This window comes from Ensifer sp. ENS10, from assembly GCF_014852025.1.
Taxonomy (GTDB): Bacteria; Pseudomonadota; Alphaproteobacteria; order Rhizobiales; family Rhizobiaceae; genus Ensifer.
Window position 1 is genome coordinate 1,010,762 of sequence record NZ_JACVAS010000002.1, and the last position, 226,552, is coordinate 1,237,313.

The following is a 226,552-nucleotide window of genomic DNA, read 5'->3' on the forward strand; positions in this document are numbered from 1 at the left end:
GCGCTGGATGACGACGGCGCGCTCATCGGCGATCGCCGTGCCGATGCCGTTGGTGCCCACATTCGCCTCGCTCCAGACCGTTCCCGACCAGAGCCCGACGCCGCGAAATTCAGCGTCGTCGCCGACCGCTCCGCGCCGCTCGAGCGCCACGCCGTCATTGTCGGTGAGGAGCAGGCAGCAGCCAGCCCTGCCGACGGTCGCAAACAACCGGTCGAGTTCGATGCCGGCCTCCGCCAGCAGCTCACCGGAGCGCTCGCGGACGGAGCGAAACTCGCTGTCCGACAGCCGAAGCGGCGTACGGGCTTCCTCCGGAGCAAGCTTATGCAGGGTCATGCAGCGCCGCCACGACGCGGCCACCGATGAGCTCGCCGCCGCCGAAGACTGGTGCGCGACCCGATAGACAAGTTCCGAATGATCCCTGACGGCAGGCATCGGCTTCCTCCCTGAAAGCGTCGACCGGCGGAAGGCGGATGCGACCGATCTCCCAAACGGCGCACCTGCTTGGGCGGCACTATAGCCAACGATCTCCGCAAAGGTCCAGCCAGACGAAGGTTCGAGGGTCAGCCCCCCTCAGCGAGTTTGATCGGTGCATCACGCGGCCGATATCGACAGCGCGCCCGAATGTGATACGCGAAAGGATCAGATCGCCGCGACTCACCCCCACAACAGCCGGTTGCCGCCATGTTTCGTGACTTCTCGCCCCAGAGCCTCTTCATGGGCCTGCTGATCGCCTTCGTCGGCTTCGCCAGTTCCTTCGCCGTCGTGTTGCACGGCCTGACCGGAGTCGGCGCCAGCGAAGCACAGGCTGCCTCCGGGCTGATGGCGTTGTCGATCTCCATGGGCGTCTGCGCGATTGTCATCAGCGCCATCACGCGGCTGCCGGTCAGCATCGCCTGGTCGACGCCGGGTGCCGCACTGCTCGCGAGCGCGGGCGTCGTCGAAGGCGGCTTCAACGCTGCCGTCGGCGCCTTCCTCGTCTGTGGGCTGCTCGTCGTCGTCGCCGGCCTCTGGAAACCGCTCGGCCGCCTGGTTTCGGGCATTCCTGCCCCGCTCGCCAATGCCATGCTCGCGGGGGTGTTGCTCAGCCTCTGCTTCGCGCCGGTCAAGGCGATCGCCTTCAATCCGCTTCTCGGCTTGCCGATCCTCATCGCCTGGGCGGTCGTCGGCAGCGTCAACAAGCTCTATGCGGTGCCGGCCGCGCTCGTCGCTTTCGTACTCGTCATCGCCTTCGGCGTCGAAGTCCCGGCGGGCGCCTTCTCTACCCTGTCCTCGGCGCTGGTGCCGACCGTCGAGTTCGTGACCCCACAGTTCAATGTCGCAGCCATGGTCAGCATTGCGCTGCCGCTCTTCATCGTCACCATGGCCTCGCAGAACATCCCCGGCATCGCGGTGTTGAAGGTCAACGACTATCACCCCGCCCCCGGGCCGCTGTTTGCGACCACCGGCCTCTTTTCCATGCTGAGCGCGCCGTTCGGCGGCCACGCGGTCAATCTGGCGGCGATCACCGCCGCCATGTGCGCCGGAAGCGATTCCCATCCCGATCGCAACCGACGCTACTGGTCGGCGATCAATGCCGGCGCCTTCTACATTCTCTTCGGGCTGCTTGCCGGCGCCGTCACCACCTTCGTCAGCCTTGCGCCTTCCATCCTGATCGAGGCGGTGGCCGGCCTCGCGCTCGTCGGCGCCTTCGCCAGTTCCGCCATGGCCGCCTTCACCGAGGCAAAGACACGCGAGGCGGCCGCCATCACCTTTCTGGTGACGGCATCGGGCGTCAGTTTCGCCGGTGTTTCCGGGGCCTTCTGGGGTCTGATTGCCGGTGGGCTGATGCTGGCGCTTGCGCGTCTTACCCAGAAAAAGGCCTGAACCCGCGGCAAAGCTTGCATTTCAAGCCGATCTCGTCTATGCACCGCCCCGTCCGCGTAGACACCCTTGGAGGCAACGCGGATGAAGCCCATGTGGCTTCGGTTCATCCGCCATGTCGGATGAGCTCTCCAGATTTAGACATAGAAAGGTCTACCCATGAGCCACGCAACTTACGAGCTCAAGGCCGAGACGCGCGAACGGGTTGGTAAGGGGTCCTCCCGTGAACTTCGTCGCAACGGTCTTATCCCGGCTGTCATCTACGGTGACAAGCAGGCCCCCCTTTCCATCGCACTCTCCACCAAGGAAGTGACGATGAAGATCCACGCCGGCGGTTTCATGACCACCGTCGCGGTCATCGACGTCAACGGCGAAAAGATCCGCGTCCTGCCGAAGGACTACCAGCTGGATCCGGTCCGTGACTTCACCATGCATGTCGACTTCCTGCGCGTCTCCAAGGACAGCCAGGTTACCGTTGAAGTTCCGGTTCACTTCGAAAACGAAGAGAAGTCCCCGGGCCTGAAGGCTGGCGGCGTTCTGAACATCGTTCGCCACGAAGTCGAACTCAACGTTTCGGCCAACGACATTCCGGAATTCCTCAGCGTCGATCTCTCCGGCCTCAAGGTCGGCGATGCCGTTCACATTTCCAACATCAAGCTGCCGAAGGGCGCGACCCCGGTTATCACCGACCGCGACTTCACCATTGCAACGATCGTTGCTCCGGCCGGTGGCGTGAAGGAAGAAGCCGAAGGCGAAGCAGAAGCCTGATTGGCTTTTGGGTGACTGGCGAAAAGCCAGTCCCGCTGCACTTCATCGAGAGCCCGTCCCATTCGTTTGGGGCGGGCTTTTTGCATTGGTCCACAGGCCTCTCGCCACACAGCGCCGGCATCGCGTCTCATCATTTATCACGAAGCGATTTCAGCAACATTTAAGGTTTTGATGATGTTCTTCTGTCGGGGAAACTGGGGCTCAGACTGAAGAGAATCCGAAATGAAATGCGTGGCAGCACCTTCCAAGGCGTGCATCCGATGATGCATTCCGTGGAGAACCGATTTATTGCGATTGTCTGTGGCGCAATGCTCGTTTTCATTGCCCCTCTGCTCGTTCTCTTCCTGAGTATATCCAGCGACCGCATCGCACGCGAGCGGATTCACAACATCGAACTGCTGATGGCCGCAAGCGCCGAGGCGCTGGGCAAACCCATCTGGGACTTCGACAGCGACGGCATAAAGCACATCGCCCGATCGCTGATAAACGGCACCGATATCCTCTCTGTCACCGTCCGCGACCAGACCGGCTCGATCCTCGCCCAGATGCCGCTCGGCGGCGCTGTGCCCGGCACCAAGGACCGGATCCTCAGCCTGCCCATTTCCTATCAGTCCATGGATGGGATGAAGGAGATCGGTCGCATCGAGGTGAGAGTGCCGACGCCCGGCCTTCTGTCGCAATTCAGCAAGGACGAGCTGGCGATCCTCGCCATCCTGCTCTTCGCCGTCGCAATCGTCTTCGCCGCAGCCCTCGTCGGCAATCGCTTCACGGTGATGCGCCCGCTGATGCGCCTGACAGCGGCGATCGAGGCGACGCGCCGGCTCGGCTCACGCCACCGGGTCGACTGGACCTCCGACGACGAAATGGGCGCGCTTGCCGCCAATTTCAACGAGATGCAGGACCGGCTCGAGCGCGAAGAGACCGAACTGAAGAATGCGCACGAACGCGTCACCGATATCTACAACCTGACGCCCGCGATGCTGTTCTCGCTCGACGTCGACGGACGCCTGCTCGCCGTCAGCGACTACTGGCTGCTGGCGACCGGTTACGATCGGGACGACGTCATCCGCCGCGACTTCGTCGATTTCATCGATCAGCACTGGCACGAAACCTATCGCAGCCATGCCAAAACGATCGCGGTCGGCGACCATGAGATCCGGGAGGTCACCGTTCCTTTCCGCAAGACGGATAGCCAGCTGATGACGGTGCTGATCCAGGAGACGAAGGCGACCGGTGAAGGCAGCCTGTCGCTCTCCGTCATGACCGATGTCACGGCGCTGAAGCAGGCGGAAAGCCGCAACCACACCCAGGCGATCACCGACCACCTCACCGGCCTGCTCAACCGCCAGGGGTTCGAAGCGGCACTCGACGACGCGATCCAGCAGGCCGACGAATGCGGCATGCAGCTTGGCTGCCTGTTCATCGATCTCGACCGCTTCAAATGGATCAACGACAATTTCGGCCATGCGGCCGGCGACGAAGTGTTGCGCCACACGGTCGAGCTCATCCGTGACGCGCTGAGCCCCGGCGACATCATGGCCCGCCTCGGCGGAGACGAATTCGCCATCCTGATTTCCGACCGGGACGCGGCTGCGCTCGCAAGCGAGATCGGCGAACGCATCGTTTCGGCACTGCGCGAGCCGATGCCGATTGCCGGCAACGAACTGCTCGTCAGCGCCAGCGTCGGCATCTCGGTCTACCCGGCCCATGCGGAAAACGCCTCCGACCTCCTGCTCAAGGCGGATATGGCCATGTATGCGCGCAAGCACGATGGCAAGAACGGCCTGCAGCTGTTTGACGCCAGCATGCTCGACGCTTCCCGCGAGCGCCATGAGATCGAACAGTGCATCGAGGCTGGGCTGAAGGACGACCACTTCGAGGCCTGGCTGCAGCCGATCGTCAGCCTTGCCGACGGACAGATCGCCGGCTTCGAGGCGCTGATGCGCCTCAACCACCCGGAAAAGGGCCTGATGCCGCCCGGCAAGATCATCGGCATTGCCGAGGAAACCGGCACGATCGCCCGCATAGGCGACCACATCCTCGAAAAGGCGATCCGCCATCTGGCTGCGATCTCCGAGCTGGACGGCACGCAGAACACCTACCTAGCCGTCAATTTCTCGCCGCTGCAATTCGAGCTGACGCTGCCGCACAAGCTCGCCGCACTGCTCCTGAAGCACCATATTTCGCCAAGCCGGATCGTCGTCGAGATCACCGAAGCCGTCCTCATGCTCGACAATCCGGAAGTGCACGCGGTGCTGAAGCAACTGAACGAATTCGGCTGCCGGATCGCGCTCGACGATTTCGGCACCGGCTATTCATCGCTGAGCTACCTCAACCGTTTCCCGGTCGATATCGTCAAGGTCGACCAGTCCTTCACCCGTTCGCTGAGTTCCGGCACCGCCGACATCCGCCGCAAGAGCCGCATGCTGATCAAGGGCATCCGCACGATCTCGCACCAGATGGGCTGCACCGTCGTTGCCGAAGGCATCGAGACGAAGGAGCAGTGGCAGCTGCTGCGCAAGCTGGGTGTCGATTGCGGCCAGGGCTATCTCTTCAGCCGGCCGATGCAGATCGACAGCATGCTGAAGATGCTGGAAAGCGACTCGGAGGCAAAGACGGCGGCGGTGGCAGACAGGCGGGCATGATGTTCGCTGCCAGCGGTCGCGCTCTCCCATGGAGGTTCGGGACGCGGCAGCACCGCACGGATACCGCAAGGCATGCAGCAAAAGGAGGAAAGCACGTGAAGGCGCTGGTCCCAATATTTTTCCTCGGTCTCTTCACGACCGCTGAGGCACAGACGATCAAGTTCGTCACCGAGGAGTACCCCCCTTACAATTTTTCGACCGAGAACGGTCCGAGCGGTGCTGCGGTAGACCAGGTCAAGCGGATCATGGAGCGGCTGAAACAGCCTTACACGATCGAGGTTCTGCCCTGGGCGCGGGCCTTCATGCTGGCCGAAACCGATCCTGCCTATTGCGTTTTCACCACCGGCCACGACGCCGAACGCGACAAGAAGTTTCTATGGGTCGAACCTCTGCTGGTCGATCATATGGTTATGGTTCGCCACGCCGGCTCAAACATAGCACCGGCTTCGCTGGAAGCAGCACGTCAGTACACCGTAGGCACCCAGCGCGAGGATTTTTCCGCAACCTATCTCAGGGACCACGACTTTCCGAAGATCGACTATGCCGCAAACCTCGATTCGAGCGTGAAGAAGCTGATCGCCGGACGCGTCGATCTGCTGATGACGTCAGAGAAAACCTTCCAGAGCATGCGGGCCGAGGGCAAACCGGTCGAGGCGGCGCTGGTGCTTGAAGGCAAGCTCTACGGCATCGCCTGCCACCGCGATGTATCGCGGGCAACCGTCGCCGCGATGCAGCGCGAACTGGACCGGTTGGTCGGCAACGGCACCCAGGACGAAATCTTCAAGCACTACGGCCTCACGCCAAATGCCAGCCTGCGCGCCGAGAAATAAGCGTTGACTTCCCCCGGGCACGATGATTTTGGATGGCCCCACCCCGAAATCATCGACGCGTGACGACATGCTGATCATCGTAGGGCTTGGCAATCCAGGTTCGAAATACGCCACCAACCGGCACAATATCGGCTTCATGGCGGTCGACGTCATTCACCGCCGGCACGGCTTTTCTTCCTGGTCGAAGAAATTCAAGGCCGAGATCGCCGAAGGCGAGATCGGCGGCGAACGCGTGCTCCTGATGAAGCCGCAGACCTTCATGAACCTCTCCGGCGAAGCGGTCGGTGAGGCCATGCGCTTCTACAAGCTGCAGCCAAAGGACATCACCGTCATCTATGACGAACTCGACCTGCCGGCCGCCAAGGCGCGGCTCAAGGTCGGCGGCGGCCATGGCGGCCACAACGGCATCAAGTCGATCGATGCCCATTGCGGCAAGGAGTATCGCCGCCTGCGCCTGGGCATCGGCCATCCCGGCGTCAAGGACCTCGTTCACGCCCACGTTCTCGGCGATTTCGCCAAGGCCGACCAAGCCTGGCTGATACCGCTGCTCGACGCCATCGCCGACAATGCCGACATGCTGGTGCGCGGCGAGGATTCCCAGCTTCTGAACAAGATCGCGCTCGCGACCGGCGGCAAGCCGGAAGCGGACAAGCCCGAAACCCCGAAGAAGCAGGGCGCGCAATCGCACATCCACCAGGCGCGCAATTCCGCCCAGCCAAAGAAGCTGCCGGCAACCGGCCCGATGGCCGACATGCTGAAGAAGATGTTCGGTTCGAAGGGCGACTAGCTTCCCGTTTCCGGAGCGAGCGCTAGTTTTCGCTCAGGTCGGCTTTGAAGACCGGCCTGGAGCACGCCCTATGAGCCACCCGGTGATTGACTGGCTTCTCGCTTCGGATCCTTCGATCCGCTGGCAAGTGATGCGTGACCTGCTGGATGCCCCGGAACCTGTGTGGAGGGCCGAGCGAGCCAAGGTGGAGACCGAAGGCTGGGGCGCCAGACTGCTTTCGCATCAGGACGACGACGGCCAATGGGCGGGCGGCGCCTTTATTCCGGCTGGTTTTGACGCGCGCGAGTGGTCCGAGCGCGGTCAGCCCTGGACGGCCACGTGCTTTTCGCTGTCGCAGCTCCGGGAATTCGGCCTCGACCCATCATCGGATCGGGCCAGGCAAACCGTTGAACTGATCGGCGCCAACGCCCGCTGGGACGAAGGCGGCCAGCCCTATTGGCAAGGCGAGGTCGAGGAGTGCATCAACGGGCGAACCGTGGCTGACGGCGCCTATTTCGGCGTCGACATCGCACCCATCGTCGAAAGGCTCGTTGGCGAACGGCAGCCCGATGGTGGCTGGAACTGCGAGCGGGCGAACGGTTCAGTTTGCTCTTCCTTTGCAAGCACCATCAATGTGCTCGAAGGATTGCTGGAGTTCGAAAGGGCGACCGGCGGCACACCGCAGTCCAAGGCGGCGCGGGAGGGTGGTGAGGACTATCTCCTCAAGCGCCACCTCTTCCGCCGCCTGAGCACCGGCGAACCGGCGAGCAATCGGTTTCTTTGCCTCTGCCACCCGAACCGCTGGCACTACGACATCCTGCGCGCACTCGACTATTTCCGGCAATCGGTGCTCCGGACCGCCGCCGCGCCCGACCCGCGCCTCGGCGAAGCGATCGATCACCTTTCTGCGCGACGCCTGGACAACGGCACCTGGCCGCTCGACTGGAGCCCCGCCGGACGGGTGTGGTTCGATGTCGACGACGGAGCCGACGTACCGTCGCGGTGGGTGACACTCAAGGCGATGCGCGTGCTCAAATGGTGGAATGCGTCCTCACCGGTGAGCAAGGCGCCCTGACGTCTTCCGCATCAAACGGATAGCCGCGAACCAGAAAGAGACCCGAACGCCTAGGCGGCCCTATGCGCTGCCAGAAAAATCCGCACCGCCTCGGCCGCATGGGCCTGCAGAACCTCCGGCGCCGGAATGGCGCCGTCGCCGAGCAGCATGGCATCATTTACCGGTCCACCCATGACGAGCCAGTTGAAGAAGCCGCCAGCGACCTGCACATCCCTCACCCGGATGTCGCCCTTCTCGCTATAGCGCTTGAAGGCGACGGCAAGCCGCCTGATCGAGCGCATCGGCCCGCGCTCGTGCAGGGCTTCGCCAAGCTGCGGAAAGCGCTCGACCTCGGCAATCACCAGGCGCCGCACCTGCATCAGCCGCGGCGTCATCACGATCGCCAGCAGCTGGGTGGCATAGTCGAGCAGAAATTCTTCGATCGGCTCATCGCCATCCGGGTCGGCGACCTGCTCCTGGAACTCATCGCCGGCGCCGCCCGTCATGCTGCGCACGACCTCCAGAAACAACGCCTCCTTGCTCTGGAAATGGGAATAGACGGTTTGCTTCGACACTTCCGCGGTCGCCGCGATCTCATCCATGTTCGTGCCGAGAAAGCCGTGTTTCAGGAAGAGATCGCTTGCCGCCGCCACGATCCCCTTGCGGGTACGCTCCATGCGCGTCTTTGCGCCGTTGCTCAATTCTGCCCCTCCGCCTTGCTGCACGTCACAAATCATCTGCCCCACACAATAGGCCAGTCGGATTGACAAATCAAACTGGACGGTACAGTCTAGTTAGTGAGACGATATCGGGAGAGGGCCATGGTGAAACCACAAGCAAGAATTCGGATTGCCGCCTGTCGCTGCGGTCAGGTTGCCTTTGAAGCCGTCGGCGAGCCGATTGTCGGCGCCGCCTGCTATTGCAGCAGCTGCCGCACCGCCGGCGAGCGCTTCGAGGCCCTGCCCGAAGCGTCGCCTGTGCTGGAAGCCGACGGTTCGACGCGCTTCGCGCTCTACCGGAAGGACAGGATCCGCTGCATCAGGGGCAGCGAGCTTTTGCGCGAGCATCGGTTGACACCCGAGGCGCCGACGCGAAGGGTGATCGCGAGTTGCTGCAACGCCGCCATGTTCCTCGAATTCAAAGACGGCCACTGGTTGAGCGTCTACAATCAGCGTTTCGCCCCGGACGAACAGCCGCCGCTCGAAATGCGGACCATGACGAAAGATCGCAAGGCAGGCGTCGAGTTCAACGACACACTGCCGAGTTACAAGACGCATTCGGGCCGCTTCATGTGGCGGCTTTTGACCGCCTGGGCGGCCATGGGATTCAAGGCGCCCAGGATCGACTATGTGAAAGGTGAGGCCAATGGCATCTCAGGCTGAGAAGATCGAGATCGAAAACATCGTCTCGCCCGGCCACAAATACCGTGTCGACCGGGTAAAGTACGAGGCAATGCGCGAAGCCCTGCTCGCGGTCCTGCCGGTCACACCGGGGCTGACCGTCGCGGAAGCGAAGGAGCGGCTATTGCCGTTGTTGCCGCAGGACCTTTTCCCCGAGGGTGCAAAGGCCGGCTGGTGGCTGAAGGCGGTTCAGCTCGATCTCGAAGCCAAGGGCACGATCAAGCGGGAAGCAAGCAAGCCGCTTCGTCTACATAAGAAAACATAAAGCGAACCGGCGACCCCCGCCATCCTTCGTGCCGACCGCTCGCTATTCCTCGGGTTCGGTGGTGAAGAGCAGCGGAAAACCCGCTTCCTTGGCAAGATCGGTCGCCGCCTTGGCCTTGGTTTCCGCAATGTCGCGCACACAGACGACGACCACCGAAGTGCCCATCTTGTGCGCCGTCATCATCACGCGGTAGCCGGCCTCCTCGCTCATATGGAACACGGCCTTGAGCACGCCGACGACGAACTCGCGCGGCGTATAATCGTCATTGAGCAACATAACCTTGTAAAGCTTCGGCCGTTCGAGCTTCGGCTTGACCTTCACTTTGACTTTTCTGGCAACCTCGTTGTCACTCATCGGAACCACCCCGTTGATGACAGAAAGAACGGAAATTCCTTAAACCAGAACCGATTTAGGGACAAAATCGTGAAGCAGATCTAAATGTTACAGCGACCTTAGTGCGTCTCAAGAGACGTGCGGCGCCGTATGCGCACGCACTATCCTACGGGCGGGCGCACCGATCAAGCAAAAGCAGGGGCGGCAGTCACGTCGGTCAGTTGGCCGGCCAGTGCCCGACGAACATCGACGCCGCCTCGTCATAGGAGCGGGCGTGCTCCAGTGCCGCCTCGGGCGTCTGCTTGCGTGCAAGAAGCGCATGATAGAAGCAATGCACGAAGAGCGGCGCATCGGCCCCTTCGGGCGAACCATCGGGGGCGACATAGAGGGCTGCGCCACCCGCCCCGACAAAGGCATCGCCGTACGCCGTGCCGCCGGTCTCGCAGCAGGTGCTGAGAACGATCTTGCCGCCGAGCCTGGCATGCTCGGCAACGACTGAAGGCGGCAGGCTACCGTCGACCAGCATCGATGTGTCGATGCCTTCGCAGTATTCTCCGAAGACGAAACCATTTTCGTCGCCGTGACCGCAGATGACCACATGCTGATGCACGAGTTCGCCGCCGGCGATCAAGGTCAGGAAGTCCGCGGGTGTCCCCGGCAGATGCAGCGTGACGACGGCGCCAAGGCTCTCCAGCATGGAACGGATCAGCAGGGCTTCAAGCGTGTCGCCGATATCGACGACCGCCACCGGCACGCGCGGGAACATGAATTTCTGATCGATCAATGTGGGCTCCTCAGATTTTTCGCCGCGACGGGCCGGCGGATTTCTGAGGGCATATGCGGGCCCAAATACCGCGCGTTCAACGGCGCAAGCCCCTTATTTACCGTGAACGGGGTGTCCACCCTTGACCAGGAAGCGCCCTTCCCGCATAGCCACGCCAACGGAATTTAAGGATACGGACGAGACCCCATGGGCTTCAAATGCGGTATTGTCGGGCTGCCGAACGTCGGCAAGTCCACGCTCTTCAACGCACTCACCAAGACGGCGGCCGCTCAGGCGGCCAACTATCCCTTCTGCACCATCGAGCCGAACACCGGCGAAGTGGCGGTGCCGGACCCGCGCATGCGCAAGCTTGCCGACATTGCCAAGTCGAAGGAAATCATCCCGACGCGCATCTCCTTCGTCGACATCGCCGGCCTCGTGCGTGGCGCGTCGAAGGGCGAAGGCCTCGGCAATCAGTTCCTCGCCAACATCCGCGAAGTGGATGCTGTCGTGCATGTGCTGCGCTGCTTCGAGGATGATGACATCACCCACGTCGAAGGCCGCATCCACCCGGTCGCAGATGCCGAGACGATCGAGACCGAGCTGATGCTCGCCGACCTCGACAGCCTTGAGCGCCGCACCGAGCAGACCCGCAAGCGCGCCGGCGGCAAGGACAAGGACTCCATGGCGCAGCTTCCGATCATGGAAGCCTCGCTGAAGCTGCTGCAGGACGGCAAGCCGGTACGCACGCTGCTTGCCAAGCTCGATGCCGAAGAACTGCGCATTCTGCAGAGCCTCAACCTCCTGACCGCCCATCCGGTGCTCTACGTCTGCAACGTCGCGGAAAGCGATGCGGTCGACGGCAACGAACACACCCGCGCGGTTGCCGAAATGGCAAAGGCGCAGGGGGCCGAAAGCGTCGTGATCTCGGCGGCGATCGAATCCGAAGTGGCACAGCTGCCGGAAGAAGAATCCAAGGAGTTCCTGAGCGCGCTCGGCCTAGAAGAAGCCGGTCTCGACCGTCTGATCCGCGCCGGCTACAAGCTGCTCGACCTCATCACCTACTTCACCGTCGGCCCCAAGGAAACCCGCGCCTGGACGATCCAGCGCGGCACCAAGGCACCGCAGGCGGCCGGCGTCATCCACACCGACTTCGAGCGCGGATTCATCCGTGCCAACACGATCGCCTACGAGGATTACATCACGCTCGGCGGCGAAGTGGGCGCCAAGGAAGCCGGCAAGGCGCGCGACGAAGGCAAGGAATACGTCGTCCAGGACGGCGACGTCATCCACTTCCGCTTCAACACGTAAGACTTGGCGCGGCGATCTTGCGTAGCAGGCGCAAGATCAAAGAGACAAGGTGCGCTGCAACGGTGCAGCGCACGCAGAGAACTCGGTATCACGGCGCGGCATGCAACCGCGCCGTTATCGTTTGCGGTAGCAGGTCCATGACCATGCGGCGCAACCGCTGCCAGAAGATGCCGATGAAGAGTACGGTCACGCCGACCACCGCGAAGGCGACGAAGACGTAGCTGTCGAGCGACGCGCCGGTCTGGCTCAGCATCGTCCACACCGCGCCCCCGAGCGACACCAGCCCCGACGTGACGAACGCACGCCGGTCGATGACCAGCCCGACCAGCATGAAGGCCGCAACGATCAGGATCGCGGCAACCGCTTGGCCGAAGCCGGCCTGACCGTCCCACCAGGTGCTGCCACCGTTCGACAGGAAAACCAGGCCCATCAGTGCGTAGAGCAATGCCGGTGCTGCGGCCAGGTGCAGCCAGAATGCCGTATCGGAGCGCGCGGTCTCACGCTGTGGATCGGAAACGTCGTAGCGCATGGCGGCCGCAAAAAGGCCCAAGGCTCCAACAAGAACGGTGAGCGCGAGAAGCATGAAATGGTCTTCGTTGGCAAGGTCGATCCCCAAGATCTTCTCGAGGGCAAGAAGGATCGCGACCACGCAGACGAGTGCGATCGATACCATCAATCCGGCCAGCGCCAGTGGCACACGATAGCGCCAGTAGAACAGGCCCAGCGGGATCGGGAACGCCGATAGGTAGGCGAGTGCAAAGATCAGCGGTTTCCAGGCATCCTCCTGCTCGCTCACGAACATCAGCGACGTCGTTCCGACCCAATGCACGAGCGCGACCGTCAGCGCCACCGACGGCAGTGCCAGCCGCTGGCGTCGCACCAGGATTTCGGCAAGAACGAGAATGACCGGCAGCGTTGCGAACGGACCACCCAGACCCCAAAGGCCGATCAGCACGACAATGACGCCGATGGTGATCAGGATATCGTGAAATCCCCGCACGAACCGCGGCTGCTCGCTGTCTTCGGCTGCACGCGCATCAAGCGCAGCGTCATGTCGCTCCGCGGCGGCATCCGGCGCCGTCGGCCCGAAGATCATGCCGCGGTCCGCAAGATAGGCTTCCAGATCTCTCACCTGGTTCGCTGAGATGATCCCTTTTTCGGCAGCGCCTGCGAGCGCTCTGTTCAGTTCGGTCACGAATGCTCCTCGATCAAGCGCCGGCGGATGCGGCAGCTAGACAGGTGGTTGCATGAACGTCCGGCATGCGCAACCTGGAAATTCAGCCCGCGCTGCCTCGCAACAGATCCGCTCAAATGGATTCCGCTTCGATAAATTATGCAGTAGGTAGACGGCAGCAAATCAGACGGGACAACTCAAGCATGCTGTATTTCGAGGATTTTTCCGAAGGGCGCCGTTTCGACTACACGCCGGTCGAGATGAAGCCGGCGGAGATGATCGCCTTCGCCAGTGAGTTCGACCAGCAGCCGATGCATCTCGATGAGGAAGCGGGAAAACGCAGCATTCTTGGCGGCCTTGCCGCGTCCGGCTGGCACACCAGCGCCGTCGGCATGCGCATGATGCTCGACGCCTTCATGGGCAATTCGACGTCTCAAGGGTCGCCCGGCATCGACTTCATGGACTGGAGGAAGCCGGTCATCGCCGGCGATATCCTCAATGGCTTCAGCCTCGTGCTCGAGGCGCGGCGGTCGAATTCGAAGCCCGATCTCGGCATCGTCAAATTCCGCAACGAAATCACCAACCAGGCGGGTGAGCCCGTGGCGGTCTCCGAATGCACCGTTCTCTTTCGCTGCCGCGAGAAGGGGCAAGCCTGATGATGACGATGGAAGAATTTTACGCCGCCAGGGCCAGGACCGCCATCGGCAGCCTGACCTTCACGGCCGAAGACATCATCCGCTTCGCCCGCGACTTCGACCCGCAGCCTTTTCATCTCGATGAGGAAGCGGCACGGCATTCGCTGTTCGGCGGGCTTTGCGCATCGGGCTGGCATACCAGCGCCGGATGGATGCAATGCTTCGTCCGCTTCTGGAGGAACGAGCAGCGCCGGCTCGCCGCCGAGGGTCTGCGTGCGCCGAACCTCGGCCCCTCGCCCGGTTTTCGCGATCTCAAATGGTTGAAGCCGGTCTATGCCGGCGACACGGTCACCTATTTCGTGACCTTCCTCGAAAGCCGCTCGCTCACCTCGAAACCCGGCTGGCGGATCAACACGATCCTGTGCGAAGGCGACAACCAGCACGGCGAGGCGGTGATCCGCTTTGAGAGCAAGGTAATCGAGTTCGTGTAGCAACGAGCGCCGCCTTCGGGCGACGCACCTCCAGAGACATCTTAATTCCAGCGCGGTTTGCGCGTAAAATCAGCACCAGACAAAGCGCGGTGCCGACTGTCACTTACCCCGTGCGGGATGCCCGCCTTGCATCAAGGAAACGGGAGTGTTGGCCATGGAAAAAACCCATGTCTGTGAACTGGCGGACGCCTATCTGCGTCTTGGCGGCCATCGCCGTGTCGTGATCGACGATAACGAGACATCCGTCAGAAGTTGGGAAGACGAGCCTCCGGAAGCCGAACAGTTTTGGCAAAAGGAAGTAGAGACACTGCCACCCGCCACACAGCGTGAAGTTCAGCTGATGTTGCGGACGATCAATCGCCTCTGAAGCGATCGAAAATGATCCGGTGCGGAACGCGCGGATTTCGATCCGCAATGCCGCTATCGCCCGTCAGGATCAGTGGCCTTCGAATTCGATCAGCGTGCGGACATTGACGCCGAGCGCTTCGAGCTTCTTGCGTCCACCGAGATCGGGGAGATCGATGACGAAGCAGGCGGCGACGATATCGGCGCCCATCTGCTTCAGAAGCTTGGTGGCCGCTTCCGCCGTCCCGCCGGTCGCAATCAGATCGTCGACGAGAATCACCTTCTCGCCCGGCTTGATGGCGTCCTTGTGCATCTCCATTTCGTCGACGCCGTATTCCAGGCTGTAGGCGATGCGCACGGTGTCGTGCGGCAGCTTGCCCTTCTTGCGGATCGGAACGAAGCCGGAAGAAAGCTGGTGTGCAATCGCGCCACCGAGGATGAAACCGCGCGCTTCGATGCCGGCGATCTTGTCGATCTTGGTACCGGCGTAGGGATGCACCAGCTCATCGATCGCACGGCGGAATGCGCGCGGATTGCCGAGCAGCGTGGTGATATCGCGAAACATCACGCCCGGCTTCGGATAATCAGGAATGTTCCGGATGGCGGAGATCAGTTCCGATTGAACGGTGGTCATGGGCAAAAGGGCCTTTGCGTCTCTTGTTACCGCAAACCCATAACACCATCGGCCTCTTTGTCTATAACGGTTTCTTCTCGCGTCGTCGGCGGGAACAATTGGCCGCCCTTGGGGGTTGATGCTACTCTAATCGTGCGGTCGCCCGACCGGCGCGCCGCGCTCTCGCATCAAACTTTAGACAGGGAAGGAAGCACCATGCGCCTGTTTGAATGCGGTTCCCTCGTCCCGGGTTGCGAATGGCACACGCGCGCCGACAACGATGCCGAAATCGTGCGCCGCGCCGTCGAGCACATGCGCGAAACGCACGGCGAGACGGTTATTCGCGAAAACATGATCGACAACATCAAGGCCCGGATCACCGACGAATCCAAGGCGGCGTAGCCGTCCGGCCAAGGCGGCGCTAGCCGTCCGATTAGTCCGGCTGCACCATGGCTTCGAGCCGGGCGATGAGGTTTGCCCGGTCGAGACTGAAGTTGCGCTCGATCCAGAGATTTTCGAGCTCCCCGAGGATTTCGCCCACGCGCGGGCCGGCCGCAACGCCGGCCTTCAGCACGTCGCCGCCATTCAGCGGGAAGCTCGGCCGCTTCCAGGCCTCGGCGCGTGCCAGCAGCCGGCGCAGTGACGCGGTCTCGGACAAAAGCGCCGGGTCGCCTTCCGACTTGCGCCGTGCCGTCGCCAGCGCCAGCCGCAGCCCTATGACAATCCCCTCCACGCCATGACGATAGAGCAACCGATCGAAGGCCGTATCGACGGTGGTCGCGGGGACCGCCGGCGCCTTGGCCCAGCGGTTGAAATAGGCAGCTTCCGCTTTCGACAGACGCAGACGCTCCGCCATTGCCTCCAGGCGCTCTTCGTCCGGCGGTACGATCGCGGCCAGGCGCAGAAGCGGATCCGGTGCCCAGCCAAAGGCGCGCTCGGCGGCAACGATATCCGGGATCGCGTCGATGCCCCATTTTTCCGTTTCCGGCAGAATTTCGGTGAGCACACCGGCTTGGCGCATCCACAGCAGCGCGCGGCCGGGATCGGCGGCGGAAAGCAACTTCTTTGTTTCGGCCCAGACCCGCTCGGCCGAAAGCGTTGCAAGCTTCGAGCGCGCCCTGGCACAGGCGCGCAGGCCCTCGGCATCCGGCCTGCCGCTGCCGTAGTGGGCGAAGAAGCGGAAGAAACGCAGAATGCGCAGATAGTCCTCGGCAACCCGCTCTGAAGCATCGCCGATGAAACGCAGCGTGCGCGTCTCGATGTCCGAGAGCCCGCCGACATCGTCGAACACGTCGCCGTGGTCGTTGGCGTAAAGTGCATTGATGGTGAAATCCCGCCGTTCGGCATCCGCCTTCCAGTCGCTGCCGAAAGCGACTTCCGCGCGGCGGCCATCGGTCGAAACGTCACGCCGGAGCGTCGTGACTTCATAGGGCGTTCCGTCGATGACGAGCGTAACGGTGCCATGATCGATGCCTGTCGGCACCACCTTGATGCCTGCCGCCTTCGCCCGCTCGAACACTTCGTCCGGCCGCCAGGTGGTCGCCATATCGATGTCGCCGGCCGGCAGCCCCATCAGGCTGTTGCGCACCGCGCCGCCGACGACCCGGACCTCGCCGCCCTCGACGTTCAGGACCTCGAAAACACGGCGGAGAGAGGGCGATGAAAACCAGCCTTCGCCGGCAACGGAAGTCATGCGTAAAGCCTTTCATAGAGCATGCGGAGAATGCCGGCGGTGATACCCCAGATGTTGCGATCACCATAGGGCATTCGATAGAAATGCCGCTCCTCGCCCTGCCAATGCCCGCGACCGCGGGCGTGATTGCTCGGGTTCATCAGGAAGGACAGCGGCACCTCGAAGACGCTTTCGACCTCGTCCGGATTGGCGATCAGTTCGAAGCCGGGCTTGACCACTGCCAGCACCGGAGTAATCCGGAAACCGGACATGGCCATGTAGTGCGGCAGCCGACCGATGGTTTCGACGAAGCGCGGATCGAGGCCGATCTCCTCCTGCGCTTCGCGCAGCGCCGCCACTTCGACGGAACGGTCCTCGGGGTCGACGGCCCCGCCGGGAAAGGCAACCTGGCCGGAATGCTTGCGCAGGCTCGCCGTGCGCTGGGTCAGGATGACGCTGGCATCGTCGCCATCGTCGACGACGGGCACGAGCACTGCGGCATCCTTCAGATGCAGCGTCTCCAGATAGGGCACGATGCCCGGATTGAGCAGGAAATCGCCATGGTCGCGCCAGGAGGTTTCCACCGGTCCGCCCATCTGGGTCAGCGCACGTCGACGGAATTCGTCAGCGGAGAAGAGATGCCGGTTCATCGCGACAGCGCTTCCAGCTCTGCCGCCGGCATGATCGGGAAGACGGCGCCGCCCGAGCGCACGCAGAACATCTCGGTGCCATCGACTTGCTGCGTCTCACCGAGTTCGACGATTTCGTACATGACGGGCCGGGAGACCAGCGCCTCCAGGCGCCCGCGCACATGCAGATATGGTTTCAGCTCCCGGTTCTCGCCGTGGATGACGAAGCGCAGCGGATGCTCCGGCCCGGCTTCGACCACATCGCCGACATTGGTGCGGAAGGTCAGGACCTGGCCCTGTTCTCCCTCGGTCATGCTCATTTCGACGGCCACGAACGGCGCATCGACGATGCGGATGCCGACCTTTTCCACAGGGGTCACGAGATAGGTGCGCCCATCCTCGTCCTTGCGCAAAACGGTGGAAAACAGCCTGACCAAGGGCTGCCGGCCGATCGGTGTGCCGAGATAGAACCAGGTGCCGTCGGCGCGGATCTCCATGTCGATGTCGCCGCAGAACGGCGGATTCCAGCGGTCCACCGGCGGCAGGCCGCGCGCCTTTTCGCCGGTCTGCCCCGCAGCACGCGCAATCAGTGCCGCCAGTCCGGCGGCATCGCCGGTTTGCTGAATTTCGGCTTCTGCCATTGTTCCGTCCCGTTTGACCACGATTTTCAGATCGAGACCTTTGATATGTCACGAGATAGTGCGTCGGCGCCGACTTGTCAGCCGTCCGGTAGGGTCTAAATTGGAATTTGGCAACTGAAATCCCGGTATAGGGCGATTCGGTTTAACAACGGGCGACCGGGGAGTACGACCATGACTGTCATGAAGGGCGCGGCCGACGCGATCGACGAGAAGACGATTGTCGCCGCGGCCGAAAGCGCACTCGGCGAAATCGCCCGGGTGCGTGCGGAAGTCGGCAAGGTTATTTTCGGCCAGGAAAGTGTTGTCGAGCAGACCCTGCTCGCCGTTCTCTCCGGCGGCCATGCCCTGCTCGTCGGCGTTCCCGGTCTTGCCAAGACGAAGCTCGTCGCCACGCTCGGCACGGTCCTCGGCCTTGATTCCAGCCGCGTGCAGTTCACGCCCGACCTGATGCCCTCCGACATCCTCGGCTCGGAAGTCATGGACCAGGATGCGGCCGGCCATCGCTCGTTCCGCTTCATTCCCGGCCCGATCTTCACGCAATTGCTGATGGCCGACGAAATCAACCGCGCCTCGCCGCGCACGCAATCGGCGCTGCTGCAGGCGATGCAGGAGTATCACATCACCGTGGCAGGCGCCCGCAAGGACCTGCCGGCGCCCTTCCACGTGCTTGCCACCCAGAACCCGCTGGAGCAGGAGGGCACCTATCCCCTGCCCGAGGCGCAGCTCGACCGCTTTCTGATGCAGGTCGATGTCGGCTATCCCGACCTTGCGGCCGAGCGGCAGATCCTGCTTGAGACCACAGGTGTCAGCGAAGCAACCGCTCACCCGGTCATCGATGCAGCGCGGCTGCAGCAGATCCAGGCCCTCATCCGACAGATGCCGATCGGGGAAAAGGTGGTCGACGCGATCCTGTCGCTCGTGCGCTCCGCCCGTCCGGGCAACGGCAATGCCGCGACCGACAAGAACGTTGCCTGGGGTCCCGGCCCACGCGCCGGCCAGGCGCTGATGCTCTGCGCCCGCGCCCGCGCGCTTTACGACGGGCGCCTGGCGCCGTCGATCGACGACATCCTGGCGCTTGCCGAGCCCGTGCTTCAGCACCGCATGGCGCTCACTTTCGCTGCCCGCGCCGAAGGCATGACCGTGCGCGACGTCATCGCCGATCTGGTGAAACAGGCCAGAGGCTGACGAATGGCCACCGTCGGGCACATAGTCTCGCGTACTCCTGCTGGTGAAGTACTTTCCCGCGCGCAACAGCGCGCCATGCTCGTTCCCGATTGCCTGGTCGAAGCACGGCGGATCGCCAATACCGTGATTTCCGGCTGGCATGGCCGGCGCAAGCGCGGCATTGGCGAGAATTTCTGGCAGTTCCGGCCCTACAGCGACGGCGAGAGCCTGTCGCGCATCGACTGGCGCCGCTCGGCGCGCGACGACCACACCTATGTCCGCGACCGCGAATGGGAGGCCGCGCACACCATCTGGCTGTGGGCGGATCTTTCCCCGTCGATGATGTACAAGTCGAGGATCGGCGCCGTCTCCAAGGAGAGCCGCGCGCTCGTGCTGATGCTGGCGCTCGCCGAGATCCTCGCGCGCTCTGGCGAACGCATCGGCTGCCCCGGCATCATGGAGCCGATCTCGGCCCGCAATGCCGCCGAACGGCTGGCGACCGCAATCATGCTGAGCCCGCTTGCGGAAGGCCTCCCCAATACCGGGATGATCCGCAGCGCCAGCGATCTCGTGCTGATCGGCGATTTTCTCGATCCGGCGGAAAAGATCATGGACCGCCTCGGCCCGCTGGCACGCCGGGGTTTGCGCGGCCATGTGGTCGAGATCGCCGACCCTGCGGAAGAGGTGTTTCCCTATAGCGGCCGCACCGAATTCACCGACCCGGAGACCGGCGAGAAGTTGACGGCCGGCCGCGCCGAAGTGCTGCGCGAGGACTATCAGCGCGCCTATGTCGGCCGCCGCGACAGCCTGGGCGTGACGCTCCGCCACCTCGGCTGGACCTTCACCCCGCACAGAACCGACCGGCCCGCCTCGGAGGCGCTCGTCGCCGTGCATACCTATCTCTCCGGCATGCCGGGACGCGCGACGCACGGGGGCCAGCTATGAGCAGCTTGCCCTTCCTGTTCACCAATCCCGCCATCCTCGCCGCCCTCGTTGCCCTGCCCGTCATCTGGTGGCTGCTGCGCATGACGCCGCCAAGGCCCGCGGCCGAAGTCTTCCCGCCGCTGCGCATCCTGGCGTCCGTGATGAAGCGCGAGGAAACCCCGGCGCAAAGCCCCTGGTGGCTGACGCTGCTGCGCATGCTGATGGCCGCGGCGGTGATCCTGGCGATCGCCGATCCGGTGTTCAACCCGCGGCAGAACACGCTTTCCTCCGCTGGCCCGCTGGCGCTCGTCATCGACAACAGCTGGGCGACGGTCTCCGATTGGGATCGGCGGGTCGAGGCCGCCAATGCGCTCATCGACGATGCGGAGGCGAAGGATCTGCCGGTTTCGATCGTCTTCACGACCGATCGACAGCACGATGCGACCCCGGCTTCCGCCACCACCGCGCGAGACCGGCTGGCCGCGGCGCAGCCGCAACCGCTGCCGGCCGCGCGCGATCGGGCGCTTGCCGCCATGAAAGCCGCCCTCGCGAACTCGCCGCCTGGCACGCTTGCGTTCCTCAGTGACGGGATCGAGGCTGGGGACGGTCAGACGATGCGCCAAGTCGCGGAGATCGGCGCGGCCAACGTCCGCCGGATCGAAGGCAATGCGGAAAGCGCCATCGCGCTGACATCCGCGACCAACGAAAACGAAGGCATGCGGGTCACGGCATCGCGGCTGCCGCTTGGCGAGCCACGCGCCTATTACGTCTTTGCCCGCGACGCGCGCGGCACCGCCATTGCCGAAGGCGAACTCCGCTTCGCCTCAGGCGCCACGGCAGCGAATGCCCTGTTGAGGGCCCCCTTCGAGCTGCGCAACGATTTCGCACGTCTGACGATCGAGGGCCAGGCGACAGCCGGCGGCATCCACCTGCTCGACGATGGCAATCGCCGTCGTCGCGTGGCGCTGCTGAGCGGCGAGGTTCACCAGTCGCAGCCGCTGCTTTCACCGCTCTATTACATCAAGCGGGCGCTCGAACCTCACGCCGACCTGATCGAGCCGCGAGAGGAAGCGATCGGCAAGGCGATTGCCGAACTTCTCGCTCAAAATCCGTCGATCCTGGTCATGGCCGACGTCGGCCGGTTGCCGGACGAAAGCTATCCGCTGGTGACGCGCTGGCTGGAGAATGGCGGCATGCTCGTTCGCTTTGCCGGCCCGAGGCTGGCCGGCGCGCCTGCCGACGACCCGCTCGTCCCCGTCATGCTCAGGCAGGGCGAACGGTCCCTCGACGGCGCGCTCTCCTGGTCAGAGCCGCAGCCGCTTGCCGACTACCCATCTTCCAGCCCCTTTGCCGGTCTCGAGCATCCGCGCGATGTCCTTGTCAAACGCCAGGTTCTGGCGCAGCCGACACCGGACCTTGCCGAACGGACCTGGGCCAACCTCGCCGATGGCACGCCGCTGGTCACGACAGCCGAACGCGGACGTGGACGCATCGTGCTCTTCCACGTGAGCGCCGACCCGGGCTGGTCGAACCTGCCGATTTCAGGCTCCTTCGTCGACATGCTGCGCCGGTCCATCCAGCTTTCACGTGCCGGCGGCATTGCCGGTGACCAGACAAGCAAGGCGCAGACCCTGCCGCCCTATCGCCTGGTAAACGCCCGGGGCGAACTGACCACCGAGACGGGCAGCGCCCGGCCGCTTGAGATCGCCCCCGGAGTTGCGCCGATTGTTTCCGCAGACACACCGCCCGGCCTCTACGGCTCTGAAGAGGGTTTCGTTGCCAACAATCTTCTCCCCGATGGCGGCAGCATCGCTCCGATCAGAGGCAGTCTCGTCAGCGAACGCGCGGAAGGGCTGGAAGGCGTGCGCCCGTTCTCGATCCGGCCCTATCTCTTCGGGCTCGCGCTGATGCTTTTCCTGATCGACACGTTGATCGTGCTTTCCATGGCGGGCGGCCTCACAGGATTGCGCCGCCGCGCTGCCGGCGGCGCCGCCACGGCAGCCGTGCTTGCAACCCTTGGCCTTGCCACCCTTGGCCTTGCTGCCCTGGCACCCACGATTGTTCACGCGCAGGATAGCCAGCCAAGCGACGCGCAGACACTGCAACGCCTCGACACGACCCACCTCGCCTATGTCATCACCGGCGAGGCCGAGGTCGATCGATTGTCGGAACAGGGCCTCCTGGGCCTCAGCAACTACCTGACCTATCGCACAGCCCTGGAACCGGGCGCCCCCGTTGGCGTCGATCTGGAACAGGACGAGCTGGCGTTCTACCCGATCATCTATTGGCCGGTATCCGCCACGGCGCCGATGCCGAGCAGCAGAGTGATGAGCCGGATCGACGCCTATATGCGCAATGGCGGGACCGTGCTCTTCGACACGCGCGACCAGTTCTCCTCGCTCACGCCTTCGGCGGCGGGCGACAGCCCCAATGTGCAGCGGCTGCAGGAGATGCTGAACGGCCTCGACATTCCGCCGCTGGAACCGGTGCCCTCCGACCACGTGCTGACAAAGGCCTTCTACCTACTTTCGAATTTTCCCGGGCGTTACACCGAGAGCCAGTTGTGGGTGGAAGCCGCCCCCCATGACGCCGAGGAGCAGAGCAACCGACCGGTGCGCGGCGGCGATGGCGTCACGCCGATCATGATCACCGGCAACGACTTTGCCGGCGCCTGGGCTGTCGACGCCAACGGCGCGCCGCTTCTGCCGACGGTACCGCCGGACGAAATGCAGCGCGAATACGCCTATCGGGCGGGCGTCAACATCATGATGTACATGCTGACCGGCAACTATAAGTCCGATCAGGTTCATGTGCCGGACCTCCTCCAGAGGCTTGGGCAGTGAGGGCTGATCGATGACTTATGGTTTTGCTCCGCTGCTTCCACTGATGTTCTTCGTGCCGCTTCTGGTCGTCGCGGCGCTGTTCATCGGCTACGGCCTATGGCGAAAGATACGCGGCGCCTGGCTGCGCGCCCTCGCCTTGGCCGCACTCGCCTTGGCGATCGCCAATCCTTCCATCTTCGTCGAACTGCGTGACCCGCTCTCGACGATCGTCGCGATCGTCGTTGACCGCAGCCAGAGCCAGCAGAATGGCGACCGCACCGAGCAGACCGATCGTGCGATCGAGGGCCTGAAGGCGCGACTGGCGGCGATACCGCTCATCGAGCCGCGCATCGTCGAGGCCAAGTCCGATCCGGCGAGCGTCTCGCCGGCGACCAACCTCTTCACCACACTCGCGACAGCGCTCTCCGATGTTCCGCCAGCGCGCATCGGCGGCGCCATCTTCGTGACCGATGGCCAGATCCACGACGTGCCCGACGTCAGCCGCAAACTGGGTTTCGACGCCCCGGTTCATGGCCTGATCACCGGCAAGCCTGATGAGTTCGACCGGCGCGTCGAGCTCATCAATCCCCCGCGCTTCGGCATCGTCGGCGAAGAGCAGAAGCTCTCGTTCCGGGTTGTCGACGACGGCGCCGCACCCGGCGGGACCGCGGAAGTCAGCATCCGCCTCAACGGCAACGAAATCGCCCGGGAACGGGCCGAGCCGGGCACCGACGTTCCCTTCAGCTTCAAGGTTACGCGCGGCGGCAACAACGTGCTCGAATTTGCGGTGGATGCGGTTCCGGGCGAAGTGACCACGACCAACAACCGTGCGGTCCACGTGCTCGACGGCATTCGCGAGAACCTGCGCGTGCTGCTTGTGTCCGGTGAACCCCACGCCGGTGAGCGTGCCTGGCGCAACCTTCTGAAATCCGACGCCGCGGTCGATCTCGTGCACTTCACCATTCTGCGTCCGCAGGAAAAGCAGGACGGTACGCCGATCAACGAACTGTCGCTGATCGCCTTCCCGACGCGTGAGCTGTTCGTCGACAAGATCAACGAGTTCGACCTGATCATCCTCGACCGCTACCAGCATCGCGGCCTGCTGCCGATCCTCTACTACGACAACATCGCGCAATATGTGGAGAACGGCGGCGCGCTTCTGATTGCCGCCGGGCCGGAACATGCCGGCGACGATTCGATCGCCGCAACGCCGCTCTCGGCCGTGCTTCCGGCCGCGCCCACGGGTGTGATGAACGAGAAGGCCTTCTTCCCCCGCCTGTCGGAGGAAGGGAAGAAACATCCGGTAACCCGCGGCCTCGAAGGCTCCGATAGCGAGCCGCCGCACTGGGGCCGCTGGTTCCGCACGGTCGATGTCGACAGGCCTGAGGGCAATACGGTGATGGAAGCAGCCGATGGCAAGCCGTTGCTCGTGCTCAACCGTGTGGGCAAGGGCCGCGTTGCCATGTTGCTCTCCGACCAGGGCTGGCTTTGGGCTCGCGGCTTCGAAGGCGGCGGTCCGCATGTCTCGCTCTATCGCCGCACCGCCCATTGGCTGATGCAGGAGCCCTCGCTCGAGGAAGAGGCGCTGACGGCACGCGCCCGGGGCCGCACGCTGGAAATCACCCGTCAGACGATCGACGGCGACCCGGGTCCCGTTTCGCTCGTCTCACCCTCGGGTCAAAAGCAGGACGTGAAGTTGACGGAGCGCCAGCCGGGTCTCTATTCGGCAGAACTCGCCACGACCGAGACCGGTCTGTTCGAGATGGCCAATGGTGAACTCACGGCCCTTGCCCATGTCGGCGATCCCAATGCGCCCGAGTTCAAGGCGGCGATCTCGACCGAGGACAAGTTGCGCCCGTGGGCGGAGAAGACCAAGGGACTGGTGCGGCGTCTCGCAAGCGCCGACGGGCCGCTCGATCTGCCCACGGTCCTGCCGGTCAGGGGCTCGATACGCTCGGCCGACGACCAGCGCCTCTCGATCCGCATGACCGACGAAACCGTGCTGAAGGGCATCAACTCGCTGCCGCTGTTTACCGGCCTCCTCGGGCTTGCGGCACTGCTCTTCCTGATCTCCGCCACCTGGTATCGCGAGGGACGATGACCGAACGGACCGTCGTCGTCAGCGACCTTCGCGACACACCACATTTCTTCGATGCCGTGGCCGACCGCATCTGGCGCGCCTGGTGGGAACCGCAGGGCTTTCCTCTGAGCCATATTACCTGCCTGCTGCAGGAGAGCCTCACCGAAGATGCAGAATCCCTTTGCCTGGTGGCGCACGCCGGAGATCGCTTCGTCGGCACCGCCTCGGTGATCGCCTCGGACCTCGAGGAGCGGCCGGATCTCACCCCTTGGGTGGCGGCCGTCTGGGTCGACCCGCCGTTCCGCGGCACCGGCATCGGCGGCGACATCGTGCTGAAGGCCGCCCGTGCGGCGCTCGATTCCGGCGCGGAGGCCGTGCATCTCTGCGCCCTTCCCGGCAAGCGCGCCTTCTACGAGCGCCTCGGCTGGCGGCTCGATGAAAAGGACGTGGGCGAGGATCGCCTCGACGTCTTCAGCATGCGCCGTGCGTGAAAGGTTTTCGATGTTCGAGGTAACGGACGCGCCTCCGGCCGAGGCGCTGGAAGCGATCGGCAATGGCCTCACGGCCTTCAATGCCGCCGATGTCGGCCCGTCGGAGCGGCGACCGCTCGCCATTCTCGTCGGCGGTCCCCAGGCGAAGGGGCAACGCGGTGGCTTGAACGGCTACACCGGCTGGGGCTGGCTCTTCGTGCAGTGGCTGTGGCTGCCGGAGGATCTTCGTGGCCAGGGCCTTGCCGGCAAGCTGCTTCAGGCGGCGGAAGACGAAGCTCGACGCCGCGGCTGCCACAGTGCCTGGATCGATACCTTCAACCCGCAGGCCCGGCGCGCCTACGAACGCCAGGGTTACCGGGCCTTCGGTGAACTGGCCGATTTCCCCATCGGCCGCACCCGGGTCTTCCTGAAGAAATCGCTCGCCGCCAGCTAGAACGCGGTGCGTTCAATTGAACGCACAAAGGACGCTCTAGCACTTTGGATCTAGAGCATCCTTCCACCTGAAAGCGGGATGCTCTGGTCTCAGACCGCGAGCTGCAGCTCGAGCGGCACGGCGGATGCCACCGCATCGTCCCGCCAGCCGATGGTGCCGGCAAGGCCAGCATGCACGCCCTCGGCCATCGGCACGACGAGCACGCGGGCGGGATCGACCGGTCCCGGAAATTCGAGCGCACCGTAGCGCACCTTCTCGAAACCGAGCGGCTGATAATAGGGCGGATCGCCAACGAGGATCACCGCCTCCGAACCCTGCCGCCGCGCCGCTTCGACGGCGATGCGCACGAGCTCCCGGCCGATACCCATGTTCTTGTGCGACGGCCGTACGGCCAGCGGCCCAAGCAGATGGCCCTTGATCGATCCTGCCATCACAGGCGTCATCCTGACCGAAGCGATGGTCTCGCCGTTGTCGGCACAGATGAAGGACAGCGACCGATCATGCGGCCCTTGCTCGCGGATGCGCGCGGCCGCCCGGGCAAACCGGCCGGGGCCGAAGGCTTCTTCATTGATGATTTCGATGGCTGCGTCATGGGACGCGTCTTCGGTCAGGTAGACGAGATCGTGCTTTTTCATGGGATCGAGAAACCAGGCATGCGAACAGACATAGGGATGGCTTCGCCCGAAGCGGGCGTTGGCAGCATCAGCGTCGTCGCAGGTTTCCCGAGAACATCATCAGTGCGGTTTCTTCCAACACGAAAAAAGTTGTGAGATCGCCGATATCAGAAAAATGCCCGCTGTCAAAGTCTAAAACGCACTGTTCGGATTTCGCCATCTATCGGACGCCGCTGGAAGCGCTATCTATGAGCGCAAGGATCACGAAGGAGATTTCAAGATGGGTAGATTAGTGGACGGCGTCTGGCAGGACGTCTGGTACGATACCGTCGCAACGAACGGCCATTTCAAGCGCAGCGCTTCGCAGTTTCGCAACTGGGTCACGGCAGACGGATCCGCGGGACCTAGCGGCGACGGCGGTTTCAAGGCGGAGGCCGGTCGCTATCATCTCTATGTTTCGCTCGCCTGCCCCTGGGCGCACCGCACGCTGATCTTCCGCAAGCTGAAGAAGCTGGAGGACCTCATTTCCGTTTCGGTCGTCGATCCGCTCATGCTCGCCCAGGGCTGGGAGTTCAAGGACGGCGGCATCGGCACTGGCGACCATCTCTTCGGATCGAAGGCGCTGTGGCAGATCTATACCCGCGCCGATGCCCACTATTCCGGCCGCGTGACCGTACCGATTCTCTGGGACAAGCAGCAAAACACCATCGTCTCGAACGAATCCTCCGAGATCATCCGCATGTTCAATTCCGCCTTCGACGGGCTGACCGGCTCGACGACCGACTTCTACCCGGAAGAACTGCGCGCCGAAATCGATGCGTTGAATGCCGACGTCTACAACGACGTCAACAACGGGGTTTACAAGGCGGGCTTTGCCACCACGCAGGCCGCCTACGAGGAGAGCGTCACCGCGCTCTTTTCCCGGCTCGACAAGCTGGAAGAACGCCTCGCGTCGCATCGCTATCTGACCGGCAGCCGCCTCACCGAGGCCGACTGGCGCCTGTTCACCACGCTGGTGCGTTTCGATCCGGTCTATGTCGGCCACTTCAAGTGCAACATCCGTCGGATCGCCGACTATCCGAACCTGCAAGGTTACCTCCGGGAGCTTTACCAGGTCCCGGGCGTGGCCGAGACCGTCGATATGCGCCACATCAAGGAGCACTACTACCGCAGCCACACGACCATCAACCCGACCGGCGTCGTGCCAGTGGGTCCGGTGCTCGACCTCACCTCCCCGCACGGACGCGAGAGGCTGTAGACCGATTGTTCGAGCGGCTGGACCGCCTCTACCAGTGAATGTCGAAGGCAGCGCTGCCGGCGAGTTCCGCAAGCCGGCGACGCGTCGCCGGCGTGGTATCCTCCGGCAGCGCATCGAGCGTGAAGAAGCCGCTCGCGGCGATCTCCAGATCCGGTGTCTTCGGCGTGGTCTGCCTGACGCCGTCGCAGCGGTAGAAGACGACATGGTCGCGGCGGCTCGTGCGCCTGTTGTAGTAGACCTGGATGAGCACCGGCGGCGCCGTTGCCTCCAGGTTTCCCTCTTCGCGCAGCTCCCGCAGCAGCCCGTTAATCGAGGCTTCGTCGCGATCGAGCCCCCCACCCGGCAGGTGCCAGCCCGGCAGATAGGAATGGCGCACGAGAAAAACCCGGCCCTCGTCATCGAAACAGGCAGCGCGAACGCCGATCGTCATGCCGCGCGCAAGGGCGTAATAGCCATGCGCGAGCCGCATCAGGAGCCGGAGATACCAGCGCCGCATCTCCGGTGGCCGTTCCTCGTTCAGTCGTCTCGTCCTTCCCATGTTTTCGGCCCGCACGCGATTCATCGGGCGACCTGATTCCCCTCGGCCGGAATATGCGCTAGACGGGGGCGATGTTCAAACTTGCCCATATCTCCGATGTCCATCTCGGGCCCCTGCCCGAATTGTCCTTAAGGGAGCTCGCGTCGAAGCGCATCACCGGTTTCGTCAACTGGCACCGCAACCGCAGCCGGCATCTCTTTACCGGCACGCTCGACACGCTGCTGGCGGATATCGAGAAGAAGGATCCTGACCATCTGGCGATGACAGGCGATCTCGTGAACCTCGCGTCTTCGCTTGAGATCAAGGCAGTGACCGAATGGCTGACGGATGCCGGCAAGCCGGAGAACATTTCCATCGTTCCGGGCAACCATGACGCCTATGTGCCGGGCGCCTACGAAAAGACCACCCGTGCCTGGTATCCCTACATGCGGGGCGACGATGCGCCGGCTCATTGGCACGACCGGCACCGTTGCTTTCCCTATATGCGGGTGCGCGGACCGGTCGCGCTGATCGGCTGCTCGACCGCTGTCGCAACGCCCCCCTTTGCCGCAAGCGGCTATTTCGGCCAGCGGCAGGCACGCGCGACCGTCAACATGCTGCGGGCCGCCGGCGAAGCGGGCCTCTTTCGCATCGTCATGATCCACCACCCGCCGATCCGCGGCGCGGCCTCGATGCACAAGCGCATGATCGGCATCCGCCGTTTCGCCGCGACGATTTCCTCGGGCGGTGCGGAGCTCGTGATCCATGGCCACACCCATCTCAACACCGTCTACTGGCTGAAGGGCCAGAATGCACCGGTCCCGGTCGTTGGCATCGCCTCGGCCTCGCAAGGCCCGGGCGGCCACAAGCCGCCAGCAGCCTATAACCTCTTCACCATCACCGGCGAGCCGGGCAATTGGCAGCTGACGCGCGAACGCTATGCGCTGAACGGCGATGCAACGACGGTGACACTCGCCGAAACGACGCGTTTCTGAAGCCGTCAGGCGGGCCACTTCGCAGAATATTCATCGCCCGGCGAATATTTTCCCGCATTCATGCGTCATACCCCAGTCGTGCGCCGCCCGCTGGTGGTGTGCATTGTCTTCTGGCATGCTTCGTGGCTGAAGCCGCCCGACGGCGGCTCACCTCCTTTCGGAGCGTCAAGGACACGCGATCATTTTGAAACGACGCGCGGGCTTTCAAGGGCATGCGCGAAGAACGGGAGATGGCATGATGTACCGAAAGGCCCTGCTTGGCGCCCTGATTGTGGCCGGCGCAACCAGCTTCATGGCGCAGGCCGTGATGGCAGCCGGCGAAGACACCAGCGAACCGCCCAAGAAGACCAAGACGACCAGCGAATGCACGGATGGCAAGGTGTGGGACGCAAAGAAGAATGCCTGCGTCAACGCCAAGAAAAGCGACCTCAGCGACGATATCCTGTTCCAGGCCGCCCGCGAGCTCGCCTATGCCGGCCAGTATGAAAATTCCATCAAGGTACTCGGCGCGGTCAAGGACCAGAAGAGCGCCCGCGTCCTCAACTATCTCGGCTATTCCAACCGCAAGGCCGGCCGCATGGAACTCGGCATGCAGTACTACAAGCGCGCGCTCCAGGCCGACGAGAACTACATTCTCGCGCGCTCCTACATGGGCCAGGCGCTGATCGAACAGGGACACGTCGAGGAAGCACGCGTACAGCTCGTCGAGATCCGCGATCGTGGCGGAGAGAACACCTGGGCCTACCGCGCGTTGCTGCAATCGCTTGGCGGCGTCCGCCAGTACTGACCCGACGGGAGCACGGGGCGGCGCCCGGCGCCGCCTCGATCGCAGCGCCAAACGACAGAGCGCCGAGCGCGCAAGAGACGCGCCGGCATTGGCTGTCTATCCCTTCTTTGCGCCCCCGCTGCTGCCGCTTGCAATGGGCGCGCTCTCGTTCTTCTTCTCCGACCATTCCGGCGGCAGACCGAGAGCACCACCGGCGATGCCGCCGAGACCGGATCCTTTCCCGAAAACAGCACAATCGGGATCTGAGGGCTTGCCGGTCACCGCATAGGCGACGCTGTTCTTGACGTTCTTCATCGAAGGCAGTTCGAAATCGGATTTCATCGGGTCACCCGATTTTTCCAGCAACGCACTGAAATCGCCCGAAAAATCTCCGGCAAGCTCAAAGGCGTCGGCTGCCGTCGATGCGCGGGAACCATTGGTGAGGATGTTGGCACCGCGCGCCCATGTCAGCCCGGCGATCTGCTTGCCCCGCGCGTCGAAAGCCTCCGCCTCGACTGCGAGACTTCCGAGACCGATCGGAATGCGCGGAACCGGAACGGGAGCGACCGCCGAGGTGACGGTCGACACGCCCGCAACAACGGCATTTGTCGATTTGACCTTGCTGATCACGGAGCGCACGGCCATATCCGCCGGCTTCGATATCGGCACGATATCGAACTGCGCACTCAGTGCTTCGCAGAGCGACCGGTCGATCGCCGTCGCCACCAGTTTCTTCTGCGGATCTCCAAGCTTGTCGAGATCGGCATTGGAAGCGAAGGTCGTCGGGATCACGTGCACCGTCTTCACGTTCTTGGTCGAGGCGGCATCCACCCGATACTTCGTCTTGGTCACCATCCCGTCGCTGGCGACGAAATCCTTGTAGGACGATAGCGATCCGGTTTCCATGACCTGAGCGCTCTGGCATGCGGCAAGCCCCGCAAGCAGCGGAACCACCGCACCAATGCGCATAGCCATGGCTCCTCGTCGAAGCTGGGCTCGGCCCCATCGGCCGCCCCCGATCCGGGCGGCATTCATTCTCTTGCTACGATGCTGTGCGTTCATTGGCGTGTCCCCGACATCGACTTGCAGTTGTGCGATGAGGTCCGGCCAGATTCGGGCCGAACTTTGACGCGATCTCGGGGCGCGGGTGCAGTTTACGGTAACGAAGCCCTTGGTTAACGGCGGCCGGCAAGCAAAAGCTTTTTGGGAAAAGACGCTATGAAGCAGCAGAATTTGCTTTCCGTTCCGGCACTTCCCTTGCAGACTAAGGGGCAAATGTTTCATATCATCCGGCTCGTGCCTCGCACCGCGAATAAATGCACGATCCGGCACGTTTCATTTGGAAGAGCAATGCGTCCAGCGGCAGAAACGAAGGACTTCAGACGCGACTTGGTCAGCCTCCTGCCCAAATTGCGTCGGTTCGCGATGACGCTGACGCGCAACGCCAATGATGCCGACGACCTCGTCCAGGAAGCCTGCGAGCGCGCGATCACGCGCAGCCACCTGTGGAACGGAGAGGGCCGGCTGGAAAGCTGGGTCTACGCGATGACGCGCAACCTCTGGGTCGACGAGATTCGCAAGCGCAAGGTCCGCGCCGGCAGCGGCACGGTCGATGCGCTCGGCCAGGACGAGCTCAGCATCGAGGCTTCGGCCGAAAAGGCCGTCTACGCCAACCAGTTGCAGAAGATGATCCTCTCGATGCCCGAGGGCCTGGCGAGCGTGTTCCTGCTGGTCAACGTCGAAGGCCATAGCTACCGCGAGACGGCCGACATCCTCGGCATTCCGATCGGCACTGTCATGAGCAGGCTGTCGACGGCGCGCCTCAGGCTTGCCGCCATGATCTCCGAGAATACCGAAAGGAGGGCCTGACCGTTGCAACAGACAAAGGGTCACGCACTCGAAGTTCGCCTATCCGCCTATATCGACGGTGAGATCGGCGAAGCGGAACGAAATGAACTCGACGCGCTTCTCGCCCGCGACGACGACGCCAAGGCTTTGTTCGAAAAGCTGAAAGCCGGCAGCAGCTTCGGCGATACGGCTTTTGAGGATTTTCTGCACGATCCCGTGCCGCTGGCCCTGGTGCGACAGATCAAGCAGGGTCCCGGTGTCAGCCCCAAAACCGAACGCGTGACGGCGACAGCCGCCAACGTCAGAAACGTGCGCATCTGGCCGCGCGTGCTTGCCGCATCGGTTGCACTGATGCTGCTCGGCGGTTCGGCCGGCTTCGTCATCGGCACGGCAAACAATGTGGGCGAACCGGCCGAAGTGGCAGCGGCGCGCGGTTGGCTGGACGATATCGCCGACTACCACCGCGTCTATTCGCGCCAGAAAGAGCATCTCGTCGAGGTTCCCGCCTCCGAGGCCCCCAAGATCGAGACCTGGCTTGCGTCCAGCGTCGGCGTTCCCTTCAAGATTCCGCAGCTTGGCGGCAAGGGCCTGACCTTCGAAGGCGCCCGTCTGCTGGTGGCGAACGGCAAACCCGTGGCACAGCTCGTTTACCGCAGCACTGAGGGCGAGATCTTCGCGATCTGCTTCCTCAAGAATACCACCGGCCCGCAGTCGAACGATTTTGACGAGAGCATCCGCGATGATCTCGGCATGGTCTCCTGGCAGAGAGGTGGCGCCTCCTTCGTGCTCGTCGGCCCTTCCGCCCATGTCGGGATGCAGGATATCGCCGAGGCCGCCGCCGCGACGATCTGAGTTCACGCCTTCAAAGCTTGGCTTTGCCGCAACCAACACGAAAATTCTGGAGCCGCCCCCTTGGCAACACCAGTTGCCAAGGCGGATTTCGCTGCCATGAAAAGCAGACATCGGCCGCGGCTCGGCAGAGAGCATAATTCCTGCGCCCATATTTGGATCAAGCAGAAATTTGTGTAGGCAACCAAACGGTTACACCTGCGCCCACGTCGCAAAATACACATATCGCCATGGTCAAATATTGAGTCCGAATTGGAGCGTCACAGCTCCCGCAAAATTGGCAAAAATCGGCAAGAAAAAACCAAAGGTTGACATTGCAATACTTTACCTCTATCTCTGACAAATCGATATTTGCTTGCTAAGCTTTGGTTACCGCGCATCTAGCAACTGCGCCCTGAACGAACCTTCCTTTCAAAAATCGCTATCACCATCCGCAGCGCTCCCGCGTCGCGGTCGTTCAATATGCTATGAGAGGGTTCTTCATGACCACCGGCACAGTTAAATGGTTTAATTCCACCAAGGGCTTCGGCTTCATTCAGCCTGACAACGGCGGCCCGGACGCCTTCGTCCACATCTCCGCCGTCGAACGCGCTGGCATGCGCGAAATCGTCGAAGGCCAGAAAGTCTCCTACGACATGGAGCGCGACAACAAGTCGGGCAAGATGTCGGCCTGCAACCTTCAGGCGGCCTGAATCGGTATCGGCTCTCCCTTGACCACGGATGTACTGGCACTGCCGAGAGCATGATACCCATCAAGGTCAGGCAATATGCCTGGCCTTTTTTATTTCCGCGCATCGAATGCACGTTCCCGCGACTGCGTTGCACATCGGGAATGACGTGACTGCCGTCGACGCGCCTGTAAGATCGGGATCCCCCATGACAGAGACCCACACCAAATCGCGCCAGCGGGCCGAGATTGCCTTTGCCAAGGAGCAATCGCAATTTTTTGCCCGAGGCAGCGCAGTCGAGGAACTCGACGCCATCGTGCAGGCACGCGAAGAGAAGACCTCGCGCCTGCGCGAAGCACGCCTGGCGAAGGAATTGCAAGATCGTCTGGCGGGTGCTGCCGCCCCCATTTCGAAACGCGTCAGAAAAACCTGACCTTCAGTCAGGGTGACACCTCAACTGGAAGAGAGACTTGAGAAACATCAGAAACAGTGAACTCACCGACCGTCGCAGCGCCGCTGCCGATGCGAAGAAAGCGCTTCTTGAAGCCTACCGCGCGGCAAAGGAAGCCGCAGAACCGACCCAGCTCGCCCGCCAGGCCGAGCGTCAGGCAGTCGCTGCGGCCCGCGAGGAACGGCGCGCTGGTCGCGAACGGGCGAAGGCCGAGGAGCGCGAGCGTTTGCAGGCCGAGGCGGCAGAGCGCGAGGCCGCCATCGCAGCCGCTGCTAGAGCCGAGACCGAGGCACGCGAGGCCGCTGACCGGAGCCGCATTTCGCGCGTGATCGAGGACGAGGCCGCTCGCAAGGCCGAACGCGACCGGCGCTACGCCAACCGCAAGGCGCGGCAGGCATAACAGGCGACCGGCGCGTCGGCATGACGCCGTCATGCCGAGCTGCGACTGCCCTGTCTCAACGATTGATCGAAAACGCCGCCCGTCCATTGAGGGCACGCGGCGTTTTTGTTGATCAGCCGCGCTTCATTTCCAGAACGCGGTTCGCCGCCGACACGATCGCTTCGAGCGAGGCGGCAACGATGTTGGTATTGATACCGGCACCGAACAGTTTTCCGCCCGGATGCTCCATCTCGACATAGGCGATGGCCGCCGCGTTGGAGCCGTGCTGCAGTGAGTGCTCGGAATAGTCAGCGACCGAAAGATCGATGCCGAGGTAGATCGACAGCGCGTTGATGAAGCCGTCGATCGGGCCGGTGCCCTTGCCTTCGATGCGCTTCACCTCGCCATTGTCGGTGATCTCGGCGGCCACCACGCGCACGCCCTTGTGCTCGCCGACCGGATAGGTGTGGTGATCGACGAACTTGATGCGCGCGCCCGGCTGCTCGACATAGCGCTCGATGAAGCGCTCGTGGATGCGCCTGGAGGGCACCTCCTTGCCTTCCTCGTCGGTAATGCGCTGGATGTCTTCGCGGAACTCGACCTGGAGGTTGCGCGGCAGGTTGATGCCGTAATCCTCCTGCAGGATGTAGGCGATGCCGCCCTTGCCCGACTGCGAGTTGATGCGGATGATCGCCTCGTAGGAACGGCCGACGTCGCGCGGATCAATTGGCAGATACGGCACTTCCCAGAGCGGCTTGTTGGCCGTCTTGATCGCCTTCATGCCTTTGTTGATCGCGTCCTGGTGCGAACCAGAGAAGGCCGTATAGACCAGCTCGCCGACGTATGGATGGCGCTCCGGAATGACCATCTGGTTGGAGTATTCGTAGACTTCCTTGATCCGCTCGATGTCCGAGCAGTCGAGCTGCGGGTCGACGCCTTGCGTGAACATGTTCAGCGCCAGGGTGACGACGTCGACGTTGCCGGTGCGCTCGCCATTGCCGAACAGCGTGCCTTCGACGCGGTCGGCGCCAGCCATCAGGCCGAGCTCGGTGGCGGCAATGCCGGTGCCGCGGTCGTTGTGCGGGTGCAGCGAGATGATCAGGTTTTCGCGGTTGTCGAGGTTGCGGCACATCCATTCGATCTGGTCGGCATAGATGTTCGGCGTCGCCATCTCGACGGTCGAGGGCAGGTTCAGGATCAGCTTGTTTTCGGGAGTCGGCTTGACGATTTCGGTGACCGCATTGCAGATCTCCAGCGCCACTTCGAGTTCGGTGCCGGTAAAGCTCTCGGGCGAATACTCGAAGCGGTAGCCGCCACCGGCCTTGGCTGCCATGTCGGTGATCATCTTGGCAGCGTCGGTGGCAATCTGCTTGATGCCGGCGACGTCCTTGGCGAAGACCACGCGGCGCTGCAATTCACTGGTGGAATTGTAGAAATGCACGATCGGCTGGTGGGCGCCCTCGAGCGCTTCGAAGGTGCGGGTGATCAACTCGGGCCGGCACTGCACCAGCACCTGCAGCGACACGTCCTTGGCGACGTTGCCCTCCTCGATGCACCAGCGGGCAAAGTCGAAGTCGGTCTGCGAGGCCGAGGGGAAGCCGATCTCGATTTCCTTGAAGCCCATGTCGAGCAGCAGCTGGAACATGCGGGCCTTGCGATCGTGACCCATCGGGTCGATCAGCGACTGGTTACCGTCGCGCAGGTCAACCGAGCACCAGATCGGCGCCTTGGTGATCGTCTTCGACGGCCAGGTGCGGTCGGTGAGTGCGATCTGCGGGTAAGGCTGATACTTCACCGACGCTTCCGGCATGCCGTTCTTGATGGAATGGGACTTCTGGATCATTGCAGCTTCTCTTCATCACTGAGCGCTCTGGCAGCATTGCCATAACCGATCGGGGACCGGATTGCGATGGCAAATGCCGCGGCGGGCGCGCCTTTGTCCTAAAACTCTATGGGGGTCGAGGAGCATCCGCCGGCGTGGCTTTTCGGCCGCCGGGCGCTCCTCAGCGAACCCGGCAACCGCGAGTAAGGCCGAGAAGAAGAAGCGATGCGAAGGCGCGCGACGGCGCACGATTGTCATCGTGTCCGGCGGGGATCGAGGCGATCCGATATGCGTCAGCCTTGGTCATGGTCAAAGCCTATACACGGCTTGCCGAACCGGAGCAAGCGGCACAATGCGCGCAGGTCGCTGCAAAAGAAAAGGGCACCGCCGCGATGCCGGTGCCCTTCATATCCGTTCGGCTGAAGCGAACTCAGATGTCCGCAGCCGAGGTGATGATGCGCGACACGAGACCATAGCTCTTGGCCTCTTCAGCCGACAGCCAGTAATCGCGCTCGGTGTCCTTGGCGATCTTTTCGACCGTCTGGCCGGTCGCTTCGGAGAAGATCTTGTTGAGGCGCTCGTTCATCTTGATGATTTCGCGTGCCTGGATCTCGATGTCCGAAGCCATGCCGCGGGTGCCGCCCGACGGTTGGTGAAGCAGGAAGCGGGTGTTCGGCAGGCAAAGGCGACGCTCCTTGGGAACGCCGACATAAATCAGCGCGCCGGCGGATGCGACCCAGCCGGTGCCGATCGTCCAGACCTTCGGCTTCACGAACTTGATCATGTCGTGAATGCTGTCGCCGGATTCAACGTGGCCGCCCGGCGAACTGACGAAGAGACGGATGTCCTCATCGCTGGCCGACGCAAGCGCCACGAGCTGCGAGCACACTTTCTGCGCCAGTTCCTGGGTGATCGTGCCGTAGATGAAAATCGAACGCGACTTGAAAAGGTTCGCCTCCGTTTCCTTGCCGAGCGGCAATTCGGTCTTCTTGTCGTCCTCGTCGTCGTTGTCGTACATCCGTGTTTCTCCGGCGTCTCATGAAGTCTTCAGTCAAAGTCAGATAATGCGACTCGACGCCGAAGACAATGCAACAAACCGAAGCGGCGACAAAGCGGCAAGGCGCACTTCGCTTATGGTAAAAACACCTACCGCCAAATGCCGTATAGACAGGTGGACAAAGGCCAATAAAATCAACCGCGCCAAACATTCAGAACGGGGCCATCCTCCCAGGCCTCGCCGATCCATGGGGACACGCATGAACAGACGCATCCTGATTGCTGCCGCGGCGCTGATCGCTTCCGCCGCTCCGGCCTTCGCCCACCTCAACCCGGAAGAAAACGGCTCGTTTGCGGCCGGCTTCTCGCATCCGCTCTTCGGCCTCGACCATATCCTCGTCATGGTCGCCGTCGGCCTCTGGGCCGCCCAGATTGGCGGCCGGGCACTGTGGATCGTGCCGACGGCCTTCGTCTCCATGATGGCGGCGGGCTTCGCGCTCGCCATGGCCGGCGTCGGACTGCCCTTCGTCGAGCCGGCGATCTTGGCCTCTGTGGTCGCACTCGGCCTGCTCGTCGCCATGGCGGTGCGCCTCGACACCGCTGCATCGGCGGCCATCGTCGGCGTCTTTGCCCTCTTCCACGGCCACGCCCATGGCGGTGAGCTTGGCAGCGCCGGGGCACTCGCCTTCTCGGTCGGCTTCATTGGCGCGACCGCAGCGCTTCATGTAGCCGGCATCGGTCTCGGCATCGCCCTTCAGCGCCTTTCCGGCGGCAACGTGCTGGCGCGCATCCTCGGCGGGCTGACTGCAGTTGCGGGTGCAGCCCTGATCTTCGGCTGAGATCAGGAAACGTGCAGCACGGACGCATTATCTTTCTGAACGGCACGTCCAGTTCCGGAAAATCCACGCTGGCAAAGGCGCTCCGGGAAATCCTCCCGGAGCCCTTCTGCTACTATGCGTCAGATCAGCTTGCCGACGCCGGCTTTCGGGTGCTCAAGCGTGGCATGCACCATGGGATGCGCGGCGAACGCAACAGGTTCTTCGACGGATTTCACCGCTCGATTGCGGCTTTCGCCGGGGCCGGCAACGATCTGATCGTCGAGCATATCGTCGAGGAGAAAAGCTGGTCCGACGAGATCAGAAAACTGACAGCACATCTGGACGTCTTCTGGATCGGCGTTCATGCGCCTATCGAAGACCTTGAGCGTCGCGAGCGCGGCGATCGCACGATCGGTGAAGCCCGGTTTCACCTTAAGACGCATGCCCACTGCAACTACGACCTCGAAGTGGATACGCACGAACCAACCGATCAGGTTGCCGCGCGCATCGCTGATGCCTGGCGCCAACGCCGGGCTTTCAAGCCGTAGCGGAGACCCCGCTTTTTCCCTTACCCGCGACCGCGATAGGTCGGCACGCCCTGATCGGGCAGCCACAGGCCCTCCGGCGGCTTGCCGGTCTGCCAGAAGACGTCGATCGGGATACCGCCACGCGGGTACCAATAGGCGCCGATGCGGAGCCAGCGTGGCGAAAGCAGCGAGACCAGCCGCTGGGCGATCTCGATGGTGCAGTCCTCGTGAAAGGCGCCGTGGTTGCGGAAGGAGTGCAGGAACAGTTTCAGCGACTTCGATTCCACCAGCCACTCATCCGGCACATAGTCGATGACGATATGGGCGAAATCCGGCTGCCCGGTCATCGGGCAGAGCGAGGTGAACTCCGGCGCGGTGAAGCGCACCAGATAGTCCTTGCCCTTGTTGCCGCTCGGCACCCGCTCCAGCACCGCCTCTTCCGGGCTTTGCGGCAGGTCGACCTTCGCGCCCAATTGCGAGAGGCCAGATACGTCAGTCTTGCTCATTTGCCTGTTGCTCCGTGAGAACATCCGCGCGTGGGTTCGGTCGATACCGGCTTGCGCCCTCGCCGACCCGCCCCGTTTGCGGCCCTTAAATCAGAACTGCCTTAAGAAGGAAATCTTCTCGCAGTTCAAGCGATATCGGCCGTTTGTGTTTTCAATGGCGCGCTGACGTCGTCTTGACGCGCACGCCGTGCGCCTTCTCGCCCTCCGGCTCCACATGGATCGCTATCCTGGCGCCCGGATGCACCACACGGATCGCATCCTCGATCCGGTCGCAGATATCGTGCGCCTCGCCGACCGGCATCGCTTCCGGCACGACCATGTGGAAGTCCACAAAGATGGCCGGACCGGCCTGACGGGTCTTGAGATCGTGCACGCCGAGCGACCCCGCGGCATTGGCGGCGATCGCCTGCTTGATCGCCTCTTCCTCTTCCACCGAAACCGCCCGGTCCATCAATCCATCGATCGAACGCGAGATCACCATCCAGCCCTGGAAGAGGATGTTGCAGGCGACGACGACGGCGAGCAGGGGGTCGAGGATCGCGTAGCCGGTCGCGATGGCAAGCACGAGGCCGACGAGAACGCCGATCGAGGTGACGACATCCGACAGGATATGGTGACCATCGGCACTCAGCGCCGGCGAGCGATGGTTGCGGCCGGCTGTGATCAGCACATAGGCCCAGATGGCGTTGACGACACCCGCGGCGAAGTTGATCGCCAGGCCCAGAGCCGGCGCTTCCATCACCACCGGCGCCATGATCGCCGGCACCGCTTCCCAGACGATCAAAAGAGCTGCAACGACGATCAGCACGCCTTCGATGACGGCTGAAAAATACTCCGCCTTATGGTGGCCAAAGGGATGGCCGGCATCCGCCGGCTTGGAAGCATAACCGATCATCAGATAGGCGATCACTGCAGCGATCACGTTGACCGTGGATTCGAGACCATCGGACAAAAGGGCCACCGAGCCGGTGAGCCACCAGGCAAGAAGCTTCAGCCCCAGCACGGCCAGAGACAGCGGAATGCCCCAAAAGGCAAGCCGCAGGACGGTTCTGTTGTCGGACGCAGACATTTTTATCATTCCCTATGCAGATGCAAACGAGTTGCAAACGCAAGCCCATTGAAACGCAAAACCGCCCGCGCGAATTTCGCGCAGGCGGTCTATCGCTAAGCATATGAGCGATTGGGCCCCTCTTGTCAAAGCTTGGTTCGGCTGGCTCCGGTTTCTCCGCAGGCAATGACCTCGAGGGCCAACAGCTTGGCTTCGATTTCGTCGCCGTCGGCAACCTTGCTACCCCGGCCAATGAAGAAGAACACGACGGCTGCGGTCGCAACCGTGATGCCAGTCAGCAGCCAAAGCAAGGCACTGAACGCATCGCCATAGGCGTGGAGGAGAACGACGTGCGATGTCTGCGGTGCAAGCAGCGCTGCGTCCGTAAGGTTGCCAGTCACGACGCGCTGGGCCATTGCAGCGGCATTCGCGCCGGCCTCCGGCCCCAGGTTCGAAGCGGTGAGCGCGGAGAGAACTGCGCTCACGATCGCGAGCGCAACCCCCTCGCCTGCGACACGCGTGGTGCTGAAGATCCCCGTCGCCATGCCCGCGCGCTCCTTCGGCACGACGCTGACGGCAAGCCCGTCCATCAGCCCCCAAGGCAGGCTGATGCCAAGTCCTATCAGCAGCAGAGGTGCGAGCAGCACGGTCGGCTCGGAACCCACCGGAAACCGGCTTAGCCAGAAGAGCCCTGCCGCCGAGAACAGCAAGCCCGCTCCACAGATCGCTGCCGGCGTGAACCAGCGCGTCAACAGGCCTGCGGCAATTGGCAGGATCAGAAGCGGCGCAGACATCGCGATCATCATCTGGCCACCTGAGACCGCGCTCATGCCCTCGATACCGATGAAACGCACGGGAAGCAGGATGAGTAGGACGACGAAGCCATAGGCGGGAGCTGCCGCAAGCAATTGCACGCCGACGAAGCGTGGATAGCGAAAAAGCGTCAGATCGAGCATGGGCCGCGCGACCGACCGCTCGATCCGCCAGAAGGCCAGAAAGAAAAGTACGGAGGCCGCGAACATGGCGACCACGAGCGGGTGGCTCCAGCCGCTTTCCGGTGCCTGCAAAATGCCGAAGGTGAGCGCAGTCAGCGCCGCGGTGAAACTCGCAGCTCCCTTCCAGTCGAGGCCGGTGGCATCCGGATCCCACGTCTCCCGCATGAAAACCGCTCCGAGTGCCAGCGCCAGGCCAGCAAGAGCAACGACGAGCAGGAAGATCGCGGGCCACCCGAAGGCCTCGACCATCAGGCCCGAGGCGATTGGCCCGAAGGCGAGGCCGACGCCGAAGCTGGCGCCAACGAGGCTGAAGGCTCTCAGCCGCTCGTTTCCTTCGAACTCCTGGGCGAGCGAGGCCATGCCGCCGGAGAAGGCGGCGGCTGCCCCTATCCCTTGAAGCGCTCGCAACACGTCGAACCAGACGATATTGCCGGCGAATGCCAGAGCAGCAGAGAACAGCAGGAACGCGGCAAGACCGCCGAGGAAGACGCGCTTGCGACCGAAACTGTCGGCAACTGCGCCTGCCGCCATCAGCGAACTGCCGAAGGTCAGCATGAAGGCATTGGTGACCCAATTGAGCGCGATCGGATCGGCGCCGAGGCTGCGGCTGATCGCCGGCAACGCCACGGCTGGTCCCGTGAAGGTGAGCGGCATCGCGGCCGCCGCGCAGCAAACCGCGAGCAGCACGAACCGGCGTCCGCGCCCGTCTTTGAACTTTTCTCTCATATCGTCCATCCGTTGGAGCAAAGGAGATACCCACACAGACTTCCTGGAAACCTGCAGCTGGACGTCCGCCGCTTGGGCATCGATTGACGAATGCAGGATAGTTTCGCCATAATCGGCTGAGAATTGTGCCAAGAGGACAGGCATACCGGAACAGAACGCTCGAATAGGAAGTCAGCAATGGATCGCCTGAGTGGATTGACCGCCTTCGTGCGCACCGCCGATCTCGGCAGCTTCGTCGCCGCTGGGCGCGTGCTCGGCCTGTCCGCCTCCGCGGTCGGCAAGGCAGTCACTGCTCTCGAAAAGCAGCTCGGCGTGCGCCTGCTGCAGCGCTCGACCCGTAGTATCCGGCTGACCGAGGAGGGACGCCTCTTTCACGAGCGCTGCCGCCGCATCCTCGACGACCTCGACGATGCCGAAGCCTCATTGGCCGAGGCCGTGGCCGTTCCACGCGGTCGGTTGCGCGTCAGCGTGCCGATCGTCAGCTACCATTTGCTGCTGCCGGTGCTGCCGGAGTTCGTGCGGCGCCACCCCGAAATCGAGCTCGACCTCGACTTCAACGATCGCATCGTCGATCTGATCGACGAGGAAGTCGGCGTCGCCGTCCGCAGCGGCGTGCTGCCGGATTCCCGGCTGATGACCCGGGCGCTGCGACCGTTCCAGCTTCTGCTCTGCGCCGCCCCCGCCTATCTCGATCGGCACGGCACACCCGAATGCCCGCGTGACCTCGACGGGCACCATGCGATCCGCTTCCGTTTTCCCAACAGCCGGAAGCTGCAGGAATGGCCGATCGCCATGCCCTCAGACGGACCCGGACCGCAGATCAAGACCGTGCTCACCAGCAACAACATGGAGGCGCTCAGCGGCGCCGTCCTCAGCGGTCTCGGCATCGGCTGCCTGCCGGATTTCCTCGCGCGCCAGCCACTCAGTGACGGCCGGCTCCGCACGGTGCTCGACGCCTATCTCGACGCTCCCGGACAGTTTCACCTCCTCTGGCTGTCAAACCGCCATCTATCGCCAAAGGTGCGCGTGTTCGTCGATTTCCTGGGCGAGCGGCTTTTTGCCGATCGCTGCGAGCGCGCGCCAGCCATTCAGGCGACACGGTAGGAACAAAAAGGGCCACCTCCATGACGGAAGCGGCCCCTTGGTTCTTCAATATCGTCAAGATCTTCCCAACGTCAGCATCGCCCGAATGCGGGAATGCTCAGGCGGCCTTGATCTTGGCGCGCTTGGCAAGATGCGCCACGACGTTCTCGATCATCCGCATGCCGGCGTCGCCGCCAAGCGTCATGATCGATTCCGGGTGAAACTGCACTGCAGCCACCGGTTCCTTGGTGTGCTCGATACCCATGATCGTGCCGTCTTCGCTTTCAGCTGTAATCATGAAGTCGTTAGGCAAGCTCGACGGATCGGCGAAGATCGAGTGGTAGCGCCCGACGGTCACTTCCTTGCCGAGACCGGAGAAGACGATGCCCGGTTCCAGCACGCGGATGCGCGACGGCTTGCCGTGCATCGGGATCGCGAGTTGGCGCAGGTCCCCGCCATAGGCTTCGGCAAGCGCCTGCAGACCGAGGCAGACGCCGAAAATCGGCAGTTCGCGGGCCCGCGCCTTCTTGATCGTTGCCCTGCAGTCGAAATCTTTCGGATTGCCGGGTCCTGGCGAAAGCACGACGAGATCCGGCTTGACGCGATCGAAGATCTCTTCCGCGACCGGCGTGCGTACCGTCGTGACGGTTGCCCCAGTCTGGCGGAAATAGTTCGCGAGCGTATGAACGAAGCTGTCTTCGTGGTCGACGAGCAGGATGTTGACGCCGGCGCCGACCGCCGCAACGTCGCGGCTTGCCTTGCCGGCGTTGGCGGATTTCGCATCGCGAATGGCAGCGATCATGGCGGAGGCCTTCAGTTCGGTTTCGGCTTCTTCTTCTTCCGGGTTTGAATCGTAGAGCAGCGTCGCCCCTGCCCTGACCTCGGCGATGCCGTCCTTGATGCGGATCGTGCGCAGCGTCAGGCCCGTGTTCATGTCGCCGTTGAAGCCGACCATGCCGATCGCGCCACCATACCATGCACGCGGGCTCTTCTCATGGCTTTCGATAAAGCGCATGGCCCAAAGCTTCGGCGCACCGGTGACCGTCACCGCCCAGGCGTGACTGAGGAAGCCGTCGAAGGCATCCATATCGTCGCGCAGCCGCCCTTCGATATGGTCGACCGTGTGGATCAGGCGCGAATACATCTCGATCTGGCGGCGGCCGATGACCTTGACCGAGCCGGGCACGCAGACGCGGCTCTTGTCGTTGCGGTCGACGTCCGAGCACATGGTGAGCTCGGATTCGTCCTTCTTGGAATTCAAGAGCTTCAGTATCTGCTCGCTGTCGGCGATCGGGTCGTCGCCGCGCTTGATCGTACCCGAGATCGGGCAGGTCTCGATGCGGCGGCCGGAAACGCGAACGAACATTTCCGGCGAAGCGCCGACCAGATATTCCTGGTTTCCGAGATTGATGAAGAAGGAATAGGGCGACGGATTGATCGCCTTCAGCCGATTGGAGATTTCCGAAGGCTTGCTCTCGCAGCGCTCGAAGAACTTCTGGCCGGGCACCACTTCGAACAGATCGCCACGGCGGAAGCTCTCCTTCGCCTTGACGACGAGCTCGGCGTATTCGCCGGGGCGATGGTCGCCATGCGGCGGGATGCTGTCGACTGTCTGGAATGGTTCGCTCGCGATCTCGTCCGCCTTGCCTTCGGTCGTCTTGCCATCCTTGGCGAAATCGTAGCGGTCGATCCAGGCCTTGGCGGCATAGTGGTCGACGACGAGGATCTCGTCCGGCAGGAACAGCACCATGTCGCGCTGGTCGTCGGGACGCTTGAGCTTCAGGTCGATCGCGTCGAACTGGAAGGCGAGATCGTAGCCGAAGGCGCCATAAAGGCCGAGGCTCGCGTCCTCGGCCGAATGGAAGAGATTGGTGACGGCGCGCAGCACGCTGAACACCGTCGGCATCTTCGAGCGCTCTTCCTCGGTGAAGACGCGGTCAGGCTGATTGATCGTCAGATCGAGGCGGCGGCTGGTCGAGGCGCCGAGGGTGATGTCCGCGACTGTCTTCAGGTGCTCGGCGATGATCGACAGCAGCACTTCGCCACGGTCGTTATAGGCTTCGATCCAGAGCGCGCGGCCGAACGAGGAAATGCCGAGCGGCGGATCGACGACGGCCGTGTCCCAACGGGTGTAGCGGCCGGGATATTCATAGTTGGAGGAAAACACCGCGCCGCGGCGTTCATCGAGCTTGTCCACATAGCTCGCGATCGCCTGCGTATAGGAGGCTTCGCGTCGCCTGCGCGTCACCACGATGCCGCCTTTGGCGGTGTAGCTCTCCGCTCCGCCCTCGAGAATTACCGTTGCCATTCGCCTCGCTCCGTAAAAGCCCGGTCCTTGAGCGGCCCAAACATGAAAAAAGCCGCCTCGAAATCTCCGGGCGGCTTCATCTCTCAATCACGCATGACTGGTCAAGGCCGCTTCAGCGAGCCCACCACCAGGTCGAAATGTTGCGTGCATTTTCCATGGGCGAAAGTGTTAGCGTGGGTTGATGCCTTGCGCAAGCGGGAAAGCCGCGCCGGATATCACGGATCGATCAAAAAAAGAGGCGGCTCTTGCGAGCCGCCCGACTGGAGTTGATCTGATCCTATCAGAACTTCGCCTTCGCCGTAACCAGGAAGGTGCGGCCGCGGCCCGTATCGATCGTGCTGCCTGCAATCGTGCTCGACGACGGCGTGTAGGTCTTGTCGAACAGGTTCGTCACCGTCGCCGTCACCTCGAAGCCGTTCTCGAACTTGTAGTTCGCGAAGAGGTCGACGAGGCCATAGCCCGGAACGTTCGGCGGCGTGCGGTTGATCTCGCCGACGAATGCGTTCGACACCGCATAGAGCCGCGTGCCGACCGTCAGGCGCTGGTCTTCGAGGAAGCGCGCACCGAGCGTTGCGCTGATGATGTTATCAGGCAGGTAGCTCTGGACACCGAACCCGTTCACCTGGGAAGGCAAATTGCTGTCGGTGTAGGTGTAGGCGAGATCACCGAAGACATAGCCGGCATCGTAGGCCGCCTGGAGTTCGAAGCCCTGCACCGTCGAGGTGCCGGGATTGTTGACGAAGAAGATCTGGCGACCACCACCCAGCAGCGCTGCGGTGATGTAGTTGTCGATGCGGTTGTGGAAGTAGTTCGCCTTCACACGCAGGCTGTCGCTGGGATCGAGCAGCCCGTCGAAGGTGAAGTTCGCGCCGATTTCCCAGCCCTTCGAGATTTCAGGCTCGAGGAACGGATTGGGGAAGAACGACTGGCCGGTCGTACCCGGGTGCGTGCCGCCGGCGAAGGTCTCGTTGACGGTCGGCGAACGCGAGGTCTCGGCGTAGGTCACGTAGGGCTGGAACCAGTCCGTCGGGTTGAGCGCGACCGTGACGCTCGGATTGAGACGGCCGTCGGACTTGTCGACCGTGTAGGGACCCGCCGGCAGGCCGATCGGGTTGCCTCGCACCACGGCGCCGGAACCATCGAGGCTGAAGTGATCCCACCGCAGGCCGGCCGTCAGATCGACGATACCATAGGTGAAGGTCGTGTTGCTGAAGACGCCGGTCGTGGCATTGGTGCCGCTGCCGTTGACGCCGCCAGACGGGCGCGCCGTGCTGTTGATGACGTCATAGTCGTCGCGGAAATATTCGACGCCGTAGTTCGCCCGGACGGCAACCTCACCGAGATCGAACAGCGAGGTGTTCGAGATATCGAAGCCCTTGCCCGTGTCGGTGATGCGGCGACCGGCCGCCGTGCCGCCACCGCGAACATCGGTGTCGTACTTCATCTTCAGCCGGTTCCAATAGGCATTGGCCCGGAAATCGATGAGTTCGTTGTCCGGCGTGTAGGAATAGCTGGCCGAAACGGTCTGGTTCTTCACGTTCTGGAAGTAGGAGTTCGCGAAGAAGTCGTTGTCATAGGTGATGCCGGTGAGCTTGAAGGTGTGGTCCTGATCCGGAGTCACCTCGAACTTCAACAGGCCGGAAAGCAGGTCTTCCTCGGTGTAAGGCACCGTTACGCCGTTGCCGTTGTCGTAGTTGCCGGGATCAGCCTTGCTGATGCCGCCGAGCACCGAGAAGACGTCGTTGAAACGATAGGCACCGATCAAAGATTCCGACCAGCCGGCCTCGTTGCTGCCGTAGGTGGCAGAAGCGATGCCGCCGTAGTTCTTGCCGTCCTGGATCAGGTCTTCGACGTCGTAGGTCTTGAAGTTGACCGAACCGGCCAAAGCACCGCCGCCGACACCGGTGACGGCACCGCGGGTGACGTCGATCTCGGAAAGGAATGCCGGATCGAAATAGGCAAGGCCCTGGGCTTCATGGCCGGTGAAGCGGAAGTTCTGGCGCACACCGTCGATCATCATGTTGACGCGGCCGGAACCCTCGAAGCCACGGATGTTGACGGCGACGCCCGGGTTCTGCGGGTTGTTGGCGGTTGACGTGCCGGGAACGCCGCGCAGCAGGTCGTCGGTCTCGAGACCGGATTGCAGGTCGATCTGGTCGGACGTGACGACACTGACCGGGCCGGCCTTCGCATAGGGGTCAGCGGTGCGTGAGCCCTTGGCAACGATCGGCGACAGGTAGGTTTCGCCCTTCTTGGTCTCCTCGGCCTTTTTCTCTTCCGGCTTTGCCTGGTTTGTCGAACTCTGGGCGAATGCGACGGTAGCGACTGAAATTGCAAGAGTTGTCGTGCAAGCCAACAGGGCCTGGCGACGATGCCGGGTGAGCATGGACCAATCCTTTGAGGTTCGAGGCCGGGCTTGCTGTTGAGCGGCAAACTCAAGGGGCTGGCTGGGCGCGTTCTGGGCGTTGCGACATGTCGTCGCCTCATTTATGCCGCATAAAAAACATGAGTATAATTGTCAACATACAAAGATACTCCCCACAATTTGTGGGGTCGTGCCAATTCGAGGCGTTGCCGAACTGCAACGCTTTTGCCGGAGAGTTGGAGCGGACGAGGAAAAGTGCATGCGGCCTTCCGCCCGCATCCCGCTCTAATTTATTGGAATCGGTCACGTTTATGATTTGGTCGATTCCAACCAAAACATCGCGATCTCATGAAACCAGATCCGGTTCTGCGCGTTCCCTCCGCTCAAAGCCCGCCGCGCGGGCAGTGAGAAAGGTACTGGATGCGTCGCTCTTTCCCCTTGATCCTGCTGTCACTCCTGATCCTGACGGGCGCCAGCCTGCCGAAACACGGCCCCATCCCGATAGAAAAGCCGCCGACGGATGCAGGAGCGGAAGAGGCTGTTCCCACACCCGACAAGAAGCCGGCGGCACCGGCGGACGACGGCAAGGGCGCGACGGAGAAAGGGCCGACGGCAGCCAACGGCGAACAGCCCGTTCCGCAGCCGAAGCAGGCGGATGGAGACGAGCAATCGACAAAGGACAAGAAGCTGCCGGCGGACGAAAAGGACCAGCGCGCCGACGAGAAGAAGGATGCCGAGCCCGCACCGGCGCCAATCGTCTATCCACCGGTCGAGACGGAGAATGCTGCCGAATATGCCAAGTGCCTCGCCGACCTGAAAGCGGTTGGCGCGACGTTTGTCGAAGCCAAGCGCATCGACGACGGCAAGGGCTGCGGCATCGACAAGCCACTGGAGGTCACCAGCATTCTGCCCGACGTTACGCTCGCGCCGAAGGGAGTGATGCGGTGCGAAACGGCGCTGGCGCTGGCACGCTGGACAAAGGAAGCGGCCCAGCCGGCTGCCGAGGTCGCCTTCGACAAGAACATCAAGATCAAGGCGCTGAACCAGGCGTCGACCTATATCTGCCGCCTGCGCAACAATGCAACGTCAGGCAAGATCTCCGAACATGCCCACGGCAACGCCGTCGACATCGCGTCCTTCCGCTTGAGCGACGGAACGACGATCGCCATCCAACCGCGCGACGAGGATGGCACGATGGACGGCGCCTTCCAGCGCGCGGTCACCGCCTCGGCCTGTCTGTATTTCAAGACTGTGCTCGATCCCGGCAGCGACGCCGCCCACGAAACCCACCTGCATCTCGACGTGATCGATCGGCGCAACGACTATCGCTATTGCCGCTAGGCGGGGATCACCTGGCCCGGTCGCCGCAACTCAGTCATTGCCATAGCCGAGGGCGACAAACTCGCCCTCGAAACGCCCGGCCACCTCTCCACCGTCAAGCAGGTCGGCAACGACCACGGCCCGCGCCCTGCCCCGCCGTTCGAGCAATCGCAGAAAGCTCGGCCATTGCCCGGCATTCGCTAGCGACGAGCGAGCCGAAAAGGCACCGGCCACCGGCTTTAGATAGTCCATGCGGTTGCTCTGGATCACCAGGCGCGCAGCCACGCCGCTTTTGCGCAACCGCACATGCAGGAGCGACCAAGCCGACAGGATCGATAGCGCCGAGGCGCTGCCGCCGAACACCGTCTCGCGGTGATTGATGTTGGGTGCCAGGGGCGCCGAGAGCAGGATATGGTCTTCCGCTACGTCCTCCACCTGAACCTGCATCGCCGCCGAAAGCGGGATATGGGCGTGAAGATAGGTCTGCAAATCCTGGGGCGTCATGGCGGTGTCCATTGTGTCTGCTACAGCGGCGTACGCCTTGCGTGTCGCGCAAAGGTCGCCTCCGATCAATGCACGAGACCCCATGTCCTGGCCAGAGCCGCAGGCCCAAGTTCAGTCGCCTCCCGCCAGCCTCGTAACCATAAAGATACCGGTCGGCGCGCCTTGCAGGACGGCACCCCGGCTCCCAAATACAGGCATGAGGAAAATCCACCCGTTTTGCGCCCAGTCTCAAGGAAATGTGTCATGGCATTGACGATCTACCAGCTCTCCATTCCCGCATTCATTCGCGGCCTTGGTGTGCTCACCAAACTGCTCGACAAGGCCGAGGCTTATGCGCGCGACAACGGCATCTCCCCCGATGATCTCGTCAATGCCCGGCTGGCGCCGGACATGCTGACGCTTGCCGGCCAGGTGCAGCGTGTGAGCGACACGAGCAAGGGTCTGGTCGGCCGCCTGACTTCGATCGAGGTTCCCCGTTTTCCGGACGAGGAAAAGACCCTGGACGAACTGCGTCAGCGCATCGCCAATACGGTTGCTTTTCTTGAAACTGTGCGCCCCGTCGACCTGGAAGATAGCGGCAGCCGTGAGGTCGTCCTCAACTTCCCGACCCTGAAAGTGACGCTCACGGGCGAAGAGTATCTGTTGAGATTCGTTCTGCCAAACTTCTATTTCCACCTGACGACGGCCTACGACATCCTGCGCCACAAGGGCGCCTCGATCGGCAAGGCCGACTTCCTCAGCCTCACTGCCTAACGTCCGTTCCGGAAGCCAAGACAAGGCAAATGCAAAACACGACAACGCCGCGCATCCCGCCGGATGCGCGGCGTTGTTTCGATCAGGCCGGTCGGTCGCTCTAGAACAGCCCCTCGATGTAACCCTGCTCGTTCAGGAAGATCTTCTCCGACGACGGCACTTTGGGAAGGCCGGGCATGGTCATGATCTCGCCGGTGATGACCACGATAAAACCGGCGCCGGCCGCAAGCCGCACCTCGCGGATCGGCACCGCATGGCCACTCGGCGCGCCGCGCAGGTTCGGGTCGGTCGAGAAGGAATATTGCGTCTTGGCCATGCAGATCGGCAGGTGGCCATAGCCCTGGTTCTCCCAGGTGTGCAGTTGATCGCGCACCGACTTGTCGGCGATCACTTCGCTCGCATGATAGATGTCCTTGGCGATAGTTTCGATCTTGTGGAAGAGCGGCATGTCATCCGGATAGAGCGGCGAGAACTGCGAATGGCCGCCCTCGGCCAGATCCGCCACCTTGCGCGCCAGTTCTTCGATTCCCGCCGACCCCTCGGCCCAATGCCGGCAGAGCACGGCGTCGGCACCGAGTGTCGTCACATAGTCCTTGATCGCCTGAATCTCGGCCTCGGTGTCGGAGGTGAAGTGGTTGATCGCGACGATCGCGGGAACGCCGAACTTCTTGACGTTCTGCACATGCCGGCCAAGGTTGGCGCAGCCCTTGCGCAGGGCCTCCAGGTTTTCCTTGCCGAGATCGTCCTTCTTGACGCCGCCATTCATCTTGATCGCCCTGACGGTGGCGACGATCACCGCGGCATCGGGCTTCAGCCCCGCCTTGCGGCACTTGATGTCGAAGAATTTTTCCGCACCGAGATCGGCGCCGAAGCCGGCTTCGGTGACCACATAGTCGGCGAGCTTCAGCGCCGTCGTCGTGGCGATCACCGAATTGCAGCCATGGGCGATGTTGGCGAAGGGACCACCATGCACGAAGGCCGGATTGTTTTCCAATGTCTGCACCAGGTTCGGCTGCATCGCGTCCTTGAGCAGCACCGCCATCGCGCCATCGGCCTTGATGTCACGCGCAAACACCGGGCTCTTGTCGCGTCGGTTGCCGACGATGATATTGCCGAGGCGCTTCTCGAGATCCTTCAGATCGGTTGCCAGGCAGAGGATGGCCATGACCTCGGATGCAACGGTGATGTCGAAACCGGTCTCGCGCGGATAACCATTCGCGACACCACCGAGCGGCCCGACAATGCTGCGCAGTGCCCGGTCGTTCATGTCCATAACGCGACGCCAGGCGATGCGGCGGATGTCGACATTCTGCTCGTTGCCCCAGTAGATGTGATTGTCGAGCAGCGCCGCGAGCAGATTGTGCGCTGAAGTAATGGCGTGGAAATCGCCGGTGAAATGGAGGTTCATGTCCTCCATGGGCACCACCTGTGCGTAACCGCCGCCGGCGGCTCCGCCCTTGATGCCAAAGCAGGGGCCGAGCGACGCCTCGCGGATGCAGACGATCGCCTTCTTGCCGATGCGGTTGAGCCCGTCGCCGAGGCCGACTGTCGTCGTCGTCTTGCCTTCGCCGGCCGGCGTCGGATTGATCGCCGTCACCAGGATCAGGTGGCCGTTCTTCTTTTCGCGCTGGCGGGCGATGAAATCGGCACCGATCTTCGCCTTGTCGTGGCCGTAGGGTAGCAGATCTTCCGCTGGGATGCCGAGTGCCGCCCCTATCTCCAGGATCGGCTTTTTCTTCGCCGCACGCGCAATCTCGATATCGGACTTAACCTCGGTCATGACATGTCCCCTCCCCAGGGTCGTTTTTCGTCCACGCCTTTCAAGGCGCAGTTCGCGATGCCGGAGCGGGATGAGGAAACGTGTCTGCGGTTTTCGGCCCGCATCCCGCTTTAACTCAAGTAAGGTTTGCGGCAGCGCCCGGAAGTTCAGGCGCCACCTTGCCGTTCCGCCCTATCGGGCGAGGATATCGCGCATTTCGACGATGTTCGAGCGTACCCTCAGCGTATAGAAGCCCATCGTCGCCAGATGCGTCGGCATGATCCAGCCGGCCTCCTCGCCGTTGGAGATGATCAGCGGCTGGATGCGCAATGCGGCGCGCAGTTGCTTGATCGTCTCCGTCCAGATCGGCGTCAGGCCGCGCTGGGCAACGACGTTGTCGAAGTCGGCGCCGGCGGCCGACAGAATGCCGTAATAACCGTAGAGCTGGCCATAGGCGAACCAGAAGCGGTCGTCGGCGCGCGTGTCGAACCAGCCGCCATTGTGGTTTTCCGACCGTTCGCGAATGATCGCCGAGGTGTTGCCGAGATCGTTGGCAACACGGTCGAGGAATTCGACGAGGTTGTCGGAGCGGCCGTCGAAGATCGCTTCGCATTTGCCGAGCGAGATGTTGAAGGCCCTGAGGTCCTTCATCGCCGCCCGGTAGAAGCTCGGCGTCGGCGTCTTCGGGCCAAAGGGGTTCAGGCCGAAATACCAGGTCTCCTCATCGAACTGGATATTGCCGCGCGCACTCTGCAGGTCGCTGTTGATGCCGGACGTGCCGCGCACGCGACCAAGCGAATCGACCAGCTCGACCGAGGTGCGGCGCACCGCCTGGTTGATGCCGCGCTGGAACGACGCCTTGTTGTCGAGCCAGGGCGTGTCGTCCCAGTCAAGCCCGAAGAAACCGAGCTTGTAGAGCAGCATCGACGATATCCACGCATTCTCGTTGACATTGTAATCGATAAGGTCGGCGGCGACATCGACGATTGCCGAGGTCTGGCACACGGTACCGGCAGGCAATTGCACCACCGCCAGCGCCTCCGGTGTCGATTCGGTCTGCGGTGCAGCCGCCGCCGCAAGGTTGGTTGCCGCCGCACCGGTCGTCGATTGGCCGGTCGTCGCGCCCGGGCCGCTCTTCGGCGAGCCCGCCGGCACCTTGTGCTCGGCCAGCTTGTAACGCTCGACATAGTCAGGATCGAAGTTCGTCCAGGCCTGCGTCTGCCAGATGAAATAGCCGTAGAGGAAGATGAGGCCGAGCAGAACGATGCCGATTGGTCCTTTGATGATCCAGCTCCGCTGCCGATACCAGTTACCGGCCGCGACGAACGGCCAGAGCAGCCAGGCAACGGCGAGACCTATGCCGCGGCCGATCGCGGTAAAGACCCGCTGGAAAAACGCAACGATCGGATCGAACATGTCCTATTCCTCTCTGAGGCCGTAAAGCTTGTGGCGGAAGGCCGCCTTGTCCTTGAGATATGAACCCGTCAGCGTCGCCACAACATAGGCCTTGAAGCTTTCGCCATAGCGCTCGTAGGCGTCGTAGAAACCCTGCTTGTCGAAGACGAAGCGCGAGACGAAATCGCGGGGCACGAGCTGGGAAATCAGTCGGTTGACCAGCCACTGGTCGGGATGGGTGGGTGCTGCGCGCACCAGCATGAAGCGGTTCGCCGGCGCCACGTCCTGCATCTTGATCGTGCCGGTCGCGGCAACCATGCGGATCATCTCCTGCAGGAACGGATAGGCCCCGTCCCTCGCGACGACAGCCGCATTGCGGTGCATCCAGGTCTGCAGCCAGATCCGGTCGGCATTGGCGAGATCGGCCGTCGGGTCAATTTCGTCGATCAGCCCGCGCACGATCATGTCGGCCCGGTGCTGATAGAGCCCCGACTCCTCCACCCAGGACGCCTGTGGCAATTGCAGCCGCTTGGTCGAGGCGAGGAAGTCGTAGATCCGGGCATGATCGTTGATGGCGATATAGCTGACCTGCCATGGCCGCGAGCGGCGGAAGCCGGGGACCGAGGGGTCGCAGATCACGGTCGTCGTCTTGTCGTCGAGAAAGACATAGACGCCCCCGAAATGATTGGCCCAGAAGGCTTCGTGGCGGAAGACGAGCTGGTCCGGCACCAGCGCATTCTGGCGGATATCGCCGGTGAGCTTGGCAAGCTCGACCATGCGGTTCAGCATCTCGTCGTCGGCCCAGGCCGTCGGCACTTTCTTCAGCCGGTCGACGAGGCCCCTGAGTTCGGCGGCCTTGCCGAGCATGTCCTCGGCCGACAGCACCCGGAAACGCACCTCGTTGATCGACAGCAGGTCGTCGATGTCGTCGACGACCGAAACCGAATCCTCGATCTCGCCGTAGAGCGCGTCCTTGATCGTGATCGCATTGATCGCGCGGCCGTTGGCGTTGAAGAATTCGTGCATCAGCGCCGCCGTATTGGAGAAGCTCGTATGCACGACCGGCAGCTCCGCCTGATCCGGTGTCATGATGATGAACCGGCGGTTGACCCGGTTCGGATCGAGATAATCACGGTCACCCAGTTCGTCAGCGATTTCGGGCGAAAACCCGGTCATGTCGATGCTGAACGCCGTCAACGCCGTCGGGCGCAGGCCGAAGCCTTCGAGTGCCTTGTTGTAACGCGCGATCAGGTGCGGCTCGGAGACATCGAGCAGCCGTCCATAGATGAGCTCGGCTTCGAGCAAGCGTTTCATCGGTCAGCTCTTCCCATCATAACCCCTGCCACCGGCCGTCGCGCTTCATCGCCTCGATCTCGTGGATCGCCTTTTCGCGCTGACGCTCGCGACGGATGATGTCGGTGACGGCAGCATCGTCGGATTTGTCGGTGTAGCGGAATTCGCTGTCGGCGTAGCGGTTGATCTCCTGCAGCACCATCTCGATGGTGATCGGGCCGCGTAGCGCCTCGATCATCGTTTTCTTCTCGTCATAGCCCTTGTGCATGAACGAGCCGGCATCCCTGAACCAGTCATCCGGCAGCTCGACGTCCATGGCGCGCAGCTTGATCGCATCGGTGATGTTCTTGATCGCGCGGCCGGTAAAACGCGGCTCGGCCTCCTTGATCATGTGCAGATAGGCGCCGACATCGGCGAGCGAGGCGAGCGTGCCGCGTTCCTTCTGGTAACGCTCCCAGACGGCGATGAGGCCATCCTCCTTCGGCCGCGCGTGCTCGGCATAGGATTGCGACACGGCCCGCTTGATCTCCTGCCCCTCGAACAATTGGTGTTCGCCGAGCGGGATCTTGTGGTTCTTGCCGACGAGCAGCGCGAAGATGTCGATATAATCGTCTTCCGTCTGCGGCCCGTCGACCAGCCAGCGGGCGCCGGCGCGCTGGCGCAGCGCATCGTCGACATTCTCAGGGTAGTTGGAGAACATGCCGAAGGTGCAATTGCCGCGCACCACCGTCGAAGCACCGGCGAAGCTCTCCATCAGCACCGCCGTCACCTCATGCTGGCCGGCGGAAGCGCGATCGTCGGAGCGCTTCGCCGCCACCTGGTCGACATCGTCGATCGTGCCGAAGCCGATCGCGCGCGGGTTGATGACGTTGTTGACGAACTCCTTGCAGTTCTGGCCCGATTTGCCCTGATAGGAGGAGATCTGGTCAACGCCGAAATTCTCGTAATGGAAGGCGTAGCCGGCAATCTCGCAATATTCGTTGAGCATGCCGGCGAGCATCTGGATCAGGATCGTCTTGCCGGTGCCCGGCATGCCGTCGCCGATGAAGGTGAAGAGGAAGCCGCCAAGCTCGACGAAGGGGTTCATCTGCCGGTCGAAGTCATAGGCCATCAGCATCTTGGCAAGCTTCAACGCCTGGTACTTGGCAATGTGGTTGCCGATGATCTCCTCGGGCTTCTTGAAGGTCATCACCAGCGGCTTGCGCTTCTGGCCCGGTGCGACATCGAAGCCGTTCAGCGTGAAATCGTCCTGGTCGAGCCGGATATGCACGGTCTCGAAGCTCTGCAGTCCAGTGAACCGCGCCTTGCGCGCGATCAACCCCTCGACTGCCACGCGCGAAAAGGCGCGCGCCCGGGCGGTCAGCGCCAGATCGTCAGGCGCCCCGGCAATGCCGTGGTCGAGCGCCGAGATGAGGCTCTTCAATGCGTCCTGCGGCGTGTCGAACAGAAAGTCGGGCTCGACCGCATCGTCCACCGGCTCGCCCTCACCTGAAAGCGTCGAGCCGAGATAGGCGGCAAGCGTAAACGCGGCGACATAGGCAGACGCCGAAAGCAGCGCCTTGAACTGGTTGGCCTCATCTCCTCCGAGCGGCGATGTGGCGTTTTTCGCCTGCAGTTGCTCGAGGTTTGTCTGCCGCGCAAAGACGTCGGCCACGGCGAGCGCCACCTGAATACCGCGGCGTGTGCGATAAAGCACGGCGTGCTGGGCCGGCGACAACATCGGATCGCCTTGGCGCACTGACTGAATGGTCTTGGTCAGCTCGACTTCGCGTGTGCGCCGCTGGCCACCGGTCGAAACCGTCGAGACGAAGCGGCGGCCGGTGCCGGCAAGCGTCGTCCCGGCGGATGCATCCTCGCGCTCCAGAATGATGAGCTTCGTCACCAGCCCCTGCGCCACCGCCTGATGCTTGGCGATGTCGTCCTCGTGCAGCGTCGTCAGCCCCGTATTGAGTGTCATCGTCAAACCTCGCTTACGACCTGGTTGCCGGAAATGACGTGGACCTTGTAGTCGCCGAACACCTGTTCGGCCTCGCCGGCGGCATAGAGCGCCTGATAGGCGTCGTGCGGCACCAGCGCGTGCTTCTCGTAGGAGGAGACACCCATGCGCGCCGCTTCCAGATTGGCGGTATCGATGTGGAACTCCTCCTGCGCCGGCGTCGATGACCAGAAGCCGCGTTTGGCGGGCCTTTCGGCCTTGGAGAAGACCTCCTGCACGGTCCAGGTCAGAAGCCAGGCATTCTCGGTCTTTCGCACCTTGGAGAGGATGTCGTTGATGCGCGCATTGTTCTCGGTGATCCCGGCAGAATAGAACGGGCCGAGCACGATGCGGCGCAGCTGCTTCGGATGGAGCTCGTCAAAATCCTTGTCGAGATTGGTCGCGATCGTCACCGGGGTCAGCGAATAGCTGCTGTTCTTGGAGGCGAAATCGTCGAAGCGGCTGGCGAGATCTGGATTGAGCAAACCACCAACCGGCAACGGGATCTCGACCTGCGGATTGAGCTTGCCGTCCTCGGTCACCAGCATCTCGACGATCTTCTCGGAGGAATCCTCGATCGTCGCCATGTAGACCATCGGCAGGGTATTGGCGCCGTCGAAGGCGCCCCAGCTCACGATGTAATAGGGACGCATCGTCTTGGAATTGACGGCGACGCGGATGGTCTCCGGCAAGATAAAGGGCGAGAAGATCTCACCCTTGCCGATCTGCTCCAGATAGAGCCGCTCGGCCATGCGCGTCTGCAACGCCTCGGGAAAGGCCTTCTGACGGAGGATGAAATCGACCATCTCGTCCCTCAGCGCATCGGCCGTGGGAATGTCGGCGAGGCGCTTTGCCGCCGTCTGGCGATCGTTCTCCAGTTCCAGCACGTTCTGGAACACCGGAAAACCGCTTTCGGCGCGCGAGATCCGGAACTGATCGACGAAGCCGATGCGGTTCTCCCAGCAGTCGATCGACGCCTTCAACCGGCCGAGATAGGGGACGATCACTTCGCCGACGACGGTGTTGCGATAGAGCGGCGAGTTGCGGTCGCCGAGAAAGAGCTCGAGCCCGGCGAGTGCGGCGTGGATCGACGCGAAATATTGTGCGACAGCGGATGAAGCCGCGACTTTCATGCAAATCCCCGTGGCGCGTGCCAGACGGCAAACTCGGTTCCGATCATTCGCCTGCCGATCACTGCTTCACGTAGTTGGCAGTGTTGTGCTTGTCCATGACAGCCTGGAAGCGACGGGCAAAGGCGTCGTCCGCCAGCTTCTTGCGGCGCTGGATATCCTGCGTCGAAAGCATGTTCTTTTCATGCATTTCGAGGAGATCGCCGATATGGCGCTGCGCAGCGGCACCGATGCCGGCCATCGTCTCTTCGGCGGCGGTGTCGACCTGGCTGCCGAGCGTGTTGATCTTGTGGGCGACATCCTGCTGGGCAGCCGTCTTCAAGGAGTCTTCCAGCGCCTTGTAGAGCACGATGCGCTGTTCGGTATCGATCGTCAGCTTGTTGATCAGCGTGTTCTGCGCGGCGATCTGGTTGTTGAGCGAATCGACGAAGGTCTGGAACATCGCGGTGTAGCGTTCGAGCGTCTGGCTCTCGGCGAGCAGCTCCTGTTCCTTGGCCTGCTTCTCGTTGTATTCGGTGGCAAGCGCCGAGCGTTCGCCTTCGAGCTCGGTGCGGACCTTCTGCTCCGTGGAGGCGGCAATGCGGTTTTCGATGTCGAGCAGCAGGGGGTTCAGTTCCTCGATGCGCTTCTGCACCTCTTCGAGGTTCGCCATCGTACCCTTGCGGCGCTCGATCACCTGGATCAAGCTCTGCTCCGAGGTCTTGTAGCGCTGGTCGAGGATCGACTTCTGCTCCTTGAGAATGCCGACGATCATGTCGGATTTCGACAGCAGCTCCTGCAGGTTGCCGGCAAGCGACATGTTACGCACGCGGTCGGTGCGCATGCGCTGCATCTTCTGCTTGGAGAAGATGCCGATGAACTTCTCATAGCCGGTATAGTTCTTCATGCTCTCGAATTCGGAGCCGAAGACATTGGTCGCATCTTCAAGGCCGATGATCAGGTCGGCAATGTTGGCTTCCATCACCTTCTGCTGGTTGATCACATCCTGGATGCGGGCGTTCTCGATGTCGAAGTTGACGTCGCCGAGCTTGGTCTCGGCCTTGGCGAATTGCTCCAGCACGACACCGGATTGCTCGAGCTTGCCGCGCATCTGTTCGACGACGCCTTTCGTCTTCTCGATCTCCGCGTCAAAATTCTGAAGAGTCGCCATGTCCTGCCCCTCGATCCATCGTGGCGCGATCCGCCAGCCCAGCCGAATTATTCAGCCTTCGATTGCAGTTATATAAAGGGTGTTTATGGAAAGAGAACAAGCCTTCCGCAGCGGCTTTTTTCGATCAAGCGTTGCAGCGAAGTGCTTGAGATATCGAAGGCATTGCCTATTTGGCGGCCGGCGGCGCCTTGAGATAGGCGATCACGTCGGCAATGTCCTGAGGTTTCTTGAGACCGGGAAAAGTCATCTTGGTGCCGCCGACCATCGCCTTGGGGCTCAAGAGATATTCGCTCAGCGTCGCCTCGTCCCAAACGTGCCCCTCGGCGCCGAAGGTCTTCATCGCCTCGGAATAGTTGTAGTCGGCAACCGACGCCACCGGCCGGCCGACCACGCCCATCAGGCTCGGGCCGACGCGATTGACCGGCTCGCTGGCGGTGTGACAGGCCGCGCACTTGCGGAACACCGCGGCACCCGCCGTCGCGTCGCCGCCGGCGTGGGCAGCCGGAGCTGCGACACCAAGACAGAGGAAAAGACTGGAAAGCAGGCGCCGCATCGAAAACCTCTTGCTGACAGGACCCGACGAGAATGGCAAGGCGGCCGCAAGCGGCCAGTCGGTCGCACTCACTCGCAACGCATCAGGTCGTCCCAATGGCGCCGGCAATAGGAGACGTATTTCTCGTTGCCGCCGACATCGACCTGGGCACCCTCGCGCACCACCTTGCCCGTACCATCGAGACGCACGACCATCGTCGCCTTGCGGCCGCAATGGCAGATGGTGCGCACCTCGCGCAACTCGTCGGCGAGCGCCAGCAGCGCCATCGAGCCCGGAAACAACTTGCCCTGAAAATCCGTACGTAGGCCATAGGCCATGACCGGAATGCCGATCCGGTCGGCGACGCGCGCGAGTTGCCAGACCTGCGCCTCGTTGAGGAACTGCGCCTCGTCGACGAAGACGCAGGCGATCTCGCCGGCACCATCGGAATGAAGCGTTTCGATCAGCGTATAGATGTCGTCATCGCCATGGAACGGAATGGCGTCGGAGGCAAGACCGATGCGCGAGGAGATGCGGCCTACCCCTGCCCGGTCGTCATGCGCAGCGATCAGCATCACCACACGCATGCCGCGCTCCTGGTAGTTGTAGGAGGCCTGCAACAGCATCGTGCTCTTGCCCGCGTTCATCGTCGCATAGCTGAAATAGAGTTTGGCCATCTTCACCGCGTCCGGTTTCCGTCTCCCGGGTAATGACGAGCCTTGTCCCGGAAGGCCAGAGCGTGTTTGCGGCACCCACAGTTTTTCGCCGGACTAGACCATTTCGTGGACAATGCGACATTCAGCGTCGCATCGTGCACCCCCTCAGCATATTGACGCAATACACTTCCTTCGACATCAAAGCGCTTGAATTCGCTATCCAATGGTGTTTGGCTAAAACAATAATAGAGGCAGGGGAACGACAACGATGAAAAAACGACTCTCTCTCAAACTGATGCTGGCGGGCGCCGTTTCGGTCGTCGCCCTCGCCGCTGGACAGGCTGCAGCTGCCGAGCCGGAAAGCTGTGGTACCGTCCGTTTCTCCGACGTCGGTTGGACGGACATCACTGCAACCACCGCGACCGTTTCCACCGTCCTCAAGGGCCTCGGCTACCAGACCGACATCAAGGTTCTCTCGGTTCCGGTCACCTACACCTCGCTCAAGAACAAGGACATCGACGTCTTCCTCGGCAACTGGATGCCGACCCAGGAAAACGACGTTCGCCCCTATCTCGACGACAAGTCGGTCGAATCCTTCGGGCCGAACCTGGTCGGCGCCAAGTACACGCTGGCGACCAACGCCAAGGGCGCTGAGCTCGGCATCAAGGATTTCAAGGATATCGCCACCAAGAAGGACGCGCTTGAAGGCAAGATCTACGGCATCGAGCCCGGCAATGACGGCAACCGCCTGATCATCGACATGGTCGACAAGGACACCTTCGGCCTCAAGGGCTTCGAGGTGGTCGAATCCTCCGAACAGGGCATGCTGGCGCAGGTGTCCCGCGCCGAAAAGGATGGCTCGCCGATCGTCTTCCTCGGATGGGAACCGCATCCGATGAACGCCAACTTCAAGCTGACCTATCTTTCGGGCGGCGACGACATCTTCGGCGCCAACTTTGGCGGCGCGGAAGTCTTCACCAACGTGCGCGCCGGCTACACCACCGAGTGCCCGAACGTCGGCAAGCTGCTCACCAACCTCAAGTTCTCGCTCCAGATGGAAAACGAGATCATGGGCAAGATCCTGAACGACGGGCAGGAGCCGGACAAGGCTGCCGAGGAATGGCTGAAGGCCAATCCGACGGTCGTCGATCCGTGGCTTGCCGGTGTGACCGCCAAGGACGGCGGCGATGGCCTGGCCGCGGTCAAGGCCGCTCTTGGCCTCTGATCGGCATCGAGGCGGGGAAAAACCCCGCCTTTTTTCACCGCGTCATGCGCTCCTTTTGACCTGACGAGACGGATTTACCTTCGTGGAATATCTGACCGATAACCGCATCCCCATTGGCGGCTGGGCCAAGGCATTCGTCGACTGGCTGACGACGAATTTCGAGCTGTTCTTCGACCAGCTCGCTCGCTTCCTCTCCGGCGTTGTCGCCGTGCTGCTCTGGATTCTCCAGACCCCGCACCCGCTGATCGTCGTTGCCGTAATCACGGCGGCTGCCTGGTGGTTCCGTCGCTCGATCGGCGTAACGCTGTTCACCGGCCTTGGCCTGCTGCTGATCATCAACCAGGGCTACTGGAAGGAAACGACGGAAACGTTGGCTCTGGTGCTCGCCGCCAGCTTCGTCAGCATGGCCGTCGGCGTTCCGCTCGGCATTGCCGCTGCCCGTCGCGCCTGGATCTATGCCATCATGCGGCCGATCCTCGACCTGATGCAGACGATCCCGACCTTCGTTTACCTGATCCCTGCGCTGATCCTCTTCGGTCTCGGCATGGTTCCCGGCCTTATCGCCACCGTGATCTTCGCGATCCCTGCGCCGATCCGCCTGACCCGCCTCGGCATCATCTCGACGCCGCCGTCGCTGGTCGAGGCCGCCCAGGCCTTCGGCGCAACGCCCGGCCAGGTGCTGCGCAAGGTGGAACTGCCCTTCGCCATGCCTCAGATCATGGCCGGCCTCACCCAGACGATCATGCTGTCGCTGTCGATGGTGGTTATCGCCGCCCTCGTCGGCGCCAACGGCCTTGGCGTTCCGGTCTTGCGAGCCCTGAACTCGGTGAATGTCGCCAAGGGCTTCGAAGCCGGCCTCTGCATCGTCATCCTGGCGATCATCCTCGACCGCCTTTTCCGCTCGTCCGACGAAGGAGAAGGCGCATGACCACCGCCGTCGTATTCAAGAACGTCGATATCATCTTCGGCAACAACCCGCAGATCGCGCTGCAGATGGTCGACCAGGGCAAGACCCGCGACGAGATCGGTGCCGAAACCGGCCTCGTGCTCGGCGTCGCAGGCGCCTCGCTCGAAATCACCGAGGGCGAGATCCTGGTGCTGATGGGGCTTTCGGGCTCCGGCAAGTCGACGCTGCTTCGCGCCGTCAACGGCCTTGCGCCGGTGGTGCGCGGCGACGTCGAGGTGAAGACCTCGAACGGGCCGCTCAATCCCTACCGGACCAATGCGAAATCGCTGCGCGACTTTCGCATGCACACGGTCTCGATGGTGTTCCAGCAGTTTGCTCTGCTACCCTGGCGCACAGTTGCCGACAATGTCGGCTTCGGCCTCGAGCTTGCCGGCATGCCGGACGCCGAGCGCAAGGCGCGTGTCGGCGAACAGCTCGACCTCGTCAACCTGACGAAATGGGCGGGGCGCAAGGTCAATGAGCTTTCGGGCGGCATGCAGCAGCGCGTCGGCCTCGCCCGCGCCTTTGCCACCGGCGCACCGATCCTGTTGATGGACGAGCCGTTCTCGGCCCTCGACCCGCTGATCCGCACCCGACTGCAGGACGAACTGCTCGAGTTCCAGCGGCGGCTGAAGAAGACCATCATCTTCGTCAGCCACGACCTCGACGAGGCGTTCCGCATCGGCAACCGCATCGCCATCATGGAAGGCGGACGCATCATCCAGTGCGGCACGCCGCAGGATATCGTCAAGAATCCGGCCAACCAGTATGTCGCGGATTTCGTTCAGCACATGAACCCGATCACCATGCTGATGGCGAAGGACGTGATGCAGACCGGCGTCCAGCGCGGCGCGACCGTTGCCGGCGTGACCGCCACCGCCAAGCCGACGACACCGCTCGTCGATATTCTCGACGCCATGTCCCGCCAGCCGGGCAGCATCGGGGTTGTCGACAACGGCTCCGTCGTGGGCACCATCGATGCCCAGGATATCGTTCAAGGATTGACGCGCCACCGCAACAAAAGTTGACGAAGCCGCTCAGCAAGCCAATAAAAGCCCGGAGCACCGCTCCGGGCTTTTTCGTCATTGCATGTTTCCTTAAATCCTAGCCGATTTCAGGATAAAAACATGCGGTCATTCAAAGTGCTACAGCGACCTTTGCGCGTCTGATAAGACGCGCGGCGCTGTAGGCGATGATAGCATGGCAGGAAAGGTTCAAAGACATGAGCGACAAGCCGAGCGTATTGCGCGACACCGATGACGAGGCCCGCACCCTCGCCCGCACGCTTCTGCGCGGCGCGCGCAGCGCTTCGCTCGCGGCGATCGAACCCGAGAGCGGCGGCTTTCCCTTCGTTAGCCGCGTTCTTGTCGGCATGGATGTCGACGGCGTACCCGTCATCCTGATCTCGAAGCTGTCCACCCACACCCAGGCGCTGCTCGCCGATATCAGGGCCTCGTTGCTGACCGGCGAGCCCGGCAAGGGCGATCCGCTCGCCCATCCCCGCCTCACGGTGCAATGCACGGCCGAACAGGTCGCTCGCGACAGTGAAACCCATGTGCGCATCCGCGAGCGATTCGTTCGCCGTCACCCCAAGTCGAAACTCTACGTCGATTTCCCCGATTTCGGCTTCTTCCGGCTGAAGCCCTTGCGCGCCAGCCTCAACGGCGGTTTCGGTCGCGCCTATGTGTTGACCGCGGAAGATCTGCTGATCGACACACCCGCCATCGCCTCGCTCGCCGCCAAGGAAGCGAGCGCAATCGAGCACATGAACACGGATCATTCGGACGCCGTGCAGCACTATGCGGTCAAGCTCTGCAATGCGCCGGAAGGCAATTGGAAGATCGTCGGGATCGACGCCGCCGGCCTCGATCTTGCAGATGGCGATCGGCTGAAACGCCTTGAATTCCCGGCACCTATCGAAGACAGTTCCAATTTACGGGCAATTTTGCGTGAACTTTACGGTTAATCGCGGGATAGCTACCCCCATTTCTTGCAGTGGGTGGTTGCCCTTTTATGCATCACGACTAATTATCATGCTTCGTCAACCATAATTACGCGTGATGTACTTTTCGCATGGAGCACGCAATGCAGCCACTTTCGCCTGAAAAACACGATGAAGCCGAGGTAGCAGCCGGTTTCCTCTCGGCCATGGCAAACCCTAAGCGCCTTCTCATCCTCGATTCCCTCGTCAAGGAAGAGATGGCAGTCGGCGCATTGGCCAACAAGGTTGGGCTGAGCCAGTCGGCTCTCTCCCAGCATCTTTCGAAGCTCCGTGCCCAGAATCTCGTCAGCACCCGCCGCGATGCGCAGACGATCTATTATTCGAGCTCATCCGACGCAGTGATGCGGATTCTAGGCACGCTCAACCAAATCTACGGCGACGAACCGATCGTCACCGCAGAAAAAACTCCGGTCCGCAAGTCGGCCTGATATTCGGTTCGCTCTGCGAACCCGTCGAACAGCCCCACACGAGAAATCGCGCGGGGCTTATTCTTTTCAGCAGGGCGCCACCACATCCGGCTTCTCCACGGACGTTTACCGAGCCTTGAGACTTCGGCGGCACCATGCGCCGCAGCAGGGTCGGCCGGAGCAACGGACACAAGGGAATGCGTGACAAGGTCCGTTGGGGTATTGCCGGAACCGGCACAATCGCAAACAGTTTTGCATCGGATTTCCGCTTCGCGGGTAACGCGACGCTTGTCGCGGTCTCATCCCGCAGCGCTTCGAACGCCGCGGCTTTCGCCACACGCTTCGGCGGAATCCGCAGCTCTCACGATATCGGCGCGCTCGCCGCCGCCCCCGACATCGACGCGGTCTACATCGCCTCGCCCAATGCGCTCCATCGCGACCATGCCGCCCTCTTCCTCGCGGCCGGCAAGGCGGTGCTGGTCGAGAAGCCGCTGACGACATCGGTCGCCGACGCGCGCGCCCTTGAAGACGCAGCCGCCATCAGCGGCACCTTCGCGATGGAAGCGCTGTGGACCTGCTTCCTGCCGGCAATCGCCGAGGTTCGCGCACGCCTGCGTGCAGAGAGGCTCGGAACCATCCGCCATGTCCGGGCGGAACTTGCCTATGAGAAACCGTTCGACGCGAACAGCCGCTTCTTCGATCCGGCCCTGGGCGGCGGTTCCCTGCTCGATCTCGGCATCTATCCGATCGCACTTTGCCTGAACCTCTTCGGCCAGCCGAAGTCCATTGGCGGCACTTGGAGAAGCGCGCCCACCGGCGTCGATGTCTCGGCAGACGCCAGGCTGGCCTATGACGGCTTCGATGCTGACCTGAGGTGCGGTTTCGATCGAAACGGCCACAATCGCTTCGTCATCGACGGCGATCGCGGTACGCTCGTCATCGACGCGCCGTTCCTGAAGGCAAGCCGCCTGTTCGTCGCCACCAGCGCCCCGGCACGCAACCTGCTGACATCGACGGGGGAAGCGTTTTTCAGGGCTGCGCGGCGGATCCCCCTGCCCGGTCTCAAACGCTTCGACCATGCGTTTCCCGGCAACGGCCTGCAATTCGAGATCGAGGCCGCCAGCGCGGCCATCCTGGACGGCCGGCGCGAGCATGCGCTGATGCCGCTTTCACGCAGTATCGAAGCTCTGGAAATTATCGAGACGATCCGCGCCAAGGCACCCGTGGCCTGAACGCCTACCCTTACGCGGGCAGCGCCTTCGGAAAACGCCTAGAGATCGAGCGGACGATAGTCCCGCGCGCCGCTGTTGAGCGCGAGCACGACCTCGGTCAGATGCCGCGCCGTCGCACCGGAGAAGAATGGCGTTTCGCCCTGCGCAATCGCATCCGCCTGGACTGCGATCCCCCGCACGAAATCGATCTGCGACGGAAAGGCCGGAAGCGCCGGCGCTGACGATGTCTTGGGGTAGCGCACCCTCATACCGGGGTAGAGCCGGATGGGCAGCTTGCGCCCCATCTTCCATTCCAGCCAGTCGAGACCGCGATGCATCAACGAGCGCTTGGCGCCGACCGCTTCGACATGAACGGGCGAGCGATTGTCCCAGAGATCCCGCACCACGATCGTGCCCTTGTCGCCGATAACAGTCAGCGACCGGTCGCGCGGTGCCGCCAGGCCGCAGGTGACGCGCGCCGTCACGCCCGAGCGGAACTTCAGGCAACCCACCGAGAAATCAGGGCCGAGCGTCAGCGTCTCGGTTCCCGGGCCTTTGTCCGGAAAGGTCAGGGCCGAAATGGCGCTGACCTCGGCGACCGGCCCGAAGAGCGAGACGAGCCAGCTTGCGGCGTAGCCCGCGTGCTCGAGCGTGCAGCCAACCTCGAACTCGTGCACGCCCGGCCAGCGGGCGCCCGAGCGGCTGCGCCAAGCGCGCCAGTTCGCCTTGAAGACCGGCCCATCCTCCATCTCGGCATAGACCAGACGTGGCGTGCCGATGGTCCCAGCCGCAAGCAGGCTCGCACAGAGCGCCTGCGCATCGCTAAGGCCATTGGCCGGCGCGCCGGCAAGCACCAGAGCACGCTCGCGGGCAAGCGCGACCAGTTCGCTCGCCTCCTCCACGGTCATCGCCAGCGGCTTCTCGCAATAGACGTGCTTGCCGGCGGTGAGAGCGGCGCGGTTGACCGCGTAATGGCTTTCCGGCGTCGTCAGATTGACGACGATCGAGACGGTAGGATCGGCGAGCACCGCATCCAGCGAGGCATAGGGCGAAACCTTCCAGTAGCGCGCAAAGGCGTCGAGACGCACCGCGTCGCGATCCCAGACGCCGACAAGCCGGAGCTGCGGATGATTGGCAAGCGTCGTCATGTAATAGTCGGCGACGAAGCCGGTTCCGACAAAGGCTATTCCGGTCACGCTTTCAGTCTCCTAGCGCAATTCCAGGAAAAGTGTGAAACGGTTTTCCGTCCGGAATTGCGTAATTTCAAACAGTTAGAGTATTTCACTGTTTCAATGAAATAGTGAAATACTCTAGCGCGCATCGGCAAGGAACGAGGCAACATAGGCGAGCGGCGCATTCCAGTTGATGGCGATTTCATTGGATCCATAGGCTTCGATGTCGTCGGCATAACACGTCTGCGGCGCACATCCCTTCAGGTGTTGCCGTGCGACGTCATCGACGAAGGTGGAATTCGGACCGCCGGCGAGAGAGCCAACCGGCGGGTTCGGCAGTTGCGGGTCCCGCTGGTGCGCATACCAGCGACTGTGCTGGTTCCTGGGCGCGCGGGTGCCATAGCCTGTGACGTAGGACAGTGCCATGGCATTGCGGCCGAGAATGTAATCCATGCCCTCGCGCGCACCATCGAGAAAGCTCTTCTCGCCGGAGAGATCGAAAGCGGCCGACAACACGATGATGTTCTGCAGCATCAGCTGGTTCGATCCCCAGTCGTAGCGTCTGCCCTCGGGTCGGTAGACGAGCCCGAAGGGCTCTGCTTGCTGCACCGACAGGAAATGCCGCGCTGCCGCAAGCACCGCGTTTCGGATCAGTTCACGCTCGTCGTCCGGCAAGCCCGTACCATAGAGGGCCAGTTGCAGTCGCGCGAAGCCTGCGACGTTGCGCCAATCGAAGGCGCCGGCGGGAGACAGCGTATCCGCCGCCCAAAGCGGCGACGCCCGCAGCACATCGAGATAGGGCTCGTCACCGGTCGTCAGATAGAGCTCGGTCGCCGCCCAGAAGAGCTCGTCCGAAATGCTGTCATCGTCGTAGTCGCCACCACCGGCAAGTCCGTCCGATTTTGGCGCAAGGAGTGCGGGATTGGCGTTGGCCGCCACCCACGCCTTGCGCGCAGCCGCGAGCAGCCGTGCCGAGAACGTCGGATTCTGATCGGCGAAAAGCCGGGCGCCCTGAGCCGCGACGGCTGCGACATCGAGCGTTGCGGCAGTCGACGGGCGGTAAAGCGCCCGCGGCTGCGGATCGTCGCTCGGCAGCATCGGCGGCGCGGTCCAGGTGGTGTCGTGGACCTTGTGGTGCACCATGCCGGCGAGCGGCTCGCCATCCGGAACCATCATGCGCAACAGGAACTCGAGCTCCCACCGCGCCTCGTCGAGAATGTCGGGCATGCCGTTGCCGTTTTCGGGAATGCGAGAGAGACCGTCGCGCGTCACCGGCGAAGCCGCGAAATAGACATGCCCGCGCTCGTAGGCGGCAAGCAGTTGCGCTGCGGACAGGGCGCCGGTCACCGCGTATTTGCCGTGGTCGCCTGCGTCGTACCAGCCGCCGGAAACGTCCAGCCGATAGGAACAGGACCAGCCGCCGTAAAGCACCTCGGCCTGCTTGCTGTCGAGGCATGAGACTGCCGTATCGCCCTGGTTCGGCGCCACGCCGACATGGCCCGCGGACCGGGCGTAGGCCTTGCCGGCAATCGCTGCCTTGATCTCGATGCCGCTACGCTGCGGATAGAACCAGGAAAGCGCATCGACGCGCAGACGGTTATAGAGATTGTCGCCGATCGAGAAGCGGTCACTCGCCCAATCGCCGGACACGAGACGATAGCCATCGCCAGCCGTTGCGAAGGATGAGAAATCCGCGACCTGCGTTTCGACGCCCGCCATCGGATCGAAACCGCTTGGTTGCGTCTTGCCCTTGCCGACGACCTTGTCCTTGGCGTCGAGCAGCTGGAAATCGATGGGGCGCTTCACATCGGCAATGAAGGTCGCGCGCTTCGGACCGCCGGTGAAGTAACCGAGCTGGTTGACGCGAATGGCAGGCCCCTCGGTCGCGCGCTTCGCCGCCTGTGACACGGCGCCGGTCGCGACCAGCGATACATCATCAAGACAGATGCGACCGGCCTCCGCACCCCCGAGCGGCAGCACCAGTTGCGCCTCATCCGGTTCGGTTGCCTCAAACTCCACGGAGAACGGACTGCCGCCCGGCGACCCCACCGTCGTAAACTCGGCAACGGCGGTCCAGGGATCTGCGGCCCGCTGCACCCTGACAGCGATCGCCCGCGCCGGCTTGGCGGCAATCCTCAGCGACAGGCGATAGATGCGCCCGGGCACCAGCGTCAATCCATTGACGCCGACGATCTGGCTCCAGACTTCTCCACCGCCCTGGACCTCCACGCAGAGCAGCCCACCCTCCCGCTGGAGGGTCAACCCGTCGCTCGCCCAGAACGTGTCCTGCCCCTTTTCAAAGCGACCGTCGGCGATCAGTCCGGCAGCGACTGCCGGAGCTGGCAGGAAGAGCGCCGCAATTGCCGCGTGTACTATCCCGAACCTCGACACGTCCCAGCTCCCGATTGGTCAGGCCGGGCCGCGGGGGGCGCATACCCATTCACGGGCGGCCATGGGCCCGGCAAGGCATGGCAACGCAGCGTTGCCGCAAACAAGTTAAGCTAGAGAAAATTTCCAGTCAGAAGACAAAAATTCGCCACCCCAAAGGCTCTCTGTGCGGGGCTTCCGAGGCTTGACGCGTCCCGGGGCGCTGATAGTTTGACCAAAGGGTAAAAAATTCAGGCGGCGGACGCCGCCTGACGAAGAACAGACCGAGGAGAACTGCAATGTCGAACCGTCTCAACACCCCGAACGATCTGCGCGCCTTCTGGATGCCGTTCACCGCGAACCGGCAGTTCAAGAAGGAACCGCGCCTGTTCGTCGGCGCCAAGGACATGCACTACACGACCCATGACGGTCGGACGGTTCTGGACGGAACGGCAGGTCTGTGGTGCGTCAACGCGGGCCATTGTCGCCCGAAGATCACCGAGGCGATCCGCGAGCAGGCGGGCGAGCTCGACTATGCGCCGGCCTTCCAGCTCGGCCACCCCAAGGCCTTCGAGCTCGCAAATCGCCTGGTGGATATCGCGCCCGAAGGCATGAACCATGTTCTCTATACCAACTCCGGTTCGGAATCGGTCGATACGGCGCTGAAGGTCGCGCTCGCCTACCACCGCGCCAAGGGCGACGGCTCGCGCTTCCGCCTGATCGGCCGCGAGCGCGGCTATCACGGCGTCAACTTCGGCGGCATCTCGGTCGGCGGCATCGTCTCCAACCGCAAGATGTTCGGCACGCTTCTGACCGGCGTCGACCACATGCCGCACACGCACCTGCCGGCGCAGAACGCCTTTACCCGCGGCGAACCGGAACATGGCGGCGATCTCGCGACCGAGCTCGAACGCATCGTCACGCTGCACGACGCCTCGACCATCGCCGCCGTCATCGTCGAACCGGTGGCCGGCTCCACCGGCGTGCTGATCCCGCCGAAGGGCTACCTGCAGAAACTCCGCGACATCTGCACCAAACACGGCATCCTGTTGATCTTCGATGAAGTCATCACCGGGTTCGGCCGCCTCGGCACGCCGTTTGCCGCGCAGTATTTCGACGTCAAGCCCGACATCATCACCACGGCCAAGGGCCTCACCAACGGCGTCATCCCGATGGGCGCCGTCTTCGTCACCTCCGAGATCCATGATGCCTTCATGAATGGCCCGGAGCACATGATCGAGTTCTTCCACGGCTACACCTATTCCGGCAACCCGATCGCCTGCGCCGCCGCGCTTGGCACGCTCGACACCTACAAGGAAGAAGGCCTGCTCACCCGCGCCGCCGAACTCGCCCCTTACTGGGAAGAGGGCCTGCACTCGCTGAAGGACTGCCCGAATGTCATCGACATCCGCAATCTCGGCCTGATCGGCGCGATCGAACTGCAGCCGATCGCCGGCGAACCAACCAAGCGCGCCTTCTCGGCTTTCCTCAAGGCCTATGAGAGCGGCCTCTTGATCCGCACCACCGGCGACATCATCGCCCTGTCGCCGCCGCTGATCATCACCAAGGCGCAGATCGACGAACTCTTCGGCAAGCTGCGCGCCGTTCTCAACAGCAACATCTGAGCAGGCTGACCGCCAACGATCTTGACCCTTTCCCCGGCGACGGGGGAAGGGTTACTCTTATCTGCCACATCGAACCTGGGCGCGATCACACCGATCGCACCGGGCGCCAAAGAAAACTGGAGTTGCCTCATGTCCGAAGCGCTGGAACGTTACATCGATCAGGGCGTCGGGCGCGAACCGGCAGACATCGTGTTGAAGGGTGGGCGCTTCTTCGACCTCGTGACCGGCGAACTCGTCGCCTCCGACATCGCGATATCAGGTGACCGCATCGTCGGCACCTTCGGCAACTACGACGGACGCGAGGAAATCGACATTTCCGGCCGCATCGTCGTGCCCGGCTTCATCGACACGCATTTGCACATCGAATCTTCGCTCGTGACACCGCATGAATTCGACCGCTGCGTCCTGCCGCTCGGCATCACGACCGTCGTCTGCGACCCGCACGAGATCGCAAACGTGCTCGGTACCGAAGGCATCCAGTTCTTCCTCGATTCGGCGCTCGAAACGATCATGGACATCCGCGTCCAGCTCTCGTCCTGCGTGCCGGCGACACATCTGGAGACGTCGGGCGCCGATCTGCCAATCGAAAGGCTTCTGCCTTTCCGCCACCATCCAAAAGTCATCGGCCTCGCCGAGTTCATGAATTTCCCCGGCGTCGTGCACAAGGACCCGGTCTGCCTCGCCAAGCTCGACGCCTTTCAGGGCGCGCATATCGACGGCCACGCGCCGCTGCTGTCCGGCAAGGACCTGAACGGCTACCTCGCCGCCGGCATCCGCACCGACCATGAATGCACCTCGGCTGAGGAGGCGATGGAGAAGATCCGCAAGGGCATGCACATCCTGGTACGCGAAGGCTCGGTCTCCAAGGATCTGCACGCGCTGATGCCCATCATCACCGAGCGCCTGTCGCCGCATCTGGCGCTCTGCACCGATGACCGCAATCCGCTCGACATTGCCGAACAGGGCCATCTCGACCACATGATCCGCACCGCGATCGCCGCCGGCGTCGAGCCATTGGCGATCTACCGCACCGCCTCGATCTCGGCCGCCCGTGCTTTTGGGCTGCGCGACCGCGGGCTCGTCGCGCCCGGCTGGCGCGCCGATCTCGTGGTGATCGACACATTGGAAAACTGCAAGGCCGAGACGGTGTTTTCCGGCGGCCGCCGCGTCACCGATGCGCTGTTTGCGACCCGAAACCCGGTTGAGCCCGTCGGCCTCGACAGCGTCAAAGCCGGCCATGTCCATGCCAGTGCCTTCGGCATCCCCGTCTCGGATGGCGATACGTCGGTCATCGGCGTGCTCCCCGGTAAGATCATCACCGAACACCGCCGCTACCGCCTGCCGGCCGTCGGCAACCAGACCGGCCTCGACCTCGGCCGCGATATCATCAAGGTCGCGGTGATCGAGCGCCACGGCGTCAACGGCAACCACGCCAACGGTTTCGTCCAGGGTTTTGGGCTGAAGAAGGGCGCGATCGCCTCGACCGTCGGTCATGACAGCCACAACATCTGCGTCGTCGGCGTCAATGACGAGGACATGGCGATCGCCGCCAACCGGCTCGGCGAGATCAAGGGCGGCTTCGTGGTGGTCGAGGACGGCAAGGTGACCGGAGAGATCGCGCTTCCGGTCGCGGGTCTGATGAGCCTCGAACCTTACGAGTCCGTCCGCGATACGCTGCATCACCTGCGCCACGCCGCTTTCGCCCTTGGCGCGACGCTGGAGGAACCCTTCCTGCAACTCGCCTTCCTGCCGCTGCCGGTCATCCCGCACCTGAAAATCTCCGACCGCGGACTGGTCGATGTCGACAAGTTCATGCTGATCGGGTGAGTTCCATCCCTGCCCGCGGGATCCTCAATTGTCTGCCACGGCCGGCGACAGTTCCTTGCGGAAATAGACGACCCGCTCCGTCTCCTCGAAGCCAAGCGCCATGTGCAGGCTCTGGCTCCTGAGATTGTCGGTCGCCGTGTCGGAAGCGAGTTCCTGGCATCCTTGCGATGTTGCCCAGCGTTCCACCGCCGTGATCAGCGCACGCGCGACGCCGCGACGACGATATCCGGGCAACACATAAATCCCTTCGAGAAAGGCCACGGGCGAGGTTTCGCAGCCGTTGACATAGTCCCGGCGGATCGACGCCTCGGCAAAACCGGCGGCAACACCAGCCTCGTCCTCGCAGAGGAACGACGCATAGCGATCGGTCTCGGCAAGAGAGGACTCGACTTCCGCGCGGTGCTCCGCTTCCGGCGTATCCGGCCAGAGCGCCAGACGCATCTCGACCCAGCGGCCGATGGTTTCGCCATCCATCAACAATACGCGCATCAGAGCTTCCCGCAGAAGGCCGATAATCCGTCAATCTGGATGCTACCCGCTCCGAGGCGCGCCGGATATCCGGGCAAATCCAGGGGCTCGACGACAGCGGGGACCAGAAACGCCTGCGGTTCGCGGGTGAGATTGAAGACGAAGAGCAAGCGCTCGCCATCTTTTTCGCGAACGAAGGCCAAGAGATCGCTGTTGCTATCGAGGAAATGCATCGCGCCATCGTGCAGAACCGGTCGCGATTTGCGGAAGGCGAGCGTCGCGCGGTAGTGGCCAAGCACCGTATCCGCGCCTTCGGCCATGGCATCCACGGCCAGGCGGCGGTGTTCAGCCGGAACCGGCAGCCAGGGCTTGCCGCCGGTAAAGCCGGCATTGGCCGCCGCCTCTTCCCAGACCATCGGCGTCCGGCAGCCATCGCGGCCCTTGTAGGAGGGCCAGAAGCGGATGCCATAGGGGTCGCGCAGGTCCTCGAAAGCGAGTTCCGCCTCCGGAAGTCCCAGCTCCTCGCCCTGATAGAGACAGATCGACCCGCGTAGGCTCGAAAGCAGCGTGATGGCGAGCCGCGCCACCCTCTCCCGCTCTGCTTCGTTCCGAGCGAAGCGGCTGACGTGGCGCGTCACGTCGTGGTTGGAGAAAGCCCAGCAGACCCAGCCGTCGGTGACGGCCTTCTGGAAATTCTCGACGCAGCGGCGGATATGGGCCGCGGTGAAGTCCGGACCGAGCAGGTCGAAGGTGTAGCACATGTTGAGCTTGTCGCCGCCGCCGGTATAGGCAGCCACGGTCTTCAACGAGCGGGCGCCGTCGCCCACCTCGCCGACCGTCATGCGGCCCTCGTAGCGGTCGAGCAGCGCCCGGAACCGCCTCAGGAAAGCGATGTTTTCCGGCTGGCTCTTGTCGTAGAGATGGTCCTGCATGCCATAGGGGTTGACGTCGGGAGCGTCGTTGCTGGTGGCGTCCGGATCGGGAACGAGCGGCGGGTTGTCGCGCAGATACCGGTCGTGAAAATAGAAGTTCACCGTGTCGAGGCGGAACCCGTCGACGCCGCGATCGAGCCAGAAGCGGGCGGCATCGAGCACCGCGTCCTGTACCGCCGGATTGTGGAAGTTGAGGTCCGGCTGCGAGCCGAGGAAATTGTGCATGTAGTACTGCTTGCGCACCCCGTCCCACTCCCAGGCGGGGCCGCCGAAGATCGACAGCCAGTTGTTGGGCGCAGTGCCATCCGGCTTCGGATCGGCCCAGACATACCAGTCGGCTTTCCCGTTCGTCCGGCTCGAGCGGCTCTCAGCGAACCAGGGGTGGCGATCGGAGGTGTGGGAAATCACCTGGTCGATGATCACCTTGAGGCCGAGACGGTGGGCCTCACCAAGCATCTCGTCGAAATCCGAGAGCGTGCCGAACATCGGATCAACGTCGCAGTAGTCCGATACGTCATAGCCCATGTCGGCCTGTGGCGAAGTGAAGAACGGCGACAGCCAGATCGCGTCGACGCCAAGCGAGGCGATATGCGGCAGCCGCCGGGTAACGCCCTTGAGATCACCGATGCCGTCGCCGTCGGTGTCCTGAAAGGAGCGCGGATAGACCTGGTAGATCACCGCGCCGCGCCACCAATCGTCATTCGATGCCTGCCGAGACGTCATGAAATGCCCCTTGAAGACCGATGCTCCACGCCAGAGCGGGATGATGAGGAACCAAGGTGTATCGCCGCCCGGCGCGGGAGTAAACGCCGTTCCTTCCTCTCGGTCCGCCGCGAGCCCTTCACCAGAAACAATCTCTTGCCGAGATCGGCTGAGCCCCTTATCCCGTCTCAGGCGAAATCTTGTGAGGAGGAAAGTCGTTGGCCGGGAAGATGCTTGCGATCGGGGAGTGCATGGTCGAGCTCATGCAGGCGGAAGGCGGGCTGCTGCGTAAAGGTTATGCCGGCGACACCTTCAACGCCGCCTATTATGCGCGGCTGTTCATGCCTGATGACTGGACCGTCGGCTATTGCTCCGCGGTCGGCACCGACACGGTTTCCGACGAGATGCTGGCCTTCATGGCGGAAAAGGCGATCGACACGTCAGCCGTGCGCCGGATCGAGAGCCGCTCGGCCGGGCTCTACATGATCCATCTGAAGGACGGCGAGCGCAGCTTCTCCTACTGGCGTTCGCACTCGGCAGCCAAGCTGCTCGCCGACGATGCCGATCATCTGAGAAGCGCGATCGAGGGCTCCGACCTGATCCTCTATTCCGGCATCACGCTGGCGATCCTTGCACCCGACGCGGTCGAAACGCTGCTGTCGGAACTGCGCCGTGCGAAAGCGGCCGGCAGCCAAGTGGTCTTCGACCCGAACATCCGCCCGCGCCTCTGGGACGACGCCGAGCGCATGCGCCGGACGCTGACCGATGGCGCCCGCGCCGCAACCCTCGTCATGCCGAGCTTCGACGACGAGGTCACGCATTTCGGCGACGCCTCCATCGAGGCGACGATCGCGCGTTACAGGGGCCTTGGCGCCACCAATGTCGTCGTCAAAGATGGCGAGAAGGGCGTGACGCTCGCCTTCGGCGATGCGCCGATTGAGCACGTACCGGCAACACCGGTCGAACGCGTCGTCGACACCACCAGCGCCGGCGACAGCTTCAATGGCGCCTTCGTCGCCCGCCTTGTTGCAGGCGACACGCCGGCTGAAGCCGCCGCCTTTGCGGCAAGCGTCGCCGCCGGCGTCATCGGTCATCATGGGGCACTCGTCGCCCGGGAGAAGCTGCCCGTGGCGTAGGTGGCAGAAGGAAGGGCCTAACGGCGCTTCTCAGGCTGCTGATTAAGATATTTCTGATTGTTGTAAGCTTGCCGGAAAAACCTTTGCGCCAGCCAAAATCTCCGTCATTCCTGTGCTTGTCACAGGTATCTAGCCGGCCCAAGTCCTTACGCTCAAGTCCTTGGGCTGAAGGGTCTCTGACCCGACGGACGTCGGGTCGCTGGATCCCCGCCACGGGGGCGAGGGGAGCTTGGGGTCGCGCTATCGCCAGAAAACCATCTTCAAGGTTTGTAGCAGTCTGGGAAGCGCCTATCGACGCTTCTTCGCCTTGGATTCGTAAGGGTTGTCGCCCGCGCGGAAATGCATGCGGATCGGCACGCCCGGCAGGTCGAAATCGTTGCGCAGGCCGTTGATCAGGTAGCGCACGTAGGATTCCGGCAGCGCGTCGGGACGCGTGCAGGAGATCATGAAGCCCGGCGGGCGGGCCTTCACCTGGGTCATGTATTTGAGCTTCAGGCGGCGACCGGACACGGCCGGTGGCGGATGCTGAACCGTCTGCGATTCCAGCCAGCGGTTGAGCCGCGCGGTGGAGATGCGGCGGTTCCAGGTCTTGTCCGTTTCGATGATGGCCTGCATCAGTCGGTCGAGACCGTAACCGGTGTGGCCGGAAATCGGCACGGCACGGATGCCGCGGGCCTGCGGCAGGAGCCGCTCGGTCTTTTCGCGGAGGTCGGCGAGCACCGCCTGCCAGTCCTCGACCAGATCCCACTTGTTGAAGGCGAGCACCGCCGCGCGGCCCTCACGCAAGACGAGATCGACGATCTGCAGATCCTGCTTCTCGAAGGGAATGGTCGCGTCGAAGACGATGACGACCGTTTCGGCAAAACGGATCGCGCGCAGCGCGTCGGCGACCGAGAGCTTCTCCAGCTTCTCCTGCACCTTCGCCTTGCGGCGCATGCCGGCGGTGTCGAACATCTTGATGGTACGGCCGCGCCAGTCCCATTCGACCGAGATGGAATCGCGGGTGATGCCGGCTTCCGGCCCGGTCAAAAGTCGGTCTTCGCCGAGGAAGCGGTTGATCAGCGTCGACTTGCCGGCGTTCGGACGACCGACGATCGCCACGCGCAATGGCTTGGTCTCGTCATAGGCTGTCTCCGCCTCTTCCTCTTCGCCCTCTTCGTCTTTGAACGTCGGGCGCAGATCGATATCGGTCTCGGCCACGTCGTCTTCCGGCGGATAGGCCCGCTCTTCGCCGATCGCAGCGACGATCGCGTCGCGCAGGTCCAGCATGCCCTGGCCGTGTTCGGCCGAGATCGGGCAAGGTTCGCCAAGGCCGAGCGTAAACGCATCGTAGAAGCCGCCATCGGAGCCGCGCGCCTCGGACTTATTGGCCACCAGCACCACCGGCTTGCCGCGCCGGCGCAGCATTTCGGCCAAGGTTTCGTCGGCCGGCGTCAGGCCGCCCTTGGCGTCGACCAGGAACAGCGAAAGATCCGCCTCGTCGATCGCGGCTTCCGTCTGCGCCCACATGCGACCCTGCAGCGTGTCGGGCCCCGATTGCTCGAGACCGGCCGTGTCGATGATGCGGAAGCGCAGGTCGATCAGCTTTGCCTCGCCCGGACGACGGTCGCGGGTGACGCCCGGCGTATCGTCGACGAGCGCCAGCTTCTTGCCGACCAGGCGATTGAACAAGGTGGACTTGCCGACATTGGGACGCCCGACGATGGCGACGGTGAAGCTCATGGATCTATCCGTTTCCGCTTGGAGCGCCGCAGCCGATGGGCGGGCCGCGCTCGTAATTTCGTTCTGTGCCGCATTCAGGCGGCTCGCGAGCGTTTCCGTAGAGGAACTGCCCCATCTGATTGTTTGCCTGCAATTCGCAACGCAAAACCGCTGCGCACTTTTGCTGGAACTGCTTGTCTGCCTTCCGCAGTTCCGGACGCAAAACCGCTACGCACTTTTGCTGGAACTGCTTTAAATGCTTTAGCGCACAACCCCAAGATCGAGATCGATTTTGGGATCATGCGCTGATTCGAAAGGGTCGTGCACCCTGTGCCCATCCACGTGGAATGGGCGGAAACCTTAGGCCTTGCCGCTGGCCGTGATCACGTCGAGCAGCATCTGGGCGCGACCGGTGATGTTGCGCGGGCTCTGCGTGTCGTCGACGATCTGCTGGAACCAGGTCTTCGCCTTGGCGTAGTCGCCGGCCTTGTAGGCCGAGAGACCAAGCGCTTCGCGCGCCGAGTGGCGCATATTGTTCTGCGGCGTCGCAAGCTGCTCGACTTCAGCCGAAACCTGATCGTAGCTGCCGGTATCGACGAGCAGATAGGCCGCACGCAGTCGCGCCGCTTCCTGAATGGCAGCCGGAACGCTGCCGTCCTTGCCGATGGCGGAGAATGCCTTCACCGCCGCATCGGTGTCGCCCTTCTGGGCCTGAAGCGTTGCAGCGCGCAGACGAGCCAGCACCGGATAGGCGCCGTAGCCGTCCTTCTCAAGCGCGTTCAAGGCAGCGAGCGCCTCGTCCGTCTTGTTTTCCTTCGCCAGATTGAGCGCCTGCAGGAAGGCGTCGCCCGACTTCGAGGAAGCTCCCTCCTGCCAGTACTCGAACCCGACCTTGCCGATAGTGCCGAGAACGATAAGCACGGCGATCGCCGCGATGAGACCGCCGAAACGAGCCCAGATGCTCTTCATCTGGTCGGAACGCAGTTCCTCATTGACCTCGCGGATAAAGCTGTCGTCTTGGTTCGCCATCTACTGCCCCGGCCTTGCCTGCCCACTGGTACGCCATTCCGACCGTCATCGACGGGAACAGCGCACAATCTCAAACTGTTCGAGCATGCACGACGCGTTCTAGCGCACGCATCACGCTCTCATGGATTTTGCGCCTTCTACCCGATTTTGCGGCGCTTGTAAGGGGGCCGACGTTATTTAGAGCGCCTACGGTCGACACGAGGTCACCTCCGTCGCTCTAAATTTTTTGTTACACGCAAGTCGGGACGCAAAACCGCTGCGCACTTTTGCTGGAATTGCCTTAGCCCATCACCACGGGGGCAACCCCGATCAACCACTCGTGAAGCTTCCAGACGAAGAGCCCGTAGGCGACGAGACCGATGACGATGGCCAGCACGTCGTTCGTCGATGACTTGAACACCGGCAGCACGCGCTCCCCTGCCCGCTCGCGACGCTTCAGCGAGATGCGCAGGATCACCGCCCAGGCGAGAAACGATCCGAAAAGCAGGACCGAGGACGTCTCACCATTCGCCAGCAGGTGCGCCAAAGCCCAGGTCTTGATCGACAGGATCTGCGGATGCTTGACCGCCACCGCAATGCGGCCCGCCGGCAGGAAGCCTGCAGCAAGGAAGACGAAGGCGAAGAGCATCAGGAGCAGCGCTATGTGGCGCAGGAACACCGGCGGATTGTAGAGCATGCCCGTTTCGCCGCGCGCCTGGCCGAAACCATAGATGATCAGACAGAGGCCGATGAGGCTGAGGATCGCATAGATCCCCATCCAGGTGCCCTTGCCGCGACTCTCGATGATGCCGGCGCGAAAGCCGGGCGCAACCACGCGGATGAGATGCACGCCGAGAAAGATGATGATGCCGAAAACGAGTATCGCCATGGGGCCACCGCTTTGTTCGAGATATATCGGAGATAGCGTCGCGTGCCGGATCTGGCGCGCTTGAGTCGCTGTAGCTCTTTGATTTTCTATGCCATTCGCCCTTGGACTGATTCCAGTCCAGGTTGCTATGGAGTAGCCTTGATGGCGTCTTTTTTCCAGCCCGATCAAAGGATTGCCGCAATTTCGAACCATCTGCGACAAAAATTCATCGCTGCAGTTGATCATGATCCGAACATTTCTCGCCTTTTCCCTTGTCCTGGTTCCGGCGCTTGCGCGGGCCGAACCGGCGACGCCGGCCACCGTCCCCGCCGCTGACCGGCAGCTGGTCATCGTCTCCTTCGACGGTGCCCATGACAACTCGCTTTGGGAAAAGAGCTTGGCGATGGCCAAGCGCACCGGCGCGCATTTCACCTATTTCCTGTCCTGCACCTTCCTGATGACCCGGGCCGACGGCAAGGAGATCTACAGGCCGCCGGGCCAGAAGCCCGGCCGCTCCAATGTCGGCTTCGCCCAGAGCCGCGAGGAGATTGCAGCACGTGCCGGCCATATCTGGCAGGCCCATCTTGATGGTCACGACATCGCCAGCCACGCCTGCGGTCATTTCGACGGCAAGGGCTGGAGCAAGGCCGACTGGCAGAGCGAATTCTCGACCTTCAATACCGCGCTCGCCGACGCCTGGAAGAAGGCGGGCAAGCCAGAAGCGGAGCCCCAGGGCTGGGCTGAGTTCGCCAAGACCGGCGTCAAAGGCTTCCGTGCCCCCTATCTATCGCTGAGCGACGGCCTGCTGCCGGCGCTGAAGGCGGACAACTTCACCTATGACGCAAGCCTGGTCACCAAAGGACCGGGCTGGCCGACGACGAAGGACGGTCTGCCGCGCTTCGGCTTGCCGTTGATCCCCGAGGGACCGTCGCAGCGCCCTGTCATCGGCATGGACTACAATCTCTTCGTCCGCCACTCGATGGGTGTCGAGAACAAGAAGGACAGCGCCCGCTTCGAGGAGCGCACCTACGAGGCCTACCGGAAAGCCTTCGACCGCGAATATGGCGGCGACCGCATTCCCCTGCAGCTCGGCTTCCACTTCGTCGAAATGAACGGCGGCGCCTACTGGCGCGCCCTTGATCGACTGCTCTCGGAAGTCTGCGGAAAACCCGACGTCGCCTGTGTCAGCTATGCCCAGGCCTTGCCTGTCATCGAGCAGGCAAAAAAGAAGGCGGGTCGCTCCGCCTTCTGAATTCAACCGTCCACAGCCCAGGACGGGTAGCGCATTCCTAGAAAAGCGTGAAACGGTCTTCCGTGCGGAATTGCGTCATTTCAGAGAGTTAGATCATTTCCTGGCGCGTCGCGCAGCAGATGTGCGCGACGCGTGGCAAGCTCTATCATAGCGCCAACTCTTCCCTTCCGCCCGCTTCGATGAACTGCTGATCGATGTTCGGCAATGGTTGCTCTTCGATTGCCGCTTCGAACGCACGCAGGCGCTTGTAGATGGAAATGAGCTCGATCACCGTCGGCCAGGAATTAACCAGATACTGGAACGAACTCGTCACCTGCGAGAACGCGCCCTGGATCTGCTGGAAGAGCCCGTAGGTGATCGTTGCCCCGACGATCGACGGAACCATCAGGAAAAGGGCGAAGATGTTATCCGTTTGCAGGTAAAAGTACCGGGCAACATTGAAATACATGTAGTGGAAGTACAGGCGGAAATAGTTCTTGCGCACATTGCTGAACAGCTCCGTAACGGTCGGGGGCAAAGCACGGTCGGCGTGGTCCTCGCCATAGACGAGTTCCTTGCGGTATGCCGCCTCGACGCGCTGGTTACGGAATTCGAGGCCCGGCAGCTTCACGCCGACGACAGCAAGTAGCACCGTACCGAAAAGCGACCAGAAAATCGCCGCCAGGACCAACGGATAGGGTATCGATCCGACGATCGGCAGTTCTTTCACGTTGGCTGAAAGTGCGTGCAACACCGGCAGGAAGGCGATCAGCGTCATCAGCGAATCGATTAGGCGGACCCCCAATCCTTCCACCGTCGTTGCAAACCGCATGGTGTCTTCCTGGATACGCTGGGAGGCACCCTCGATGTGACGGACCTTCGACCACTTCGCATAGTAGTAGTCGTTCATCGCGTTTCGCCAGCGGAACAGATAGTGGCTGGTGAAGAAGCTGATGAGAACGGCCGAAACGATGTAAACCGACGCCAGTTCGAAGAATATCAGGGCGTACCCGTATATTTCCGAGGCCTGGACGGTGTTCGGTGCCTTCAGCGCCTCAACGATCCTATCGAACGTAGGGCGGCGCCAATTGTTAAGCGCAACGCTGATGTCGACAGAAAAATAAACGGTGAATACGATGAACGCCGACCCCCAGACGGACCATTTCCGCCACGGGCAATCGACCGCGTAAAGCTGCCAGAACAGGCAGAACAGCACCATGCTGAGGATGAAATAGATGTAGAACCAGATCGACGCCGTCGTTGCAAAATGCCCGAGGCCGATGGGCGCTTCGCCCACGGGCGGCAGGCCGAGGGCCGCACCGAGCTGTTCGCCGGTAGCATACCAAAAGGCGACGACGACGAGCGACCAGAGAGCGACGGAAAGGAAAAACAGCTTCGGCTTGGGAAAGAACGATTCGAGCAAGGTGCGGCGCTTTCGTTTTATTGATCGTGACGTTTCTTGAAGACCGTCACGTTCGACTCTCTTTGGATGACGCGAGATACGCCCCCCGAAGCGCCGAAACTAGGGCAAAGCGCCGCTATCAACAATCGGGTAATGTAAACGTTACTGTTATTTCATCCGGGCGGAGGACGGCACCGAAGGAACCCGTCCGGTGCCTGTCACGCCCTCAACGCTGCCGAAATCCGCTTCAACTCGACGAGGATAACGCCGCCGCAGAGGAAGAGCACGGCTGCCGCAATCAAGGTTGGCGCGGAGAAGCTGCCGGTGCGGTCCGCCAGCCAACCGGCGACCAGAGGACCGATAATCTGACCGATGCCGAAGGCGGCGGTCATCAGCGCCAGCGCCTTGCGCGGACTGTCCGGCGCAAGTTGCCGGCCGATCTGCAGGCCGTAAGCCGTGATCATCATGAAGGTAGCCCCAAGCATCAGCCCGCCGGCAAGCGGCGCATAGGGCAAGGGCAGGCTGACCGTCAGAACCAGGCCGACCGCCTCGACCAGAAGGCCGATTGCGTAGACGCCGGCAAGGCCGAAGCGCGGCGCGGCAAAGCGCCAGAGATAGACGGACAGTGCGGCGGCAAGACCTGTCAGCAACCAGGCGAGAAACTCGATGCCGTGGCCGCCGGTCGGGTCACGCGCCATGGCGACGAGGAAGGTGGCCGTGATCACGTAACCGAAACCGAAGAGTGCGTAGGTGAACGTCACCACCGTCAGCGGTCGCGTCCAGCGAAGCGGCTTCTCGCGCACCGTGCCCGCACCGGTCGACGGAACGCCTGGCAGAAGTGCGGCGACGACAATGGTCCCGATCAATCCAACCAGAGCCCCGGTGAACCAGTCGCCCATGGAGGTCGTCAGGCCGGCATGGCCCGCAAGCGGGTTTGCCCAGACGCAGAGCGACGAAAATGCGATGCCGAGGCCGACGCCGCCGAAATGGACGGCCGGCACATGCTCCGATCGTGCAAGCAGGCCATGGCCAAGCACGATGCCGGAGATGAAGATCATCGCAAAGGCGCTGGCAAGGCCGGCCAGGAACCGGATGAGCGCCAGCGCGGCGACAGAGGACGAGAGCCCCATGGCCGCAAGCAGCACCGTCGTGGCGACGAGCGCCATAAGGCCGATACGCCGTTCATGTCCGTGCGCCCAGCCATAGGCTGCAAGGATCGCGCCTGCGAGATATCCGACGAAATTTGCCGAGGCGATGAGGCCGGCATCGCCGGGCGACAAGCCCAGATCGGCCATCATCGCCGGCAGGATCGGCGTGTACGAGAATCGGCCGAACCCCATGGCGACGGCCATGGCAATGGCGCCGGCGGTTGCCGTGGCGGAGATATTGGCCTGAAGCGGTCTGTCGAGCGTGGTCATGTCAGTTTATTGCACCGCAACACGACGCGCCACAAACGACAATAATTGAAGGACCTATTGAAGAAATCGAACGATCGCCGATTTCAATGGGTTAGAGGAGCGATGACGGCCGCGGCCCGCAATCGCATCCCTGATCTAGCCGGGCAGCGTCACGACCAACGGCCCGCCGCGCGTGACGACGACGGTGTGCTCGTATTGCACCGTTGGCGCCCTTGGATCGCTGTAGAGCGTCCAATCGTCGTTGCCGCCTTCGGCCCATTGCGCGCCCATCGACAGGAAGGGTTCGACGGTGAAGACCATGCCGTCCGTCATCCGGCGCCGTTCGCGTGGATCAGGCCAGGTGGCGATCTCGGTCGGCTCCTCGTGCAGCGAACGGCCGATGCCGTGGCTGGCGAGATTGGTGACGAGCGAATAGCGGTTCTTGCGGGCGAAGTCGCCGATCGCGTTGCCGATGGCCGCCAGTGGCTGGTCGGGACGCACCTGCTTGAGGCCCACCCACATCGCCCGCTTGCCGTCGCGGCAAAGCCGGTCGATCGCGGCCGTGACCGGCGGCACCGGGAAGGAGGCGCCGGTATCGGCGAAGATGCCGTCCTTCTCGGCCGAGACGTCGATGTTGACGAGGTCGCCCGCCTGGATCACCCGGCTGCCGGGAATGCCGTGGGCGATTTCCTCGTTGACGCTGATGCAGGTGGCGCCGGGAAACTTGTAGCAGAGCTCGGGCGCCGAGCGCGCGCCGGCCTCTTCCAGCACCTTGCGGCCGATCGCGTCCAGTTCCGCCGTGGTGATGCCGGGCTCCAGCGCCTCGCCCATCGCCTGCAAGGCATTGGCGCAGATGCGGCCGATTTCCTTCAGCCGCAGCAGATCTTCTTCGTTGTTGAGGGTCATCCGTGTCTCGCTTTCGCGCTCACATGTAGCGTGTCGCTATACGTTATGCCAGCGCCGAACGGGACGGTCGGCAATCGAACACTGAACCCGGCGTTTGAGGTCAGACGGCGGCCCGTGCCGCCGCCTTCTCTTCCGCCAGCGCCGTGCGCACCAGCGGCGCCACCCTGGTGCCGTAGAGCTCGATGCCGCGCATGATCTGGTCATGCGGCATCGGCCCGATCGCCATCTGCAGCAGGAAACGATCGTTGCGGAACAGCTTCCAGTTCTCGACGATCTTTTCCGCCACCGTCTCCGGGTCGCCAAGGAAGAGGTTCCCGTTCGGGCTGCGTGCCTGGTCGAAATGCGCCCGGTTCGTCGGCCCCCAGCCGCGCTCGCGGCCGATGCGGTTCATCACCTCTGCCTGCGGTCCGTAGAACTGGTCTGCGGCGAGGTCCGTCGTGTCGGCAATGAAGCCGTGCACGTTGATGCTGGTTTTCAGCTTGGTCGCATCCTGGCCGGCCCGGCGCGCGGCCTCGCGGTAGAGATCGAAGAGCGGCGCAAAACGGCGCGGCTCGCCGCCGATGATGGCGAGCGCCACCGGCAAGCCGAGTGCTCCTGCCCGCGCCACCGATTGCGGCGTGCCGCCAACGGCGATCCAGAGCGGCAGCACCTCCTGCAGCGGCCGCGGATAGACGCCGCGATCATGGATCGCCGGCCGCATCTCGCCCGACCAGGTGACCTTCTCGCTGTCGCGCAGCGCCATCAGCAGATCGAGCTTCTCGGCAAAGAGCTGGTCGTAATCGTCGAGAGACTGACCGAAGAGCGGGAAGGATTCGATGAAGGAGCCGCGACCGGCCATGATCTCGGCGCGGCCATTGGAGATCAGATCCAGCGTCGAAAACTGCTGGAAGACGCGCACCGGATCGTCCGAGCTCAGCACCGTCACGGCGCTGGTCAGCCGGATGTTTTTCGTCTTTGCGGCGGCAGCGGCCAGAATGACCGAGGGTACCGAGGCCGCATAGTCAGGGCGGTGATGCTCGCCAAGACCGAAAACGTCGAGGCCGACCTGATCGGCAAGCTCGATCTCTTCGAGAAGGTTCTTGAGGCGCCGCTGCCCCTCTTTGCCCTTGTCTGCCGCATTCGGATCGACATCCGCAAACGTATAAAGCCCGAGTTCCATGATGCCCGTCCTATTTCTGTTGTGACAACAGATAGTTGCCGCGCGCGTGGGCAGCAAATGCTCATCCGGGAAACGCTGTGTTTCCCGGATGAGCATGAATGGAGCCTGTGTCGGATGATTGGCAGGAACCGGATGATGCGGGCGAAAACCGCCCAGTCCTGGTTCTCAGCTCAGCGTGCGCTTGACGGCGTTGCGCCAGCCCCTGAGCTTGGCCTTTCGCGTCTTCTCGTCCATGGCCGGCTCGAAGCGATGGTCACGCGCCCAGGACTGGGCGAACGCCTCCTGCTTCGGCCAGACGCCAGCACGGCTGCCGGCAAGCCAGGCGACGCCGAGCGCGGTGGTCTCGAGAATGACGGGCCGGTCGACCGGCGCGTCGAGCAGATCGGACAGCCGCTGCATCGTCCAGTCGGAGGCGACCATGCCGCCATCGACGCGCAGCACCGTTTCCTTGCCGTTGTTGCGCCAGTCCTTGTGCATCGCCTCGAGCAGGTCGCGCGTCTGGTAGCAGACGGCTTCGAGCGCGGCGCGGGCAAACTCGGCGGGGCCGGTGTTGCGGGTCATGCCGAAGATCGCGCCGCGCGCATCCGGATCCCAGTGCGGCGCGCCAAGCCCTGTGAAGGCCGGCACCAGGTAGACTTCCTGCGTCGGATCGGCGCTCTCGGCGAGCGTCCCGGTATCGGGTGCCGCCTTGATCACCTTCAGGCCGTCGCGCAGCCATTGCACGGCAGCACCGGCAACGAAGATCGAACCTTCCAGCGCATAGGTCGTTTCGCCGTCGAGCCTATAGGCAATGGTGGTGAGCAGCCGGTTCTTCGACCGCACCATGTCCTTGCCGGTGTTGAGCAGCGCGAAGCAGCCGGTGCCATAGGTGGATTTCAGCATGCCCGGCTTGAAGCAGGCCTGGCCGATCGTCGCCGCCTGCTGGTCGCCGGCAACGCCAAGGATCGGGATGGCGGCGCCGAAGATTGCCGGGTCAGTGACGCCGAAATCGGCGGCGCAGTCCTTGACCTCCGGCAGCATGGCGCGCGGCACTTTCAGGATCTTCAGCAGTTCGTCGTCCCAGGCATTCTCCGAGATGTTGTAGAGGAGCGTGCGCGAGGCGTTGGTGGCATCGGTCACGAAGGACTTGCCGCCGGTCAGCCGCCAGATGAGAAAGGTGTCGATCGTGCCGAAGCAGAGCTCACCCTTGGAAGCGCGCGCCTGGGCCCTGTCGACGTTGGTGAGCAGCCAGTTGAGCTTGGTGCCGGAGAAATAGGGATCGAGCAGCAGGCCGGTCTTCCTGGTGAAGGTCTTTTCCAGCCCCTGCTTCTTCAGCCTGTCGCAATAGGACGCAGTGCGGCGGTCCTGCCAGACGATGGCATTGTGGATCGGATTGCCGGTTTCGCGATCCCATACGACGACCGTCTCGCGCTGATTGGTGATGCCGATGCCGTCAAGGTCGCCGGCGGTGATGCCCGCCTTGGCGATCGCTTCCTGGACCGTCGAAAGGACCGTCTGCCAGATTTCCTCGGGATCGTGCTCGACCCAGCCGGATTTGGGGAAGTGCTGCTTGAATTCCTTCTGGCTGGCGCCAGCGATCTGCTGCTGACCGTCGAAGACGATCGCCCGGCTTGAGGTCGTACCCTGATCGATCGCGAGAATATATCCGCCCATATGCCCCTCCCCGGCCACACGCATGTTTATTCACCCGTCCTCAAGGGCGGGATCTCATTTCGAAAACTTCAATACGATGGCAAAACGAATGTCAAACGAAAACAAAACGCAACCGATCGGCTTCGCTGGCCCCCGCGGCAACTCTGCGGCCCGGAGCTCAAAAACACAATTGTCAGTGCGCCCGTTTTACGCGTAGGCTGGCGCTGTTGCGCCGCAACAAAGCAGCCCGCAGCGCCACGAAGGGAGAGAGCAACAATGACGAAAACAGCGGTCATCACCGGTTCGACGAGCGGAATCGGGCTTGCGATCGCCAAGGCTTTCGCCAAGGGCGGCGCCAACATCGTGCTGAACGGCTTCGGCAGCCCGGATGAGATCAGACAAGCGACGGACGACGTCAGCGCGCTGACGAGCGGAACGGTGCTTTATCACGGCGCCGACATGACGAAACCCGCCGAGATCGCTGATCTGATCGCGACCGCAACCGAGCACTTCGGCAGCGTCGATATCCTCGTCAACAATGCCGGCATCCAATATGTCGAGAAGGTCGAGGATTTCCCGATCGAGCAATGGGATCGTATTATCGCGATCAACCTTTCCTCCTCCTTCCACACGATCCGCGCCGCCATTCCCGGCATGAAGGCGAAAGGCTGGGGCCGCATCATCAACATCGCTTCCGCCCATGGCCTCGTCGCTTCGCCATTCAAGGCGGCCTATGTCGCCGCCAAGCACGGCGTCCTCGGCCTGACCAAGACCGTCGCTCTCGAAGTCGCCGAAAACGGTATCACCGCAAATTCGATCTGCCCGGGCTACGTGCTGACGCCGCTCGTCGAAAAGCAGATCCCCGATCAGGCACGCACCCGCGGCATCACCGAACAGCAGGTCATCAACGACGTGATGCTGAAGGGCCAGCCGACCAAGAAGTTCATCACCGTCGAACAGGTGGCAGCGCTTGCCGTCTATCTCGCCGGCGACGATGCCGCCCAGATCACCGGCACGCATGTGTCGATGGACGGCGGCTGGACGGCACAGTAGCCACACGCACGGACACAGCCAAAAATTTCCACGGCCCTTTGCTTTTCTGCATAACCACCTAAGATCAAAGTGATTTCAGGCAATATGCAGCAGCAGGGAATGAGTGGCATGCCCCAGCCAAACGGAAGCATCAGCTTCATCCTCAACGATCGCGAGGTCGCGCTTTCCGACATCGCACCGGCCGCGACCCTGCTCGATTACCTGAGGTTGGAGCGTCGGTTGACCGGCACCAAGGAAGGTTGTGCGGAGGGCGACTGCGGCGCTTGCACCGTGCTCGTCGGAAGGCTTGCCGGCGACAGGCTCGTCTATGAAGCCGTCAACGCGTGCATCCGTTTCCTCGGCTCGCTGCAGGCAACCCATGTCGTCACCGTCGAGCATCTTGCCGGCCAGGACGGGACGCTGCATCCGGTGCAGCAGGCGATGGTCGATTTCCACGGATCGCAATGCGGCTTCTGCACGCCCGGCTTCGTCATGTCGCTCTATGGCCTGTGGCTCGCAAACGACGATCCCAGCCGCGCTGATATCGAAAAGGCGCTGCAGGGCAACCTCTGTCGTTGCACCGGCTATGAGCCGATCGTGCGCGCCGCGGAAGCGGCGGCAAAGGCGCGCCCCTCCGAAATCTTCGACCCGATCACGCGAGAACGCGAAACGATCACCGCCCGGCTGAAGGCACTGGCGCCGACCGAGACGATCACCATTCGCCAGGGCGACACCTGTCTGATCGTGCCTGCGGACGGCGACGGCCTGGCGACAGCGCTTGCCGACAATCCGGGGGCGACCGTGGTTGGCGGTTCCACCGATGTCGGCCTCTGGGTGACCAAGCAGATGCGGCCGATCAACCCGGCCATCTTCATCAACGGCATTGCCGAGTTGCAGCGCATCGAGGAGACGGAGCCGGGTCTGACGATCGGTGCCGGCGTTAGCTACACGATGGCCTATGCCGCGCTTGGCAAAGCCTTTCCCGGCCTCGGCCCGCTGATCGACCGGATCGGCGGCGAGCAGGTGCGCAACATGGGCACGATCGGCGGCAACATCGCCAACGGCTCGCCGATCGGCGACAGCCCGCCGCCCTTGATCGTGCTCGACGCCACCGTGACGCTGCGCTCGACGGAGGGTCGCCGGACGCTGCCGCTCGAAGAATTCTTCATCGCCTATGGCAAACAGGACCGTAAGCCGGGCGAATTCGTCGAAAGCATCTTCGTGCCAAGTCTTCCGGCCGGCGATCTCTTTGCCGCCTACAAGATCTCAAAACGCCGCGACGAGGACATTTCCGCCCTGCTCGGCGCCTTCCGCCTGTCGGTAGACGGCGGAGTGGTCCGCTCCGCCCGCATCGCCTTCGGCGGCATGGCCGGCACGCCGAAGCGCGCCACGAATGTGGAAACGGCGCTGATCGGCAAGCCCTGGACCGAGGAGACGGTTCGCGCAGCACAAGTCGCCTTCGAGACCGACTACCAGCCGCTCACCGACTGGCGGGCGACAAGCGACTACCGCATGCTGGCGGCGAAAAACCTCTTGATGCGTTTCTTCCTGGAAAGCGGTGGCGAGCCCGCGCAACTGGTGCGCTACGCCGCGGGAGACAGATGATCATGGACAAGTCCACCTTCGAGGAACGCAAGGCAATCCGGGGCGAGATGCACGCGGCGCAGCGCCACGACAGCGCCCACAAACATGTCGCCGGCACCGCCGACTATATCGACGACATGCCGGAACCCGTGGGCACGTTGCATGGCGCACTCGGCATGACCGACCGGGCGCATGCGGAGATCACCGCGATGGACCTCTCGGCCGTCGCCGCCGTACCCGGGGTCGTCTGTGTGCTCACCGCCAGGGACATGCCGCATTCCAACGACATCAGCCCGAGCCACCTGCATGACGAGCCAGTGCTTGCCGATGGTCTCGTGCAGTTTCATGGGCAACCCGCCTTTGCGGTGATCGCCGAGACCCGCGACATCGCCCGCCGGGCCGCACGGCTGGCGAATATCACCTATCGCGACCTGCCGCATTTCACCGACATTCTCGACTCGGTCGCCCATGGCGGCGAGCTGGTGACCCAGCCGCTGACCCTGCAGCGCGGCGACGCCGAGGCGGAGCTGGAAAAGGCCCCACGCCGGCTCAAAGGGCAAATGCGCATCGGCGGCCAGGAGCACTTCTACCTCGAAGGCCATATCGCGCTCGCCATACCCGGCGAGGACGACGAGGTCACCGTCTGGTCCTCGACCCAGCATCCGAGCGAGATCCAGCACATGGTCTCGCATGTGCTCGGCGTGCCCTCAAATGCGGTGACGGTGAACGTCCGCCGCATGGGCGGCGGCTTTGGCGGCAAGGAAACGCAGGGCAACCAGTTCGCCGCCCTTGCCGCGGTTGCGGCAAAGAAGCTCAATCGCGCCGTCAAGTTCCGCCCCGACCGGGACGAGGATATGACGGCAACCGGCAAGCGCCATGACTTCCTCGTCGACTACGACGTCGGCTACGACGACGACGGCCGCATCCATGCGGTTCATGCCAACTATGCGGCGCGCTGTGGCTTTTCGTCGGACCTCTCCGGCCCCGTCACCGACCGGGCACTCTTCCATGCCGACAGCTCCTATTTCTACCCGCATGTGAAGCTCACCTCGCAGCCGCTGAAGACCAACACGGTCTCCAACACCGCCTATCGCGGCTTCGGCGGGCCTCAAGGGATGGTCGGCGGCGAACGCATCATCGAGGAAATCGCCTACCAGCTCGGCAAGGATCCGCTGGAGATCCGCAAGCTGAACTTCTATGGCGAGAACGGCTCGGGCCGGGACCTCACGCCCTACCACCAGAGGGTCGAAGACAACATCATTGCCCGCATCGTCGCCGAGCTTGAGGAGAGCGCCGACTATCAGGCGCGTCGCCAGGCGATCCTCGACTTCAACAAGACGAGCCGCATCATCCGCAAGGGCATCGCGCTGACGCCGGTGAAATTCGGCATCTCCTTCACCATGACCGCCTTCAACCAGGCGGGTGCTCTGGTGCACATCTATCAGGACGGCTCGATCCACCTGAACCATGGCGGCACCGAGATGGGCCAGGGCCTCTATATCAAGGTTGCGCAGGTGATTGCCGACAGTTTCCAGGTCGACCTCGACCGGGTGCGCATCACCGCGACAACCACCGGCAAGGTGCCGAACACCTCTGCGACCGCCGCCTCCTCGGGCTCGGACTTGAACGGCATGGCGGCTCATGACGCCGCGCGCCAGATCAAGGAGCGGCTGGTCGCCTTCGCCTGCGAGCGCTGGCAGACGACGCCTGATCATGTCAGCTTCGTGCCCAACCATGTGAAGATCGGTGAAGAGCTGGTGCCTTTCCCCGAATTCATCAAGCAGGCCTATATGGGCCGCATCCAGCTGTCGGCGGCCGGCTATTACAAGACGCCGAAGATCCACTGGGACCGTGCCAGCGGCCGCGGCACACCCTTCTACTATTTCGCCTATGGCGCTTCGGTTTCGGAAATGTCTGTCGATACGCTGACCGGCGAATACATGGTCGACCGTGTCGACGTGCTGCACGATGTCGGCCGTTCGTTGAACCCGGCGATCGACATCGGCCAGATCGAGGGCGGCTTCGTGCAAGGGATGGGCTGGCTAACGACGGAGGAACTGTGGTGGGACGACAAGGGCCGGCTTCGCACCCACGCCCCCTCCACCTACAAGATCCCGCTCGCTTCCGACCGGCCGAAGATCTTCAATGTGAAGCTCGCCGAATGGTCGAGCAATACCGAGAAGACCATCGGCCGCTCCAAGGCGGTAGGAGAGCCGCCCTTCATGCTGCCGATCTCGGTTCTGGAGGCGCTTTCCATGGCAGTCGCCAGTGTCGCGGATTATCGCGAGTGCCCGCGGCTCGATGCCCCGGCAACACCGGAGCGTGTGCTGATGGCCGTCGAGCGTCTGCGAGATCGCTGACGGCCATCAAGATTTGCCTCAAATCCGCGGCAACTCATTGATGCTGAGCAGGCGACGGGCGTTGGCCATCGCCTCCTCGTCGTCGCTATGCGGGCTATGGACATCCATGAAACCCATATCTCTCTTCATGTGGTCGGAGAGAGCGTTGACATCCAGCATCGGCTTGGGGGCAACGAGGCCGCCGAACAGGGCAGCCGTGAGCCGTATGACCGGCTCGATTGAAAGAAATGGTTTTCTTTCAGTACGTTCGAATGTGTCGCAACTCATTTCAGCACCTGTTCGTCTTGGGAAGTTGACTTGGAGGATGCCGTGGAGGAGGATCGAAATCCAATCGAACATCCGTCTGCATGCATCAAGAGAACTTATCCATGAAGATGTCGAAGCAGTTTCCGCTGAATGCGCTGCGGGTCTTCGAAGCGGTCGCCAGGCTCGGCAGTTTCACCAAGGCCGGCGAAGAACTGGGCATGACCCAGACCGCCGTCAGCTACCAGATCAAGTTGATCGAGGAGAATGTCGGCGAACCGCTTTTCCTGCGGCGCCCGCGTCAGATCTCGCTGACCGACGTCGGCCAGCGGCTGGCACCGCGTGTGACCGAAGCCTTCGAGATGCTGCAGGAAGCCGTCTCCAATGCCCGCGGCGATATCGACAGCGCGCTCCTCATCAGTTCGACCCCGACCTTCGCCTCGCAATGGCTTGCCCGCAACATCGGCAGCTTCCAGCTTGCCCATCCCAACATCGCCGTGCGGCTGACGACGAGCGACTCGCTCACCGATTTTAGCCGCGAGCCCGCGGACCTCGCGATCCGCTCCGGCGGGGGCGTCTGGCCCGGCCTCGACACCCATCCGCTCATGCGCGTCGAGTTCAGCCCGATGCTGAGCCCGGCGCTCGCCGAGACCATCGGCGGCGTACACGAACCACGCGACCTCTTGAAGCTTCGCATCATCGATGCCGGCGATCCCTGGTGGCCGATGTGGTTCAAGGCCGCCGGGGTCGACGATCCCGATCTCGAGGGACGGCCGCACAGCCGGCTTGGCGCACAGACCTTCGAGGCACGCGCAGCCGTCGCCGGCCAGGGCGTCGCCATCCTGACGCCGGAATTCTATCCGGATGATGTCGCGCTCGGCCGGCTCTACCAGCCCTTTGATCTGCGCTGCAGCGACGGCTGCGACTACTGGCTTGCCTATCCGCACGCGCGCCGCAACACGCCCAAGATCCGGATTTTCCGCGACTGGATCCTCGGCGAGCTTTGTCCGCCGAGCTTCCTGCACGCAAATAGCGCTTGACGAGAGCCCTGCCCCCTTTTCCCCTCCGTCGTTTTTGCGCAAGGTGCAGCGATAGAGACAAAAGGGGATCTGAATGTACGAGTTCGCCATTGCCTGGGAATGGCTGGCCTTTGCCGTCCGCTGGCTGCACGTGATCACGGCCATCGCCTGGATCGGCTCATCCTTCTATTTCATCGCGCTCGACCTCGGCCTCACGAAGCGCGACCACCTGCCGGTCGGCGCCTATGGCGAGGAGTGGCAGGTGCATGGCGGCGGCTTCTACCACATCCAGAAATACCTGGTGGCGCCGGCCTCGATGCCTGAGCATCTCACCTGGTTCAAATGGGAATCCTACATGACGTGGCTCTCGGGCTTCGCCATGCTCTGTCTCGTCTATTACGGCGGCGCCGATCTTTTCCTGATCGACCGCCATGTGCTCGATATCTCCGCAACCACAGCGATCCTGATCTCGCTTGCCTCGCTCGGCATCGGCTGGATCTTCTACGATCTGCTCTGCAAGTCGCCGATCGGCGGCAACACCTGGGGGCTGATGGCGCTGCTCTATGTGGCGCTCGTCGTCATGGCCTGGGGCTACACGCAGGTCTTCACCGGCCGCGCCGCCTTCCTGCATCTTGGCGCGTTTACCGCGACGATCATGTCGGCCAACGTCTTCTTTATCATCATCCCCAACCAGAAGATCGTCGTCGCCGATCTCATCGCCGGGCGCACGCCGGATCCGAAGCTCGGCGCCCAGGCGAAACAGCGCTCGCTGCACAACAACTACCTGACGCTGCCGGTCATCTTCTTCATGCTGTCGAACCACTATCCGCTGGCCTTCGCGACGGCTTTCAACTGGATCATCGCCGCACTCGTCTTCCTGATGGGCGTCACCATCCGCCACTGGTTCAACACCACCCATGCCCGCAAGGGCAAGCCAACCTGGACCTGGCTCGTCACGGCGCTTCTCTTCATCCTGATCATGTGGCTTTCGACCGTGCCGAAGGTGCTGACCGGCGGCGAGAAGGCCGAGGTCGCACCGGTCTTTTCGCGCTTCGCCGCGAACGCGCACTTCCCCGCCGTCAAGGACACGGTCTCGACCCGTTGTTCCATGTGCCATGCGGCCGAGCCGGTTTATGAGGGCATCACCCAGGCGCCGAAGGGCGTTGTGCTGGAAAGCGACGCGGAGATTGCCGCACATGCCCGCGAAATCTATATCCAGGCCGGGCGCAGCCATGCGATGCCGCCCGGAAATGTAACGGACATGACGACGGACGAGCGCCAGCTGCTGACAGCCTGGTTCGAAAGTGCCGTCGAGGAAGGCAAGACACAATGACCACCACCCTCATCCGCGGCCGACTGCTGAGCTTCCACCGCGCGCCAACGTCGATCGACGACAGCGCCGCCTATGGCTATGAGAGCGACGGCGCACTTCTGGTCGAGGGTGGCCAGATCCTTGCGAGTGGCGCTTACGCCGTGGTGAAGACAAGCGCGCCTGAAGATGTCGCAGAAGTCGATCATCGCCCGCACCTGATCGTGCCCGGCTTCATCGACACGCACCTGCATTTCCCGCAGATGCAGGTGATGGCCTCCTATGCCGCCAACCTGCTCGAATGGCTGAACACCTACACCTTCCCGGAGGAGTGCCGTTTCGTCGAAACCGCCCATGCCGAGCGCATTGCGACGCTCTTCTTCGACGAGATGGTGCGCCATGGCACGACGACCGCGACGGCCTATTGCTCGGTGCACAAGGCGTCCGCCGACGCTTTCTTCGCCGAGGCGCTGCGCCGTGACATGCGCATGGTCGCCGGCAAGGTGATGATGGATCGCAACGCACCGCAAGGGCTGCTCGACACGCCGCAGGTGGGCTACAACGAAACTCGGGCGGTGATCCGCGACTGGCACGGCAAGGGCCGCAACCACGTGGCGATCACCCCGCGCTTCGCCATCACCTCGACGCCCGAGCAGATGGACGTCGCCAAATCGTTGGTGCACGAGTTCCCCGATCTGCACGTACAGACGCATCTTTCGGAAAACCGCGACGAGATCGCCTTCACCTGCGAGCTCTATCCGGAAGCCAAGGACTATACCGACGTCTACGCCCGCTACGGCCTGCTCGGGCCGAAAAGCCTGTTCGGCCACTGCATCCATCTTTCGGAGCGCGAGGCGGATGCGATGAGCGAGACCGGCTCCGTCGCCGTCTTCTGCCCGACCTCCAACCTCTTCCTCGGCTCCGGCCTCTTTCCGCTGCGGGCGCTTACCCGCAGGGACAAGCCGGTCCGCACGTCGGTCGCCTCCGACATCGGCGGCGGCACCAGCTATTCCATGCTGAAGACGCTCGACGAGGCCTACAAGATCCTGCAGTTGCAGGGCGAGCGGCTGAACCCCTTCGACAGCTTCTTCATGATGACGCGCGGCAATGCCGAGGCGCTCTCGCTCGTCGACAGGATCGGCACGCTCGAAGCCGGAACCGATGCCGACTTCATCGTGCTCGACATGGCGGCGACGCCGGCAATGGCGCTTCGGGCCGAAGTGGTCAATTCGCTCGCCGACGAACTCTTCCTGCTGCAGACCATGGGCGACGACCGCGCGATCGTCGAAACCTATGTCGCCGGCAAGCCGGCGAAATCGGCACTCGCCGCCGCGTGACCGCGCAAATCCAGAGAGGTCAAGAAAATTGACCTCTCTGCGTTCTGGCTATTAACAAGCCTCCGGCAAACATGGTAATGGCTCGTTCAATCTCCGTTGGACGAAGGCCGTTTTCATGACGCAAATCCTCGAAATTAGCGATCTCAAGGCGCTCGCCAAACGTCGCGTGCCGAAGCTCTTCTTCGACTACGCCGACAGCGGCGCCTGGACCGAAGGCACCTATCGCGCCAATGAGGAGGATTTCGCCAAGGTCAAGTTGCGCCAGCGGGTGCTGGTCGACATGACCGACCGGTCGCTCGAAACGACGATGATCGGTCAAAAGGTTTCGATGCCGGTGGCGCTTGCCCCAACCGGCCTCACCGGCATGCAACACGCCGATGGCGAGATGCTGGCGGCCCAGGCCGCCGAAGCCTTTGGTGTCCCCTTCACGCTCTCGACCATGAGCATCTGCTCGATCGAGGACGTCGCCTCGGTCACCACCAAGCCCTTCTGGTTCCAGCTTTACGTCATGCGCGAGCGCGAATTCGTGCTGAACCTTATCGACCGCGCCAAGGCGGCGAAGTGCTCGGCGCTGGTGCTGACGCTCGACCTGCAGATCCTCGGCCAGCGTCACAAGGACCTGCGCAACGGCCTCTCCGCGCCGCCGAAGATGACGCCGAAGCATCTCTGGCAGATGGCGACGCGCCCCGGCTGGTGCATGAAGATGCTCGGCACCAAGCGCCGCACCTTCCGCAACATCGTCGGCCACGCAAAGAGCGTTACCGATCTTTCTTCGCTCGGCGCCTGGACGGCGGAACAGTTCGACCCGCAGCTTTCGTGGAAGGACGTCGAGTGGATCAAGGAGCGTTGGGGCGGACCGCTGATCCTCAAGGGCATTCTCGATCCCGAAGACGCCAAGATGGCGGCGGCGACCGGTGCCGATGCGATTATCGTCTCCAACCATGGCGGCCGCCAGCTCGACGGCGCCCACTCCTCCATCAGCATGCTGCCGCGCATCGTCGATGCGGTTGGCCACCAGATCGAAGTGCATCTCGACGGCGGCATCCGCTCCGGCCAGGATGTGCTGAAGGCCGTCGCCATGGGCGCCAAGGGCACCTATATCGGCCGCCCCTTCCTCTATGGCCTCGGCGCCATGGGCAAGGACGGGGTGACCAAGGCGTTGGAAATCATCCGCAAGGAGATGGACATCACCATGGCGCTCTGCGGCAAACGCAACATCAACGACGTCGACCGCAGCATCCTGGCGGAATAGGCCACGGCATCAGCCACTCCCGCCCTCATTCCTGTGCTTGTCACAGGAATCTAGCCAGCCCAAGTCCTTGGGCTGAAAGGTCTTTTGACCCGACAGACTTCGGGTCGCTGGATCCCCGCCACAAGGGCGAGGATGAGGGAGCTTGGAGTGGCCCTTCCGGCAAAACGCGAAGCGAGCGCAAGACCCCTGCGCGCTCAGCTCCCCCGATAGGTCGAATACCCATAGGGCGAAAGCAGCAGCGGCACGTGATAGTGGCTCGCCGGATCGGCAATGCCGAAGCGCAAGGGGATTCGGTCGAGGAAGGCCGGTTCCGGCAGCGTCGTGCCTGACCGGCGCAGGTAGTCGCCGGCGTGGAAGACCAGCTCGTAATTGCCGGCCATGAAGCCGACGCCTTCGACCATCGGCCCGTCGACACGGCCGTCGCTGTTGGTGTGGACGGTGCGGATCAGCTGTCGCTCTTCGCCCTCCAGCCAGTAGAGATCGATGCGCAGGCCCTCGGCCGGCTTGCCGAGCGCGGTGTCGAGTACATGGGTCGTCAGGCGGCCGGTGCTGCTCATGGTATCCTCTTTTCTGCTACTGCATGTTTCCTTTAATCGTAGCCGATTAAAGGACAAAAACATGCAGTGAATCAAAGTGCTACAGCGACCTTTGCGCGTCTGATAAGACGCGCGGCGCTGTAGGGCGACATGCGCGCGGCGAACCGCACGCACTTCTCATCATCCCGCTAGACTGGGCTCGAAATGACGAAGGGCTCGTCGTAGAAATACTCTTCGAGGTTGTTGCCCGGCCCTTCCCGGTCGACGATCAAGAAATCGCTGACGGCGCCGATCGACATCAGCGGGTGATGCCAGACGTTGCGGCCGTAATTGACTCCTTGCTTGCCGCTCGCTTGGAATACCCGCGGCGTGCCCGGACGCCCGTCCTCGTCTTCGGCGACGACGACGACCCAGGGGCGATCGTCGAGCGGTGAAAAGCTCTGGCTGCCGAGCGGGTGGCGCTCCATCATCGTCACCGCATAGGGAAAAGCGCGCGGCTGACCGCGGAAGATATTGATGATGACATTGGCGCCGTCGCCGACCACATCGGCGCGCGCCAGCCCGTGGAAACGTTCCGTGTTGCCGCCGTTGATGTAGCGCATCGTCGCCGGATCGGCTTCGATGATGGTTCCGAAGGGTGCAAAGGCGTCGCGCGTCAGCGGTTCGATGGTAAGCAGGCGCGACATCAGGCGTGGACCTCGCAGGTTTCCACGGCATTCGACAATGTCAACTCCAGTTCGACGGTCCTCCGAAAGAGCGAGGACGCGTATCGAACGGTTTTGTCAGGCATTTTCGTCTCCAGGAAGCATCGACTGCAGCCGCAGGCGGGCGATTTTCTCCACCTGCGCGCAAGCGGTTTCAAATTCCTCTTCGGGCGAATTGTCAATGCGGCTTTCGAAGGAGGCGAGAATCTGGCCCTTGGTGAGCCCCTTCACGGCGATGATGAAGGGGAAGCCGAATTTCTTCGTGTAGGCATCGTTCAGCGCCGTGAAGCGCTGATGTTCCTCGGGCGTCAACCGATCGAGGCCAGCAGACGCCTGCTCGGCGGTCGAGTCTGCCGTAAGCTTGCCCGCGATCGCCAGCTTTCCGGCGAGATCCGGGTGGGCGCGCAGCACTTGCAGCTTTTCGCGCGGCAACGCCGCACGAAAAGCCTGGCAGAGCGCCGAATGCACGTTGCCCGCCATCAAACCCGCCGCCGCGGCGCGATCGTAAGCGCGTTCGGCCACCCAGGGCGAATGCTCGAACACGCCGCCGAAACGGGCGACGAAGGCGTCGCGGTCGGACATCAGAGCGTCCCTTCCGGCTTGTGGTGCTGGTACCAGTGGTTGGCGATGTCGATGCGCCTGGGCACCCAGACCTTATCGTGCGACATCACGTAATCGATGAACCGGGCAAGGGCTGCGGCGCGGCCAGGGCGGCCGACGAGCCGGCAGTGCAGGCCGATGTTCATCATCTTGGCATCGCCCTGACGGCCTTCCTCATAGAGCACGTCGAAGCTGTCCTTGAGATAGGTGAAGAACTGGTCGCCGGAGTTGAAGCCCTGGTTGGTGGCAAAACGCATGTCGTTGGCATCGAGCGTATAGGGGATGATCAGATGCGGCTTGTCGGCCGGCAGCCCCGGCACCCAATAGGGCAGTTCGTCGGCGTAGCTGTCGCAGGAATAGAGGAAGCCACCCTCCTCCAGCACCAGCTTCAGCGTATTGGCCGAAGGCTTGCCCTGGTAGATGCCGAGCGGGCGCTCGCCGGTCAGTTCCGTATGCAGACGGACGACTTCGCGGATATGCTCGCGCTCGACCTCCTCCGGAAAATCCTTGTATTCCAGCCAGCGCAGGCCGTGGCTGGCGATTTCCCAGCCGGCTTCCTTCATGGCCGCAACCGCTTCCGGATTGCGCGCCATGGCGAGCGTCACGCCGTAGACCGTCAGCGGAACGTTACGGCTCGTGAACATGCGCCACAGCCGCCAGAAACCGGAGCGTGCGCCATATTCGTAGATCGATTCCATGTTGAGATTACGCTGTCCCTGCCAGGGCTGCGCGCCGACGATCTCGGACAGCAGACATTCGGACGCCGCGTCGCCATCGAGAATGCAGCTCTCGCCGCCCTCCTCGTAGTTCAGCACGAACTGCACGGCAATGCGCGCATCGCCCGGCCAGTTTGCCTTCGGCGGATTGCGGCCGTAGCCAACGAGGTCGCGCGGATACTTAGTCTCAGACATCAAATCACCCTTCGATTTTTCCAGAACGGTATCACCGCCGACCGGATTGTCGATACCGAAATCTGCCCGCGAAGGGTCGCTGGGCGGCAAGCTCGGAATGAGACGAAGGCTGAATTCTGCGCTCTCGTTAGCGATGCGCCATCAATGCCGCGACGATGAGCGACAAGGGCCGGATCGATCCCGAACCAACAGAGGGATCGGCGGCAACGCGTTTGGCGCGTTCGGCGCGCGCATTCGTAGAGATCTTGCCGAGCGGGTGCTGCGAATGCACACGCAGGGGCGCGCCGGTCTCCTGCTCGACGAAGAGGGCAAGACTGGCGATGGCAAGCGGCGTCGCCAGGTACGGCTCGAACAGCTCGCGAAGCGGCGCCTCGACCTGGCGTATCGCGTCCGACGCGAGCGGGCCAGTCAACATCATGTGGAAGCGGTACTCGTCCATCACATGAGGATCGCCCCAGCGGTGCAAATTGGAAAACTGCGGTGCGGTCAGCCGATCCGGATCGGAGCGCTCGATCTCGTCTTCGCTGAGCGGCGCACGAAAAGCATCGAACTCCTGAACGATATTGGCTGCCAGCAGATGCATCGCGGTGCTCGGGACCTGCGGCATCAGACCGAAGCACCGGCCGATGCGGGCGACCTCCAGGCGATCGATTTCGAACGGTGTCTGCGCGCCGGCAAAATGCATGAGCGCCTTCAGGAGTTGTGATTCCGTCATATCCGGATGCAGACGAAACGGCGACATCATCACCGCATGGAAACCGAAGCGGCGCGGTACGGCCGTATGGTAGGCGATGTCGGCAGAGCTCAGGCCCGCAACCGAAGGCAGTTCCGTCGGTTCGCCGGAATAGACGTTGCGCCCAAGCCAGCTTGCGGCGACCGCGGAAAGCGGGTCGGCCATCGGCGGCGTAAAACAAATGGCGTAGCGCATGTCTGGCTCCGGTTATCCGTGTCGAGCGGGACGAGGAAAAGTGCCTGCGGTTTTCCGCCCCGCTCCAATGAGATCGATCACGCTTATGAGTATCGATCCGACCCGGGATCTTCGTGATCTATTGGCCGCGTCTTAGGTGATTTGCGTGACAGATTGACGAAGCGGATCGTGCAAAACCACGCGATCCCACCGGTTTGCGCACCAGATTTTCGGAACCATCCGGCCCAACGGCCGTTCACTCAAGGTAACAATCAAGGATGGAGAAGAAGCGTGAGCTATCACAACGCAAACCTGCAGGATGCCCGGATCAAGGAAACCCATGACCTGATCGCGAGCGACAAGGTTGAAGGCACGAAGGTCTATGGCTCCGACAACAAGCACATCGGCTCGATCGAGCGCGTGATCATCGAAAAACGCAGCGGTCGCGTTGCCTACGCCGTGCTCGGTTTCGGCGGCTTCCTCGGCCTCGGCGAAGACCACTATCCGCTGCCCTGGGCGAAGTTGACCTATGACGAAAACCTCGGCGGCTATCGCACCGACGTTACGCGCGATCAGGTCGAGCGCGCGCCGAAATATCGCGGCAACGAGGAATACGACTGGAACGAGGAAAACGGCCGTCGCGTCTACGACTACTACGGCGTGCCACCCTACTGGATGTAAGGTCGAACTTTCGAATGTCCGAATATGTGAGGCTCCGCCTGCGGCGGGGCCCTTCCCATGCCCAAGCCTAGAGATGCTTCTCGCGAAGCGCCGCGATTTGATTTCGGCACAGGAAGGATTCCGGCAGATCGAGCGTCGGGAGACCGGCGATCTCGTCGACAACGAAGCGCGCCAACCGATGCGCAATCCCGAAGCTCACCTTGAAGCCGCCGGTCAGCACGGAAATGTTCGAATGATCAGGGTGCCGCCCGACCATGGGTTCGCGCCCCGCCGACTTTGGCCTGAGCCCGGCCCAGCGCTCGACCACCTCCGCATCCGCCAGACACGGCGCCAGCAACGTGGCGCGTCGAAGGAGATCGTCGAGCTGTTCGTCCGTGGACAGTGGATCGGCAAAGCTGTTCTCGCTGGTGCTGCCGATCGCCACATGGCCATCGTCATGAGCGATGATGTAGACGCCATCGATGAAAATAACCGGCAGGCCTGGATCGACATCCGCCCTCAAGAGCGCGGCCTGGCCCTTGACCGCCGTGCCGCTCGTCGCTTTCAGCGGCCCCGACACAGCATCGATCAGCGGGAAACTGCCGATGCCGGCAGCGATGATGCAATGGTCGAAGCTGAGCCGGCTGCCATCGTCACGCTCGGCCCTGCCGTGCGCCGGAAGGATGGCGCGCACGCCCGAGCCTTCATCGATCTGAACATTCTGCAACTGCAACAGGGCGGCACGCAGGGCCGACAGCGTGCGGCGCGGCGACACCCGCGCGGCCAGCGTATCGAAAACGACGCCATGCGCCGTTGCCTCCGTGCCTGGCCAACCCTGCGGGCCTTCCTCCTGGACATGCCAGAAGAATTGCCGGTCGCCCGCGCGCCATTGCTGTCGTGCGTCCTGTTCATGCCGGAGCGCAATGTCGCGTAAGTGCGGCTTGGCGAGCGGCATCAGCCGCCCGGTGCGGCGATAGCCGGTCGACACCCCCGCCTCGGCTTCGAGCTGCGCGATCTCCTCTTCGAGGGACACCAGCGCTTCGAACTGGAATTGCTTCTTGGCATTCCAGCGGTCGGGCATATGCGGCATGAGCGCGCCCAGTAGGCCGCCGCTCGCGCCGGCACCGATGGCCTGTTGCTCGACGAGCCGCACCGTCATGCCCTTGCGCGCGGCGGAAAGGGCGGCCCACAGCCCCATGATACCGCCGCCGACGACCAAAAGCTCGCTCATCGATTGACCTTCTCCGGCCGGCGGATTATCGCCTTTGCCATGACAGGACCAGCAGACCCGATCGACCCGCCAGCGCACCAAAACCTTGATTGGCACGAGGGCGATATGCCCTATTCCCGGGAGTTTGGCGATCACTTTTATTGCCGCACCGATGGGCGGCTGGAATGCGGTCACGTCTTCCTTTCGGGCAACGGCCTGCCGGAGCGCTGGGTCGGTACGGGCACCTTCCGCATCGGCGAACTGGGCTTCGGCACCGGGCTCAATTTCTGCGAGACATGGCGCCAGTGGAAGGCAACCGCTGGAGCCGGCGACCGCCTGCATTTCGTCTCATTCGAGCGATTTCCCATGGCCGCCGACGAGATTTCCCGTGCGCTCAGCCACTGGCCGGAAATCGATGCGGAACGGCTGGCCCTGGTCTCCCGCTGGCCGGCAGACCCCGACGGTGACGTCCGCATCGACTTTGGCGACGGCGTCACCCTCACGGTCGTCTGCGGTCCGGCGCTCGAAGGTGTCGCCCGCACCGAACATCCGTTCGACGCCTGGTATCTCGACGGTTTCGCCCCCTCGCGCAATCCCGACATGTGGTCGGAAGAGCTGATGCGGCACGTCTTCGAAAAAACCGCGCCCAGCGGTAGCTTCGCGACCTATGCCGCCGCCGGTTTCGTCCGCCGCAATCTTCAGGCCGCCGGCTTCGTCGTCGAAAAACGCAAGGGTTTCGCCGGCAAGCGCGAGATGCTGCGGGGCGACCGCCCCTACTGCATGTCTCCCTAAATCGACCTCGATTTAAGGACAAAGACATGCAGAAAATCAAAGTGCTACAGCGGCCTTTGCGCGTCTGATAAGACGCGCGGCGCTGTAGGCGCTCCCCCCGATTTCAACGTGTCTTGAACGGTTGCGCCATCGCCCTGCGAAAATGCGTCAGCGGGAACGATTTACTCCACAAGAGAACTGAACTGTCGCAAATGGCGGGCCATCGCGCCTGCGGATCTGCGACACAACCCCATCGGCAACACGGTGGGTCCTTCATGAACGACGATCAGTTTCCCGATGCAGCAACCGGTGATGCGGCCTCGACCCCGCTGGAGCGGCGACGCAGGCCAGGCGGCCGCGGCGCCGAGCGGTCCCGCAAGTCCGCGGGCGGAAAATACCTCAATCTTGTCAATACGCTGGCGAAGTCCACGGTGCTTTCGGAAGATGCGCTCGAAGCGATCCATGACGCGTCGCTGACCATCCTCGAAGAGATCGGCATGGACATCATCCTGCCGGAAGCACGCGACCGGATGAAGGCCGCAGGCGCCGATGTGACGCCCGGCACCGACCGGGTGCGCTTCGACCGCGGGCTGATCATGGACATGATCGCCTCCGTGCCTCCGGCCTTCACGATGCACGCCCGCAACCCGGCGCGCAACGTCGCGATCGGCGGCAACAATCTCGTCTTCGCCCAGATCGCCAGCGCGCCCTTCGTCGCCGATCGTGATGGCGGCCGCCGCACCGGCAACCATGAAGACTTCCGCAAGCTGGTAAAGCTCGCCCAGTCCTACGACATCGTGCACACGACCGGCGGCTATCCGGTCGAGCCGGTCGATCTGCATGCCTCAGTCCGCCACCTCGACTGCCTCTCCGACATGGTGAAGCTTACCGACAAGGTCTTCCACGCCTATTCGCTTGGGAAGCAGCGCAACACCGACGGCATCGAGATCGCCCGCATCGGCCGCGGCATCTCCATGGAGCAGATGGAGCGCGAGCCTTCGCTGTTCACCATCATTAACACCTCCTCTCCGCTCCGCCTCGACGGACCGATGCTGCAGGGCATCATCGAGATGTCCTCGCGCAGTCAGGTGGTGGTGGTCACGCCCTTCACATTGGCCGGCGCGATGGCACCGGTGACGATCGCCGGCGCACTGGTTCAGCAGAACGCCGAGGCACTGTGCGGCATCGCCTTCACCCAGATGGTCAGGCGCGGCGCACCCGTCATGTATGGCGGTTTCACCTCGAACGTCGACATGAAGACCGGCGCACCCGCCTTCGGCACGCCGGAATACATGAAGGCGGTGGTCGCCGGCGGCCAGCTCGCCCGCCGCTACAACATCCCCTACCGCACCTCGAACACCAATGCCGCCAACACGCTCGACGCTCAAGCCGCCTACGAGTCCGCCATGTCGCTCTGGGCGCTGACCCAGGGCGGCGGCAACTTCGTCATGCATGCAGCCGGCTGGACCGAGGGCGGGCTCACGGCCTCCTTCGAGAAGTTCATTCTCGACGTCGACATGCTGCAGATGGTGGCGGAATATTTGACGCCGCTCGATGTCAGCGAGGATGCGCTAGGCCTCGACGCCGTGCGCGACGTCGGCCCCGGCGGCCATTACTTCGGCACGCTGCACACGCTGCAGCGCTACGAGACCGCCTTCTATTCGCCTATCCTGTCCGACTGGCGCAACTTCGAGACCTGGACAGAAGCCGGACGGCCGACCACCTACGATCATGCCAACCGGATCTTCAAGCAGAAGCTCAACGAATATGAGCGCCCGCCGCTCGATCCGGCGATCGAAGAGGAACTTGATGCCTTTGTCGCCAGACGTAAGGAAGAGGGCGGCGTCCCGACGGACTTCTGACGGAGCGCCGCGTTGGCTGATTGCACGAGCAGCCGCTAGTATGGAGGCGAGCCCTACAAGCCGGGCTCAGGGAAAGACGGCAGCCCGCGCCGTGGCGATCAATTGCTCCGTCGTTGCAGCGACACAATTGCGGTCAATCTCAGCGACCGTCCGCTCCCTCACATGCGCGGAGAGCTGTTTTCTGAAATCGCCGAGCGTCCTTGGGGCGGCGCAGATCACCAGGCTGTCGAAAGCGTGGTCGGCCGCGTAACTTTCCAGCCTTTCAGCAACGTCGGCGACGAAGCGCTGCTGCTCCTCGCGAACGGGATCGCTTTTGTATTCCATGGCGGAGCGGCCGTGCCCGTCGGACGAGTGCGCTCTGCCCGGCTTATCCGCCATGATGTCCTGAACGCGTTTCGGTTCGGTGTGAAAGGTTTCCTCGTCCGGCCGCTGGCGTTCCTCCTTCAACAGGTTCACGCCCTTGACGATGCGCGCGGTGTTGCCGTCCGCGACCAGTATCCATGTCCGGTTCTGCACGATTGTCTCCCAGTGAAAGGTGTTGATCGTGGCGGGCCGAAGAGGCCCTGGAAGAAAACGCGCGAGGCTCGGTTCGGTTCCATCAAAACGCCGCTCAGCAGCAATTGTTTCGGCCTGTAACGGCGGTCACATCCTCGCGACATAGGCCTCGAAGCTGCGCTCCGGTGTCACCTCGTAACGCTCGCGCTCGACGTGAACGGAGCTGATCCTGTCGACGCGAAAATCGCGGAAATCCGACCTCAGCTCGCACCAGCCCGTCAGCAGCCAGAAGTGGCCGAAGACGCTGAGACCGAGCGGCCAGATGATCCGCTCTGAGTGCTCGTTCTTGAGGCTGTCATAGCTGAGGCGAAGCTTGCGCCGCTCCGCGATCGCCTGGCGCAGATCGCCGAGCAGTGCCGGCGGTTCCGGCTGGAGCGCCGAGCGGAAGGCGCGAAGTGGTGCCGCCATCAGCCGCTGCCGGTGTTCGGGAGGCAAGCCGTGAGCGATCTTCTCCATCGCCTCGCGCGCCGATCGAGCAAGTCGCCCGTCGCCCAGCATCTGCACGGCTCGGGCTCCGAAGGCGAGCGCTTCGAGCTGCTCGAAGGTGAAGGCGAGCGGCGGCGCGTCGAAGGCCCCGCGCAACAGATAGCCGACGCCACGCTCGCCATCGATCGGCGCACCGGAAGCGATCAGATGCTCCATGTCGCGATAGATCGTCCGCTGCGCGACCTCCATCTTCTCGGCGATCTCCCGCGCCGTCATCGCCCGGCCGGTCGCGCGCAGGAGCTGGATAATGCGAAACAGCCGGTCGGCGGGTCTCATCCGTGGTCTCCCTTCGCCATGCTGCCCCACGTTTGAAAGGGCTATAGCGACCGTCCGGCACGCACAAGCATGTGACGGTCGACTATGGCCATAAGGCTGTCAGTTGCCCTATGCTAAATCAAGCTCCAACAGACATGGAGCATGAACATGACCAGCGACCACATCCTTGAGCTTGCCGTTTGCATCGTTCTCGACAAACCCGCGGCGACAGCCACGCGCCGCCGGGCGATGCAGGCCGTTTCCCGCTACCCCGGGTTCGTCTCCTGGCGCGCCGTCGATTCCTGCGAGACCTCGGGCATGTTTGCGGACCTGGTCGAATGGGAGACGCTGGAGGCCGCCCAATCGGCCGGTGAGCGCGTTCGGGTCGATCCGGAGTTTGCGCCTTACGCGGCGACGATCAGCGCGGTAATGCTGGTGCAGCATTTTACCGACGGCCAGAAGATCTGAGCGGCCAGAAAAACGAGCGAAGGACTGCCGAGCGATGGCCGAGCCACTGAAGAACCTGCTGCACCCCGGCGTCGTCACCGATATCGCCGACCGGATCGCCCGTGGCGCCAGCGTCTTCGATCGGGAGAAATTCCTGCGGCTCGCGGGCGATGGCCTCGAAACGCTGGAACTGATGCAGCGTTCGCTCAAGATCCGTGATGCGCTGGTCGAAACACTGCCGCAGCCGTTCGCCGAAGCGGCCGCCATTCTTGCGGCCTGCCTGCCCCGAGACGATGCGCCCGGTCTCAGCGGCTGGGCATTGCTCCCCCTCAGCCAGTACGTCGCCTTGCGCGGCCTTGGGGAGTTCGACCTGTCGCTGTCGCTGCTGCGTGCACTGACGCCGCATTTCACCGCCGAGTTCGGCATTCGCGTCTTCATCGACCGCGATCAGGACCGCGCTCTTGCCACGATCCACTCCTGGACCCAAGACACCAACCATCACGTCCGCCGGCTGGCGAGCGAAGGCACGCGCCCGCGCCTGCCCTGGGCAATGCGGCTGCCGAAACTCATCCGCGATCCGAAGCCAATCCTGCCGATCCTGACGGCCCTTCTCGACGACCCCGAGGACTATGTGCGCCGATCGGTCGCCAACAGCCTCAACGACATCGCCAAGGACCATCCGGATCTGGTGGTGGCTTTCGTCGCGGGGCATATCGTCGACGCATCACCGGAGCGCCGCCAGTTGCTGCGCCATGCCTCGCGCACGCTCCTGAAGCAGGGCCACCCGGACGCGCTTGGCAATTTCGGCTTCGCTCCCCCGGCCGGCATCAATGCCAGGTTCTCGCTCGACCGCTCCGAGATCGTGCTCGGCGAAAGCCTCGGCCTGCGCCTGGCCGTCAGTCATGACGCCGAGACGAGCCAGAAGGTGATGATCGATTACGCCGTGCATCACCGCAAGGCGAACGGCGCGTCATCGCCGAAAGTGTTCAAATGGACCTCGGCGACGCTTGCGCCCGGCCGCTCGATCGAGATCGAAAAACGCCATGCGATCCGACCGATCACCACCCGGCGTTACTATCCGGGCGCGCACCGCATCGTCATCCTCGTCAACGGCCAGGAAGCGGCTGAAGCCGGCTTTGATCTCGCGCTGGAGTAGATCTCATTTCGCACCTGCGAAAAGATGCACCTTGACTTTTTCGCCCAAAACGACGACATGGTGCCCAGCGTCACCTTCAGGCCGCCGCGTGAGCGCGCCCTCGGCAACACAGAAAGCCGTGAAGAAGGAAAAGCGCACCCATACGCCGTAAGCGGCGACAGCACAGGCGCTTGACGACTTTTTTCTTAACCCACAAGTTCCCAATTCACGCGGGGTTCTTGACGCCAAACGACACCGGAACAGCAAGGATGCGGTTCCGGCGAATGCGTTTGGCGCCCCCAAAAGGTATATGCATTTGTCCACCTTTAAAGATCTCGGCCTCTCCGAGCACATTCTGGAGACCCTGTCCGCCAACGGCTTCGAAAAACCGACGCCGATCCAGGCGCAGGCCATTCCTCAGGTGCTGAAGGGCAACGATCTCATCGGTCTCGCCCAGACCGGCACCGGCAAGACGGCCGCCTTCGGCCTGCCGATGATCGAAAAGCTCGTTGCCGAAGGCAAGCGCCCCGATCCGCGCAACATCCGCGCCCTCGTACTTGCCCCGACCCGCGAACTGGTCAACCAGATCGCTGCCAACCTCAAGCTCTTCGTCAAGAAGTCTCCGCTGAAAATCGGCGTTGTCGTCGGCGGTGTCTCGATCAACAAGCAGACCGAGCAGCTCGCCCGCGGCGTCGACATCCTGGTCGCAACACCGGGCCGCCTGCTCGATCTCGTCAACCGCAAGGCCGTGACGCTGACGCAAGGGCGCTACCTCGTCCTTGACGAAGCCGACCAGATGCTCGACCTCGGCTTCATCCACGACCTGCGCAAGATCTCCAAGCTCGTGCCGAAGAACCGCCAGACGCTGCTGTTCTCGGCCACCATGCCGAAGCAGATTGCCGAGCTTGCCGGCGAGTACCTGACCAACCCGATCAAGGTTGAAGTCACACCTCCGGGCAAGGCCGCCGACAAGGTCGAACAGTATGTTCACTTCGTTCCCGGCAAGGACCTGAAGACGACCATCCTCAAGAAGACGCTGACCGACAATCCGGACGGCCTGTCGCTGATCTTCAGCCGCACCAAGCATGGTGCCGAGAAGCTGATGAAGCACCTCGACCACGTGGGCTTCAAGGCCGCCTCGATCCACGGCAACAAGAGCCAGGGCCAGCGCGAGCGGGCACTGAAGGCCTTCCGTGATGGCGAGATCCGCGTGCTTGTCGCCACCGACGTCGCCGCCCGCGGCATCGACATCCCCGGCGTCACCCACGTCTACAACTATGACCTGCCGGAAGTGCCTGATGCCTATGTTCACCGCATCGGCCGCACCGCGCGCGCCGGCCGCGACGGCATCGCGATTGCCTTCTGCGCTCCGGACGAAATCCGCCTGCTGCGCGACATCGAGAAGCTGATGGGCATCAACATTGCTGTTGCCAGCGGCGAAGCGCCAGCCGACCAGGCCCGCCCCTCCAAGAGCCGCAGCGGCCGAGGCAATAACGGCGCCGGCCACCGCAAGGGCAATGGCGGCGGCCAGCACCAGAACGGCGGCCGTCCCGCGCGCCGCGAACGCCCCGCCGGCGAGCCGGTGGCAGCGACCAGCGGCTTTACCGGCGACGACCTGTTGCGCGACGATCGCCGCCCGCAGCGTCAGGAGCGCCGCGACCATGGCCATCCGCAAAACGACGGCCGTGGCGAAGGCAACCGCAATCACGAAGGCAAGAAGCACCACGGACGTCCCGGCCAGAAGCAGGGCGACCGTCGCGACCGCAACCATGGCGGCCGCAACGAAAACCGTGGTGGTGGCGAGCGTCGCGAAGGCGGCCAGGGCCAGCGTCGTGGCAACGGCGGCAACCGCGGCCACCAGGGCTGATTTCTAAAAATCGCTGAAATGAACGGCGGGCCTAAGCGACCCGCCGTTTTTTATGCCCGCTGCTTGCGGTTGGTAAGATAAACGCCCGCGACGGCGATCACCGTTCCGATGACCATCGGCAGCGTCAGCGCTTCGCCGAAGAAGAGCCACGCCTGCACTGCGGCAAGCGGCGGAACCAGATAGATCAGAGACGCCGCGCGGGACACCTGGCCGCGGCGGATGAGATAGAGCAGCAGCGCAATCGCCCCCATCGAAAGCCCTAGGACCGACCAGGCGAGTGCGAGCACGACCTGGAGGTTCCAGGTGACGTGCAGATCTTCCAGCAGCAGCGCCAGCGGGATCGTCACGATCAGCGCGCCGAGATATTGCAGTGCTGCGATGCTGCGGATGTCGCCGCTCTGGAGATGGCGCTTCTGATAGAGCGTGCCATAGGTGACGGCGGCCATGCCGAGCACGTTGACGATGACAGGCAGGAGGTGGATCGGCGTCGCGCCGGTATCTATCGCCAGCACCTTCGGCAGCACGGCTAGCGCAATGCCGAAGAAACCGAGCACCAGTCCGAGCTTCTGTTGGGTCGTCAGCTTTTCGTCGATCACGAAGGCCGCCGCGACGGCAGTCATCAACGGCTGCAGGCCGGCAATGATGCCGGAGATACCGGCGGGAACACCCTCACCGATCGCCCACCAGACGGCGCCGAGATAGAGCCCGTGCAAAAACATGCCTGACACCACGGCATGGCCGGCCACCGACCAGGACTTTGGCCACCGGGCGCCGGTGACGATGCAAAACAGGATGAAGAGCGCGATCGCCAGCGTGTAACGCAAAACCAGAAAGGTCAGCGGATCCGCGTAGGCAGCCGCATATTTCGCGACGACCCAGCCGGTCGACCAGAGCAGAACGAAGATGGCGGGAGCCAGGCGGGCGAGCATGATGGGCCTATCGGATAACGGCGGCAGAGCGGCGGCGTACAGCCCGCTCAACGGAAGGCGGCCTCAAGTCGCTGAATACTCTGATCTACCGGATGATTTCGAGCCTAATCATTGCGATTTAGGCATTGAGGCAAGTAGACGCGACCACACTGATGGTCAAAGCAATTTTTCTGATGGCAAGCATCAGCCAATCGGAACCATCAGCCGGAGCGAGGAAAGCGACAGCGAAACGAAGCCGGGCTCGTACTCCTCGCGATAGTGCAGCAAGGCGGTATCGGCCGCATGTCCTTCGGCCGCCATCCAATCGAACATTTTCTGGTAATGAGCAAAGGCGTCGCCGCTTTCCGGATGATGCAAGGCGGTGACGAAACGCATGGCCGGCAGGTCGACGTGTCCAGGGTGAACCGAGGTCTCGGCCTTGTCGGCGACATAACCGACAAGATAGCGGAAGCCGTCAGGGCGATCGTTCCAGGAAATACCGACGAGAGCTGCATGGTCCCCGGGATGAAGGTGTTGGTGGTGCCCCTGCATCTCGGCGATCAGTCGGCGCACGGCCCCTTCGGCCGCCTCGCCAAAGGTACCTTCCCAAAACGAGCCGGCTATGCGCTGGGCCGGTCTTTCAACGATTTCGAACGCCATGACCACCTCATCAAACGAAGGTCCTGCAATTTTTGGCCTGTCACACGAAGGCCAATCGCAGGAGTAGAACGGAATTTGCCTCAAAGCAGTTCCACGAAGGCGCGGGCCGCGTGGCTGAACTGCCTCTCGCGATGGGTCAAGAGTTCGAAATTGCGCTCCGCCAGTTCAAACGGCAACTCGACCAGCCGGCCGCTATCAACGAAGGGCTGGGCGGCAAGCCGGGAAACGGCCGTGACGAAGGGACCGCTTTCGACCGCCGTCAGCACCGCTTCGTTCGAGGGCAACTCGAGCTCGATCTTCAACCCGTCAAGCTCCGCTCCATGATCCCCCATCGATTGCAGGAACATTGCCCGCGTGCCGGAGCCCTCTTCACGCAGCACCCAGCGCGCTGCAAGCAGCATCTCCAGATTGACCGGGGCGCCAACAAGCGGATGCGCGGGCGAAGCATAGACCGCAATGCGATCGACCGCGACGCGGCGGTGGTCGAGCTTGGCACCATCGACCCGCCCTTCGACGAAGCCGAGCTGCACTGTCCCCTCCTCTACCGCCTCGGCAACGACGGCGGTGTTGCGCACGGTGAGTTTCACGTCGACCTGCGGATATTCGTGGGTGAAGCGCGCCAAACGCGCCGGCAGCCAGTAGCTCGCAACCGTCTGGCTGGCGGCGATCGACAGTTCGCCGCGGCGAAGCTGGGATAGATCGTTGAGGCAGGCGGTGGCCGCGGCCGCCCGGGCGAGAACCGCTTTTGCCTCCGGCAGGAAGACCTTGCCGGCATCGGTCAGCGTAAGACCGCGGCCGACACGATCGAACAACCGCACGTCGTGCTGGGTTTCAAGCGCGGCGATCGCGGCACTCGCGGCCGACTGGGTGACGTTCATCGCCTCGGCGGCTTTCGTCATGTGCAGCCGCTCGGCGACCGCGACGAAGATTCTAAGCTGATCGAGTGTCATGGCAAATCAATCGCAAAAATCGATCAGAATGACAAGAATAATCCGTTAGACTGATTCATGGATCGGCGTAGGTTGCCCGCCATGTCCAGATCGCATCCCACATTTCGCTCCGCATTTTGCTCCGCCTCCTCCCGCCTGACCTGCATTCTTCCGGGCCTTTTCCTCTGCTGCCTCGTCGCGCTCGCGGCCATCGGCCTTGAATTGATCGAGTGGCGCTGGACAGGTCGCGCATGGCTGGAGGCCCTCGTTCTTGCCATTCTGCTTGGCGCCACCGTCCGCACGATCTGGACGCCCAGCGCCCGCTTCCTCTCCGGCATCCATTTCTCCGCCAAGGTTCTACTGGAGACCGCAATCGTCCTGATCGGCGCCATGCTGAGCTTCGACGCGATCGCCGAAAGCGGGCCGACCCTGCTTGTCACCGTCGTCGCCATGGTTGTCATGTCGATCGCCACCGGTTACCTGATCGCCCGTCTACTCGGCCTGCCGAAGCGGCTCGCGACCTTGATCGCCTGCGGCAACGCCATCTGCGGCAATTCGGCGATTGCCGCCGTCGCTCCGGCAATCGGCGCCCGCGGCGAAGAGGTTGCCGCCGCCATCTCCTTTACCGCCATTCTCGGCATCGCCGTCGTCCTGTCTCTGCCCTTCGTCGGCGGCTGGCTCGGCATGACGCCACAGGGCTACGGTGTCTTTGCCGGCATGACCGTCTATGCCGTGCCGCAGGTTCTCGCCGCTGCCAGCCCTTTCAGTTCGCTCTCGGTTCAGGTCGGCACGCTCGTCAAGCTCGTGCGCGTGCTGATGCTCGGCCCCGTCGTCTTCTGTTTCTCGCTGATCGGCGGCCGCGATACTGAACCTGAAGCCGCGCCGGGCGAACGCCGCACAGTGGGATCGCGTCTCGCCACGGTCGCGCACTTCGTCCCCTGGTTCATCCTCGGTTTCCTGGTCGTCGCCATTGCCCGCAATAGCGGCGTAGTCCCCGACCCGGTCGCGACAGGCGCCGTGAAGGTCTCCACCTGGCTGACCGTCATCGCCATGGCCGCTCTCGGTCTCGAGGTCGACGTCCGCACGCTCGCCAATGCCGGCCCGCGCGCCAGTGCCGCTGCCCTGCTCTCGCTTCTCGTGCTCTGCATCCTGTCAGCGCTCGCGATCGCTTGCCTTGGCCTCGGCTAGCACCGAAAACCGGCGCCCAAATTTAGAGCATATGCATATTTTGCAGCCGCTCGGCCGCCACACCTTTCGGCGGCCGGATCCCGCTGCCGGGTTGTTGGGCAGTTTTCCCCGTGAATGGGCGAGAGGATCGATGCCAATTTTCTTTTCCGGCGACTGAGCACGCTTCTTGCATTGCAACCAGCGTTGTACTCAAATGGTCAAAAATAAGGGGACCACGCCTTTGGCATTTGACGAAATGATGAATGCGGACAGCAGTCCGCGCCAGCCATATTCGACCTATCATGAATGGTATGCCAGCCAGGACAAAAATCGGCTCATAGCCAAATCCAGGGAAGCCGAGAACATATTCCGGAAAACCGGCATCACCTTCGCGGTCTACGGACACGCAGACTCATCCGAAAAGCTCATCCCCTTCGACCTCATCCCCCGCATCATTTCCGGCCGCGAATGGCGCAAGCTCGCCCAAGGCATCGAACAGCGGGTCATCGCGCTCAACGCCTTTCTCGACGACATCTACCACAAGCAGGAAATCATCCGCGCCGGACGCGTGCCGCGAGAGCTGATCGAGAAGAACGTCGCCTTCCTGCCGCAGATGATCGGCTTCAGGCCGCCGGGCGGCGTCTACACCCATATCGTCGGCACCGACATCGTGAGAACAGGTGAAGATCAGTTCTACGTGCTCGAGGACAATGCGCGCACGCCATCCGGTGTCAGCTACATGCTGGAAAACCGGGAGACGATGATGCAGATGTTCCCCGAACTCTTCCATCAGAACCGCGTGCGCCCGGTGGAGAACTACCCGAATCTCTTGCGCCAGAGCCTGGCGTCGCTGGCACCCCCCGGCTGCAGCGGCAAGCCGCGCGTCGCCGTGCTCACGCCCGGTATCTACAACTCCGCCTACTATGAACATGCCTTCCTCGCCGACATGATGGGCGTCGAACTGGTCGAGGGTTCGGATCTGCGCGTCATCGACGGCAAGGTGAAGATGCGCACCACCCGCGGCTACGAGGCGATCGACGTGCTTTACCGCCGCGTCGACGACGACTTCCTCGATCCGCTCACCTTCCGTCCGGATTCGGCGCTTGGCATTCCCGGCATCATGGATGTCTACCGCGCCGGCAACATCACAATTGCCAATGCGCCCGGCACCGGGATTTCCGACGACAAGGCGATCTATTCCTATATGCCCGAGATCGTCGAGTTCTATACTGGCCGCAAGCCACTGCTTGAAAACGTGCCGACCTGGCGCTGTTCCGAGCCACAGAGCCTGAAATACGTGCTCGAACATCTGGAAGAGCTGGTGGTCAAGGAGGTGCACGGATCCGGCGGTTACGGCATGCTGGTCGGCCCGACCGCCAGCAAGAAGGAGCGCGCCTTCTTTGCCGAAAAGCTGAAGAGCCGCCCGACCAACTACATCGCCCAGCCGACGCTTTCGCTTTCCACCGTGCCGATCCTCGTCAACAAGGGTATCGCGCCCCGGCACGTCGACCTTCGCCCCTATGTCCTCGTCTCCGACAAGGTGCAGATCATTCCCGGCGGCCTGACGCGCGTGGCACTCAAGGCTGGTTCGCTCGTCGTGAACTCCAGCCAGGGTGGCGGGACCAAGGACACCTGGGTACTGGAGGACTGAGACCATGTTGGGAAGAACTGCAAACGGTCTCTACTGGATGTTCCGCTACATCGAACGCGCCGAAAACAGCGCCCGACTGATCGATGCCGGTCTGCGCATGGCGCTGACCCGCAGCGAAGCGACGGAGGGCGACTGGGACGGCGTGCTGCAAAGTGCGGGCGTGCGCGAACTCTACGACGAAGTGCACGAGACGCTGACGAGCATCGACGCGATCGATTTCCTTTTGCGCGACCGCGCCAATCCGTCGAGCGTGATGTCGTGCATCGAGGCGGGACGCCACAATGCGCGCATGGTCCGCACGGCGCTGACGCGCGAGACTTGGGAAGCGACGAACGAATGCTACCTCGAAATGAAGACGATCCTCTCCAGGAAGGCCCGTCCGACCGACATGCCCGAGATCATCGATACGATCAAGCGCCGCGCCGGCCTCATCCGTGGTGCCTTCCACGGCACGATGCTCCGGAACGAGATCTTCAACTTCTCGCGCATCGGCACTTTCATCGAGCGAGCCGACAACACCGCCCGCATCCTCGACGTGAAATACTACGTGCTCCTGCCGGCAGTCGCCGCCGTCGGCTCGTCGATGGACAATGTTCAGTGGGAATCGATCCTGCGCTCGGTCTCGGCCCACCGCGCCTATGGCTGGGTCTATGATGCCGAGCTCCGCCCCGCCAACATCGCCGACTTCCTGATTTCCAACGGCCGCATGCCGCGCTCACTTGCCTATTGCTACGAGAAGATCGCCAGTAATCTCGGTTACCTCGAACGAGAATATGGCGAGCGCCACGCCGCCCACGACACGGCCGACCGCACGCTCGCGTCGCTGCGCAGCCAGTCGATCAAGGACATCATGGATGTGGGCTTGCACGAATATCTCGAAGACTTCATCAGCCACAACAACCGTCTGGGACAGGAAATCTCCGACGGTTACCGGTTCAACTGAGTTCGGGAGGATGGCATGCACCTGAAGATCAGCCACACGACCGAATACCACTATGACGAACCCGTGCAATACGCGCTGCAGCGCCTGCGGTTGACGCCACTGACCCAGGCCGGCCAGACCGTTCTCGGCTGGGATACCCTTGTCGATGGCGCGGCAATCGAAGTGAGCTACGACGACCACTTCGGCAACCGGGTTCATCTCGTCAGCGTCGACGGCGACCGCGACGCGATCCGCATCACCGCCTCCGGCGAGGTCCATACGGAGGACCGCGCCGGCGTCTTCGGGCCGCACCAGTCCTACGTACCGCTCTGGCTCTATGCCCGCGAAACGCCTTTGACCAAGGCCGGCAAGCTGATCCGCGAACTCGCAAAATCCGCCGAAGGCGACACCGACCTTGCCCGCATGCATGCGCTGATGGAGACAATCTACAAGGCGGTGGAATACAAGCCCGGCGAGACCCACGCGGAGACGACGGCCGAGGATGCGCTCGAAAGCGGCAGCGGCGTCTGCCAGGACCACGCCCACATCCTGATCGCAGCGGCGCGCTCGCTCGACCTGCCGGCGCGCTACATCTCGGGCTATCTGATGATGGAAGGCCAGCCGGATCAGACGGCAAGCCACGCTTGGGCCGAAGTGCATCTGAACGGGCTCGGCTGGGTCGGCTTCGACGCCGCCAACAAGATCTGCCCCGACGATCGCTACGTTCGCATTGCTTCCGGCCTCTGCTACCGCGACGCCGCGCCGATCTCCGGCCTGATCCATGGGGAGGCCAAGGAGACGCTGAAAGTTTCGGTCACCGTCGAGCAAAAGCAGCAAAGCCAGAGTCAGAGCCAGTCACAAAGCCAGTAGCCTCTGCGCCAGTAACCTCTTCGATGGGGCGCCATCGACGCCCTATCGAAAGCTGGATCTCCCGGCATGAAAGCCGCAGACACCCGCCCGGTCGTTTGTATTTCTAGCGCGAGGCGCTCGCCTGCAGGATGCGGCAGAGCGAAACCAGTCCGCCGTCATAGCCGCCACTGACCACGTCGCGGCAACGCTTGATGAGCTTGACCCGTTCGGCGCTCGACAGCTTGTTGAACGCTGTGAGCGGGGCGCCTGGAGAAACTGCGCCACCGGAACCAACACCTGCACCGCCACCGCCGGTATTGACGTCGAGGCCGGCAGTCAGGCCACGTCGGCCACCAACACTGGCGTCAACGGAAGAGTTGAGCCCGTTGTCACCGCCGAGACCGATATCGGCATCCGCGTTGATGCCATTGCTGCCACCGACGCTCGCCTGCGCATCGGCGTTGACGCCGCGCGAACCGCCGACCGTGGCATTGGCGGCGGCGTTGACGCCGTTGGCACCGCCCAGCGACGCGTCGACGTCGGCATTCACGCCGTCCGATCCTCCGAGCCCCACACTGGTGTTCAGCCCGTTCGCTGCGCCGACGGACAGCCCGACACCGAGACCATCGCGCTCCGCGCTTTGGCCAAATGCCGGCGCGGATAACGCCACCGTCGCAAGAAGACCCAGCGACAACGCAAGCACATTCTTCCGCATGATCGTCCTCCTTCTCAAGCGTAGGGCCGGAATGACCCAGGCTAGAGGAGACGTCGGAAGATCAAGTCTGGTTGCGCTGACTCTACCGGAAGCCAAACGTTTCGGAGGTTGTAGATAATACAAACCGAAGACGTGCAAAGATTGCGCTTCTTTTTGAAACGACTGGCCGGAGCGCGAATGGAAATGCCGCACCGACGAGCGGTGCGGCATTGCACGCCAGCAAACAGAAAAGTCAGTGGCTGTCGCGGTTCATCGGGATTTCCGAGCCGCGCGGGCCGACGAGGAAGTCGAGATCCGCCCCCGTATCGGCCTGCATGACCGTCTTGACGTAGAGACCGCCATAGCCGCCGGCAAGCGGCTTGACCGGCGACACCCAGGCCGCACGACGACGGGCGAGTTCCTCGTCCGAAATGTCGAGGTGAATGGTGCGGGCCGGCACGTCGACGGCGATCATGTCGCCGTTCTCGACCAGCGCCAGCGGGCCACCATCGGCCGCTTCCGGTGCCGTGTGCAGGATGACCGTGCCATAGGCCGTGCCGGACATACGCGCGTCCGAAATGCGGATCATGTCGGTGATGCCCTTCTTCAGCACCTTCGGCGGCAGGCCCATATTGCCGACCTCGGCCATGCCCGGATAACCCTTCGGGCCACAATATTTCAGCACCATCACGCAGGTCTCGTCGATGTCGAGATCGTCGCGGTTGATGCGGGCGTGATAGTCCTCGATGCTCTCGAAGACGACCGCGCGGCCCTTGTGCTGCATCAGATGCGGCGAAGCGGCCGATGGCTTCAACACGCAGCCCTTCGGTGCCAGGTTGCCACGCAGAACAGCGATGCCGCCCGACTGCGTCAAGGCCTTTTCGCGCGGCACGATGACGTCGTCATTGTAGTTGGTGACGTCCTTGACGTCGTTCCAGATCGTGTCGCCGGTCACGGTCAAGGCATCCTTGTGCAGGAGACCCATTTCGCCGACCGCCTTGATCACGACCGGGAGACCGCCGGCGTAGTAGAACTCCTCCATCAGGTATTTGCCCGACGGCTGGAGGTTGACGATCGTCGGGACGTCGCGGCCGAGGCGATCCCAGTCGTCGAGGCTGAGATCGACGCCGATGCGGCCGGCAAGCGCCAGGAGGTGCAGCACGGCGTTGGTCGAGCCGCCGACGGCGCCGTTGACGCGGATGGCATTCTCAAAGGCTTCCTTCGTCAGAATGTCGGACGGCTTCAGGTCCTCCTTCACCATGTCGACGATGCGGCGGCCGGAGAGCTGGGAGATCACTCGACGGCGTGCGTCGACGGCAGGAATGGCCGCGTTGCCGGGCAGCGTCATGCCGAGCGCTTCGGCCATCGAGGCCATGGTGGAAGCCGTGCCCATGGTCATGCAGCTTCCGGCCGAACGGGCCATGCCCTGCTCGGCGTCCATGAATTCTGCCAGCGACATCTCGCCGGACTTCACCATCTCGGAGAACTGCCAGATCGCCGTACCGGAGCCGACATCCTTGCCGCGCCATTTGCCGTTCAGCATCGGGCCGCCGGAGACGAGAATAACCGGGATATCGACGCTGGCGGCACCCATCAGTAGGCTCGGCGTGGTCTTGTCGCAGCCGCCGAGCAGAACGACGCCATCGACCGGATTGCCGCGGATCGCCTCTTCGACGTCCATCGCAGCAAGGTTGCGGAACATCATCGCGGTCGGACGTAGCGTGCTCTCTCCGACGGAGAAGACCGGAAACTCCACCGGGAAACCGCCGGCCTCATAGACGCCGCGCTTCACCCGCTCAGCGAGGTCACGCAGATGCGCGTTGCACGGCGTCAGCTCCGACCAGGTGTTACAGATGCCGATGATCGGCCGTCCGTCGAAAGTATCGGCCGGCAGGCCCTGGTTCTTCATCCAGGAGCGATGCATGATGGCATTCTTGCCGGTGCCGCCGAACCAATCCTGCGAACGCAGCTTGCGCGGCCATTCAGCTTTCTTCTTCATCTTATCCTTCCTTAGGCGGCCCGCGCAGCCACGCGAGCCTGTGACGGCGCCCGTTAGGCGAGCGTGTATGCCGTCTTGACGGTTGTGTAGAATTCGGCGGCGTAGCGGCCCTGCTCGCGCGAACCGTGGGACGAGCCCTTGCGGCCGCCGAACGGCACGTGGAAATCGACGCCTGCCGTCGGCAGGTTGACCATGACCATGCCGGCCTCGGCATTGCGCTTGAAATGGGTCGCATGCTTGAGGCTGGTGGTGGCGATGCCCGATGACAGGCCGAAGGGGGTGTCGTTGGCCACAGTGAGCGCCTCGTCGTAATCGCGGACGCGGATGACGGACGCGACCGGCCCGAAGATTTCTTCCCGCGAAATCCGCATCTGGTTGGTCGCCTCGGTGAACAGCGCTGGCTGCAGGTAGAAGCCGGGCGTGTCGCGCTTCAGGAGCTCGCCGCCGAAGGCGAGCTTGGCGCCCTCCTGCTTGCCGATGGCGATGTAGTCGGTGTCCTGGTTGAGCTGGCTCTCATCGACCACCGGGCCGATATGGGTGCCGGCCTTGAGCGCATCATCGATCGTCAGCCCTTTGATCCGTTCGCCCATTGCGGCCACGAAGCGGTCGTGAATGCCCTCGGTGACGATGATGCGCGACGAGGCGGTGCAGCGCTGGCCGGTAGAGAAGAAGGCGGAATTGACCGCCGCTTCGACCGCAACGGACAGATCGGCATCATCAAGCACGACGAAGGGGTTCTTGCCGCCCATTTCCAGCTGGTACTTGCGATTGTGCTCGACCGAGGCCAGCGCGACGCGTTTTCCCGTGCCGGTCGAGCCGGTGAAGGTGATGGCGTGGATATCGGGGCTGTCGAGCATCGCCTGGCCGACGACCGAGCCCTTGCCCATGACGAGGTTCAACACACCTTTCGGCAGGCCGGCACGATGGAGGATGTCGACGATCGCCCAGGAACTGCCGGGCACCAGTTCGGCCGGCTTGAAGACGACGGTGTTGCCGTAACAAAGCGCCGGCGCGATCTTCCAGGCGGGAATGGCGATCGGGAAGTTCCAGGGCGTGATGATGCCGACGACGCCGACCGGCTCGCGGGTGATCTCGACGCCGATGTTGGGTCGCGCCGAGGGCAGTACTTCGCCCGCCAACCGCAGGCACTCGCCGGCGAAGAAGTCGAAGATCTGGCCGGCGCGCACCGTCTCGCCGATGCCTTCGACAAGCGTCTTGCCTTCCTCGCGCGACAACAGCCTTCCGAGCTCGTCCTTGCGGGCGAGGATCTCGTCGGCGGCCTTCCTCAGGATCGCGTGGCGCTCGAGGATGCCGGAACGCGACCAGGTCGGGAACGCAGCCTTGGCAGCGGCGATCGCGGCGCGGGCATCGTCGGCAGACGCACGGGCATATTCGCCCACAACGTCATTGGTGTCGGACGGGTTGATGTTGGCAACCCCGTCACCGCCGACCCACTCGCCGGCAATCAGGTTCTGGTGCATTGTCATAGGCTTCGAGCCTCCTTCATAAACGCGCATGACCGTCCCTCGCGAACGGTGCGCTTAGGAGATGTGTCAGAGCTGGCGAATGGCGACCTGTTCTTCCGCAGCGATCGCTAGCGTGTTGCGGAGCGGAAGGCCGAAACCATCAGCCTCGATCTCGAACACGTCGCCTTCCTCGGTGCGGATGCCGTCGCCGAAGGACAGCGTCGCCGTACCGAACATGTGAACATGAATATCGCCCGGCTGGCGGAACAGGCCGTACTTGAAATGATGGTGCTCAAGATTGGCGAAACTGTGCGACATGTTGGCCTCGCCCGACAGGAACGGTTTCTCCCACAGCACCTTGCCGCCGCGCAGGATGCGCGACATGCCGCGGATATCCTCAGGGGCAACACCGATACGGATTTCCGGACCGAAGCTCGCCTGGCGCAGCTTCGAGTGCGCCAGCCAGAGATAGTTGACCCGCTCGGTCTTGTGGTCGGAAAACTCGTTGGCGACGGCGAAACCAATACGGAACGGAACGCCCGTGTCGGAGATCACGTAGATGCCGGCCATTTCCGGCTCCTCGCCGCCATCCTCGGCAAAGGCGGGCGAAACGAGTGCCGCGCCCGGCGCCACGGCTGAGGTGCCGTTGCCCTTGTAGAACCACTCCGGCTGCACGCCGGTCTCGCCGGCTTTCGGCTTGCCGCCTTCGAGACCCATGCGGAACATCTTCATCGAGTCCGTCAGCGTTTCCTCGGCCGCCTCGCTCGTCTTCTTGTGCATGGCGTCACGGGTTGCGGCCGAACCAAGATGGGTGAGGCCCGTGCCGGTCAGGTGCAGGTGCGCCGGATCCGGATGGGTGATCGGCGGCAGGAAACGCCCCTCCGCATAGGCCCTGTCGAGGTCGACGGCGGCGCCAAGACCCTTGGTCTCGATCGTCTCCTTCAGGCTGCGCCCGGCATTGGCCGCCTCCATCGCCAGAGCGTAGACGCTTGCAGCACCATTGACCGCATGCGCGGTTTCACCGGGCAAACGCACCGCAACCGTTATCGATCCGTCTTCGTTCCTGATCTGCGAAATCAGCACGATCCTGTCCTTCCTGTCGTCGTTCGGGTCGCGGTCTTCGCCTTCTCAAGGCAAAAGCGTCCCCGTGGCTGGCTTTCGCCACCCAATTCCGGCGGGCCAATCCGCCGATCCTGGCAGCCGCGGCTGCCGGTGAATGTTACTGGTTCGCGTCGGGTCTTATGGCTTTCGGCTCAACCCTTGTTCTTGTTGTAGACATCGAAGAACACGGCTGCGAGGAGCACGAGGCCCTTGATCAGCTGCTGGTAATCGATGCCAATGCCCATGATCGACATGCCGTTGTTCATCACGCCCATGATGAAGGCGCCGATCACCGCGCCGATGATCTTGCCGACGCCGCCGGACGCCGAGGCGCCGCCGATGAAGCATGCCGCAATGACGTCGAGTTCGAAGCCTTGGCCGGCCTTCGGCGTAGCCGAGTTGAGGCGGGCGGTGATGATCATGCCGGCGAGTGCCGCAAGCACACCCATGTTGACGAAGGTGTAGAAGGTCAGCCGTTCGGTGTTGATGCCCGAGAGCTTGGTCGCCTTGACGTTGCCGCCCATGGCGTAGATGCGGCGGCCGATGGTCGAGCGCGTGGTGATGAAGGTGTAGAGCGCGATGAGAACGGCCATGGCGATCAGCACGTTCGGCAGGCCGCGATAGGTCGCGAGCTGGAAGCCGATGAACAACGCCACGACGGCAATAACCGCCATCTGGATCGCGAAGAAGATGAAGGGTTCGTTCTCGGTGCCGTGCTGCTCGTTGATCCGGCGGTCGCGAATGCCGGCATAGATGGCATAGGCGACGAGCGCCACGACAGCCACGAGCGCGACCAGGTTCTGAATCATTTCCGGCGCCGGATTGAGGAAATAGAGGAAGTCGGGGACGAAACCGGTCGACAGCAGCTGGAATTCCTTCGGGAACGGTCCGATCGGACGACCGCCAAGCACCACGTAGGTAAGCCCGCGGAAAACCAGCATGCCGGCAAGCGTGACGATGAACGACGGGATCTTTTGATAGGCGACCCAATAACCCTGCGCCGCACCCATGATGCCGCCGACGACGAGACAGGCGGGAATGACGACAAAGGCCGGCAGCCCCCACTTGACCAGCATGATCGCCGAGATCGCGCCGATGAAGGCGACGATCGAGCCGACCGATAGGTCGATATGGCCGGCGACGATGATCAGGAGCATGCCGAGCGCCATGATGACGATGAACGAGTTCTGCAGCACCAGGTTGGTGATGTTGACCGGCTTGAACAGCACGCCGTTGGTCACGAACTGGAAGAACAGCATGATCACCACGAGCGCGACGAGCAGGCCGTATTCGCGGATGTTGTTCTTGAGATAGTCCCCGATCGAGGGCTTGTTGTTTTGGGTGCTCGTATCGGCGACCATTAGTGTTTCTCCCCTGAACGCATGATGGCACGCATGATGGATTCCTGGCTCGCTTCCGCCTTCGAGAGCTCGGCGACGATGCGGCCCTCGTTCATGACGTAGATGCGATCGCAGGTTCCAAGCAGCTCCGGCATTTCCGATGAGATCATTAGGATGCCTTTACCCTCGGCGGCAAGCTGGTTGATGATGGTGTAGATCTCATACTTCGCGCCGATATCGATGCCGCGTGTCGGCTCGTCGAGAATGAGAACTTCCGGATTGGTGAACAGCCATTTGGACAGCACGACCTTCTGCTGGTTGCCGCCCGAGAGGTTGACCGTTTCCTGATAGATCGAGTGCGAACGGATGCGCAGCTTCGAGCGATAGTCGGAGGCGACCTTCGCTTCCTTGCGGTCGTCGATGACGCCGTTCGCGGCAACCGCCTTCAGGTTGGAGAGTGTCGTGTTCTCCTTGATGTTGTTGATCAGCACGAGGCCGAGCTGCTTGCGGTCTTCGGTGACGTAAGCGAGACCTGCATCGATCGCCCGCGGAATCGTGCTGACATCGACGGGCTTGCCGCGCATCGTCACGTCGCCGGTGATCTTGTGGCCCCAGGACTTGCCGAAGATGCTCATCGCCGTCTCGGTGCGCCCTGCCCCCATCAGCCCGGCAATGCCGACCACTTCGCCGGCGCGCACGGTGAAATTGACGTCGTGCAGGAACTGCCGGTCGCGATGGTGCTGGTGGAAGACATTCCAGTTCTTCACTTCCAGCAGCGTCTCGCCGATCTTGGGCTCGCGCGGCGGGTAGCGGTCTTCCATGGCGCGGCCGACCATGCCTTTGATAATCCGGTCCTCGCCGACATCTTCGGTCTGACAGTCGAGCGTTTCGACGGTTCCGCCATCGCGCAGGATGGTGATCTGGTCGGCGACTTTGCGGATCTCGTTCAGCTTGTGCGAGATGATGATCGAGGTCATGCCCTGCGTGCGAAACTCCATCAGGAGCTTCAAAAGCGCATCGGAATCGGTTTCGTTGAGCGAGGCGGTCGGCTCGTCGAGGATCAAGAGCCGCACCTTCTTCGAAAGCGCCTTGGCGATCTCGACCAGTTGCTGCTTGCCGACGCCGATGTCGGTGATGAGCGTTGCCGGGCTCTCGCTGAGGCCCACCTTCTTCAGGAGCTCCTGGGTGCGGGCAAAGGTCTGCGGCCAGTGGATCACGCCGTTGCTGGCGATCTCGTTGCCGAGGAAGATGTTCTCGGCGATCGACAGCAGCGGCACCAGCGCCAGTTCCTGGTGGATGATGATGATGCCAAGGTCTTCGCTGTCGGAGATCGTCGAGAAGCGACGCGCTTCGCCACCGTAGTGGATCTCGCCTTCATAGGTGCCGGCGGGATAGACGCCGCTCAACACCTTCATCAGCGTCGACTTGCCGGCGCCGTTTTCGCCGACGAGCGCGTGGATCTCGCCTTCGCGGACCTTGAAGCTGACATTGTCCAGCGCCTTGACGCCCGGGAACGTCTTGGTGATGCCCCGCATTTCAAGAATGATATTGTCCATGTTCAGTCATTCCAGCGGCAGTCTGCGAGAGAGTACCGGCTCCGTCTTCTGGATAAAAGGGCCCGCGCGCTTGCACGGGCCCTTCCCGTTGAAAAAGATCAGTTGTTGATCTGGTCTTCGGTGTAGTAGCCCGAGCTGACGAGCACGTCCTTGACGTTGGACTTGTCGACGGCAACCGGCTTCAGCAGGTAGGACGGAACGACCTTGACGCCATTTTCATAGGTCTTGGTGTCGTTCACCTCAGGCTCCTTGCCTTCCATGATCGCGTTGACCATGCCGACCGTTACCTTGGCGAGTTCGCGCGTGTCCTTGAAGATCGACGAATACTGTTCGCCGGCAAGGATCGACTTGACCGACGGCAGCTCGGCGTCCTGGCCGGTGACAACCGGCATCGGCATGTCGCCCGAGCCGTAGCCGACGCCCTTCAGCGCCGAGATGATACCGATCGAGAGGCCGTCATAGGGCGAAAGCACGCCATCGACCTTGGCGTCGGTGTAGTTCGACGACAGCAGGTTTTCCATGCGGGCCTGGGCGACAGCACCGTCCCAACGCAGCGTGCCGACCTGGTCCATGCCCTTCTGGCCGGACTTGACGACGATCTTGCCGCTGTCGATCAGCGGCTGCAGAACCGACATCGCGCCGTCGTAGAAGAAGAAGGCGTTGTTGTCGTCAGGCGAACCACCGAAGAGCTCGATGTTCTTGGGCTCGGTTGCGCCATCGAGCTTGAGGCCCTGCACCAGCGACGTCGCCTGCTGCACGCCAACCTGGAAGTTGTCGAAGGTGGCGTAGTAGTCGACATTGCCAGAGTCACGGATCAGACGGTCATAGGCGATAACCTTGACGCCGGCGTCATGGGCCTTCTGCAGGATGTCGGAGAGCGTCGTGCCGTCGATGGCGCCGATGACCAGAACCTTGGCACCCTTGGTCACCATGTTCTCGATCTGGGCGAGCTGGTTCGGGATGTCGTCGTCAGCGAACTGCAGGTCCGGGGTGTAGCCGGCTTCCTTGAACAGCTTCTCCATCGTCTCGCCGTCGGAAATCCAGCGGGTCGACGTCTTCGTCGGCATGGAAATGCCGACCGTGCCCTTGTCCTGCGCAAATACGGGCGCAGCGAAGGACGCGATCGAAATCGCAGCGGCTGCGAGAAGCGAAGTCATCAATTTCATCAGTTCTCTCCCAAAAAAGTTGAAGCCGGCAGGCAGAGCCTTTCCGTCTATGCGCAGCAATCCGCGGACCGGGATCTCGTCTCCGGCCGCGGATCAAGGTGAAGGAGAGGCCTCCCCGCCTCGCATGCTCCTACATGCGCTGGCACATGAGCAAAAACTGGAATCAAAACATATAACTGTCAAATACAATATTACTTTGAACGCATACCAAAATTGTTATAGCACGTGCGAACAGTGTGATTTTTGAAAATATTTGAAAACCAAAAAAACCACAGGGGTTGGAAATGCGTGACCAGAAGGCAAGCGCCACCGGGACGGCCGGCGAACTCTTCGATTCAGCACTCTTTCGCTCCGGCTTGAAGATCAGCCACCTCCGGCTGATTCTTGCAATTGACGACCACAGGCGCATCAGCGCCGCCGCGGAAGCTCTCGGGATTTCGCAGCCGGCAGCCTCGCGTATGCTGTCGGAAATCGAGACGATGCTGAAGGCGCCGGTCTGCGAACGCATTGCCCGTGGCGTCGAACTGACGCCTTACGGCGAAGCGCTGGCACGGCGGGCGCGCACGATCTTTCTGGAGCTTCGAGAAGCCTCGCGCGAGATCAACGAGCTCAAGACGGGCAGCGGCGGCTCGGTCTCTCTGGGTTCCGTCACCGGCCCGGCGCTCAATCTCGCCGTCCCCGCCATTCGCCAGGTGATCACCGCCTATCCCGGCATCGAGATCAACGTCCAGATCGAAAACAGCAACGTTCTGGCAAGGGAGTTGCTTGCCGCGCGCCACGATTTCATCATCGGGCGCATCCCCGACGACCAGCCGCCGCGGCTCTTCAACATGGTGGAGATCGGGTTTGAAGAAGTCTGCCTGATCGTGCGCGACGGCCATCCGCTGCTCGACAAACCTGTGGTCGGCGCCGAGGACCTGCCCTCCTACGACTGGGTGTTCCAGCCGCCGGGCACGCTGCTCAGGCGCGCCGTCGAGGATAGTTTCGTGGCGGCCGGCGTGAGATTGCCGGCGACCGTCATCAACACCTCTTCGATCATCCTGACGCTGTCGATCGTGCGCCACACCAATGCGATCGCGCCGGTGGCGCTCGACGTCGCCAACCTGATTGCCGGCAACGGCACACCGGCCGGCGAAATCCGCATCCTGAAGACCGAGATCCCGATCCGCATCAAGCCCTATGGCCTGATCACGGCCGAGGGACGCGCGCTGCCGCCGAGTGCCAAGCTGCTCTACGATCTCATCCTGAAGCAGGGCCGTGCGTGATCAGCCCGGCATGATCGAAACGTTCAGCCCGGCATGATCAAGTGATCAGCCCGGCATGATCATGTGATCAGCCCGGGATAACCTCCGCCTGTCATGGCTTCCTTCCAATTGGAGGCGTCATGTTCGGAATGTCGGTGTTTCAGTCGGTGCTCGAACGGCTGAAGACGGAAGAGGAATACGAGCCGGATCCGGCCGAAGCGTCCCGTGTCACGACGCCGTACGCGCCGGTGTTTGCCAGCGCTCTTTCGGCCGAAAGCGTCGGCGCGGCCTCCTTCGGCGCGGTCGAGCGCGCCTATCTCGATGCGGCTTTCGTCGAGCCGCCGCCTCCGCCGGTCATGCCTGACTATCTCAATCGCACTGGCCTTGCAGAGGTGGCCGAAGAACTGGCGCTTTCCGACGGCGAAACTCAAGTGACGCTCGCGGCAAAGCGGCGTGCCTTCGCCGCCCTGAACCATCCGGACCGCCTGCCGGCCGCCTTCCGCGCCAATGCGACCGTGCGTATGAAACTCGCCAACATGCTGATCGACGAAGCCTCGCAGCAGATACGCGCAATCAACCCGGCGGCGTGATCGTCAGCCCGCGGCGCCGTCCCCGTCGCTCTTGCCTTGCTCTTCGTCCGCGGCTTTATCCACGCTCTTCTCGCTCGGCTTATAGAAGACCAGCAGCGCTGCCGAGGCATAGGCCGTCATGGCCAGGAAGATCATGCCCCACATCGCCTGTTCGCCCAGGAACTCGACCACCGTCCAGACGGCGCAGAAGGCCACGATCAGCAGGCGGACCCATAGCGGGCGGTAAAAGGGGTGGTCCGGGTCGATGAACTTGAGCATTCTGTCCTCTGGTGGCCTTATCATGTGCGCCCCATTTACGGGATATTCATTGAAGACAGCAAGTCCAGCGGTCCTCACGCCCCTTGACGGACGCAACTAAAATGGAATAAAAATTCCGAAATGACCCGCGTCGGCTACTTCATTCCAAATGAATGGACGGGCCGACTGGGTGCGGAGGTACCAAGGGAGAGGCGCCGGCGCAGCGTTCCAACACGCGATTTTTCGTGGCAATTCTCCGATCGATTCGCGGAATCAGTGTTCCGCGGCGCCTTTGCGCGATGAGCGCCGATCATCACGCCCCTTCCCGGTCGCGAGCCGGAATTCGAGAGAAACTGAGATGACAGTCAGATTTGGTCTTCTGGGCGCCGGACGCATCGGCAAGGTTCACGCGAAAGCCGTCAGCGGCAATCCGGATGCCGTGCTCGTCGCCGTTGCCGACGCCTTCCCTGCCGCCGCCGAAACCATCGCCAAGCAATATGGCTGCGATGTGCGCACCATCGAGGCGATCGAAAAGGCTGACGACATCGACGCCGTCGTCATCTGCACCCCGACCGACACCCACGCCGACCTGATCGAGCGTTTCGCGCGCGCCGGCAAGGCGATCTTCTGCGAAAAGCCTGTCGATCTGGATGCCGAGCGCGTCAAGGCCTGCCTCAAGGTTGTCAACGAGACCAAGGCCAAGCTGATGGTCGGCTTCAACCGCCGCTTCGACCCGCATTTCATGGCCGTCAAAAAGGCGATCGACGCCGGCAAGATCGGCGACGTGGAAATGGTGACCATCACCTCGCGCGATCCGGGCGCCCCGCCGGTCGATTACATCAAGCGTTCGGGCGGTATCTTCCGCGACATGACGATCCATGACTTCGACATGGCCCGCTTCCTGCTCGGCGAGGAGCCGGTCTCCGTGACGGCAACCGCCGCCGTTCTCGTCGACAAGGCGATCGGCGAAGCCGGCGACTATGACAGCGTCTCGGTCATCCTGCAGACGGCTTCCGGCAAGCAGGCCATCATCTCCAACTCCCGCCGCGCCACCTATGGCTACGACCAGCGCATCGAGGTGCACGGCTCGAAGGGCGTCGTCTCGGCTGAAAACCAGCGTCCGGTCTCGATCGAGATCGCCAATGGCGAAGGCTACACCCGCCCGCCGCTGCACGACTTCTTCATGACGCGCTACACCGAAGCCTATGCCAACGAGATCGAGAGCTTCATCGCCGCGATCGAAAAGGGTGCGGAAATCACGCCGTCGGGCAAGGATGGTCTCGCCGCACTGGCCCTCGCCGACGCCGCCGTGAAGTCGGTTGTCGAGAAGCGTCAGATCAGCGTCGCCTGAGGCTACGGCCGGTAACACATCAAATGGAAAAGCCGGGCGCCACACGCCCGGCTTTTTTCATGTCACCACTCTGGCAAACCGGCATCCGCGCAGGTGCCTCAGCCCTCAGCGCATACCGGCATCTTCTCCCATCGCGGCGCTTCCCGGCCGGTGCTGGGCGCAGCGCCCGGTCGGCCGGAGAGATACCCTTGGATCTGCAGGCAGCCCTCCTCCACCAGGATCTGCCTCTGCCGTTCGGTTTCGACGCCTTCGGTCACGACCGCGAGCCTGAGGCTGTGGCCGAGCGCGATGATGGCGCGGACGATCGCCTGTGCGGAAGGGTCCTTTTCGAGGGCAGCGGTGAAGCTGCAATCAATCTTCAGCTTGTCGAAGGGGAAGGTCTGCAGGTTGCTCAGCGAAGAATGTCCGGTGCCGAAGTCGTCCATGACGATCCGGACGCCGAGGACGCGCAGGCGAACCAGCACCGCCAGCACATCCTCGCGATTGTGCATCAGCGCCGCCTCGGTGATTTCGAGCTCCAGCCGCCAGGGATCAAGGCCAGTCCGACGCAATATGCTCGCGACCTGATCGAAGAGATTGGGCAGAAGGAACTGGACCGGCGAGATATTGACGGAAATCGGCAGCGGCTCGTTCCATTTTGCCGCTTCCGTGCAGGCCTGTTCCAGCACCCACTCGCCGATCTGGATGATCGAGCCGCTTTCCTCCGCGATCGGGATGAACACGTCAGGGCCGATCAGCCCGCGCTGCGGATGGTTCCAGCGCAGCAATGCCTCGTAGCCGATGATCCTGTCGCTCTGGACTTCGACCAGCGGCTGGTATTCTAGAAAGAACTGGCGGCGAAGCACCGCATGGCGCAGGTCGTTCTCGATCTGCCGGCGGGTGCGAACCGCCTCATCCATTCCCCGGTCGAAGAAGCAGGCGATGCCCTTGCCGCTCTGCTTGGCGCGGTAGAGTGCCGTGTCGGCATTGTTGCGCAACTGATCTGCCGTCTGCCCGTCGACCGGATAGAGCGCAGCACCAATGCTGACGCCGACGGCGGTCGGATCGCGATTGGTATCCATTTCCGCGGCAAACAGCGCCAGGATGCGGCCCGTCAATTGGCGCGCCGCCGCCGGCCGCTTGCCGCCCACGTGGATGATTGCGAACTCGTCACCGCCGAGCCGGGCGACCGTGTCGTGCTCTCCGGCAGCCTGGCGCAGGATATCGGCAACCTTCTTCAGGATGCGGTCGCCTTCGCCGTGGCCGAAGATATCGTTGACTGCCTTGAAGCGGTCGAGGTCGAGGCAGAGGATTGCCAACTCTTCGCCCCGCGCAGAGGCCGCCGCCAGCGTCTGGGCCAGCCTGCGGTCGAAGAAGGCGCGGTTCGGCAAATCGGTGAGCGCATCATGATGGGCCAGATGCTCGATCGTGCGCTCGGCTTCCTTCCGTGCCCTCAAGTCGCGCACGAAGATCACTTCGCATTCGCGGCCACGATACTCGATCGTCCGGCACATGAATTCCACCGGAATGGTGCGCCCATCGGCGTTGAGAAGATCGATCTCGCCGGGACCATCCCCGCGCCTGTGTCCCTCGAGCCCTTCCTCGCCGAAGACGAAGATCTCCGACGGGCGGCGCCCGGACAGATCGGAAAACGTCCGACCGGTGAGGCCGGAGAAGCGCTCGTTGGCTTCGACGATGACGCCATCGAAAACGATCGCCATGCCTTCGAGCGAGGCGTTGGCGAGCCCTCTGAGATCGGTCAGCTGCCGATCGACGAAGAGGGCGCCGAAGGCGAGCACGATCAATGTCGTGGAGGCTGCGATGACCCCGCCGGCGAGCCAGGCGGGATGAATGGTGCCGGCGACAGCCACATTGGCCTCCGGCATGAGCGTCACGCCGCTCATCGACGTGAAGTGCATGGTGCAGATTGCCAGCACCAGCAGCAAGGAGGAGACGACCAGCCGCCGCATGCTGCGCAAGGCATGAAAAGCATGAAGCGCGGCACCCGCCAGCAGCGTTCCCACGACGAGCGCCGAAACAGTCGCTTGCGGATCGTAGCTTATGTGCCCGTGGATCTCGATCGCCTGCATGCCGGTGAAATGCATCGCCGCGACGCCGGCGCCAAGCACGAAGCCACCGCAGGACATCGAGAGACGTGAACCACCACCGAGGCCGATTGCAAAGGCGACCCACGACGCGGCTATGGCGACGACCACCGACAGAGCGGTGCCCCAGAGGCCGTAAGCAACCGGCACACCACCATCATAGGCCAGCATGGCGATGAAATGCGTCGACCAGACACCGACACCGCAGGCAAAACCGCTGGCCGCGATCCAGAGGCTGCGCTGGCTACCTTCGCTTCGCCGGGCGCGCAGCAGCAGCAACATCGTTGCGACACTGCCCGCCAGGCAGACGATCGCGGCGGCCACGATAAGGCGCCAGTCATGGTCATCACGTATGCATGCAATCACTGAAAACATGAGTGTCTCCCGCGTCACAGCCACATTGACAAGGAGTCGCTAAATAACTGTAAATTGCATTACTAGAGGTGCTCACCTTCGATACAACCCCAAAAAAAGGTTGCGTCAGGCGATGCACTTCAACCGTGCATCAGGAAACGCCGGTGGCGGTAATATCGGCGTCGATCGCGCCCAGCGCCCGCTCCAGATGTCCCTCGAAGACGAGGCGTTGCTCGTCGGGCGCGACCGATATTTCGGGAGCGCCCTGAAGGCGGACCTGCATGGACTGGGCAAGTCCTTCTTCGATCCCCGGCAGCATGAGATCGAAGTATCGGATGCCGGGCCCGGTGACGTGGACAGGCATGCGCTCGTAGAGGCTCAGCATGCGCGAGATGCCGTTGCCGAGCGCAATGCCCGCCTGGCGGAACGCGTAGCCGGCCATGCGATGTCCCTGCCGCGCGCTGGCCGCGATCTTGTCGAGCTCGGCGACGGGAACGAACTTGGCGGGGATGGTATCCGCCGGCACCTCGAAGGCGGCACGCAGAATCCCATAGAAACCGGCTGCCGCCTCGATGCAGCCATAGGCGCCGCAACGGCAGAGGCCCGCTGACGGCGCGTGCAGCATGTGGCCGAAATTCGGCGCGCTGACATCCATCTCGCCGCTCTGGCTCTTGCGGGCAACGCCAAGGCCGATGCTGTGGCCGAGAGAGATCGCCGCAAGCGCCCTGAACCCACCTTCCGGTTTGCGTTCGGCTTGTGCTGCAAGCGCCTGCGCGACCAGCAGAGTCTCATTGCTGAGCATGACTTTCGCGCGCCATTGCGGCGCAAGCAGTGCAGCGAAATCCAGCTCTTCCCGACCGAAGACCGGCGACCACAAAAGCCGCGCCGTGTCGCTGTCGACCAGCCCCTTGCTGCTGATCGAAACGGCGAGCACGCGATCCCGCTCCAGCCTTGAGCGCTGCAGCAGACGTTCGAGCGCGTCCACGAATGCGCGAGCGAAAGGGATCGTGCCGCGCTCGTCGTGGTTTCGCGATTCGTCGAAGCGGTCGAGAAGCGTGCCGCCGTAATCGATCAGCGAATATTGCACGATGTCGGAGGAGATCCTGACGACCACGAGATGGCCGTAGTCGCGCCGCGGCGTGAAGAGGACACGCGGCCGCCCTCGCCCACCCTGCACCTGGTGCTCGGCCTTGGCGAGCACCCCCGCCTTTTCCAACTCCGCCGTGATCGCGGAAACGGTCGCCGAGGCAAGCCCCGTATCAGCAGAAATTTCCGTATGGGAGAGATTGCCGGCGCGCCTGAGCGCCGCAAGGACCAGCGCGCTGTTTTGCTGACGCACGAGCTCAGTGCTGGACTTGGTCAGCATGAGACGTCCCTGTCAGTGGCGGATCCTTCGAACACATGCCCCTCCCAAAGCATCTGTTGAACGGCAAGACAAGGCGCCGGACGCCTTGTCGACAGCCTTGTGGCACGGATTTTGTCGGCGGCCGAGAAACAACGGACGCGACCGCTCGCTAAGCACCTTGTTGATGCCGCAACCACCGCATTCACGCCGTGTTGACAGCCTCAAAAATCCATGACATTCATTTTCTCGACTGTCGAGAAAATAATTCCGCACGGTGTAGCGGCACGATCTACGACAGCGTTCCAAGGCTGGCGGAGGATGTGCGGGAGGTTCGCACGCTCAGCCGGCCCTCACTCGGGAGGATGAAATGAAATCCGTTTTGAAGCTGATGGCAGGTGTTGCCGCCATCGTTTCCCTGCATTCCGTTGCCCAGGCAAAGGACCTGGTCGTCGGCGTGTCCTGGTCCAACTTCCAGGAAGAGCGTTGGAAAACCGACGAAGCCGCCATCAAGGCAGCACTCGAAGCATCCGGCGACAAGTACATCTCCGCTGACGCACAGTCGTCGGCCGCAAAGCAGCTGACCGACATCGAGTCGCTGATCGCCCAGGGCGCCAATGCACTGATCGTGCTTGCCCAGGACAGCGACGCCATCGGCCCGGCAATCGAAAAGGCCGCTGCCGAAGGCATCCCGGTCGTCGGCTACGACCGCCTGATCGAAAACCCGGCCGCCTTCTACATCACCTTCGACAACAAGGAAGTCGGCCGCATGCAGGCCCGCGAAGTGTTCAAGGTGAAGCCGGAAGGCAACTACGTCTTCATCAAGGGTTCTTCGGCTGACCCGAACGCCGACTTCCTCTTCTCCGGACAGATGGAAGTGCTGAAGGAAGCCGTCGATGCCGGCAAGATCAAGAATGTCGGCGAAGCCTACACGGATGGCTGGAAGCCTGAAAACGCCCAGAAGAACATGGAGCAGTTCCTGACCGCCAACGACAACAAGGTCGATGCGGTCGTCGCCTCCAACGACGGCACCGCCGGCGGCGCGATCGCAGCCCTCGATGCGCAAGGCCTCGCAGGCTCGGTCCCGGTCTCCGGCCAGGATGCAGACAAGGCGGCGCTGAACCGCGTTGCCTTGGGCACGCAGACCGTTTCGGTCTGGAAGGATAGCCGTGAACTCGGCAAGCGCGCCGCAGAAGTCGCCGTCGAACTTGCCGGCGGCAAGAAGATGGAAGAAGTCGCCGGCGTCACCACCTTCAACGGCGGACCGAAGGGCGTGGCCATGCAGTCGGTCTTCCTTGCACCGCTGCCGATCACCAAGGACAACCTGAACGTCGTGATCGACGCAGGCTGGATCTCCAAGGAAGAAGCCTGCCAGGGCGTCAAGGGCGACGTCGCGGCTTGCAAATAAACCGCATCAGCAGAACTGAGCGCTGACGTCAGACAAGCGCCGCAACGCAACCCGTTGCGGCGCTTGCGCAAGGTGCGTGCCGGGCGGACAATGCCAGACGCACAACCAGCGCAGCTCAACGAAAACGCTCGATCTCTGCCGTCGCACCGGACTTGTCGCGTCGATCCGGCTCTTGGTGCCACCTGACGCGACGACATCAACACAAAAAGTGGGGGAAGGCACGTCCATGGCCGACATCACACAAGGCAACACGCAGGGCGCACAAGCAAACCGCGCCCGCACAGCGGACGAAAACCCGGTGAAGCGCTTCTTCCGCGCCACCGAAATCGACACCCGGCTGCTCGGCATGGTCGGCGCGCTCGTCATCATCTGGATCGGCTTTCAGATCATGACCGGCGGCCTGTTCCTGACGCCGCGCAACCTGTGGAACCTGACAGTTCAGACGTCTTCCGTCGCCGTGATGGCGACCGGCATGGTGCTGATCATCGTCACCCGCAACATCGACCTTTCCGTCGGCTCCGTGCTGGGCTTCTGCGGCATGGTCATGGGCGTCATGCAGGTAAAATTCCTGCCGCAGTATCTCGGCCTGGAACATCCGGCCATCTGGATCATCACGCTGTTGAGCGGCATCGCCGTCGGTGCCGCTATCGGCGCGCTGCAGGGCTCGATCGTCGCCTTCCTCAACGTGCCCGCCTTCATCGTCACGCTCGGCGGCCTGCTCGTCTGGCGCGGCGCCACCTGGTTCGTGACCAGCGGCCAGACGGTCGCACCGATGAATACCACCTTCCGTCTGATGGGCGGCGGCACCGAAGGCTCGATCGGCGCGACGGCAAGCTGGATCGTCGGCATCCTCGCCTGCATTGCCATCGTCGCTGCCATCCTCAATTCGCGAAAGCAGCGCAAGCGCTTCCGCTTCCCGTTGCGCCCGGTCTGGGCGGAGTACTTCCTGGCGATCCTCGGCTGTATCCTGGTGCTGGGCGCAATCACCGTCGCCAATAGCTACTACTGGCCGACCAACATCGCCCGCAAATATGCCGACGCCAACGGCATCGCCTGGCCGGAAGGCGGACTGCAGATCTCGCACGGCATCGCCATTCCGGTTCTCGTCGCCATCGCCGTCGGCATCGTCATGACCTTCATCGCCACACGGCTGCGCTTCGGCCGCTACGTATTCGCGCTCGGCGGCAACCCGGAAGCAGCCGAACTTGCCGGCATCAAGACGCGCTGGGTCACCGTCAAGATCTTCACGCTGATGGGCATACTGTGCGCCATCGCCGCGGCAATCTCGACCGCCCGCCTCAATGCGGCGACCAATGCGCAGGGCGAGCTCGACGAGCTCTATACGATCGCCGCCGCGGTCATCGGCGGCACCTCGCTTGCCGGCGGCGTCGGCACGATTGCCGGCGCCATGATCGGCGCGCTCGTCATGCAATCACTACAGTCGGGCATGGTGCTCCTGGGGATCGACAGTCCGTTCCAGCGCATCGTCGTCGGCGTGGTTCTCGTCGTCGCCGTCTGGCTCGACACCATCTACCGCGCCCGCGCCAAGTAAGGAGTACGATCCATGAAAGACCAACGCACTCCGCTCGTGGAAATGAAGAACATTTCCATCTCCTTCGGCGGCATCCACGCGGTGGACAACGCCTCCGTCGATCTCTACCCCGGCGAAGTCGTGGCGCTGCTCGGCCACAACGGCGCCGGCAAGTCGACCCTGATCAAGATCCTCTCCGGCGCCTACAAGCGCGATGCCGGCGAGATCCTGATCAATGGCGAGGCTGCGGACATCAACAACCCGCGCGACGCCAAGAAATACGGTATCGAGACGATCTACCAGACGCTCGCCGTCGCCGACAATGTCGATGCCGCCGCCAATCTCTATCTCGGTCGCGAGCTCAGGACCCCCTGGGGCACGCTCGACGACGTGGCGATGGAGGCCAAGGCCCGCGAAGTCATGGGGCGCCTCAATCCCAACTTCCAGCGCTTCAAGGAACCGGTGAAGGCGCTTTCCGGCGGCCAGCGGCAATCGGTGGCGATCGCGCGCGCGATCCTCTTCGACGCCCGCATCCTGATCATGGACGAGCCGACGGCAGCGCTCGGGCCACAGGAAACCGCCCAGGTCGGTGACCTCATCAAGCAACTGAAGCGCGAAGGCATCGGCATCTTCCTGATCAGCCACGACATCCACGACGTCTTCGACCTCGCCGACCGTGTATCGGTGATGAAGAACGGCCAGGTCGTCGGCCAGGCCCGCACCGAGGACGTGACCAAGGACGAGGTGCTCGGCATGATCATCATGGGCAAGGTGCCGCCAAAGGCGATCCCCGGCCCCGGCGCCATGCAGGTGGCATGAACCAATACTCGGCGGCGCGCCTCACGCCCGCCGCCGAGCCCTTTTTGTCGACCGGCAGAAGCAGGGCAAGCAGTTGCATTTTCAGCAGCAACCACAAATTCCCCTGCGAACTCCGCCTTTTCACCATTGATGCGGCGCCAAAGCTAAGCTATGAACCGCTCACAGCCTGCTTCGGCGGCCCTGCCGCCAACGGATGCACCCGTAGCTCAGCTGGATAGAGTGTTGGATTCCGATTCCAAAGGTCACAGGTTCGAATCCTGTCGGGTGCGCCATTTTTGCCGAATTTACGACTTCTCGCGATCGGCTACGCGCAGGCCATCTGACAAAATTCGTTGTCGCATGAAAGGCGATGTTCGGCGGCGAAGGGCGTTACTCTGCTCTTCCTGAGCGCTTCGCGCCTGTTCTATTCAAGGGCCTACTGCATGTTTCCTTTAATCGTAGCCGATTGAAGGACAAAAACATGCAGCAATTCAAAGTGCTACAGCGACCTTTGCGCGTCAGTAAGACGCGTGGCGCTGTAGGGCCCGCCGCAGGCGAAAGACGCGCTTCGCCCGACATAGCAAGTTTGAAAAACACCGGCAGCGGCTTAAACTCGGCGACCGAGCTTCCAGCAGGAAGTTCGTCCGCCCTTTCCTGACCCGCCGGCCGAACATACGGATGTCGTTCGGGAAAGTTGCTTCCCCTGGAGGTGTGGCATGCCCAACAAACCCAGCATTGTCTTCGCACATGGCCTCTGGGCCGACGGATCCTGTTTCAGCAAGGTCATCGAACTGCTGGTTGCCGACGGCTACGAAGTGATCGCGACGCAAAACCACTTGAATACCGTCGCCGACGACGCCGCGGCAGTTCGCACGTCGCTGGGCCGTGTGCGCGGTCCGGTTGTTCTGGTCGGACATTCCTATGGAGGTACCGTCATCACCGCTTCGGGCACCGATGATCGCGTCAAGGCGCTCGTCTATATCTGCGCGCTGGCGCCGGAGAACGGTGAAACGACGGCGGCCGACCAGACAAAATTCCCCCAGGCCCCCGTCTTCCAGCATATCGAGGTGGCGGACGGCCGGCTGTTTCTTCGTCCTTCGGGGATCCCGGAATTCGCCGGCGATCTGCCTGAAGCAGAACAGAGGCTCGTCTGGGCCACGCAGATGGGGCCACTGGCAGACCTGTTCGATCAACCCGTTCCGGGTGCGGCGTGGAAAACAAAGCCGACATACTACATCGTCGGTACCGAAGACCGGACAGTTCAGCCCGACCTGCAACGCTTCCTCGCCAAGCGCATGAATGCAAAGGTGACGGAACTGGCCTCTAGCCACGTCCCGATGCTGTCTCAACCCCGCCGCGTCTACGAGGTGATCCGCGAGGCCGCCGACAGGGTGCAGCAATCGGCCGGATAATGTCTGCCTGCCGTTCCGTTCGATTGATACGCTCTGGACCAGTCAAGCGGGCGCCGTCGAATGACGGCGCTGTTGGCGACTGGATCGATGGTGAGGCTGGCGAGGTTAGTCTCGCGCACGCATCGGCAAGGCGACGTTCCCGCCGCGTGCGAATACTGGGACGCAACGGGTACGATCACCTACGGCGGACTTCGTTGAAGGGGTATCGCGACGCTGTGTCGATCGCAGTCGGACACATCAACTACCTGCATTGGGAGCCCGAAACGATCGCCGTGCGGGTGCACGGAGACTCGCCGTGATCCGCTATTGCGCGCAGCTTGAAGTGATCTTCGGCGGGCACAAAGTGCCGCTCAGTGCCTACTGGCACACGGACACGTATGAATGCAGAGACGGGCAATGGATGGTGGTCTGGTCGCAGGCAACTGCCGTTCAATAGCGAACGGCCCACCTGTTCCTCAAGCCTCTGCCATGAACGCGAAGGGTCCGATTTCGGCTGGCCAAGAGACGCCGAGGCGACGCGCGATCAAATCGCGTCGCGCTCCGTGCGCAGATTGGAGACGACGCGGCGGTTCTGTACCTTGCAGGAGCGCTCCGTGCAGTCGCGCACCTCGCGGTCGTTTCCATACCCCTTGGCCCACATGCGGTTTGGGTCCACGCCCTTCGAGGCGAGATAGGCCATCGCTGCATCGGCGCGCTGCTGCGACAACGTCGCCATCTTCGATGCGGAGCCGCTGTCGTCGGAAAAGCCCTGCAGCTTGACGAGCCAGCGCGGGTTGCTGTTGAGCCAGATGGCCTGCTTGTCCAAGGTTGCCTTGGCGACGGGATCGAGCGTGGCCGAGTCCTGGGTGAAATAGGTCCGGCGGCCGACATTGAGGATGAAATCCTCTTCGCTGCCGGCCGAGACAGTCTCGAAGCCGGGCGCCGGATCGTCGGTTTTTCCGGTCATCGGCACCACGGTCGGTTCTTCGACCGCGGCAATCTCGGTGGTGTTGCAGGCGGTCAGCGTCAGCAGAATGGCCGCAGCAGAAAGCAGCCTCGTATATCCGGGCGTAGCGGGCATCGGGGTGGTATTCCTCATTCGACCTGGGTTGCGACCGGGGTTGCTTGGCTGACCTCGGGGGCCTTGTCGGCAATGTGCGGCAGGACTTGCACGGCGGTGCCGATGGGGCACCGCTGATAAAGATCGATCGCGTCCTCGTTGAACATGCGGATGCAGCCGCTGGAAGCATCCTTGCCGATGCTGCCCGGCTCCAGCGTACCGTGGAAGCGATAGCCGGTATCGACGCCATCACGAAGCAGGTACATGGCGCGCGGGCCAAGCGGGTTCTTCGGCGAGCCTCCCTCGACGAACTCAGGCAGTTCGGGGTGACGCTCGCGCATTTCCGGCGGCGGCGTCCAGCGCGGCCAGAGCGATTTGCGGTCGATCGTAGCGCGGCCATACCATTTGAAGCCCTCGCGCCCGACGCCGACGCCATAGCGGATAGCTGTCTTGTTCTCCATGATCAGGTAGAGAAAATGGTGCCGGGTATCGACGACGACCGTGCCGATCGGCTCGGTGCTGAAATACTTGACGACCTGACGCTGCCATTTCCTGTCGATCTTGGCGAAATTCGTGCTTCGGTAGGTCACGCCATTATCGACTGCGGGGTCGGAAAAATAGGACGCCGCGGCAGCGAAGGCCGGTTTCTGGGCTGCGCCTGCGCTAAGCAGCGCCAAACCACCAAGCATAATATCCCTGCGGGTGCATTCCATCGGCAATATCCCCCGAAAAGCCAAGCAGCGAGCCGCAGTAAATCAGATTTTTCATTTGCCACAACGGAAAATTATCAGGCACCGATTCTTTCAATGACTGTTTTGCAAGAAGCGTTTCGCCGATAGTTGCAGACTATCACGCGATTTTGCCTGCTCTGCAGGTCTAGGGGATAGGGTCTATCGCCGGATCGATCGCCCCCGTGAGCAACACCGGCAAGTGACGCTTGCGAAGCGCCATAATCGATTGGCTCTTCTCAGTAGTCGCAACAATGGCACATTGGTTATTGTCGAATTTCACAACATTGGGTGACGACAATTGGGCGAACATACCCTCGCGGCATCTTGGGAACCAAGGCAGCGGTTGTCGATCATGTCACCTGCAACAGGCTCGTTGGCGAGCGCGGTCCTAAAGCCTGTCGCGCAAAAGTGCGCAGCGGTTTTGCGATAACGACACGCGAAATATCAAAAACTTAAAGCGCAAGGAGCGAATCTGAAAGATCGCGACGCGCTTTAGTTGGCCCTGATGTCCCGCGCCTGGCCCGATTCTCTCAGCTCTTCGACCGTCTTGCCGAGGCAGCTTCCGCCCTGTTCGGTGCCCACGGCCTTTGCCCCTCCGCCCAGGGTAATCGTCCCGGCGAAGTTGTCCGAGGCCAAGTAGGTCGCCGTGCCATCGGCCGTTACCTTCGACAGGTAAAAGGCATGCTGCGTGCCCTTGTATTCGCAGGCGACAGCGAACGGAAACTGATCGAACAGATTGCCCTCCGCGAGGGCAACGGATCCGAAAGCTGGAGCGCTGGCCGCAACCAGCAGCAGTGTCAGAGACTTGGACATATTCGTAGAGCGTATGCGCACCATCGATCCCCCCAACCCGGTATAGATAAGGTGTCCGTCGAAAAGGATGGTGACGCCAAGCCCCCGCTTTGACAAGCCCGACAGGCTGCATTCGAACTCGGCAATGTTCGACCGCAGGTGGGCTGTCATCTCCGACCCAAGAGAACGGCGCGCGAAGGCGGCCGCCGGCGAACCGCCGGCTTGGCATATTCTCTGAGCGGCCGTCAGGCCGGGTGGCTGAAGCGGGCGATCTGCGCACCCTTCATCAGGTTGCGGAAGTTCGATCCGCTCATGTGCACCAGCGTCCTGTGGTCGCCGCCCTCGAAGTAGACGTCGTTTACGTCGCCCAGACTTTCGTCGAGCAACACCGGCACGTCATAGGCCGAGCCGATCGGCGGCACCGCGCCGATATCGCAATCGGCGAAGAGGTTGCAGACTTCCTCTTCCGAAGCGAGACCGAGGCGCCGGTCCATCACGTCCTGCAAGGTGGAGAGCTCAACCCGGTGCGTGCTCGGCACAACGGCAAGCACGTACCCCATCTCGTGGTGAACGACCACGGACTTGGCAAGCCTGCTGCCGGGCACATGTGCCGCTCTCGCCGTCTGGCTGGTGGTGGCTGTGCGGTGATGGGCGACGGTGTCATAGGCGACACCCGCACCATCGATATAGTCTTGTAGTTTTCTGGCGATCGTCATCGTCGACACCCCTTCTTCCGTGGTGGCGCGGAAAGGTTATTGTCCTCCCATCCACCACGAAGTCAACGACGGACGGGACCGACGATCAGCGCTCGTCCTTCAGCATCGCGAAGGCCTGGTCACGCGCCGACATCTGGGCCACCGGCAACGGCCAGGCGATCGCGAGCCTCGGATCCAGGGCATTGAGCCCGCCCTCGGCATCGGGCGCATGGGGCTTGTCGTGCAAATAAATCAGCTCACAATCAGCGGAAAGCGTCTGGAACCCGTGCGCGAAACCGCCGGGGATCATCATCGACCGGCCGTTTTCAGCGCTCAGGACCTCGCCATGCCACTGAAGATAGGTCAGGGAGTCCGGCCGCATGTCGACGGCGACATCGAAGATTGTGCCCGCGAGACAGGAGACAAATTTCGTCTCGTCATGCGGCGCGCGCTGGAAATGCATGCCGCGAACCGTGCCTGCCACCCGCGTAAGCGTATGATTGATCTGGGCAATAGAGCCGCCGGCGCCAAAATCGGCGAGTTCCTCGCGGCAGAAGAAACGTGAAAAGAAGCCGCGATCGTCGCCAAAGCGCTGGCGTTCGACAACAACGAGACCCGACAGGGGTGTAGGAATACGGTCAAAACGCGACATTGAAACTTCCACGAGTGAGCGAGGCGCCCCCGCTTTCCCCCCTTAAGAAACCGGCCTTGACCGTATTTGCAATTGTCGACATGAAAGCGTTCACAGGAAAGCGTTACGAATCGACGAGGCTGCAAGATCGCGAATCGTGACCTGCGGCGTATCCGAATAAAGGGTAGCAGTTATGGCAGCAGCAGACGATCGTCTCGCATTCGAGGCTCACAAGAAGGAAATGTCGCTCGCGCTCGGCAAGGACGAGGACGCCTTTCGCCAGTCGCTCGAGACATTGGTGACGCTCGACAAATACGACTATGCCTATCTCTGGTCGTTCATGGGCGTGCCGATCATCCAGATGCCGGCCGATGTCATGGCAACCCAGGAAGTGATCTGGAACAGCAAGCCGGACGTCATCATCGAAACGGGCGTCGCCCGCGGCGGTTCGGTGATCTTCATGGCCGCGATGCTGCAACTGATCGGCAAGGGCAAGGTCATCGGCGTCGATATCGACATCCGTGCGCACAATCGGGATTCGATCGAAAAGCATCCGATGTCGTCGCGCATCACACTGATCGAAGGCCCCTCGACGGCGGCCGAGACGCTGGCGAAGGTGAAGGCGGAAATTCCTGAGGGCGCCTCGGTCATGGTCGTGCTCGACAGCGACCACAGCCGCGACCACGTGCTGGATGAACTGCGCACCTATGGCCCGCTGGTCACCGAAGGCCAGTACATGGTGGTGGCGGATACGGTCCTTGGATGGGCCGATTCATCGCAAACACCCACCAAACGCTCGAAAATCTGGCGCGCCGGCGACGAGCCCTATGCGGCGCTCAAGGCGTATATGGAAGAATCGACCCGCTTCGAGACCGATGAGGCCCTGAACGGCAAGCTTGTCCTTTCAAGTTCGCCGCGCGGCTATCTTCGCTGCATCGAAAAGTAGGGGCACGAAAAGAGCGGCTCGACCAGGCCTTCGTGCCGCTCGCCAACTCTCGATCGCGAAAACACGAACACTAGGCAAGTACCGGATGACTCGGAATATTGTCATCTCACAATCCATGTACTTTCCTTGGGTTGGGATGCTGGAGCAGATCAAACTGGCGGACGTGTTCGTCCACTACGACGATGTGCAGTTCTCGCGCGGCAGCTTCACAAACCGCGTACAGATCAAGACCCAGAACGGCGTCCGCTGGCTGACCGTGCCCTTGAAAGACCTTCGCATGGGGCAGCGGATCGATGAAGTGCTGATCGACAATCGAGACGACTGGCGGGCCCGCCACCGCGATATCCTCCGGCAGGCCTATATGAAGGCCCCCTTCGCCAAGGATATGCTGGAACTGGTCGACGATGTGTTCGCAAAGGACGCATCGACGATTGCGGATGTTGCACGCAATTCCATGCTCGCGCTTGCTGCCTACTTCAATCTGGACAGACCGAAGTTCGTCTCGTCGGACACGCTGACCATTGGCGGTGCGAGCAGCGAGAGAGTATACGACATCACTGCGCATCTCGAAGGGACGGTTTACATCACCGGCCACGGCGCACGGAACTATCTCGATCACGATCTCTTCAATCGCAACGGAATATCGGTTCAGTACATGAACTACGAACGTACACCCTACCCGCAGATGCACGGAGAGTTCACCCCTTATGTGACGGCATTGGACCTCGTCGCCAATTGCGGTACCAAGGGCGCAAGTGTCGTGCATTCCGGAACTGTCGATTGGAGGGAGTTTACCAAGTGAAATCCGAGAACCTGGATAACGTGGCGTCGGAATATCTTCCAAACGCAGTCACATCGATCGAGAACAATCTCATTCTCAACTGGTATCCGCAGCGCATGGTCGAACGCTTTGGCAAATGCCAATCGCTGCTCGATCTTGGAATTGGCCACGGCTACACCCCTCACCTTTTCAACAAGGTCTGCGACCGCCACGTAATCGTGGAAGGCTCGCAGTTCGTCATTGATCTTTTCAAGAAGAACAGCCCGGACTTTTCCGGCGAGATCGTCTTCTCCTATTTCGAAGACTTCGAAACGGAAGAGCGCTTCGACGTCATCATCATGGGTTTCGTTCTCGAGCATGTCGACGATCCGGGCCTCGTCCTCGACCGGTTCCGGCGCTTCCTGAAACCCAATGGCCGTCTGTTCGCCGCGGTGCCGAATGCCAAGTCGTTGAACAGACGACTGGGCGTGGAACTCGGCAAGATCGACGACATCTACAGCCTGAACGCCAACGATCTGGCGCTCGGCCACAAGCGCCAATATTGCCGGGACACTTTCCGCGCCGAACTCGAAAATCATGGCTTCCGCGTGGTGCACGAGGAAGGCATCTATCTGAAGCCTTTGCCATTGCCCGTGTTGCAGACGCTGCCCGATTTCGAGGCCAATCTGCATGCCATGCTCAAGGTCGGCATTGAGTTCCCCGATCTTTGCGTCGGCCTGTTGATGGAAGCAGAACTGGCATGAAGACCGCCGCCATCATCGGCACGCGCTCGATGTTGGGGGGCCAGCTTGTCGCGCGCCTGCGGAACATGGGCGTCGAGACCATCAGTGTCGGCCGGGCGAAGACAGATGACATCTTCTTCGACATCGAAGGCGGCTCGGCAAAGGCACCGGATGGCCTGACCGCGGACGTGCTGTTCCATTGTGCAGCGAGCTTCGCCGACGACGGTCCATCGGGGACACAGCAAAACTTTGCGGCAAATGCCGCAAGCGCGCTTCACGTCGCCGAGCTCGCCAAACGGCTGCAGACCAGGGCGGTCATATACGCCGGATCGCTTTCCTCGGACGCGACGCTGGATGCGGCACCCCTGACATCCTACGGACTCACCAAGCAACTGGCAGAGCAAATGCTGGAATGGAGCTCGCAGAAACTGGGCTTTCGCTTCTGCAGCCTTCGCTTCTCGCAGCTTTATGACGTGGAGGGCCGCTGCTGCGCCCACCAGCCGTGGATGGGGCGTATCATCGCCTACGCGTCCCGTGGGCTCGACCTTCGCATGCCTGCTTCCCATGGTGTGCGCAACTTCCTGCACGTGCAGGACGCGGCAGATATGATGATCCGCGCGGCCGAAACGGGCATATCCGGTGTTTGCAATGCGGTTCACACGGAGGCGATGACCTGCGACAGGATCGCTGAAATCGCCTATGAAACCTTTGGGCTCGGGGGCAATGTCGTGATCGCGGCGGAGAAGGCTCCCTTTCGGAAGGTGAATTTTCCTGATGGTGCGGAAACACTGGCCGAGTTGGGCATGCCGCCTCTGATCACGATGCGAGACGGGATTGCCATGATCAAATCAGCCGGAACCGCCGAAGCATTCGGCCCGATGGACGTCAAGTAATGCACGACGACACAAAGCAATCGAAACAGCCGATTACGGTCGTGGTGACTGCGGTAGGCGCAATCATCGGCCAGGGTATCGTCGCGTCGCTCCGCCGATTGGAAGCACCGATCCGTATCATCGGCATCGATCGTGATGCCAATGGCATCGGTCGACACTTCTGCGACGACTTCGTCGCCAAGCCATCATGCGATGAGACCTCTCCCGTATATCTGGAGTTCTGGCTGGAACTGCTTCGGCGAGAAAACGTCGCACTGGTGCTACCCGGCCTGGAACTCGATGTCCTGTTCTTCAATGACAACCGTGCATGCTTCGAGGCGACCGAGACGCGCGTCGTCTTGAACAGCTCGCCGCTGATCGCGCTGGCGCAGGACAAATGGGACATGGGCGAGGCACTGCTGCAAGCGGACCTTCCGGCCATTCCGAGCACGCTTAGCCGCAGCCTGGAAGCTTGCACCCGCGAGCTCGGCCCCTTGCCGCTGCTGCTGAAGCCCCGTCGCGGCAACGGCTCCCGGGGAATAGCACTCCTGCGGGACGCGGCCGATTTCGATTATTGGACCCTGAAGAGCGCGGACGATTTCCTCATCCAGAAATTTGTGGGCAGCAACGACCAGGAATACACGGTCGGCGCGTTCGGATTTGGTGATGGCACGACGCTGCCGCCGATCGTCTTCAAGCGCAAGCTGTCCGTCGCCGGCAACACCCAATATGCCGAAGTCGTCGACGAGCCGCTCCTGACCGAGGCCGTGCGCAGGCTATCGCAACACTTCAAGCCGCTCGGACCGACGAACTATCAGTTCCGGCTGGAAGGCACGATCCCCTACCTGCTCGAAATCAATCCTCGCTTCTCGAGCAGTACCTCACTGCGTGCCGCCTTCGGCTACAACGAGGCGGCGATGGCGCTCGACTACTACGTTTACGGGAGAAAACCCGAAGCACCGGAGATCAAGACGGGCCGGGCCTGGCGCTACTCCGAGGACCTGGTGGTTCTATGATCGCCATCATTTCCGATATTCATGGCAACCTTCCCGCACTCGAGGCGGTGCTCGCACGCATCGACGAACTCGGCTGCAGCTCGATCCTGTCGCTGGGTGACGTCGTCGGATACTACGCTCAGCCGGGCGAGTGCGTAGACGTGCTGAAAGCACGCGGCATCGCAAACATCCTGGGCAATCACGATTATTACATCGTCAGCGGAGAAGGCTGCCCGCGATCGAAGATAGTCAATGACATCATCGAGTACCAGAGAGGCATCATTTCGGCCGATCAACGCGCCTGGCTCGCCGGATCGCAAACCTACGTCGTCGATGGATCGACCTATTTCGTTCACGGCAGCTGGCAGGATCCGATCGACGAATATCTCTACAAGGTTTCGGAGGCGCAGTTTCCCGACGGCTGCGAACGGCTTTTTGCCGGACACACCCATGTGCAGGTGCGCCTGGAGATCGGCGGCAAGGTCTTCTGCAATCCCGGCTCGGTCGGGCAACCGCGCGACGGCGACCCGCGCGCCGCCTTTGCGACGCTCTCGCCGGCAGGCATCGAACTCCACCGTGTCGCCTACGACATCGACAGGACGGCCCACCACATGCGGCAGGCGGGCTTCCCGGAGCGCTTTTACGAAAACCTCTATCTCGGCGCGCAGATCGGCGGCCGGATTGACAAGATCGTTGCCGCAGACGCAACCAACGACCGATCGGCTTGAGCACAGGCGACCCACATGACGAAACCTCGCATTCTCTACACCAAGCCCTCAATCACCGAACGCGAAGTCGCCTATGCCACCGATGCAGCGGCGAACGGCTGGGGCGAGCGCTGCTACGATTACATCAATCGCTTCGAGTCTGCCTTTGCCGCACATCTCGATGTCACCCATGCGATTTCGACATCGAGCTGCACCGGCGCGCTGCACATGGGCCTTGCCGCTCTCGGCGTCGGGCCGGGTGATGAAGTCATCCTGGCTGACACGAACTGGACCGCATCCGCCGCCCCGATCGTCCACCTCGGAGCAAAACCGGTCTTCGTCGATGTGCTCGCCGACAGCTGGTGCATCGACCCTGACAAGGCCGAAGCGGCCATCACGCCGAAGACCAAGGCGATCATGGCCGTGCATATCTACGGCAATCTCTGCGACATGGACCGCCTGCTCGAAATCGGTACGCGGCACAACATCCCCGTTGTCGAAGACGCAGCCGAAGCACTCGGATCGGAATGGCGCGGACGCAAGGCCGGTTCGCTCGGCGCCTTCGGCGCATTTTCCTTCCACGGCACCAAGACCATGACGACGGGCGAAGGCGGCATGTTCGTCACCAGCGACAGCAAGCTCTATGAAAAGGTGCTGACCCTTTCCAATCACGGCCGGGCACGCGGACAAAAGAAACAGTTCTGGCCGGACGAAGTCGGGTTCAAGTACAAGATGTCGAACCTTCAGGCGGCCGTCGGCCTGGCGCAGATCGAACGCGTCAACGAACTGGTCGAGCGCAAGCGCGAGATCTTCTACGCCTACAGGGAACAGCTCGCGGGCGTGAACTCCATCTCCATGAATCCGGAACCGGAAGACACGAAGAACGGCTTCTGGATGCCGACGGTCGTCTTCGCGCCGGAAACCGACGTCACGCGCGAGAAGCTTCAGGGTGCTTTCGCCGCCGAAAACATCGACGCCCGCGTCTTCTTCTGGCCGCTGAGCTCGCTGCCGCCCTTCGAAGGTGTGTCGGCAAACACCGTTGCCTATGACCTTCCCGGCCGGGCGATCAATTTGCCGAGCTATCACGACATGACGTCTGACGAGATCGGCCGGGTCGTGCAGGTCCTGCGCGACTGCGCAGCACATTGATGGCCGAACTCAGCGAAGCGATAAGGCAGACCGGAATTTCTGCCTGAGCGCCCGTTTGTGCGTCTTGAACCAGGGGGCGACCCGGAGGTCCATGTGCAGCTCAAGCGCGCGCTTCATCGCCTTCAGCTCGGCGGCCGACCATTGTCGTTCTGCAATCATCTCAAGTGCAATTCGTTTGTAGCGCCTGCGCGCTTCCAGCAGGTCTAGCGGCGGCAGGTGGTAGTCGGCCTGGCGCTTGATGCGCTGAATGAAACGCCCTTCCTGTGACAGGGCGACCGCATTGTCGAAAATCGCAGGCAGCAGCGCGAGATGGTCCGCAGCCCACGCGAACCCGTAGTCGGGAAGACGCCGCAGGGCCACGCCTGTGGCCTCTCGGCGCCATAGGCCGTAGAACCAGCTCGGGTGGCAGCCGAGAAGGATGTCGCGAATGCGCAGCGCTCGCTCCCCCGATAGCTGAGACGGCAGGCCGTAAAGTCGCTCGATCCGCTCCGGCAGCTCTACTATCCTCAACACCGGCGAAACGGCAAGCGAGGCATGCGGCTCCCTGTCCAACGCCGCGACGAGACCGGCAATGTGGATCGGATCGGCAAGGTCATCGTCGGCACGCCAGCAGAAATAAGGAGCGCTGCTCATAGCGTGCGCTCTGTGGAAGTTCTCAGTTGCCGAAACCGTCTCACGGTAGAATACATGCCGAAACCGCGTGTCGGTCTTCACGAAATCCGCGCAGATGTCGGAGGTGCCGTCGGTCGATCCGTTGTCCGAGATGAAGACCTCAAAATCCTCGAACGTTTGGTCCCGAAGGCAGGCGAGGCACTCAGCGATGAAATCCGCGCCGTTATACGTTGGCAGCCCGATACCCACCCGCGCCATTTCCGTATCCTTCCCGGCAATTGATTGAGCCGGCAAATCGTGCAATGAACCGTGCGCGTCCGCCCCGAAAGTCGCGTTTCCGGCTGTGATAATTCGATCGCCTGGATTGTCAACATCGCACGAGCGATCCACGCGCAAGGTAGCATGGGTTATCTCAACGGGAGGAATGCGTCGCGCGCTGTACGCGCGTCACTGTGAGGTAGCTGCATGAAAGTCGTCATACTCGCCGGTGGTTACGGCACGCGCATCTCGGAAGAGAGCCATCTGAGACCCAAGCCGATGATCGAAATCGGCGGGCGGCCGATCCTCTGGCACATCATGAAGATCTATAGCCACTACGGCTTTTCGGATTTCGTGATCTGCCTCGGCTACCGCGGCTACATGATCAAGGAATACTTCTCCAACTACATCCTGCACTCTTCCGACGTCACCTATGACATGGCGACCGGCGAGACACTCTTCCATTCCAACAAGGCCGAGCCGTGGCGCGTGACGCTCGTCGACACCGGCACGGACTCAATGACCGGCGGGCGCCTGAAGCGCGTCGCCGATCACCTGGGCGATACCTTCTGCCTCACTTACGGCGATGGCGTTGCCGACGTGAACATCAAGGCGCTTACCGATTTCCATCGCAGCCACGGCCGCGAAGCGACCGTGACCAGCGTCGTTCCGCCGGGGCGTTACGGCGCGCTTGCCGTCAGCGACGGGCGGGTTCAGAGCTTCATCGAGAAGCCCGCCGGCGACAACAACCGCATCAATGGCGGCTTCTTCGTCCTCAACCGGTCCGTGCTCGATCGCATCGAGGGCGACCACACCTCGTTCGAAACCACGCCGCTCGAAGGCCTGGCCAGTGACGGCCAGTTGATGGCCTTCCCGCATGACGGTTTCTGGCGACCGATGGACACGCTGCGCGACAAGAACCAGCTCGAAGAACTCTGGCAACACGGTTCGGCGCCCTGGAAAGTCTGGTCATGAGCCGGCTTGCCAACCCCGCCTTCTGGGCCGGCAAACGCGTGCTTCTGACGGGCCACACCGGCTTCAAGGGAAGCTGGGCGCGGCTCTGGCTGGCGCAGATGGGCGCCCGCGTTGCCGGCTATGCCTTGCCGCCTGCCGCTGAGCCGTCTCTGCACGCCCTGCTCGGGCCAAGCGAAACCGCAGGCGAACATCTGAGCGATATCCGCGACGGCGATACGCTTGCGACGGCCATCCGCCAGTTCGACCCGGAAATCATCCTGCATATGGCGGCCCAGCCGCTGGTGCGCGAAAGCTACCGGACACCGGCCGAGACCTTCGATGTCAACGTCATGGGCACGGTGCGCCTGCTGGAGGCGGCCCGCACGGCGCCCGCGCTCAGAACGATCGTCGTCGTGACCACCGACAAGGTCTACCGCAACGACGAAAGCGGCCGGCATTTTCCGGAAGAGGCCGCACTCGGCGGCCATGACCCCTACTCCGGCTCGAAGGCTGCCTGCGAACTGGTCGTTTCGACCTGGCGGGATTCGTTCCTGCGCGAGCGCGGCATCCGGGTCGCGACCGCCCGCGGCGGCAATGTGCTGGGCGGTGGCGACTTCTCCGTCGACCGATTGGTCCCCGATATCGTCCGAGCTGCACTATCGGGCGAGATGCTCGATATCCGCAGCCCCATGGCGACCCGGCCCTGGCAGCACGTGCTCGATTGCCTCAACGGTTACTTCGTCTATGCCGAAGCGCTGCACGAGGGCCAAACCGATGTTGCAGCACTGAATTTCGGCCCCTCCCCCGCAGAACGGCAGATCCCCGTGCGCGATGTCGCCGGCGCAATCCAGATCGCCATGGGTCTGCAGACAGGATGGCGCGACAGTTCGTCTGAGGATCGGCCCCGCGAAATGCAGACGCTCGGCCTCGATCCGGCCCTTGCGCTGAAGGCCTTGTCCTGGACCGCGCGGCTCTCGCAGGATCAGGCGATCGCCTGGACCGCGCACTGGTATGACGGCTGGCGTCGCGGCGGCTCCGCCCGCGACCTGACGCTCGGCCAAATCGACGCTTTCATGAGAGGCTAACGACTTCGATGCCCCACAACTGCCGTTTCTGTTCGACGCCGCTCACGACCGTCGTCGCCGACCTGGGATCGACGCCCTGGTCGAATTCGTTCCTGGAGCCGACAGAGGAAGCAATCGCGCGCGAACGCTCGTTTCCTCTGAAGGCCATGGTCTGCTCCGAATGCCTGCTGGTGCAGACAACGGAGACCGTGCCGGCCGACGAGATCTTCACCGACGGTTACGCCTATCTCTCGTCGTTCTCGACCAGTTGGCTGGAGCACGCCCGCCGTTACGCCGAGACCATGACCGAGCGCTTCGGACTCGGCAACGCGTCACAGGTGGTTGAGATCGCCTCGAATGACGGCTACCTGCTGCAATATTTCGTCGCCAAGGGCGTGCCCGTGCTCGGCGTCGAGCCCGCCGCCAATGCGGCACGGATCGCCGAAGACCGCAACGTTCCGACCGAGGTGGCCTTCTTCGGCCGCGAAACCGCGACGGCGCTCGTCAATCGCGGCATCCGCGCCGACCTGACCGCCGCCAACAACGTGCTGGCCCATGTGCCCGATATCGCGGATTTCGTCGGCGGCTTCGCCATCCTGCTGAAACCCGATGGCGTGGCGACGTTCGAGTTTCCGCATCTGTTGCGTCTCATGGAAGGCGTGCAGTTCGACACGATCTACCACGAACACTATTCCTACCTGTCGCTGGCCGCCGTCGAACGGATCTTCGCAAACGCCGGCCTGAAGGTCTTCGACGTCGAGGAACTCGCGACCCACGGCGGTTCGCTGCGGGTCTTTGCTCAACTGGCCTCCGGTGCGCGCGAAGCGACCGAAAGGCTAGCAGCTGTCCGCGAGAAGGAAGCCGCAGCCGGCCTGATGCGGATGGAAACCTACGCTGCCTTCGACGACCGGATCGCCGCCGTCTGCAAAGGATTTCAAGAGTTCCTGGCGCGTGCCAAGGCCGAAGGCAAGACGGTGGCCGCCTATGGCGCCGCCGCCAAGGGAAACACTTTCCTCAATGTCTGCGGCGTAAAGCCGGGCGACATTGCCTTCGCGGTCGACCGCAACGATCTGAAGCAGGGCAAGCTGTTGCCGGGCACCCATATCCCGGTGCACGCACCGGCCCACCTGCAGGTTGCGAAGCCCGATTATCTCGTCATCCTGCCGTGGAACCTGACCACGGAAATCGTTGCGGACAATGCCGCAATCCGCGACTGGGACGGACAGTTCGTCGTTGCAATTCCGGAGCTGAAAATCTTCTGATTCCCGGCGCCGGGCGGAGAAAATGTGGACATGCTTCCGCCCGGACCCCACACCAAGCAGCGAAAATCCATAATGTATATCGCCTGGGGTTGGTCTGCCCCAAATTTGACGTGTTCAGATTGAAATTCGGCGATGGCGTGGGTTCCAACAGTTGCAAATTAGCACCCTAAGGAGGTGCAATGTCCACTATTGACCTATGCCTTGTCGCCACCCGGCGACCGGACCTGCTTGCCCAGACGTTGGCCAGCTTCCGGGACAGGATCTTTCTCAGGCTCGAGCTGCGCGGCGCCTATCTCAACCTTGATCCGATCTTCGGATCGCCCGAGGATCACAGCACTTGCGTGGAGATCTTCCGCAGCCACTTCCCCGACGGCATCGTCTTCCAACCGGAGAACCCCGGCTTCTGCGCGGCTGTCGCGAGACTCTGGTCGTCGACCAGCGCCGACTGGGTCTTCCATCTGGAAGACGACTGGATTGCCCTGAGGGACATGGGAGAGGAATTGCTGGCACCCTTTGCCGATCCGGCGATCACCCAGGTGTCATTCCATACGGCGGACCAGAACTGGGATATCCGCCGCAAGGGTCACTTCCACCGGCGAAACGAGTATGCGCGTTTCCTCGGGATCAAGATCCCGCTGTTTCGCACCTTCCCGAAATTCACAACGTCTCCCTCCATCCTTCGCGGCGGCTTTGCGCGCCATTGCGCCGGGCTGATGGATTTTTCTCGTGACCCCGAGAAGCAGTTCTATTCCGGCGTAAATCCGGCAATGGAAACCTACGTCGCCCGGTGCCGGAACTACATCTTCTCGCCTGAGGCCCGCCCGGTCATCAAGGACATCGGACGGGAATGGCGCGAACAGCGCCGCATCCGGAAGGTGATCACCGACTCGGCCTCGATCTGGCGGCAAAGCGCGTAAACGTGCCGGCTCTACTGCATGTTTCCTTCAATCGTACCCGATTAAAGGACAAAAACATGCAGCACTTCAAAGTGCTACAGCGACCTTTGCGCGTCTGATAAGACGCGCGGCGCTGTAGGGCGCGGTTCCCCCCAACAAGGGTTACGCAAGCGGGATGCTCGTCCCGCTTGCGCTGGTACCGTCACGCGGTCGCGGCAGCGTCCTTGCGCTGGAACCCCTTGCTCGCCACCATCAGGCTGCGCGTATAGTCCTCGCCGATCCGCCCGGCGACGAGATCGCCGGAAGACAGGTACTCGACGACGCGCCCGCCCTGCATGACCGCCAGCCGGTCGCACATATGGGTGACGACGCCGAGGTCATGGCTGACCATGATGAAGGTGAGCTTGCGGTCGCGCCTGACCTGCTCCAGTAGGTTCAGGACCTCTGCCTGCACCGAAGCGTCGAGCGCCGACGTCGGTTCGTCGAGAAGCAGGGTCGAGGGCTCGAGGATCAGCGCCCGGGCAATGGCGATACGCTGGCGCTGCCCACCAGAAAGCTGATGCGGATAGCGGAAGCGGAACCCCGACCCGAGACCGACTTCGTCGAGCGCCTTGAGGATGCGGCGTTCGCCGTCCGCCACGCCGTGGATAGCCAAAGGCTCAAGCAGTTGCCGGTCGATCGTCTGGCGCGGGTGCAGCGAGCCGTAGGGATCCTGGAACACCATCTGCACGGCGCGATAGAAGGCCTTGTCGCGCTTGGCACCCTTGAGCACCCGATCATGGACGCGGATGGTACCGCCCGTAACAGGCGCAAGACCGGCGATTGCCCGGAGCAAGGTCGACTTGCCCGATCCGGACTCGCCGACGAGACCAAAGGACTCGCCCGGCGCAATCTCGACGCTAACGTCGTTCAGCGCCTTGAATTCGTCATAGGTGACGGAGAGATTCGAAACGGAAACGGCTGATGTCATTGAGCCCACTCCGGCTTGCGGTCGAGAACCGGCAGGGGATGGCGATCGGATCCGATCGCCGGCATGCAGTTCAGCAAACCTTGCGTATAGGGATGCTTGGCGTTGGCGAGTTCGGACGCAGCCAGTTCCTCCACGATCCTGCCGGCATACATGACAATCACCCGGTCGCAGAAGGACGAGACGAGCCTGAGATCGTGCGAGACGAAAATCAGGCCCATGCCGCGCTCGGCAACCAGCTTGTCGAGGATACCAAGCACTTCGAGCTGCACGGTGACGTCAAGCGCCGAGGTCGGTTCGTCGGCGATCAGCAGTTCCGGTCCGGCAACCAGCATCATCGCGATCATCGCGCGCTGGCCCATACCGCCCGAAACCTCGTGCGGGTAGAGATCGTAGACACGCTTCGGATCGCGGATCTGCACGGCCGCGAGCATGTCGAGCGCCCGCTCCCGGGCTTCGCCGCGGCTGACACTCTCATGCTGCCTGAGCGTCTCGACGATCTGCCGGCCGATGCTCATGACCGGGTTCAGCGAATATTTCGGGTCCTGCAGGATCATCGCGATGCGCTTGCCCCGGAGGTCCCGACGGACCTTTGGCGATGCCGAGAGCAAATCGATACCGTCGAAGGACAGTTGCTTGGCCGTCACCTGCGCATGGCCCGGCGTCAACCCCATGATCGCCCGGCCCGTCTGCGACTTGCCGGAGCCGCTTTCGCCGACGATGCCGAGGCGTTCGCGGCCGAGCGTGAAGGAGACGCCACGTACCGCCTCGATGAGGCCGGTACGGGTCGGGAACGAGACCTTGAGGTCTTCTACCGTCAGCAGCGTACTCATTGGCCGCTCTCCCGGGGATCGAGCGCGTCGCGCAGGCCGTCGCCGAGCAGATTGAAGCCGAGGCTGACGATCAGGATCGCAATGCCGGGCATCGTTGCAACCCACCACTGATCAAGGATGAAGCGGCGGCCCGAGGCGATCATCGCACCCCATTCCGGCAAGGGCGGCTGGGCGCCGAGGCCGAGGAAGCCGAGGCCAGCGGCCGTCAGAATGATGCCGGCCATGTCGAGCGTGACGCGCACGATCAGCGACGACATGCACATCGGCATCACGTGCCGGAAGACGATGCGGATCGGCGACGCGCCCATGAGCTGCACCGCCGAGATATAGTCCGAGTTGCGAACCGTCAGCGTCTCGGCGCGGGCAATGCGTGCATAGGGCGGCCAGGAGGTGATCGCGATCGCGATGACAGCGTTTTCGATCCCCGGTCCGAGCGCCGCGACGAAGGCGAGCGCCAGCACCAGCTTCGGGAAGGCAAGGAAGATATCGGTGATGCGCATCAGCACCGCATCGACCCAGCCACCGGCATAGCCGGCGACCGCGCCGACGATCAGGCCGATCGGCGCTGCGATAACAGCGACCAGCAGCACGACGGCAAGCGTCAGCCGCGAACCATGGATCAGCCGCGAAAGGATGTCGCGACCGAGATCGTCGGTGCCGAGCAGGTAGCCGGGGCTTCCTGGTGGCTGCAGCCGGGCGTTGGCAAGATCGCCGATATAGGGCGAGTGCGGCGCCAGGACATCGGCGAAGGCCGCAACGAAGACCAGCGCCAGCAGGATGATGAGGCCTAGAACGGCAAGCCTGTTGGCGGCAAAGCGCTGCCAGGTCATGTAGGCGCGGCCGAGACGGGCCTGGGTGCGCGACTGCGGGCGATCGGACAGCAGCCATTCGCGCCGCGTCATCGGGCGTGTCGGGGGACGTGTTTCGGTAACGGTGCTCATCGCTGGCGCGTCCTCGGGTCGAGCGTCCGGTAGAGAAGATCGGACAGGAGATTGATGCCGATGAAGACCGAACCGATGACGATGGTGCCACCAAGCACGGCGTTCATGTCGGCATTCTGCAGCGAGTTGGTGATGTACAGGCCAAGGCCCGGCCAGGCGAACACGGTTTCTGTCAGCACCGAGCCTTCGAGCAGGCCGGCATAGGAAAGCGCAATCACGGTCACGAGCGGCACCGCCGCGTTTCTGAGCGCATGACCCCAGATGATACGGGTCTCGGAAAGGCCCTTGGCGCGCGCGGCGACGATATATTCCTGCTGCAGCTCATTGAGCATGAAGCTGCGCGTCATGCGGCTGATATAGGCGAGCGAGAAGTAACCGAGCAGCGACGCCGGCAGGATGATGTGGCGGAAAACGTCCCACAGCACGTCCCACTGCCGCTGCCAGAGCGCGTCGAACAGGTAGAAGCCGGTGATCGGCGTGAACGTATATTCGAAGACGATGTCGATGCGGCCGGGATAGGCGACCCATTTCAGCCGCGCGTAAAAGACGAGCAGCGACAGGAGCGCCAGCCAGAAGATCGGCACCGAGTAGCCGACGAGGCCGATGACGCGGACGATCTGGTCGGCGATGCTGCCGCGCTTGACGGCGGCGAGAACGCCGAGCGGCACGCCGAAGATGGCGCCGATGAGGGTGCCGAGCGTCGCAAGCTCCATGGTCGCCGGGAAGACGCGGCGGATGTCGGTCATGACGGGGTTCGTGGTCAGCACCGAAACGCCGAAATCGCCGGTCAGCGCCTGGCGGACATAGATGAAGAATTGTTGGTAGAGGGGCAGGTTCAGCCCCATCGCCTCGCGCGTCCTTTCGACGACGTGCGTCGGCGCCCGGTCGCCGAGAACGGCCAGAACCGGGTCGATCGGGATCACCCGGCCGATGAAGAAGGTGACGGCCAGAAGGCCGAGATAGGTGGTGACGACAACGACAAGAAAGCGCAGCACGGCTGACACGATCTTGCCGGGACGGGCGCGTTTGCGCCCGTCCACTGTCCCTGTTGCGCTCATGCTCAAGGGAACGATCCTTTCGGTTTATTCCTTCGAGACGGCTTATTCTTTCGAAATTCCGGCGACGAAGTTGGTGTCGAAGCTCGGACCAAGCTTCAGGCCCTTGACGTTGCCGCGGTAGCCGGCGACTTCGGTCTGCTGGAAGATGATGACGAACGGGCTTTCGCCCAGAACGGTCTTCTGCAGTTCCTTGTAGGTCTCGGCACGCTTGGCGCTGTCGCGCTCGAGCAGAGCGTCCTTGGTCTTCTTCGTCAGCTCCGGAACGTCCCAGGCATTGCGCCAGGCAAGCGTCTTGTTCTTGCCTTCGTCGGAATTGTCAGGGTTGCTGGTGAAGGTTTCAGCGTTGGAGTTCGGATCGAAATAGTCCATGCCCCACTGGCCGATATACATGTCGTGGTTACGAGCACGATACTTCGTCAGCGTCTGCTTCCCGTCGCCCGGGATGATTTCGAGCTTCACCCCGGCCTGGCCTAGCGTCTGCTGGAAGGATTCGGCAATACCGGTGACCGGCTGGCCGTTGCGAACGTCCATGGTGACGGTGAAGCCGTCGGCAAGGCCGGCCTTCGTTAGCAGTTCCTTCGCCTTGGCGACGTCGAGCTTGTAGGGGTTCTCGTCGAGGGCACCCAGAACGCCCTTCGGCAGGAAGCTCTGGTGGATCTCGCCGATGCCCTTGATGAGCGTCGAGCCGATCGCATCATAGTCGACCAGATACTTGAAGGCTTCACGCACTTCAGGCTTGGCGAGGTTGGCGTTCTTCTGGTTGAGGCTGATGTAGTAGACCGTGCCCTTCGGCGCATTCGTCGTGGCGAGGTCGGCGTTCTTCGAAACGGCGTCGTAATCGCCCGGCTCGAGGTTGCGTGCGACGTCGATATCGCCCGCTTCGAGCGCCAGGCGCTGGCCCGAGCTTTCCTTCATGTGGCGATAGATGACGCGGGCGAGCTTGGCCTGTTCGCCATAGTAGTTGTCGTTGCGCTCGAGCACGATAACCTCGTTGGCGCGCCACTCGCGCAGCTTGAACGGACCGGAGCCGGCGTAGCCGGTCTTCAGCCATTCGTTGCCGAAGTCGTTGTCGTACTTGAAGTCGTCGCTCGGCGTGACCACTTTGACGTGTTCGAGAACGAGTTTCTTGTCGAGGACTGCGCCCACGGTCGCCGTCAGGCAATTCAGAACAAAGCTCGGAGCATAGGGCTGGTCGACGGTAAAGACGAAGGTCGTCTCGTCGGTAGCCTTGGCCTTTTCCGTCACGTTGTCGCCGTTGAGGCCAAACTGGGTGAGGATAAAGGCGGGGCTCTTGTCGAGCTTGACGGCGCGCTCGAACGACCAGGCGACGTCCTCGGCGGTTACCGGGTTGCCGGAGGCGAACTTAAGGCCGGACTTCAGCTTGAACGTATAGGTCAGGCCGTCATCGGACACGGTCCAGCTGTCGGCGAGGTCGCCGACGACCTTGGTTGTGTCGTTGATGTCGAGGCGCACCAGCATGCTGTAGGTGTTGCCGGTGATTTCGGCCGCGGTCAGCTCGAAGGCTTCGCCCGGATCCATGGAGATGACGTCGTCGATCGCAAAGGCTTCGACCAGCGTGTCCTTCGGCGTTTCGGCAAAGGCCGGTGCGGTCGCGGCCATCACCATGGCAAGCGCCGCAGAAGCGGTCAGAAGACGAAGACGTCCATTGAGCTTGTGCATCATTTTTTGCAGTTCCCTCGTTTGCGCCCTTTTGGGCCCTTCTTCATGGGTTCAGGCGGCCTCGTGCCAAGCCTGCCCCAGAACTCTCCACCAGTTCTCCCGGCATATCTTTGCCAGTTCGGCGTCACCATATCCGGCGCCTCTCAACGCAGTAACGAGCGCATGGTTACCGGCTGCGTCAGCGATCCCCACGGGGATCGTTGCGCCATCGAAATCCGATCCGAGCGCCACGCATTCGATGCCCATGCGCTCGACCATGTAGTCGACATGGCGAACCATGTCGGAAAGCGGCGTCGCGGCATTTTCCTGGCCGTCGGCGCGCAGCATCGTTGTCGCATAGTTGAGCCCGACGAGCCCCTTGCTTTCGCGGATGGCGTCCAGCTGCTTGTCCGTCAGGTTGCGCGCAACCGGCGTCAGCGCATGCGCGTTCGAATGGCTGGCAACCAGCGGCTGGTCCGTGGTTTTCGCGACGTCCCAGAAGCCCTGCTCTGTGATGTGGGCGAGGTCGATCAGGATGCCCAGCCGGTTGCAGGCACGCACGAGTTCGAAACCCGCATCCGTCAGCCCCGGCGCTGTGTCCGGCGACTTCGGATAGGAGAACGGCACGCCATGGCCGAAGACGTTGTGGCGGCTCCAGACCGGCCCAAGCGAGCGCAGGCCGGCGGCATAGAAGGTTTCGAGCGCCGACAGATCCGCACCAATCGCCTCGCAGCCTTCCATGTGGAGCACCGAGGCGAAGACACCTTTCTCGACCGCTCCGCGGATTTCGGCGGTCGAGCGGCAAAGCTTCCAGGCCCCTGCCCGGTCGAGGCGAACGGCGATGTCGGCGAGCTCGATGGCGATCGCCAGCGACGGCAAGTGTTCGAGGGGCGCGGAGAGCGGCGTTTCGTAATGGCCGTTTTCATCCGGCGGCTGCAGGACCAGATCGCCCGAGGGCACGTAGATCGCCGAAATGCCGCCGATGAGGCCGCCCGCTTTGGCGCGCGGCGCGTCGATGTGGCCCTCGCCGATACCGTCGACGAATTCGCGGACCGGGTCAGCCCCCTTTCGGGCGTTCTGCCACAGGCGCAGAAGCACGTCGTTATGGCCATCGAAAACCGCCTGCATTCCTGAATTCCTTCATCATTTCAGGGAGATCGAACGGAGCACCTACGGCCGCGTCCGGGGAAAGGTTGTGGCGATGCTAGTGAAAGGCCAAAGCCTTTTCAATGAATATCAGGGGGTTTTACCCAGGGCTGCCTGTAGCGAAATGTTGCATGATTGTCGCAATCTCGCCGTCAAACACAGCGGCGACAGGTGTGCAATGCCGATCAAGGGATGAAAATCTGGCGTTTCTAATGCAAGGAATTGGCTCGGTCCCGCTCGCAGGGATGTCGCACCGCATGATGCGGTACTGGGGGTTTGGTTGCTGCGTCCGTTTTCACTCGCAGGTTCGCAAGGGCATTGGAGCCGCATCGCCGCCACGCTCCTCCTCGCCGTAACCCTTGCGGCCTGTGCCGGCCGGCCGGTCGGCGTGCTCGTTCCTTCGGGCACGACGGGTGGCGCCTCCCAGGTCGACCTGATGGTCGCGACAACGCGCGCGCCCACGGCGGAACCGGGCGTGCTTTTCAGCGGCGAACGGTCGGACCAGCTTTCCCTGACGGAAATCGTCGTTTCAATTCCGCCGGAGAAAAACCGGCAAGTCGGCCAGGTGCAATGGCCGAAGAAGCTTCCGGCCAATCCGGAGCGCGACTTCTCCACGGTCAGCGTCACGCCATTGCGTGAGGGCAACGACGTCCAAAGCTGGCTGAAGGGTAACCTGCCGAAGAGCCGGCGCGTGCTGATCTTCGTTCACGGTTTCAACAACCGCTACGAGGACGCGGTCTACCGCTTTGCCCAGATCGTCCACGATAGCGGCACGGACGTCGCCCCCGTCATCTTCACCTGGCCCTCGCGGGCCAGCATCTTCGACTACAATTACGACAAGGAAAGCACCAACTATTCGCGTGACGCGCTGGAGGAACTGCTTCGGCGTGCGTCGAGCAATCCTCAGGTCGGCGAAATCACCGTCATGGCCCATTCGATGGGCTCATGGGTGACGGTCGAAGCTCTGCGCCAGATGGCGATCCGCGACGGACGCATCGCGCCCAAGATCACCGACGTCATCCTAGCCTCGCCCGATCTCGACGTCGACGTCTTCGGCCAGCAGATCCGCGCCATGGGCGACAAGCGCCCGAAATTCACGCTGTTCGTGTCGCGCGACGACCGGGCGCTGACGCTCTCCAGGCGCATTTCCGGCAATGTCGACCGTCTTGGCCAGATCGATCCGACCGCCGAGCCCTATCGCACACAACTCGAACAGGCAGGTATCAGCGTCATCGATCTGACGGCGCTGAAGGGCGGCGACAAGCTGAACCATGGCAAGTTCGCCGAAAGCCCGGAAGTCGTGCGCCTGCTTGGCAACCGGCTGATCGCCGGCCAGACCGTGACCGATTCCGATGTCGGGCTCGGCGAACGTCTGGGCGCCGTCACGCTCGGCGCAACGCAGACCGTCGGCAGTGCCGCAAGTCTCGCGGTCTCGACGCCGATCATGATCTTCGATCCCAACACCCGCAAGAACTACGACGCGCAGCTGCGCCGTCTGGGTCAATCGATGGAAAACACCGTCGGCTCGGCAGTGACCCCTTGGGTACCGCCGGAGGGCGGTGAAGCTGCCAAAAGCAGCTCCCCCGACCGTCACTCACGTTAGACGGGCAGCTCGCGCCGCTCGGCTTCCGTCACCATCGCGAGGTCGAGCACCTTCTGCAGGTTCGCCGCGTGACGAAACCCGGGCTCTTCGGTCTTGCCCTCGCGGACTGCCGCAACGAAGCGCTCATAGTTGGTCAGAACCGTACCCGCGTCGACATCGCGCCAAGTCGCGGTTTCAACGTCAGTGCCGAGGCAGGCCCGGAGCGTCGAGCCATCGGGCGTGTGCACCACTTCGAGCGCACCCTTGTCGCCGTGCAGCCTGAGCCTGAGCTCGTTCAAGTGCCCGGTCGCCCATCGGCTGGCATGGACGACGCCCATGGCGCCGTTGCCGAACTCCGCCGTCATGACGAAGCTGTCATTGGCATCGAGATCATACTCGCCGATGCGGTTATCAGGTGCCTTGTCGAAGGTCTTCAGACGGGCGAAAACCCGCGACGCGTCGGTGCCGGCGCCGTAGCCGGCGAAGTCGAGAATGTGGATGCCGACATCGCCGAGCACGCCGTTCGAGCCGTGCTTGGTCGAAAGTCGCCACAGCCATTGCGATTCCGTTGCCCAGTCGCCCCAGGCCTTGGAGACGAGCCAGCTCTGCAGATAGGACGCCTCCAGATGCCGCAACTGGCCGACATCACCTGCGAGCACCATCGCCCGTGCCTTCTGCAGCGGCGCGACATTGCGATAGGTGAGGTTCACCATCGTCACCAGGCCGGAACGCTCGGCCGCGTCCGCCATCTCCGCCGCCTTGGCGTAGTTTTCCGCAAGCGGCTTTTCGCAAAGCACGTGCTTGCCGGCGGCAAGCAATGCTAGCGTCGTCGGGTGGTGCGCCTTGTCGGGCGTCACGTTCGTCGCCGCATCGAACTTGCCCCAAGCGATCGCCTCGTCGAGCGAGGTGAAGGTCTCGGCAATGCCGTGCTTGTCGGCAAAGGCACGCGCACGCTTGGGGTCGACATCGACCGCGCCGACCATCTCGACGCCTTCGATTTTGGCAAAGGCCTGGGCATGGCTGTTCGCCATGCCGCCGGTTCCAACTACAAGAAGACGCATGATGCTCACCTGTATCCTGCTTCGCCGGCCTGGTGCAGCCGGGGGCCACGCTCGACGATCGGCTCCAGCGCCTTTTCGACCGGCACGTTCGGCGCATCGTGGATCGCCGTGTAGCGGTTATCGGCGTTGTAGGCCCACTTCACCGAATTGCGCAGCACCTTCTGGACATTGGCGTCGTGATAGGTCGGGTAGGTCTCATGACCGGGGCGGAAATAGAAGATGTTGCCGGCGCCACGGCGCCAGGTGAGCCCCGAACGGAACACTTCGCCGCCGGCAAACCAGGAGATGAACACGGTTTCGAGCGGCTCGGGCACCGAGAACTGCTCGCCATACATCTCCTCGTTCTCAAGTACGAAGTTCTCGTCAAGCCCCTCGGCGATCGGATGGCGCGGGTTGATCGCCCAGACGCGCTCGCGTTCGCCTGCCTCGCGCCACTTCAGTGCGCAGGGCGTTCCCATCAGGCGCTTGAAGATCTTGGAGAAGTGGCCGGAATGCAGCACGATCAGACCCATGCCTTCCCAGACGCGCTTGGCGACCCGCTCGACGATTTCGTCGCTGACGGCGCCGTGGTCCTTGTGACCCCACCACAGAAGCACATCGGTATTGGCAAGGCGCTCGACACTCAAACCATGCTCCGGCTCCTGCAGCGTCGCCGTCGTCGCCTCGATCGCGCTTTCCGTGTTCAGCGCCGCCGCGATCGTGTTGTGCATCCCGTTCGGATAGATGCTGCGGACCACCTCGTTGGTCTGCTCGTGGATATTCTCGCCCCAAACAACTGTTCTGATAGGCACGTTCATTCTCCTTAGCGTTTGCCCTCACGGGCATGTCGTCCTGCGATTGATGGGGTCGCCAGGAATTGGCGACCCCGAAGCTCCAGGTTCGCCTGAGCTTTCAGGCAGCCCCTCTCATGGGCGCACGACCCAAAGCCAGCCCCGCCGCATCGAAGCGGTGAATGTTGTCGCCGACCGGCGAGATCTGCACTGTGTCTCCCGGCTGGTGGTGCGAGGTGCCGCCTTCCCGGACGATGACCGGTTCCGCGGCACCGATGTCGAGATAGATATAACTGTCGGATCCCAGCATCTCGGAGTGCACCACCGTCCCTGACCACCTGCCGTCGCCCGACCTGATCTCCAGATGCTCGGCCCTGATGCCGATCGTGTGGGCGTCATAGGGAGCAGCAAGAGCACCAGAGAGAAAGTTCATCTTCGGCGAACCGATGAAGCCGGCGACGAAGACCGAGTTCGGGCTCTCGTAGAGTTCGAGCGGCGTGCCAATCTGTTCGACCCGGCCATCTCGTAGCACGCAAATGCGATCAGCCAGTGTCATCGCCTCGACCTGGTCGTGGGTGACATAGATCATCGTCGTGTTGTGCATGCTGCGATGCAGTTTCGCGATCTCGATCCGGGTCGCAACCCTAAGCGCTGCATCGAGATTGGAGAGCGGCTCGTCGAAGAGAAAGACCTTGGGATCGCGTACGATCGCACGACCGATGGCGACGCGCTGGCGCTGGCCACCCGAGAGCTGCCGCGGCAGCCGCTGGAGATAGGGGGTCAGTTGCAGCATCTCCGCTGCCGCCTCGACGCGTTTCCTGCACTGCTCCTTATCCTTGCCGGCGAGTTGCATGCCGAAGGACATGTTCTCGAAGACGGTCATATGCGGGTAAAGCGCATAGGACTGAAACACCATCGCGATGCCGCGCTTGGACGGCGTCAACTGATTGACCACCTGTCCGTCGAAGGAAAGCGTGCCCGAAGAGATGTCTTCAAGCCCGGCGATCAGGCGCAGCAGCGTGGACTTGCCGCAGCCGGAAGGTCCGACGAAGACCATGAACTCGCCGGCCCGGATATCCATGCTGACGCCCTTGATCACCTCGAAGGCACCGAAGGACTTGCGGATGTTGCGCAATTGAAGCTCTGCCATGTTTTTTCCCTTTATCCTTTGACGCCGCCGGCCGTGAGCCCGGATATGATCCGCCGCTGAAAGATCAGCACGAGGATAACCAGTGGCACGGTGACGATGATCGATGCGGCCATGATGTTGCCCCAAGGGACTTCGTACTCACTGCTGCCGGACAACAGCGCGATCGCGACCGGCACGGTGCGCTGGCTGTCTGATGACGTGAAGGTCAGCGCGAACAGGAACTCGTTCCAAGCGGCGATGAAGGCGAGCAGCCCCGTCGTCACCAGTGCCGGCCACATCAGCGGCATGAACACGCGCGTGATGATCACCCAGGGCGTCGCACCATCGACGATCGCCGCCTCCTCGATCTCGACCGGCAGATCGCGCATGAAGGTGGTCAGCACCCAGACGGTGAAGGGCAGCGTGAAGATCATGTAGGAAAAGATCAGCGCCAGGGGGGTGTTGAAGATGCCGACGGCGCGGATCAACTCGAACAGGCCGGCAAGCACCGCAATCTGCGGAAACATCGACACCGACAGGATCGTCAGGAGCAGAAGTCCGCGCCCGCGAAACCGCACCCGCGCCAGCGCATAGGCGGCGGTAACCGCAAGCAGCAGCGACACGCAGACTACGATGGTCGCGACCATCAGCGAGTTGGCGAGGTTGCGCAGGAAGCCGCTGCTCGTGACGATGCCGGCGTAGTTGTCGAAGGAGATCTCGGTCGGCCAGTAGTCGACCCGGAACAGCGCCGTTCCGGATTTGAAGCTCGTCAGCACCGCGTAGTAGAACGGGAAGACGGCCATGATGATGATGGCGGCGACGAGAGCGTAGAACGCCGTGCGCTTGGCAAAGGTGGCAACCATCAGCGCTCTCCCCCTTCGAGGTTGACGCGGCCGAACCACATGTAGGCGACGGTGATCGCCGCAATGATCAGGAACAGCATCGTCGAGGCAGTGGCGCCATAGGCGAACTTGTCGAAGTCGAACAGGTTCTCGCGCGCCAGCACCGACATCGTCTTGGTCTGTGCGTTGTTGGGCGTCAGCACGTAAATGAGATCGAAGATGCGCAGCGCATCAAGCATGCGGAAGATCACGGCGACCATCAGCGCTGGCCGGATCAACGGCAGCGTCAGCCGCCAGAAGACCTTCAGCGGATGCACGCCGTCGATCTTGGCCGCCTCGTAAATATCCGTTGGCACCATCTGCAGGCCGGCAAGGATGAGCAGCGCCATGAACGGCGTCGTCTTCCAGACGTCGACGATCAGCACCGCGACCATCGCGGTCTCCGGATTGGCCGTCCAGGCGATCTTCTGGCTGATCAGGCCAAGGCCGAGCAAAAGGTCGTTGAGAATGCCGAACTGGTCGTTGAGCATCCAGGCCCACATCTTGGCGGAAACGATGGTCGGGATCGCCCAGGGGATGAGGATCGCCGCCCGCACCAGCCCGCGCCCCGGGAAATTAGCGTTCAGCACCAGGGCGACGATCAGCCCCAGCACCGTCTCAATGGTGACGGACATCGCCGAGAACTTCAGCGTGTTCCAGACGGCATTCCACCAGGCCGGATCGGCAAGCAGGCCATTATAGACCGTGCGCCCGCTCTTCAGCGTGATCCAGCTCAGATAATTCTTGAAGCCGACGAACTCGGCACCTTCAAGATTGGTCAGCGACGCATTGGTGAAACTGAAATAGACGGTGCGTATGAGCGGCCAGCCGGCGACGAGCGCGAGCACCAGCAAGGTCGGCGCGAGAAAGATCCAGGCGGAGCGAATGCGGCTGGCGTTGAGGTCGGAACGGATCCCTGCCTGTTGTCCGAGGACGGAAGGGGGATCTGCGAGTGAAAGATCGGTCATTGTCTTGGCTCACTCTTGCCATTCGGCGCGCGGCCGAGCGGTTGGCCCGAGAGGAACGACGCCACCAGGCAATTCCAGGAAAGTGTGAAGCGTTTTCCCATCCAGAATTGCTTGCTTTCAAAGCACTTGTTCAGAGCGCTGGGCGTCGTCGGCGATTGCTCGGTGGAGCGAGGGAAGGCCCGGAGGCGCTCCCCTCGCCCCCGGGAGGATTACCAGCTATCGCCCTTCATCTCGGTGAGCTCGACTTCGAGCAGTTCCAGGTTTTCCGCAGCCGTGCCGTTGCCGGAGAGCGAGTTATGGACCGCATTCCAGAACTTGGCCGAAACCTCGTTGTACTTGACCTTGGTGACCGCCGACGGGCGCGGCACGGCGCTCTCGAAGATCGGCTTCCAGGCCGGCATGAACGGCTGGGCCTTGGCGACCTCCGCGTCGTCGTAGAGTGCGGCAATCGTCGGCAGATTGGAGAGCTCGATCGCCCTGCGCTTCTGCACCTCTGCCGAGGAGAGGAATTTGGCAAGCGCGATCGCTGCTTCCTGGTCGTCGGAATATTTGGAGACGGCGACGTTCCAGCCGCCGAGCGTCGAGGACGGCTGATCGCCATCGGTCGCCGTCGGCAGCGGCGTCACGGCAAACTTGCCTTTCACCGCGCTGTCGTCACCATTGCCGAGCGCATAGGCATAGGGCCAATTGCGCATGAAGACGGCATTGCCCGTCTGCCAGACGCCGCGTGATTCCTCTTCCTGATAGGCGAGCACGCCCTGCGGCGAAATCGTGCCGACCCACCCCTTGATGCGGTCGATCGCTGCGGCCGCCTTCTCGTTGTTGATCGAGATCGTGCCATCAGGCTCGACGATCTGGCCGCCGCCGGACGATTTGATCCATTCGAGCGCATTGCAGGTCAGCCCTTCATAGGCGTTGCCCTGGAAGACGTAGCCCCAGAGGTCGGCCTGGCCGCCGGCGCGTTCCTTCTCCTGGATTTCCTTGGCGGTCGTCGCCAGTTCATCCCAGGTCTTCGGCGGCGCCTTGCCGTACTTTTCCAAGAGGTCTTTGCGATAGAAGAGCGCCGGCGCATCGGTGAAAGCAGGCAGGGCCACGAGACGGCCGTTGACCGTCTGCGAGGCGATGATCGACGGGAAGTGCTGTCCGGCGACATCCTTCGCCGCCTCCGTCAAGTCGACGAACTGGTCGGCAAGCTGCGGCGCCCAGACGACGTCGGTCTGGTAGACGTCCACATCCTTGTTTCCGGCGGCGAGCCATAGACGGTACTGGCTGAACTGCTCGCTGCTCGACGGCGGCATGGTGACCAGGCTCACCTTGTGCCCCGTCTGCTTCTCGAAGATGGCGAGCTGCTCGCGGATGAAATTGACGTTCTTGCCGGTCGTGTTGGCGGCGAGCGAGAGCTCGGCGGCGCTGGCCGTTCCGGCTGCAACGATTGCGGCACAAAAACTCAGGGCATTGAGCATGGTTGTCATTGGGTCGACTCCTCCTGTTCCCCCTCCACCGCACGAAAGCTCCTCAGCAAATTCGAAAGCGGTTTGGATTGAAAAAAGTTGGCAGAAGACGGAAAAACTGTCAATCCATACATCAGAAAAAGTCGTTCGGCCGTAAATCATTTAAAATAATTATTTAATTTCAATATTATAACGGATGAGGAGAAATTTCACCCGCACCTAACAACAACCCATAAAATCAAAGGGGAACTGCATTAATTTAAAACGGTTTGGTAAAATTCCATCGCGGTTCGAGGCGCTGCATGCACGCGACAAACCGATTGTTACCGGCAACGAAGGTGTATACTTCTGGGACCGGGCTAGGCTGAGGAAACGCATACCGAATGAAACTGAGGGAGTTCGCACAACAACTGGGCCTTTCGCCGACCACCGTCAGCCGAGCGCTGAGCGGCTATCCCGAGGTCAGCGAAAAGACTCGCAAGCGCGTGGCCGAAGAGGCAACTCGCCTTGGCTATCGTCCGAACATCAATGCCGTGAGGCTCGCTACCGGTCGCGCCGGTGCGATCGGCGTCGTCATGGGGCGCTCCGGCGAATTCCATTTCTCCGAATTCATGGGCGGCCTGGCCGAGCGGCTCGGCACCGAGGACATCGACATCCTCGTCAGCCCGATGGATGACAAGAACCCTACGGGCGAAATCCAGCTTTACAGCCGGCTCGCCGTCAGCGGCCGCGTCGACGCCGTGATCGTGCATTCTCCCGAGCCGAACGACGAGCGCATCGCCCTCCTGCATAAGCTCGGCATGCCCTTTCTCGTGCACGGCCGATCCGATATCGACGTGCCGCATGCCTGGCTCGATATCGACAATGAAGGCGCCATCCGCCGCGCGACCTCGCACCTCATCGATCTCGGCCATCGCCGCATCGCCATGATCAACGGCAGGCAAGGACGCACCTTCTCGCTTCACCGCGACAAGGGCTACCGCGACGCGCTCCAGGCGCGCGGGCTCCCGTTCGATCCGCGCCTCGTTGCCCACGGCAACTTCACCGACGAACTCGGCTTCCGCTTCGCACGCTCCTTCCTGGAACAAACGCCGCGGCCGACGGCCTTCGTCGCAGGCTCGATGATGACGGCCCTCGGCATCTATCGGGCGGCGCGGTCCATAGGCCTGGAAATCGGTCGCGAAGTCTCGGTCATCGCCCATGACGACGTGTTCCCCTACCTCACCGCGGAGAACATGGTGCCGTCACTCTCGGCGACCCGGTCTTCGATGCGCGCCGCCGGCGCACGCTCGGCCGATCTCGTGCTGCAGCTTCTCTCGGGCCGGCCGACCGAGGAGGTTCACGAACTCTGGCCAGTGGAACTGATCTTGCGGGAATCGACCGCACCCCCGCCAGAGAGCGCCTGAGGACAGGCTGCTGACCGCCTCAGTGGAAGGTGGATTTGGAGAACAGGTTGAGCACAACCACGCCGGATATGATCAGGCCCAGTCCCAGGATCGCCGCCAGGTCGAGTTTCTGCCCAAAGGCGAAGTAACCGACGAGCGAAATCAAGACGATCCCGAGCCCGCTCCAGACCGCATAGGCGATACCGACGGGGATGAAGCGCAGCGTATAGGACAGGAAGAAGAAGGCGATCGCGTAGCAGACCACCATCAGGACCGTCGGCCCCAGGCGGGTGAAATGCTGCGCTGCCTGCATCGCCGAGGTGCCGAGCACTTCGAAGACGATCGCCGCAACCAGGACGGTATAGAGCATGGCGGGGTTCATCGGGGACTCCATCCGGGTTACTGCGCCGAAAGCGCCTTGAGATTTTCAGCCAGACCGGCCCGCGCCTCGGCATCGAGATCGTGGCTCTGCATCAGATCCGCCAGCCAGACGCCGTCGCAGGCAAAGCGGGCAAGCACGCAGCCGGTCGAGGCGTCCGTTTCTGCGAACTCCGCCGAACGCCGGCTGACCCAGTCGCGCCAGCGGCTCTTCAGATGCGGCTCGGCAATGAGCGCGATTGTCAGCATGCGCCAGCCCGGCACGTCGGTCGTCGGATCAAGCGCGAAGCAGACGTCGATATAGGCACGGGTAAACCGCCCCTTCGCCACCGGATCGTGCGCCATCGCCGCCTCGATCTCACGATCGAACCGCGTCACCAGGTCGTCGAACAGCCCATCGAGCAGAGCGAGCTTGTTCGGGAAGTGGTGCAGCAGCCCACCCTTGCTGACGCCCGCCGCCTGCGACACGGCATCGAGGGTGATGCCTGCCACCCCCTGCTCATGCGAAAGGCGTGCAGCAACCTCCAGCAATTGCTGGCGCACCTGTTCCGGTTGTTTCTTGCGGCGATGAGCTTCGGTCATGCCTCATAAAGATACCGTCTGGACGGTTTGTCAAGAGGGACCTTGATCGACCGCGATGAAACGCCGCAAACCGGTACTCTGAAAATCGTTGTCCGCCCCGTCGCCGCACGCTAGGACCGCAGGGAATGAAGGACGCGAGCATGGCGGAAACGGAAACCACGACCCTCTACGAAGCGATCGGCGGCGACCCGACGGTTCGCGCGCTGACCCGCCGCTTCTACGAGCTGATGGACACGCTGCCGGAAGCGGCACGATGCCGCGCCGTGCATCCGCCCGACCTTTCGGGCAGTGAAGAGAAATTCTACGAGTACCTGACCGGCTGGCTTGGTGGACCGCCTATTTATGTCGAGAAGCGCGGCCATCCGATGCTGCGCCGCCGCCATTTCGTCGCCGAGATCGGCCCCGAGGAGCGTGACGAATGGCTGCTCTGCTTTACCCGAGCGCTTGAAGAAGCGATCGCCCATCCGAAGCTGAGGCAGATCATTCTCGACCCGATCACCCGCCTCGCCCTTCATATGCAGAACAAGGAATAGCCGTGATGTCGCACAGCGGATTTCGCGCAACGACGCTTTTTGTTGCCGGTTTGATGGGCCTGACCGGCGTTGTCAGCGCGGCCGCCGCTTCGCACGGCGACGATCCAAGATTGCTCGCCGGCATTTCCGCGATGTGCCTGGCGCATGCCCCGGCCTTGATCGCGCTCTACGCAGCCTGGCCGAGCTTTCGCACGGCGGCCGCTGCGGCCTTGCTGATTGCAGTTGGAACGGCGCTGTTCTCGGCGGATCTCGCCATGCGCCACATCTCGGGTCACGGCCTGTTCCCGATGTCCGCTCCGCTCGGCGGCACGACGATTATGGCGGGCTGGCTTGCCGTTTCCCTCGGCGCCTTCCTGCCGCAAAAGTCAGCCTGAGAAAAAATTCACCTCCCGAATGGACCCATTTGGGAGGTAAATGGCATGTAAAATCAAAACATTACGCGGCAGATCGCGCGCGAGGCCGCCTGATCAGGCGCCTTCGACTGCCGAAAAACCTTCGAACTTCGGCGGACCGAGATACATCGCCTTGTTCTCGCCGGCATTCCTGTGCGCCGCGCGAAAATTCTCCGACTTCGTCCAGGCTGAAAACGAATCCCTGTCCTTCCAGACCGAATTCGAAACGAAGAGTGTGTAGCCCTCCTCCGGCACGCTGTCGCCGCGCAGCAGGTGGAAGGAAACGAAACCGGGCATCTCAGACAGGCTGGAATCGCGCCCTTTCCACACGGCCTCGAAGGCCTCTTCATGGCCGATGGCGATACGGAAACGATTCATGGCTACGAACATCATGCTCTCCTACAGCGACCTTTGAACTACTGCATAATTCCGGACGGAAAACCGCTTCGCACTTTTCCTGGAGCTGCTCTTAGGCGCTTTCCCTCTTGCGGGCGGCATCGTTTGCAGCCCGCGGAAAGGCGAGAATAGTTCCTTCCTTCGGCTCTGCAAGACCGAGAGGGTCGCGAACCGGCGGGCGCGTCTGCCAGGTTGGAAACTCGGCGACGTTGGCGTCGTCCAGCATGCGCGCGCGGCGCGTCAGGATCTCGTAGAGTTCAGGCACCAGGCCATCGCCATGCTGCGCCGCCAGCTTGTGCAGACCGATCATCATGCACAGGTCAGGACGTTCTTCGTTCATTGTGCAAACTCTCGTCTTGTCTTGGGAGGGTTACCGCTCGTCGCGGCTGGCGGTGAGGTCCTGAAGTGCCCGCTCCAGGCTCGATTTCGAGCCGTTGCGCAGCGGCACGAAGGCCTTGCCCCACTTCTTGCAGCCGGTCTTCACGCGAAGACATGCGTCATGGCTGATGCAGTCGATCGGGCAGAAGACGCAGTCGACCGATGGCAGCACCCGGTCGATCCGCGAGACGGCTTCGCGCAGACCGCCATCATGGTGAAGCAGCTCGGCGCCAAAGGAACTGGCGATTTCGCGCAGATGCGCCACCTGACAATCGCGGCCGCCGACATAGAGAAAACTGCGCCCTTCGAGCGTTGCCTTGCCGGCCTCCTGGCGGGCTTCGGTCGGTTCTGAACCCGAACGACCCTTGCCATTTTTCGCCGCATTCTGGTGACGCTTGCCGCGCATGCAATCCTCTCCGCGTGATCGTGCGACAAGGGCCTTCACAGGCAGCCGGTCGCATCGGGACATCATCTCGACACACGCCCTTCGGCTGCGTGACGAGGGCAACCTATTAAACTTGATAATCCGAGTAAAGTATAAACATGAGTTTTTTCATCATATTTCTTTCGCCAAATCCCGGCCCGCACGACAAGGCGTACGGAACGGCGCCCGCCTCAGCGGACGCTGGCAACCATCGGAACGATGAAGGATTTGGAGCTCGGCCCCCCGGCAGGAAAGGCCGGGAACGGCGCCGCATTGCGCACGGCATCGACGGCTGCGTCGTCGATGGCGGGAGAACCTGAGCTGCCGGCGACGTTTACCCGCGTCAATTCACCGTTGGCGGTCAATGTGAAGCGGACGGTCGCCGTGCCGGAAACGCCTTCGCGCCTTGCCGAAGACGGCACCTTGAATCTCCGCATGATCTTCCTGCGGACCTTGCCGTCATAATTTTCCATATTGGCATTGCCGACCTCCGATGCGCGGCTATTGCCGGTCGCGGCTGCGGCACTGCCGCTTTCCTGGCCGTCCTGCTTGCCCTTGACCTGGTTCTGCGCCTGCTCGCCCTTGTCACCCGTCTTCTTGCGGGTCACTTTCTTCTTCTTGACCGGCTCCTTCTTCGGTTCCGGCTTTTCAACCTTCTCCTTCTTGGGCTCTTCGATCTCGGGCTTTTCTTCAGGCACCACGGTTTCGACCGGCGCAACACTCGCCGTCACGACGGCCTCGGCGACCTGAAGGGTCGGCATCTCTTCAGCCGGCAAAATCACGTCAGCCTCGGTCGCGGTCAGATCATGCGGCTGTTCGGCAACGATTTCCTGAGTTGTCGACGTGAGATCTTCGAGGGGCGATATCTCCTCCGGCTTGACCTCATCCGGAACGTCCTCGGTCGGCTCGACGATCTCCGCGGGATCGCCGGATTGTAGTGTCTCTTCAAAGGCATCGCCAAGGATCGCGACCTCGGTCGCCTCTCCGCCGAGCATGAGGGCATGCTCTTTTTCCGGCGGCCTTGGGCCAAACAAGGTAGCAAGCACGACGCCATGCGTTGCAAGCGAGATGATGGCGGCCCCAGCCCAGATGACGATACGCTTCATTACAGCCTTACCTTCGCCGCACCGGGCGGCGCAAACTTCACGCTCCGAAGGAGCGGCTTAGCCCTTGAGTTCCACCGCCGATTTCGAGCCGGTCTTGATCCCGCTCATGCAGGCGCCCGGCTGCACGCCGTTGCCGACGCAGGCCGGCGCATCATTGATCAGCAGGCTCTTCACCGCATCGCAGTTGGTGCCGGGGAGATCAAACTGGCGAACCTTGGTCTTGCCGGCAGGCAGATCGCGGAAGTCAAGCACGGCCACGCGCTCGACGAGGCCCTTCTGATCGAAGATCACGAACTCGAAGGAAACCTTGCTCAGCGACAGCGCAAGCGCGTTGCCGGCGACAAAGGTGAGCTTGCAACCCTTCTGCGACGGCGCGACGTCGTTCAACTCGATCGTCAGCCCGGCGGCGGGCACAGCCTCCTGGGCGTTGACACTGCCCGCAGCGATAAGGGCCGCAAGAGCAGCGGAAACAACTGGAAGGCTGGAAAACTTCATATCGACATCACCCCAAAGGTTGCAGCGAACCACCGAACGAGGTCCGCACGCCCTTGTCCACAAGCCGGCAATAACTAACTTGAGTGCATAAGTCCGGTATTGCGTCCATAAATAAATATGAGTAATGAAGTCAAGATAGTAAACGAATTGCATGGCAGGAAATGCTGGAAAAACAGCGCGGCCTGCCCTCTCGAAACGGCCAAACGCAGTGACCAACGACAGTGACCTTGCACGCCCATCCGAGCCGCCGATCCTGGCCGGGCGCACGCAGCGGATTATCGAAAGTCGCGAACTTTTCGGCAGCGAAAACGAGATCCTCATTTCCCACGACGGCGCGATCTACCGCATGAAGATCACCCGCCAAGGCAAACTGATCCTGAACAAATAGGCAGATGAAAATGACCGAGAGCCTCCGCCCCACTGCTTCCGAAATCCGCGCCTACCGCGCCGAGAACCCGAAGATGCGCGAGCGTGATATCGCAGCCCAGCTCGGTGTTTCCGAAGCCGCTCTCGTTGCTGCCGAATGTGGGCTGACCGCCGTGCGCATCGATGCCGATGCCAACCGCTTCCTCTCTCGCGTCGAGGAACTCGGCGAAGTCATGGCGCTGACCCGCAACGAAAGCGCGGTCCACGAGAAGATCGGCGTTTACGAGAAGATCACCACGGGCGAGATGGCGAGCATCGTGCTCGGCGAGCAGATCGACCTCCGGGTCTTCCCGAGCGCCTGGGCACACGCTTTCGCCGTGACGAAGACAGACGACCAGGGTGAAGCCCGCAAGAGCCTGCAGTTCTTCGACAAGTGGGGCAATGCCGTGCACAAGGTGCATCTGCGCCCGGAATCGGATGTTGCGGCCTATGACAAGATCGTCTCGGACTTCCGCCTTGCCGACCAGACGCAGGACTTCAGCGCCGACGTGAGCGTGCCGGCAGCCGACGACAAGCCGGAAACCGTGGTCGATGTCGTCGAACTGCGCGACCGCTGGACGAAGATGACGGACACGCACCAGTTCCACGGCATGCTGCGCAAGCTGAAGATCGGCCGTCGCCAGGCGCTCAGCAACATCGGCGAGGATTTCGCCTGGCAGCTCGACCCCTCCAGCATCGAAGCGATGATGCGCGCGAGCGCCGAAATCGAACTGCCGATCATGTGCTTTGTCGGCAACCGCGGCATGATCCAGATCCATTCCGGTCCGATTGCCAAGATCGCGCCGATGGGCCCGTGGCTGAACGTCATGGACCCGACTTTCCATCTGCATCTGCGCACCGATCACATCGCCGAACTCTGGGCCGTACGCAAGCCGACGGCCGACGGCCATGTCACTTCGATCGAGGCGCTCGACGCCAAGGGCGAGATGATCATCCAGTTCTTCGGCAAGCGGAAAGAGGGTCTCGCGGAACGGCCGGAATGGCGCTCCATCGCCGAAGGCCTGCCGCGTCTCGACACGACTGTCGCCGCCTGAGGACAGGATAGGACACTCAGATGATCAAGGGTCTCGACTTCCGTCGCCTTCGCCGCTGGGAACTGGCGCTCGCCGCCTTCGCGCTTTCGGCTCCCTTCCTGTTGCCAGCGGTGGCACCCGGTGCCCCCTCCTTCATCCGGCCGGCGATGGCCGAGGACATGCAGAAGGCCGACGTCTCGCGCGTCGTATCGGTCGGCGGAGCGATAACCGAGATCATCTATGCGCTCGGCGAGGAAGGTCGCCTCGTCGGTCGCGATTCCACCAGCACCTATCCGGAAGCGGCAAAGGCGCTGCCGGATGTCGGCTACATGCGCCAGCTCGCACCGGAAGGCATCATCGCTGCCAACCCGAGCGCAATCATCGCCGTCGAAGGCAGCGGTCCGCCGGAGGCGTTGGCGGTGCTAAAGGAAGCGAACATCGCCTTTACCAGCGTGCCCGAGGCCTTTGACAAGGCCGGCATCCCCGCCAAGATCCGTGCGGTCGGCACCTTCCTCGGTGTCGAGGAAAAGGCCGAAACCCTGGCAAAGAGCGTCGAAGCCGATCTCGATGCGGCAGTCTCCGAGAATGCCGCCCGTCCGGAAGCCGAACGCAAGCGTGTGCTCTTCATCCTGAGCACGCAGGGCGGCAAGGTCATGGCATCGGGACAGGGAACCGCGGCCAACGGCATCATCGAGCTCTCGGGCGCCATCAACGCGGTCGGCACCTTCCCCGGCTACAAGGCCCTGACCGACGAGGCGATAATCGAGGCCAAGCCAGATGTCGTCCTGATGATGGACCGCGGCGGCGAACATTCCGCCGAGGCGGACGAACTCTTCGCCCTGCCGGCGCTCAGCCTTACCCCTGCCGCCAAGAACAAGGCGCTGATCCGCATGGACGGCCTGCACCTGCTCGGCTTCGGCCCGCGCACCGCAAGCGCCGTCCGCGAACTGAATGCCGCAATCTACGGGAAGAAGGCCAATGCCTCGCAGTGAGGCATTGGCCCGCGGCATGCGCCTGACCGCTTTTGCCGCCGATATCCGCAACGAGTGGCGCTCGGGCAACCGGTCCCGGCTGGCACGTCTCGTCATCGTCGCCCTCATCGCGCTTGCGGTCGCGACCTTCGTCGGCTCGATCATGACCGGTGCCGCCGATGCATCGCTCGCCAACGTCTGGCGCTGGCTGATGGGTGAGGCCGATCAGGCCCTGAGCATCCGCGACCGCATCATCATTCTCGATATCCGCCTGCCGCGCGCCGTGCTCGGCATGCTCGTCGGCGCTTCGCTCGCGGTTTCCGGCGTCGTCATGCAGGGCCTTTTCCGCAATCCGCTGGCCGATCCCGGCCTCGTCGGCGTGTCCTCAGGCGCGAGCCTCGGCGCCGTGCTGCTGATTGTGCTCGGAACCGCCGCCTTCGGGCCGCTCTTCGCGCTGTTCGGCTTCTATGCGTTGCCGGTAGCAGCCTTCGTCGGCGGCCTCGTCACGACGCTGCTGCTCTACCGTATCGCCACCCGCGGCGGCCAGACGTCGATTGCCACGCTGCTGCTCGCCGGCATTGCGCTCGGCGCGCTGACCGGTGCGGTCACCGGCGTTCTCGTCTTCAGAGCCGACGACAAGCAATTGCGCGACCTGACCTTCTGGGGGCTCGGCTCGCTGGCGGGGGCCAACTGGACGAAGATCCTGGCTGCAGCGCCGATCATCCTCGCTTCGCTCGCGGTTACCCCTTTCCTGGCGCGCGGGCTGAATGCCATCACGCTCGGCGAAGCGGCCGCCTTCCATATGGGCATTCCTGTCCAGCGGCTGAAGAACATTGCGATCGTCAGTGTCGCCGCGGCGACCGGCGCATCCGTTGCGGTCAGCGGCGGCATCGGCTTCGTCGGCATCGTGGTTCCGCACCTGCTGCGGCTCGTCATCGGTCCCGATCATCGCTACCTGCTGCCCACCTCGGCGCTGCTCGGCGGCACGCTGTTGATCCTCGCCGACATGATCGCCCGCACCATCGTCTCTCCGGCGGAACTGCCGATCGGCATCGTTACCGCCTTTATCGGCGCGCCGTTCTTCCTCTGGATCCTGCTGCGCGGCCGTTCGAACATGGGACTCTGAGCGAAACCATGATCAACGTTTCCAATCTCTCCGTTCGCCTTGGCGGGCGACCCGTCATCCACGGCGTGTCGCTCGAGGCGCTGCCCGGCGCACTGACCGCCATCGTCGGCCCGAACGGCTCCGGCAAGACCACGACGCTGAAGGCGATCTCCGGGGAGCTTTCGCCGTCGAGCGGAACGATCCGCATCAATGGCCGCGACCTGCGGGGGCTGAAGCCATGGGAGCTCGCGCTGATGCGCGGCGTGCTGCCCCAGTCTACGGTCATCTCCTTCCCCTTCACCGTGCGCGAGGTCGTGAGATTGGGTCTTGCCGCCGGTGCCAATGTGGATCCCGCCGTGCACGACCGGGTCACGGCCGAGGCGTTGGAAGCGGTGGACCTGGCCGGCTTTGCCGGACGCTTCTACCAGGAACTGTCGGGCGGCGAGCAGCAGCGCGTGCAGCTTGCCCGCGTCCTCTGCCAGATCACCGATCCGGTCATCGACGGCGAGCCGCGCTACCTGCTGCTCGACGAACCGGTGTCGAGCCTCGATATCCGCCACCAGCTCGGGATCATGCAGCTCGCCCGCAAGTTCTGCGAACGCGGCGGCGGGGTCGTCGCAGTGATGCACGACCTCAACCTGACGGCCATGTTCGCCGACCGAATGGTGATGATGAAAGCCGGCAAGGTCCGCGCCTGCGGCACGCCGCGCGAGGTTCTGACCGACGAGACGATGGAAGCCGTCTTCGGCTGCCGCATGCAGGTGGGTGTCGCACCGGCGCCGCACGTGCCGTTCGTCCTGCCGCAGACAGCATCGCTCTGACGCCACGCCCGAGGACCCGGTAGATGCCTGTTGGGGCTTCCGGATTTCTCAAGCCTCAACACCAAGATTTATCGAAACAATTTCCGCACTTGTGCGTTGTTCTCCCGAAGCGCCGGCAAGGGCCTCTAGTTGTGCTCGCCGGTACCGTCAGACTGCGCCGACCGTTCGCGGCCGGCGCATGCGTGAAAGGGAGTATCCATCATGGCGCCTAGCCTCTTCTCCGGCTCGAGCTCGCGATCGACAAAAAGCAACGGCAAGCTCGCCGATATCTCCATCGAAGAACAACTGGGCGAGTTGCGCAGTGATGTGGCAACGCTCGTCGCATTGCTGGCCGATCGTGGAGCGGCCGCCTCAAAGCAGGCACGTGGCAAGGCACAGGACGCCCGTGAACAGGCCGAAGCCGGCATCAGCGAATTGCTGGCAAGCGGCGAAGACCTGCTGGCCGAACTTCGCGACCGTTATGCCGGCACAGAAAAACAGGTCCGCCACGCCGTTCGCGAGCATCCCATCGCCACGCTCGGCGCCGCCGCCCTGATTGGGCTCGCGGTGGCGGCGCTGCTTCGGCGCTGATTTGCAGTCGGTCGAACCGGACCCGCGGGCAACGGCTCGCGGTTTCGAACGAGATGAGGAAAAACAGATAGGTTTTCCGCCCGTATCCCGACCTAGCCTAAGAGGCCCTATCACGACGGGGAGTAACGCATGGGACCATTGACGGCCGCCCTGGCCAGCCTCTTGGCCGCCGATATCAGCGCCGCCGCCTCTCGTGTGAAGCGCAACGCAGCCCTATGGAGCGTCATAGGGCTGTTGCTCGTCACCGCCTATGTCTTCGCGCTAGCCGCCGCCTTCCTTTATCTCAGCGCGCGCTATTCCCCGGTCGCGGCCGCGGCTGCAATCGCCGGGGCGCTTGTCGCCACCGCGCTGGTGCTGGTTGGCATCCTCATGTCTCTGCAGAACCGTGACCGGCGGCGCCAGGAAGAACGCCGCCGTCGCACGCAAATGCAGACCAATCTGACCCTGCTCGCGGCCGCCGGCATCCTGCGCAAACAGCCGCTTCTCGCCGTCGCGACGGCTGTTGCGATCGGCGCGCTTCTCGGCACCGGCAAGCGACGCGGACGCAAACACGACGACTGATGCACGCAGCAAGTCAGTCGTCTCAATGGCGGGTGCGATCCCGTTAGAGCGGCAACCGGATCAGCGCTGTGACCCCGGCGGGGAGATACTCCACCTTCACCGAACTACCCAGCACCTTGTCGAGGCTGCGCTCGATGAGGATGGAGCCGAAGCCGCGCCGCTTTGGCTCGCGCACCGGCGGCCCACCAACCTCGGTCCAGGTGAGATGAAGAACGGTGTCGCCGTCTTCGACGACGTTTCGCGCCGTCAATACCACCTTGCCTTTCGGCACCGACAGCGATCCGTATTTCACGGCGTTGGTTGCAAGCTCGTGCAGGACCAGCCCGAGGCCGACGGCCTGGTCGGGACCAAGCGACACTTCGTCCTTGTGCAGTTCGATCTGGTCCGCATAGGCGCTCACATGCGGCAGCAGTTGCTTGGCGATCAGGTCGGCAAGCCGGATGGTGCCCCACTCGTGATCAGAGAGCAGACCATGCGCCTCGGAGATCGCCTGCAAGCGGCCGGCAAACGCGGTCATGAATTCGGCCGGGTCGCTCGTCTGGCGAAGCGTCTGGCGCGCAAGCGATTGCAGCATGGCCAGTGTGTTCTTGACCCGATGATTGAGCTCCTTGAGCAGGAGCCGAGTGCGCTGCGCCGAAGCCTGCTGGTCGGTGACATCGATCGTCACGCCGATGAACGTAAGCGGATTGCCCTTGCCGTCACGGTCGTGCACGCGGCCGCGGCCAAGCAGCCAGCGACCGGTATCGCCAATGCGGAACATGCCGTCATATTCATCGTCAGCCTTCATCGCCTGGCGAAGCTTGGCGAAAGTCGCGCCGCGGTCGTCGACGTGGATCGCGCCGAAGATGTCCCGGACGCCAACCGAACGCTCGGCCGAAAGTCCGAACATACGTTTCAATGCGCTGTTGCCGGCGATCGCACCTGAGCGGATATCCCAAAGCCAGCTGCCGATGTTGGCCGCTTCGAGCGCCATCGCGTGCCGCTGCTCCTCGCGCGACAACGCCGCCTCCTTTAGAGCGCGCCGACGGGCTTCGTCCTTGACCTTGAAGAGCGAGGCTGCGAGCGCGGCAAGCCGGCATAATTGGTGGATGAGCGGTTGCGACACCTCAGCGCGCGGCTTGTCGTCGAACACACAAACCGTGCCCACTGCCTGCCCGTCGAGCACGATCGGCGCACCGGCATAGAAGCGCAGAAATGGCGGCCCCTTGACCTGTCGGTGGCGCGCGAACCGCGGATCGGTCGAAGCGTCGAGCACGACGAGGCTGGCGTCGGCCGCCGCCGTCACATGCGGGCAAAACGCCTCTTCGGAGGGAGCACGGGTCTCGTCGGTACCGACGGCCGCCTTGAACCACTGCCATTCGCGGTCGATCAGCGTCACCAGTGCGATCTGAGCGTCGAAAAGCCCGGCAGCAATTTCGACGATCCCGTCGAAATCCCGATCCGGGATGGCCATGTCGGGGACGGTCGCATGCAGAACGCCAAGACGCTCGGGCGCGTCGAGCAGCTTCGTCACGGGCGGGTCCGTTTTCTCTGTCCTCACGTGCATACGGTCTCAATTCTCAATCTGAACGAGATGAGGAAGCCCTGGCGATCCACCCGCATCCCGCTCGATTCTGGAGCGTCTCGCCCCAAAATCGTCATCACTGCGCATTCGTCAGTCGATGCCAGCCGTCACGGCGTGTCCCCCTTGGGCTCAAGCCGCCAGTGAAAGCAGGACACCGCCACTTTTGCAACGGTGTCCTGCCCGAAATTCTTCCCTCAGGAGATGAAGGCCCGCGACGTGATCGGAGCCGAGGTTTCATCCGGCCCGTAGTCGTTTTCACCCTTCACCTGCAGGATATCCTGCAGCCGCTGACGCGCGCGGTTGACCCGGCTCTTGATCGTGCCAAGGGCACAGCCGCAGATCGTCGCCGCCTCCTCGTAGGAGAAGCCGGAAGCTCCGACCAGGATGATCGCTTCGCGCTGGTCCGGCGGCAGCATCTCGAGCGCGCGCCGGAAATCCTGCAGGTCGAGCGAGCCGTATTGCTCGGGATGATGGGCCAGCGACTCGGTGAAGTGACCGTCGGTGTCCTGCACCTCGCGCCCGCGCTTGCGCATCTGGCTGTAGAGCTCGTTGCGCAGGATCGTGAAGAGCCAGGCCTTCATATTGGTGCCCATCTCGAAATGGTCCTGCTTCGCCCAGGCCTTCATGATCGTGTCCTGCACCAGATCGTCGGCACGGTCGTGGCGACCGATCAACGACATGGCGAAGGCACGCAGGCTCGGCAAGGCGGCAAGCATCTCTCGCTTGAAATCATTTTTTTCGGACGACATTCTGGCACTTACTCCCTGCCCTGCAGCGCCGATTGCTGCTCGGCTGCGTCGAGCTTTTCCAGAAGATCGAGAAAACGCGCGGGTATCGCCTCTTCCTGCACGGACTGATAAAGCGCTTTCAGCTTTGCTGCGATCTGCGCATTTGGGTCTTCTGTCCATAAGGTCGTGCCGGTAGTCCGCCCTGCCCCTGTTTTATATTTCATTGTCAAACTGTCGCCTTCGAGTGTCCATAGCCGCCATAACGCAGCAGAAAATTGAAATGTTCCCTCGCGGAACCTTTTTTTACGTCCGGCGTTCTCGCAACGTCACCGTAGAAAGATACCCGAGGGAGTTCCCCTATGACATTGTCCACGCGGATAGCACCGCTTCTGCCGTATCTGCGCCGCTATTCGCGCGCGCTGACCGGCTCGCAGACATCAGGCGACGCCTATGTCGCTGCCGTTCTCGAAGCGCTGATCGCCGACACGTCGATTTTCCCGGAAGCGAGCAATGATCGCGTTGGCCTGTTCCGGCTCTTCACCTCACTTTTCGGTTCCTCGTCCGTGCTTGTGCCGGAACCGATCTCGCCTTTTGCCTGGGAACAGCGCGCATCGATCAATCTCGCAACCGTTTCGCCCCTTGCCCGCCAGGCCTTCCTGCTGGTCTCGGTCGAAGGTTTCCGTCCCGAGGAGGCCGCCGAGGTTCTCGACGTGTCCACCGATAAGGTCGGCAGCCTGCTCGACCGCGCCTCGCAGGAAATCTCGCGCCAGGTCGCGACCGATATCATGATCATCGAGGACGAACCGCTGATCGCCATCGATATCGAACAGATGGTCGAAAGCCTCGGCCATCGGGTCACCGGCATCGCCCGGACGCGCGACGAAGCGATCGCCCTCTACAAGAGGACGCGGCCAAGCATGGTGCTTGCCGATATCCAGCTCGCCGACGGCAGCTCAGGCATCGACGCGGTCAACGACATCCTGAAGACGAGCGCCATTCCGGTGATCTTCATCACCGCTTTCCCGGAACGGCTCCTGACCGGCGAGCGGCCGGAACCGACCTTCCTGGTCACCAAGCCGTTCAACCCGGATATGGTCAAGGCACTGATCAGTCAGGCGTTGTTCTTCAACGAATCGACCAAGGCGGCGGCCTGAGTGCAACCTGCATGTTCCCTTTGATCGCAGCCGGTCAAAGGCAAGAACATGCAGGTCATTCAAAGGGCTACAGCGTCGCGCGTCACACAGGGCCGCGACGCCGTAGTCCATTTTACCGTTTCGTCGAAGCGGCGAATGGCCGGTTTTCCCGAAATCAGCCGTTCCTGATATTTGCGCCACTTCCCGATATTCGCGCGGAGGCACACTCGCCGGCGCGACTTCATGTCAGCCGGCCTCACCCCGCCGTTTCACATTTCCCGCAGCATCTCTTTGGCTTACCCCGGAAACACGACAGCCAGTGCCGAGGGAAGGCACTGGCTGGTATGTGCAACTCACTCGGGGAGTGTGAGTTGTAGGCCGGCGGTCTGCCTCCGGCGCGGCATTGGGGGCTATGCGCGCCACCGTCCGGTCGCAAACAGAATGCGCGACGGGGCAAAAGGTTCCAAGCACCCGCCCTGACCGTTTCGGCCTACCGCTTCACTGCATCCTGTCGAGTTCGTCACGATGGCGGTAGAGCGCCAGGAAGCGGCGGTAATCGCGGTCATAGGTGCCGCGAGCACTTGCGTTCGGCAGGCGCTCGTGCCCCTCCGACGCCATTTCCGCCCCTGCGGCGGCGAGATCCCGGTGGATGCCGCCGGCAACCGCAGCTGCCATCGCCGTACCGAGCAGCACCGCGTCCGGTGCCTGCGGCGCAACCACGCGGCAGCCGGTCACATCGCAGTAGAGCTCCATCAGAAGCGCGTTGCGCACGTGGCCGCCGGTGACGTGCAGCGTGTCGAGCTGGTAGCCGACCTCGCGCATCATCTCCAGGATGTGACGGATGCCGAGCGCGATCGCGACGCAGGTGCGCCAATAGAGACGGCAGAGCGCATCGAAGGAGGAATCGAGCGGCAAGCCGCTGATAACCCCGAGCCCATGCGGGTCGGCGAGCGGAGAGCGGTTGCCGTGGAAATCGGGAAGCACATGCAGGCGATCGGCAAAAGCGGCGCCCTGCTCGGCGCGCAGTTCCTGCACCCGGGCGATGATCCAGCCGTGGGTCTCTGCCGTCGGTTCAATGCCGCCGCCATGCAGCCGCACGATATGGTCGAGCAGCGCACCTGTCGCCGATTGCCCGCCCTCGATCAGCCAGGCGCCCGGAAGAACCGCTTCGTAATAGGGGCCCCACATGCCGAAGCCCGGCTTCATATCCTTGGAAAAGGCGACAATGCAGCTCGATGTACCGGCGATCAACGCGAGTTGTTTTTCGAGCTTCTCCGGCTTCCCGATAAACTCGCCGACGACGCCGAGCGCACCGGCATAGGCGTCGATCAGACCCGGCGCCACCTGGCAGGCTTCGTCGAGCCCAAGCTCTGCGGCGGCCGCAGCGCTCAAATGACCGATCGAGCTTCCGATCGGCAGCGTTTCTTCCGGTAGTCCGCCGCGTTCGATGAGATCTTCAAGCCCGATCTTTTCGAGATAGTCCGGCTGCCAGCCGCGCTTCTCATGCGCCAGATAATTCCACTTCGCTGTCAGCGTGCAGCGCGAGCGAGCAGCGCTTCCCGTCGCTCGCCAGGAAAGATAGTCGGCCAGGTCGAAGAAGAAACCCGCCTTCTGCCATTGTTGCGGCAGGTTGCGCTTCAGCCACATCAGCTTCGGCATTTCCATTTCCGGCGACATGACGCGGCCGGAGAAGTCGAGCACCGGATGGCCGGTCGCCGTACAGAAATCTGCCTCGGCGAGCGCCCGATGGTCGAGCCAGACGATCGTGTCCCAGCGCGCCTCGCCCTTGCGGTTGACGGATAGCGGCTCGCCTTCGCTGTCGCGCACCACCAACGAGCAGGTGGCGTCGAAGCCGATCGCGGCAACGCTTTCAGCGGCGATCCCGGCCTTGTCCTTGGCCGCCTTGACCGCGCCGCAGACGGCGCGCCAGATATCCTCAGAATCATGTTCGGCGTGGTTTTCTTCCGGCCGGTTCATGGCAATCGGCAGGTCGGCACGCGCAAGCAGCGTGCCCTTCCGGTCAAAGATACCGGCGCGCGCACTGCCGGTGCCGACATCGACCGCAACGACGAATTCACGCATCAATGAAAGTCCCGCCCCTCTTGTCCCTGCTATCGGCGGACAAACTGTAACAATTCGCCCATGTCGTCAAACAGCACGTCGGGACCGAGATTCGCGAGACTTTGGCGGTGCCTGTCGGATCGGGCATGGCTGCCGCCGGCAAAGGCGAAGACCCGCATGCCCGCCGCCTTCGCCGCTTCGATACCCGCCGGACTGTCCTCGACGACGACGCAATCCCTGGGCGCGAAACCCATTACGCGGCTCGCATGCAGGAAGAGATCAGGCGCCGGCTTGCCGTGTTTCACCATGGTGGCGGAGAAGATATTGGGCTCGAAGAGGTCAATGAGCCCGGTGACGGTCAGCGACAGGCGGATGCGTTCCGGCTGGCTGGACGAGGCGACGCAGCACGCGCCCTCGAGCCCTTCGACCGCTTCGCGAATTCCTGCAATCGGCTGCAATTCGGTGCGGAAGCGCTGATAAAGACGAAGGCGCATGCCCTCGAGGAAGGCATCGTCGGTGGCGAGGCCATATTCGTCGTGGAGGATCGCCGACATGCTTTTCAGGCTGCGCCCGAGAAATCGTTCCGTCGCCTCCTCGGCGGTCATCGGAACGCCGGCGGCCGAGAGCACGTCCACCAGCACTTCCAGCGAGATCGGCTCGCTATCGACAAGCACGCCGTCGCAATCGAAAATCACCAGCCTGGACGCTGTGTCCGCCATCGCACCCTACCCCTTACAGCTACGCGCGATATAAGGCGCCAAGGTCGCTGTAACGCTTTGAATTGGCGCATAATCTCGTCCCTGGTTCGATGTGATCCAGGGAATTATGCGGTGAGCTTGTCGTCCAGATAAAGCTGGAGCGTAGCGCGCGTACCCCTTTCCCAGAGGGTTTTCAATGCATGGCTGAAACGGCGGCGGAAGAGATCGGAGCGCGCGACATCGCCGAAGATATCGCCGAACTCCAGGAAGGCCACCGGATCGTTCTTGGCAGCAAGCGCCGCCTTGTTCAGCCGGTCGGCGCTCTGGTCGTTGAAGACGATCGCCTTGCCGCTGTCGGACGTGCCGGCGAAGTAGCGGCACCACAGTGCCGAAACCAGCGACAGACCGACGACATCTTCGCCGCGCGCTAGGCGATCGGCCGTCGACGGCAGGATGAATTTCGGCTGGCGGTTGGAACCGTCCTGCGCCAGACGCGGGATCGTGTCACCGATCTTCGGATTGGCAAAGCGCGTCTCGATCAGCTTGTAGTAATCGCCGAGATCGGTGTTCGGCACGGGCGGAATGACCGGAATGATCTCGTCATGTTCAAGCTTGGCAAGAAAGGCACGGATCAGCGGCTCTTCCATCGCCTCATGCACGAAATGAATGTCGAGCAGAGCCGCCGGATAGGCGATCGCCGCATGGCCGCCGTTGAGGATGCGGATCTTCATGTGTTCGTACGGCGCGACGTCGGGCACGAACTGGACGCCGACCTTCTCCAGCGCCGGACGGCCGAGCGGGAAATGGTCTTCAAGCACCCATTGCTTGAATTCCTCGCAGAACACCGGCCAGGCGTCCTCTATGCCGTAATCGTCGGCGACAATGCCGATTTGACGTGTGCCGGTTGCCGGCGTGATCCGGTCCACCATGCCGTTCGGGAAAGCGACATTGGCATCGATCCAGTCAGCGAAATCAGCATCGACGAGCCGAGCAAGGCCGGAAACAGCGGCATGCGTGACCTCGCCATTGCCGGGAATGTTGTCGCAGGACATCACGGTGAAGGGCGGAACGTTCTTGTCGCGGCGCGCTTTCAGGCCGGCGACGATCAGTCCGAACACGGTCTTCGGAGCAGCCGGGTTCTGCGCGTCGGCGACGATTGCCGGATGGGTCGGGTTGAATACACCCGACGCCGGATCGATGAAATAACCGCCTTCGGTGATCGTCAGCGACACGATGCGGATCGCCGGATCGGTCAGCCTCGCGATGATCGCCGGGATGTCGCCTGGTTCCAGGTAGTCGATCATCGCGCCGGTGATATGGGCGCCGGTGCGGTTGTTGTCCTGCTCGACGACCGTCGTCAGGAAATCCTGCGCCGCGAGTTTCGCCCGCATCGTTGCATCGGAGGCAAGTACGCCGGCACCGATGATGGCCCAATCCCGGTCGTGGCCGGCATTGAAGAGATCGTCGAGATAGACGGCCTGGTGCGCCCTATGGAAGTTGCCGACGCCAAAATGCACGATCCCCGCCGTCAATTGCGACCGGTCGTAGTTCGGCACGCCGGCCTTGGCCTTGATCGTGTCGAGGGCGGCAAGTGAGAGTTTGGTCGTCATGATCCCGTATCCTTTCGAGGCTTCACCGGCTGCGCAGGCTCAGCTCATCCAGTTGCCGCCGTCGACGTTGTAGGTCTGCGAGACGACGTAGTCGCTCTCGGCTGAGGCGAGGAAGATCGCCATTCCGGTCAGGTCCTCGGCCGTTCCCATGCGCCCATAGGGCACCTCCGCGCCAACCAGCTTCTTCTTTTCGCCGAGCGGGCGGTTTTCGTATTTGGCAAACAGCGCGTCGACGCCGTCCCAGTGCTCGCCGTCGACCACACCGGGCGCGATCGCGTTGACGTTGATGCCGTGCTTGATGAGGTTGAGGCCGGCCGACTGGGTAAGGCTGATGACCGCCGCCTTGGTGGCGCAATAGATCGCGACCAACGCTTCACCGCGGCGGCCCGCCTGGCTCGCCATGTTGATGATCTTGCCGCCCCTGCCCTGGGCGATCATCTGCTTTGCGGCCGCCTGCAGCGCGAACAGCGTGCCGGCAACATTGATCGAAAACAGCCGGTCATAGCTTTCGCGGGTGATTTCGACGATCGGCGCAAGGTCGAAGAGTGCTGCATTGTTGACGAGGATATCGAGGCCGCCCGCTTGCCTGACGACCGCTGCGATCGCAGCATCGATCGATGCCTGCTGCGTCACGTCCATCTCGACCGCGTAGGCGCCGGCACCGATCTCGGAGGCCGTCTGCCGTGCCCGTTCGATATTGATGTCGGCGATCGCGACCGTGGCGCCTTCGCGGATATAAGCCTCCGCGAAGGCACGGCCGATCCCCCGCGCAGACCCGGTGATCAGCGCGCTTTTACCTTCGAGCCTTCTCATCGCACTGCCAACCCCTTGTCGTCGAACCTGTGGACGCGCTGTGGGTCCGGCGTCAGGAACACGCGATCGCCGTGGGTGACGGCAAAGTCGCCGCTGACGCGCGCCGTCACCGTGCCGATGCCGTCGTCGACATTGACGTGCAGGAAGGTGTCGGAGCCGAGGTGTTCGGCGACGCCGACCGTGCCCTGCCAGCTGCCACTATCTTTGGAGAGCGCCAGATGCTCGGGGCGGATGCCCATCGTATGCGCCTGATAGGCAGAAGCCGCAGGACCAGTGACGATATTCATGCGCGGCGAACCGATGAAGCCCGCGACGAACAGATTGTCCGGCTTGTGGTAGAGGTCGAGCGGCGAGCCGACCTGCTCGATGCGCCCACGATTGAGCACCACGATCTTGTCGGCCATGGTCATGGCCTCCACCTGATCGTGGGTGACGTAAATCATCGTCGTCTTCAGGTCCTGGTGCAGCTGGCTGATCTCCAGCCGCATGTTGACGCGAAGCGCTGCATCGAGGTTCGACAGCGGCTCGTCGAACAGGAAGGCCTTCGGCTGGCGCACGATCGCCCGGCCGATCGCGACGCGCTGGCGCTGACCGCCGGAAAGCTGCCGCGGCTTGCGGTCGAGATAATCGGTAAGGTTCAGCACGCGCGCCGCATCCGACACCTTCTTGTCGATGACGGCCTTGTCCTCGCCCGCCATCTTCAGCGGAAAGGCGATGTTCGAGCGCACGCTCATGTGCGGATAGAGCGCGTAGGACTGGAACACCATCGACAGGCCGCGCTGTGCCGGCGGCAGTTCGGTGGCGTTCTTGCCATCGATGACGATGTCGCCGTCGCTGACATCTTCCAGGCCGGCGATCAGCCTGAGCAGCGTCGACTTTCCGCAACCGGACGGGCCGACGAAGACGACGAACTCGCCATTGTTGATGTCGAGGTCGATCGAGGGGATGACGGCATGGGCGCCGAAGACCTTCGAAACCTTGCTGAGTGTAATGCTTCCCATTGTCGTATCCCTTATTTGACCGCGCCGAAGGTGAGGCCGCGTACGAGCTGTTTCTGCGAGAACCAGCCGAGTATGAGGATGGGGGCGATCGCCATGGTCGAGGCGGCCGAGAGCTTGGCGTAGAACAGGCCTTCGGGGCTCGAATAGGAGGCGATGAAGGCAGTCAGCGGCGCGGCTTTCGCGGCACTGAGGTTCAGCGTCCAGAACGCCTCGTTCCAGGCGAGGATGATGTTGAGCAGAAGCGTCGAGGCGATGCCGGGGATCGCCATCGGCGTCAGCACATAGATGATCTCCTTGGAGAGCGAGGCGCCGTCCATGCGGGCGGCCTCCAGGATTTCGCCGGGGATCTCCTTAAAGTAGGTGTAGAGCATCCAGATGATGATCGGCAGGTTGATCAGCGTCAGCACAATGACGAGGCCGGTACGGGTGTCGAGCAGGCCGGTGTTGCGGAACATCAGATACATCGGCACCAGCACGCCGACCGACGGCATCATCTTGGTGGAGAGCATCCACATCAGGACGTCCTTGGTGCGCTTGGTCGGCGAGAACGCCATCGCCCAGGCGGACGGAATGGCGATGATCAGGCCGATCAGCGTCGAGCCGAAGGAGACGACGACCGAGTTCATGAAGTGCAGGAAGTAATTCGATCGGCTCTGCACCTCGTGATAGTTCTCCGTCGTCCAGTCGAAGAAGAACAGGGACGGCGGCGAGGCGATCGCCTCGGCCTCGGTCTTGAAGCTCGTCAGGAACGTCCAGAGGATCGGGAAGAAGATCAGGATGCCGATCGTCCAGGCGACGACGGTAACGACGATCTTTCTTTGGGTGGAGACATTGCGTGCCATGGTTCTCAAGCCTCCAGCGTCTTGCCGATCATGCGCATCAGGAAGAATGCGACGATGTTGGCGAGGATGACGGCGATGATGCCGCCGGCGGATGCGCCGCCCACGTCGAACTGCAGCAGGGCCTGCGCATAGACGAGGAAGGTGAGGTTCGTGCTCTGCGTACCCGGCCCGCCATTGGTCGTCACCAGGATCTCGGCGAAGACCGAGAGCAGGAAGATCGTCTGGATCAGGATCACCACGGTGATGGCGCGCGAGAGATGCGGCAGCACCAGATAGATGAAGCGGCTCCAGGCGCCGGCGCCGTCCATCTGTGCGGCTTCCTTCTGCTCTTCATCGAGCGACTGCAGGGCCGTCAGAAGGATCAGCGTCGCAAAGGGCAGCCATTGCCAGGCGACGATCAGGATCACCGACATCAGCGGTGCATTGGCGAGAAAGTCGAAGGGCTGCAGCCCGAAGAGCTTGGCCACCCAGGCGAAGAGCCCGTTGACCGGATTCATGAACATGTTCTTCCAGACGAGTGCGGCGACCGTCGGCATGATCAGGAACGGCGCGATCACCAGGATGCGCACGATCCCCTGCCCGAACATCGGCTGGTCGAGCAACAGCGCCAGTGCGATGCCGCCGACGACGGTGATGAACAGCACACCGAGCACGATCGCGAGCGTGTTGAAGATCGCCTGGAAGAAGGCGGGATCGGTGAGGAAGTAGCTGTAGTTCGAAAAGCCGGCGAACTCCTCCATCCCCGGCATCAACAGATTGTAGCGCAGGAACGAGAAGTAGATGGTCATGGCCAGCGGAACGATCATCCAGGCCAGAAGCAGAAGCACCGAAGGCGCGATCATCAGCCGTGCGGCGGAGCGGGTGTGCAAGGTCGCCATGGCGTCCCCCCAATGAAGGAATTCAATGCTGTTTCGAGATCGGGCCGGGCCGGCGCGTTTGTCCGCACGAGCCCAGTGGCCGCCTCCGGGAATTACCGGGGCGCCAGCCATTTGCGGCCGGCACCCCGGGCCCTTGGGAGCGCTATTTGATGTAACCGGCCTTGGTCATTTCGCGTTCGGTCAGCTTCTGGGCGCTGGCAAGCGCATCGTCGACGCTCATCTGACCGGCAAGGGCCGCCGAGAACTGCTGGCCGACCGCCGTGCCGAGACCCTGGAATTCAGGGATCGCCACGAACTGCACGCCGACATAGGGCACCGGCTTGACGGCCGGGTTCTTCGGATCGGCCGCGTTGATCGAGTCGAGCGTCATCTTCGCGAACGGCGCCGCCTTCTGGTACTCGGGGTTGGCGTAGAGCGAGGTTCGCGTGCCCGGAGGTACGTTCGCCCAGCCTTCCTTGTCAGCCACGAGCTTCAGATAGTCCTTGCCGGTTGCCCAGGCGATGAACTTCTCGGCCGAAGCGACCTTCTGCGAGCCGGCGGGGATCGCGAGGTTCCAGGCCCAGAGCCAGTTGCCGCGCTTGCCGAGGCCGGTGTCCGGAGCGAGCGCGAAGCCGACCTTGTCGGCAACGGTCGATTCCTTCGGGTTGGTGACGAAGGAGGCCGCAACCGTCGCATCGATCCACATGCCGCACTTGCCGGTCTGGAACAGCGACAGGTTTTCGTTGAAGCCGTTCGAGGAAGCGCCGGGCGGTCCGGCGTCGTTCATCAGCTTGACGTAGAAGTCGAGTGCGTTCTTCCATTCCGGCTGATCGAACTGCGGCTTCCAGTTCTCGTCGAACCAGCGGGCGCCGAAGGCGTTCGCGGTCGCCGTCAGGAAGGCCATGTTCTCGCCCCAGCCGGCCTTGCCGCGCAGGCAGATGCCGTAGAGTTCATTGTTCTTGTCGGTGATCTTGCGCGCCGCGTCGGCAATGAAGTCCCAGGTCGGCGCGTCGGGCATGGTGAGCCCCGCCTTCTCGAACAGGTCCTTGCGGTACATCACCATCGAGCTTTCGCCGTAGAACGGCGCAGCATAGAGCTTGCCGTCGATGGTCAGGCCGGAGCGGATCGCCGGCAGGAGGTCGTCGACGTCGTAGTCGGCGCCGAGATTGTCGAGCGGCAGCAGCCAGCCCTGCTTCGCCCAGATCGGCACTTCATAGGTGCCGATCGTCATGATGTCGTACTGGCCGCCCTTGGTGGCGATGTCGGTCGTCACGCGCTGGCGCAGCACGTTTTCCTCGAGCGTCACCCACTCGAGTTGAATGTCCGGATTCTTGGACGTGAAATCCTCCGTCAGCTTCTGCATCCGGATCATGTCGCCGTTGTTCACGGTCGCGATCGTCAGGGTTTCTGCTTGGGCCAGACCCGACAGCGCGACTGCCGAGCACGTGCCCAGCAGGAAAGTTCTCAAGTTCATCGACTTCCTCCCAGAAGAATTGAGCATTTGCCTCGCTCATGGGCAATTACTCACTTCTCGTGACAAATTGTCAATGCGCAATCGTTGCTGCGCCGCACACAGAAACATTAGAAGATTGTTTTGATTGCCGATTTTTTCTTTACGCAAGTGCGAAAGGCCGGCGCTGGGCCGGCCTTTTAACGGACGCGCTCTTTGCGATCAGGCGTTGAGCAGATAGCGCGCCGTCGCCTCATCGGTGATAAGACCGTTGATGATTCCACCCTTCACGGCCGCCCACAGCGCTTCGTACTTGCGCCGCCCCTTGGCAAGGCCGATCACCGACGCCTTGTCCCGCGAGGGAAGCGGCACCGAAGCGACGCGTTCGTTGAAGCTGCCGGAGAGCAATACGCCGTCATGGTCGAACATCCAGCCGCAGATTTCGCCGGCCGCGCCAGCTCTGGTAAGACCGGCCATCTCGTCCTGCGCCAGGAACCCGTCCTGGCAAAGCGGCGCGTCCGGGCCGAGTTCGCCGACGCCGACGAAGGCGACATTGGCTTCTGCGCCGAGCTTCAGGGCCACCTGAACCAGGCTCTGGCTGTGCAGCACTTCCCTCTCCTCCGGCGAGGCGGCGAGCACGGGCAGCGGCATCGGAAAATGCCGCGCCTTGACCGCATCGGCCATGCTGAAGATGACGTTGTAATAGGCGGCCGAGCCGTCGAGGCCGATATTGCCGGTGAGCGAAACGATGCGGTGCTGCGGACATTCCATCGGCGGCAGCTGGTCGACCGCCGCCTTCAGCGTGCGTCCGGTACCGATCGCCAACACCTGCGGCTCCGGCAACTTCAGCCAGCGCTCGATTTCGGCAGCACCCGCCTCGGCAATGCCGACGGTCGTCGAGGTCGACCCCGGATCGCTCGGCACGACCTCCACATGCTTCAGCCCGTATCTGTCGCGCAGGCCCGCCGCCGCCTCCAGACATGCGGCGATCGGATGGTCGAGCCGAACCTTGATCAGCCGCTCGGACATGGCGAGAGAAACGAGCCGCTGCGCCGATTGGCGCGAAATCCCCATGACGGTCGCGATCTCGTCCTGGGTGCGGCCGGCGACATAGTATAGCCAGCCCGCCCGGGCGGCATCATCAAGCCTGTTGTTCGCCTCGCCCCTGCGCGCCATGCCTGTTCTCCGTTCCCCCGAATGACGATGATTTTGGGTCGAACTCCCCAAAGACATCGTGATCGATTCTCTTAAGTTAGAGCGGGGAGCGGCCGAAAAACCGCAAACACCATTCCTCATCCCGCTCTAATTTGCTGCCACTATTTGTCCTGTCCTGTCAAACATCGGCCAAGAACAATGGCTTGGCGCGCCGGCAGAAAAGCCCGGGATCACAAGGCTTTCCGGTGATTTCGACCGCAAACTTTTACCGTTTGATAAAAAAATAAAGCGTGTTACCGTTCCATCATCCTGAGAAAACATTGGGAGCCAAAAATGGGAACGACACAATCTGGGATCCTCGGCGGCCGCCTGCCGCTCGGGGAGTACGAGAGCAATTTCTCCGACCTCCATCCGCCGCTCGACAAGCACGAGGCCCTCGTCGCTTCCGACCGCTGTTATTTCTGTCATGACGCGCCGTGCATGACAGCCTGTCCCACCTCCATCGATATCCCGCTGTTCATTCGGCAGATATCGACTGGAAACCCGATCGGATCGGCCAAGACGATCTTCGACCAGAACATCCTGGGCGGCATGTGCGCCCGCGTCTGTCCCACCGAAACGCTCTGCGAACAGGCCTGCGTTCGCAACACCGCCGAGGAGCGCCCGGTCGAGATCGGCCGCCTGCAGCGCTATGCGACCGACGTGGCGATGAAGGAGAACAAGCAGTTCTACACCCGCGCCGCTTCCTCCGGCCGTAAGGTCGCCGTCGTCGGCGCCGGACCGGCGGGACTGGCGGCGGCCCATCGGCTCGCCGTCAAGGGCCACGACGTCGTGATCTACGACGCCCGTCCGAAGTCGGGCGGCCTCAACGAATACGGCATCGCCGCCTACAAGTCGGTCGACGACTTCGCCCAAAAGGAAGTCGACTACGTGCTGTCGATCGGCGGCATCGAGGTTCGCAACGGCCAGGCACTCGGCCGGGAGTTCAGTCTTGCCGAGCTCTCCGAGCAGTATGATGCCGTCTTCCTCGGTCTCGGCCTCGTCGGCGTCAATGCCCTGCGCATGGAAGGCGAAAACGCCGAGGGCGTCGAAGATGCCGTCGACTTCATCGCAGCGCTGCGTCAGTCGAAGACGAAGGCCGACATCCCCGTCGGGCGCCGTGTCGTCGTCCTCGGCGGCGGCATGACCGCGATCGACGCCGCCGTCCAGGCAAAGCTGCTCGGCGCCGAAGAGGTAACGATCTGTTATCGCCGCGGCAAGGAGCACATGAACGCCTCCGAGTTCGAGCAGGATCTCGCCACCTCCAAGGGCGTCACCATCCGCCATTGGCTGCAGCCGAAGCGCATTGCCGAAAAGGACGGCAAGGTCGCAGGCATCGAGCTGGAATACACCACGCTTGAAGACGGAAAGCTGACGGCGACCGGCGAAACGGGTATCATTGCCGCCGATCAGATCTTCAAGGCAATCGGCCAGAGCTTCCTCGGAAGCGGCCTTGGCGCCCTGCAGCTTGAAGGCGGCCGTATCGTCACCGATGCCGAAGGGCGAACCTCGATCGACAACGTCTGGGCCGGTGGCGACTGCGTGCTCGGCGGCGAAGACCTCACCGTCTCGGCCGTCGCCATGGGCCGCGATGCGGCTGAATCGATCAACCAGGCCCTCGCCGCGGCAGCGCCGCATGCGAGCGCAGTTGCCTAAAGGATCGGGAGGAGAAACCAATGGCTGATCTTCGCAATAACTTCGTCGGCATCAAATCCCCGAACCCGTTCTGGCTGGCATCCGCCCCGCCGACGGACAAGGCCTATAACGTCGAGCGCGCCTTCAAGGCGGGCTGGGGCGGCGTCGTCTGGAAAACGCTCGGCGAAGAAGGACCGCCGGTCGTCAACGTCAACGGACCGCGCTACGGCGCGATCTGGGGTGCCGACCGCCGGCTGCTGGGCTTCAACAATATCGAGCTCATCACCGACCGCGACCTTTATGTGAACCTGCGCGAAATGAAGCAGGTCAAGATGAACTGGCCGGACCGGGCCCTGATCGCCTCGATCATGGTGCCCTGCGAGGAAGAGGCGTGGAAGGCGATCCTGCCGTTGGTGGAAGAAACCGGCGCCGACGGCATCGAGCTCAACTTCGGCTGTCCGCACGGCATGTCCGAGCGCGGTATGGGCGCTGCGGTCGGCCAGGTGCCGGAATATATCGAGATGGTCGTGCGCTGGTGCAAGCAGTACACGCGCATGCCTGTCATCACCAAGCTGACGCCGAATATCACCGACATCCGCAAGCCTGCCCGCGCCGCCAAGGCCGGCGGCACCGACGCCGTGTCGCTGATCAACACGATCAACTCGATCGTGTCAGTCGATCTCGACAACTTCGCCCCGAACCCGACGGTCGGCGGCAAGGGCACTCATGGCGGCTATTGCGGCCCGGCGGTCAAGCCGATCGCACTCAACATGGTCGCCGAAATCGCCCGCGATCCCGAAACCTATGGCCTGCCGATCTCCGGCATCGGTGGCATAACCACCTGGCGCGACGCGGCCGAATTCCTGGTGCTTGGCGCCGGCAACGTGCAGGTCTGCACCGCGGCGATGACCTACGGCTTCAAGATTGTCCAGGAAATGATCTCCGGCCTTTCCGACTGGATGGATGCCAAGGGTCACCGCGACCTCGACGACATCACCGGCCGCGCCGTGCCGAATGTCACTGACTGGCAGTACCTCAACCTCAACTATATCGCCAAGGCCAAGATCGATCAGGATTCCTGCATCAAGTGCGGCCGCTGTCACATCGTCTGCGAGGACACCTCGCACCAGGCGATCACCCAGTTCGTCAACGGCGTGCGCCACTTCGAGGTAATGGAAGACGAGTGCGTCGGCTGCAACCTCTGCGTCAGCGTCTGTCCGGTCGAGAACTGCATCACCATGGAAGAACTGCCGGCCGGCACGATCGACCAGCGCACCGGCAAGCCGGTCGACCCGAACTACGCCAACTGGACGACGCACCCGAACAATCCGATGGCCCGCGAGGCCGCGGAGTAAGGGCGGCCAAGCGGGTTCGCCCGCGATCGCATCGCGCAAAGCCGCCGGAAAACCCATCCGGCGGCTTTGTCTTTCAACCCTGGAATTCGACGACGACTTTGCCGAACGGCCCGCGATCGAGATGCGCCAGCGCCTCGGGCAACTCTGCGAACCGGTAGCGGGCATCGATGACCGGCCTGATCCCGGTCCGGTCGATGGCGCCGACCAGATCTTCCAGCGCCCGGCGATGGCCGACGCCGATGCCCTGGATGACCGGCGACTTCAACAGCACAAATGGCGCCGGCGCCGAGATCTCGCCGCCTTCGAGCACGCCGATGACAGAGATCCGCCCCTGCATGGCCACCGCCTGCAGCGATTTGCCGAGATTGGCGCCGCCGGCAAGCTCGAGGATATGGTCCGCGCCATGATCGCCGGTAATCGCGAGAACACGCTCCGCCCAGTCTTCCGACAGCCGGTTTACGCCATGATCGGCTCCAAGCGCACGCGCACGTTCGAGCTTTTCCTGACTGGCTGATGTCACGATCACTTCGGCCCCGTGCGCCTTGGCGATCTGCAGCCCGAACAGGGAAACACCGCCGGTGCCCTGCACGACGACGCGTTCGCCGGCTTTCGGATGTCCCCTCTCGACCAGAGCGAACCAGGCGGTCAGACCGGCGCAGGGCAAGGTACTCGCCTCGCCATCGTCGAGGCTCTCAGGTGCCTTCACGAACCAGCCTTCTGGGAAGGCGACATATTCGGAGGCAACACCCGGGTTGAGGCCCCCAAGCGCAAACGACGTCGGATGACGGGCGGTCCCCGGCTTCTGACCATCAATCCAGGTCGGATCGAAGACGGAAATCACACGATCGCCCGGCTTAAACCGCGTGACGCCGCGGCCGACCGCTTCGACCACGCCGGCCATGTCGGAACCCGGCACGAAAGGGAAGGCAAGCGGCATACCCATGCCGTTTTCCAGCACCAGCTTGTCGCGGAAATTGAGCGACACGGCGGTCGTGCGAACGAGCACCTCGCCCGCACCCGGCTCAGGAACGCGCCGCTCCGTGACCTTCAGGTTCGAGGCGCCGAACGTATCGATCGTCCATTCCTTCATCAGTCTTGCCATGGTCTTTCCTTTCATCGGTTTGATCTGATGAAGAAACCATAGCGTTGAATTTATCTCTCCAGTTGCGATATGATTTCGCCATATTGGTTCCACCAAGGATACAAAAATGAGCTACCTGAACGGAGTTTCAGTGTTCGTGGAAGCGGCCGACGCCGGCGGCTTTTCTGCAGCGGCCGAAAGGCTCAACCTATCGCGCTCGGCAGTCGGCAAAACGGTCGCCAAGCTGGAACAGAGGCTGGGCGTTCGCCTCTTCCATCGCACCACCCGCACCCAGTGCCTGACCGACGAAGGCCAGCTCTTCTACGAAAACTGCCTGAGGGCGCTCGGCGAAATCAAAGCCGGAGAGGCGCTGCTGGAATCGGGCAAACAGGAGATCCAGGGCCGCCTGCGCCTGTCGATGCCTGTGCATTTCGGCCGCCAATGCATCATGCCGCTGCTGTCGGAACTGCTGCGGCTGCACCCGCGCCTGGAATTCGACCTCAACTTCAGTGATCGCAACGTCGACCTGGTCGAGGACGGCTTCGATCTTGCCATCCGCACCGGACCACTGCGCAGCGAACCCGAGTTGATGACGCGAACGATCGCCGACCAGCGGATGACCGTGTGCGCCTCACCGGCCTATCTTGAAACAAACGGCACGCCTGAAACGATCGATGACCTGATGTCACATCAGGCGATCCTCTATCGGCGCAGCGGACAGCCGCTCGCCTGGTCCTTTCCAGTAAAGACGGGTCAGGTGCGAACCATCACGCCGCCGGCGCGGCTGCGGCTCGACGATCTGACCTCAATCGCCGACGCGGCAGCCGACGGCTTCGGCATCGCCTGGCTGCCATGCTGGCTCGCGGGCAATCGCATCGCCTCAGGCTCGCTCGTGCGGATTCTCGCCGATGCGCCGGCGCTCTCCTATGGCACCTACGTCGTCTGGCCGAAAACCCAATACATGCCGCCAAAGTTGCGCCTGCTCATCGATACCCTTGCGGCGCGCCTGCCGGCCATGATGGAATGAAGCAAGCGGTAGCCGCTGTTTCCGGTGCTGCCATCACAAGCCAAAAGCATGGGGAGTTCGACATGCAGGCCAACCCGATCGAACTCTGGCACCGAACCCCGCTGAATAGCGTTCCCCGCCGATAACGAACAGGACACGAAAACGAAACAGATTGTGTAAAAATGGTAAGTTGTCGGCCCGCGCGATCTGGATAATAAGGGAGAACTCACACGGGGTGCGTGACGTTCGATCAGGGATCGGCGACGCATCTTCCGACGGTTTTGAAACTGCGGCCGGACAAAGCTCCGGCAGAGCCGGACTTTTGCTTGACGATCATTTCGGCCAACCGACGCAAGCGAATGCACCTCGTCTCCGGGGCGATACTCGGTTCGTTCGTGCTGGCCCATTTCTTCAACCATTCGCTCGGTCTCATTTCCATCGAAGCGATGGAAACCGCCCGTAAGGCCTTCAATCTCATCTGGCATAGCGTCCCCGGCACGGTGCTGCTCTACGGCGCCCTGCTGGTGCATTTCGCCATGGCGCTCGAAAGCATCTACCGCCGGCAGACGCTCAGAATGCCGGCGCGCGAAGCGCTGAAGATCATCTTCGGTCTCAGCCTGCCGTTTTTGCTGATCGGCCATGTCACCGCCGCGCGCGTCGAACCGCTCTTCACAGGCGTCGATACGGATTACCCGGACATGCTCCGGATACTCTGGTCGAACTCGGTCAACGCCATCAGGCAATCGGTCGCCCTCTTGCTCGTCTGGGGCCATGGTTGCCTTGGCGCCTGGTTCTGGATGCGCGGCCGCGCCTGGTTTCCGCGCTATGAAATCCTGCTTTACACAGTCGCAATCCTCTTGCCGATCTTCGCGTTGCTCGGCTTCGTCAGCGGCGCCCGCTCGATCGAGAGCAATTATGAAGAACACGGTGGCTACGGCGACAGGGCCTACACCAAGCCGGCGGTCGATCTCACGCTTCTCGAGGACATCCGCCTCGGCCTCTATCTCGGTTTCGGTGGGCTGATCGGTGGCACCTTCCTGCTGCGGGCCATGCCGAAGGGTGGCCGCATTCGCGTCCGTTATCCCGATGGCCGGACCGCGACCGTCAATCTCGGCTTCAGCGTTCTGGAAGCAAGCCGCGCCGCCGGTATCCCGCATGTCTCGGTCTGCGGCGGCCGCGGGCGTTGCTCGACCTGCCGCGTCCGCGTCATCCAGGGCTTGGAAGACCAGCCTGCTCCTGAGGACGCCGAGCTTGCGACGCTGACCCGTATCGGCGCGCCCGACAATGTCCGTCTCGCCTGCCAGTTCCGCCCTGTGCACAACGTGACGGTCGTGCCGATCCTCGACAGCGACAGCCTCGGCATCAAGAAACAGATCGGACGCGAGGGCGGCGAAGGCCGGGAGCGACGCATCGCCGTGCTCTTCTGCGATATGCGCGGCTTTACCAGCATTGCCGAACACAAGCTGCCCTTCGACACAGTGTTCCTGCTCAACCGCTACTTCGAGATGGTGGGCGAAGCGGTCGAGGATTCCGGCGGCGTCATCGACAAGTTCATCGGCGATGGCGCGCTCGCGATCTTCGGCCTCAAGAGTTCCTACACCGAGGCCTGCCGGCAGTCGCTCGCCGCCGCCGTGCGGATCTCCAAGGGCATCGAGACGCTCAACCAGACCTTCCGCGGCGAACTCGACGAACCGCTGCGCATCGCGATGGGGCTGCACTCCGGCCCCGCCATCATCGGTGAGATCGGCTATGGCCAGGCGACGTCGCTGACGGCGGTCGGCGACACGATCAACACCGCCAGCCGCTTGGAGGGCCTCGCCAAAGAGCACGACGTGCAGCTCGCCGTCTCCGCCGAACTCGTCAATCGGGCGGGTCTCGTGATCGAAGGACACGAGCGGCTGGACATCGGCCTGCGCGGCCGGCAGGCGACACTCGAAACCTGGATCGTCGAGGATGCCGCGCGAATCTCCGCGGCCTTGCAACCAACGCCGTCAAACGCTTAGGTTGGTATCCCCGCCCTCATACTCCCCGGAATCGTGAATGAAGCAGGACGTATCCCCGAAAACGCCCCATCAGGTTCACGCCAAAGGCATCGAGAAGCTGAGGGCACATCTGGCGATGATGAGCTTTTCCATTTTGATCGCCGGTTCCTTCTCTTTCGGTGGTCTTGCAACCCAGCACATGGGCGCCGGACCGCTGACGCTCTGGCGCTATCTGCTGACTGTCATCGTGCTGGGGCTGATGACCTTCGGCTATGCGCGCGTGCCTTTTCACTTCCCCAAGCAATCGTGGCGCTTCGTGATCCTCGGCGGCCTGATCGCCGTCTACATGCTGACGATGTTCAAGGCGCTGGAATTCACCAACCCGGTTTCCACCGGCGCGGTCTTCACCCTGATGCCGTTGCTCAGCGCCGGTTTCGCCTGTCTGCTGCTCGGCCAGCGCACGCGCCCGGGCGTGCTCGCGGGCCTCATCATCGCAGCCCTCGGCGCCGTCTGGGTGATCTTCCGCGCCAATATCCAGGCGATCCTTGCCTTCGATATCGGCCAGGGCGAGCTAATCTTCTTCGTCGGCGTCGTCTGCCACGCGATCTATGTGCCGCTGATCCGCAAGTTCGGCCGACAGGAAAACCCCTTCGCCTTCGGCTTCTGGGTCGCGGTCTTCACCGTGCCCTGGCTGCTGGTGCCCGGTGGCATCGGTCTCATCACCACGGACTTTACAGCGCTTCCCGCGATCGTCTGGGTCGCCGTCCTCTATCTCGCCGTCGTCACCACCGCCATCACCTTCCTGCTGCTGCAATATGCTTCGATGCGGCTGCCGGCATCCAAGGTGCTCGGCTATGGCTATTTGACGCCGAGCTTCATCATTCTGCTCGAAGGGCTGCTCGGCCACGGCTGGACCAGCCTGCCGGTTCTTGCCGGCGCGCTGACCACGGCCTGCGGCCTGCTCCTGATGGCGCTGCTGCCCGATTGAAGATGTGCGGGCGGCTCAGGCCGCCGGCTGCTCGCTGACCTGCAGCCCGTCGACAAAGAGCCGCTCCAAAAAGCGCGCTGCGTCTTCGAACCGTCCCTCGCCGGCATTGCCCTGGCCAAGCACGGCGCGTACCTGCACGTCGAAGTCGGCATAATGCTGGGTCGTTGACCAGATCGCAAAGATCAGGTGGTAGGGGTCGCATTTGGCGATCTTGCCGGCTTTCGCCCAGGCGCGGATCACCTCCGCCTTCTCGTCGACCAGCGCCTTCAACGGCCCCTTGAGCTCGTCCTCGATATGCGGAGCACCCTGCAGCACCTCGTTGGCGAAGAGCCGGCTTTCGCGCGGATAGTCGCGGGCCATTTCGAGCTTGCGCCGGATGTAGCTGCGGATCTCGGCGACCGGATTTCCCTCGGCATTGAACTCGCGCAGGGGATCGAGCCAGGTATCGAGCACCCGGTCGATCAGCGCCCGGTGCATCGCTTCCTTCGTGCGGAAATAATAAAGCAAATTGGGCTTCGACATGCCCGCCACTTCGGCGATCTGGTCGACGGTCGCGCCGCGGAAACCATTGGCGGAGAAGACTTCAAGCGCCGCTTCCAGAATGCGCTCTTCTTTCTCTTCCTGGATGCGTGTCCGCCTCTGGGTCCTGGCCGCTCTCGGTAGTACCATCTGTCCCCCTGGCGATCCCCGCGCGCCTCGCCGCGCAAGAACCGATCTGCCCAATTTCCGGCCTCGCCATCTTCTTGGGCAACAACTTCGTTTTTTTGCTTTTCCGGCTTGAGTGCCGCAATGGAAGTTGTAATGTTTACCAACCGGTCAAATTATCAGCCAGTTCACCGCCAAAGGCAACGGCTGATCGAAGGGCACCAGAAAAAACCAAGCCTGGATTTGACCAAGGGAACATAAGGGCGCGCCGATTGAGGCAAGGCCCTGAAAAGATGAGGAGACCGCCGTGGCTGCACCTGGCGAGAACATGCGTGTCAATGCCGACCGCCTGTGGGATTCACTTATGGAAATGGCCAAGATCGGCCCTGGCGTTGCTGGCGGCAATAACCGCCAGACATTGACCGACGCGGACGCCGAAGGGCGCCGGTTGTTCGAGTCCTGGTGCGAGACGGCCGGCCTCACCATGGGCGTCGATAGTATGGGCAACATGTTCTTCACACGCGCCGGCACCGACCCGGACGCTCTGCCCGTCTATGTCGGTTCGCATCTCGACACCCAGCCGACCGGCGGCAAGTTCGACGGTGTGTTGGGCGTGCTCTCCGGCCTCGAAGTCATTCGCTCGATGAACGACCTCGGCATCAAGACCAAGCACCCGGTCGTCGTTACCAACTGGACGAACGAGGAAGGCGCACGCTTCGCGCCGGCCATGCTCGCCTCCGGCGTCTTTGCCGGCGTGCACAGCCAGGACTTCGCCTATGGCCGCAAGGATCCGGAAGGAAAGACCTTCGGCGATGAATTGAAACGCATCGGCTGGGTCGGCGACGAAGAGGTCGGCGCCCGCAGGATGCATGCCTATTTCGAATACCATATCGAGCAGGGCCCGATCCTCGAAGCCGAGGGGAAGGACATCGGCGTCGTCACCCACTGTCAGGGCCTCTGGTGGCTGGAGTTCACGCTGACGGGACGCGAAGCCCATACCGGCTCGACGCCGATGAACATGCGCGTCAATGCCGGCCTCGCCATGGCCCGCATCATGGAAATGGTCCAGAGTGTTGCCATGGTGAACCAGCCGGGTGCCGTCGGTGGCGTCGGCCAGGTGGTCTTCTCCCCCAATTCCCGCAACGTTCTGCCGGGCAAGGTGGTCTTCACCGTTGATATCCGCTCGCCCGACAAGGAGAAGCTCGATCGCATGCGCGCCAGGATCGAGGCCGAAGCGCCAAAGATCACCGAGCCGCTCGGCGTCGGCTGTTCCATCGAGGCGATAGGCCACTTCGAACCGGTGACCTTCGACCCGAAACTGGTTACCGCCGTGCGCGATGCCGCCGAACGGCTCGGCTACAGCCACATGAACATCATCTCGGGCGCCGGCCACGACGCCTGCTGGGCCGCCAAGGTGGCGCCGACGACGATGATCATGTGCCCTTGCGTCGGTGGCCTCAGCCACAACGAGGCGGAGGATATCTCCAAGGAGTGGGCCAGCGCCGGCGCCGACGTCCTCTTCCACGCCGTCGTCGAAACGGCTGAAATCGTCGAATGAGTTTGCGGGCGGGACGAAAGTTCCGCCCTTTTTCGTGGCGGCCGCCTACTGCATAATTCCTTAAATCGGGATCGATTTAAGGGGAAATTATGCAGCAAATCTAAAATGCTACAGCGACCTTAGCGCGTATTAAAACACGCGCGGCGCTGTAGGCGCCGGAAGCGCAATCGCGAGGATCAAGTACCATGAGCACTGTCATCAAGGGTGGAACCATCGTCACGGCCGACCTGACCTACAAGGCGGACGTCAAGATCGAGGGCGGCAGGATCGTCGAGATCGGCCCCAATCTTTCCGGTGACGAGACGCTGGATGCGAGCGGCTGTTTCATCATGCCGGGCGGCATCGACCCGCACACCCATCTCGAAATGCCCTTCATGGGCACCTATTCCTCGGACGATTTCGAAAGCGGCACGCGTGCGGCACTTGCCGGCGGCACGACCATGGTGGTCGATTTCGCGCTGCCCTCCCCCAACCAGTCGCTGCTCGAAGCGCTCACCATGTGGGACAACAAGTCTACCCGCGCCAACTGCGACTATTCCTTCCACATGGCGATCACCTGGTGGAGCGAGCAGGTCTTCAACGAGATGGAGACCATCGTTAAGGACAAGGGCATCAACACCTTCAAGCACTTCATGGCCTATAAGGGCGCGCTGATGGTCGACGACGACGAGATGTTCTCGTCCTTCCAGCGCTGCGCAGCCCTCGGCGCGCTGCCGCTCGTGCACGCGGAAAACGGCGATGTCGTCGCCCAGCTCCAGGCGAAGCTGCTTGCCGAAGGCAACAACGGTCCGGAGGCACACGCCTATTCGCGGCCGGCCGAAGTCGAGGGCGAAGCAACCAACCGCGCGATCATGATCGCCGACATGGCCGGCTGCCCGGTCTATATCGTGCACACCTCCTGCGAGCAGGCGCATGAGGCGATCCGCCGGGCCCGCGCCAAGGGCATGCGCGTCTTCGGCGAGCCGCTGATCCAGCATCTGACGCTGGATGAAACCGAATATTTCAACAAGGACTGGGACCATGCGGCCCGCCGCGTGATGTCGCCACCCTTCCGCAACAAGCTGCATCAGGACTCACTCTGGGCCGGTCTCGCCTCGGGCTCGCTGCAGGTGGTCGCGACCGACCATTGCGCCTTTACAAGCGAACAGAAACGCTCCGGCCTCGGCGACTTCACCAAGATCCCCAACGGCACCGGCGGTCTCGAAGACCGCATGCCGATGCTCTGGACCCATGGCGTCAACACCGGCCGCATCACCATGAACGAGTTCGTGGCGGTCACCTCGACCAACATCGCCAAGATCCTCAACATCTACCCGAAGAAGGGCGCGATCCTCGTCGGCGCCGATGCCGACCTGGTCGTCTGGGACCCGAAGCGCACCAAGACCATCTCGGCCAAGAACCAGCAGTCGGCGATCGACTACAACGTCTTCGAGGGCAAGGAGGTGAAGGGCCTGCCACGCTACACGCTGACCCGCGGCGTCGTCGCGATCGAGGAAAGCACGATCAAGACCCGCGAAGGCCACGGCGAATTCGTCCGCCGCGATCCGTTCCCGGCCGTCAGCTCCGCTCTTTCTACCTGGAAGGAAGTCACGGCACCGCGCGCCGTCCAGCGCACCGGCATTCCGGCGACCGGCGTCTGAGGCCTCATGTTTCGCGGCTTGCACGTCTTCGCGCCGCTCTGTCCCACCGGACATGCCCTGCCAGATCGGCGGGGCACTTCGGCGCGGGTGGCGTCAGGCATGCACGAGCGCGTCGAGCTCGGGCAGAAGCATGACGCTTTCCAATTGCTTCGGGTCCGTGCGCGCAATGACGGCCGAACAGGGCTCATTCGAACGGTTCTCCGGCAGGTGTGGCATGCCGGCGGGGATATAGACCATGTCACCGGCCCGGGCGACGACGTGTTCCTCCAGCTTCTCGCCAAACCAGGTCCAGGCCTCGCCCGAAAGCACATAGATCGCCGTCTCGTGGCTCTCGTGCAGATGCGCCTTGGCGCGCGCGCCGGGCGGGATCGTGACGATATGCATGCTGAGGCCAGTCGCACCTACGGTCTCCGCCGCAATGCCCTCGAAATAGTTGAGCCCCTGCTGGCCGGCCTGCACGCCTTCAGGACGAACCACGCGACAGCCCGGATTGGATGATCGAGACATGACTGTTCTCCAGAATTCCCTGAAAAACCAGCAACAAACGGCTCCGCACCCAAATCCGCGATTGCATGTTGCCGGTCCGGATAGCAGTCTGACACAGACCAGCCAGAATGAGTATTCGCCGATGACGTCCAATACCGCATCCGTGGTTTCGGCCCGGGACCTCTGCCTGACTTTCGAAACCGCCGATGGACCGGTGCATGCGCTGACCGGCGTCAATCTGGACGTCGCCAAGGGTGACTTCGTTTCCTTCATCGGCCCGTCCGGCTGCGGCAAGACGACGTTTCTCAGAGTGATCGCCGATCTCGAAAAGGCGAGCTCCGGCAAGATCAGCGTCAACGGTATGACGCCCGAGGAAGCGCGCAAGCAGCGCGCCTATGGCTACGTGTTCCAGGCGGCAGCGCTTTATCCCTGGCGCACGATCGAGAACAACATCGCCCTGCCGCTGGAGATCATGGGCTATTCGAGGGAAGAGAAGAAGGCGCGCATCGAGCGCACGCTCGACCTCGTCAACCTCACGGGCTTCGGCAAGAAATATCCCTGGCAGCTGTCTGGCGGCATGCAGCAGCGCGCCTCGATCGCCCGTGCACTCGCCTTCGATGCCGATCTGCTTTTGATGGACGAACCCTTCGGCGCGCTCGACGAGATCGTCCGCGATCACCTCAACGAACAGCTGTTGAAGCTCTGGGCCCGCACCAACAAGACGATCTGTTTCGTTACCCACTCGATCCCCGAGGCCGTCTACCTCTCAACCAAGATCGTGGTGATGAGCCCGCGTCCCGGCCGCGTCACCGACGTCATCGAATCGACGCTGCCGCGCGAACGCCCGCTCGGCATTCGCGAGACGCCGGAATTCTTGGAGATTGCCCATCGCGTTCGCGAGGGCCTGCGCGCGGGACACAGCTATGACGAATAGTGCCGTGATCCGCCCGGCCGAACGGACCGACATGGCCGCCTGCGCCGGCATCCTCAACCGCTGGATCGACGCAACACCGTGGATGCCGCGCGTGCACGATCATGCCGACGTCGAGCGCTACTACGCCGACACGGTGTTTGCCGAACGCAGGGTGATCGTGGCGGAGCGGAAGAACGACGTCGCCGGCTTCCTTGCGCTTTCCGACGACCGCTACGTCACGGCGCTCTACATCGACGCGCCTCACCGCGGCACCGGCATCGGCTCGCAGCTCGTGCAGGCCGCCAAGGACTTGTCTCCGGAAGAACTCAATCTCTGGACCTTCGAACACAATCGTGACGCCCAGCGCTTCTACCAGCACCAGGGCTTCGAAGTCGTGCGGCGCACGGACGGCGACAACGAAGAGAAGCTGCCGGATATCCACTATCGCTGGCAGGCCAAGGAGATGCAGGCATGAACCTCGCCTTTGGCCTCTGGATGCTCTTGGCAACGACGATCTTTCTCGGCGGCGCGACCGCCTCGCGCGCCTATGTTTCGAATAATCACCTCGGTATGCTCGTCCTCGCGCTTGGGCTCTACGTCATCGGCAACATCATCATGGTGAAGCTGATGCGCGAAGGTGGCCTCGGCCTCGCAATTTCGCTTTCGGCGCTCGTACAGCTCGTGCTCGTCAACATCATCGCCTTTGCGGTCTTTGGTGAACGGTTGAGCCTCACACAGGCCGCCGGTGTCCTTCTCGGCATCGTCGCCATGGGTCTGATGTTGTTGCCCGCAAGCGGAAAGGCGTGACAATGCAGGAACCAAGCTTCCTCAGGGACAAGTTGCTGCCGGTCGGCACCGTCGTCGTGCTGCTGATCGCGCTCTGGTACGTCGCAGTCGTCTTCCTGAACGCGCCCTTCGAGCGCGACACGGCCGCGCGTGCCGGCACCGAAATCACCTTCTCCGAGATCATGCGCAACACCATGGCGCAGGAACGCCCGGTGCTGCCGGCGCCGCACCAGGTGATCGCCGAGATCTGGGACACGACATTCAACAAGGCAATCACGTCGAAACGCAGCCTCGTCTACCACGCCTGGATCACGCTTTCGGCGACCCTGCTCGGCTTCGGCATCGGTGCAGCACTCGGCATCCTGCTCGCGGTCGGCATCGTGCACAACCGCGCCATGGATCGTTCGCTGATGCCGTGGGTGATCGCCAGCCAGACGATCCCGATCCTCGCCATCGCGCCGATGATCATCGTCGTCTTGAACGCCATCGGCATCTCGGGCCTGCTGCCGAAGGCGCTGATTTCCACTTACCTTTCCTTCTTCCCCGTCGTCGTCGGCATGGTGAAGGGGCTACGTAGTCCGGAAACGATCCAGCTCGATCTGATGCACACTTATTACGCCTCATCGGCACAGACCTTCTGGAAGCTGCGCTGGCCGTCGTCCATGCCCTATCTCTTCACCTCGCTGAAGGTTGCCGTTGCCATCTCGCTGGTCGGCGCGATCGTTGGCGAGCTGCCGACCGGTGCTGTCGCCGGCCTCGGCGCCCGCCTGCTCGCCGGTTCCTATTACGGCCAGACGGTGCAGATCTGGGCGGCCCTCTTCATGGCGGCAGCACTCGCCGCTGTCCTCGTCATGATCGTCGGCTTTGCCCACACCGCCGTCCTGAAGCGCATGGGAGCCAAGCCATGAACCTGCCAGTCCTTGCAGCAGCGATCATCTTCTGGCTCGCCGCCTGGGCCTTCAACGAGTGGCTGGTGCGCCAAAAATTCCAAAGCGACGTCGCCAACAGCGCCGCACGATTTGCCGTGCCCTTGCTCTTCGGCATCACCATCCTGGTTCTCTGGGAAGGCATCGTTCGCGGCTTCTCCGTGCCGTCCGTGCTGCTGCCGGCACCCTCCATGATCTGGCAGAAGCTGATCAATTCGCTGCCGACGCTTGGCGCCGACTTCCGCCAGACCTTCCTGAAGGCGGTGCTGATTGGCTACGCGCTCGGCTGCGGCCTCGGCTTTGCCGTCGCGATCCTCATCGACCGCTCGCCGTTCCTGCAGAAGGGCCTCTTGCCGCTCGGCAACTTCGTCTCGGCCCTCCCCGTCATCGGCGTCGCGCCTATCATGGTCATGTGGTTCGGCTTCGACTGGCAGTCGAAGGTCGCGGTCGTCGTCATCATGACCTTCTTCCCGATGCTGGTGAACACGGTCGCCGGCCTTGCCGCCGCCAGCCACATGGAGCGCGATCTGATGCGCACCTATGCGGCGTCCTGGTGGCAGACGCTCGTCAAGCTGCGCCTGCCGGCCGCCTGGCCGTTCATCTTCACCGCGCTGAAGATCAATTCGACACTGGCGCTGATCGGCGCCATCGTCGCCGAGTTCTTCGGAACCCCCATCGTCGGCATGGGGTTCCGGATTTCCACGGAAGTGGGACGCATGAATGTCGACATGGTCTGGGCCGAGATCGCCGTCGCGGCGGTCGCAGGCTCCGCCTTCTACGGGGTGGTCGCGCTCATCGAGCGCGCTGTCACCTTCTGGCATCCTTCCATCCGCGGAGGGCGCGCCTGACGCATACTGCCTGAGCAATTCCAGAAAAAGTGTGAAACGGTTTTCCGTCCGGAATTGCGCAGTTGAAAGAAAATGAAACAAAAACAAGAGGGAACTGACATGAACAAAAGACTTGCATCGCTTCTCGCCGCAGGCGTCTTTTCGCTGGCAGCGTTCCAGGCTGAGGCCGCCGAGAAGGTGACACTGCAGCTGAAATGGGTGACCCAGGCGCAATTTGCCGGCTACTACGTCGCCAAGGACAAGGGCTATTACGAGGAGGAAGGTCTCGACGTCGACATCAAGCCCGGCGGTCCTGATATCGCACCGGCACAGGTGATCGCCGGCGGCGGCGCCGATGTGATCGTCGACTGGATGCCCTCTGCCCTTGCCACCCGCGAAAAGGGTGTCGCGCTCGTCAACATCGCCCAGCCCTTCAAGAAATCGGGCATGATGCTGACCTGCCTCAAGGAAACCGGCGTCACCAGCCCCGACAAGTTCAAGGGCCAGACCCTCGGCGTCTGGTTCTTCGGCAACGAGTATCCGTTCCTCTCCTGGATGGCGCATCTGAAGATCCCGACGGATGGCGGCCCGAACGGCGTCACGGTCCTGAAACAGGGCTTCAACGTCGACCCGCTGATCCAGAAGCAGGCCGCCTGCATCTCGACCATGACCTATAACGAATACTGGCAGGTCATCGACGCCGGCATCAAGCCGGACGACCTCGTTACCTTCAAATACGAGGACCAGGGCGTGGCGACGCTCGAAGACGGCCTCTACGTGCTTGAAGACAAGCTCAAGGACGCCGCCTTCAAGGAAAAGATGGTCAAGTTCGTGCGCGCCTCGATGAAAGGCTGGAAATTCGCGGAAGAGAACCCGGATGAAGCCGCAGGCATCGTGCTCGAAAACGACTCCACCGGCGCCCAGACGGAAAAACACCAGAAGCGCATGATGGGCGAAGTGGCCAAGCTCACGGCCGGCTCGAACGGCGCGCTGGATGAGGCCGACTACAAGCGCACGGTGCAATCGCTGCTCGCGGGCGGCTCCGATCCCGTGATCTCCAAGGAGCCGGAAGGCGCCTGGACGCACGAGATCACCGATGCCGCACTGAAGTAGACATCGCCAAATCGTCAGAAGAGGGTCGCACGATCGTGCGGCCCTCTTCCGTTTTCTCGGCGGCCGTTCGCATCCGCCAAATTGCTGCCGGGTACCGGGCGTGGGGGTGGTAACCCTGGAAGCAACGGCGCTACCCTTGCTTGCCATTGTCAAGATCGTGTCAAGATCGCAACCATAACCGCAGAACAGGTCGAATATTGAGGCACCATCGCTTCATGCGCACTTGTAAGCGTCGAAGGCCGAGATTACATAGGCCCCGATGTTTGTTGGAGGCAGGCATGGTGGAGGGCACCCTTTTCCCGATGTTTTGCCTGCGGTAACCGGTCCCAGTTCCGCCCGCGTCTACGGTCTGATACCGTGCACGCGGAGCGCGAAATGAGGAAAGCGCAGTCTCCTGTCCCCGCGCAATCCGCCGGGGCGAGATGTCGGCGTGATAAAATCGCCTGATTGCCCGTGGATCCTGCATCGAGCGGTGATCCGCTCGATGTTGTTTCCATTGCCGGGACTGTGAAGCCGATGGCTCTAAAAGTACTGCCCGTTCTCAGCGTGTGCGCTGCGATGACCTTTGGTTCGCTTTCGTCCGTCTGGGCGGAGGAAGCGACGCAACCGAAGCCGACGCAAAACCTCCCCTCCATCGTTGTCACCACAGCGGTCGACCAATCGATCAGCGACCGCGTCGTTGCGACCGGCACCATCCAGGCGGTCGAGCAGGTCTACGTCGCCCCCATGGTCGAGGGCCTTTCCATCCGGACACTCAATGTCGATGTCGGCGACAAGGTCGAAGCCGGCAGCGTGCTCGTGGTCCTGAACGACGACGCCCTTCGCCTGCAAAAAAGCGAACTCCAAGCGTCGCTTGCCAAGGCGGAGGCCGGGCTTGCTCAACTGAACGCACAGCTCAGCGAAACCAGGGCGAACGCTGACGAGGCCAAACGCGTCAGCGACCGCGCTGCGGGACTTTCGAAGAACGGCACGGTTTCGACGGCTGAGGCCGACCGGGTGCGGGCGCTCGCGATTGCGACGCAGGCACGCGTCCTTTCGGCGGAGCAGGCCGTCGCCGTCGCCAATGCCGACATCAAGGTGGCCGAAGCGCAGATCGACGACATCGACCTTCGCCTCGCTCGTACCGAGGTAAAGGCGCCCGTCGCCGGCGTCATCTCCGCCAAGAACGCCAAGGTCGGCGCGATCGCCACCGGCAATAGCGAACCGCTCTTCGCCATGATCCGCGATGGCGCGATCGAGATGAAGGCAGATGTTGCCGAAGCCGACATCATCAAGCTCGCCGTGGGCCAGCCGGCAACCGTGACGCTCGCCGGCGGCAACACCAAGGTCGAGGGCACCATCCGCCTGATCGCCCCGACCGTCGATCCCGTCAGCCGCCTCGGAACCGTCTTCATCAACCTGGCGGATACCGAGAAGGCACGCGCCGGCATGTATGCAAGCGCGCTGATCACCGCCCAACAGAAGCAGACAGTGGTCCTGCCGCAAACGGCCGTTACCAATGAGAATGGCCGCACGATCGTCCGCAAGGTCGAAAACGGCGTCATCCGCATCCTGCCAGTCAAGACAGGGATTTCCGACGGCAAGTTCATCGAAGTCCTCGAAGGCTTGAAGGCTGGCGAGGAAGTGGTGGCGAGGGCCGGAGCCTATGTCCGCGACGGCGACCGCATCAACCCCGTCAAGTCCGCTGAACCAGCGACCAACTGACAGGAACCGTGACCATGAACTTCTCAGCCTGGTCCATACGCAATCCGATCGCACCGATCCTTGCCTTCGTCGTTCTGATGGTGCTCGGCTATCAGTCCTTCGTATCGCTGCCGATCACCCGTTTCCCCAACATCGATGTGCCGATCGTCTCGATCAACGTGACGCAGAGCGGCGCATCGCCGGCCGAGCTTGAAACGCAGGTCACCAAGGAAATCGAGGACGCGGTCGCGAGCGTCACCGGCGTCGACCATATCCAGTCGACGATCAATGACGGCACGTCGACGACCGCCGTCATCTTCCGCATGGAAGTGCCGACGACCCAGGCGGTGCAGGACGTCAAGGACGCGATCGACCGCATCCGCAGCGATCTCCCCACCTCGATCGAGGAGCCGATCGTCTCCAAGGTCGACGTCGAGGGCCAGGCGATCCAGACCTTCTCCGTCTCCGCCCCCGGCATGTCGCTGGAAGAGCTCTCCTGGTTCGTGGATGACGTCATCAAGCGCGAGATCCAGGGCAAGAAGGGCATCGGCCGTGTCGACCGCTATGGTGGCGCCGACCGCGAGGTTCGGGTCGAGCTCAACGAAGACAAGCTGAATTCGCTCGGCATCACCGCCGCCGACGTCAACGGCCAGCTCCGCCGCATGAACATGGACCTCGGCTCCGGCCGCGGCCAGGTCGGCGGCAGCGAGCAGGCTATCCGTACCCTCGGCGACACCCGCAACGTCGACCAGCTCGCCAACACGATGATCTCGGTGCCGAGCGGTCGCTTCGTGCGCCTCTCTGATCTCGGCACAGTCACCGACACCTATGAGGAGCCACGCTCCTTCTCGCGCTTCAACGGCAATCCCGGCGTGACCTTTGCGGTCTTCCGCGCCAAGGGCGCTAGCGAAGTGAGCGTCGCGGAGACCGTCGCCAAATCGCTCGAAAAGATCCGTGCTGCCAATCCCGATGTCACCATCGAGATGGTCGACGATTCCGTCTACTTCACCTACGGCAACTACGAGGCAGCGCTGCACACGCTGATGGAGGGCGCACTGCTCGCCGTCATCGTCGTCATGCTCTTCCTGCGCAATTGGCGCGCCACGCTGATCTCGGCCGTGGCGCTGCCGCTCTCGGCGATCCCGACCTTCTGGATCATGGACCTGCTCGGCTTCTCGCTGAACCTCGTCAGCTTCCTCGCGATGACGCTCGCAACCGGTATCCTCGTCGACGACGCGATCGTCGAGATCGAGAACATCGAGCGGCACATCCACATGGGCAAGTCGCCCTATCGCGCGTCGATCGAGGCAGCGGATGAGATCGGTCTGGCGGTTATCGCGACGACCTTCACGATCATCGCCGTCTTCGTGCCTGTGTCCTTCATGCCGGGCATTCCTGGCCAGTACTTCATCCAGTTCGGTCTGACGGTTGCCGTCGCAGTGTTCTTCTCGCTGCTCGTCGCCCGCCTGATCACGCCGGTTATGGCGGCCTACCTGATGCGTCCCTCGGACGCAGGCAGCAGTCGCCACGACGAAGACGGCTTCATGATGCGCAACTACACGCGTCTCGTGCGCGCCACGACACACTACTGGTACACGCGCTACCTGACGCTGCTTGCCGCGATCGCCTTCTCCGTTGGGTCGGTATTCGCGCTGATCCTCTATGTGCCCGGCAGTTTCCTGCCGCCGGAAGACGCCTCGCGCGTCAGCCTGTCGATCGAGCTGCCGCCGGACGCCATGCTCGAGGACACCGACCGAACGACCACGGAGATCTACAACCGGGTCAAGAATATCGAAGGGGTCGACAACATATTCGTCCTTGGTGGCGCTTCGCCGAAGGGCGACCTGGAATTGCGCCGCGCGACCGTGACGGTGCTTCTGAAAAAGCTCGACCATTCGCTCGTAAACAAGATCGTCAACGACGTCATCGGCCGCACGCCACTGATCGGCCCCTACCTACCGAAGATGGCCCCCGCTGGTCGCATCATCCCTCAGTCGCAGATCGAGAAGGAAATCTTCGCCCGCGTCCGTGACATACCGGACGTCCGGGTCATCAAGCTCAACGACCGCGGTGAGCGCGATCTCTCCTTCAACCTGCTCTCCAACAACGAGGCCGATCTCGACCAGGCGGTGGCGACGTTGGAAGGCAAGCTGCGGAGCGACCCGCTGCTGGCCAATGTCAGCCCAGACGGGGCGCTTCCGCGCCCGGAACTGCAGATCCGTCCGCGTGACGAGCAGATGTCGCGCCTCGGCATCACCACGGCGCAGATCTCCGAAGTGATCCGTGTGGCCACCATCGGCGATATCGATGCGGCTTTGACCAAGATCGCGCTCGACGGCCGCCTGATCCCGATCCGCGTTCAGATCAACCGCGATTTCCGCACCGATATCGCCGCCATCCGCAACCTGAAGATCACGACCGCTTCGGGCACGACGGTGCCGCTCTCGAGTGTTGCCGACATCAACTATTCGGAAGGTCCGAGCTCGATCAAGCGCTACGACCGCAACCGCGTCGTGACGCTTGGGGCGGACCTGCCGGTCGGCGTCGCACTGAATACCGCCTCGGACCGCTTCAAGCAGATCGCCGGCCAGGCCGGTTTGCCGAAGTCCGTCGAGTTCCTCGAAAGCGGTGACGCTGAGGTTCAGGCGGAGATGCAGCAGAGCTTCGGCAACGCCATGCTGCTTGGGCTGATGCTGGTGCTGGTGGTGCTGATCCTGCTGTTCAAGGACGTGATCCAGCCGTTCACCATCCTGTTCTCGCTGCCACTCGCGATCGGCGGCGTTGCTGCGGCGCTGATCCTGACGCAGAACGCGCTGTCCATGCCGGTGCTGATCGGCATTCTGATGCTGATGGGCATCGTCACCAAGAACGCGATCCTGCTCGTCGATTTCGGCATTGAGATGATGCACCACGGCATGGACCGCCAGATGGCAATGATCGAGGCCGGCCGCAAACGCGCCCGTCCGATCATCATGACCTCGATCGCCATGTCGGCGGGCATGCTGCCCTCCGCGCTTGGCGTCGGCGAAGGCGGCTCGTTCCGCGCGCCGATGGCGACCGCCGTGATCGGTGGCATCATCGTTTCGACGGTGCTGAGCCTGGTGATCGTGCCGTCGTTCTTCCTGATCATGGACGACCTCTCGCGGCTACTCGCCCGCCTCTTCGGGCGGTTCGTCGGCCAGAAGGACGAAGAGAACCTTCCGCTCGACCGCGAAGCCCTGACGGGTCTGGTGCATGAGCAGAGCAAGACGATCGAAGGCCTGGAAGACCGGCTGAAGACGCTGGAATCGGACCAGAGCAAGGGACGACCCGGCGGCAAGGTCATCAACCATCCGGCGCTCGCCGCCGAATAGGCCAGGTCTGAAGCGGCGCTTCGCCCGGGACTGTCACAATCCAGGAACGAGCCCGCGCCCTGCAAGCGCGGGCTTTTTGTCATTCTTATTTGATCGAGGTCAAACCACCTTCCGCCAAGCTTTATTACCTTGCACTTGGATCTTACTCAGGACGGGTGTGATGAAGACGTTGCGATTGAACTCGAACGATAGGGCGGTGCTGCTCGGTTCTTGCTTCTTCGGGAAGCTGCCGATGGCGGCAACGAACGCAATTCTGGAGGATGTGGTCGTTTCAACCCACGAGGAGCACGACATCCTCTTTGGCCAAGGCGAGCCGCTCGATCACGTCTTTTTCGTTCTTTCCGGCCTGGTGCGTCTCTACCGGCTGGGCAAGGACGGACGCGAGGCGGATATCGCCGTGTTTCCGCGAGGTGAGCTTTTCGGTGAAAGCGCCATGTTCCTCGGCAACCGCGCCACGGCCAACGCCCAGACGATCGAGACGACGATGCTCGCCCGCATCGACAGCCGCAAGCTGCGCAAACTCGCCGAGCAAACGCCTGAAGTCGCCGACGCGTTGATGCTGCTACTGTGCCGGCACGCGCAAATGGCGGAAGATTGCCTGGCGGAAGACCGGCTGCTGACGGCCCCGCAGCGGGTCGCGAGCTATATTCTCGGGAACTGCCCGGACGGCATCACGAACTTTTCCTTCCGCCTGCCCTTCCAGAAGAATGTGCTGGCCGGCAAGCTCGGCCTGGCGCCGGAAGCACTCTCGCGCGCTTTCTCGGCACTTCGCCGCTCGGGCGTGACGGTCAAGGGCCGCGTGATCGAGATTCACGACCGGCAGGCGCTCGAACGCTTCTGACGCGCCGACCAAGATTCGGCTGTCAGAAGCCTGGCGGCATCACAGCCCGCCGTGCAGCGTCAGGAAATCGACGATTCGGTTGATGCCGTCTCCGCGTTTCATGTCCGTGAACACGAAGGGCTTTTCCGCCCGCATCCGCGTCGCATCCCGCTGCATGACGTCGAGATCGGCCCCGACATAGGGAGCCAGATCCTTCTTGTTGATGACGAGCAGATCGGACTTCGTGATGCCCGGCCCGCCCTTGCGCGGGATCTCCTCGCCCTGGCAGACGGAAATGACATAGATCGTCAGATCGGCAAGGTCGGGCGAAAAGGTCGCCGCGAGATTGTCGCCGCCGGATTCGATGAAGACGACGTCGAGATCAGGGATACGCCGGTTGAGATCGGCAATTGCCTGCAGGTTGATCGTCGCGTCCTCGCGGATCGCCGTGTGCGGGCAGCCGCCGGTCTCGACGCCGACGATGCGGTCGGACGGCAGGGCCTGCATGCGCACCAATGCTTCGGCATCTTCCTTGGTATAGATATCGTTGGTGACGACGGCGACGGAATACTTCTCCCGCATCGCCTTGCAGAGCTTGTCGGTCAGCGCCGTTTTGCCCGAGCCCACCGGCCCGCCGATGCCGATACGAAGGGGACCGTTCTTCGATGCCATCTGGATGTCCTTTCAAGGGGTCTCTTCCTAGGATCGGAAGAGCCGAGAATGCAGGGTTTCGTGTTTCAAGGCCGAAATATCCGCCATGATCGTGGCCGAACCCAGATCGTCGAGCGAGGCGTTGGCCGCTTTGCCTGCCGTCGCCGCGATGATCGGTTCGAGCGCCGCGATCACGCCGACGCCATCCCGCTGGCCGATGACGCCGCAGCGGATCACCACCGAAACGGCATTCGAAACGGCGGCGTTGAGAAAGGCGGCAAGCGCAGGTTCGAGGCCCGTTTCATGGGCGCCCGCGACGGCACCGACCGCCACGGGATAGACGGTCTCCGGGAGCGCATCAAGAACCGGGTGCGGCCATGACCGCGCAGCCACCAGAAACGCCTGGCCCTGCAACGTGGTTTCCGTATGCCGCTCGCGGCTTCCCGCCAGAGCTTCGGCAAGGTCTGCGACCGCGGCCAGCCGGACGCTGTCATTGACGGCACGATAGCTCTCGGCAAAAAGCAGCGCATCGTTCCAGCCGGAGCCGTGGCAAAGGACTGTCTCCAACCAGGAGCGAAGCTCCTCCGCATCGGTGATGAGGCGATCATGAACCGCCTGTTCAAGCCCGCTGGAATAGGAGAAGGCACCGACCGGGAAGGCCGGAGACATCCAAGTCACCAGGCGAAGCAGAGCTTGCGTATCGAGCCGCTCAGCCATGATGGTGATGGCTGTGGCCATGGTTGTGACCGCCGGCGTGGTAGGCGCCGCGCAGCGGCTGGAAGGGTTCCGAAACCTCGCTCACCTGCGCGCCCAAGCCTTCGAGCATCTGGCGGATGACCGGATCGCGGGCAATCAGAATGCGGTTCGGCTCGATCTGCGCAGGCAGATGGCGATTGCCGAGATGCCAGGCGAGTTCGATGAGATGCAGCGGATCACGCGGACAGATTTCGAAGAGCATTTCTGGTGCGGCAACGATCCGGATATAGCCGCCGCCTTCGAGCACCAGAAGGTCGCCATCGGCGAGCATCACCGCTTCCTTGAGGTCGAGCATCACCACATCGTCGTTTTCGAGGTGCAGCAACTTGCGGCGAAGATGACGGGCGTCGTGCGCAAGCGTCACGCTGTGAAGCGGAGTCGTGCCGGCTGGGCCCGGCGAAAGCACCTGGGTGGAGCGGTACGGCATCTTCAGAGCACCTCGACCTTTTCCGGCGACACAAGCTCGATGCGCGCCTCGATGAGCAGATCGGCCATGGCTGCCTGGAAGGCTTTCAGATGCGGCTCTTCGAAATGCGCATCGACAGCCGCCTTGTCCTTCCAGGTCTCGACGAACACCAGCGCGTCCGGATCGGCAGGCTTGCGGTAGAGGTCGTAACTGATGCAGCCGGCCTCGCGGCGCGTGGCCTCGATCAGCGGTGCTGCCAGCGACACGACGTCATCTCCCTTGCCCTTGTGCGCGGTCAGGTAGGCGATAATGTAAACCATTGAACCCTCGATATCTTTTGTGCCCGCCAGTGTATCAAGAATTCGCTTCTGCGCCAGTCGCAGAGCCGGTTTTCAACCATCTGGCATGCAGCTCCCGAACAACAAAAAGCCCGAAGACCGGATCCGATTTTCGGGCTTTTTCAATTCAGAAAAAGAAGCGTTCTGGCCGCATCAGGCAGCAAGCTTCTGAGACTTCAGCGTCTCCAGAATGTTCTGCGGCGAGGAAACGCCGTAGGGGTCGCTGTCGCAATTGTCGGAGTAGCCTTCTTCCTCGAACCACTGCTCCACGACGCCGTTGTTGACGACGGCGGCGTAGCGCCAGGAGCGCATGCCGAAGCCGAGATTGTCCTTGGCAACGAGCATGCCCATCTTGCGGGTGAACTCGCCCGAACCGTCCGGGATCAGCTTGACGTTTTCGAGGCCCTGCGACTTGCCCCAGGCATTCATGACGAAGGCGTCGTTGACCGAGATGCAGTAGATTTCGTCAATGCCTTCGGCGCGGAAGTCGGCCGTCAGCTTTTCGAAATCAGGCAACTGGTAGGTCGAGCAGGTCGGCGTGAATGCGCCCGGCAGCGAGAACAGCACGACGCGCTTGCCGGCGAAGTAATTGTCGGAGGACACGTCCTCCCAGCGGAACGGATTCGGGCCGCCAACGGCCTCGTCGCGAACGCGGGTGCGGAACGTTACAGCGGGTACTTTTCTGCCAAGCATCGTCATCTCCTTTGGATCACGATGAATTTGGACCGGCTCGACCCAAAACCATGAACGTGATCACATCCATCAAGTTAGAGCGGGATGCCGGCGGAAAACCGCAAACACGTTTCCGCATCCCGCTCTCGTTCGGCTCTCGGTCGGCAGGTCTTGGGAGGATTTCTGACAACCGAGAACGATCAGCCGCTTTCCTATCGGATATTGCGCTGCGGCGCAGCACGAAAGGCCTCGATTCACATGCGGGCATGGCAGCCATGCGATGATCGCATGGCTGCGTGACACCTCAATTGTGGATGCGCAAGGATAGTCCGAGGCTCGGCGGAACCGGGTTCCATAGGCCGGTTCTCAAGCCCGCCTCACGCAGCGCCCGCGCTGTCCATGTGTTGCAGCCGAAGAGCGCGTTGAACCTGCCCTCGGCTTCGAAGAAGCGGTCATTGCCATTGTAGGAGAAGCCGTCGACCGGAACGACAGTCCCGGCGTCGCGTATGAAACTCTCGGCAATGAAGCCAAGCAGTCGTTCATATCCGGCCGCGTCCAGTTCGAAGCTGGCAACGGAGGCTTGCGGCTCGACGATCCGGCCGGCGATATCCACATGCATGACCGAGCGGTCGAGCGTCAGCGCCTTGAAGACCGGCATGGCCTTCAGCTCCGACCAGGTCGGCGTTTCCAGATAGAAGGAGCGCCCGCCCCAGCCGAAGATCAGCCATTGTGCCTGCGGATGATTGAGCGGCACGCCGGCCGCTTCGATGAAGCCGAACCGCGCCCTCGTTTCCTCCGTCAAGGGCACGGCGATATCCGTGTGGATGGGGCCCGAGAGCACCAGGATGCGCGTCGTCCCTGCTCCCGCCGCAGCGGCGGAAACCGGCAAGAGCGGCCGCGGCAGCAGCGTTCCGAGAACGACCGCCAGGACCGCAGCCAGCAGGCCGAAGAAGGCCCATTTCAGGCCGCGCTTCATCCTCCGTCTCTGCTTGCTCAAAACAGGAAATAGCGCTGCGCCATCGGCACGATCGTCGCCGGCTCGCAGGTCAGCAACTCGCCGTCGGCGCGTACCTCATAAGTCTCCGGATCAACCTCGATATGCGGCGTCAGGCTGTTGTGGATCATGGACGCCTTGCCGATACCGCCGCGGGTGTTCCTGACGGCCACCAGCTGCTTTGCAACGCCGAGCCTGGCGGCAAGACCGGCATCGAGCGATGCCTGCGACACGAAGGTGACCGACGAACTCGTGCGGTTCTTGCCGTAGGCGGCAAACATCGGCCGGTAATGTACCGGCTGCGGCGTCGGGATGGACGCGTTCGGATCACCCATCGGCGCCATGGCGATCGAGCCGCCGAGCAGCACGAAGTCCGGCTTCACGCCAAAGAAGGCCGGGTTCCAGATGACGAGATCGGCGCGCTTGCCAACCTCCAGCGAACCGATCTCGTGGCTGAGCCCGTGGGCAATCGCCGGGTTGATCGTGTATTTGGCGATATAGCGCTTCACCCGGAAATTGTCGTTGTCGCCGGTTTCCTGCGGCAAGGGCCCACGCTGGCGCTTCATCTTGTCGGCGGTCTGCCAGGTGCGGATCGCCACCTCGCCGACGCGGCCCATGGCCTGGCTGTCGGAGGAGATGATCGAGAAGGCGCCGATGTCGTGCAGGATGTCTTCGGCGGCAATCGTTTCCTTGCGGATGCGGCTTTCGGCAAAGGCGATATCTTCGGGGATCGACGGCGACAGGTGATGGCAGACCATCAGCATGTCCAGGTGTTCGGCGAGCGTATTCTTGGTGTAGGGCCGCGTCGGATTGGTCGAGGACGGAATGACGTTCGGCTGGCCGCAGATCTTGATGATGTCAGGCGCGTGGCCGCCCCCGGCGCCTTCGGTGTGGAAGGCATGGATCGTGCGGCCCTTGATCGCCGCGATCGTGTCCTCGACGAAACCGCTCTCGTTCAATGTGTCGGTGTGGATCATCACCTGCACGTCGTATTCGTCGGCCACGCCCAGGCAGCAATCGATCGCCGCCGGCGTCGAGCCCCAATCCTCGTGCAGCTTCAGCGAGGTGGTACCGGCCAGCACCATCTCGACCAGCGCGCCCGGGCGCGACGCATTGCCCTTGCCGGCAAAAGCGATGTTCATCGGGAAGCCGTCGGCCGCTTCGATCATGCGGGCGAGATGCCACGGGCCGGAGGTGCAGGTGGTGGCAAGCGTGCCATGTCCCGGCCCGGCGCCGCCGCCGAGCATGCAGGTGAGCCCGCTGACCAGCGCTTCCTCGATCTGCTGCGGGCATATGAAGTGGATGTGGCTGTCCATGCCGCCGGCGGTGACGATCTTGCCTTCGCCCGCAATCACTTCCGTTCCTGGGCCGACGACGATGGTGACACCCGGCTGCGTATCCGGATTGCCGGCCTTACCGATCCCCGCAATCCGCCCGTCCTTGAGGCCGATATCCGCCTTTACGATGCCCCAGTGGTCGACGATCAGCGCATTGGTGATGACCGTATCGACGGCGCCCTCGGCGCGCGTTGTCTGGCTCTGCCCCATGCCGTCGCGAATGACCTTGCCACCCCCGAACTTCACCTCCTCGCCATAGGTGGTGAAGTCCTTCTCCACCTCGATGAAGAGCTCGGTGTCCGCAAGCCGCACCTTGTCACCGACCGTCGGGCCGAACATGTTGGCATAGGCCGCGCGCGACATCTTGTAGGGCATGGTTCAGGCTCCTTGGGACGAAGAAGAAAGTGGGTGGAGGCGGCGAAGGCGACCGCTCGCCGCCAGCGCGTCGACATAGCGGCGCTCGGCGGCAAAGGGATGCCATTGCCACCCGACATGGCCGAAGCCGGCAACAACGACGTCGTCACCGGCCATCGCGATATTGGACAGGATATCGGCAATGACGATCAGGCCGCTGGATGGGACGACGTAGGGATCAGGTGAGAAGCCGCCGAGATCGTGATCCAGCTGGTCATGCACTGCCACCGGAACGACGCGAAAACCGCGGTTGGTCGAGCGGCTGAAACTTTCGAAACCGATGGTGTAGTCGTCACAGAAATCGTCGAGATCCGGATTTGTTTCGGCAAGCCCGGCCCGCATCGCGGCGAACTTCGCGCCGGATCGGACGCACCAGATTTCGCGGGCCTGGCGCACCGCCGCACTCGTCTTCCAGCGGCCACCGCCGAGCATGGAGAGACCGGGGCGCCCGGTGTTGCAGACGGCGACGATATCGGTCTTGTGGCCACCGGGGCCGACGGAACGGCAATCGTTGAAACGCACGACGATATCGGCGGCATCGATCACCGTGCCAGCTCCGTCAGGCACTTCGCCATTGCCCACGATCATGATGATGCGGCCGCCGCTCAAGGTCTAGTTTCCGTCAGGCTCGACAATGGCCTGGAGTTCCTTCGTCCGGGCCCTGGTTAATTCGGTGAGGCAACCGGAGACGAGCATCGGCTCCATCGAGCCCCCGCGGGCCTCGAAGCCCGAAAGCTCGCATTGGCCGTCACGGTAACCGATCCAGGCGCGCTGCGCCTTCTTCAGGGCCTCTTCCGCGCCAACGTAGTTCGCATCGATCTCGGCGAGTTCCTTGTCCTGCTGCTTTGTCGCTGCCAGTGCCAGCTTGTAGACCTTGTTCAGTTCCGTGTCGGCCGCCTCGTAGTCCTTGTTGGCGCAGATGTTCATGTCCATCTGCGTCACCGCATTCTGGCAGTCGACCTTGTCCTCCTGCGCCAGAGCCGGCGCAAACGGCAAGACCAGAGCGATGGCAAGTACAGCGAGGCGGTTCATAGCTTGCCCATCACCTGCTGGCGGAAGCCATAGACTTCGCGCTTGCCGGAAAGAGGGATCAGCGTCACCTGACGCGTCTGCCCCGGTTCGAACCGCACGGCGGTGCCAGCCGGAATGTCGAGCCGTTGGCCGTAGGCGGCCTTCCGGTCAAACTTCAGCCCGGCATTGGTTTCGGCGAAATGGTAGTGGCTGCCGACCTGGATCGGGCGGTCACCGGTATTGGCAACCTCGATGGTTGTCGTGTCGAGGCCGGCATTGAGCTCGATCTCTCCGGCAGCCGCGATGATTTCTCCTGGGATCATGGTTCTCTCCTCAAGCCGCCTTCGAACCAGCGCAGCCCTGCGGTTTCAGCACCCGCTCGGTGGAGGCCGGATATTTTTCAAGCAGGGCCGCCGGGCGCACCGGCCGGCTGGTGAATTCGCCGCCGCAATTCGGGCAGGTGCCACCGAGCTTTCCGTCGACACAATCGACGCAGAAGGTGCATTCGAAAGTACAGATCATCGCCTCGCGGCTATCCGGCGGCAGATCCTTGTCGCAGCACTCGCAATTGGGGCGCAAAGCCAGCATGCTTGCCTCCTGAGATCAGGGTTGGAGGGATACGGCCGGAAAGGGCCGCGTTTCCTTCGTTTAGCGGATCGGTTCGTGAACGGTGACGAGCTTGGTACCGTCGGGGAATGTCGCTTCGACCTGGATGTCGTGGATCATCTCGGGGATGCCCTCCATCACCTGATCGCGCGTCAGCACCTGGGCGCCCGCCTCCATCAGCTCGGCGACCGAGCGCCCGTCGCGAGCGCCTTCGACGACGAAATCGGTGATCAGCGCGATCGCCTCGGGATGGTTGAGTTTCACGCCGCGCTCCAGGCGCCGGCGCGCGACCATGGCCGCCATGGAAATCAGCAATTTGTCCTTTTCGCGCGGAGTAAGATTCATGCGTCGCCACCGGTTGTTCGTGAAGCAATTCCCAGGAAATCTGCGAAGCGATTTTCCGCCAGGAATTACAAAGTTTCAACGTGTTAGATCATTTCACTGTTTCAATAAAAATGTGAAATGACCTAGAGAACCCAGACTTTCGGCACAGTCTTCTGCTTGCGCAAGTGCGAAATAACGGGGATGAGGATTTTTCTGAGCGCGAACCCATCCGGCGCCACGAAACGGGCGACCAGCTTGTCACGGCCATCGACCTGAAAATGGCTGATGCCGACGCCAGCCTCGCCGTCAATGAGCGATCGAAGACGCGGCAACAAGGGCTCGCAATCGGGGCCGACATAGAGGAGCGTGGCAAAGGCGGCTGCGCCATCGAGCACCGCCCGGCGCTGGCCGAGACTGGCGATCTCTCCGGCAAGTGCCAGATTGTCCGCATGCAGCAGCTTGCCGTCGGCGCGGATGCGCCAGCGATCGCGGAAGAGCCCGGTTTGCACCACCTCGCCCCTCGCCTTGCGGCCGAGCAGAACGGCCTCCACCGCCAGGAAAGTCGCGTCCGCGGCAAGCTCCACCTCCAGCGAACGCGACAGGGAGGCGCGGTCGAAGAGGATCGTCTCCTGTGGCAGCCAGTCGACGCGCGCGCCGGCGGCAACCTCGATACGCGTGGCCACCTCGACCGTATCGGCGCTCGCCTTATAGATCTTCTCGCAGGCCTGCGTCGTCACCGCCACATCGGTTCCGGCCCTTGCCGCAACCTCCCAGACCATGCGGTCGCCGCCGGTGAGGCCGCCGGAGGAATTGATCAGCACCGCTTCCATGGAGGCGTCGAAGGTCTTCGGCAGCCGGATCTTGGCGCAGCCTTCCTGATAGAGCTCGGCAATGCGGCTTTGGCCGAGCGCCGCCTTGGCGACCAGCCGCCCCTTCCCCCAGGCCCGTTGCGGGGCGATGCTTGCTGCCTTGTTCATGTTTCGACCGCCGAGCGGTGTCCTTTAATTCCTGGCGCTGCACCCATTGGGTCGGTCGCCTTGCCTTCGCGCTATCGTCCGCATCGCGGAACGACAAGTCAAGTTATTGTTTTGCAAAGAAAATCGCCAGGATGCTGCATTTCCATGCAGGCGCTGCGCAGAAAACAGGCAGCCGCTTACGCCACGCGATCCGGTGGCTCGCGGCCCTCGAAGAAAGCGGTGACGTTGACGACCACCTTCATACCCATGGCAACCCGCGTTTCCTCAGTGGCACTGCCGAGATGCGGGAGCAGCACGACATTTTCGAGCCTGCGCAGACGCTCCGGCACATTCGGCTCCGCCTCGAAGACATCGAGGCCGGCACCGCGAATGACGCCGTTTTCGAGAGCGGCAACCAGGGCCGCTTCATCGATGACATCGCCGCGCGCCGTATTGACGAGGTAGGCGCCCGGTTTCATCAGCGCCAAGCGTTCCGCATTGATCAGATGCCGATTTTCGCCACCACCGGGGCAGTGCAGCGAGACGAAGTCCGAAGCTTTCAGTACATCCTCGACGGTGTCCAATTGACGGGCGCCGTAGCGGCTCGCTTCCGCCGGGTCGATGCGCGAACGGTTGTAGAAGACGACATCCATGTCGAAGCCGAAGTGGCAGCGTTTGGCCATCGCCTTGCCGATGCGGCCAAAGCCGATGATCCCGAGCGTCTTGCCGGTGACCTTGCCGCCGATCATGTGGGTCGGGCGCCATCCGGTCCATTCGCCGGCGCGTACCTGGCGTTCGCCCTCACCCGCCCGGCGCGCGACAGCAAGCAGCAGCGTCATGGCAATGTCGGCGGTGCAATCGGTCAGAACACCCGGCGTGTTGGTCACGACGATCTTGGCGGCCTTGGCGGCCGCGACGTCGATGTGGTTGTAGCCGACGCCATAATTTCCAAGGATCTTCGCCCGGAGGCCGCCGCCGGCGAAGAGTTCGGCCGGAAGCCGATCGGAAACG

Annotated in this window: 223 protein-coding genes and 1 tRNA gene (2 of these 224 cut by a window edge); 107 read left to right on the plus strand and 117 right to left on the minus strand. The window is 62.7% G+C overall.

The annotated features are described in order from the left end of the window. Window positions 1-432 carry the 5' portion of a helix-turn-helix domain-containing protein gene (locus IB265_RS11870; RefSeq protein WP_057253128.1) on the minus strand. The gene continues 525 nt to the left of window position 1, outside the view, so only the first 432 of its 957 coding nucleotides appear in the window; it begins with the start codon at window positions 430-432; its stop codon lies off the left edge, out of view. A 249-nt stretch (window positions 433-681) separates the two neighbouring features. On the opposite strand from IB265_RS11870, the gene IB265_RS11875 reads away from it, so the two are divergent. The 6 genes from IB265_RS11875 (at window position 682) to IB265_RS11900 (ending at window position 7,944) form a co-directional block, all read left to right on the plus strand. Then, window positions 682-1,863, plus strand: a complete 1,182-nt coding sequence (locus tag IB265_RS11875; protein ID WP_057253126.1) for a benzoate/H(+) symporter BenE family transporter — start codon at window positions 682-684, stop codon at window positions 1,861-1,863. Between the two features lie 156 nt (window positions 1,864-2,019). Next, complete coding sequence (locus tag IB265_RS11880; protein WP_057253124.1) at window positions 2,020-2,628, plus strand: 50S ribosomal protein L25/general stress protein Ctc; 609 nt, start codon at window positions 2,020-2,022, stop codon at window positions 2,626-2,628. Window positions 2,629-2,888: 260 nt separating this feature from the next. Beyond that, window positions 2,889-5,273, plus strand: coding sequence for a bifunctional diguanylate cyclase/phosphodiesterase (locus tag IB265_RS11885; protein WP_192494796.1), 2,385 nt, complete (start codon window positions 2,889-2,891; stop codon window positions 5,271-5,273). Between the two features lie 95 nt (window positions 5,274-5,368). Beyond that, window positions 5,369-6,103: an ABC transporter substrate-binding protein gene (locus tag IB265_RS11890; RefSeq protein WP_057253122.1), complete on the plus strand. Its 735-nt coding sequence runs from the start codon at window positions 5,369-5,371 to the stop codon at window positions 6,101-6,103. A 67-nt stretch (window positions 6,104-6,170) separates the two neighbouring features. Beyond that, the gene (pth, locus tag IB265_RS11895; RefSeq protein ID WP_057254334.1) at window positions 6,171-6,890 is read left to right on the plus strand and encodes an aminoacyl-tRNA hydrolase; all 720 of its coding nucleotides are present in this window, start codon (window positions 6,171-6,173) and stop codon (window positions 6,888-6,890) included. Between the two features lie 70 nt (window positions 6,891-6,960). Next, a complete protein-coding gene (locus IB265_RS11900) occupies window positions 6,961-7,944 on the plus strand; it encodes a hypothetical protein (RefSeq protein WP_057253120.1) in 984 nt (327 codons plus the stop codon). Between the two features lie 50 nt (window positions 7,945-7,994). On the opposite strand, the gene IB265_RS11905 is transcribed toward IB265_RS11900, so the two are convergent. Next, window positions 7,995-8,624 (minus strand): TetR/AcrR family transcriptional regulator, encoded by a 630-nt coding sequence (locus IB265_RS11905; RefSeq protein WP_234793134.1) that lies wholly within the window; start codon window positions 8,622-8,624, stop codon window positions 7,995-7,997. A gap of 120 nt (window positions 8,625-8,744) precedes the next feature. On the opposite strand from IB265_RS11905, the gene IB265_RS11910 reads away from it, so the two are divergent. Beyond that, on the plus strand, window positions 8,745-9,305 hold the full coding sequence (locus IB265_RS11910) for a GFA family protein (RefSeq protein ID WP_057253118.1): 561 nt from the start codon (window positions 8,745-8,747) through the stop codon (window positions 9,303-9,305). Further along, complete coding sequence (locus IB265_RS11915) at window positions 9,289-9,588, plus strand: DUF6958 family protein (RefSeq protein ID WP_057253116.1); 300 nt, start codon at window positions 9,289-9,291, stop codon at window positions 9,586-9,588. The genes IB265_RS11910 and IB265_RS11915 overlap by 17 nt, the downstream gene beginning before the upstream one ends. Window positions 9,589-9,630: 42 nt before the next feature. Here the strand turns inward: IB265_RS11915 and clpS are convergent, their stop codons facing one another. Both clpS and IB265_RS11925 read right to left on the minus strand, forming a co-directional pair. Beyond that, entirely contained in the window at window positions 9,631-9,942 is a 312-nt protein-coding gene (gene clpS, locus IB265_RS11920; protein WP_057253114.1) for an ATP-dependent Clp protease adapter ClpS, read from the minus strand. Window positions 9,943-10,138: 196 nt separating this feature from the next. Further along, the gene (locus IB265_RS11925) at window positions 10,139-10,705 is read right to left on the minus strand and encodes a hypothetical protein (protein WP_057253113.1); all 567 of its coding nucleotides are present in this window, start codon (window positions 10,703-10,705) and stop codon (window positions 10,139-10,141) included. A 186-nt stretch (window positions 10,706-10,891) separates the two neighbouring features. Here IB265_RS11925 and ychF point away from each other — a divergent pair, with 186 nt between their 5' ends. Beyond that, complete coding sequence (gene ychF, locus IB265_RS11930; protein WP_057253112.1) at window positions 10,892-11,995, plus strand: redox-regulated ATPase YchF; 1,104 nt, start codon at window positions 10,892-10,894, stop codon at window positions 11,993-11,995. A gap of 88 nt (window positions 11,996-12,083) precedes the next feature. Here the strand turns inward: ychF and IB265_RS11935 are convergent, their stop codons facing one another. Further along, window positions 12,084-13,190 (minus strand): hypothetical protein, encoded by a 1,107-nt coding sequence (locus tag IB265_RS11935; protein WP_244495683.1) that lies wholly within the window; start codon window positions 13,188-13,190, stop codon window positions 12,084-12,086. A 182-nt stretch (window positions 13,191-13,372) separates the two neighbouring features. Between IB265_RS11935 and IB265_RS11940 the strand changes: the two genes are divergently transcribed. The 3 genes from IB265_RS11940 to IB265_RS11950 all read left to right on the plus strand — a co-directional run bounded on the left by IB265_RS11940 (window position 13,373) and on the right by IB265_RS11950 (window position 14,662). After that, entirely contained in the window at window positions 13,373-13,825 is a 453-nt protein-coding gene (locus IB265_RS11940; protein WP_057253110.1) for a MaoC family dehydratase, read from the plus strand. Beyond that, window positions 13,825-14,295, plus strand: coding sequence for a MaoC family dehydratase (locus IB265_RS11945; RefSeq protein WP_082616006.1), 471 nt, complete (start codon window positions 13,825-13,827; stop codon window positions 14,293-14,295). Before IB265_RS11940 ends, IB265_RS11945 begins: the two co-directional genes overlap by 1 nt. Window positions 14,296-14,449: 154 nt before the next feature. Continuing rightward, window positions 14,450-14,662 (plus strand): hypothetical protein, encoded by a 213-nt coding sequence (locus tag IB265_RS11950; RefSeq protein ID WP_057253108.1) that lies wholly within the window; start codon window positions 14,450-14,452, stop codon window positions 14,660-14,662. 69 nt (window positions 14,663-14,731) lie between these two features. Here the strand turns inward: IB265_RS11950 and IB265_RS11955 are convergent, their stop codons facing one another. Next, window positions 14,732-15,274, minus strand: coding sequence for an adenine phosphoribosyltransferase (locus IB265_RS11955; protein ID WP_057253106.1), 543 nt, complete (start codon window positions 15,272-15,274; stop codon window positions 14,732-14,734). A gap of 195 nt (window positions 15,275-15,469) precedes the next feature. Between IB265_RS11955 and IB265_RS11960 the strand changes: the two genes are divergently transcribed. Then, window positions 15,470-15,655 carry a DUF1059 domain-containing protein gene (locus tag IB265_RS11960; RefSeq protein WP_057253104.1) on the plus strand — a complete coding sequence of 62 codons (186 nt, stop codon included), beginning with the start codon at window positions 15,470-15,472 and terminating at the stop codon, window positions 15,653-15,655. 31 nt (window positions 15,656-15,686) lie between these two features. On the opposite strand, the gene IB265_RS11965 is transcribed toward IB265_RS11960, so the two are convergent. Genes IB265_RS11965 through IB265_RS11975 form a run of 3 tightly spaced genes read right to left on the minus strand, consistent with a single transcriptional unit; the run spans window position 15,687 to window position 18,195 of the window. Beyond that, window positions 15,687-16,946 (minus strand): CCA tRNA nucleotidyltransferase, encoded by a 1,260-nt coding sequence (locus IB265_RS11965; protein WP_057253102.1) that lies wholly within the window; start codon window positions 16,944-16,946, stop codon window positions 15,687-15,689. Next, the gene (locus IB265_RS11970) at window positions 16,943-17,575 is read right to left on the minus strand and encodes a CoA pyrophosphatase (RefSeq protein WP_057253100.1); all 633 of its coding nucleotides are present in this window, start codon (window positions 17,573-17,575) and stop codon (window positions 16,943-16,945) included. Before IB265_RS11970 ends, IB265_RS11965 begins: the two co-directional genes overlap by 4 nt. Next, window positions 17,572-18,195, minus strand: a complete 624-nt coding sequence (locus IB265_RS11975; RefSeq protein WP_113133451.1) for a DUF1285 domain-containing protein — start codon at window positions 18,193-18,195, stop codon at window positions 17,572-17,574. The genes IB265_RS11970 and IB265_RS11975 overlap by 4 nt, the downstream gene beginning before the upstream one ends. A 171-nt stretch (window positions 18,196-18,366) precedes the next feature. Here IB265_RS11975 and IB265_RS11980 point away from each other — a divergent pair, with 171 nt between their 5' ends. The 6 genes from IB265_RS11980 to IB265_RS12005 are packed head-to-tail and all read left to right on the plus strand — an operon-like array spanning window position 18,367 to window position 26,109. Then, window positions 18,367-19,380 (plus strand): MoxR family ATPase, encoded by a 1,014-nt coding sequence (locus IB265_RS11980; protein WP_057253096.1) that lies wholly within the window; start codon window positions 18,367-18,369, stop codon window positions 19,378-19,380. Between the two features lie 3 nt (window positions 19,381-19,383). Beyond that, the gene (locus tag IB265_RS11985; RefSeq protein WP_192494797.1) at window positions 19,384-20,304 is read left to right on the plus strand and encodes a DUF58 domain-containing protein; all 921 of its coding nucleotides are present in this window, start codon (window positions 19,384-19,386) and stop codon (window positions 20,302-20,304) included. Then, window positions 20,301-23,126: a DUF4159 domain-containing protein gene (locus tag IB265_RS11990; protein WP_057253092.1), complete on the plus strand. Its 2,826-nt coding sequence runs from the start codon at window positions 20,301-20,303 to the stop codon at window positions 23,124-23,126. Before IB265_RS11985 ends, IB265_RS11990 begins: the two co-directional genes overlap by 4 nt. Window positions 23,127-23,136: 10 nt before the next feature. Then, window positions 23,137-25,206: a hypothetical protein gene (locus IB265_RS11995; protein ID WP_057253090.1), complete on the plus strand. Its 2,070-nt coding sequence runs from the start codon at window positions 23,137-23,139 to the stop codon at window positions 25,204-25,206. Next, the gene (locus tag IB265_RS12000) at window positions 25,203-25,676 is read left to right on the plus strand and encodes a GNAT family N-acetyltransferase (RefSeq protein WP_057253089.1); all 474 of its coding nucleotides are present in this window, start codon (window positions 25,203-25,205) and stop codon (window positions 25,674-25,676) included. The genes IB265_RS11995 and IB265_RS12000 overlap by 4 nt, the downstream gene beginning before the upstream one ends. Before the next feature lie 10 nt (window positions 25,677-25,686). Beyond that, window positions 25,687-26,109 carry an N-acetyltransferase gene (locus IB265_RS12005; protein WP_057253087.1) on the plus strand — a complete coding sequence of 141 codons (423 nt, stop codon included), beginning with the start codon at window positions 25,687-25,689 and terminating at the stop codon, window positions 26,107-26,109. Between the two features lie 89 nt (window positions 26,110-26,198). On the opposite strand, the gene IB265_RS12010 is transcribed toward IB265_RS12005, so the two are convergent. Beyond that, window positions 26,199-26,744, minus strand: coding sequence for a GNAT family N-acetyltransferase (locus IB265_RS12010; protein WP_057253085.1), 546 nt, complete (start codon window positions 26,742-26,744; stop codon window positions 26,199-26,201). 259 nt (window positions 26,745-27,003) lie between these two features. Between IB265_RS12010 and IB265_RS12015 the strand changes: the two genes are divergently transcribed. Then, window positions 27,004-27,981 carry a glutathione S-transferase family protein gene (locus IB265_RS12015; protein ID WP_057253083.1) on the plus strand — a complete coding sequence of 326 codons (978 nt, stop codon included), beginning with the start codon at window positions 27,004-27,006 and terminating at the stop codon, window positions 27,979-27,981. A gap of 28 nt (window positions 27,982-28,009) precedes the next feature. On the opposite strand, the gene IB265_RS12020 is transcribed toward IB265_RS12015, so the two are convergent. Further along, complete coding sequence (locus IB265_RS12020) at window positions 28,010-28,519, minus strand: NUDIX domain-containing protein (RefSeq protein WP_057254327.1); 510 nt, start codon at window positions 28,517-28,519, stop codon at window positions 28,010-28,012. 71 nt (window positions 28,520-28,590) lie between these two features. On the opposite strand from IB265_RS12020, the gene IB265_RS12025 reads away from it, so the two are divergent. Both IB265_RS12025 and IB265_RS12030 read left to right on the plus strand, forming a co-directional pair. Then, complete coding sequence (locus IB265_RS12025; RefSeq protein ID WP_057253082.1) at window positions 28,591-29,493, plus strand: metallophosphoesterase; 903 nt, start codon at window positions 28,591-28,593, stop codon at window positions 29,491-29,493. 235 nt (window positions 29,494-29,728) lie between these two features. Next, a complete protein-coding gene (locus IB265_RS12030) occupies window positions 29,729-30,280 on the plus strand; it encodes a tetratricopeptide repeat protein (RefSeq protein ID WP_057253080.1) in 552 nt (183 codons plus the stop codon). Window positions 30,281-30,376: 96 nt separating this feature from the next. On the opposite strand, the gene IB265_RS12035 is transcribed toward IB265_RS12030, so the two are convergent. Beyond that, window positions 30,377-31,234 carry a DUF3313 domain-containing protein gene (locus IB265_RS12035; RefSeq protein WP_162261317.1) on the minus strand — a complete coding sequence of 286 codons (858 nt, stop codon included), beginning with the start codon at window positions 31,232-31,234 and terminating at the stop codon, window positions 30,377-30,379. A 375-nt stretch (window positions 31,235-31,609) separates the two neighbouring features. On the opposite strand from IB265_RS12035, the gene IB265_RS12040 reads away from it, so the two are divergent. From IB265_RS12040 to IB265_RS12060, 5 genes are all read left to right on the plus strand, one after another. Then, window positions 31,610-32,128 (plus strand): RNA polymerase sigma factor, encoded by a 519-nt coding sequence (locus IB265_RS12040; protein ID WP_057253076.1) that lies wholly within the window; start codon window positions 31,610-31,612, stop codon window positions 32,126-32,128. Between the two features lie 3 nt (window positions 32,129-32,131). Beyond that, window positions 32,132-32,959, plus strand: a complete 828-nt coding sequence (locus tag IB265_RS12045) for an anti-sigma factor (RefSeq protein WP_057253074.1) — start codon at window positions 32,132-32,134, stop codon at window positions 32,957-32,959. A gap of 479 nt (window positions 32,960-33,438) precedes the next feature. Continuing rightward, window positions 33,439-33,648 (plus strand): cold-shock protein, encoded by a 210-nt coding sequence (locus tag IB265_RS12050; RefSeq protein ID WP_053248201.1) that lies wholly within the window; start codon window positions 33,439-33,441, stop codon window positions 33,646-33,648. A gap of 184 nt (window positions 33,649-33,832) precedes the next feature. Then, window positions 33,833-34,057, plus strand: a complete 225-nt coding sequence (locus IB265_RS12055; protein WP_057253071.1) for a hypothetical protein — start codon at window positions 33,833-33,835, stop codon at window positions 34,055-34,057. Between the two features lie 37 nt (window positions 34,058-34,094). Continuing rightward, on the plus strand, window positions 34,095-34,475 hold the full coding sequence (locus IB265_RS12060; protein WP_057253069.1) for a DUF6481 family protein: 381 nt from the start codon (window positions 34,095-34,097) through the stop codon (window positions 34,473-34,475). Window positions 34,476-34,587: 112 nt separating this feature from the next. Here the strand turns inward: IB265_RS12060 and leuA are convergent, their stop codons facing one another. Together leuA and IB265_RS12070 are read right to left on the minus strand one after the other, a co-directional pair. Then, complete coding sequence (gene leuA, locus IB265_RS12065) at window positions 34,588-36,297, minus strand: 2-isopropylmalate synthase (RefSeq protein WP_057253066.1); 1,710 nt, start codon at window positions 36,295-36,297, stop codon at window positions 34,588-34,590. Window positions 36,298-36,706: 409 nt separating this feature from the next. Further along, window positions 36,707-37,294 carry an ATP-dependent Clp protease proteolytic subunit gene (locus IB265_RS12070; RefSeq protein WP_057253064.1) on the minus strand — a complete coding sequence of 196 codons (588 nt, stop codon included), beginning with the start codon at window positions 37,292-37,294 and terminating at the stop codon, window positions 36,707-36,709. Window positions 37,295-37,532: 238 nt separating this feature from the next. Between IB265_RS12070 and IB265_RS12075 the strand changes: the two genes are divergently transcribed. Both IB265_RS12075 and IB265_RS37735 read left to right on the plus strand, forming a co-directional pair. Then, window positions 37,533-38,111, plus strand: a complete 579-nt coding sequence (locus tag IB265_RS12075) for a HupE/UreJ family protein (protein ID WP_057254325.1) — start codon at window positions 37,533-37,535, stop codon at window positions 38,109-38,111. 11 nt (window positions 38,112-38,122) lie between these two features. Then, window positions 38,123-38,638, plus strand: coding sequence for a chloramphenicol phosphotransferase CPT family protein (locus IB265_RS37735; RefSeq protein WP_057253063.1), 516 nt, complete (start codon window positions 38,123-38,125; stop codon window positions 38,636-38,638). Window positions 38,639-38,658: 20 nt separating this feature from the next. On the opposite strand, the gene queF is transcribed toward IB265_RS37735, so the two are convergent. The 3 genes from queF to IB265_RS12095 all read right to left on the minus strand — a co-directional run bounded on the left by queF (window position 38,659) and on the right by IB265_RS12095 (window position 41,892). Beyond that, window positions 38,659-39,123 carry a preQ(1) synthase gene (gene queF / locus IB265_RS12085; RefSeq protein ID WP_057253061.1) on the minus strand — a complete coding sequence of 155 codons (465 nt, stop codon included), beginning with the start codon at window positions 39,121-39,123 and terminating at the stop codon, window positions 38,659-38,661. A 151-nt stretch (window positions 39,124-39,274) separates the two neighbouring features. Then, window positions 39,275-40,192: a cation diffusion facilitator family transporter gene (locus IB265_RS12090; protein WP_057253059.1), complete on the minus strand. Its 918-nt coding sequence runs from the start codon at window positions 40,190-40,192 to the stop codon at window positions 39,275-39,277. A gap of 125 nt (window positions 40,193-40,317) precedes the next feature. After that, window positions 40,318-41,892 (minus strand): MFS transporter, encoded by a 1,575-nt coding sequence (locus IB265_RS12095; RefSeq protein WP_192494798.1) that lies wholly within the window; start codon window positions 41,890-41,892, stop codon window positions 40,318-40,320. Between the two features lie 177 nt (window positions 41,893-42,069). Here IB265_RS12095 and IB265_RS12100 point away from each other — a divergent pair, with 177 nt between their 5' ends. Beyond that, window positions 42,070-42,996: a LysR substrate-binding domain-containing protein gene (locus IB265_RS12100; RefSeq protein ID WP_057253054.1), complete on the plus strand. Its 927-nt coding sequence runs from the start codon at window positions 42,070-42,072 to the stop codon at window positions 42,994-42,996. Between the two features lie 97 nt (window positions 42,997-43,093). Here IB265_RS12100 and IB265_RS12105 read toward each other — a convergent pair whose 3' ends face one another. The 3 genes from IB265_RS12105 to IB265_RS12115 all read right to left on the minus strand — a co-directional run bounded on the left by IB265_RS12105 (window position 43,094) and on the right by IB265_RS12115 (window position 47,669). After that, window positions 43,094-45,283, minus strand: coding sequence for an anthranilate synthase (locus IB265_RS12105; RefSeq protein WP_057253052.1), 2,190 nt, complete (start codon window positions 45,281-45,283; stop codon window positions 43,094-43,096). Between the two features lie 112 nt (window positions 45,284-45,395). Next, window positions 45,396-45,440: a trpE operon leader peptide TrpLE gene (trpLE, locus tag IB265_RS12110; RefSeq protein WP_192494823.1), complete on the minus strand. Its 45-nt coding sequence runs from the start codon at window positions 45,438-45,440 to the stop codon at window positions 45,396-45,398. Window positions 45,441-45,563: 123 nt separating this feature from the next. Beyond that, window positions 45,564-47,669 (minus strand): TonB-dependent receptor domain-containing protein, encoded by a 2,106-nt coding sequence (locus IB265_RS12115; protein ID WP_057253050.1) that lies wholly within the window; start codon window positions 47,667-47,669, stop codon window positions 45,564-45,566. A 399-nt stretch (window positions 47,670-48,068) separates the two neighbouring features. Between IB265_RS12115 and IB265_RS12120 the strand changes: the two genes are divergently transcribed. Further along, window positions 48,069-48,989 (plus strand): extensin family protein, encoded by a 921-nt coding sequence (locus IB265_RS12120; protein WP_057253048.1) that lies wholly within the window; start codon window positions 48,069-48,071, stop codon window positions 48,987-48,989. Between the two features lie 30 nt (window positions 48,990-49,019). On the opposite strand, the gene IB265_RS12125 is transcribed toward IB265_RS12120, so the two are convergent. Continuing rightward, window positions 49,020-49,472 carry a thioesterase domain-containing protein gene (locus IB265_RS12125; protein WP_057254323.1) on the minus strand — a complete coding sequence of 151 codons (453 nt, stop codon included), beginning with the start codon at window positions 49,470-49,472 and terminating at the stop codon, window positions 49,020-49,022. A gap of 243 nt (window positions 49,473-49,715) precedes the next feature. Between IB265_RS12125 and IB265_RS12130 the strand changes: the two genes are divergently transcribed. After that, window positions 49,716-50,225 (plus strand): DUF1993 family protein, encoded by a 510-nt coding sequence (locus tag IB265_RS12130; protein WP_057253046.1) that lies wholly within the window; start codon window positions 49,716-49,718, stop codon window positions 50,223-50,225. A 100-nt stretch (window positions 50,226-50,325) separates the two neighbouring features. Here IB265_RS12130 and IB265_RS12135 read toward each other — a convergent pair whose 3' ends face one another. The 8 genes from IB265_RS12135 to IB265_RS12170 form a co-directional block, all read right to left on the minus strand. Then, window positions 50,326-52,005, minus strand: coding sequence for a formate--tetrahydrofolate ligase (locus IB265_RS12135; RefSeq protein ID WP_057253044.1), 1,680 nt, complete (start codon window positions 52,003-52,005; stop codon window positions 50,326-50,328). A gap of 171 nt (window positions 52,006-52,176) precedes the next feature. After that, complete coding sequence (locus tag IB265_RS12140) at window positions 52,177-53,400, minus strand: DUF2333 family protein (protein ID WP_057253042.1); 1,224 nt, start codon at window positions 53,398-53,400, stop codon at window positions 52,177-52,179. Between the two features lie 3 nt (window positions 53,401-53,403). Next, entirely contained in the window at window positions 53,404-54,693 is a 1,290-nt protein-coding gene (locus IB265_RS12145; protein WP_057253039.1) for a DUF6638 family protein, read from the minus strand. 16 nt (window positions 54,694-54,709) lie between these two features. Beyond that, window positions 54,710-56,629, minus strand: a complete 1,920-nt coding sequence (locus IB265_RS12150; RefSeq protein ID WP_057253037.1) for an AAA family ATPase — start codon at window positions 56,627-56,629, stop codon at window positions 54,710-54,712. Window positions 56,630-56,631: 2 nt separating this feature from the next. Next, a complete protein-coding gene (locus IB265_RS12155) occupies window positions 56,632-57,780 on the minus strand; it encodes a hypothetical protein (RefSeq protein ID WP_112946630.1) in 1,149 nt (382 codons plus the stop codon). 58 nt (window positions 57,781-57,838) lie between these two features. Further along, window positions 57,839-58,927: a hypothetical protein gene (locus IB265_RS12160; RefSeq protein WP_057253033.1), complete on the minus strand. Its 1,089-nt coding sequence runs from the start codon at window positions 58,925-58,927 to the stop codon at window positions 57,839-57,841. 166 nt (window positions 58,928-59,093) lie between these two features. Continuing rightward, window positions 59,094-59,480 carry a cytochrome c family protein gene (locus IB265_RS12165; RefSeq protein WP_057254321.1) on the minus strand — a complete coding sequence of 129 codons (387 nt, stop codon included), beginning with the start codon at window positions 59,478-59,480 and terminating at the stop codon, window positions 59,094-59,096. A gap of 68 nt (window positions 59,481-59,548) precedes the next feature. Next, on the minus strand, window positions 59,549-60,136 hold the full coding sequence (locus IB265_RS12170; protein WP_058321163.1) for a thymidine kinase: 588 nt from the start codon (window positions 60,134-60,136) through the stop codon (window positions 59,549-59,551). 247 nt (window positions 60,137-60,383) lie between these two features. Here IB265_RS12170 and IB265_RS12175 point away from each other — a divergent pair, with 247 nt between their 5' ends. The 6 genes from IB265_RS12175 (at window position 60,384) to IB265_RS12200 (ending at window position 65,927) form a co-directional block, all read left to right on the plus strand. Then, window positions 60,384-61,340: a choline ABC transporter substrate-binding protein gene (locus IB265_RS12175; protein WP_057253031.1), complete on the plus strand. Its 957-nt coding sequence runs from the start codon at window positions 60,384-60,386 to the stop codon at window positions 61,338-61,340. 82 nt (window positions 61,341-61,422) lie between these two features. After that, on the plus strand, window positions 61,423-62,268 hold the full coding sequence (gene choW / locus IB265_RS12180; RefSeq protein ID WP_057253029.1) for a choline ABC transporter permease subunit: 846 nt from the start codon (window positions 61,423-61,425) through the stop codon (window positions 62,266-62,268). Then, window positions 62,265-63,314, plus strand: coding sequence for a choline ABC transporter ATP-binding protein (gene choV / locus IB265_RS12185; protein WP_057253027.1), 1,050 nt, complete (start codon window positions 62,265-62,267; stop codon window positions 63,312-63,314). Before choW ends, choV begins: the two co-directional genes overlap by 4 nt. A gap of 194 nt (window positions 63,315-63,508) precedes the next feature. Continuing rightward, on the plus strand, window positions 63,509-64,252 hold the full coding sequence (locus tag IB265_RS12190; protein ID WP_057253025.1) for a HugZ family protein: 744 nt from the start codon (window positions 63,509-63,511) through the stop codon (window positions 64,250-64,252). Window positions 64,253-64,371: 119 nt separating this feature from the next. Then, window positions 64,372-64,716 (plus strand): helix-turn-helix transcriptional regulator, encoded by a 345-nt coding sequence (locus IB265_RS12195; RefSeq protein ID WP_057253023.1) that lies wholly within the window; start codon window positions 64,372-64,374, stop codon window positions 64,714-64,716. 176 nt (window positions 64,717-64,892) lie between these two features. Continuing rightward, window positions 64,893-65,927 carry a Gfo/Idh/MocA family protein gene (locus IB265_RS12200; protein WP_057253021.1) on the plus strand — a complete coding sequence of 345 codons (1,035 nt, stop codon included), beginning with the start codon at window positions 64,893-64,895 and terminating at the stop codon, window positions 65,925-65,927. Window positions 65,928-65,965: 38 nt separating this feature from the next. Here IB265_RS12200 and IB265_RS12205 read toward each other — a convergent pair whose 3' ends face one another. Further along, a complete protein-coding gene (locus IB265_RS12205; RefSeq protein WP_057254317.1) occupies window positions 65,966-67,054 on the minus strand; it encodes a Gfo/Idh/MocA family protein in 1,089 nt (362 codons plus the stop codon). A 162-nt stretch (window positions 67,055-67,216) separates the two neighbouring features. Then, window positions 67,217-69,469 (minus strand): glycoside hydrolase family 9 protein, encoded by a 2,253-nt coding sequence (locus IB265_RS12210; protein ID WP_156414706.1) that lies wholly within the window; start codon window positions 69,467-69,469, stop codon window positions 67,217-67,219. Window positions 69,470-69,744: 275 nt separating this feature from the next. On the opposite strand from IB265_RS12210, the gene IB265_RS12215 reads away from it, so the two are divergent. Both IB265_RS12215 and ade read left to right on the plus strand, forming a co-directional pair. Beyond that, a complete protein-coding gene (locus tag IB265_RS12215) occupies window positions 69,745-71,070 on the plus strand; it encodes an aspartate aminotransferase family protein (RefSeq protein ID WP_057253017.1) in 1,326 nt (441 codons plus the stop codon). Between the two features lie 129 nt (window positions 71,071-71,199). Continuing rightward, on the plus strand, window positions 71,200-72,897 hold the full coding sequence (gene ade / locus IB265_RS12220) for an adenine deaminase (protein WP_057253014.1): 1,698 nt from the start codon (window positions 71,200-71,202) through the stop codon (window positions 72,895-72,897). Window positions 72,898-72,921: 24 nt separating this feature from the next. On the opposite strand, the gene aac(6') is transcribed toward ade, so the two are convergent. Then, the gene (gene aac(6'), locus IB265_RS12225; RefSeq protein ID WP_057253013.1) at window positions 72,922-73,386 is read right to left on the minus strand and encodes an aminoglycoside 6'-N-acetyltransferase; all 465 of its coding nucleotides are present in this window, start codon (window positions 73,384-73,386) and stop codon (window positions 72,922-72,924) included. Continuing rightward, entirely contained in the window at window positions 73,386-75,020 is a 1,635-nt protein-coding gene (locus IB265_RS12230; RefSeq protein ID WP_057253011.1) for an alpha-glucosidase, read from the minus strand. Before IB265_RS12230 ends, aac(6') begins: the two co-directional genes overlap by 1 nt. A gap of 197 nt (window positions 75,021-75,217) precedes the next feature. Between IB265_RS12230 and IB265_RS12235 the strand changes: the two genes are divergently transcribed. Next, complete coding sequence (locus IB265_RS12235; RefSeq protein ID WP_057253009.1) at window positions 75,218-76,135, plus strand: sugar kinase; 918 nt, start codon at window positions 75,218-75,220, stop codon at window positions 76,133-76,135. A 288-nt stretch (window positions 76,136-76,423) separates the two neighbouring features. On the opposite strand, the gene der is transcribed toward IB265_RS12235, so the two are convergent. Beyond that, window positions 76,424-77,857, minus strand: a complete 1,434-nt coding sequence (der, locus tag IB265_RS12240) for a ribosome biogenesis GTPase Der (protein ID WP_057253007.1) — start codon at window positions 77,855-77,857, stop codon at window positions 76,424-76,426. Here der and IB265_RS12245 point away from each other — a divergent pair. Then, on the plus strand, window positions 77,838-78,092 hold the full coding sequence (locus IB265_RS12245) for a hypothetical protein (protein ID WP_143032950.1): 255 nt from the start codon (window positions 77,838-77,840) through the stop codon (window positions 78,090-78,092). The genes der and IB265_RS12245 overlap by 20 nt on opposite strands. Before the next feature lie 104 nt (window positions 78,093-78,196). On the opposite strand, the gene IB265_RS12250 is transcribed toward IB265_RS12245, so the two are convergent. Both IB265_RS12250 and IB265_RS12255 read right to left on the minus strand, forming a co-directional pair. Further along, window positions 78,197-78,865 carry a tetratricopeptide repeat protein gene (locus IB265_RS12250; RefSeq protein WP_057253003.1) on the minus strand — a complete coding sequence of 223 codons (669 nt, stop codon included), beginning with the start codon at window positions 78,863-78,865 and terminating at the stop codon, window positions 78,197-78,199. A gap of 280 nt (window positions 78,866-79,145) precedes the next feature. Then, window positions 79,146-79,733, minus strand: coding sequence for an NnrU family protein (locus IB265_RS12255; RefSeq protein ID WP_057253001.1), 588 nt, complete (start codon window positions 79,731-79,733; stop codon window positions 79,146-79,148). Between the two features lie 223 nt (window positions 79,734-79,956). Here IB265_RS12255 and IB265_RS12260 point away from each other — a divergent pair, with 223 nt between their 5' ends. After that, window positions 79,957-80,964, plus strand: a complete 1,008-nt coding sequence (locus IB265_RS12260; RefSeq protein ID WP_082616096.1) for a polysaccharide deacetylase — start codon at window positions 79,957-79,959, stop codon at window positions 80,962-80,964. A gap of 145 nt (window positions 80,965-81,109) precedes the next feature. Here the strand turns inward: IB265_RS12260 and sbmA are convergent, their stop codons facing one another. The 5 genes from sbmA to glpK all read right to left on the minus strand — a co-directional run bounded on the left by sbmA (window position 81,110) and on the right by glpK (window position 87,460). Continuing rightward, window positions 81,110-82,366: a peptide antibiotic transporter SbmA gene (gene sbmA, locus IB265_RS12265; protein ID WP_057252998.1), complete on the minus strand. Its 1,257-nt coding sequence runs from the start codon at window positions 82,364-82,366 to the stop codon at window positions 81,110-81,112. Between the two features lie 197 nt (window positions 82,367-82,563). Further along, window positions 82,564-83,763 carry an MFS transporter gene (locus tag IB265_RS12270; RefSeq protein ID WP_192494799.1) on the minus strand — a complete coding sequence of 400 codons (1,200 nt, stop codon included), beginning with the start codon at window positions 83,761-83,763 and terminating at the stop codon, window positions 82,564-82,566. A 135-nt stretch (window positions 83,764-83,898) separates the two neighbouring features. After that, window positions 83,899-84,648, minus strand: coding sequence for a type I methionyl aminopeptidase (map, locus tag IB265_RS12275; RefSeq protein WP_057252997.1), 750 nt, complete (start codon window positions 84,646-84,648; stop codon window positions 83,899-83,901). Window positions 84,649-84,748: 100 nt separating this feature from the next. After that, window positions 84,749-85,807 carry an LLM class flavin-dependent oxidoreductase gene (locus IB265_RS12280; RefSeq protein WP_057252995.1) on the minus strand — a complete coding sequence of 353 codons (1,059 nt, stop codon included), beginning with the start codon at window positions 85,805-85,807 and terminating at the stop codon, window positions 84,749-84,751. Window positions 85,808-85,972: 165 nt separating this feature from the next. Next, window positions 85,973-87,460: a glycerol kinase GlpK gene (gene glpK, locus IB265_RS12285; protein ID WP_057252993.1), complete on the minus strand. Its 1,488-nt coding sequence runs from the start codon at window positions 87,458-87,460 to the stop codon at window positions 85,973-85,975. 255 nt (window positions 87,461-87,715) lie between these two features. On the opposite strand from glpK, the gene IB265_RS12290 reads away from it, so the two are divergent. The 3 genes from IB265_RS12290 to xdhB all read left to right on the plus strand — a co-directional run bounded on the left by IB265_RS12290 (window position 87,716) and on the right by xdhB (window position 92,415). Next, window positions 87,716-88,492: a 3-hydroxybutyrate dehydrogenase gene (locus IB265_RS12290; protein WP_057252991.1), complete on the plus strand. Its 777-nt coding sequence runs from the start codon at window positions 87,716-87,718 to the stop codon at window positions 88,490-88,492. A 108-nt stretch (window positions 88,493-88,600) separates the two neighbouring features. Beyond that, window positions 88,601-90,076: a xanthine dehydrogenase small subunit gene (xdhA, locus tag IB265_RS12295; RefSeq protein WP_057254312.1), complete on the plus strand. Its 1,476-nt coding sequence runs from the start codon at window positions 88,601-88,603 to the stop codon at window positions 90,074-90,076. A 2-nt stretch (window positions 90,077-90,078) separates the two neighbouring features. Beyond that, complete coding sequence (xdhB, locus tag IB265_RS12300) at window positions 90,079-92,415, plus strand: xanthine dehydrogenase molybdopterin binding subunit (protein WP_057254310.1); 2,337 nt, start codon at window positions 90,079-90,081, stop codon at window positions 92,413-92,415. 18 nt (window positions 92,416-92,433) lie between these two features. Here the strand turns inward: xdhB and IB265_RS12305 are convergent, their stop codons facing one another. Further along, a complete protein-coding gene (locus IB265_RS12305) occupies window positions 92,434-92,754 on the minus strand; it encodes a hypothetical protein (RefSeq protein ID WP_058321176.1) in 321 nt (106 codons plus the stop codon). 29 nt (window positions 92,755-92,783) lie between these two features. Between IB265_RS12305 and IB265_RS12310 the strand changes: the two genes are divergently transcribed. The 4 genes from IB265_RS12310 to IB265_RS12325 all read left to right on the plus strand — a co-directional run bounded on the left by IB265_RS12310 (window position 92,784) and on the right by IB265_RS12325 (window position 97,575). Then, on the plus strand, window positions 92,784-93,698 hold the full coding sequence (locus tag IB265_RS12310) for a LysR substrate-binding domain-containing protein (protein ID WP_057252987.1): 915 nt from the start codon (window positions 92,784-92,786) through the stop codon (window positions 93,696-93,698). Between the two features lie 73 nt (window positions 93,699-93,771). After that, the gene (puuD, locus tag IB265_RS12315; protein ID WP_057252985.1) at window positions 93,772-95,010 is read left to right on the plus strand and encodes a urate hydroxylase PuuD; all 1,239 of its coding nucleotides are present in this window, start codon (window positions 93,772-93,774) and stop codon (window positions 95,008-95,010) included. Further along, entirely contained in the window at window positions 95,007-96,323 is a 1,317-nt protein-coding gene (guaD, locus tag IB265_RS12320; protein ID WP_057252984.1) for a guanine deaminase, read from the plus strand. The genes puuD and guaD overlap by 4 nt, the downstream gene beginning before the upstream one ends. A gap of 115 nt (window positions 96,324-96,438) precedes the next feature. After that, complete coding sequence (locus IB265_RS12325) at window positions 96,439-97,575, plus strand: alpha-hydroxy acid oxidase (protein WP_057252982.1); 1,137 nt, start codon at window positions 96,439-96,441, stop codon at window positions 97,573-97,575. A 194-nt stretch (window positions 97,576-97,769) separates the two neighbouring features. Here the strand turns inward: IB265_RS12325 and uraH are convergent, their stop codons facing one another. The 5 genes from uraH to IB265_RS12350 all read right to left on the minus strand — a co-directional run bounded on the left by uraH (window position 97,770) and on the right by IB265_RS12350 (window position 101,254). Further along, window positions 97,770-98,132 carry a hydroxyisourate hydrolase gene (uraH, locus tag IB265_RS12330; protein WP_057252980.1) on the minus strand — a complete coding sequence of 121 codons (363 nt, stop codon included), beginning with the start codon at window positions 98,130-98,132 and terminating at the stop codon, window positions 97,770-97,772. 167 nt (window positions 98,133-98,299) lie between these two features. After that, a complete protein-coding gene (locus IB265_RS12335) occupies window positions 98,300-98,797 on the minus strand; it encodes an ureidoglycolate lyase (RefSeq protein WP_057252978.1) in 498 nt (165 codons plus the stop codon). Between the two features lie 96 nt (window positions 98,798-98,893). Then, window positions 98,894-99,397 (minus strand): 2-oxo-4-hydroxy-4-carboxy-5-ureidoimidazoline decarboxylase, encoded by a 504-nt coding sequence (gene uraD / locus IB265_RS12340; protein ID WP_057252976.1) that lies wholly within the window; start codon window positions 99,395-99,397, stop codon window positions 98,894-98,896. Then, window positions 99,397-100,326: an allantoinase PuuE gene (gene puuE / locus IB265_RS12345; protein ID WP_057254309.1), complete on the minus strand. Its 930-nt coding sequence runs from the start codon at window positions 100,324-100,326 to the stop codon at window positions 99,397-99,399. Before puuE ends, uraD begins: the two co-directional genes overlap by 1 nt. A gap of 127 nt (window positions 100,327-100,453) precedes the next feature. Then, window positions 100,454-101,254: a DUF1045 domain-containing protein gene (locus IB265_RS12350; protein WP_057252975.1), complete on the minus strand. Its 801-nt coding sequence runs from the start codon at window positions 101,252-101,254 to the stop codon at window positions 100,454-100,456. Window positions 101,255-101,524: 270 nt separating this feature from the next. Between IB265_RS12350 and IB265_RS12355 the strand changes: the two genes are divergently transcribed. Then, on the plus strand, window positions 101,525-101,914 hold the full coding sequence (locus tag IB265_RS12355; protein ID WP_058326512.1) for a PRC-barrel domain-containing protein: 390 nt from the start codon (window positions 101,525-101,527) through the stop codon (window positions 101,912-101,914). A gap of 67 nt (window positions 101,915-101,981) precedes the next feature. Here the strand turns inward: IB265_RS12355 and IB265_RS12360 are convergent, their stop codons facing one another. Continuing rightward, entirely contained in the window at window positions 101,982-103,124 is a 1,143-nt protein-coding gene (locus tag IB265_RS12360; protein ID WP_192494800.1) for an FAD-binding oxidoreductase, read from the minus strand. A 39-nt stretch (window positions 103,125-103,163) separates the two neighbouring features. Between IB265_RS12360 and mnmD the strand changes: the two genes are divergently transcribed. Both mnmD and IB265_RS12370 read left to right on the plus strand, forming a co-directional pair. Continuing rightward, window positions 103,164-103,895 carry a tRNA (5-methylaminomethyl-2-thiouridine)(34)-methyltransferase MnmD gene (gene mnmD, locus IB265_RS12365; protein WP_057254308.1) on the plus strand — a complete coding sequence of 244 codons (732 nt, stop codon included), beginning with the start codon at window positions 103,164-103,166 and terminating at the stop codon, window positions 103,893-103,895. A 254-nt stretch (window positions 103,896-104,149) separates the two neighbouring features. After that, entirely contained in the window at window positions 104,150-105,736 is a 1,587-nt protein-coding gene (locus IB265_RS12370; protein WP_192494801.1) for a trimethylamine methyltransferase family protein, read from the plus strand. A gap of 66 nt (window positions 105,737-105,802) precedes the next feature. On the opposite strand, the gene IB265_RS12375 is transcribed toward IB265_RS12370, so the two are convergent. After that, a complete protein-coding gene (locus IB265_RS12375; protein WP_057252966.1) occupies window positions 105,803-106,252 on the minus strand; it encodes a host attachment protein in 450 nt (149 codons plus the stop codon). Window positions 106,253-106,378: 126 nt separating this feature from the next. Next, window positions 106,379-107,053, minus strand: a complete 675-nt coding sequence (locus IB265_RS12380) for a YafY family protein (protein ID WP_057252964.1) — start codon at window positions 107,051-107,053, stop codon at window positions 106,379-106,381. A gap of 147 nt (window positions 107,054-107,200) precedes the next feature. On the opposite strand from IB265_RS12380, the gene IB265_RS12385 reads away from it, so the two are divergent. The 3 genes from IB265_RS12385 to IB265_RS12395 all read left to right on the plus strand — a co-directional run bounded on the left by IB265_RS12385 (window position 107,201) and on the right by IB265_RS12395 (window position 110,481). After that, window positions 107,201-107,500 (plus strand): hypothetical protein, encoded by a 300-nt coding sequence (locus IB265_RS12385; protein ID WP_057252963.1) that lies wholly within the window; start codon window positions 107,201-107,203, stop codon window positions 107,498-107,500. A gap of 34 nt (window positions 107,501-107,534) precedes the next feature. Continuing rightward, window positions 107,535-108,635, plus strand: coding sequence for a DNA alkylation repair protein (locus tag IB265_RS12390; protein ID WP_057252961.1), 1,101 nt, complete (start codon window positions 107,535-107,537; stop codon window positions 108,633-108,635). 295 nt (window positions 108,636-108,930) lie between these two features. Beyond that, complete coding sequence (locus IB265_RS12395; RefSeq protein WP_057254307.1) at window positions 108,931-110,481, plus strand: DEAD/DEAH box helicase; 1,551 nt, start codon at window positions 108,931-108,933, stop codon at window positions 110,479-110,481. A 50-nt stretch (window positions 110,482-110,531) separates the two neighbouring features. Here the strand turns inward: IB265_RS12395 and IB265_RS12400 are convergent, their stop codons facing one another. The 3 genes from IB265_RS12400 to IB265_RS12410 form a co-directional block, all read right to left on the minus strand. Beyond that, window positions 110,532-111,410, minus strand: coding sequence for a DMT family transporter (locus tag IB265_RS12400; protein ID WP_058321187.1), 879 nt, complete (start codon window positions 111,408-111,410; stop codon window positions 110,532-110,534). A 183-nt stretch (window positions 111,411-111,593) separates the two neighbouring features. Next, complete coding sequence (locus tag IB265_RS12405; protein ID WP_057252957.1) at window positions 111,594-112,049, minus strand: GyrI-like domain-containing protein; 456 nt, start codon at window positions 112,047-112,049, stop codon at window positions 111,594-111,596. Window positions 112,050-112,129: 80 nt separating this feature from the next. Further along, entirely contained in the window at window positions 112,130-112,999 is an 870-nt protein-coding gene (locus IB265_RS12410) for a LysR family transcriptional regulator (RefSeq protein WP_057252955.1), read from the minus strand. A gap of 81 nt (window positions 113,000-113,080) precedes the next feature. Between IB265_RS12410 and IB265_RS12415 the strand changes: the two genes are divergently transcribed. The 4 genes from IB265_RS12415 to IB265_RS12430 all read left to right on the plus strand — a co-directional run bounded on the left by IB265_RS12415 (window position 113,081) and on the right by IB265_RS12430 (window position 117,588). Beyond that, complete coding sequence (locus IB265_RS12415; RefSeq protein WP_192494802.1) at window positions 113,081-114,166, plus strand: YeiH family protein; 1,086 nt, start codon at window positions 113,081-113,083, stop codon at window positions 114,164-114,166. A gap of 235 nt (window positions 114,167-114,401) precedes the next feature. Next, on the plus strand, window positions 114,402-115,796 hold the full coding sequence (locus tag IB265_RS12420) for a circularly permuted type 2 ATP-grasp protein (protein ID WP_058326564.1): 1,395 nt from the start codon (window positions 114,402-114,404) through the stop codon (window positions 115,794-115,796). A gap of 4 nt (window positions 115,797-115,800) precedes the next feature. Beyond that, entirely contained in the window at window positions 115,801-116,739 is a 939-nt protein-coding gene (locus tag IB265_RS12425) for an alpha-E domain-containing protein (protein ID WP_057252951.1), read from the plus strand. Between the two features lie 15 nt (window positions 116,740-116,754). Next, window positions 116,755-117,588, plus strand: coding sequence for a transglutaminase family protein (locus tag IB265_RS12430; RefSeq protein ID WP_057252949.1), 834 nt, complete (start codon window positions 116,755-116,757; stop codon window positions 117,586-117,588). 103 nt (window positions 117,589-117,691) lie between these two features. On the opposite strand, the gene IB265_RS12435 is transcribed toward IB265_RS12430, so the two are convergent. The 7 genes from IB265_RS12435 to chvE all read right to left on the minus strand — a co-directional run bounded on the left by IB265_RS12435 (window position 117,692) and on the right by chvE (window position 126,889). After that, window positions 117,692-118,282, minus strand: a complete 591-nt coding sequence (locus IB265_RS12435; RefSeq protein ID WP_057252947.1) for a hypothetical protein — start codon at window positions 118,280-118,282, stop codon at window positions 117,692-117,694. 232 nt (window positions 118,283-118,514) lie between these two features. Beyond that, window positions 118,515-120,260 carry an L-arabinonate dehydratase gene (gene araD / locus IB265_RS12440; protein ID WP_057252945.1) on the minus strand — a complete coding sequence of 582 codons (1,746 nt, stop codon included), beginning with the start codon at window positions 120,258-120,260 and terminating at the stop codon, window positions 118,515-118,517. Between the two features lie 53 nt (window positions 120,261-120,313). Beyond that, on the minus strand, window positions 120,314-121,747 hold the full coding sequence (locus IB265_RS12445; protein WP_192494803.1) for an aldehyde dehydrogenase family protein: 1,434 nt from the start codon (window positions 121,745-121,747) through the stop codon (window positions 120,314-120,316). A 66-nt stretch (window positions 121,748-121,813) separates the two neighbouring features. Further along, the gene (gene araD1 / locus IB265_RS12450) at window positions 121,814-122,809 is read right to left on the minus strand and encodes an AraD1 family protein (protein WP_057249120.1); all 996 of its coding nucleotides are present in this window, start codon (window positions 122,807-122,809) and stop codon (window positions 121,814-121,816) included. A gap of 170 nt (window positions 122,810-122,979) precedes the next feature. Then, on the minus strand, window positions 122,980-124,188 hold the full coding sequence (mmsB, locus tag IB265_RS12455) for a multiple monosaccharide ABC transporter permease (protein WP_057249119.1): 1,209 nt from the start codon (window positions 124,186-124,188) through the stop codon (window positions 122,980-122,982). Continuing rightward, a complete protein-coding gene (gene mmsA, locus IB265_RS12460; RefSeq protein ID WP_057249118.1) occupies window positions 124,188-125,723 on the minus strand; it encodes a multiple monosaccharide ABC transporter ATP-binding protein in 1,536 nt (511 codons plus the stop codon). The genes mmsB and mmsA overlap by 1 nt, the downstream gene beginning before the upstream one ends. Window positions 125,724-125,821: 98 nt before the next feature. Next, window positions 125,822-126,889 carry a multiple monosaccharide ABC transporter substrate-binding protein gene (chvE, locus tag IB265_RS12465; RefSeq protein WP_057249117.1) on the minus strand — a complete coding sequence of 356 codons (1,068 nt, stop codon included), beginning with the start codon at window positions 126,887-126,889 and terminating at the stop codon, window positions 125,822-125,824. A 284-nt stretch (window positions 126,890-127,173) separates the two neighbouring features. Between chvE and IB265_RS12470 the strand changes: the two genes are divergently transcribed. Beyond that, window positions 127,174-128,154, plus strand: coding sequence for a LysR family transcriptional regulator (locus IB265_RS12470; protein WP_057249116.1), 981 nt, complete (start codon window positions 127,174-127,176; stop codon window positions 128,152-128,154). Between the two features lie 119 nt (window positions 128,155-128,273). Continuing rightward, a complete protein-coding gene (locus IB265_RS12475) occupies window positions 128,274-128,723 on the plus strand; it encodes a hypothetical protein (RefSeq protein ID WP_192494804.1) in 450 nt (149 codons plus the stop codon). Between the two features lie 3 nt (window positions 128,724-128,726). On the opposite strand, the gene IB265_RS12480 is transcribed toward IB265_RS12475, so the two are convergent. Continuing rightward, window positions 128,727-128,981: a hypothetical protein gene (locus tag IB265_RS12480; RefSeq protein WP_057249114.1), complete on the minus strand. Its 255-nt coding sequence runs from the start codon at window positions 128,979-128,981 to the stop codon at window positions 128,727-128,729. Window positions 128,982-129,318: 337 nt separating this feature from the next. Between IB265_RS12480 and iolG the strand changes: the two genes are divergently transcribed. Next, entirely contained in the window at window positions 129,319-130,311 is a 993-nt protein-coding gene (iolG, locus tag IB265_RS12485) for an inositol 2-dehydrogenase (RefSeq protein WP_057249113.1), read from the plus strand. A 98-nt stretch (window positions 130,312-130,409) separates the two neighbouring features. On the opposite strand, the gene IB265_RS12490 is transcribed toward iolG, so the two are convergent. Beyond that, window positions 130,410-132,770 carry an EAL domain-containing protein gene (locus IB265_RS12490; RefSeq protein ID WP_192494805.1) on the minus strand — a complete coding sequence of 787 codons (2,361 nt, stop codon included), beginning with the start codon at window positions 132,768-132,770 and terminating at the stop codon, window positions 130,410-130,412. A gap of 130 nt (window positions 132,771-132,900) precedes the next feature. Continuing rightward, window positions 132,901-134,115, minus strand: coding sequence for an ROK family protein (locus IB265_RS12495; protein WP_057249111.1), 1,215 nt, complete (start codon window positions 134,113-134,115; stop codon window positions 132,901-132,903). A 346-nt stretch (window positions 134,116-134,461) separates the two neighbouring features. Between IB265_RS12495 and xylF the strand changes: the two genes are divergently transcribed. The 5 genes from xylF to IB265_RS12520 all read left to right on the plus strand — a co-directional run bounded on the left by xylF (window position 134,462) and on the right by IB265_RS12520 (window position 139,240). Continuing rightward, window positions 134,462-135,499 carry a D-xylose ABC transporter substrate-binding protein gene (gene xylF, locus IB265_RS12500; RefSeq protein WP_192494806.1) on the plus strand — a complete coding sequence of 346 codons (1,038 nt, stop codon included), beginning with the start codon at window positions 134,462-134,464 and terminating at the stop codon, window positions 135,497-135,499. Between the two features lie 226 nt (window positions 135,500-135,725). After that, the gene (locus IB265_RS12505) at window positions 135,726-137,051 is read left to right on the plus strand and encodes a sugar ABC transporter permease (protein WP_057249109.1); all 1,326 of its coding nucleotides are present in this window, start codon (window positions 135,726-135,728) and stop codon (window positions 137,049-137,051) included. Between the two features lie 12 nt (window positions 137,052-137,063). Continuing rightward, entirely contained in the window at window positions 137,064-137,849 is a 786-nt protein-coding gene (locus tag IB265_RS12510) for an ATP-binding cassette domain-containing protein (protein ID WP_034793927.1), read from the plus strand. A 195-nt stretch (window positions 137,850-138,044) separates the two neighbouring features. After that, a tRNA-Arg gene (locus IB265_RS12515) sits at window positions 138,045-138,121 on the plus strand. A 423-nt stretch (window positions 138,122-138,544) separates the two neighbouring features. Continuing rightward, window positions 138,545-139,240, plus strand: coding sequence for an alpha/beta fold hydrolase (locus IB265_RS12520; RefSeq protein ID WP_058326424.1), 696 nt, complete (start codon window positions 138,545-138,547; stop codon window positions 139,238-139,240). Window positions 139,241-139,763: 523 nt separating this feature from the next. Here the strand turns inward: IB265_RS12520 and IB265_RS12525 are convergent. From IB265_RS12525 to IB265_RS12545, 5 genes are all read right to left on the minus strand, one after another. Further along, complete coding sequence (locus IB265_RS12525; RefSeq protein WP_057249108.1) at window positions 139,764-140,318, minus strand: OmpA family protein; 555 nt, start codon at window positions 140,316-140,318, stop codon at window positions 139,764-139,766. Next, the gene (locus tag IB265_RS12530) at window positions 140,315-140,992 is read right to left on the minus strand and encodes a L,D-transpeptidase (protein ID WP_057249107.1); all 678 of its coding nucleotides are present in this window, start codon (window positions 140,990-140,992) and stop codon (window positions 140,315-140,317) included. The genes IB265_RS12525 and IB265_RS12530 overlap by 4 nt, the downstream gene beginning before the upstream one ends. Window positions 140,993-141,502: 510 nt before the next feature. Next, complete coding sequence (locus IB265_RS12535; protein WP_306341285.1) at window positions 141,503-141,973, minus strand: hypothetical protein; 471 nt, start codon at window positions 141,971-141,973, stop codon at window positions 141,503-141,505. A gap of 74 nt (window positions 141,974-142,047) precedes the next feature. Then, a complete protein-coding gene (locus tag IB265_RS12540) occupies window positions 142,048-142,518 on the minus strand; it encodes an aminoacyl-tRNA deacylase (protein WP_057249136.1) in 471 nt (156 codons plus the stop codon). Window positions 142,519-142,603: 85 nt separating this feature from the next. Continuing rightward, a complete protein-coding gene (locus IB265_RS12545) occupies window positions 142,604-143,149 on the minus strand; it encodes a dTDP-4-dehydrorhamnose 3,5-epimerase family protein (RefSeq protein WP_057249106.1) in 546 nt (181 codons plus the stop codon). Between the two features lie 172 nt (window positions 143,150-143,321). Here IB265_RS12545 and IB265_RS12550 point away from each other — a divergent pair, with 172 nt between their 5' ends. From IB265_RS12550 to IB265_RS12580, 7 genes are all read left to right on the plus strand, one after another. Beyond that, window positions 143,322-144,074: a cephalosporin hydroxylase family protein gene (locus IB265_RS12550; RefSeq protein ID WP_057249105.1), complete on the plus strand. Its 753-nt coding sequence runs from the start codon at window positions 143,322-143,324 to the stop codon at window positions 144,072-144,074. Window positions 144,075-144,159: 85 nt separating this feature from the next. Continuing rightward, window positions 144,160-144,876, plus strand: coding sequence for a WbqC family protein (locus IB265_RS12555; RefSeq protein ID WP_057249104.1), 717 nt, complete (start codon window positions 144,160-144,162; stop codon window positions 144,874-144,876). Then, entirely contained in the window at window positions 144,873-145,598 is a 726-nt protein-coding gene (locus tag IB265_RS12560) for a bifunctional 2-polyprenyl-6-hydroxyphenol methylase/3-demethylubiquinol 3-O-methyltransferase UbiG (protein ID WP_057249103.1), read from the plus strand. Before IB265_RS12555 ends, IB265_RS12560 begins: the two co-directional genes overlap by 4 nt. Continuing rightward, window positions 145,595-146,470 (plus strand): NAD(P)-dependent oxidoreductase, encoded by an 876-nt coding sequence (locus IB265_RS12565; RefSeq protein ID WP_057249102.1) that lies wholly within the window; start codon window positions 145,595-145,597, stop codon window positions 146,468-146,470. Before IB265_RS12560 ends, IB265_RS12565 begins: the two co-directional genes overlap by 4 nt. Continuing rightward, window positions 146,470-147,465, plus strand: a complete 996-nt coding sequence (locus IB265_RS12570) for an ATP-grasp domain-containing protein (RefSeq protein ID WP_057249101.1) — start codon at window positions 146,470-146,472, stop codon at window positions 147,463-147,465. Before IB265_RS12565 ends, IB265_RS12570 begins: the two co-directional genes overlap by 1 nt. After that, window positions 147,462-148,172: a metallophosphoesterase gene (locus tag IB265_RS12575; RefSeq protein ID WP_057249100.1), complete on the plus strand. Its 711-nt coding sequence runs from the start codon at window positions 147,462-147,464 to the stop codon at window positions 148,170-148,172. The genes IB265_RS12570 and IB265_RS12575 overlap by 4 nt, the downstream gene beginning before the upstream one ends. A 15-nt stretch (window positions 148,173-148,187) precedes the next feature. Further along, on the plus strand, window positions 148,188-149,300 hold the full coding sequence (locus IB265_RS12580; protein WP_057249099.1) for a DegT/DnrJ/EryC1/StrS aminotransferase family protein: 1,113 nt from the start codon (window positions 148,188-148,190) through the stop codon (window positions 149,298-149,300). Window positions 149,301-149,309: 9 nt separating this feature from the next. On the opposite strand, the gene IB265_RS12585 is transcribed toward IB265_RS12580, so the two are convergent. Then, window positions 149,310-150,170, minus strand: coding sequence for a glycosyltransferase (locus IB265_RS12585; protein WP_057249098.1), 861 nt, complete (start codon window positions 150,168-150,170; stop codon window positions 149,310-149,312). 207 nt (window positions 150,171-150,377) lie between these two features. On the opposite strand from IB265_RS12585, the gene rfbF reads away from it, so the two are divergent. From rfbF to IB265_RS12605, 4 genes are all read left to right on the plus strand, one after another. After that, on the plus strand, window positions 150,378-151,145 hold the full coding sequence (gene rfbF / locus IB265_RS12590; RefSeq protein ID WP_057249097.1) for a glucose-1-phosphate cytidylyltransferase: 768 nt from the start codon (window positions 150,378-150,380) through the stop codon (window positions 151,143-151,145). Further along, the gene (gene rfbG, locus IB265_RS12595) at window positions 151,142-152,209 is read left to right on the plus strand and encodes a CDP-glucose 4,6-dehydratase (RefSeq protein ID WP_057249096.1); all 1,068 of its coding nucleotides are present in this window, start codon (window positions 151,142-151,144) and stop codon (window positions 152,207-152,209) included. The genes rfbF and rfbG overlap by 4 nt, the downstream gene beginning before the upstream one ends. An 8-nt stretch (window positions 152,210-152,217) precedes the next feature. Further along, window positions 152,218-153,450, plus strand: a complete 1,233-nt coding sequence (locus IB265_RS12600) for a class I SAM-dependent methyltransferase (protein ID WP_057249095.1) — start codon at window positions 152,218-152,220, stop codon at window positions 153,448-153,450. A gap of 179 nt (window positions 153,451-153,629) precedes the next feature. Further along, window positions 153,630-154,367, plus strand: a complete 738-nt coding sequence (locus IB265_RS12605; RefSeq protein ID WP_244495560.1) for a glycosyltransferase family 2 protein — start codon at window positions 153,630-153,632, stop codon at window positions 154,365-154,367. 181 nt (window positions 154,368-154,548) lie between these two features. Here the strand turns inward: IB265_RS12605 and IB265_RS12610 are convergent, their stop codons facing one another. The 6 genes from IB265_RS12610 to IB265_RS12635 are packed head-to-tail and all read right to left on the minus strand — an operon-like array spanning window position 154,549 to window position 160,932. Beyond that, on the minus strand, window positions 154,549-155,316 hold the full coding sequence (locus IB265_RS12610) for an ABC transporter ATP-binding protein (protein ID WP_057249094.1): 768 nt from the start codon (window positions 155,314-155,316) through the stop codon (window positions 154,549-154,551). Next, entirely contained in the window at window positions 155,313-156,146 is an 834-nt protein-coding gene (locus IB265_RS12615) for an ABC transporter ATP-binding protein (RefSeq protein ID WP_057249093.1), read from the minus strand. The genes IB265_RS12610 and IB265_RS12615 overlap by 4 nt, the downstream gene beginning before the upstream one ends. Continuing rightward, window positions 156,143-157,087, minus strand: coding sequence for a nickel transporter permease (gene nikC, locus IB265_RS12620; RefSeq protein ID WP_057249092.1), 945 nt, complete (start codon window positions 157,085-157,087; stop codon window positions 156,143-156,145). Before nikC ends, IB265_RS12615 begins: the two co-directional genes overlap by 4 nt. Then, window positions 157,084-158,145 carry an ABC transporter permease gene (locus IB265_RS12625; RefSeq protein WP_057249091.1) on the minus strand — a complete coding sequence of 354 codons (1,062 nt, stop codon included), beginning with the start codon at window positions 158,143-158,145 and terminating at the stop codon, window positions 157,084-157,086. The genes nikC and IB265_RS12625 overlap by 4 nt, the downstream gene beginning before the upstream one ends. Window positions 158,146-158,187: 42 nt before the next feature. Continuing rightward, window positions 158,188-159,828: an ABC transporter substrate-binding protein gene (locus IB265_RS12630; RefSeq protein WP_057249090.1), complete on the minus strand. Its 1,641-nt coding sequence runs from the start codon at window positions 159,826-159,828 to the stop codon at window positions 158,188-158,190. A 48-nt stretch (window positions 159,829-159,876) separates the two neighbouring features. Then, a complete protein-coding gene (locus IB265_RS12635; RefSeq protein ID WP_057249089.1) occupies window positions 159,877-160,932 on the minus strand; it encodes a dipeptidase in 1,056 nt (351 codons plus the stop codon). 346 nt (window positions 160,933-161,278) lie between these two features. Here IB265_RS12635 and IB265_RS12640 point away from each other — a divergent pair, with 346 nt between their 5' ends. Next, window positions 161,279-162,553 (plus strand): alpha/beta hydrolase, encoded by a 1,275-nt coding sequence (locus IB265_RS12640; protein ID WP_375293062.1) that lies wholly within the window; start codon window positions 161,279-161,281, stop codon window positions 162,551-162,553. On the opposite strand, the gene IB265_RS12645 is transcribed toward IB265_RS12640, so the two are convergent. The 6 genes from IB265_RS12645 to IB265_RS12670 all read right to left on the minus strand — a co-directional run bounded on the left by IB265_RS12645 (window position 162,550) and on the right by IB265_RS12670 (window position 168,813). Continuing rightward, window positions 162,550-163,593 (minus strand): Gfo/Idh/MocA family protein, encoded by a 1,044-nt coding sequence (locus IB265_RS12645; protein ID WP_057249133.1) that lies wholly within the window; start codon window positions 163,591-163,593, stop codon window positions 162,550-162,552. The genes IB265_RS12640 and IB265_RS12645 overlap by 4 nt on opposite strands. A gap of 5 nt (window positions 163,594-163,598) precedes the next feature. Then, window positions 163,599-164,390 carry a ThuA domain-containing protein gene (locus IB265_RS12650; protein WP_210334454.1) on the minus strand — a complete coding sequence of 264 codons (792 nt, stop codon included), beginning with the start codon at window positions 164,388-164,390 and terminating at the stop codon, window positions 163,599-163,601. A 94-nt stretch (window positions 164,391-164,484) separates the two neighbouring features. After that, a complete protein-coding gene (locus IB265_RS12655; RefSeq protein ID WP_057249088.1) occupies window positions 164,485-165,513 on the minus strand; it encodes an ABC transporter ATP-binding protein in 1,029 nt (342 codons plus the stop codon). An 11-nt stretch (window positions 165,514-165,524) separates the two neighbouring features. Beyond that, window positions 165,525-166,355 (minus strand): carbohydrate ABC transporter permease, encoded by an 831-nt coding sequence (locus IB265_RS12660; RefSeq protein ID WP_057249087.1) that lies wholly within the window; start codon window positions 166,353-166,355, stop codon window positions 165,525-165,527. Further along, window positions 166,355-167,341, minus strand: coding sequence for a carbohydrate ABC transporter permease (locus tag IB265_RS12665; RefSeq protein WP_057249086.1), 987 nt, complete (start codon window positions 167,339-167,341; stop codon window positions 166,355-166,357). Before IB265_RS12665 ends, IB265_RS12660 begins: the two co-directional genes overlap by 1 nt. A gap of 209 nt (window positions 167,342-167,550) precedes the next feature. Further along, the gene (locus IB265_RS12670; RefSeq protein WP_057249085.1) at window positions 167,551-168,813 is read right to left on the minus strand and encodes an ABC transporter substrate-binding protein; all 1,263 of its coding nucleotides are present in this window, start codon (window positions 168,811-168,813) and stop codon (window positions 167,551-167,553) included. Between the two features lie 362 nt (window positions 168,814-169,175). Between IB265_RS12670 and IB265_RS12675 the strand changes: the two genes are divergently transcribed. After that, window positions 169,176-170,198, plus strand: coding sequence for a substrate-binding domain-containing protein (locus IB265_RS12675; RefSeq protein ID WP_057249084.1), 1,023 nt, complete (start codon window positions 169,176-169,178; stop codon window positions 170,196-170,198). 19 nt (window positions 170,199-170,217) lie between these two features. Here the strand turns inward: IB265_RS12675 and IB265_RS12680 are convergent, their stop codons facing one another. Both IB265_RS12680 and IB265_RS12685 read right to left on the minus strand, forming a co-directional pair. Then, window positions 170,218-170,559 (minus strand): multidrug efflux SMR transporter, encoded by a 342-nt coding sequence (locus tag IB265_RS12680; RefSeq protein WP_057249131.1) that lies wholly within the window; start codon window positions 170,557-170,559, stop codon window positions 170,218-170,220. 17 nt (window positions 170,560-170,576) lie between these two features. Next, a complete protein-coding gene (locus tag IB265_RS12685; RefSeq protein WP_057249083.1) occupies window positions 170,577-171,137 on the minus strand; it encodes a TetR/AcrR family transcriptional regulator in 561 nt (186 codons plus the stop codon). A gap of 140 nt (window positions 171,138-171,277) precedes the next feature. Here IB265_RS12685 and IB265_RS12690 point away from each other — a divergent pair, with 140 nt between their 5' ends. Further along, complete coding sequence (locus IB265_RS12690) at window positions 171,278-171,670, plus strand: globin (RefSeq protein WP_057249082.1); 393 nt, start codon at window positions 171,278-171,280, stop codon at window positions 171,668-171,670. A gap of 5 nt (window positions 171,671-171,675) precedes the next feature. Further along, complete coding sequence (locus tag IB265_RS12695; protein ID WP_057249081.1) at window positions 171,676-172,044, plus strand: DUF423 domain-containing protein; 369 nt, start codon at window positions 171,676-171,678, stop codon at window positions 172,042-172,044. Between the two features lie 93 nt (window positions 172,045-172,137). Here IB265_RS12695 and IB265_RS12700 read toward each other — a convergent pair whose 3' ends face one another. From IB265_RS12700 to IB265_RS12720, 5 genes are all read right to left on the minus strand, one after another. After that, entirely contained in the window at window positions 172,138-172,452 is a 315-nt protein-coding gene (locus tag IB265_RS12700) for an antibiotic biosynthesis monooxygenase (protein WP_057249080.1), read from the minus strand. Between the two features lie 79 nt (window positions 172,453-172,531). Then, window positions 172,532-172,798 (minus strand): hypothetical protein, encoded by a 267-nt coding sequence (locus tag IB265_RS12705; protein ID WP_057249079.1) that lies wholly within the window; start codon window positions 172,796-172,798, stop codon window positions 172,532-172,534. Between the two features lie 30 nt (window positions 172,799-172,828). Continuing rightward, complete coding sequence (locus IB265_RS12710; RefSeq protein ID WP_057249078.1) at window positions 172,829-173,242, minus strand: DUF2325 domain-containing protein; 414 nt, start codon at window positions 173,240-173,242, stop codon at window positions 172,829-172,831. A 209-nt stretch (window positions 173,243-173,451) separates the two neighbouring features. Next, the gene (locus tag IB265_RS12715; RefSeq protein ID WP_057249077.1) at window positions 173,452-174,366 is read right to left on the minus strand and encodes a cell envelope integrity protein TolA; all 915 of its coding nucleotides are present in this window, start codon (window positions 174,364-174,366) and stop codon (window positions 173,452-173,454) included. Between the two features lie 57 nt (window positions 174,367-174,423). After that, window positions 174,424-174,861: a hypothetical protein gene (locus tag IB265_RS12720; protein ID WP_057249076.1), complete on the minus strand. Its 438-nt coding sequence runs from the start codon at window positions 174,859-174,861 to the stop codon at window positions 174,424-174,426. Between the two features lie 151 nt (window positions 174,862-175,012). Between IB265_RS12720 and hemP the strand changes: the two genes are divergently transcribed. The 7 genes from hemP (at window position 175,013) to IB265_RS12755 (ending at window position 180,328) form a co-directional block, all read left to right on the plus strand. Next, window positions 175,013-175,249 carry a hemin uptake protein HemP gene (hemP, locus tag IB265_RS37740; RefSeq protein ID WP_156414599.1) on the plus strand — a complete coding sequence of 79 codons (237 nt, stop codon included), beginning with the start codon at window positions 175,013-175,015 and terminating at the stop codon, window positions 175,247-175,249. Window positions 175,250-175,259: 10 nt separating this feature from the next. After that, on the plus strand, window positions 175,260-176,321 hold the full coding sequence (locus IB265_RS12730; RefSeq protein ID WP_057249129.1) for a hemin-degrading factor: 1,062 nt from the start codon (window positions 175,260-175,262) through the stop codon (window positions 176,319-176,321). Between the two features lie 20 nt (window positions 176,322-176,341). Continuing rightward, window positions 176,342-177,292, plus strand: coding sequence for a hemin ABC transporter substrate-binding protein (locus tag IB265_RS12735; RefSeq protein WP_058320788.1), 951 nt, complete (start codon window positions 176,342-176,344; stop codon window positions 177,290-177,292). Continuing rightward, window positions 177,279-178,397 carry an iron ABC transporter permease gene (locus IB265_RS12740; RefSeq protein WP_057249074.1) on the plus strand — a complete coding sequence of 373 codons (1,119 nt, stop codon included), beginning with the start codon at window positions 177,279-177,281 and terminating at the stop codon, window positions 178,395-178,397. Before IB265_RS12735 ends, IB265_RS12740 begins: the two co-directional genes overlap by 14 nt. Before the next feature lie 8 nt (window positions 178,398-178,405). After that, window positions 178,406-179,197 (plus strand): heme ABC transporter ATP-binding protein, encoded by a 792-nt coding sequence (locus IB265_RS12745; protein WP_057249073.1) that lies wholly within the window; start codon window positions 178,406-178,408, stop codon window positions 179,195-179,197. 201 nt (window positions 179,198-179,398) lie between these two features. Next, window positions 179,399-179,767 (plus strand): YqjD family protein, encoded by a 369-nt coding sequence (locus tag IB265_RS12750; protein WP_057249072.1) that lies wholly within the window; start codon window positions 179,399-179,401, stop codon window positions 179,765-179,767. A 129-nt stretch (window positions 179,768-179,896) separates the two neighbouring features. Beyond that, window positions 179,897-180,328, plus strand: coding sequence for a hypothetical protein (locus IB265_RS12755; protein ID WP_057249071.1), 432 nt, complete (start codon window positions 179,897-179,899; stop codon window positions 180,326-180,328). A 43-nt stretch (window positions 180,329-180,371) separates the two neighbouring features. Here IB265_RS12755 and IB265_RS12760 read toward each other — a convergent pair whose 3' ends face one another. From IB265_RS12760 to IB265_RS12770, 3 genes are all read right to left on the minus strand, one after another. After that, the gene (locus tag IB265_RS12760) at window positions 180,372-181,874 is read right to left on the minus strand and encodes a sensor histidine kinase (protein ID WP_057249070.1); all 1,503 of its coding nucleotides are present in this window, start codon (window positions 181,872-181,874) and stop codon (window positions 180,372-180,374) included. A gap of 212 nt (window positions 181,875-182,086) precedes the next feature. After that, entirely contained in the window at window positions 182,087-182,641 is a 555-nt protein-coding gene (locus tag IB265_RS12765; protein ID WP_057249069.1) for an RNA polymerase sigma factor, read from the minus strand. 8 nt (window positions 182,642-182,649) lie between these two features. Beyond that, window positions 182,650-182,844, minus strand: a complete 195-nt coding sequence (locus IB265_RS12770; RefSeq protein ID WP_058320782.1) for a NepR family anti-sigma factor — start codon at window positions 182,842-182,844, stop codon at window positions 182,650-182,652. Window positions 182,845-182,979: 135 nt separating this feature from the next. On the opposite strand from IB265_RS12770, the gene IB265_RS12775 reads away from it, so the two are divergent. Further along, complete coding sequence (locus tag IB265_RS12775; protein ID WP_057249067.1) at window positions 182,980-183,774, plus strand: response regulator; 795 nt, start codon at window positions 182,980-182,982, stop codon at window positions 183,772-183,774. Window positions 183,775-184,251: 477 nt separating this feature from the next. On the opposite strand, the gene IB265_RS12780 is transcribed toward IB265_RS12775, so the two are convergent. From IB265_RS12780 to IB265_RS12820, 9 genes are all read right to left on the minus strand, one after another. Next, window positions 184,252-185,835, minus strand: coding sequence for an FGGY-family carbohydrate kinase (locus tag IB265_RS12780; RefSeq protein WP_057249066.1), 1,584 nt, complete (start codon window positions 185,833-185,835; stop codon window positions 184,252-184,254). Window positions 185,836-185,864: 29 nt separating this feature from the next. Next, window positions 185,865-186,533: an HAD family phosphatase gene (locus IB265_RS12785; RefSeq protein ID WP_057249065.1), complete on the minus strand. Its 669-nt coding sequence runs from the start codon at window positions 186,531-186,533 to the stop codon at window positions 185,865-185,867. A 104-nt stretch (window positions 186,534-186,637) separates the two neighbouring features. Continuing rightward, complete coding sequence (locus IB265_RS12790; RefSeq protein WP_057249064.1) at window positions 186,638-188,122, minus strand: mannitol dehydrogenase family protein; 1,485 nt, start codon at window positions 188,120-188,122, stop codon at window positions 186,638-186,640. A gap of 39 nt (window positions 188,123-188,161) precedes the next feature. Beyond that, complete coding sequence (locus tag IB265_RS12795; protein ID WP_057249063.1) at window positions 188,162-188,935, minus strand: L-iditol 2-dehydrogenase; 774 nt, start codon at window positions 188,933-188,935, stop codon at window positions 188,162-188,164. Continuing rightward, window positions 188,932-189,936, minus strand: coding sequence for an ABC transporter ATP-binding protein (locus IB265_RS12800; protein ID WP_057249062.1), 1,005 nt, complete (start codon window positions 189,934-189,936; stop codon window positions 188,932-188,934). The genes IB265_RS12795 and IB265_RS12800 overlap by 4 nt, the downstream gene beginning before the upstream one ends. Window positions 189,937-189,947: 11 nt before the next feature. Next, entirely contained in the window at window positions 189,948-190,778 is an 831-nt protein-coding gene (locus tag IB265_RS12805) for a carbohydrate ABC transporter permease (RefSeq protein ID WP_057249061.1), read from the minus strand. Window positions 190,779-190,783: 5 nt separating this feature from the next. Next, on the minus strand, window positions 190,784-191,656 hold the full coding sequence (locus IB265_RS12810; RefSeq protein WP_057249060.1) for a carbohydrate ABC transporter permease: 873 nt from the start codon (window positions 191,654-191,656) through the stop codon (window positions 190,784-190,786). 142 nt (window positions 191,657-191,798) lie between these two features. Then, window positions 191,799-193,109, minus strand: coding sequence for a sugar ABC transporter substrate-binding protein (locus IB265_RS12815; RefSeq protein ID WP_057249059.1), 1,311 nt, complete (start codon window positions 193,107-193,109; stop codon window positions 191,799-191,801). A 198-nt stretch (window positions 193,110-193,307) separates the two neighbouring features. After that, window positions 193,308-194,261: a sugar-binding transcriptional regulator gene (locus IB265_RS12820; RefSeq protein ID WP_057249058.1), complete on the minus strand. Its 954-nt coding sequence runs from the start codon at window positions 194,259-194,261 to the stop codon at window positions 193,308-193,310. A gap of 312 nt (window positions 194,262-194,573) precedes the next feature. On the opposite strand from IB265_RS12820, the gene IB265_RS12825 reads away from it, so the two are divergent. Together IB265_RS12825 and preA are read left to right on the plus strand one after the other, a co-directional pair. After that, a complete protein-coding gene (locus tag IB265_RS12825) occupies window positions 194,574-195,935 on the plus strand; it encodes an NAD(P)-dependent oxidoreductase (RefSeq protein ID WP_057249057.1) in 1,362 nt (453 codons plus the stop codon). Between the two features lie 20 nt (window positions 195,936-195,955). Further along, window positions 195,956-197,269, plus strand: coding sequence for an NAD-dependent dihydropyrimidine dehydrogenase subunit PreA (preA, locus tag IB265_RS12830; protein WP_057249056.1), 1,314 nt, complete (start codon window positions 195,956-195,958; stop codon window positions 197,267-197,269). Window positions 197,270-197,342: 73 nt separating this feature from the next. On the opposite strand, the gene IB265_RS12835 is transcribed toward preA, so the two are convergent. Further along, entirely contained in the window at window positions 197,343-198,371 is a 1,029-nt protein-coding gene (locus IB265_RS12835) for an NAD(P)-dependent alcohol dehydrogenase (RefSeq protein WP_192494807.1), read from the minus strand. Window positions 198,372-198,477: 106 nt separating this feature from the next. On the opposite strand from IB265_RS12835, the gene IB265_RS12840 reads away from it, so the two are divergent. The 3 genes from IB265_RS12840 (at window position 198,478) to IB265_RS12850 (ending at window position 202,326) form a co-directional block, all read left to right on the plus strand. Continuing rightward, entirely contained in the window at window positions 198,478-199,377 is a 900-nt protein-coding gene (locus tag IB265_RS12840) for a LysR family transcriptional regulator (RefSeq protein ID WP_057249054.1), read from the plus strand. Window positions 199,378-199,682: 305 nt separating this feature from the next. After that, window positions 199,683-201,359 (plus strand): adenylate/guanylate cyclase domain-containing protein, encoded by a 1,677-nt coding sequence (locus tag IB265_RS12845; protein ID WP_057249128.1) that lies wholly within the window; start codon window positions 199,683-199,685, stop codon window positions 201,357-201,359. A gap of 37 nt (window positions 201,360-201,396) precedes the next feature. Continuing rightward, a complete protein-coding gene (locus IB265_RS12850) occupies window positions 201,397-202,326 on the plus strand; it encodes a DMT family transporter (protein ID WP_192494808.1) in 930 nt (309 codons plus the stop codon). 15 nt (window positions 202,327-202,341) lie between these two features. Here the strand turns inward: IB265_RS12850 and rutR are convergent, their stop codons facing one another. Then, window positions 202,342-202,995, minus strand: a complete 654-nt coding sequence (gene rutR, locus IB265_RS12855) for an HTH-type transcriptional regulator RutR (RefSeq protein WP_057249052.1) — start codon at window positions 202,993-202,995, stop codon at window positions 202,342-202,344. 283 nt (window positions 202,996-203,278) lie between these two features. Between rutR and IB265_RS12860 the strand changes: the two genes are divergently transcribed. Together IB265_RS12860 and hydA are read left to right on the plus strand one after the other, a co-directional pair. Next, entirely contained in the window at window positions 203,279-204,529 is a 1,251-nt protein-coding gene (locus IB265_RS12860; RefSeq protein ID WP_093234882.1) for a Zn-dependent hydrolase, read from the plus strand. 185 nt (window positions 204,530-204,714) lie between these two features. Then, on the plus strand, window positions 204,715-206,169 hold the full coding sequence (gene hydA / locus IB265_RS12865; protein ID WP_057249050.1) for a dihydropyrimidinase: 1,455 nt from the start codon (window positions 204,715-204,717) through the stop codon (window positions 206,167-206,169). Between the two features lie 93 nt (window positions 206,170-206,262). Here hydA and IB265_RS12870 read toward each other — a convergent pair whose 3' ends face one another. Beyond that, a complete protein-coding gene (locus IB265_RS12870; protein ID WP_057249049.1) occupies window positions 206,263-206,676 on the minus strand; it encodes a cupin domain-containing protein in 414 nt (137 codons plus the stop codon). A gap of 121 nt (window positions 206,677-206,797) precedes the next feature. On the opposite strand from IB265_RS12870, the gene IB265_RS12875 reads away from it, so the two are divergent. The 9 genes from IB265_RS12875 (at window position 206,798) to IB265_RS12915 (ending at window position 217,097) form a co-directional block, all read left to right on the plus strand. Beyond that, a complete protein-coding gene (locus tag IB265_RS12875; protein ID WP_057249048.1) occupies window positions 206,798-207,589 on the plus strand; it encodes an ABC transporter ATP-binding protein in 792 nt (263 codons plus the stop codon). Then, window positions 207,579-208,043, plus strand: coding sequence for a GNAT family N-acetyltransferase (locus tag IB265_RS12880; RefSeq protein WP_057249047.1), 465 nt, complete (start codon window positions 207,579-207,581; stop codon window positions 208,041-208,043). Before IB265_RS12875 ends, IB265_RS12880 begins: the two co-directional genes overlap by 11 nt. Further along, window positions 208,040-208,375 (plus strand): hypothetical protein, encoded by a 336-nt coding sequence (locus tag IB265_RS12885; protein ID WP_057249046.1) that lies wholly within the window; start codon window positions 208,040-208,042, stop codon window positions 208,373-208,375. The genes IB265_RS12880 and IB265_RS12885 overlap by 4 nt, the downstream gene beginning before the upstream one ends. Window positions 208,376-208,377: 2 nt before the next feature. After that, on the plus strand, window positions 208,378-209,262 hold the full coding sequence (locus IB265_RS12890; protein WP_057249045.1) for an ABC transporter permease: 885 nt from the start codon (window positions 208,378-208,380) through the stop codon (window positions 209,260-209,262). Next, window positions 209,259-210,128 (plus strand): ABC transporter permease, encoded by an 870-nt coding sequence (locus tag IB265_RS12895; RefSeq protein WP_057249044.1) that lies wholly within the window; start codon window positions 209,259-209,261, stop codon window positions 210,126-210,128. The genes IB265_RS12890 and IB265_RS12895 overlap by 4 nt, the downstream gene beginning before the upstream one ends. A gap of 99 nt (window positions 210,129-210,227) precedes the next feature. Further along, window positions 210,228-211,220, plus strand: a complete 993-nt coding sequence (locus tag IB265_RS12900; protein ID WP_057249043.1) for an ABC transporter substrate-binding protein — start codon at window positions 210,228-210,230, stop codon at window positions 211,218-211,220. Between the two features lie 516 nt (window positions 211,221-211,736). Then, window positions 211,737-212,924: an efflux RND transporter periplasmic adaptor subunit gene (locus IB265_RS12905; RefSeq protein WP_057249127.1), complete on the plus strand. Its 1,188-nt coding sequence runs from the start codon at window positions 211,737-211,739 to the stop codon at window positions 212,922-212,924. A 14-nt stretch (window positions 212,925-212,938) separates the two neighbouring features. Continuing rightward, a complete protein-coding gene (locus tag IB265_RS12910) occupies window positions 212,939-216,256 on the plus strand; it encodes an efflux RND transporter permease subunit (RefSeq protein ID WP_112948222.1) in 3,318 nt (1,105 codons plus the stop codon). Window positions 216,257-216,416: 160 nt separating this feature from the next. Continuing rightward, window positions 216,417-217,097, plus strand: coding sequence for a Crp/Fnr family transcriptional regulator (locus tag IB265_RS12915; RefSeq protein WP_057249041.1), 681 nt, complete (start codon window positions 216,417-216,419; stop codon window positions 217,095-217,097). A 39-nt stretch (window positions 217,098-217,136) separates the two neighbouring features. Here IB265_RS12915 and ureG read toward each other — a convergent pair whose 3' ends face one another. From ureG to IB265_RS12985, 14 genes are all read right to left on the minus strand, one after another. Further along, window positions 217,137-217,748: an urease accessory protein UreG gene (gene ureG, locus IB265_RS12920; RefSeq protein WP_057249040.1), complete on the minus strand. Its 612-nt coding sequence runs from the start codon at window positions 217,746-217,748 to the stop codon at window positions 217,137-217,139. Window positions 217,749-217,775: 27 nt separating this feature from the next. After that, a complete protein-coding gene (locus IB265_RS12925) occupies window positions 217,776-218,444 on the minus strand; it encodes an urease accessory protein UreF (protein ID WP_057249126.1) in 669 nt (222 codons plus the stop codon). Next, the gene (gene ureE, locus IB265_RS12930; RefSeq protein ID WP_057249039.1) at window positions 218,437-218,910 is read right to left on the minus strand and encodes an urease accessory protein UreE; all 474 of its coding nucleotides are present in this window, start codon (window positions 218,908-218,910) and stop codon (window positions 218,437-218,439) included. Before ureE ends, IB265_RS12925 begins: the two co-directional genes overlap by 8 nt. A 2-nt stretch (window positions 218,911-218,912) precedes the next feature. After that, window positions 218,913-219,209: a putative quinol monooxygenase gene (locus tag IB265_RS12935; protein WP_082615759.1), complete on the minus strand. Its 297-nt coding sequence runs from the start codon at window positions 219,207-219,209 to the stop codon at window positions 218,913-218,915. Between the two features lie 171 nt (window positions 219,210-219,380). Then, the gene (locus IB265_RS12940) at window positions 219,381-219,920 is read right to left on the minus strand and encodes a peroxiredoxin (protein ID WP_057249037.1); all 540 of its coding nucleotides are present in this window, start codon (window positions 219,918-219,920) and stop codon (window positions 219,381-219,383) included. 283 nt (window positions 219,921-220,203) lie between these two features. Further along, complete coding sequence (locus IB265_RS12945; RefSeq protein WP_057249036.1) at window positions 220,204-220,875, minus strand: TIGR02117 family protein; 672 nt, start codon at window positions 220,873-220,875, stop codon at window positions 220,204-220,206. Window positions 220,876-220,892: 17 nt separating this feature from the next. After that, the gene (gene ureC / locus IB265_RS12950) at window positions 220,893-222,605 is read right to left on the minus strand and encodes an urease subunit alpha (protein ID WP_192494809.1); all 1,713 of its coding nucleotides are present in this window, start codon (window positions 222,603-222,605) and stop codon (window positions 220,893-220,895) included. 3 nt (window positions 222,606-222,608) lie between these two features. Next, window positions 222,609-223,253, minus strand: coding sequence for a Urease operon accessory protein (locus tag IB265_RS12955; protein WP_093234875.1), 645 nt, complete (start codon window positions 223,251-223,253; stop codon window positions 222,609-222,611). Window positions 223,254-223,256: 3 nt separating this feature from the next. After that, complete coding sequence (locus tag IB265_RS12960) at window positions 223,257-223,676, minus strand: lysozyme inhibitor LprI family protein (RefSeq protein WP_057249034.1); 420 nt, start codon at window positions 223,674-223,676, stop codon at window positions 223,257-223,259. Next, on the minus strand, window positions 223,673-223,978 hold the full coding sequence (locus tag IB265_RS12965) for an urease subunit beta (protein WP_057249033.1): 306 nt from the start codon (window positions 223,976-223,978) through the stop codon (window positions 223,673-223,675). The genes IB265_RS12960 and IB265_RS12965 overlap by 4 nt, the downstream gene beginning before the upstream one ends. 10 nt (window positions 223,979-223,988) lie before the next feature. Beyond that, window positions 223,989-224,243: a DUF1272 domain-containing protein gene (locus tag IB265_RS12970; RefSeq protein WP_057249032.1), complete on the minus strand. Its 255-nt coding sequence runs from the start codon at window positions 224,241-224,243 to the stop codon at window positions 223,989-223,991. Window positions 224,244-224,303: 60 nt separating this feature from the next. Continuing rightward, entirely contained in the window at window positions 224,304-224,606 is a 303-nt protein-coding gene (locus IB265_RS12975) for an urease subunit gamma (protein WP_057249031.1), read from the minus strand. Window positions 224,607-224,728: 122 nt separating this feature from the next. Continuing rightward, window positions 224,729-225,562, minus strand: a complete 834-nt coding sequence (locus IB265_RS12980; RefSeq protein ID WP_057249030.1) for an urease accessory protein UreD — start codon at window positions 225,560-225,562, stop codon at window positions 224,729-224,731. Window positions 225,563-225,738: 176 nt separating this feature from the next. Then, a protein-coding gene (locus IB265_RS12985; RefSeq protein WP_057249029.1) for a D-glycerate dehydrogenase crosses the window boundary here: on the minus strand, window positions 225,739-226,552 show its 3' portion. 161 nt of this gene lie beyond the right edge of the window; 814 of the gene's 975 nt are visible here — the last part of the coding sequence; its start codon lies beyond the right edge, outside the window; it ends in the stop codon at window positions 225,739-225,741.

Bases quoted from the DNA above. Each gene is read 5' to 3' on its own strand.
- IB265_RS11875 (WP_057253126.1), top strand. From the start codon at position 682: ATGTTTCGTGACTTCTCGCCCCAGAGCCTCTTCATGGGCCTGCTGATC.
- IB265_RS11880 (WP_057253124.1), top strand. From the start codon at position 2,020: ATGAGCCACGCAACTTACGAGCTCAAGGCCGAGACGCGCGAACGGGTT.
- IB265_RS11885 (WP_192494796.1), top strand. From the start codon at position 2,889: ATGATGCATTCCGTGGAGAACCGATTTATTGCGATTGTCTGTGGCGCA.
- pth (WP_057254334.1), top strand. From the start codon at position 6,171: ATGCTGATCATCGTAGGGCTTGGCAATCCAGGTTCGAAATACGCCACC.
- IB265_RS11900 (WP_057253120.1), top strand. From the start codon at position 6,961: ATGAGCCACCCGGTGATTGACTGGCTTCTCGCTTCGGATCCTTCGATC.
- IB265_RS11910 (WP_057253118.1), top strand. From the start codon at position 8,745: ATGGTGAAACCACAAGCAAGAATTCGGATTGCCGCCTGTCGCTGCGGT.
- IB265_RS11915 (WP_057253116.1), top strand. From the start codon at position 9,289: ATGGCATCTCAGGCTGAGAAGATCGAGATCGAAAACATCGTCTCGCCC.
- clpS (WP_057253114.1), bottom strand. From the start codon at position 9,942: ATGAGTGACAACGAGGTTGCCAGAAAAGTCAAAGTGAAGGTCAAGCCG.
- ychF (WP_057253112.1), top strand. From the start codon at position 10,892: ATGGGCTTCAAATGCGGTATTGTCGGGCTGCCGAACGTCGGCAAGTCC.
- IB265_RS11940 (WP_057253110.1), top strand. From the start codon at position 13,373: ATGCTGTATTTCGAGGATTTTTCCGAAGGGCGCCGTTTCGACTACACG.
- IB265_RS11945 (WP_082616006.1), top strand. From the start codon at position 13,825: ATGATGACGATGGAAGAATTTTACGCCGCCAGGGCCAGGACCGCCATC.
- IB265_RS11950 (WP_057253108.1), top strand. From the start codon at position 14,450: ATGGAAAAAACCCATGTCTGTGAACTGGCGGACGCCTATCTGCGTCTT.
- IB265_RS11955 (WP_057253106.1), bottom strand. From the start codon at position 15,274: ATGACCACCGTTCAATCGGAACTGATCTCCGCCATCCGGAACATTCCT.
- IB265_RS11960 (WP_057253104.1), top strand. From the start codon at position 15,470: ATGCGCCTGTTTGAATGCGGTTCCCTCGTCCCGGGTTGCGAATGGCAC.
- IB265_RS11965 (WP_057253102.1), bottom strand. From the start codon at position 16,946: ATGACTTCCGTTGCCGGCGAAGGCTGGTTTTCATCGCCCTCTCTCCGC.
- IB265_RS11970 (WP_057253100.1), bottom strand. From the start codon at position 17,575: ATGAACCGGCATCTCTTCTCCGCTGACGAATTCCGTCGACGTGCGCTG.
- IB265_RS11975 (WP_113133451.1), bottom strand. From the start codon at position 18,195: ATGGCAGAAGCCGAAATTCAGCAAACCGGCGATGCCGCCGGACTGGCG.
- IB265_RS11980 (WP_057253096.1), top strand. From the start codon at position 18,367: ATGACTGTCATGAAGGGCGCGGCCGACGCGATCGACGAGAAGACGATT.
- IB265_RS11985 (WP_192494797.1), top strand. From the start codon at position 19,384: ATGGCCACCGTCGGGCACATAGTCTCGCGTACTCCTGCTGGTGAAGTA.
- IB265_RS11990 (WP_057253092.1), top strand. From the start codon at position 20,301: ATGAGCAGCTTGCCCTTCCTGTTCACCAATCCCGCCATCCTCGCCGCC.
- IB265_RS11995 (WP_057253090.1), top strand. From the start codon at position 23,137: ATGACTTATGGTTTTGCTCCGCTGCTTCCACTGATGTTCTTCGTGCCG.
- IB265_RS12000 (WP_057253089.1), top strand. From the start codon at position 25,203: ATGACCGAACGGACCGTCGTCGTCAGCGACCTTCGCGACACACCACAT.
- IB265_RS12005 (WP_057253087.1), top strand. From the start codon at position 25,687: ATGTTCGAGGTAACGGACGCGCCTCCGGCCGAGGCGCTGGAAGCGATC.
- IB265_RS12010 (WP_057253085.1), bottom strand. From the start codon at position 26,744: ATGAAAAAGCACGATCTCGTCTACCTGACCGAAGACGCGTCCCATGAC.
- IB265_RS12015 (WP_057253083.1), top strand. From the start codon at position 27,004: ATGGGTAGATTAGTGGACGGCGTCTGGCAGGACGTCTGGTACGATACC.
- IB265_RS12020 (WP_057254327.1), bottom strand. From the start codon at position 28,519: ATGGGAAGGACGAGACGACTGAACGAGGAACGGCCACCGGAGATGCGG.
- IB265_RS12025 (WP_057253082.1), top strand. From the start codon at position 28,591: ATGTTCAAACTTGCCCATATCTCCGATGTCCATCTCGGGCCCCTGCCC.
- IB265_RS12030 (WP_057253080.1), top strand. From the start codon at position 29,729: ATGATGTACCGAAAGGCCCTGCTTGGCGCCCTGATTGTGGCCGGCGCA.
- IB265_RS12035 (WP_162261317.1), bottom strand. From the start codon at position 31,234: ATGGCTATGCGCATTGGTGCGGTGGTTCCGCTGCTTGCGGGGCTTGCC.
- IB265_RS12040 (WP_057253076.1), top strand. From the start codon at position 31,610: ATGCGTCCAGCGGCAGAAACGAAGGACTTCAGACGCGACTTGGTCAGC.
- IB265_RS12050 (WP_053248201.1), top strand. From the start codon at position 33,439: ATGACCACCGGCACAGTTAAATGGTTTAATTCCACCAAGGGCTTCGGC.
- IB265_RS12055 (WP_057253071.1), top strand. From the start codon at position 33,833: ATGACAGAGACCCACACCAAATCGCGCCAGCGGGCCGAGATTGCCTTT.
- leuA (WP_057253066.1), bottom strand. From the start codon at position 36,297: ATGATCCAGAAGTCCCATTCCATCAAGAACGGCATGCCGGAAGCGTCG.
- IB265_RS12070 (WP_057253064.1), bottom strand. From the start codon at position 37,294: ATGTACGACAACGACGACGAGGACGACAAGAAGACCGAATTGCCGCTC.
- IB265_RS12075 (WP_057254325.1), top strand. From the start codon at position 37,533: ATGAACAGACGCATCCTGATTGCTGCCGCGGCGCTGATCGCTTCCGCC.
- queF (WP_057253061.1), bottom strand. From the start codon at position 39,123: ATGAGCAAGACTGACGTATCTGGCCTCTCGCAATTGGGCGCGAAGGTC.
- IB265_RS12090 (WP_057253059.1), bottom strand. From the start codon at position 40,192: ATGTCTGCGTCCGACAACAGAACCGTCCTGCGGCTTGCCTTTTGGGGC.
- IB265_RS12095 (WP_192494798.1), bottom strand. From the start codon at position 41,892: ATGAGAGAAAAGTTCAAAGACGGGCGCGGACGCCGGTTCGTGCTGCTC.
- IB265_RS12100 (WP_057253054.1), top strand. From the start codon at position 42,070: ATGGATCGCCTGAGTGGATTGACCGCCTTCGTGCGCACCGCCGATCTC.
- IB265_RS12105 (WP_057253052.1), bottom strand. From the start codon at position 45,283: ATGGCAACGGTAATTCTCGAGGGCGGAGCGGAGAGCTACACCGCCAAA.
- IB265_RS12115 (WP_057253050.1), bottom strand. From the start codon at position 47,669: ATGCTCACCCGGCATCGTCGCCAGGCCCTGTTGGCTTGCACGACAACT.
- IB265_RS12120 (WP_057253048.1), top strand. From the start codon at position 48,069: ATGCGTCGCTCTTTCCCCTTGATCCTGCTGTCACTCCTGATCCTGACG.
- IB265_RS12125 (WP_057254323.1), bottom strand. From the start codon at position 49,472: ATGACGCCCCAGGATTTGCAGACCTATCTTCACGCCCATATCCCGCTT.
- IB265_RS12130 (WP_057253046.1), top strand. From the start codon at position 49,716: ATGGCATTGACGATCTACCAGCTCTCCATTCCCGCATTCATTCGCGGC.
- IB265_RS12135 (WP_057253044.1), bottom strand. From the start codon at position 52,005: ATGACCGAGGTTAAGTCCGATATCGAGATTGCGCGTGCGGCGAAGAAA.
- IB265_RS12140 (WP_057253042.1), bottom strand. From the start codon at position 53,400: ATGTTCGATCCGATCGTTGCGTTTTTCCAGCGGGTCTTTACCGCGATC.
- IB265_RS12145 (WP_057253039.1), bottom strand. From the start codon at position 54,693: ATGAAACGCTTGCTCGAAGCCGAGCTCATCTATGGACGGCTGCTCGAT.
- IB265_RS12150 (WP_057253037.1), bottom strand. From the start codon at position 56,629: ATGACACTCAATACGGGGCTGACGACGCTGCACGAGGACGACATCGCC.
- IB265_RS12155 (WP_112946630.1), bottom strand. From the start codon at position 57,780: ATGAAAGTCGCGGCTTCATCCGCTGTCGCACAATATTTCGCGTCGATC.
- IB265_RS12160 (WP_057253033.1), bottom strand. From the start codon at position 58,927: ATGGCGACTCTTCAGAATTTTGACGCGGAGATCGAGAAGACGAAAGGC.
- IB265_RS12165 (WP_057254321.1), bottom strand. From the start codon at position 59,480: ATGCGGCGCCTGCTTTCCAGTCTTTTCCTCTGTCTTGGTGTCGCAGCT.
- IB265_RS12170 (WP_058321163.1), bottom strand. From the start codon at position 60,136: ATGGCCAAACTCTATTTCAGCTATGCGACGATGAACGCGGGCAAGAGC.
- IB265_RS12175 (WP_057253031.1), top strand. From the start codon at position 60,384: ATGAAAAAACGACTCTCTCTCAAACTGATGCTGGCGGGCGCCGTTTCG.
- choV (WP_057253027.1), top strand. From the start codon at position 62,265: ATGACCACCGCCGTCGTATTCAAGAACGTCGATATCATCTTCGGCAAC.
- IB265_RS12190 (WP_057253025.1), top strand. From the start codon at position 63,509: ATGAGCGACAAGCCGAGCGTATTGCGCGACACCGATGACGAGGCCCGC.
- IB265_RS12195 (WP_057253023.1), top strand. From the start codon at position 64,372: ATGCAGCCACTTTCGCCTGAAAAACACGATGAAGCCGAGGTAGCAGCC.
- IB265_RS12200 (WP_057253021.1), top strand. From the start codon at position 64,893: ATGCGTGACAAGGTCCGTTGGGGTATTGCCGGAACCGGCACAATCGCA.
- IB265_RS12205 (WP_057254317.1), bottom strand. From the start codon at position 67,054: ATGACGACGCTTGCCAATCATCCGCAGCTCCGGCTTGTCGGCGTCTGG.
- IB265_RS12215 (WP_057253017.1), top strand. From the start codon at position 69,745: ATGTCGAACCGTCTCAACACCCCGAACGATCTGCGCGCCTTCTGGATG.
- ade (WP_057253014.1), top strand. From the start codon at position 71,200: ATGTCCGAAGCGCTGGAACGTTACATCGATCAGGGCGTCGGGCGCGAA.
- IB265_RS12230 (WP_057253011.1), bottom strand. From the start codon at position 75,020: ATGACGTCTCGGCAGGCATCGAATGACGATTGGTGGCGCGGCGCGGTG.
- IB265_RS12245 (WP_143032950.1), top strand. From the start codon at position 77,838: ATGGCGACGGTGAAGCTCATGGATCTATCCGTTTCCGCTTGGAGCGCC.
- der (WP_057253007.1), bottom strand. From the start codon at position 77,857: ATGAGCTTCACCGTCGCCATCGTCGGGCGTCCCAATGTCGGCAAGTCC.
- IB265_RS12250 (WP_057253003.1), bottom strand. From the start codon at position 78,865: ATGGCGAACCAAGACGACAGCTTTATCCGCGAGGTCAATGAGGAACTG.
- IB265_RS12255 (WP_057253001.1), bottom strand. From the start codon at position 79,733: ATGGCGATACTCGTTTTCGGCATCATCATCTTTCTCGGCGTGCATCTC.
- IB265_RS12260 (WP_082616096.1), top strand. From the start codon at position 79,957: ATGATCCGAACATTTCTCGCCTTTTCCCTTGTCCTGGTTCCGGCGCTT.
- IB265_RS12270 (WP_192494799.1), bottom strand. From the start codon at position 83,763: ATGACCACGCTCGACAGACCGCTTCAGGCCAATATCTCCGCCACGGCA.
- map (WP_057252997.1), bottom strand. From the start codon at position 84,648: ATGACCCTCAACAACGAAGAAGATCTGCTGCGGCTGAAGGAAATCGGC.
- IB265_RS12280 (WP_057252995.1), bottom strand. From the start codon at position 85,807: ATGGAACTCGGGCTTTATACGTTTGCGGATGTCGATCCGAATGCGGCA.
- glpK (WP_057252993.1), bottom strand. From the start codon at position 87,460: ATGGGCGGATATATTCTCGCGATCGATCAGGGTACGACCTCAAGCCGG.
- IB265_RS12290 (WP_057252991.1), top strand. From the start codon at position 87,716: ATGACGAAAACAGCGGTCATCACCGGTTCGACGAGCGGAATCGGGCTT.
- xdhA (WP_057254312.1), top strand. From the start codon at position 88,601: ATGCCCCAGCCAAACGGAAGCATCAGCTTCATCCTCAACGATCGCGAG.
- xdhB (WP_057254310.1), top strand. From the start codon at position 90,079: ATGGACAAGTCCACCTTCGAGGAACGCAAGGCAATCCGGGGCGAGATG.
- IB265_RS12305 (WP_058321176.1), bottom strand. From the start codon at position 92,754: ATGTTCGATTGGATTTCGATCCTCCTCCACGGCATCCTCCAAGTCAAC.
- IB265_RS12310 (WP_057252987.1), top strand. From the start codon at position 92,784: ATGAAGATGTCGAAGCAGTTTCCGCTGAATGCGCTGCGGGTCTTCGAA.
- puuD (WP_057252985.1), top strand. From the start codon at position 93,772: ATGTACGAGTTCGCCATTGCCTGGGAATGGCTGGCCTTTGCCGTCCGC.
- guaD (WP_057252984.1), top strand. From the start codon at position 95,007: ATGACCACCACCCTCATCCGCGGCCGACTGCTGAGCTTCCACCGCGCG.
- IB265_RS12325 (WP_057252982.1), top strand. From the start codon at position 96,439: ATGACGCAAATCCTCGAAATTAGCGATCTCAAGGCGCTCGCCAAACGT.
- uraH (WP_057252980.1), bottom strand. From the start codon at position 98,132: ATGAGCAGCACCGGCCGCCTGACGACCCATGTACTCGACACCGCGCTC.
- IB265_RS12335 (WP_057252978.1), bottom strand. From the start codon at position 98,797: ATGTCGCGCCTGCTTACCATCGAACCGCTGACGCGCGACGCCTTTGCA.
- uraD (WP_057252976.1), bottom strand. From the start codon at position 99,397: ATGTCCGACCGCGACGCCTTCGTCGCCCGTTTCGGCGGCGTGTTCGAG.
- puuE (WP_057254309.1), bottom strand. From the start codon at position 100,326: ATGTCTGAGACTAAGTATCCGCGCGACCTCGTTGGCTACGGCCGCAAT.
- IB265_RS12350 (WP_057252975.1), bottom strand. From the start codon at position 101,254: ATGCGCTACGCCATTTGTTTTACGCCGCCGATGGCCGACCCGCTTTCC.
- IB265_RS12360 (WP_192494800.1), bottom strand. From the start codon at position 103,124: ATGAGCGAGCTTTTGGTCGTCGGCGGCGGTATCATGGGGCTGTGGGCC.
- mnmD (WP_057254308.1), top strand. From the start codon at position 103,164: ATGACAGGACCAGCAGACCCGATCGACCCGCCAGCGCACCAAAACCTT.
- IB265_RS12370 (WP_192494801.1), top strand. From the start codon at position 104,150: ATGAACGACGATCAGTTTCCCGATGCAGCAACCGGTGATGCGGCCTCG.
- IB265_RS12380 (WP_057252964.1), bottom strand. From the start codon at position 107,053: ATGAGACCCGCCGACCGGCTGTTTCGCATTATCCAGCTCCTGCGCGCG.
- IB265_RS12385 (WP_057252963.1), top strand. From the start codon at position 107,201: ATGACCAGCGACCACATCCTTGAGCTTGCCGTTTGCATCGTTCTCGAC.
- IB265_RS12390 (WP_057252961.1), top strand. From the start codon at position 107,535: ATGGCCGAGCCACTGAAGAACCTGCTGCACCCCGGCGTCGTCACCGAT.
- IB265_RS12400 (WP_058321187.1), bottom strand. From the start codon at position 111,410: ATGCTCGCCCGCCTGGCTCCCGCCATCTTCGTTCTGCTCTGGTCGACC.
- IB265_RS12405 (WP_057252957.1), bottom strand. From the start codon at position 112,049: ATGGCGTTCGAAATCGTTGAAAGACCGGCCCAGCGCATAGCCGGCTCG.
- IB265_RS12410 (WP_057252955.1), bottom strand. From the start codon at position 112,999: ATGACACTCGATCAGCTTAGAATCTTCGTCGCGGTCGCCGAGCGGCTG.
- IB265_RS12415 (WP_192494802.1), top strand. From the start codon at position 113,081: ATGTCCAGATCGCATCCCACATTTCGCTCCGCATTTTGCTCCGCCTCC.
- IB265_RS12420 (WP_058326564.1), top strand. From the start codon at position 114,402: ATGATGAATGCGGACAGCAGTCCGCGCCAGCCATATTCGACCTATCAT.
- IB265_RS12425 (WP_057252951.1), top strand. From the start codon at position 115,801: ATGTTGGGAAGAACTGCAAACGGTCTCTACTGGATGTTCCGCTACATC.
- IB265_RS12430 (WP_057252949.1), top strand. From the start codon at position 116,755: ATGCACCTGAAGATCAGCCACACGACCGAATACCACTATGACGAACCC.
- IB265_RS12435 (WP_057252947.1), bottom strand. From the start codon at position 118,282: ATGCGGAAGAATGTGCTTGCGTTGTCGCTGGGTCTTCTTGCGACGGTG.
- araD (WP_057252945.1), bottom strand. From the start codon at position 120,260: ATGAAGAAGAAAGCTGAATGGCCGCGCAAGCTGCGTTCGCAGGATTGG.
- IB265_RS12445 (WP_192494803.1), bottom strand. From the start codon at position 121,747: ATGACAATGCACCAGAACCTGATTGCCGGCGAGTGGGTCGGCGGTGAC.
- mmsB (WP_057249119.1), bottom strand. From the start codon at position 124,188: ATGGTCGCCGATACGAGCACCCAAAACAACAAGCCCTCGATCGGGGAC.
- mmsA (WP_057249118.1), bottom strand. From the start codon at position 125,723: ATGGACAATATCATTCTTGAAATGCGGGGCATCACCAAGACGTTCCCG.
- chvE (WP_057249117.1), bottom strand. From the start codon at position 126,889: ATGAAATTGATGACTTCGCTTCTCGCAGCCGCTGCGATTTCGATCGCG.
- IB265_RS12470 (WP_057249116.1), top strand. From the start codon at position 127,174: ATGCGTGACCAGAAGGCAAGCGCCACCGGGACGGCCGGCGAACTCTTC.
- IB265_RS12475 (WP_192494804.1), top strand. From the start codon at position 128,274: ATGTTCGGAATGTCGGTGTTTCAGTCGGTGCTCGAACGGCTGAAGACG.
- IB265_RS12480 (WP_057249114.1), bottom strand. From the start codon at position 128,981: ATGCTCAAGTTCATCGACCCGGACCACCCCTTTTACCGCCCGCTATGG.
- iolG (WP_057249113.1), top strand. From the start codon at position 129,319: ATGACAGTCAGATTTGGTCTTCTGGGCGCCGGACGCATCGGCAAGGTT.
- IB265_RS12490 (WP_192494805.1), bottom strand. From the start codon at position 132,770: ATGTTTTCAGTGATTGCATGCATACGTGATGACCATGACTGGCGCCTT.
- IB265_RS12495 (WP_057249111.1), bottom strand. From the start codon at position 134,115: ATGCTGACCAAGTCCAGCACTGAGCTCGTGCGTCAGCAAAACAGCGCG.
- xylF (WP_192494806.1), top strand. From the start codon at position 134,462: ATGAAATCCGTTTTGAAGCTGATGGCAGGTGTTGCCGCCATCGTTTCC.
- IB265_RS12505 (WP_057249109.1), top strand. From the start codon at position 135,726: ATGGCCGACATCACACAAGGCAACACGCAGGGCGCACAAGCAAACCGC.
- IB265_RS12510 (WP_034793927.1), top strand. From the start codon at position 137,064: ATGAAAGACCAACGCACTCCGCTCGTGGAAATGAAGAACATTTCCATC.
- IB265_RS12520 (WP_058326424.1), top strand. From the start codon at position 138,545: ATGCCCAACAAACCCAGCATTGTCTTCGCACATGGCCTCTGGGCCGAC.
- IB265_RS12525 (WP_057249108.1), bottom strand. From the start codon at position 140,318: ATGAGGAATACCACCCCGATGCCCGCTACGCCCGGATATACGAGGCTG.
- IB265_RS12530 (WP_057249107.1), bottom strand. From the start codon at position 140,992: ATGGAATGCACCCGCAGGGATATTATGCTTGGTGGTTTGGCGCTGCTT.
- IB265_RS12535 (WP_306341285.1), bottom strand. From the start codon at position 141,973: ATGACAGCCCACCTGCGGTCGAACATTGCCGAGTTCGAATGCAGCCTG.
- IB265_RS12540 (WP_057249136.1), bottom strand. From the start codon at position 142,518: ATGACGATCGCCAGAAAACTACAAGACTATATCGATGGTGCGGGTGTC.
- IB265_RS12545 (WP_057249106.1), bottom strand. From the start codon at position 143,149: ATGTCGCGTTTTGACCGTATTCCTACACCCCTGTCGGGTCTCGTTGTT.
- IB265_RS12550 (WP_057249105.1), top strand. From the start codon at position 143,322: ATGGCAGCAGCAGACGATCGTCTCGCATTCGAGGCTCACAAGAAGGAA.
- IB265_RS12555 (WP_057249104.1), top strand. From the start codon at position 144,160: ATGACTCGGAATATTGTCATCTCACAATCCATGTACTTTCCTTGGGTT.
- IB265_RS12565 (WP_057249102.1), top strand. From the start codon at position 145,595: ATGAAGACCGCCGCCATCATCGGCACGCGCTCGATGTTGGGGGGCCAG.
- IB265_RS12570 (WP_057249101.1), top strand. From the start codon at position 146,470: ATGCACGACGACACAAAGCAATCGAAACAGCCGATTACGGTCGTGGTG.
- IB265_RS12575 (WP_057249100.1), top strand. From the start codon at position 147,462: ATGATCGCCATCATTTCCGATATTCATGGCAACCTTCCCGCACTCGAG.
- IB265_RS12580 (WP_057249099.1), top strand. From the start codon at position 148,188: ATGACGAAACCTCGCATTCTCTACACCAAGCCCTCAATCACCGAACGC.
- IB265_RS12585 (WP_057249098.1), bottom strand. From the start codon at position 150,170: ATGGCGCGGGTGGGTATCGGGCTGCCAACGTATAACGGCGCGGATTTC.
- rfbF (WP_057249097.1), top strand. From the start codon at position 150,378: ATGAAAGTCGTCATACTCGCCGGTGGTTACGGCACGCGCATCTCGGAA.
- rfbG (WP_057249096.1), top strand. From the start codon at position 151,142: ATGAGCCGGCTTGCCAACCCCGCCTTCTGGGCCGGCAAACGCGTGCTT.
- IB265_RS12600 (WP_057249095.1), top strand. From the start codon at position 152,218: ATGCCCCACAACTGCCGTTTCTGTTCGACGCCGCTCACGACCGTCGTC.
- IB265_RS12605 (WP_244495560.1), top strand. From the start codon at position 153,630: ATGTCCACTATTGACCTATGCCTTGTCGCCACCCGGCGACCGGACCTG.
- IB265_RS12610 (WP_057249094.1), bottom strand. From the start codon at position 155,316: ATGACATCAGCCGTTTCCGTTTCGAATCTCTCCGTCACCTATGACGAA.
- IB265_RS12615 (WP_057249093.1), bottom strand. From the start codon at position 156,146: ATGAGTACGCTGCTGACGGTAGAAGACCTCAAGGTCTCGTTCCCGACC.
- nikC (WP_057249092.1), bottom strand. From the start codon at position 157,087: ATGAGCACCGTTACCGAAACACGTCCCCCGACACGCCCGATGACGCGG.
- IB265_RS12625 (WP_057249091.1), bottom strand. From the start codon at position 158,145: ATGAGCGCAACAGGGACAGTGGACGGGCGCAAACGCGCCCGTCCCGGC.
- IB265_RS12630 (WP_057249090.1), bottom strand. From the start codon at position 159,828: ATGATGCACAAGCTCAATGGACGTCTTCGTCTTCTGACCGCTTCTGCG.
- IB265_RS12635 (WP_057249089.1), bottom strand. From the start codon at position 160,932: ATGCAGGCGGTTTTCGATGGCCATAACGACGTGCTTCTGCGCCTGTGG.
- IB265_RS12645 (WP_057249133.1), bottom strand. From the start codon at position 163,593: ATGCGTCTTCTTGTAGTTGGAACCGGCGGCATGGCGAACAGCCATGCC.
- IB265_RS12650 (WP_210334454.1), bottom strand. From the start codon at position 164,390: ATGAACGTGCCTATCAGAACAGTTGTTTGGGGCGAGAATATCCACGAG.
- IB265_RS12655 (WP_057249088.1), bottom strand. From the start codon at position 165,513: ATGGCAGAGCTTCAATTGCGCAACATCCGCAAGTCCTTCGGTGCCTTC.
- IB265_RS12660 (WP_057249087.1), bottom strand. From the start codon at position 166,355: ATGGTTGCCACCTTTGCCAAGCGCACGGCGTTCTACGCTCTCGTCGCC.
- IB265_RS12665 (WP_057249086.1), bottom strand. From the start codon at position 167,341: ATGACCGATCTTTCACTCGCAGATCCCCCTTCCGTCCTCGGACAACAG.
- IB265_RS12670 (WP_057249085.1), bottom strand. From the start codon at position 168,813: ATGACAACCATGCTCAATGCCCTGAGTTTTTGTGCCGCAATCGTTGCA.
- IB265_RS12675 (WP_057249084.1), top strand. From the start codon at position 169,176: ATGAAACTGAGGGAGTTCGCACAACAACTGGGCCTTTCGCCGACCACC.
- IB265_RS12680 (WP_057249131.1), bottom strand. From the start codon at position 170,559: ATGAACCCCGCCATGCTCTATACCGTCCTGGTTGCGGCGATCGTCTTC.
- IB265_RS12685 (WP_057249083.1), bottom strand. From the start codon at position 171,137: ATGACCGAAGCTCATCGCCGCAAGAAACAACCGGAACAGGTGCGCCAG.
- IB265_RS12690 (WP_057249082.1), top strand. From the start codon at position 171,278: ATGGCGGAAACGGAAACCACGACCCTCTACGAAGCGATCGGCGGCGAC.
- IB265_RS12695 (WP_057249081.1), top strand. From the start codon at position 171,676: ATGTCGCACAGCGGATTTCGCGCAACGACGCTTTTTGTTGCCGGTTTG.
- IB265_RS12700 (WP_057249080.1), bottom strand. From the start codon at position 172,452: ATGTTCGTAGCCATGAATCGTTTCCGTATCGCCATCGGCCATGAAGAG.
- IB265_RS12705 (WP_057249079.1), bottom strand. From the start codon at position 172,798: ATGAACGAAGAACGTCCTGACCTGTGCATGATGATCGGTCTGCACAAG.
- IB265_RS12710 (WP_057249078.1), bottom strand. From the start codon at position 173,242: ATGCGCGGCAAGCGTCACCAGAATGCGGCGAAAAATGGCAAGGGTCGT.
- IB265_RS12715 (WP_057249077.1), bottom strand. From the start codon at position 174,366: ATGAAGCGTATCGTCATCTGGGCTGGGGCCGCCATCATCTCGCTTGCA.
- IB265_RS12720 (WP_057249076.1), bottom strand. From the start codon at position 174,861: ATGAAGTTTTCCAGCCTTCCAGTTGTTTCCGCTGCTCTTGCGGCCCTT.
- hemP (WP_156414599.1), top strand. From the start codon at position 175,013: ATGGCAGGAAATGCTGGAAAAACAGCGCGGCCTGCCCTCTCGAAACGG.
- IB265_RS12730 (WP_057249129.1), top strand. From the start codon at position 175,260: ATGACCGAGAGCCTCCGCCCCACTGCTTCCGAAATCCGCGCCTACCGC.
- IB265_RS12735 (WP_058320788.1), top strand. From the start codon at position 176,342: ATGATCAAGGGTCTCGACTTCCGTCGCCTTCGCCGCTGGGAACTGGCG.
- IB265_RS12740 (WP_057249074.1), top strand. From the start codon at position 177,279: ATGCCTCGCAGTGAGGCATTGGCCCGCGGCATGCGCCTGACCGCTTTT.
- IB265_RS12745 (WP_057249073.1), top strand. From the start codon at position 178,406: ATGATCAACGTTTCCAATCTCTCCGTTCGCCTTGGCGGGCGACCCGTC.
- IB265_RS12750 (WP_057249072.1), top strand. From the start codon at position 179,399: ATGGCGCCTAGCCTCTTCTCCGGCTCGAGCTCGCGATCGACAAAAAGC.
- IB265_RS12755 (WP_057249071.1), top strand. From the start codon at position 179,897: ATGGGACCATTGACGGCCGCCCTGGCCAGCCTCTTGGCCGCCGATATC.
- IB265_RS12760 (WP_057249070.1), bottom strand. From the start codon at position 181,874: ATGCACGTGAGGACAGAGAAAACGGACCCGCCCGTGACGAAGCTGCTC.
- IB265_RS12765 (WP_057249069.1), bottom strand. From the start codon at position 182,641: ATGTCGTCCGAAAAAAATGATTTCAAGCGAGAGATGCTTGCCGCCTTG.
- IB265_RS12770 (WP_058320782.1), bottom strand. From the start codon at position 182,844: ATGAAATATAAAACAGGGGCAGGGCGGACTACCGGCACGACCTTATGG.
- IB265_RS12775 (WP_057249067.1), top strand. From the start codon at position 182,980: ATGACATTGTCCACGCGGATAGCACCGCTTCTGCCGTATCTGCGCCGC.
- IB265_RS12780 (WP_057249066.1), bottom strand. From the start codon at position 185,835: ATGCGTGAATTCGTCGTTGCGGTCGATGTCGGCACCGGCAGTGCGCGC.
- IB265_RS12785 (WP_057249065.1), bottom strand. From the start codon at position 186,533: ATGGCGGACACAGCGTCCAGGCTGGTGATTTTCGATTGCGACGGCGTG.
- IB265_RS12790 (WP_057249064.1), bottom strand. From the start codon at position 188,122: ATGACGACCAAACTCTCACTTGCCGCCCTCGACACGATCAAGGCCAAG.
- IB265_RS12795 (WP_057249063.1), bottom strand. From the start codon at position 188,935: ATGAGAAGGCTCGAAGGTAAAAGCGCGCTGATCACCGGGTCTGCGCGG.
- IB265_RS12800 (WP_057249062.1), bottom strand. From the start codon at position 189,936: ATGGGAAGCATTACACTCAGCAAGGTTTCGAAGGTCTTCGGCGCCCAT.
- IB265_RS12805 (WP_057249061.1), bottom strand. From the start codon at position 190,778: ATGGCACGCAATGTCTCCACCCAAAGAAAGATCGTCGTTACCGTCGTC.
- IB265_RS12810 (WP_057249060.1), bottom strand. From the start codon at position 191,656: ATGGCGACCTTGCACACCCGCTCCGCCGCACGGCTGATGATCGCGCCT.
- IB265_RS12815 (WP_057249059.1), bottom strand. From the start codon at position 193,109: ATGAACTTGAGAACTTTCCTGCTGGGCACGTGCTCGGCAGTCGCGCTG.
- IB265_RS12820 (WP_057249058.1), bottom strand. From the start codon at position 194,261: ATGGCGCGCAGGGGCGAGGCGAACAACAGGCTTGATGATGCCGCCCGG.
- IB265_RS12825 (WP_057249057.1), top strand. From the start codon at position 194,574: ATGGGAACGACACAATCTGGGATCCTCGGCGGCCGCCTGCCGCTCGGG.
- preA (WP_057249056.1), top strand. From the start codon at position 195,956: ATGGCTGATCTTCGCAATAACTTCGTCGGCATCAAATCCCCGAACCCG.
- IB265_RS12835 (WP_192494807.1), bottom strand. From the start codon at position 198,371: ATGGCAAGACTGATGAAGGAATGGACGATCGATACGTTCGGCGCCTCG.
- IB265_RS12840 (WP_057249054.1), top strand. From the start codon at position 198,478: ATGAGCTACCTGAACGGAGTTTCAGTGTTCGTGGAAGCGGCCGACGCC.
- IB265_RS12850 (WP_192494808.1), top strand. From the start codon at position 201,397: ATGAAGCAGGACGTATCCCCGAAAACGCCCCATCAGGTTCACGCCAAA.
- rutR (WP_057249052.1), bottom strand. From the start codon at position 202,995: ATGGTACTACCGAGAGCGGCCAGGACCCAGAGGCGGACACGCATCCAG.
- hydA (WP_057249050.1), top strand. From the start codon at position 204,715: ATGAGCACTGTCATCAAGGGTGGAACCATCGTCACGGCCGACCTGACC.
- IB265_RS12870 (WP_057249049.1), bottom strand. From the start codon at position 206,676: ATGTCTCGATCATCCAATCCGGGCTGTCGCGTGGTTCGTCCTGAAGGC.
- IB265_RS12875 (WP_057249048.1), top strand. From the start codon at position 206,798: ATGACGTCCAATACCGCATCCGTGGTTTCGGCCCGGGACCTCTGCCTG.
- IB265_RS12880 (WP_057249047.1), top strand. From the start codon at position 207,579: ATGACGAATAGTGCCGTGATCCGCCCGGCCGAACGGACCGACATGGCC.
- IB265_RS12885 (WP_057249046.1), top strand. From the start codon at position 208,040: ATGAACCTCGCCTTTGGCCTCTGGATGCTCTTGGCAACGACGATCTTT.
- IB265_RS12890 (WP_057249045.1), top strand. From the start codon at position 208,378: ATGCAGGAACCAAGCTTCCTCAGGGACAAGTTGCTGCCGGTCGGCACC.
- IB265_RS12895 (WP_057249044.1), top strand. From the start codon at position 209,259: ATGAACCTGCCAGTCCTTGCAGCAGCGATCATCTTCTGGCTCGCCGCC.
- IB265_RS12900 (WP_057249043.1), top strand. From the start codon at position 210,228: ATGAACAAAAGACTTGCATCGCTTCTCGCCGCAGGCGTCTTTTCGCTG.
- IB265_RS12905 (WP_057249127.1), top strand. From the start codon at position 211,737: ATGGCTCTAAAAGTACTGCCCGTTCTCAGCGTGTGCGCTGCGATGACC.
- IB265_RS12910 (WP_112948222.1), top strand. From the start codon at position 212,939: ATGAACTTCTCAGCCTGGTCCATACGCAATCCGATCGCACCGATCCTT.
- IB265_RS12915 (WP_057249041.1), top strand. From the start codon at position 216,417: ATGAAGACGTTGCGATTGAACTCGAACGATAGGGCGGTGCTGCTCGGT.
- ureG (WP_057249040.1), bottom strand. From the start codon at position 217,748: ATGGCATCGAAGAACGGTCCCCTTCGTATCGGCATCGGCGGGCCGGTG.
- IB265_RS12925 (WP_057249126.1), bottom strand. From the start codon at position 218,444: ATGGCTGAGCGGCTCGATACGCAAGCTCTGCTTCGCCTGGTGACTTGG.
- ureE (WP_057249039.1), bottom strand. From the start codon at position 218,910: ATGCCGTACCGCTCCACCCAGGTGCTTTCGCCGGGCCCAGCCGGCACG.
- IB265_RS12935 (WP_082615759.1), bottom strand. From the start codon at position 219,209: ATGGTTTACATTATCGCCTACCTGACCGCGCACAAGGGCAAGGGAGAT.
- IB265_RS12940 (WP_057249037.1), bottom strand. From the start codon at position 219,920: ATGCTTGGCAGAAAAGTACCCGCTGTAACGTTCCGCACCCGCGTTCGC.
- IB265_RS12945 (WP_057249036.1), bottom strand. From the start codon at position 220,875: ATGAAGCGCGGCCTGAAATGGGCCTTCTTCGGCCTGCTGGCTGCGGTC.
- ureC (WP_192494809.1), bottom strand. From the start codon at position 222,605: ATGCCCTACAAGATGTCGCGCGCGGCCTATGCCAACATGTTCGGCCCG.
- IB265_RS12960 (WP_057249034.1), bottom strand. From the start codon at position 223,676: ATGAACCGCCTCGCTGTACTTGCCATCGCTCTGGTCTTGCCGTTTGCG.
- IB265_RS12965 (WP_057249033.1), bottom strand. From the start codon at position 223,978: ATGATCCCAGGAGAAATCATCGCGGCTGCCGGAGAGATCGAGCTCAAT.
- IB265_RS12970 (WP_057249032.1), bottom strand. From the start codon at position 224,243: ATGCTGGCTTTGCGCCCCAATTGCGAGTGCTGCGACAAGGATCTGCCG.
- IB265_RS12975 (WP_057249031.1), bottom strand. From the start codon at position 224,606: ATGAATCTTACTCCGCGCGAAAAGGACAAATTGCTGATTTCCATGGCG.
- IB265_RS12980 (WP_057249030.1), bottom strand. From the start codon at position 225,562: ATGAACAAGGCAGCAAGCATCGCCCCGCAACGGGCCTGGGGGAAGGGG.